This is a genomic window from Streptomyces sp. CY-1 (genome assembly GCF_047218265.1).
GTDB lineage: Bacteria > Actinomycetota > Actinomycetes > Streptomycetales > Streptomycetaceae > Streptomyces > Streptomyces niphimycinicus.
Genome location: NZ_CP178393.1, coordinates 1,892,058 through 2,118,010, shown reverse-complemented (window position 1 = coordinate 2,118,010; position 225,953 = coordinate 1,892,058). Strand labels below are relative to the sequence as shown.

The following is a 225,953-nucleotide window of genomic DNA, read 5'->3' as shown; positions in this document are numbered from 1 at the left end:
GGCGTTGCGGCCGACCAGTGGATGCTCGCCGCCGAGGTCGTAGCGGATCGACGATCCCGACACCTTCTGGAACACATAGGTCGTTCCGTCACGGGTCCCGAGCAGGTCGCGGACCACCGCTTGGATCGCCTGGCCATGCGGGTCCGGCCGCATGGCCGCCACCTGGGCGCGCGACCAGTCGAGCACCGCCGCGCCGATGCGATGACGCTCGCGGGTGTAGGTGTCGAGCAGCCCGTCCGGCGCGTGCCCGCGCACGGTCGCCGCGAGCTTCCATCCCAGGTTCATCGCGTCGCCGAGGCCGGTGTTGAGCCCCTGCCCGCCGAGGGGGGAGTGGATATGGGCGGCGTCGCCCGCGAGCAGGACGCGTCCCGCCCGGTAGGTCGTCGTCTGCATCGCCCGGTCGGTGAAGGTCGAGGCGAGATGGATGGCGCTCAGTGTCACATCGGTGCCGGACACTCGGCGCAGGACCGTCTGGAGATGGTCGCGCGTCGGCGGCTGCGAGCGGTCGAACGCGCCGCCGTCGAAGTCCATCATGCCGATATGCCCCTCCGTGGGCATCTGGATGTACATGCCGGTCGGTGTCAGGTTGAACCCGGGGCGCAGCTTCTCGGGGTCGGCGATGGTGGCGTGCAGGGTGTAGCCGGTGAGCTGCGGTTCGGTGCCGACGAACGCGAAGCCCGCGAGCCCGCGCACCGCACTGCGTCCGCCATCGCAGCCGACCAGCCAGCGCGCCGGGTACTCGTGCTCGCCCGCTCGCGCGACCACGCTCTCCTCGTCCTGGGCGATGGCCGAGACCGTGACGCCGCGCCTGATGTCCACACCGAGCTTGGCCGCCCGCTCGGACAGCACCGCCTCGACCGCTTCGAGGTGTGTCATCACGCCCTCCAGCGCCGGGCTGGGAAGCCGGAACGGCAGGGCGGCGACGTCGACCTTGGCCGGATCGAGCATCATCCCGGCGAAGTGGCCCGCGCTGCGCGGGGGTGACGGCTCGTCCGCGTCGGCGTTCGCGCCGGGATCGTCATGGACGCCCGAGGCCGTCAGCAGCGGGTACAGCATCCCGCGGCGGTAGAACGCCTCGACCGACGCGGCGGACAGGCCCCGCATCCCGAGCGGGTCCGCCCGCCACGGGGAGCGGGGCTCCGCCTCCCGTTCGAGCACCAGCACCGAGCAGCCCGCGAGGCCAAGCTCGCAGGCGAGGAACAGACCGACCGGACCGGCGCCCACGATCACTACGTCATGCACGACAGAACTCCCCTTCCGAAGCCTGTGGTCTTCAGGCACGGAAAGACTGACGCGGGCCGCTCACACGGGCCACACACGGCGCTGACACGGGGAGTTGTGATCGAGGTCACTCGGCGGCTATGTGCGGGGTAGGCGCTGCGCGGAGGCCGAGAGGACCCTTGCCCGGGAACCTTGAAGGACCCCTGCCCGGGAACCTTGGGCGCGAAGGCAAAAGCAAAGGCGAGGACAACTGTCTCTCCTCGCCACTTTCAACCTATAGCGCGCCGGGGGGCTTGCCGCAAGCCCCCGGTCACGGCGCAGAATCGTCGGCCGATGCCACAACCTGCGGAAATGGGGGCACGACGTACGTGTGTTGTTGTCGACGTATGGGGGACGCGATGACGTCGAACCAGGGGTGGGACCGGGCCGCGGTGCGATGGAGCACGGCCGCCTCGGCCGCCTCGGAGGTCTCGGAGGTCTCGCGATGAGTGAGCGGTATGTGCTGGATCTTCAAGAGGTTGCCGAGACGCAGGTCGCGGTCGTCGGCGGCAAGGGCGCGCACCTGGGCGGGCTGTCGCGGATCGAGGGCATCCGGGTGCCGGATGGCTTTTGCGTGACGACGGACGCCTTCCGGCGGATCATGGCGGAGGCGCCGTCGATCGACGATCACCTCGATCAGTTGTCGCGCGTGAACCCGGACGACCGGGAGGCGATCCGCACGCTCAGCGCGCGGATGCGCCGGACCATCGAAGCGATCGCCATCCCGGGCGATCTCGCGGCGGCGATCAGCGGCGCGCTCGCCCGGCTCGGCGGGCAGGCCGCCTGCGCCGTACGATCCAGCGCGACGGCGGAGGACCTGCCGACGGCCTCCTTCGCCGGCCAGCAGGACACGTACCTGAACGTCGTAGGGCCGACGGCGATCCTCCAGCACATCAGCCGGTGCTGGGCCTCGCTGTTCACCGAGCGGGCCGTGACCTACCGCCGACGGAACGGCATCGACCACCGTACGGTCCACATGGCCGTGGTCGTACAGCAGATGGTCTTCCCGCATGCGTCCGGCATCCTGTTCACGGCCGACCCCGTCACGGGCAACCGGAAGGTCGCCACCGTGGACGCCGGCTTCGGGCTCGGCGAGGCCCTGGTCTCCGGCCTGGTGAACCCGGACGTCTTCACGGTGCGCGACGGCGAGGTCGTCGCCAGGACGATCGCCGCCAAACAGCGTGCCGTGCACGCCCTGCCCGCAGGCGGTACGCGGGAAATGGCGATCGACGCGGAGCGGCAGGAGCAGCCGGCGCTGACGGACGCGCAGGCCGTACGGCTCGTGGAGCTGGGGCGGCGGATCGAGGCGCACTTCGGCTGCCCGCAGGACATCGAATGGTGTCTGGTCGACGATGGCTTCCAGATCGTGCAGAGCCGGCCGATCACGACCCTGTTCCCCATCCCCGAGGCCGGCGACCAGGAGAATCATGTCTACCTCTCGGTGGGCCATCAGCAGATGATGACCGACCCCATGAGGCCCCTGGGGATCTCCGTATGGCAGCTCACGGCGATGGCGCCGATGCACGAGGCCGGTGGGCGGCTGTTCGTCGACGCCACCCGGCGGCTGGCCTCGCCCGCGAGCCGCGCCGCCCTCCTGGACGTCGTAGGCAGAGGCGATCCGCTGATCAGGGACGCGCTGGAGACCGTCCTCGACCGCGACGATTTCGTCCCGTCGCTGCCGGACGCGGCTCCCGGCGGGCCCCCGCCCCGCGGCGCGTCCGCACCGATCGAGACCGATCCGGCCATCGTCACCGAGCTGATCGAGCGCAGCCGGACGTCCATCGCCGCCCTGGAGCGCGACATCCGGACGAGGTCCGGACCCGCGCTGTTCGACTTCCTGCTGGAGACCTTCGAGGAGCACAAGCGCGTCCTCACCGACCCGCTGAGCATGCAGGCGATCATGGCGGGGATGGAGGCCACCTGGTGGCTCAACGACAAGCTGCGGGAGTGGCTGGGCGAGAAGAACGCGGCTGACACGCTCACGCTGTCCGCCCCCGACAACGTCACGTCGGAGATGGGACTGGCACTGCTCGACGTGGCGGATGTGATCCGCCCGCATCCGGAGGTGGTGGCGTTCCTGCGGGGCGTCGAGGACATCGAGTTCGCCGAGGACGCAGCCTTCCTGGACGAGTTGGCGAAGCTCGCGGGCGGGGCCGAAGCGCGCGACGCCATCGAGTCCTACCTCGACCGGTACGGGATGCGGTGCGTCGGCGAGATCGACATCACGCGGCCACGGTGGCGCGAGCGCCCCACCACACTGGTGCCCGTGATCCTCGACAACGTGAGGAACTTCGAGCCGGGCGCCGCCGAGCGGCGCTTCGAGCAAGGGCGGCAGAAGGCGGAGAAGAAGCGACAGGACGTGCTGGCCCGCTTGCGGGCCCTGCCGGACGGGGACCGGAAGGCCGACGAGACCAAGCGGATGATCGACCGGGTCAGAACCTTCATCGGGTACCGGGAGTACCCGAAGTACGGCATCATCAGCCGCTACTTCGTCTACAAGCGGGCCCTGCTGGCCGAGGCCGAGCGCCTTGTGCGGGCAGGCGTGCTCCCTGACCAGGAGGACATCTTCTACCTCACCTTCCACGAACTCCACGATGTCGTGCGCTCGCACCAGGTGGACGGCCGGCTCATCCAGCAACGCAAGGAGGCGTTCCGGTCGTACCACGCGCTCACCCCGCCCCGGGTGCTCACCTCGGACGGTGAGGCCGTCACCGGGGCGTACCGGCGCGACGACGCGCCGGCCGGTGCCCTGATCGGGCTGCCGGTTTCCGCCGGGACCATCGAGGGACGGGCCCGCGTCATCCTCGACATGGCGGAGGCCGATCTCGCAGCGGGCGACATCCTGGTCACGGCCTTCACGGACCCCAGTTGGTCACCGCTGTTCGTCGCAATCGCGGGCCTGGTCACGGAGGTGGGCGGCCTGATGACCCATGGCGCGGTGATCGCCCGGGAGTACGGCTTGCCGGCCGTCGTGGGCGTCGAGCGGGCCACCCGGCTGATCCGGGACGGGCAGCGGATCCGTGTGCACGGAACCGACGGGTACGTCGAGATCCTGCCCTGACCGGCCACACCGAGCGGGTTGGCACGGGTGCCGGACTGCGATGGTCTCGGTTGACAACCTCGCGGCGCTGATGCTGGTCGACCGGGGACAGCTCGATCCGTACGCCCCGGTCGCGAAGTATTGGCCGGACTTCGCCGCCAACGGCAAGGAGCACATCGAGGTTCGCCACCTCCTCAGTCACACCTCCGGCGTCTCCGGCTGGGAGACTCCGTTCAGTACCGAGGACACCTACGACTGGGACTTCGCCACCCGGCGGCTCGCCGCCCAGGCGCCCTGGTGGGAACCGGGAACCGCGTCGGGATACCACGCGCAGAACCAGGGCCATCTCGTCGGCGAACTGGTGCGCCGGGTGACCGGCAAGTCCATGAAGGCATTCGTCGCCGACGAGATCGCCGGACCACTCGGCGCCGACTTCCAGATCGGGGCGAGCGAGGCGGACTGGAGCCGGATCGCGCCGATCACCCCACCGCCCCCACTCTCGTTCGACATGGCGGCTCTGGACCGCGAGGGCCCCAGGTTCAAGACCCTCGTCGGGCCGCCGGCCGATCCCGCATCCGCGAACACACCGGCCTGGCGCCGCGCCGACCTCCCCGCGCTCAACGGCCACGGGAACGCACGGTCCGTGGCGCGCATCCTCAAGGCCCTCGCGCTGGGCGGCACCGTCGACGGCGTTCGGCTGCTGTCGCCCGACACCATCGGGGTGATCTTCGACGAACAGAGCCATGGAACCGATCTCGTCCTCGGCATCCCCCTGCGATGGGGTATCGGGTTCGCGCTTCCCGAGAGCGAGTCCGTGCCCTACGTGCCGCAAGGGCGGGCCTGTTACTGGGGAGGATGGGGCGGCTCGCTGATCGTCATGGACCTCGACACCCGCACCACCATCAGCTACATGATGAACAAGATGGCACCGGGCATCATCGGTTCCGACCGGTCCGAGAACTACGTCCGCGCGATACAGAGTTGCCTGACCTGACATCCTCGCCCCGACCCGGGGCGGGGGTTTCAGAGCCGCTTTCGCAGCCAGCGCAGGGAGGCGAGGCCCAACGCGGTCATCATGGCCACGATATGGGGATCGGCGTCAGGGCCGGCCGCGGCAGCGGTCCGCAGGAGGAATCCGGCGTGCAGGGCGAGCACTTCGTTGATCCGGGCGGGGTCGAGGTCGCGGGTCAGTGGGTGGTTCTCGGCGATCGGCCGCGGGTCCACGCCGCTGAGGGACGCGCTCGACATCAGTGTGACCGCGTCACAGTGGCGGGGGCCGATCCAGGCATGCGGCCAGTCGACGACGAAGACACGGTCCGCGGTCAGCATGATGTTGAACGGGTACAGGTCTCCGTGCAGGAGAGTGGCGCCATCAAGCGAAGCGTTCTCTTCCAGGGCGGCGAGTTGGTCGACATGGTGGGCTGCCCACGGCGATAGCTCTTCGACCTTCCCTCTGATCGCGGCATCGCCCGCCATCGCCGACCACCCTCCAAGGCGCGGCTTGGCCAAGATTGCCTGATCCACGGGCGATGGCGTCAGGACCTCCGCCATCTCGGTGACTGCCGCGAGCGCTCTGTGGAGTTCCTCCCGTTGCCAGGGTTGAGCGGGCAGATGTCCCGGGATCTCTTGGAAGGCCAGCACAACCCAGGTGCCGTCGTCGTAGGCGTCGAGCAACCGTGGCGCCGGTACCTCCCTGGGAAGCCGCTCGGACACCGCGATCTCACGGCGGTGAAAGTCCGCCTCCGCCGGTGCCGTCAGTGAGTTTGCTGCCTTGATGAACGCACGCTCGCCGTTCCCCAGGCGCACGCGTGCGGCGAGGCCCTGGGAAAACCCACCCGGCTGACTGCTCGCCTGGGCCACCGGGCTGCCGAGCCGCTGCTCGATCCGGGCCGTCACCTCGCGCGGCAGCGCCGCCCAGTCCATCCTTCGGCTCCCTGTGGCCTCGGGCATGCTCAGGTCTGCGGCGGTGAGTCTTTCGTCGGAATCGCGTGCCATGGTGGCCTTCTCCGTCGTGAGCGAATGGCGTTATGTCTCGAGAGAGCGCTGGTGCCCCCCGCCATGCGCGCAGGGGGTCTATCTGGTCTCAGGCCGACTGGGCGTGGTCATATCCCTGCGCCTAGCAGGAAGGTGCTGCCGACCGAGTTCGGCAGGAAGGCGTCGGGCAGCCGGGTCGCCAGGGCCTGCTGGGCCGCCCAGCTTGTGCAGTGTGCGGGGACCACCACTTGGGGCGCCTCGGCGGCCGATTCGTCGATCGTCCGGTCGACGATCGGCCCGGACCGCAGGTGCAGGCCGCCCAGTACCCCGTACAGCCGCTGGATCCCTGTCACCTTCTGGGCGTGCCGGACGAGGTTGACGATACCCGCGTGTCCGCATCCGGTCAGGATCACCAGCCCCTTGCCCCGTAGGTGGAGTACGAGGGCCTGGTCGTCCTGGATGAGCTCGTCCGGCGACCATTCGCCGTCGAGGCAAGCCTGGTGGCGGCCGGTTGCGGCGCCGACTACTTCTCTGGGGAGCCCTCTGCGGGAAGCACCGGGCCGGGCATGCCCGTCTCGAAGTCGGTGCGACGTGCCGTTGCGTAGGCTTCCGGTGTTTGACCTCGTCGGTTCGGGCGAGGACCTGCGGCGGCATCTGGGGCCAGCCGTCGCGGAGCGTGTGAGGTCCCGGTGGGGCGGTGACGATGGCAGACAGAATGAGGCAGGACGAGCGGGTCGCCGCGACGCGGGAGGCGTTGCTGGGCGCGGCGGAGCGGCTGTTCGCCGAGCGTGGGGTGTACGCGGTGGCCAACCGCCAGATCAGTGAGGCCGCCGGGCAGGGCAACAACGCCGCGGTCAGTTACCACTTCGGCACCAAGGTCGACCTGGTGCGCGCGCTGGTGCGCAGGCATGCCGAGCGGATCGAGGGGATCCGGGCGCGGCTGGTGGCCGAAATCGGCGATTCCGCCGATCTGCGGGACTGGGTGGCCTGTGCGGTCCGTCCGACCACCGAGCATCTGGAGGCTCTGGGTCACCCGAGTTGGTATGCGCGGTTCATCGCCCAGGTCACGGCCGACCCCGCGCTCTACGCGATCGTGACCGAGGAATTCTCCGTCACCGCTCCATCGATGCGGGTGTTGCAGGAGGGTCTGAATCGCTGCTTGCCGGATCTGCCCGCCGAGGTGTACGCCGAACGCTCGGCCATGACGCGTCACTTGATCACGCAGATGTCCGTGGAGAGGGAGCGCGCGCTCGCCGACAACGCTCCTACCTCCCGTGCGACCTGGCATGAGGCCGCCACCGGCCTCATCGACGCGATCGTCGCGCTGTGGCGTGCGCCGGTCACGCCGGTGCCGTGACCGGCGGCCGGGGTCCGCAGGATTAAATCACTCGCTTGACTTCTTTAAATCGTCGGGTTTACTTACTTCGAAGGGTGATGCGGCGCGCACTCACGGCCGCGTCTTCATCCGATGAATCGACGAAGGAGCATCAGCGATGAAGGTCACCGTGGACGAAGACACGCGCTGTGCCGCGGGCACCTGCGGTGCTGATCGCCCCGGAGGTGTTCGACCAGCGCGAGGACGACGGCGTCGTGATCCTGCTCGACGCGGCCCCCGCCGGGAACCTCCACGCCGCGGTGCGTGAATGCGCCGCCGTATGCCCCGCCGGTGCGATCCAGGTGGGCGAGGGCGCATGAGCGCTCCCGCCGATGTTCTGGTGGTCGGAGCCTCCGCGGCCGGGCTCTCCACCGCGGAGGCCCTGCGGCGCAAGGGATTCCAGGGCGGCCTGACCGTCCTGGGCGCCGAACCGCATCCGCCCTACGACCGGCCACCGCTGTCCAAGCAGATCCTCTCCGGCACCTGGGAACCGGACCTGGCCTTCCTGCACCGAACCGCCGAACTCTTCCGCGCTGGACGCCGAGTTCGTGCCCGACGATCCGGCCGTCAGCCTCGACGCGGACGCACGCACCGTCCACATCGCTTCGGGCCGAGTGCTGCGGGCGGACGCGATCGTCGTGGCGACGGGTCTGCGGCCCCGCGTCTTCGCCGGGCAGTCGACGCGTTCACGTCATGACGGGCGGGGTCAGATCTCGTGGACGAGCCGTCCGGATGCGAAGAGGGCGGCCGCGGGCGGCTATCCGCCGCTCGAGGTCGCGCTCGCAGCGCGCGGGTCCGCCCGGAGACGGGCGCGCGGGTCCGCCCGGAGGCGGGCCCTCATGCCTCCGGGCCGTAGAGCGCGGCGATGTCCTGGGACCCGGCCCAGCGGCTGTAGGTGGGCGCCTGTGGCCAGCCGTCGGGGGAGTCCTGCCACTCCTCCTGCCGCCCGTACGGCAGCAGATCGATCAGCGCGAAGGAGTGGCTGAGCTGCTCGGTGCCACGGCCGTTGGTGTGCCAGGTGCGGTAGACGGTGTCGCCGTCGCGCAGGAACACATTGACCGCGAATCCTCCGCCGGGCGGTGCGCCGACGTCGGCACCGAACGGGCTGTTCGCCGTGGAGTACCAGGTCATCCTGTTCCCGACCCGCCGCTTGTAGGCGAGTGCCTCGTCGATCGGGCCCTGGGTGACGATGACGAACCGGGCATCGTAGTTGTCCAGGAAATCCAGCCGGGTGTACTGCGAGGTGAACCCCGTGCAGCCCGGGCACTGCCACTCCTCGCCGGCGAACCACATGTGGTTGTAGACGATGAGCTGCCTCTTGCCGTCGAAAAGGTCCGCCAGCCGAACGGGGCCGTCCTCGCCCTCGAGGGTGTAATCGGGCATCTCGACCATCGGCAGACGGCGGCGCTCGGCGGCGATCGCGTCGAGCTCCCGGGTCGCGGCCTTCTCCCGTACCCGCAGCGCTTCGAGCTGACGCCGCCAGGTGTCGGCGTCGACGACGGACGGTAGTGCGTCGGGGCTCATGGTCCGCTCCCTGATCATGTCTGTGGCCTGCTCTGTCCATGTGTAGACCTCGCTCGCTCGGTGAACTCATCGGTGGTGGCCAGATGACCGCTCGGTTCCCCGCCCCGACCGGTGAGACGGAGGCCCGCTCTAGGATCTTCGGCATGGCGAAGCGCGCGGTGCACCGGCGGGCCCGGAAGATCCTGGGCGAGGATCCCAAGGCCCTGGTCTGGTGCGAGATCCACAAGCCCATTCCCACACCGCCCAAAGAGGTGCACCGCGCCGCGGGCAAGGGACGGCTGAAGCCGGGCCACCACTGGCTGCTGTACGTCGGGGCCGTCGTGTTCTTCTTCGTCGTCATCCCGATGATGCTGATCGACAAGCTGGGTGGCCGACTCGACCGGCTGTCCCGGCCGCGACGCGACCGCCGACCGCGGGCCGGGGAGCCGCGGACTCCGCCGGACACCCGCCGCTCCGCCTCCGGCGGCGACCCTGCCCGCGATCCCCGGCAGGACCCCACCAACGGCATCTTCGACGGCGACTGGAACCTGACCGCGGGCCAACTGCTGCTGCGCTGGTACGGGCATTCACCCAACCCCAAGCGCCTGGTCATGCTGGCCCGCGATCGCGTCTGCGTCGCCACGTCCCCTCGCCGTCGGCTGTCGCCCACCAAGGCCGACGACTTCCGGACCTTCGCCGAGTTTCCCCTCGATCAGGTCCGCGTCGAGGGCGAGGCGGGCCGGCCACGCGGCTTCGCCACGTTCCGGCTCCGCTTTACCGACGGCTCCTGGCTGGAGGTGGGGCGGCTGGGCGAACCCGAGGACGCGGACCACTTCTTTCGCACCGTCAACAGTTGACGGTGGTGTTACCAGCTAATGGCGTCGTCCATCGACTGCTGCCAGTACGTGACCTTGAGGGAGTCGTCGATGTAGGCGCCCTTGGCGGGCAGCGGCGGGTGGGCGGCCGAGGGGACGTCCTCGTCGGCGGTGCGGCCCTGGAAGTAGACGGCCAGGGACTTCTCGGTGTGGCCGTTCTTACCGCTGCCGTCGGCGGCCGACAGGTTCACGGAGGAGTAGCCGGACTCGCCCGGGGCGAGCGTGACGACGGCCTGCGGCTTCGAGTCCTCGATCACCGGCGGCACCGACTGGGCCTCGCCGAAGCTGACGGCCGGGTAGCCGTAGAGGTAGCAGGTGCTGCTGCCGGTGTTGGTGACCGTGAGCAGCATGTGGTTCACGGGGCGGTTCAGGGGAGCCGCGACCGTCTTGGTGTTGGAGCCCTGGCAGGTGACGTCCTTCTTGCCACTCGTACCGGACTTGCCGGTGCCGGTCTTGCCGTTCCCCGACGCCGCGGGCACGTCCGTGGCCGACTTCGAACCGTCGGCGCCCGGCTTCGCGTCCTCCTGGGAGGACGAGCCGGAGGCGGACGCGGTCGAGGAGGCGCCCGCCGAAGAGCCCTCACTGCGGACGCCCTCTCCGTCGTTGCACGCCGTCAGGGAGAAGGCGGCGACCGCGACGGTCGCGGCGGCGGTCAGGAGGCGGATGCGGGAGGCACGGATGCTGGACATGTGGGTGAGCCCCTTCGGTGCTGCGGTGGGTGTGGTGCTTGGATGACCGGAGCTTGTGGGACGGCCCGTCCCAGCGGCCACGAATGCCGGGCAGTCGGAGACGCTGGAACGCGGAAACGGGCTTTGACCAGGGGGAACGTAAGGGACCTGGGACGCGGGAATGGGACGCGCCGGGTCACAGGGGAAGGGGAGCAACGGTGTCAGGGACGACAGGGGCCGCGGGAGCGACGGGGGCCGCCGGGGACGCGGAGGCGTTCGCGGAGCGGTTGCGGGGGCTCAAGGAACGCTCGGGGCTGAGCTACGGGACGCTCGCCAAGCGGCTGCACATGAGCACGTCCACGCTGCACCGCTACTGCAACGGCACGGTGGTGCCGGCCGATTACGCGTCGGTCGAGCGGGTCGCGCGGGTGTGCCGGGCGACCCCCGAGGAACTGGTCGAGCTGCACCGGCGGTGGATTCTGGCGCATGCGGCACGGGGGCGTAAGGAACAGGCGCCGGACGGGGCGGCGCGCGGCGCGGGCGTCGGGGCCGGGGAGCACGAGGGCGCGCCCACGCCTGATGACTCGGCGCGCGGCGCCGGGGGCGGCGGACTGCCCAAGGCGGCGACGCACCCTGCCGATTCAGGTGCTGGGCTGCCCGACGCGACGGGAGGAACGGAGTCGCCGTCCGAGGGAGCTCAGCTCCGCGAACCCGGTGGAACGGACGAACCGGGTCTCGGCGGCACCGTCCCACCCGCTCCCGTACGGCCCCGGCGGCGGCGCCGCACCGCGCTCATCGCGTCCGTCGTCGTGGCCGCGGTGCTGGGAGCCGTGGCGTTCGCCGTGAATCTGCCGTCCTCCGGAGACGACGGCGGTGACGAGAAGGCCGCGGGGGCGGGGGCCACCACACCGACCACCGCCCCCGGCCACGGGACCGGAGGCCGGGCCAACGACAAGCGGCCGTCCGCATCGACCTCTCCCTCCCCGTCTTCCCCCTCCCGGGGCGCGAAGACCGGCAAACCCTCCGCCCCGGCGTCGGAGCCCACCGCCCACAACGGCGGAGGCGCCGCCGAACGCCCCGGCGGCGCACCGGTCAACATCGCCACCCGCCCCTATGTCTACGACAGCCCGTGCAGCCAGCACTTCCTCGTCGACAGCGAGCCCGAACAGGTCGGCCCGCCCGCCACCGAGCCGGACGCACCCCGCTGGGCCGCCGCGTACGGCGCGGTCTCCTCGGGGGAGCAGCGCGTCGCCCTCACCGTGCAGGGCGCCGGGAAGGACACCGTCGTCCTGGAGGCGCTGCACGTACGCGTCGTCGCGAAGGGCGCCCCGCTCGCCTGGAACGACTACTCGATGGGCGTCGGCTGCGGCGGCGGCGTCGAAACCAAGTCGTTCGACGTCGACCTCGACAACGGCAGCCCCACCGCCACCGTCAAGAACGGCCAGCGCGACTTCCCGTACAAGGTCAGCGAATCCGACCCGGAGGTCTTCTACGTCACCGCCCACACCAAGGCACATGACGTCCGCTGGGACCTCGCCCTGGACTGGTCCAGCGGCGACCGCCACGGCACCGTGCACCTCGACAACAGCGGAAGCCCGTTCCGCACCAGCGCCGCCACCGGCCGCCCCGGCTACGACTACCCACTGGGCAGCAGCGAGTGGGCCAAGCGCGAGGAGTAGCCACAAGGGCCGCGGTCGCGGGACTGTTCGGCGGTCTGCGGGGGATCGGGGCTCGCGCGGGTAGTGACCAAGGCCACGGGGTTCCGGCGGTGTTGGTGCGGGCATGGCCGTTACAGTCGGCGCCGTGGACTTCCTCACCGACATCCTGGGCGAGCCCTACCAGGCGATCGACCTGCCGCTCGCGGCCGACCACGAGGGCGATGTCGTCGCCACGCTCGTTCGCCGCCGGTGCGCGGATCCTGGCGCCGCGGCTGGAGGCTCCCGCCGGGCGGTGCTCTATGTGCATGGCTTCGTCGACTACTTCTTCCAGACCCATCTGGCCGACTTCTACGCCGAGCGCGGCTACGACTTCTACGCACTGGACCTGCGCAAGTACGGCCGCTCACTGCGCCCGCACCACTCGCCGAACTACATTCACGACCTCGACGCCTACGACGAGGAACTCGACGAGGCCGTCCGCATCATCCGCGAGGTCGACGGACACGACACCCTGCTGCTCAACGGCCACTCAACGGGCGGCCTGATCAGCGCCCTGTACGCCGACCGGCGGGCCGGGCAGGGGACGATCGACGCGCTCTTCCTCAACAGCCCGTTCCTGTCCCTGCCCGCTCCTTCGCTGATCCGTACGCTCGGCGCCCCCGTCGTCGACCTCCTCGGACGGCTGGCGGCCACCCGCAAGCTCCCGACTCCGCTCAACCCGCACTACGTCCACAGTCTCCACCGTGACTTCCGGGGCAGTTGGGAGTTCGACCTGAGCCTGAAACCGGCCGAGGGCTTTCCCCTCTACGCCGGGTGGCTGGCGGCGATCCAACGGGGTCACCGGCGGGTGCGCCGCGGACTGGGTATCGACTGTCCGGTCCTGGTGATGGCCTCGACCGCCAGCACCGCCACCACCGAGTGGGACGACGCTCTGCTCCGTACCGACGGCGTACTGCGCGCCGACGACATCGCCCGCCTCGCACCCCGGCTGGGCCCGCGGGTCACCACCGTGCGCATCCGGGACGGGGTGCACGATCTGGTGCTGTCGATACCCGAGGTGCGAGAGCGCATCTTCGCCGAGCTCGATCTCTGGCTCCGCGCCTATCTGCCGGACCGGGCCGGGTAGTTCGCCGCGAGCCTCGGCGCGGTGTGGTCGGTGTGCGCCAGGACTACGCGCCGCGGAGTGCCCCGGCGGGAGGCACGAAAAAGGACGGTGCCGGGTGTCCCCTCCCAGCACCGTCCAGGGCCGTGTGCCGCTCAACGCACGGCCCGTCCGGGGTCAGCCGACCTCCGCGGGCTCCTTCAGGTCCTCTTCCGTCCGCTCCTGGCCGGGCTGGGGCGCGGCGGCCTTGCGGCCGGGCAGGACGGCCAGGACGATCAGGGCACCGGCGGCCATGATGAGGCCGCCGATGAGGCTGGTGTGCGCGACACCGTGGGCGAAGGACTCGTGCACCGCGTCCACCAGCGCCTGGGCCTTCTGGGGGCCGCCGCTCGGGCTCTTCGCGATCTGCTCGGCGACCGCGAGGCCACCGCCCACCGACTCCTTGGCGGCGTCCATGGCGTTGTGCGGAAGCTGGTTGCCCACCAGGTCGCTCAGCTTGCCCTGGTAGGACGTGCTGAGCAGCGAGCCCAGGAGGGCGATGCCGAGGGAGCCGCCGAGCTCCAGCGAGGTGTCGTTGGCGCCGCCGCCGACGCCCAGTTCGGCCTCGGGGAAGGAGCCCATGATCGTGTCGGTCGCCGGGGACACGCTCAGGCCGATCGCGAAGCCGAGCAGCAGCAGCGTCGGCAGGAAGTCGGTGTAGTCCGAGCCCTTGCCGATCTGCGTGAGCAGGAACACGCCCACGGCGCCGATGACCATGCCGGGCACGACCATGGCCTTCACCCCGAGCTTCGGGGCCAGCTTCCCGGTGACCGCGGCGCCGACGAACACGCCACCGGCCAGCGGCAGCAGACGAACGCCGGTCTCCAGGGCGTCGTAGCCGAGCACGAACTGGAGGAACTGCGTGGCGTAGTAGATCGAGCCGAAGGTGCCGAAGAAGAAGAACAGCACCGCGAGCATGGAGCCGCCGAAGGCACGCAGCTTGAACTTGCGGACGTCCAGCATGGGCTGGGGGTGCCCCAGCTCCCACAGGGCGAAGGCCAGGAAGCCCACGCCCGCGACCACGGCCGCGGTGACCGGGCCGGCGCCCCAGCCGAAGTGCGGGCCCTCGATGATCGCGTAGACGAGCGAGCCGACGGAGACGATCGAGAGCAGACCGCCGATGTAGTCGATCCGGCCCATGTCCTTCGCCTTGGACGGCGGCACCAGGAGGAATGCGGCGATGACGCCGACGATCGCGATGGGCACGTTGATCAGGAAGGTGGAACCCCAGGCGTGGTCCCGCAGCAGCCAGCCGGCGACCACGGGGCCGACGGCGATGGCGAGGCCGGAGGTCGCGGTCCAGGCCGTGATGGCCCGTGCCCGCTCACCCCTCGGGAAGATCGCCACCAGCAGGGACAGGGTGGCCGGCATGACCACGGCGGCGCCCACGCCCATGATCGCCCGGGCGGTGATGACCAGGTTGGTCTCGTCCACCTGGCTGCCCATCACCGAACCGCCCGCGAAGATCAGCAGGCCCGTGATGAGGGCGCCGCGGCGGCTGTACTTGTCGCCTATCGCGCCGAGCACCAGCATCAGCGCGGCGTAGGGGACGGTGTAGCCGTCGACGACCCATTGCAGGTCACTGCTGCTGAGGTGCAGGTCGGTGGTCATGTCGGGGGCGGCGACGATCAGGGATGTGTTGGCCATGACCACGATCAGCAGGCTCAGGCACAGCACGATCAGTGCCCACCAGCGCCGTGGATACGGCCCGGTCATCTTCTCGACCGGGGTGTTCGCGACGAGCGGCATCGGAAGCTCCTAGGGGGCGAAGCGGTCGGCTTCGGAGGTCGGCAGGAGCGGTGCGGGCTGCGGCCTTGGCACCGAGGACAGTTACTTGCCCATGGATGTGCAGACTAGTTTATTGCCCACCTGTGTGCAAATATTGCGTGCTCATTGATGGGCAAGCAGACCAGCCCCCGAGCAGCGGCCCTGGTGAAGGAGGTTCCGTCGTGCCCAACCCGCGAGTCCCGGCGGCCCCCGGGCACCGCCGGACGCGCACCACACGGGCCCGCATCCTCGAAGCGGCCCGCCGGGAACTGGACCGTGACCCCGACCGCAGCCTGGGCGACATCGCCGAGGCCGCCGGGGTGTCGCGCCGTACCGTCTACGGCCACTTCGCCGGGCGGTCCGCGCTGGTCGAAGGGCTCGTGGACGACGCCGTGGAGGCCCTTCGGGCGGCGCTCACCGCGGTCGCGCTCCCGGCCTCCGACGCCCCCACCGCCCTGGCGCGCTTCGTCCTCACCCTGTGGCCGGTCGGCGACCGCTACCGCATGCTGCTCCGGCTCGCCCCCCAGGACCTGGGCGCCGAACGGGCCGACCTCCTCGCCCCCGCCCGCGACATGGCCACGGCGATCATCACCGAAGGCCGACGGCAGGGCGTCTTCCACACCAGCCTTCCGCCGCCCGTGCTCAGCCGCGCCGTCGAGGCATACGTTCTGACGCTCCTGGAATGCGGGAACACCGGCACCTGGACCGACGACGGCACACGCACGGCCGCCGCCGCCCTCATCGCCGTGGGGTTCGACGGCGACCCCGCCCGGTGCGGTGGTGGTCCGCATGCCGGAAGCGATCCCGGAACGCGAGGAATGCCGCGTGTCAGAATGGACCTGCCGCTCCTGTCCGCCGTACCGCCCCCGAGGTTGTCCGTGACCAAGCCCGCTGCCCGCGTCCCGCAGCGACGCAACGCGCGCTCCAACCGGGCGCGCATCCTGGCCACGGCCCGCAAGGAACTCGGCCGGAACCCGGACATCACCTTGGAGGAGCTGGCGCGCGCCGCCGGTGTCGTACGGCGCACCCTCTTCGGCCACTTCCCCGGACGGGTCGCGCTGCTCGAGGCGCTGGCCGAGGAAGCCTCCGAGTCATTCCGGGACGCGGCGGTGGCCGGTGTGACGGGCGAGGGGCCCGCCGAGCGGGCGCTCGCGCAGTTCGCGTTGTCGATGTGGCCCGTAGGCGACCGCTACCGGATGCTCCTGGCACTGGCCCGGCACGACCTGGGCGCGGAACGCGTCACCGAGATCATCAAGCCCGCGCGGGACGAGGTCACATCCATCCTGGAGCGCGGACAGCGGGACGGCGTCTTCCACACCCATCTGCCTCCGGCGGTGCTCAGCGCGGGCCTGGAGGCGCTGACGGTCGCTCTGCTGGAGCAGGTCAACGTGGAGGCACTGGAGGACGACGGCACCCGAAGTGCCATTGCCATGCTCATCGCGGCCGGTGTGCCCGAGAAGCAGGCGTGTGCCGTGGTCGGGGACGTCGCCGCCACGGTCACTGGGGAAGCCACGGAGGCCACGGAGACGGCGGAGGCCGTTGAGGCCGCGGAAGCCACCGAGGCCATCGCCGACTGAGCCGTCGTACGGCGATGCGGACGGCGGGCCCGATGCGCGGCCCGCGCCGACCGGGCGGCCGGTGCATCGCGAGCATGAGCGGACCGGCGCCCTCGAAACGCTTCGACGCGGTCGACCGGGCGCGCGGGGGGCGAGTCGGCGCAGTCGGTTCCGCACAGCCGATACGTACGAACCGCGCGTCGCTTCAGGAACCTGTTGCGGAGTGAGGCCGCCGCCACAGCCCCCACCATGGGGGCGAGCAGATAGACCCAGAGGAAGTCGAGTCGGCCGGAGGCGATCGCCGGTCCGAACTGGCGGGCCGGGTTGACCGAACCCCCGGTCGTCGTCCCCAGCAACGGGACCGCCATGCCGATCAGCAGCCCGACGAGCCATGGCACCAGCGGCGCCAGCCGGGGCACCGACAGGAAGACCCCGACGAGAAGGACGATGACGGCCATGGAGGCGGTCTCCGCGACGAAGAGCACACCGGCCGACCATCCGATGCCGGGTTGCAGTGCCGCGTCGCTCACCGGCGGTCTGCCCGCCGCCCCGCCCCATACGGCCCGGCCCGCGAGCACACCGAGCAGGGACCCGGCGAGCTGGGCGACGACATAGGGAACGACGGCCACCCCGGAGAAGACCCCGAACCGCCACATGGCGAGCGAGATGGCCGGATTGATATGTCCACCCGAGGCCTTCCCGGCCGGACTGAGGATCAGCCCGGCGAGGAGCGGTCCCACGCACGCGCCGATGACCAGCAGTTTCACATGTGGGTACGGGATGGCCGCGGACACGGGCGAGGGCCCCGCGATCCAGCGCACGATGGTGGTGACCCCGAGGAGCAGCGCGAACGCCAAGAGGCACTCCAAGGCGCTGTTCCTGGCCACCGAGGTCCAGGTGACCGGGCCGGCCGGAGCGGGCGGGGCCGGTCGGCCGTCTGCTGCGCGGGCCCGGTCCATGCTGGTGGAAGCCTGGATTCAGGGGCAGATGACGACGCGGCCCCGTACCCGGCGGTTCTCCACCGCCAGGTAGGCGTCCTGACCGTCCTCCAGGCTGTAGCGGTCGGCGATCGGGAGGGGATGGAACTCTCCGGATTCGAAGAACGGCGCGAGCCGGTTGAGCCGGGCGCCCGACTCGACGACATCGCAGTTGAGGCTGTTGCATCCCAGGACATGGGTTTCGTTGCGGTACAGGTCGACGAGGTCGATCTCCACGGTCCGGGTGCCTATGGCACTGATCACCACGAGCCGGCCGCGCGGGGCGAGTGAGGCCAGGGCCGCCTGCGTCGTCACGCCACCGACCGCGTCGTACACCACCTCGACCCCATGGCCCGCGGTCAGCCGCTTGATCGTGGCGCCGATGTCCTGTGCGCTGCCGTCGAGCGCGACAAACTCCTCGATGATCGACGCGGCGGGGGTGTCGTCCGCGGGCCGGACCCGGTCCACGCCGATCACCCGGGCGCCGACCGCGTGGGCGATCTGCGCGACGGCGCCGCCCACACCCCCCGAAACGCCGAACACGGCGATGTTCTCGCCCTTGGCCAGTTGCGCGGCCTCGATGGCGCCGAGCCAGCCGGTGATGAAGCTGATTCCTACGGCCGATGCCTCCTCGAAACTCAGCCGTTCGGGCTTGCGGGCCAGTGCCGCCGCCGGAATGGAGAGCAATTCCGCGTGCGAGCCATCGCGTGCGAAGCCGACATCTCCTCCGGTACCCCACACCTCCGCACCGACCCAGTTCTCCGGTCCGTCGAGGACGACGCCGGAGAAGTTGCGTCCCGGGGTGTGGGGGAGCGGGGTTCCTCCCATCTGCCCGGCGACATTCTTCAGGTCCGAGGGATCCACCGAGGCGGCCTTGACGGCGATGACGGCCTCCCCACCCTCCGCCACCGGGTCGGGCATATCGGCGAGGTGCAGGATATGGGGGTCACCGAAGCGGTCGAAACGCAGAGCGCGCATGACGAACCCTTTCTGAGGATGGGACATATCCGCCGGGCGGGCGGTGGTGTGCGCCTCATGCCAGATCCGTCGGCCGGCCCGGGCCCACCCCGGTCGTGTCGCCGAGCAGCCGCTGCATGGAGGCGAGATCTTCGTCCGCCAGGTCCCGATGTACCCGTGGACCGCAGGCCCGCAGCAGACGGGAGAAGTCGGCCGCGGCGTCGGTGATGCGTTCCGCCAGGGCGGCGCCCGACTGGGAGCCGAAATCGCTGGTGGCGGCGTAGACGGCACGGGGCGAGACGATCGCGTGCAGATAGGTGAGCATCGGGCGCAGCGCGTGTTCGAGGACCAGCGAGTGCCGCTCGGTTCCGCCGGTCGCGCCGATGAGGACGGGCAGGTCCGAGAGCGTCTGTTCCGGCAGTACGTCGAAGAAGGACTTGAACAGGCCGCTGAAGGAGGCGTTGAAGGCGGGTGTGACGGCGATGATGCCATCGGCGTCGGCGACCGTTCGGAAGGCGGATTCCAGTTCGTCCTTGGTGAATCCCGTCAGCATCGCGTCCATGATGAGGTGGCCCAGGGGACGGAGTTCCACGAATGACGCCTCGACCTGTTCGCCGTGTTCTGCGAGTTCCCTGGTCACAGCCGTCACCAGCCGGTCCGCGAGGAGTCGCGTCGAGGACGGCTCGCGCAGACCGCCGGTGATGATCGCCAATTTCATCGCGCTTCCGGCTCCTCTGCGTCGTGTTCATCGTCGGACTGCGGCTTTTCCTCGGACTTACGGGCACGGAGCAGGGACGCGTGTGTCGGGGCGGGCGGGACGTCGGCCGGTCTGCCGACGGCGAACTCCTTGCGGAGCACCGGCACCACTTCCTCACCGAGCAGATCGAGCTGTTCGAGCACCGTTTTGAGCGGAAGACCCGCGTGGTCGATGAGGAAGAGCTGGCGCTGGTAGTCGCCGGTGTAGTCGCGGAAACCCAGCGTTCGCTCGATGACCTGGGCCGGTGAGCCGACCGTCAACGGCGTGAGGGTCGTGAAGTCCTCCAGCGAGGGGCCGTGTCCGTAGACCGGGGCGTTGTCGAAGTACGGCCGGAACTCCTCGACCGCCTCCTGGCTGTTGCGACGCATGAAGACCTGCCCGCCCAGGCCGACGATGGCCTGTTCCGGGGTGCCGTGACCGTAGTGCGCGAAGCGTCGGCGGTACATCTGAACCATCGACTGCGTATGGGAGGTGGGCCAGAAGATGTGGTTGGCGAAGAATCCATCCCCGAAGTAGGCCGCCAGCTCCGCCACTTCGGGGGTGCGGATGGAGCCGTGCCAGACGAAGGGCGGGACGTCGTCCAGTGGCCGTGGCACCAGAGTGAAGCCTTGCAGGGACGAACGCAGCTTGCCTTCCCAGTCCACCACTTCCTCGCGCCAGAGGCGGCGCAGCAGGCCGTAGTGCTCGACGGTCAGGGGGACGGCCTGGCGGATGTCCTGCCCGAACCACGGGTAGACGGGCCCGGTGTTTCCCCGTCCCAGCATGACGTCCGTACGACCGCCGGACAGGTGCTGGAGCACGCTGAAGTCCTCGGCAATCTTGACCGGGTCGTTGGTCGTGATCAGCGTGGTCGAGGTCGAGAGGATGATGCGCTCGGTCTGCCCGGCGATATAGCCGAGCAGCGTCGTCGGCGAGGACGGTACGAAGGGTGGGTTGTGGTGCTCGCCGGTGGCGAAGACGTCGAGTCCGACCTCCTCGGCCTTGCGCGCGATGGCGACGGTGGCCCGGATGCGCTCCGCCTCGGTGGGGGCTGTCCCTGTCGTGGGGTCGGTCGTGACGTCACCGACCGTGAAGATGCCGAATTGCATCCCCGGCGCTTCGGACGAGTCCATACGGAACTCCCTCCGGATCTACTGTCCGGGTTGTTCACAATTCTCCCAGCGTTGGGACCGCCATGCAAAAAACGCGTGCCGGCTGGGGAGGGGCGGTCGTCCCGGCGCTCCGCGCCTCGTCACCGGGCTGCCGCGCTACGGCCGGGTGGCTAGCATTGACCATATGGTGTGCCCGGTATGGGGGGTGATCGTCCGGTGCTGCGATGAGAGGGAGGAAGCGACGATGGCCAGCGATCCGAAACCCGTGCCCGACCGTGTCTCCTGCGCGTCGCTGGTCGACGCCATGGGCCGGGTCCACGGTCACCGGGCGCATATCGTCGGCCTCGTCAGCCCCGCGCCACGAAAGCTGTTCGGCCCGGCCGCCACGATCGCCTATGTGCCCTACCGCGACGATGTCCCGCACGCCGAGTTCGGCGATCTCTTCGGCCAGGCGGTGGGCGACCGTCCGGCGGGCACCGTGCTGGTGCTCTCCAGCGGAGGATATTCCGAGGTATCCCACGGCGGTGGAACGAAACTCTCCAGGCTCGAACACACCCATGCCGCCGGAGTCCTGGCGGACGGGCGACTGCGCGACTTCGACCAACTGGCCACCTACGGCTTCGCGACCTGGTGCCGGGGAGAGGCGAGCCGCTGGGGCGGCGACATCGCCATGCCCTATGCCGTCAACGTCGCCGTGGAAGTGGGCGGCGTATGCGTGGTCCCCGGGGACTATGTCTACGCCGACGCCAGCGGCGCGGTCGTGATCCCGAGCGGAAGCCTGCGGCGGGTGATCGACGAAGCGGTGAAGGTCGAGGCCGAGGATGCCCGCACCGCGGAGGAGATCCTCGGCGAGTACCGGGCGCCCTCGTGAGCCACCGATTCTCGTAGGGAGGCCGGGCCGGTCGGCGGCCCTCTCGCAGAGATCCTCGGCAACCTCGGCGGGGCCTCAGCGGTAGTCGGGGTTGGGGTAGTCGAAGCGGCAGCCCGCCTCCCACTCGGAGCGCTGGTTGCCGTGGGCGGGGATGCCGTCGGCACGCTTGAGCATGGCCCCCAGATGCATCAGGTTCCAGGTCATGAAGGCGGTGTTGCGGTTGGTGAAGTCGTTCTCCGGGCCGCCCGAGTCCGGGTCCAGGTACGACGGCCCCGGTCCCGCCGCGCCGATCCAGCCCGCGTCGGCCTGCGGCGGGATGGTGTAGCCGAGGTGCTGGAGGCTGTAGAGGACGTTCATCGCGCAGTGCTTCACACCGTCCTCGTTGCCGGTGATCAGACAGCCGCCGACGCGTCCGTAAAAGGCGTACTGGCCCTTGTCGTTGAGCAGACTCGAGCAGGCGTAGAGACGTTCGATCACCCGCTTGGTCACCGAGCTGTTGTCGCCGAGCCAGATCGGCCCCGCCAGCACCAGGATGTCCGCCGCCATCACCCGCCCGTACAGCGTGGGCCAGGCGTCGGTGGCGAGGCCGTGTTCGGTCATGTCCGGGTAGATGCCCGTCGCGATGTCGTGGTCGACGGCCCGGAACTCGTCCGTGGTGACCCCGTGCGCATCCATGATCGCGCGACTCCGGTCGATCAGCCCCTGGGTGTTGCTCCGCTGCCCGGACGGCTTGAGTGTGCAGTTGATGTACAGGGCGGTCAGATCGTCGAAGCGGTACGCGTCATCGGTCGGGGTGGCGGTGGATGGCGACGCTGCCATGGGGGCTCCTCATACGGGACTGCTGGCCCGGCGGGCCGGGCCAGGCTCAGCAGCATCTCGCGAAGATCGCCGTTTGTCTCCTTACGACTCATTTCACGCGTGTTCATACACTTCGGCAGACCAAGCCGCGGATCGACGCGAGGGATGGCCAGGGCGTTGTCCGTCCACCTTCCTCGCCAACAACTCACGTACGGTATTCGGAAGTTGACAGGTGTGGGCAGGGCGACCGCACCGGCCGGTGCGGCCGACGCGCCGGACGTACCCCGTACCCCCTACCCCGCACCCCGGAACGGCTACATGCTCACGCGAGCGGTGAGGAGCACGCCATGGCGACGACAGCGACCGTGGACTTCTGGTTCGACCCCGCCTGCCCCTACACCTGGCTGACCTCGCGGTGGGTGGTGGAGGCGGCCACGGTCCGGCCCCTGGACGTGCGCTGGCGCGTCATGAGCCTGGCGGTGCTCAACGAGGGCCGTGACGACGATCCCGAAGGGGACCCCGAGGGCTACCTGTGGGTGCCCGTACGCATCTGCGCCGCCGTCCTGCGGCAGTACGGTCAGGAAGGGCTGGGTGCGTTCTACGCCGCCCTCTGGGCCGATCGCGGTGACGGCGGCGCCAAGCAGTGGATGAACGACCCCGGGGCGGCGCTGGCCGACGCCGGGCTGCCTCCGGAGCTTGCCGAGGCCGGGTCCCGCGGCGACTACGACGGCGCGGTGCGTGCTTCCCACGCCGAGGCCATCGCTCTCCTCGGCCCTCATGTCGGCACTCCGATCGTCGCCGCCCCGGACCCGGGCGGTGACGCCGACGCGCGGATCGCCTTCTTCGGGCCGGTGCTGTCCCGGGTCCCCCGGGGCGAGGAGGCCGGCCGGCTCTGGGACGCCACCTTGCTGGTCGCGGGCGCCCCCGGCTTCCATGAACTCAAGGGCGCACCGGCCGATCCGTCCCCCGACGCGAACGGCGTCGCCGGACCGATGAGTTCTGTCGCCCCGGCCGGTCTGCACTCTCGACACGTTGAACACGTTGACCACGCGACGTCGACCGACAAGGAGCAGTGACCGTGCGGAAGATCATCGAGCAGGCGGTAATCACCCTGGACGGCCAGATCAGCACCCCCCAGAACTGGCTCCCCACGCGGTGGGCCGGCGAGTTCGGGCAACTGTCCAGAGACCTGCTCTTCTCCGTCGACGCGCTGCTCTACGGGCGGGTCAGCTACGAGAACCACGCCGAGGTGTGGCCGACCATGGAGGAGGCGTTCGGCGACTACGCGATCCGGATGAACACCATCCCCAAGCACGTGGCGTCGCGCACCCTCACCGAGATGAAGTGGAACGCCACCCCGCTCGGGGACGACGTCGTCGACGCCGTACGCAAGCTGAAGGAACAGCCGGGCGGCGACATCCTCAAGGTCGGCACCGGCGGCTCGTTCAGCCGGACACTGCTCGAACACGGGCTGGTCGACGAGTATCTGTTCTGGCTCTTCCCCGTCATCGCCGGCAGCGGCGAACGGCTCTACGACGGGATCGACACCACGGAGTTCGACCTGATCGACGTCAAGCGGCTCACCAACGGCGTCCTCGGCCTCACCTACGTTCCGACCGCCCGCTGACACCACAGTCATCGGACCGAAGACGTAGGCGACGAGTTCGACGTCCGATGGCCCTCACACCACCTGGTATTGCACGCCGGCGCTCGGATTGTGACGGGGGCGTGCCCACGATGAAGCCGTCCGATCGGGGCGGTTGTGAGTCTGCCGGCCGCCGCTCATCGAGGAGGGCCGTGGCCTGTCCTCGATGAGCGGCATGTCGGCCGACAGCGGCTACCGTCTGCTGCCGGTCCGACGGCCCGGTCTCACTTCAGATGTCGGGTGAAGAACTGGGCCGCGGCGTCTGCCGCGAATTGCGGGACGCCGGTGTGTCCGCCCATGTTGGCGTGCAGGGACTTCTCCTTGGAGCCGAAGGCGTCGAACAGGTCCAGGGCCGCCTGCCGGTCGTTGCCTTCGTCGTCCCATTGCAGCAGGACGTGCAGTGGAATGGTGATCTGCCGGGCCTCCTCGAACATGGCGCGTGGCACGAGACTCCCGGCGAAGAGACCGGCGGCCACGATGCGCGGTTCGACCACCGCCAGCCGGATGCCGATGGAGATCACTCCCCCCGAGTACCCGACCGGGCCGCCGATTTCGGGCAGCGAAAGGAGGGCGTCCAGGGTGGCCTGCCATTCCGGGACCGCCTTTTCGACCAGTGGGAGGACGAGGGCTTCGACGATCTCGTCGCTGACCGGCCCGCCGGCGTCCATCGCCCGGCGCAGGTCGGCGCGGGCCTGCTCGGCGGCGGGCCAACGGGGCCGGTCGCCGCTTCCGGGGAGCTCGATGGTGGCCGTGGCGAAGCCCTCCGCCGCGGAGTGCCGGGCCCGGGCCACCAGTCGGGGGTACATCTTGCGCAGCCCGAGGGGAGGGTGGCCGAGCAGGATCAGCGGCACCGGTGCGGATGCGGATGCGGATGTGGGTGCGGATGTGGGTGTGGGGGCGGGGGTCCACAGGATGCCGGGGATCTCGCCGAGGGTGAATTCGCGCTCGAGGACACCGTCGTCGAGGCGCTGTTCGGAAGTGAATCGCATGGTCGTGCCTTTCGGGAGGGCTCTGAAACGGCGCTCCCGGACGACCTATCGCCCGACCGTGACCCCGGAGGGGAGCACCCATGTCGATACTGTGTTCACGGGTACCACCTCCTCGATCTCTCGCACGGCCTCCGGAAAAGTAGCAGCGGTCGCCGTGGTCCGCCAATGGGTTTTTGCCGGGCCCGCCCGGCCCGGCCGCTCTCGGGGTGCGGCGGGCCGGTGCGGGTGCCCCCGGCGTAGCAGGGTTCAGGCGGATGTGGTGGTCGAGGCCGTGTCGGTGCGGGGCTGCCGGCCGGTCGTCGTGTCCGGGGCCGGGGGCTTGTCACCCTGCTCCTCGGGGAGCTTCAGCAGGAGTGTCAGCACGAAGGCGACCAGGTAGAGGGCGAGGAAGATCAGGGTGACTCCGCCGGCGCCGAAGAGGGGGAAGAAGAGGCTGGCGATCGCCGGACCGACGAAGGCCGCGCCGCCCGCGCCCAGGTTGAGCAGGGCCATCGAACCTCCCTTGTTCTCCGGGGCCATTGACGGGATGAGCGCCGAGATGGGGACGAATCCCGCGAGGGTGGCGCCGTAGAACATGCCCGCGAGCACCGCGACCCAGTAGTAGTCCGCGCCGAGCCACGTCGGTACGAAGTACAGCGTCGTGACGCTGATCGCGCAGCCCAGCGCGCCGAAGCCCGCGATGGTGGTGCGCCAGCCGATGCGGTCGGAGAGGACGCCGAAGATGAGGTTGAAGAAGATGTTGGTGCCGTAGATGATCGCCAGCAACTGGAGCCACTTGTCCTCGCCGAAGCCGACGTCGTCGGAGAAGATCCGCGGCAGGTACACCAGCATGCCGAACTCCGGGGCCGTGTTGATGACCCGGACCAGGCAGCCCACCAGCACGCGCGGATGGGTCCAGATGATGGAGACGGAGTTGAGCAGGCTCTGGCCGGTGGTGACCTCCGGCGGTGCCATCCGGTCGCCGCCGGGCCTCCTGCGGGCGCCGACCAGGGCGATGGCGCCGCCGAGGAGGATCAGGGCGAGCGCCGACCACAGCGTGCCCAGGCGGCCGAACGCGGGGATCGTCAGGCTCGACCACAGCGAGCCGAGGGTGGGCAGGCCGCCGGTGAAGGCGAAGTAGAACCAGCCCACCGCGGTGCCCAGCCGGGCCTTCGGCGCCGTGTTGGTGATCCATACGAGGAAACCGAACGCGAAGAGCGGGTAGCCGAAGCCCCGGATGCCGTAGAAGAGCAACATCAGCGGGTAGTTCTCGGTGCCCAGCGCGAAGAGCAGGTACGCGGCGTCGAAGACGGCCCAGATCGCCAGGCCCGTCCACATCACCCGGCGTGGCCCCCACACCTGACAGAGCGCGCCGGAGAACCACGACGCAAGCATGACGGCGATGCCGTACACGGTGATGACGTACCCGGCGCGTACGTCCGTCGACGCGCCGTGGTCGGCCATGTAGGGGGCGATGAACCCGGCTTCGACACCATCGCCGATCATGAACAGGAGTACGCCCAGATAGCCCAGGATCAAGGGTTTCGGCATCGCTCGACCTCCACTCTGCGGTGATGTAAGGAGTACGACCGCAGATACTCAAGCGCGCCGAGAGAAATATCAAGGGCCTTGGTAAAGATAACGGGATCGAGTGGTAACTACTCCGTCTCGACGACCCGCACATCCGTCAGCTCGCGCATCTCCCGCACCAGCTCCCCGTCCACCGGGCCGGTCAGCAGAACGTGGTCGAAGGAGTCCACGCCCTCCAACTGGTGCAGCGCCCGGCGGCCCACCTTGCTGTGGTCCATGAGCAGCAGGCTCGTCGCGCCCGCCTGCCGGGTCGCCCGCTTGATGCTGACGATCTCCTGCTCCTGGTGGAACGTCATGCCCGCGGTCATCGCGGAGGTGGAGAGCACGCTCAGATCGACGGAGATGCCGCCGATCATGTCCATCGCCGGCAGGCCGATCCATGAGTCATGGGTGCGCGAGTACTCGCCGCCCACGCAGATCAGCCGGATGCCCTCGGCGCCCCTCAGCTCCTCGGTGATCAGGCGGTAGTTGGTCACCACGGTCAGCGGCCCCACCTCGGGCAACAGCCGCGCCAGGGCCAGCGCCGAGGTCGAGTCGTCCAGCATCACCGACATCCCCGGGGCCACGAACGGCAGGGCTGCGTGGGCCAGTGCCCGCTTCTCGTCGGCGTGTGCGTGCAGCCGGAAGTCCGAGCTGGACTCGAAGACCATCGAGGGCTGTGCGGAGACGCCGCCGTGGTACTTGCGCAGGATGCCGCGGTCCGCCAGTTCGGCGATGTCCCGGTGGACCGTCATCAGGCTGACGCCGGTCAGCTCGACCAGTTCGGCGACGGTGGCGTCCCCCCGGGCCAGAACGTGGTCGACGATCACTTGGTGCCGCTGCTGCCGCGCGCCGCGCGACGACGGGGGAGTAGTCATGCCCCCATCCTGCCGTGTTCGTTTCTCACATAGAACCAGTGACAACTCACGCCACCAATGTTAATTTCGCTGTGCCGGACACCGCCGGGGGCTACGGACAGCGCCCCGGTGCGACGGGCACTGCCCAGTGCGACGGGCACCGCCCCTCGTGACGGGCACCGCCCGGTGCTCCGGCACAGCCAGAGATCATCAGCCAGGAGATCAGGGGTACGCATGGCCGACGCAGTGGTCTTCGACATGGACGGCGTACTGGTGGAGAGCGAGCATCTGTGGGAAGAGCTGTGGGCCGGATACGCCGCCGCACGCGGCCGCACATGGGGCCCGGACCAGACGCGCGACGTCCAGGGGATGAGCGCCCCCGAGTGGGCCGCCTACCTCACCCGGTTCTGCGGGGCGGGTGACTCCGCGGAGAGCACCGAGGAGGTCGTCGTCGACGGCATGGTCCAGGCGCTGGCAGACGGCCGCATCGGCCTGCTGCCCGGAGCGCGGGAGATGATCACCGCCACCGCCGAGCTCGCCCCCATCGCGCTCGCCTCCTCCGCGCCGCGCCGGGTCATCGACGCCGTCCTCGTCCACCACGGTGTCGACCACCACTTCAAGGCGACCGTCTCCAGCGCCGAGGTGGAGCGCGGCAAGCCGAGCCCGGACGTCTATCTGGCCGCCGCCCGTACCCTCGGCGTGGCCCCGGAGCGCTGTCTGGCGGTGGAGGACTCCAGCAACGGACTGCGCGCCGCCGCGGCCGCCGGGATGACCGTGGTGGCCATCCCCAATCCGCAGTACCCACCCGCCGACGACGCCCTGGCGGCCGCCGCCTACCGTTCTGCGGACCACCATGCCGTACGTGACTTCCTGCTCAGCAGGCTCGACACCCGAGGGGAGTGACCGACATGACCGCGGTCCTGGCATCCGGCGACGACTTCATCGCCCCCGAACTCTTCGCCGCCGCTCTGAGCGAGAGCCTGCCCTCCGCCGGGCTGAGCTTCCGCACCCTGCGCACCCGCTGGCCGAACGAACCCTTCGGCCCGGTGGGCGCCGACGGGCAGGGGAACGGGGGTGTGAAGGAGGCCAGCGGCACCGAGGAGCAGGTGCTCGAGGCGCTCGGCGACGCGAGTGTCGCCCTGACCCAGATGGCTCCGTTCACCGCCCGTGTCATCCGCGAGTCGCCCCATCTGAAGTTCATCGGCGTGGCCCGTGGCGGCCCGGTCAACGTGGACCTGGCCGCCGCCACCGCCGCCGGGATACCCGTCACCTTCACACCGGGCCGCAACGCCGCCGCTGCCGCCGAATTCACCATCGGCCTGATCCTCGCCGCCATGCGCCACCTCACCTTCGCCGACGCGGCCCTCAAGGAGGGCACCTGGCGCGGTGACTACTACGCCTACGAGAACGCGGGGCTGGAACTCGACGGCGCCACCACCGGCCTCATCGGGTACGGAGCCATCGGCTCCATCGTGGCCCGTGTGCTGCGCGCCTTCGGCGCACACGTCCTGGTCGCCGATCCGTACACGGATCCGGCCCGGGCGCGGGCCGACGGTGTCGAGCTCACCACCCTGGACGACCTGCTGCGGCGCAGCTCCGTGGTGAGTCTGCACGCCCGGGTCACCCCCGAGACCCGGCATCTGCTGAACGCCGGCAACCTCGCGCTCCTGCCCGAGGGCGCCATCCTCGTCAACTCGGCCCGCGGCGAGCTGCTCGACTACGCCCCGCTGCCCGGCCTGCTGGAGTCCGGCCGGCTCGGCGCGCTCGCCCTGGACGTCTACGACATCGAGCCGCCCCCGGCCGACTGGCCGCTGCACAAGGCCCCCCGTGTCATCACCACGCCGCATCTGGCGGGCGCCACCCGGCAGACCGCCGACCGGGCCGCCCTGATCACCGCTGCCGAGGCCGCCCGCTTCCTGCGCGGCGAACCGCTGCGACACGTGGCCAATCCGGAGGTGCTGACCGGGGGCCGGCCATGATCGTCGGAGTCGACATCGGCACCTCGGTCACCAAGGCCCAGCTCATCGCCCGCGACGGCCGGACCACCCCCGCCCACGAGGCCCGCAGCACCGTCTACACGCTGCCCGGACACCGCGTCGAGCAGGACCTGGACGATGTCGTGGGCACCGTGGAGACCGTCGTACGGGCGGCACTCGCCGACGCCGCGCAACTGGGCGACGAACCGGCCGAGGCCCTGGCCCTCACCGGGCAGGGCGACGGCCTGTGGCTGCGCGACGCCACGGGCGCCCCCGTCGGCCGCGCGCTGTCCTGGATGGACGGCCGGGCCGCGGACCGGCTCGACCGGTGGACCGCCGACGGCACCCTGCACGCCCTGCACCGGCGCACCGGCGTCGGCCTCTTCCCCGGCTCCGCGGCACCCCTGCTGGCGCATCTGGCCGAGCACGAGCCGGAGCGGCTGGCGGCGGCCCACGTCGCCGGATACTGCGTGGACGCCGTCGTACAGCGGCTGACCGGCGCCGTGACCGTCGATGTCTCCGACGCCTCGCAGCCGTTCCTCGACGTCGCCACCCGTACCTACGACGAGACCGCGCTCGAGCTGTGCGGACTGTCCGCACACCGCCGGCTGCTGCCGGATCCGGCCCCGCCCGGCACTCTGCACCGGCTGCTGCCCGACGCCGCCCGGCGGCTGGGCCTGCCCGCCGGGCTGCCGGTCTCCGCCGGTCCATTCGACATCCCGGCCTGCGCCTTCGGCTCGGGCGTGGCCGAACCGGGCGAGGGCAATCTCATCATCGGCACCACCCTCGCCGCCCAGGTCCTCGACACCGAGCCGCGCCCGGCCATGGCCGAGGACCCGGCCGGGATGCTGCTGGCGACCCCGTACGAGAACCGCTATCTGCGGGTCATGCCCGCCATGATCGGCACCGCGGGCCTGGACTGGCTGCTGAAACTGCTCGACGTCAAGATCGAGGCGCTGGACGCGCTGCTCGTCCAGTCCCCGCCCGGCGCCGCGGGCGTCACCGCGCTGCCGTTCCTGTCCGCCAGCGGCGAGCGCGCACCCTTCGTCGACCCGCGGGCCCGTGGCCGCCTCGACGGCCTGTCCCCGCTGGCCGGCCGCGCCGACCTGGTACGGGCGCTGTGCGAGGCCGTCGCCTACTCGGCCCGGCACTGCATGGAAACCCTCGGCGTCACCCGCACCGTCACCGCCTGCGGCGGCGGCGCGCGCTCCGGCGAGTGGGCACGCATCTTCGCCGGTGTCCTCGGGGGCGACCTGGAGGTCTGCGACGACGCCGTGGGCATCCGCGGTGCGGCCCAGGTCGCCTGGCGCTCCCTGGGCACACCGGCCGACCCCGGTGCCTGGCGCGCCCGCCTCCGTACCGTGACCGCCGAGCGCGGGCTGATCGACCACTACGCCGAGGGCTACGCCGCCTACCGCCACGCCCTCGACATCGCACGCGAAGGCTGGAGCACCCGATGACCAGGCTCTTCAACGACCCCGCCAGGTTCACCGACGACATGATCACCGGGTTCGCCGCCGCCCACCAGGAACACGTACGGGCCGTGCCCGGCGGTGTGGTGCGCGCCCGCCCCACCCGTACCGGAAAGGTGGCCGTCCTCACCGGTGGCGGCTCCGGCCACTACCCCGCCTTCTGCGGTGTGGTCGGCCCCGGATTCGCCGACGGTTCGGTCATCGGCGATGTGTTCACCTCCCCGTCGGCCGCCCGTGCCCGCTCGGTCGCCGAGGCGGCGGAGGCGGGCGGAGGTGTCCTCTTCCTCTTCGGCAACTACGCCGGGGACGTGATGAACTTCGGCCTCGCGGCACGGCAGTTGACGGACGACGGCATTCCCGCCCGCTGCTTCGCCGTCACCGATGACATCGCCTCCGCCCCCGCCGACCAGACGGCGCGGCGGCGGGGCATCGCGGGCGGCCTCGTCGTCTTCAAGACCGCGTCGGCGGCGGCCGAGGAAGGCGCCGGTCTGGACGAGGTCGTGCGCGTGGCCGAGCACACCAACGCCCGTACCCGCACGCTCGGAGTGGCCTTCGACGGCTGCACCCTGCCGGGCTCCGACGCGCCCCTGTTCACCGTTCCCGAGGGCCGCCTGGGCCTCGGTCTCGGCATCCACGGCGAACCGGGGGTCAGCGAGGACACCCTGGGCACCGCCGAGGACCTGGCCCGCGTCCTGGTGGCGGGGCTGCTGGCGGACCGGCCCGCGGACACCGGCGGCGAGGGGCGGGTCGCGGTCGTCCTCAACGGCCTCGGCGCCACCAAGTACGAGGAGCTGTACGTGCTGTGGGGCGCCGTGGCCCGGCTGCTGGACGAGGCGGGGCTCACACCCGTACGCCCCGAGGTCGGCGAACTCGTCACCAGCCTCGACATGGCCGGTTGCTCCCTCACCCTGAGCTGGCTGGACGACGAGCTGGAACGCCTGTGGCTCGCACCCGCCGACACCCCGGCCTTCCGCCGGGGGACACCGCGGGAATCCCCGGTGGACGACGCCGCCGTACGGCCCGCCGCCGCCCCGCGCCGCCCGGAGCGGTCCGCCGCCACGGCGTCCGGCGCGGCCGTCGAGGCCGCGGAGCTGGCCGTCCACGCACTGCGCGCCGCCCGCGACGTACTGCACCGGGACGCCGAGGACCTGGGCAGGCTGGACGCGGTGGCGGGCGACGGCGATCACGGCCGTGGCATGTGCAAGGGCGTCGACGCGGCACTGGTGGCCGCCGAGAAGGCACACACCGATCGGCTCGCCCCGGCGGCGGTGCTGGCCGCCGCCGGTGATGCCTGGGCGGCGGAGGCCGGGGGCACCTCGGGTGCGCTGTGGGGCGTGGCGCTGCGCGCCATCGGCGCCGCACTGCCGGCCGACCGGGCGCCTGGACGCGAGGAACTGGCGTCCGCCGCCACGGCCGCGCTCACCGCCGTCACCTCGCTCGGCGGGGCCGAGGTGGGCGACAAAACCCTGGTCGACGCCCTCGCGCCATTCGCCACCGCGTTCGCGGCACGGCTGCGGACCGGAGTTCCGGTGGCCGAGGCGTACGCGTCCGCCGTGGCCGAAGCCCGTACGGCCGCCGAGGACACCGCCGCCCTGCGCCCCCGCCTGGGCCGCGCCCGCCCCCTCGCCGAGCGCAGCGTGGGCACCCCCGACCCCGGAGCCACCTCACTCGCCGCGGTGCTGACCGCGGTGGCCACCCTCCACACGACGACAGGAAGCGATCCCGTATGACCACCGCGAACGCGTTCCGGATCGTCGTCGGCTGTGACGACGCCGGATACGACTACAAGGAAGCCCTCAAGCGGGATCTGCTGGCCGACCCCCGGGTCGCCGAGGTCATCGACGTCGGCGTGGGCAGCGATGAGCACACCGCCTACCCGCATGTCGCGGTGGAAGCGGCCCGCCGCGTCGCCGAGGGCACCGCCGACCGCGCCCTCCTGGTGTGCGGCACCGGCCTCGGCGTGGCCATCAGCGCCAACAAGGTCCCCGGCATCCGCGCGGTCACCGCCCACGACAGCTACTCCGTGCGCCGCTCGGTCCTCAGCAACAACGCCCAGGTGCTCTGCTTCGGCCAGCGCGTCATCGGGCTGGAACTCGCCCGTTCGCTCACCGACGACTGGCTCGCGCAGAGCTTCGACGAGACCTCCCCGTCGGCGGAGAAGGTCGCCGCGATCCGGAGCTACGAGGGCTAGGACGGACCGGCGAGGTCGGGCTCCACGACCACAACCGGATCGTGGAGACCGACCTCGCCGGGAAACCGTGTTGTCGCTACTGGCTCACCTTGACGGAGAACCAGTCCACGCTCATCCCCTCACCGGAGGTGGTGTCCGCCGCCGGTGAGGTGCAGCCGCAGACCTTGTTCGGGTAGGAGCCGCCGACCGCCACGTTGAAGATGGCGAAGAATCCGTGGTCGACCGCCTTCTTCCAGGTCTCGGCGGACACCTGGTTCTGCTTCACCGTGAAGGTTTCCTTGCCGTCGAGGTAGAAGCGCAGTTGCTCGGCGGAGGTGTCGGTGCGATCCACGATCACGGAGTACGTGTGGTAGTCGGTCTGACAGCCGTCGCACGGCAGCAGGTCGCTGGTGATCCCGTCCGGATCGTGGCACTCACCGGCCCACTCCCCGCAGTGGAAGGTGTTCGAGTGCTTGCTCAGCCCGTTGACGTTCTCCATGATGTCCAGCTCGCCGATGCTCGGCCAGTTGGTGGCGCCGGTCGGACGGGCGTCGGCGCCCATGGCCCAGAAGGCGGGCCAGATTCCCAGGGCCTTCTCCGGGTTGGGCTGCTTGAGCGAGGCACTGATCTCCAACTGCCCACCGGCCGGGGCCTCGAAGTCGGTGCGCTGGGTCTCCACCCGGCCGGACGTCCACTTCCCGGAACCGTCGCGGATCGGCTTGATCACCATGTGACCCTCGCCGTCGTGGTAGACGTTCTCGGTCGAGTCCGTGACCGACTCGACCTCCCCGGTACCCCAGTTCGGGGCGCCACCCGGGTAGCCGGTGCCGATGTCGTACAGCCAGTCGTCCTTGTTCAGACCGGTGCCCGCCGCGCCGTCGAAGTCGTCCTGGAAGACGGTGGTCCACTCGGCCGCGGCGGTGGGTTCACCCGCGGCGGCGGTGTTGGAGGACACGGTGAGAGCCAGCAGTCCGGTCAGCGGAAGCGACAGGGCGGCCACGAAGGCCAGTACGCGTCGTCGGCGGCGGGGCTTGGCCTCCGCCGTCGTATGTGAGGTGATCCTGAACATGTGGGGGGCTGCTTTCCTTCGAAGGACCGTCGGTGACGGGGTGTGCGAGCCCCCATAGCCCGCTCCTGGCGTGGGGTGTGATGGAGGCGGGGCTACGGGGACTCGGGCACAGGGACAGAGCGCGAGCGCCATCGGGTCGAGAGAGCGCTCACACAGAACGACTGTCTTGGACCCTGCCCTTGCCGGTCAAGAGCCGCGCCGAGTTCACCAGTTGAACGTAAGCCCGTCGGATGGCCGCGACCTCACGGAAGTATCGCTTCCCCCACTTCAGAATTGGAGACATACGCGGGCTGTCCGCACCCGCGCATGCCAACTCTTGACGGCACGCCAGGGCGGACCGCATCAGGGACCGGGACTACTCCGTCCCGGGTTCGAAGTCCTCCACGAAGTAGCTGTCGTGCCGGATGCGGAACCGCTTGAGTTCCTCGCCGCCGCGCCGGGTCATCTCCGCGACCCGCTCGAAGTACTCCTCGCGGGGAGCGCCCGGGGCGAAGAGCAGGAGCATGGACACGGGCTCGTCCGCCACGTTCTTGAACGCGTGCAGGCCACCGACCGGTACGTACAGGAAGTCGCCCTCGCGGCCGGTGATCCACTTCTCGCCGTTGTAGAGCTCCAGCTTGCCCGAGAGGATGTAGAACGACTCGGAGATGGCCTTGTGGAAATGGGTCTTGGGCCCGCCGGACCGTGGCCCCATCTCCACCTTGTAGAGGCCGAATTCGCCGCCGGTCGACTCGCTGGTGGCGAGATAGTGGGTCGAGCCGCCGGGTGAGGAGAGGTCCGGCGGGGTGCCGGCCGGGCGGAAGGTCGCGTTCACTTCGCCCCTGTCGCCGTGGTAGCGAGGCTCCGGGTATTCGAGGTCTTCCGGGTAGGACATGGTGTGCTCCTTTCGGCAGGTCTCCACTGGCATGATGGCTCCGCCCCGAGAAGGCGGCATCGGGCTTCCGAACGACCTTGGTGGTCGTTGAAACGGGGCCGGAGACCTAAGCCCGTCTCGTCAGTCGGAATCCCGGCCGGGGAGCGCCCCGCGCAGGCGGGCCACCGCGCCGGTGGCGAGTTCGCGGATCACGTCCGCGGCGGGTTCGATCCTCGTGACGGCGCCGACCGACTCGCCCGCGTAGAGCGGCATCGCGTCCACCTGCCCGGTCACGGTCCGGGTCGGGCAGAACGGACTGGATGCCGGGACCGGCACGGTGGCACCGGCCAGCACGATCTCGCCCGCCACATCCGTGTCGAGGCCGCGGGCGCGGTCGACGCAGGCCGAGAGGACCCGGTGCGGTGCGTCGGGCCACATGACCGAGAACTGCGTGGTGAGCACGGTGTCTGCGGCACCGGCCCGGATCAGGGCCTGCTGATACTCCGGGTGCGCGTCGGCTTCGGTCGTGGCGATGAACCGGGTCCCGATACGAGCGGCATCGGCGCCGGCGGCGAGGACCGCCGCCACGGATCTCGCGGTGGCGATGCCGCCTGCCGCGACCACGGGGATGTCGACATGCTCCACCACCTCGCAGAGCAGCGGCAGCAGGGCCCGGGATCCGCGGACGTGGCCGCCCGCCTCCGCTCCCTGGACGACGACGAAGTCGCACCCCGTGTCGGCCGCCTCCCGTGCCTCCGCCACCGAGCCGACCTGCCACGCGGCGAGCGCCCCGCCCGCCTTGCCCCGAGCGACCAGCCGAGGGGAGGGGGCCGCCCAGAAGAACTCGACGACGGACATCCGCTCCGCGGCGATGTCGACGCACACCGGGTCCTGGAGGACGGGAAGGGCGAAATTGACCCCCACCGGACGGGTGGTTCGCCGCCGTACGTCCTCCAGCAGCCCGGTGAGGGCCTCCGGTGTCGCCATCGGGAAGGCGACCATGCCGAGGCCACCGGCCTCGGAGACCGCGGCCGCGAGGTCCACGCCACTCACCCAGCCCATACCGGCCTGCTGGACGGGCACCGTGCAGCCGACGAGTTCCGTGAAGCGGGTCCGCAGGGCCGGTGGTGTGGTCGCCATGGTCCGATGGAACAGGCCCGCCGCCGTGCGGGGCGGCTCCGACGCGGCCGCTCCGGAGTGTGTCACGCGCAAGGCGTAGCACGGGCTCGGGACCCGGCCTCCCAGCGGGATACGACGTGTGCCGGGCCCGCTCGCTCCCGCTTCCGCTCCTGTTCGCGATATGCGCCGGGGCCGGGTGCATGACCCGCGGGGCGGGGGTTACCCGGTTGGTGGCCCACCCGTGGACGAGGAAGGGAAGCACGCCGTGCGCATCGGAATCATCGGAGCGGGCCGCATCGGCTCGACGCTGGCCCGCCACTTCACCGCGATCGGCTACGACGTGGCGCTCGCCAACTCCCGTGGCCCGGACACCCTGGCCGACCTGGTGGCCGACATCGGTGGCCCGATCCGCGCGGTGACCGCCGAGGAGGCGGCGCGGTTCGGCGAGGCGGTGGTCGTGTCCATCCCCTACGGCCGCTACCAGGAGCTGCCGACCGAGCCGCTGCGCGGCAAGGTCGTGATGGACACCTGCAACTACTACCCCGAGCGGGACGGACACGACCCGGAGCTCGACGGCGACGCCACCACCTCCAGCGAGAAGATCCAGGCCCACACCGGCGCCAACCTGGTCAAGGCGTTCAACGCGATCTACTGGGAGAACCTGCGCGACCACGCCCGCCCCCAGGGCGCCACCGACCGGGTGGCCATCCCGCTGTCCGGCAACGACGAGGAGGCCAAGGCCGCGGTGGCCGGGCTGATCCGCGATATCGGCTTCGACGCCGTGGACGCCGGGCACCTGGGCGAGGGCGGCCGCAAGCACCAGCCGGGCAGTCGCGTCTACGCCACCGAGATGTCGTCCGCCGAGACCAGCGCCCTGCTGCACGTGGCCTGAGACGAGGGGCCGCTGACCCTCGCCGGACCCGGACCCGGACCCGGACCCGGACCCGGACCCGGACCCGGACCCGGACCCGGACCCGGACCCGGGCCCGGACCCGGGCCCGTTCTCAGGCGGGGGTGGCCGGTGGTTCCGCGACGCCGATGAACTTCCCGGCCACCAGCCGGATATGGGCCGACCAGCCCAGCGCCGTGAGGTCGGCGGTGAGCGAGGAGGGGTCGTGGAACACCTTCACGATGCGGTACTGGCTACCGTCATCGAGTCGGCGCACGGCCATCGGAGTGGGCTGGCCGGAGCGGACGTCCTCCTCGGCGGACGCGGCGGGACCGTCATCGATGAAGACCGCCTTGCCACCCGGGGCGAGTGCGGAGGCGGCGGTGTTCCAGAAGCCGGGCAACCGCGCCGGTGGCACGTGGGAGAGCCAGAAGGCGAAGAACACCGTGTCGTAGCGGCGCGGCGGCCGCCACTCGAAGAGGTCGGCCTGAACGAACTGGACGGTGGCGGACGCGGTACGCGCACGAGCGAGGGCCAGCACCTCAGCCGCCGCGTCCACGGCCGTCACCGAACGCGCCCGCGTGGCGAGCAACGAGGTCCACTGCCCCGTCCCGCACGCCAGCTCCAGCACATCCCCGGCGATCGGGAGGTCATCGACGGCGGCCAGCAACTCCCGCAGGTCCTCGCGCTCCGCGTACGGCCGGTCGTATTCCGCCGCGCCCGCCCTGTAGTAGGCGAGCTGCTCGGTCAGAAGAGCGTCGTCATCCACTGCGGGTTCCTCCCGGTACGGCCGGAGCCGAGCACCCTGCCCGGTCGCCACCGCCACCCTCGGCCTTGACCCTCGGGCAAGGTCAAGAGCCAGGTCGGCCGCGGCCCGCGGGGTCAGCCAAGGAGATCCTTGGCCATCAGCTCGAGCCGCCCGGCGAATTCGCTGAGCCCGGCCCGGTCCACGTTGCCGAAGCTGACCCGGAAGACCTGGCGGTCGTGGGGCAGGAAGGCGGTGCCCGGGATGACGAGCGTGTCGTAGCGGGTGATGAGGTCGCGCACGACGTCGTCGGTGCCGCGGTCGGCGAAGGGGTGGCGGACCCAGCCGAAGAACCCTCCGCAGCTCAGCAGCTCGAAACCGCCCGGCCGCTCGGCCAGCACGGTCTCCAGCCAACGCCGCTTCTCCGTGGCCTCGTTGGCGCGCGCACGCCGCCATTCCTGGGCCGAGGTCAGCCCGGCCCAGGCGGCCTCCTGCCCGACGCGTGGCGGGCAGATCGCCACGCAGTCGAGCAACTTCATCACCTCGCGGTTCAGCTCGGGCGAGGCGACGACGGCGCCCACCCGGTAGCCGGGAATCGCGAGGTCCTTGGAGAAGCTGTGCAGGCTGACCAGGGTCCGGGCCCAGTCCGGCTCGGCGAACAGGTCGTGCGCCGGGCGCACGGTGTCGCGGAACGAGCGGTAGGTCTCGTCCACGATCAGCGCGATATCGTGCCGCTTCGCCACCGCGTAGAAGTCCGCGAGCACATCCGGCGGAATGGTGACACCGCTCGGGTTGCCCGGGGTGACCAGCACGATCGCCCTGGTACGCGGGGTGATGAGCGCTTCGGCCGCCTCCGGGTCGGGCACGAGATCGGGCCCGGGCTCCAGGTAGCGCGGCACCACGCCGTTCATGCGCAGCCACATGTCGTAGTTGAAGTAGTACGGCAGGACTTCGATGACCTCGTCGCCCGGCTCGGTGAGGGCCTGCGCGACCAGGCAGAACGCCTGGTTGCAGCCAGCGGTGACGACCATCTGGTCAGCCCCCACCGGGCTCTGGTAGCCCCGGCTGAGGTCGGCGGCGAAGGCATCCCGCAGCCGGGGCAGTCCGGGGCTCGGCACATACGCGGCGCCGTTCGGCTCGTGCGCGACCTTGGCGACGTGCTCGACCATCTCGGGCGCGGGCGGATAGCTCGGCGCGGCCTGAGCCAGATCGAGCAGCGCCCGCTCGCCGCTGCGGCCCGCCAGCAGGGCATACGTCGCGCCCATCGGCGAATCGATCTCCTGCACGGTGCGCGGGCTGAGTCGCACGTCGGCGCTCCTTCACGGGTGGCGGGCCGCTGTAGGTTCACCGCGATGCTACCGACCTCAGCAGTTGTCGCCCACCGCGTCGATCTTCGAGCCGAACCGGCCGCTGTAGTGCCCGGCGTGGTCGCCCTTGCGGACCGAGTGGCCCGTCCCGTCCTGGAACCGCCACCGGCAGATCGCGTTGCTCGCGCAGGCGGGCCGCGCCCTGGACCCGCTGTGCGTCAGGCGGGGGTTTCGGCGGTGGCGGTCAGGACCGCGCGGCCGAGGATGTGTCCGGCCATGGTGAAGCCGAGGACGGCCGGGGTGGCGTCGGCCGGGACGCCGATGGACTCGACGTCGAGGGCGTGCACCACGACGAAGTAGCGGTGCGGACCGTGTCCGGCCGGCGGGGCGGCGCCTATGAAGCGGGCTGCGCGGGCGTCGTTGGGCAGTTGGAAGGCACCCTCGGGCAGGCCCGAGCCGGTGTCGTCGCCGGCGTCCTCGGGCAGCTCGGTGACGGTGGCGGGGATGTCGGCGACCGCCCAGTGCCAGAACCCGGACCCGGTGGGGGCGTCGGGGTCGTAGACGGTGACGGCGTAGCTCTTGGTGCCTTCCGGGGCGCCGCTCCAGGAGAGCTGCGGGGAGGCGTCCTTCCCGCCGGGGACGCCGGAGATGCCGGAGAACTGCTCGATCGACCAGGCGGCCCCGTCGGTGACGGTGGTGCTGGTGACGGTGAAGGAGGCCGCCTCGGGGAGGCGGGCGAAGGGGTCGTTGGCGCTCATCGCGTCGTTCCTTTCGGACCGTGTTGTGAGGGTGGTGGTGATGTGCGGCCATGGCGGGCCGCGGCGCCGCGTGGGGTACCGCCGTCGCCGCTCACCGTTCGACCGCTCGATCGATCATAACAGCAATAATCGATTATATGCGGGATCATCTATGATGGCGGCATGACCCAGACGACCCACACGTCGACCTCGCCGGGGAAGCAGATGCTCTCCGAGCAGGTCTACGCACACCTGCGGGACGCGATCATGCGCGGGGACCACGCCCCCGGTGACGCCCTCAAACCGCAGGACCTCGCCAAGGAACAGGGCGTGAGCCTGGCCGTCGTGCGCGAGGCGCTCGTACGGCTGGTCGGCGAGGGCCTGGCCGACCGGCTGCCCAACCGCGGCTTCGCCGTCCCGGCCCACTCCGACCGCCGCTGGCAGGAGATCGCCGAGGCCCGCCGGACCATCGAACCGGTCGTGCTGCGCATGTCCATCGAGCGCGGCGACGTCGACTGGGAGTCCCGGGTACGCGCCGCCCACCACCGGCTGACCCGGACCCAGGCGTATGTACCGGGGGAGGGCGAGTACTACAGCGCCGCATGGGCCGAGGCCCACCGGGTCTTCCACCGCACCCTGCTGGAGGGCTGCGGCAACCCCGTCCTGCTGGAGACCTTCGACCGGACGTGGACCGCGAGCGAACTGGCCCGCCGCTGGTCGGCGCAGCGCAACCCGGACCGGGACGGCGCCCGCGAGCACCGCCTGCTGGAGGAGGCGGCGCTGGCCCGCGACGCCGACACCGCCGCCGAGGTCCTGGTGCAGCACCTCACCATGACCGCGGCCGTACTGACCGACCGCACCCACCACGACCCCGCGAAGGAAGCCTGATGCGCCTCGCCGACCCGACCACATTCGAGCCGAGCGCGGGCCGCCGCTGCCACGGCGTCGTCAATCCCCTGCACTCATGCGTGTACTTCGCGCCCGAGCGGCAGGACGAACTCGCGGCGCTCGGGCTGGAGCGCGGGTCCATGGCCTACTTCGCGGACCGTGCGGCCCCGCTCGGGGCGGTCGACGCGGGCACCGTCTCGGCCACGTTCTACAACTTCAACCACGAGCATGTGCGGCGGTTCATCCCCGCCGCGTGGGCCATCGCCACCCCGGAGGCGGTGCTCGCGGCCCGGCTGCGCGGCGCGGACAAGGTGCTGCGGCGGCTGCTCGGGGAGGATGCCCTGACGTCGAAGGAGATGGCCGAGGCCGCCGAGCTGGCGCTGCGCGCCACCGAGGCGTGCCACCGGGAGGCGCGGCCGCTGTACGCCGCGAACGCGGGCCTCCCGGTGCCCGAGGAACCACATCTGGCCCTGTGGCACGCCGCGACGCTGCTGCGCGAGCACCGGGGCGACGGTCATCTCTTCGCCCTGGCGATCGCGGGCCTGTCCGGGATCGAGGCGCTGGTCCTGCACAACGCCACCGGCACCGCGCCGACGTCGGCGACATTCATGCGGACCCGCGGGTGGTCCGCCGAGCAGTGGGCCGCCGCCCGGGACCGGTTGCGCGAGCGCGGCCTGCTGGACCGGGCGGGGGATCTCACGGAGTCGGGCGCGGCCCTGCGTGGTGAGGCCGAGGCGCTCACCGACCGCCTCGACGCCGCCCCGTACGACCACCTCGGCCCGGCCGCCACCGCGCGCCTCACCGAGCTGGCCGGTGGCTTCACCGAAACCCTCAGGGCGGCGGGCGCCTTCCCGGCGGTGCACTTCGGCAAGGGCTAGCCGCCACCAAGCCGCCGCCTAGTCGCGCATGACGTCGGGTTCGTGCCGGCGCAGCAGACGGGCCACGACGAAGCCGCAGACCAGCCCGATCGCCACGAGCACACCGAGGTCGATGCCCCACTGGGACACGGTGTGCGCCCACAGTGGGTCGACTTCATTCGGCTTGTCGAGGTTCCAGGGCGGCATGGTGTGCGCGAGGTCGAGTGTGGTTCCGGCGCCCGCGACCGCCCAGCGGGCGGGCATCAGCCAGCCGACCTGCTCGATGCCCGGGGAGCTGAACAGCTTGAAGAGGACGCCGGTGAAGACCACCTGGACGATGGCGAACATCACCAGCAGCGGCATGGTCTTCTCGGCCGTCCGCACCAGCGCGGAGATGACCAGGCCGAACATCATGGAGGTGAAGCCCAGCGCACTGATCACCACGCAGACCTCGACGGCCGTGGGCATGAGCAGCCCCTGGGCGGGCAGTTGGCGGACCGAGAAGCCGATCGCGCAGAGGACGGCACCCTGCATCGCGGTGATCAGACCGAGGACGATCACCTTCGACATCAGATACGCGGACCGGGACAGACCGGTGGCTCTCTCCCGTTCGTAGATCACCCGTTCCTTGATCAATTCGCGTACGGAGTTGGCCGCCCCGGAGAAACTCATGCCGATGACGAGCACCAGCAGAATGGTTCCGGACTCCTGGTTGTAGCGGAAACCGCTGTCGGGCGGTGGCGGGACGAGTCCGTACTTCGCCGGAACCAGACAGCTCACCCCGCCCAGTACGGCCGGGAGGAGCAGCATCAGCGCCATGAAGCCCTTGTCGGAGGCGATGACCGACAGATAGCGGCGGATCAGGGTCCACAACTGGGCGACCCAGTGCCGCCGTTTGGGCTGTAGGGCTCGCGCGGGCGGCTGTTCCGGAAGGGTGCCCGGCTGCCGCGGCGGTACGGCCGAGCCGACCTCCGCGGCACACCGGGCGTACTGCGCGGAAGTCCGCCAGCGCCCGCCCCAGTCGTCGTCGCGATGGTTCTCGAAGGCGGAGAAGACATCGGCCCAGCTTTCGTGGCCGAAGAACTCCAGGGCCTCGTCCGGGACGCCGAAGTAGGCCACGGAGCCGCCGGGAGCCATCACCAACACCCGGTCGCACAGGGCGAGTTCGGCGACGGAGTGGGTCACCACCAGCACGGTGCGGCCGTCGTCGGCGAGCCCCCGCAGCAACTTCATGACATCGCGGTCCAGGCCCGGGTCCAGCCCCGAGGTCGGCTCGTCGAGGAAGAGTAGGGAGGGCTTGGTCAGCAGCTCCAGGGCGACGGACACCCGCTTGCGCTGACCGCCGGAGAGCGAGGCGACCTTCTTGTCCCGGTGGACGTCGAGCTTCAGCTCCTGGAGCACCTCGTCGATACGGGCCTTGCGCTCGGCGGCCTTGGTGTCACCGGGGAAGCGCAGCCTGGCGGCGTACTTCAGCGCGGTGTCGACGGTCAGCTCCTTGTGCAGGATGTCGTCCTGCGGAACGAGACCGATACGGTGGCGCAGCTCGGCGAACTCGGTGTAGAGATCGCGGTGGTCGTACAGGACCTGGCCGCGGTCGGCGGGCCGGTAGCCGGTGAGCGCGCGCAGGAGGGTGGACTTCCCGGAGCCCGACGGCCCGACCACCGCCACCAGGGACTTCTCCGGGACGCCGAAGGAGACGTCGTCCAGGATGGTCTTGTCGCGCCCGACGGTCACCGTCAGGTTCCGGGCGGTGAAGAAGACTTCACCGGTGTCGGCGAACTCCTCCAGCCGGTCCCCGGCGAGGCGGAAGGTGGAGTGGCCGACACCGACGATGTCATGCGGTCCGATGAGCCGGCGGCGGTCCACGGGCTGCCCGTTGACAAAGGTGCCGTTGTGGCTGCCGAGGTCGACGATCTCGAAGCGGCCACCGGGCAGGGGCCGGAACTCCGCGTGGTGGCGGGAGACATGCGGGCCCTCGACCACGAGTTCGTTGTCCTGCGCCCGGCCGATACGCATCGGCCGCCCCTGGACGAGCCGGTGGACACCCGACGGGCTCCGGTCGGTGAAGTGGGTCGCGGCGGGTTCATGGGGCCCGTCCGCGGCTTGCGCCGCGGGCCGGTGCGGCTCCCCGGCCGCGGGCCGGTGCGGCTCCCGGGCGACGCTCGGGCCTGCTGTACGGGTCGGGGCCGCCGCCGCTTGCCCCGCCGAGGCTGCCGCGCCCGCTGAGGCTGCCGTGCCCGTCGGGGCTCCCGGAACCTCCGCCGCCCGGGGATGGGGTGTCACCGGGGGCGCACCGGAGGCTGCCGCCGTGCCCCAACCCGTATTAACTGGCGCCCCGTGAGGGGGCTGGGGATGGGCCTCGGGACGGGGCTGGGGACTGGGCTCAGGCCGGGGCTCGGGACGGGCCTGGGGCCGTGGCTCAGGACGGGCCTCGGGATGAGTCTGCGGACGGGCCTCGGGACGGGCCTCGCCCTGAGGTGCCGCCGTGCGGCCCTGCGCCGCAGCAGGCGCCTGGTCGCCATTCACCGGCGCCGCCCCCGGCGCCGGTGCGGCCTCGGTGAAGTCCAGCCGCATGCCGCTGGAGAAGTTCCCCAGCCGGACGATCGAACCGTGGCCGATCTCCATCCGCTGGACCCGGCGTCCGTCCGCGAACGTGCCATTCGCGCTGCCGAGGTCCTCGATGACCCATGTCCCGCCGACGCAGCGGATCGTGATGTGCCGCCGGGAGACCCGGCGGTCGATGGTCGGGATGTCGGCCTGCTGATCGCGCCCCACGGTGTAGCTCCGGGACGCGTCCAGGGTCCAGGTGCGTCCATTGGCATGCAGTACAAGTTCCGGCACGTCTGTCCCAAGTCGATCGTGTGCACCGAGGCCGTCTGCGTGAGGATAGTCGACGGCTCGGACGGGTCCTGCGGATCCTGCGGGTCCGCCGGGTTCCCGGACGGCCCGGGAACCGGCGGGCGTCATACGGTCTGCGGCGCGAGGCGGCCGAAGTGTTCGTCGGGTGTCACGGCGGTGTTGTGTCCTCGTGGGGTCGGTCAGTCGGTATGCGGCCCGGACCGGGCACGCCGACGCGTACGGCCATAGCCGGTTTGGAAGAGGGCGCGGGGCATGCGGAGGTTGCGTGTCATGGCGCGGGGTCCAAACTTACTGTCCCGGCAGCGGTCGTGCGCCCGCGCCCCCGCGCCGCCCCCCCGGCGCACAGTGCGTGGTCGATGAGGGCGCCGGCCGCGTTCTCCTGCTCCAGGATGTGCTCCGGGGTTTCACCGCGTGCCTCGGACATGGAGACCGCGGCGCTTCGCCTGCCATCGCCGGTGACGCCGTTGAGGGTGATGTAGCCGCCGTCTCCGCCCTCGTGGCTCCAGTACGTTCCTCCGCAGCTCAGCGGGCGTTCGACCAGGCCGAGCCCGTATCGGCCGCCGGGCCAGAGCTGTTGCACCTCCTCGCTCACGGGGACGGTCCGCTTCATCTCGGCCAATTGCCGCGCCGGTAGCAGGCGGCCCGAGAGCAGCGCGCGGAAGAGGTCGTTCTCGTCGCGTGTGGTCGTGACCCACGAAAGGCTCTCCTGGTCCACCGGTATCTGGTCGGTGACGTCCACCCGGGAGCCGGGGCCGAAGAGCTGGTAGGCCCTGGCGTGCGGCCGGGGAAGGGTGGGCGAGGTGCCCAGCCACCGGGTCCGGTCGAGGCCGAGCGGGCGCAGGACGCGGTTTTCGATCTCCTGGTGGGCGGGGTGACCGGTGGCCTTCTCGATGACCATGTCGAGCAGGATGTAGCCGGTGTTGGAGTACGCCCAGCCCTCGCCGGGCGCGAAGTCCGGTGCGTGGGCCATGGCTCGGGCGACCAACTGCTCGGGCTCGTGGACGTCGTGGCGCTGCTGGTAGTACTCCTCCGGCGTGGTGTATCCGGGCAGGTCGTCGTGGATGCCGCTGGTGTGCTGGAGCAGTTGGCGGACGGTGATCCGGCGGCCGTCGTTGCCGTTGCCCCGCACCACTCCCGGCAGCCAGTGGTCGACCGTGTCGTCCAGGGAGAGCCTGCCCTCGGCCTCCAGTTGGAGGACCACGGTGGCGACCAGTGTCTTGGAGGTGCTGGCCATGCGGAAGTAGCCGTCCGAAGAGACGGGGCGGCCGGTGTTCAGGTCGGCGGTGCCGCTGGTGGCGACCGACTGCCGACCGTCCGGCGCGACCACACGGGCCTGTACACCGCTGACACCGAGGGCGTGGATCGCCTCGGTGTCCTGACGCAGCCGCTCCACGGGGGAGGGCCCGGCGGGCCGGGCGACGGCGGTGGCCACCTCGGTGGCGAACAGCGTAGCGACACCGAGTGCCAGGGCGAGATGCTTTCGCAGAGTCGGAGACATGGCTGAACGCTGGATTCGCTCCCAACTCCGCGCGATCCGGCGCACCCCAGGGCCGGAATGGGGGATATCCCCCGACGGGCCGTCACCGGTCGTGCGGTTGCCCACGACGATTCTGTCCACACATATGGTCCATACCAAACCCTTGACAGGATTTTCCTTCACTTCTTAAATCACGTAGTGAACTAAGTACCTCCCGGATCGCCCATCGCACCCGGTCGGCGCCGTAACCACGTGCTTCCACCTGTTGGTTCCACATGCGCCCATGTCTCTCCGTACCTGTCATGCACATGTTTCTGGAAGGGAGAGTCATGGACTCCCCGCGCTTACCCCGGCGACTGCTGCTCTCCGTCGTCTCGTTCCTCGCCCTCGCCTCCCTGTCCACCGGACTGGCGCAGGGCGCGCCCGCCTCCGCCGCGGATTCCGCCGCGCCACCGGCCGTGGCCGCCAAGGCCGCCGCCGTCACGTTCTCCGACGAGTTCGACGGGCCCGCGGGCTCCGCCGTCGACGGCGGCAAGTGGCAGATCGAGACGGGCGACAACGTCAACAACCACGAGCGGCAGTACTACACGGCGGGCAACCGCAACGCCGCCCTCGACGGACAGGGCCATCTGGCCATCACCGCCCGCCGCGAGAACCCGGGCAACTACCAGTGCTGGTACGGAAGGTGTGAGTACACCTCCGCCCGGCTGAACACGTCCGGCAAGTTCACCACCACCTACGGGCGGGTCGAAGCCCGGATGAAGATTCCGCGCGGGCAGGGCATGTGGCCGGCGTTCTGGATGCTGGGCAATGACATCGGACAGGTCGGCTGGCCCAACTCGGGTGAGATCGACATCATGGAGAACGTGGGCTTCGAGCCGTCCACGGTCCACGGCACCCTCCACGGCCCCGGATACTCGGGGTCCGGCGGTATCGGCGCCGGGTACTCCCTGCCCGGTGGCCAGGCGTTCGCCGACGCCTTCCACACCTTCGCCGTCGACTGGAGCCCCAACGCGATCACCTGGTCCGTCGACGGCACCGTCTATCAGCGGCGCACCCCCGCCGATCTCGGTGGCCGGCAGTGGGTGTTCAACAAGCCCTTCTTCGTGATCCTCAACCTGGCGGTCGGCGGCTACTGGCCCGGAGACCCCAACGGCAGCACGGCCTTCCCGCAGCAACTCCTCGTCGACTACGTCCGGGTCAGCACGGACAGCGGACAGCCGGGCGGCGGTGCCATCACCGGTGTCGGCGGCAAGTGTGTGGACGTGGCGGGCGCCAACAGCGCGAACGGCACGCCGATCCAGCTCTACGACTGCAATGGGTCGGCCGCGCAGCAGTGGACCGTTGGTGGCGATGGGACGATCCGTGCGCTGGGGAAGTGTCTGGACGTGGCGTCGGGTGGCACGGCCGACGGCAGTCTGGTCCAGCTCTACGACTGCAACGGCAGCGCGGCGCAGCAATGGGCCGTTCCCGCGGCCCGCGACATCGTCAATCCACAGGCCAACAAGTGTCTGGACGCCGCCGGTGGCAGTTCGGCCAACGGCACCCGGCTCCAGATATGGACCTGCACCGGCGCCGCCAACCAGAAGTGGACGGTGACCGGATGAACATGAGACTTCTGCACAGACCCGCGGTGCGCGGCATCCTGGGCGCCGCTGCCGTCGCCGCCCTCCTCACCGGCCTGACCAGCGCTCCCGCGCATGGTGCCGTGGCGGCCACCGGACAGATCACCGGTGTCGGCGGCAAGTGTGTGGACGTGGCGGGCGCCAACAGCGCGAACGGCACGCCGATCCAGCTCTACGACTGCAATGGCTCGGCCGCGCAGCAGTGGACCGTTGGTGGCGATGGCACGGTCCGTGCGCTGGGGAAGTGTCTGGACGTGGCGTCGGGTGGCACGGCCAATGGCAGTCTGGTCCAGCTCTACGACTGCAACGGCAGCGCGGCCCAGCAGTGGTCGCTCCCGGCGGCGCGCGACATCGTCAATCCGCAGGCCGATAAGTGCCTGGATGCCACCGGTGGGAGTTCGGCCAACGGCACCCGGCTCCAGATATGGACCTGCACCGGCGCCACCAACCAGAAGTGGACGGCGCCGGACGGTGGCAGCACTCCGCCGACCGGGCCGGGAGCCATGGCCGTGGCCCCGTACCTCTACAACGGCTGGGGCAGCCCGCCGAGCCCGACCACCGTGATGAACGCGACCGGCGTCAAGTGGTTCACGCTCGCCTTCGTGCTCAGCAACGGCTACTGCAACCCGCAGTGGGACGGTGGCCGTCCGCTCACCGGAGGCGTCGACCAGCAGACCATCAACACCGTGCGGTCCGCCGGAGGCGATGTCATCCCGTCCTTCGGCGGCTGGAGCGGCAACAAGCTGGAGAGCTCCTGCGGCAGCGCGGGCGAGCTGGCCGCCGCGTATCAGAAGGTCATCAACGCCTACGGTCTCAAGGCGATCGACATCGACATCGAGGCCGCCGCGTACGACAGCCCGACCGTCCAGCAGCGCACGGTCGACGCGCTGAAGACGGTCAAGGCCAACAACCCCGGTATCAAGGTGTACATCACCTTCGGCACCGGCCAGAACGGCCCCGACAACAGCCTGATCAGCAAGGCCGCCGCCGCCGGTCTGACCGTGGACAGTTGGACCATCATGCCGTTCAACTTCGGGGGAGCCGGGCAGAACATGGGCCAGCTCACCCTCCGCGCCGCCGAGGGGCTCAAGAACACGGTCAAGAGCGCCTACGGGTACACGGACGACCAGGCGTACCGGCACACCGGTATCTCCTCGATGAACGGCATCACCGACAACGGCGAGACCGTGACCGTGAGCGACTTCCGCACCATCCTGGGCTACGCCCAGCAGCGCCATCTCGCCCGGCTGACCTTCTGGTCGGTCAACCGTGACCGGCCCTGCACCGGTGGCGGAGCGGACACCTGCTCGGGCGTCTCCCAACAGCCGTGGGACTTCACCCGCGTCTTCGCCCAGTACGCCGGCTGATTCAATTCAGGACACGCGTTTCCTATAGGAATCCACGAGACGAGATCCGGCACCCGATCCACAGGGGTGCCGGATCTCGTGTTTGTCAGGGGCCTTGACGGGGAGGCTCGGCTGGCACACCATCGCGGCATCAATTTCCTATTTGATTCGTGGGGGTGCGGAGGTGGGTCTCCGGACTGGATCTGTACTGCCGGGAGTGGTGGCCGTCATGGTGCTGGCCGCGGCTTCGGCGGGTTGCACGCTCAAGAACTCGGGTGAGCCGACGGGCGGGCAGGGCCTCGCGTCCGCGCGGGCGGGCGGCGGCTCGGCCGTGCTCGCGGACGGGTCGGCCACCAAGGTGGCGCTCGTGCCCGGCGGCGCCCACCCCTACTTCCAGCCCTGGAAGTCGGCGGGCGCCGACGCGAAGAAGACATACCGGCTCGGCGACGTGACGTTCGACGAGACGGCGGAGTGGGATCAGCAGAAGCAGAACAATCTGCTGTCCACGCTCGCCGCGCGCGGCTACAACGCGTTCGGTGTCTTCGGGGTCTCGCCGACCGACATCAACACCACATTCGCCGACCTGAAGTCGCAGGGCCTCGCCGTGGCCTCGCTCGGCTCCTGCCCGGCGGGCAGGAACGAGGCCGACTTCTGTCTCTCCACCGATGTCGAACTCGCCGCGTACAAAGCGGCCAAGGCCGCCATCGGCGCGATGGGCGGAAAGGGCACGATCGTCCATCTGACGGGCAACAACGTGGACGCCAACACCCAACTGCGGATCAAGGGCGTGGCCAGGGCGGTGAAGGAGACGGGCGGCAAGGCGAAGCTGCTACAGACCGTCACCGACATCGACAAGGACCTCCAGACCGCGCAGAAGGCGGTGTCCGACCTGCTGACGGCCAAGGGCAAGCAGATCCAGGGCATCGTCTCCACCGCCTACAACCCGGCCGTCGCCGCCGCCGACGCGGTCAAGAGCTCCGGATCGCGGGCGAAGGTCGTCGCCATCGACGACGACGCCAAGATCCTCAGCTCGATCGAGCAGGGCACGGTCACCGCCACCGTCGTACAGAACCCGGTGGGACAGGCGAAGGTCGGGGCGTGGGCGCTCGCGCTGCTTCAGACGAAGCAGTGCACCATGCGCACGCCCGGCCGGTCCGTCGACTCCGGCTCGTTCGTCGTCACCAAGAAGAACGTCACGACCTACGACCGCGCGCGGAAGGCGAAGACCGATCGGCTGAAGAAGCAGTTCGCCGACGACGTCCTCGCGTGCGGCTGATCCCCGCCGTCCCGGGACTCAGAACGCTCTACAGAAAACGGGCATCACGAGATGAGCATCATCACGACCGCCACGGCCAAGCTGGCCGATATCGCCGTGGAGACGGACCGCACCGACGCGGTGCAGTCCTTCGTCAAGCAGGAGACGGTCCTGGTCGACCTCACCACGGTGGACGGCGGTACGGGGACCGGATACGCCTACACCATCGGCACCGGCGGAACCTCCGTACTGGCCCTGCTGCGGGACCATCTGCTGCCCGCCCTCATCGGGCAGGACGCGCGCAACATCGAGGCGCTGTGGCAGCGGCTGTTCGCCCTGACCCGCGCCACCACCACCGGAGCCATCACCTCGCTCGCGCTGGCCGCCGTCGACACCGCGCTGTGGGATGTGCGCTGCAAGCGCGCGGGCGAGCCGCTGTGGCGGCTGGCCGGCGGCCACCGCCAGGACGTTCCGGTCTACGACACCGAGGGCGGCTGGCTCCACCTGACCGCCGACGACCTGGTGAAGGGCGCGCTCCAGGCCCAGAAGGCCGGGTGGGCCGGTGTCAAGATCAAGGTGGGCAAGCCGCATGCCGCCGAGGACGCGGAGCGTCTGCGCGCCGTACGAGAGGCCGTCGGCCCCTCGCTGCACATCATGACGGACGCCAACCAGTCGCAGACGATGTCCTCGGCCCTCCAACTGGCGGCCGCGCTGGAGCCCTACGACCCGTACTGGATCGAGGAGCCCCTGCCGGCCGACGACATCAGCGGCCATGCCCGGCTGGCGCGTGCCACCCGGATTCCCGTCGCCGTCGGCGAGTCCCTGTACTCGCCCCCGCAGTTCCGCACCTACCTCGAGACGGGCGCCGCGTCCATCGTGCAGGTCGACGCCGCCCGCATCGGCGGGATCACCCCCTGGCTCAAGGTCGCCCACACGGCGGAGAGCCACAACGTCATGGTGTGCCCGCACTTCCTGATGGAACTGCATGTCAGCCTCGTGGCCGCGGTGCCCAACGGCAGGTTCGTCGAGTACATCCCGCAGTTGCGGGCCGTCACCCGCGGCGAGTTGACGATCCGCGACGGGCGGGCCGTGGCGCCCGACGTTCCGGGGATCGGCATCGACTGGGACATGGACGCCATCGACGACCGGAGGGTGGCATGACAACGCCCGTCCTCCCGCCGGGCACCGACACCGGCCCCGCCGGGGCCACGCCACCGCGACCGGCGCACCGGCTGCCGTTCTGGGTCAACCAGCGGCTCGGGCTGCTGGTGCTCGTCATCGGCCTCGGCGCCCTGTTCGGCGTCTTGCAGCCGGCGTTCCTCGATGCACGGCTGGTGCTGTTCCCGCTGGTGCGGGACGTCTCGACGCTGACGGTGGTGGCGCTCGCCCAGATGGTCGTGCTCTCGGTGGGGCATATGAACCTGGCCGTCGGGCGGATGGCCGCCTTCGGAGCCCTGTTCGCGGGGTTCGGATACGACCGGCTGGACCTGCCACTGCCACTCGGCCTGCTGCTGTGCCTGCTGGCCGGGGCCGCCATCGGCGCGCTGACCGGCTGGATCATCACCCGTACCGGGGTCAGTTCCTTCGTGGTGACCCTGGCGATGGACTTCGCGCTGCTGGGACTCGTCTCCCTGCTCTACTCGGCCCTGACCGAGAACGCCGCCTTCACCAGCAGGCCGTCCGGGCTCGCGGAACTGCGCTCGTACTCGCTGGCCGACATCTGCGTCGGGCCCGTGTGCGGATCCCCGGTCATCCCGCAGATGGCGCAGTTCACCGTCCTGGCACTGGTCGGCCTCGGTTTCCTGTACGCCCGCACCCGCATCGGCCGGGAGCTGCTGCTCACCGGGGCGAACCCCGCGGCGGCCGAGCTGTCCGGCATTCCCACCGGCCGCCGCCTCATCCTGGCGCACACGCTCTCGGGGCTGCTCGCCGCGCTCGCCGGATTCATGGCCGCCGTCGGCACCGGAACCTTCCGCGCCTCCATCGGGGACGACTTCATGCTGCCCTCCTTCCTCGGCTCGGTGCTCGGCGGCACCCTGCTCACCGGTGGCGTCGTCTCCGTACTGGGCGCTCTGCTGGGCACCTCCCTGGTCGGCGTGATCCGCAAGGGGCTCGATCTGCTCGGTGTCGGTCTGGAAAGCCTGAACATCTACCTCGGCTGTGTACTCCTGCTGGCCCTCTCGGCCGACCGGGTGCGCACCGTGGTGGCCCATCGCAAGGTGGTGCGCTCCACATGAACACGATCCGCGATCGGCGAGAGCGGGGCGCCGCGGTCCTGCGCCGCTTCTCCCGCTCCACGACGATGACCCTGCTGTGCGTGGTGCTCGCCGGCTACCTCGCCCTGGGCCTGGCCTCCTCCGGCGCGTTCCTCGAGGGCCCATCGATACGGACCTTCCTGCGGTATCTGGCCACCCCTGTGCTCATCGGGCTGGCCCAGATGGTCGCGCTGTGCGTCGGACAGTTGAACCTCGCGGTCGGCGCGCTCGGCGGCTTCACCGCCTGCCTGATGGGTGTGCTGATGGCGGACCAGGGTGTGCCCGCCGGGGTCGCGGTGGCGGCCGGTGTGCTGGCGGCCACCGCCATCGGGCTGGTGACCGGCCTGTGCATCGTGGCGACGAAGATCAACGGCTTTATCGTCACACTCGGCACGATGACGATCCTCCAGGGGGCGCAGTACTGGCTGGTGGGCACGCGTACCGTCGACGGATACTCCGCGGGCCTGAAGGACCTCGGCAGGGCGGCCCCGCTGAACGTCCCGCTGGTGTTCGTCACCGCTCTGGCCGCCGCGGCCCTGCTCGCCGCCTTCCTGTACCGCGGCACCGCCGGCCGGCGGCTCCTGGCGGCGGGCGGCAACCCGCTGGCGGCCAGGCTCTCGGGCATCTCCACCGACCGGCAGATCGTGCTCGCCCACACCCTGTCCGGGCTCTTGATCGGCGTGGCCGCCCTGACCGCGACGGCGTCGCTGCCCGGAGTCAACCGCAGTGTCGGCGGCGACTGGCTGCTGCCCAGCTTCGCGGCCCCCATCATCGGCGGCGTGGCGCTCACCGGAGGGTCGGTCGCCGTGCTCGGCACGGTGCTCGCGGCCTTCGTGATGCGGCTCATCGACGCCGCCCGCGCACAGTTCTCACTCGACCCGAGCTGGGTGAACTTCCTCATCGGCGTGGTCGTGCTCGGCACGGTGGTCGGCGGCCGTATCCACCAGACCCATCTGGAGAAGCGGGGCGGTTCGCGCGGCCGCGTACCACCCGCACCACCGCCGAACGACCCGCGACCGACCGCCGTCCTGCCGCACCCGGGAGGTTCCGGATGAGCAACGTCCTTCTCGAATGCCACGCCATCGTCAAGGTCTTTCCCGGTGTGCGGGCCCTGGACGGCGTCGGACTACGGCTGACCGAGGGGTCCGTCCACGCACTGCTCGGCGAGAACGGCGCGGGAAAGTCCACCCTCATCAAGGTCCTCACCGGGGTGCACACGCCGGGCGGCGGCCGCCTGACCTGGTGCGGCGGCGAGGTCCATCTGCGCTCACCGCAGGAGGCCACCCGCACCGGCATCGGCGTGGTGCACCAGGAGCGCAATCTGATTCCGGGCTTCTCGGTGGCCGAGAACATCACCTTGCAGAGCCCTCCCTCGCACCGTGGTCTGATCGACCGCGCGGCGATGACCGCCCCCGCTCTGAGGTGCCTCGGTGAGCTGGGCCTGGACCTCGACCCGGACCAGCCGGTCCGTGAACTCTCCGTGGCCCAACAGCAGTTGGTGGAGATCGCGAAGGCCCTGTACACCGAGAGCCGGGTGCTGCTCCTGGACGAGCCGACCGCGTCCCTCTCGCCACAGGAGGCGGAGCGCCTCTTCGAGGTCGTCCGGCGGCTGAAGGCCCGGGGGACATGCGTCGTCTTCGTCAGCCACAAACTGGAGGAGGTGTTCGCCCTCTGCGACACCGTCACCGTGCTGCGCGACGGCAGGTCCGTGCTCGAGTCCTCACCGCTGGCCGACCACACCCACGACGACGTGGTCGGTCTGATGGTCGGCCGCGCCCACTCGGCCACCGCGATGCGTCCCCGCGAGGTGGACACGTCCGCGGCGCCGGTGCTCTCGCTCGACGACGTCTCCACCGCCGCCGGACACCGGGACATCAGCCTGGACGTGCGGCCCGGCGAGATCGTCGGTCTGTACGGACTGGTCGGCGCGGGGCGCAGCGAACTGGTCAGGGCCATGCTCGGCCTCGACCGCGTCACCGGCGGCGAGATCCGGGTGCACGGCGAGCCGGTGCGCATCACCTCTCCCCGGCAGGCCCTGCACCGCTACGGCATCGGCTACCTCACCGAGAACCGTAAGGAGGAAGGGGTCTTCCTGGAGCAGCCCATCGCCCGGAACATCACGGTGACGGTGTGGAAGAGGCTGGCGAAGGCGCTCGGGTTCATCTCCGCGCGCGAGGAGCAGGCGGTGGCCCACGACCTCGTCGAACGTCTCGGGATCCGCGTCTCGGGGCTCGGGCAGAACGCGGGTGAGCTGTCCGGTGGCAACCAGCAGAAGGTGAGCCTGGCGAAGTGGCTGGCGGCCGACACCCGGCTGCTCATCGTCGACGAGCCGACGGTCGGTGTCGATGTGCGCACCAAGCACGCCTTCCACGAACTCATCTGGGAGCTGGCCCGCGATGGCCTGCCCATCCTGCTGATCAGCAGCGACCTCGCGGAGATGATCACGCTCGCGGACCGGGTGGCCGTGATGGCCGACCATCGGATCCGCGGTCAGGTGGACAACGACCGCGACTACGAGCGGATGAGCGGCCGGATCATCCGCATCATCCACGACCGCGCGACCTCGGCCGTGCGCCCGCGGGCGGTGGAGGCATGACCGGACCCTGAGGCCCCCGGGCCGGGCGGCTGATGGAGGACGCCGTGCGGTCAGGACGTCGCCCGGTCAGGACTTGTCGTCCTGGCTGAGCTGGCGCCGGAGGCTGCGGGCGAGGTGCTCCGCCATCGCCTCGGCCGCGCGGTCGGGGTTGCGGCGCAATATCGCGTGCAGCACCCGCTGGTGCTCGGCGAGGGTCGGGTCCTCGGCGTCGAGAACGCTGCTGAGCCTGAAGATATGCAGATGGGAATGGAGCCGCTCCACCGCGTCCGCGAGCAGCGGCCGCCCGGACGCCTGCGCGATCGCGTCGTGGAAGCGCTGGTCGAGGGCGGCGAAGTCGCGGTAGGCCGCATAGCGCCCGGCGGTCCCCGACTGGGACTGCATCTCCTCCGCGATCCGCTCGATGCCGTCGAGCTGGGCCTCACTGGCGTTGCCCGCGGCGAGCGCGGCCGCCCTCGGCTCCAGCAACTGCCGCATCTCGAAGAGCTCCTCGAGCCCCTGGCGGGTCAGCAGCTCGGTGGTGCGGTACCCCGAGAGCGGTCTCTTCACCACCAGCCCGTCGGACTCCAGCCTGGCCAGCGCCTCCCGGATGGGGGTCGGCGAGACGCTCAGGGCGCGGGCCAGGGCCTCGATGCTGACGCGCGCGCCGGGGGTGATCTCATGGTCCATGACCATGGCCTTGATGTTCTCGTAGACGCTGTCCGACAGGGCCTGACGGGCGGGCGACAGGTCCCGGCCCTGCCCTTCGCGCGGTGCCCCGAGCGCGGAGGTGTCGTGCGGTGGCATCCGGCCTCCTGGTGCTGTTCGGGGCTTGTCGGGACAGCAACAGTTTACCCAGGTGAGGGACGCGGTTCAGGGGTGAGCCGAGTACGCCCCACCGCGTGCCGAGCTGCGGCGAAGTGGGACCCGATATAGTCGCTATGGGCCATATTCACCTGTTTGGGGGGCGGAAAAGGAGCCTCGTATGCCGCCCCGTTTCCATGTGCCCGCCAAGCGGTTCGCTCTCTCGGACACGGCTCGCGCCGAAGCGTTCAGCGACGCCGTCTTCGCGATCGCGATGACCCTCCTGGTGCTCGGCCTGACCACCCCCGCACATCCACCCGGCGGCCTGGGAGACGCACTCGCCCGCCAGTGGCCCGCCTACCTGGGATACGCCGCGTCCTTCAGTTACATCGCGGTGATCTGGCTCAACCATCACCGGGCCTTTCTGCGGATCCGCAGCATGGACCGGGGCCTGCACGCGGCGAACCTCTTGTTGCTCTTCACCACGGCGGCGCTGGCCTTTCCCACCGACGTGGTCGCCACCGAGCTCCAGGCCGACGCCTGGGGCACGGACGCGAAGGTGGCCGTCGTGCTCTACGCGGCCCTCGCCGCCGCGATGTGTCTGAGCTGGGCGGCCCTCTACCACCATCTGCACCGGCGCCCCGAACTGCTGGAAGGCACCAGCGAGCCCACCTACGTACGCCACGGCTCCCTTCGCTCATGGATCGGGGCCCTGGCCTACGCCCTCGCCGGGGTCCTGGGCGTCCTCGTCACACCACTGGCCGCCCTGGGCGCGTTCGTCCTGCTCCCCGTCTTCTACTTCACCACCAGCGAAGGGTTGCCAGGGAGCCAGGACGCGCCCGATGAGGCCGCCGCTTGACCCCGGACGCCGGATGCCCCGGCGGACGGCCCCGCCGGCGCCGGGTCAGGGCACCCGGAGGCAACCGTGCGCCCCGGCCCCCAGGTGCCGCCGACGGGGAACGCTCACTCGGGGCGCAGCACCGGCCGCAGTGCGTCCAGCACCGACGGGTCCTCGATGGTCGAGGGCACCGGTTCGTCGCGCCCGTCGGCGATTCCGCGCATCGTCTTGCGCAGGATCTTTCCCGACCGGGTCTTGGGCAGCGCCTCCACGACCGAGACGGCCCGGAACGCGGCGACCGGGCCGATATCCCGGCGCACCGCCGCGATCAGCTCCTCGCGCAGGTCTTCGTCGCTGATCTCGGCCCTCGCCTTGAGTACCACGAAGCCCCGGGGCAACTGCCCCTTGAGCTCGTCGTGCACCCCGATCACCGCGCACTCGGCGACGGCCGGATGCGCCGCGAGCACCGCCTCCATCGCACCGGTGGACAACCGGTGCCCCGCGACGTTGATGACGTCGTCGGTGCGGCCCATGACGAACAGATAGCCGTCCGCGTCGCGGTAACCGGAGTCACCGGTCAGGTAGTAGCCCTCGTACCGGGACAGATACGCCTCGATGAACCGCTGGTCGTCACCCCACAGCGTGGGAAGCGCGCCGGGCGGCAGCGGAAGCCGGATCGCGATCACGCCCTCCTGGCCCGCGGGCAGTTCGGTACCGTCCTGGTCCAGCACGCGCACATCCCAGCCGGGAACCGGAACCGTGGCCGACCCGGGCTTGACCGGCATCGGCTCCAGACCGTGGAGGTTCGCCGCGATCGCCCAGCCGGTCTCGGTCTGCCACCAATGGTCGATGACCGGTGTGCCGAGGTGCCGGTGCGCCCAGTGGTAGGTCTCGGGGTCGAGCCGCTCCCCGGCCAGGAAGAGGGTGCGGAACGACGACAGGTCGTACTTCTTCGGCTCGACGGCCTCCGAGTCCAGCCTTTTGATCGCCCGCAACGCCGTGGGAGCCGTGAACAGCGCCTTCACCCCGTGTTCGCTGATCACCCGCCAGAACGCACCGGCATCCGGGGTGCCCACCGGCTTGCCCTCGTACAGCACGGTGGTCGCACCGATCAGCAGCGGCGCGTAGACGATGTAGGAGTGGCCGACCACCCAGCCGACGTCGGACGCGGTCCACCACACGTCGCCCGGCCCGATGTCATAGATCGCGGCCATCGACCACGCCAGCGCCACCGCATGGCCGCCGTTGTCGCGCACGACCCCCTTCGGCCTGCCGGTGGTACCGGAGGTGTACAGCACATACAGCGGGTCGGCCGCCGCCACCGGGACCGGACCGGCCGGCTCGGCGCGGGCGACGAGATCCGCCCAGTCCACATAGCGCCCGCCGAGCCGCGCTCGCGCCCTGTCGCGCTGAAGGATGACGACCTGGTCCGGCTGATGGGTGGTCAGACCGAGCGCCGCCTCGACGATGGGCTGGTACTCCACGACCCGCGTCGGCTCGATCCCGCAGGACGCCGCGACGATCACCGCCGGTTCGGCGTCCTCGATACGAGCGGCCAGCTCCTTGGGCGCGAAGCCGCCGAAGACCACCGAATGCACCGCGCCGATCCTGGCACAGGCCAGCATGGCGATGACCGCCTCGGGCACCATCGGCATATAAACGATCACCCGGTCACCCTTGGCCACGCCCAGCGAGCGCAGCGCCCCGGCGAAGAGCGCGACCTCGTCACGCAGCTCGGCATAGCTGAACCGCCGGACCGCACCGGTCACCGGGGAATCGTAGATCAGCGCGGTCCGGTCGCCGTGGCCGTTCTCGACATGCCGGTCCAACGCGTTGTACGAGGTGTTGAGTTCACCGTCGGGAAACCACCGCACAAGCGGCGCACGGGAGTCGTCCAGCGCCCGGGTCGGCGTCCGGGTCCAGTCGATCGCCGCCGCCGCGTCCAGCCAGAACCCTTCGACCTCCTCCAGGCTGCGGTGGTAAGTCTCGTCGTACGCGCCCATCAGCGCCCCTTGCGTCACTCGGCCTTGCAAAACTGTGAGCAGTGTGACCCATCGACCGGACGGCGGCCAGCCCCGTAGGAGTGATGCCCGGCCGATCACCTCGGCGATGTCGCGAATTCGATGAGGCGGTCGGCGACCGGGGCCGGGGCCGGGTCAGACCGTGGACAGGTCGATGGCCCGGTCGATGTCATCGGGGCGGAGCACCCGCAGGATGCCTTCGAGCAGGTAGTAGTCGGCGTACGGGAGCGAGATCTCGATGCCGTCCTCGCTCGGCCGATTGCGGGTGCAGCGCGCCACGACCGCGTCCGCGCGGGTCGACTTCCTGGTCAGACAGGTCTCCGACAGCGCGGTGAGCAGCTTCAGCGCCTCCTCGCGGTAGCGCGGTTCGCCGGTCGCCCGCGACAGGTCGAGCAGGCCGCAGGCCATCACCGCCCCCGCGGAGGCGTCCTTGATGTCGTGGGGCGCTTGCGGCGCGAGATAGTCCCACACCGGCACATGGTCCGGGCTCAGCGCGCCCAGGGCGAAGTCGGCGAGTTTCCGTGCGGTGGTGAGGAACTCCCGGTGGCCGGTCCGGCGGTAGATCGTGGTGAATCCGTAGATCCCCCATGCCTGCCCGCGTGACCAGCAGGAGGCCGGGCTGTAGCCCTGTACGGTACCCGGGCCGAGGGGAGCGCCGGAGGCCGGGTCGAAGTCGTAGACATGCGGGGTCGACCCGTCCGGGCGGGGGAAGTTCCGCTGGGTGGTTCTCGCGTGTTCCACCGCGATGTCGAGGTACTTCCCGTCCCCGGTCCGGCTGCTCGCGAACGCCAGCAGATCGAGGTTCATCATCGTGTCCATGATGACCCGGCCCGCGTTCCCCGGATCGTTCAGCGCTCCCCAGGCCCGGATGAAACGGCCCTGCGGGTTGTACCGCTTGATCAGCGAGGAGGCCGCCCGGATCGCGCCCGTCCGCCATGTGTCATCGCCGGTGAGCCGCCACGCGGTGACCCATGAGGGATAGAAGAGGAATCCGAGGTCATGGGTGCCGGTGTCGTTCTGGCGCGGGGCGAGCTTTTCCGCGGAGGCGAGGGCCAGGGTGCGGAACCGCTCCTCGCCGCTGTGGAGCCAGGCCATCCACAGGGTGCCGGGCCAGAACCCGCCGACCCAGTCGCCGCTTTGGGAGTACGTCCACTTCTCGAACTTCGTACCGACCGGAAAGCCACTCACCCCCGGTGCCACCGCGCGCAGCTTCGCCACCGCGTAGTCCGCCGTCGCACCCAGCGTGGCCGCGGGGCTTGGAGCCTTCTGCGCGGCCTGCGCCGGGGGAGCGATCGAGGTGGCCGCCACCGCCGTACCGGCCGCGGTGGTCAGCAGGGCTCGCCGGGAAACGCTCATCAGTGCCCGTCCTTCACGAAGGGGAATCCGACAACGACATGCGGTCCGTGCGTGTGCTCAGCCGCCTGTGGGGCGCGGGCGAGGTACCCGCGCCCCACAGGCGAACCGGTGGAACGGGTGGAACGGGTGGAGCCGGCCGAGCTGGTGGTGTGCTTCGGGGCAGCCGGGGGATCAGGGGTACTCGGTCACGTTCGCGACATTGCTGCCCGCGTCCGAGGGGCCTCCCGTGCCATTGATGACATGGTTGATCGTGCCGGTGCCGCCGAGCGAGACGGTGACCATGTCGTGGAATTTCACCTCCGGGGTCCGGGGGACCTCGAAGGCGTGCTCGGCGGTGACGGACTTGTTGGTGTTGAAGAAGCAGTAACTGCCCAGGCCCCACGCCTCATGGCGGTTGACCGAGTCGGCCACCTTGTAGGCGGCGTATCCCTTGGTGGAGCCGTTCATCCAGGCGTCCTGGTTGGGCGGGTCGTAGGGCATCTCGTTCTGGTAGAAGTACGTGCGGCCGCCCTCGCCGTTCCAGGTGGTCTGGTGCTTCTGGTAGTGCTCCACGAACAGGCCGTACATGGTCACGTCGTCGCCGTTGACGACGAGCCCCTGGTCGGCCGTGTTGGAGTCCCAGCCGACGCCGTCGCCGTGGTCGGCGCGCCAGATCCAGGTGTGGTCGCCGATCACATTCGAGCTGTTGACCACCAGGCTGGTGGACGCCTTGCCCACGCCCGCGCCGCCGACCCGGAAGAACACATCGTGCAGTGAGGTGGGGTTGTCGGCGTGGTTCGCGGAGGAGTCCTCGGGGCCGACCTCCATCAGGGTGTCGGAGTTCTCGGTGCCCGCGTCGATGAGCAGGCCCGCGAGCTTGACGCCGTCGACGTCGGCCACCGTCATCGCCGAGACCCCGTTTTCGGGAATCAGCGTGGCCAGGCCCAGGCCCAGTACGACGGTGTCGGGACGGGTCACCTTCAGCGGCGCGTCCAGGTGGTAGACCCCCGGGGTGACGAGCAGGTGCTTGCCCGCGTCGAGCGCCGCGTTCATCTCCTCGGCCGTGTCACCCGGCTTGACGATGAAGAAGTCGTCCAGCGGGATCGAGGTGCCCTTCGGCGCACCGGAGGACCAGGACGTGCCCGTCGAGTCCTTGCGCACATCCGGCGCGAACACCTTGTACGCGCCGTCGTCGTCGACGTACAGGAACGGCTTCTCACGGGAGACGGGTGTCTTGTCGACCCGGGTGTACGGCGGGTTGGGGAAGTCCCCGGCCGGGGCGTTCTGCGCGCCGACGAACACCATGTTCCAGTTGGAGCCGGTCCAACCGCCCCATTCGGTGTTCCGGGAGAGCCACTGCTGCTGCGAGCCGGACCGCACCTGCCCGTCGACCTTGGTGTCGGCCAGCAGACCGCCGCTGGACCAGCCGCCGTCGTCGAGCTGTAGATCGCCCTTCAGATGCATCCGGCGGTACGGGGCGGCCTGCGATACGGCCCAACGGTCCGCGCCGCCATCGGGGTTGACGGCGAGGTTCTCGGCGTCGCGCCAGAAGTTCTGCGTGGCGTTGCCGTCGAACCAGTCGGCCTCGGCATGCACCTGGCCGTTGATGGTGGTGTCGTCGGGCGACAGACCCAGGCCCGCCACCTGGGTGTAGAAGCCGACGTTGGCCTTGACGTCGTAGGAGCCGGGCTTGAACAGCAGGGCGTGCCGGGCCTGGCCGAACTGGTTCTTCTCCTGCTCGCCGAAGACCGAGTCGAGCTTGCCCTGGATGTCCTGGGCGGACATCGACGGGTCGAAGATCTGCACATTGGGACCCAGGTCCGGTTCGGCGTCCGCGCCGTGTGCCGCCGGTACGGTCAGCGCCGCCGCGGCGGCGCCGGCCAGCGCGGCGAACGCGGCGGTCCAGCCGGCGACGCGGCGGCGTCCGCGACGCCCGCGGCCGGTGGTGTCGTTCGTCATGGTGGTGTGTCTCCCTCAGCCCTGGTACCGGGCGAATATTCCGGTGAACTGCCAGGGCTCCTGGGCCACTCCGGAGCAGGTGTCGTCGTTCGGGTAGGCGCCGGGGCAGGGGCGGTCCCGGTTGACGGACCAGAAGGAGAGCCGCGACAGATGGTGCTGGGAGGCGTAGTCCAGGATCGCCTCGAAGTCGTCGGTGGATACGGTCTCGTTGACGTCGGTGATGCCGTTCATCGAGGACAGGCCGCTGTGCCGGTAGGCGTCGTCGTCGCTGTAGCCGTAGGCGCCCTTGACGGCGTTCTTCAGACCGTCGGTGGCCTGCTTGGTCAGCTCGCCCATGTTCTGGCCCTCGCCGCCGAAGTCGAACGGCATGATGGTCCAGCTATCGGCCTCGAAGCCGGATTCGGCGGCCCGGCGGATCATGCTGTCGTCGGGGCCGTTCTGATCGCTGGGGAAGGTGACGTAGGCGAGCAGCCCCGGGTTGTCGGCCTTCACCTGCTTCAGGGCGTCGATCGTCTTCTGCTGGACGGCCGGGTCGTTGTAGGCGTCGCCTTCGATGTCGATGTCGATGGCCTTGAGACCGTAGGCGTCGATGACCTTCTGGTAGGCCCCCGCGAGGGCCTTGGCGTCGGCGCAGGACTGCTCCAGCTTGGCGCCGCTCGCGCCGCCGAAGGACGGCACGACATCGCCGCCCTTGGCCCGTATGGCCTTCACGGTCTGCTCGTCGGCCCCGCCGGTCAGCGGGCGGCTGCCGTCCCACTGCGGGGAGCAGTTGCCCGAGTCGAGGACGAAGGCGAGGGTGAACCAGCTCACGCCGGTGGCGTCCATCACCTCGCCCGGGTCCGGCGGGTTGCCCCATCCGTTGTACAGATAGGGGGCCACGGCGGCGGGCGCGGCGGACGCCGCGGTGGGGGCCTGACCGGGGCTTGCGGCCCAGGCCGCCGCTGTCGTGCTCGCGACGGCGGCCACGGCGGCCACGGCCAGGGCGGTCCGCCGGCGGCGGCGGTGCGCGCGGTCCTGGGCGGTGAATTCTGCGCGGTGGTTCATGTGGGGGGATGCCTTCCTCAGACGCGGACGGGCCCCGGCAGTGGCATGTCCGTCGGACAGGTGCCGCCGCAGCCCGCGACATGCGGTTTTCGGCCGGAAGGTCACGGCCGGACTCTCGGCCCATATATTTCGGGAGTTGAACGCGTCCCGTCAATAGGTCCGCACCAATGAAGTGACGTGCCTTCAAGGAGCGAACTCGCATGCCACACCGCGCCGATGAACACCTCGACTGTCGGCCGAACGTGGCGTGTCCGCCGCCTCCACCCACGGGAGGCGGGCACAGCCATTCATGCACGGCGCCGCGCCGCGCACCAGCCGGTGGGAACTCCCGCCCTTGGTAGGGAGGTTGGCGACTCAGATGGCCGCGCGGATGGCCCGTTCGAAGCCCTCGACATGGTTGCCGGCGAGCTGTGCCGCCTTGTCGGGGTCACCGGCGACGATCGCGTCGATCAGCGGTCCGTGCTCTTCGACATGGCCGGCCATGTCGGACAGGCGGTCGATGAACAGGCACCAGATGCGCGTGGCCAGATTGTCGTGGCGGACGAGGGTGTCCTCCAGATACGGGTTGTGCGTGGCGGCGTAGATGGCGCGGTGGACCTGAAGGTCCAGATGCATGAGGTCGGCGGCGGCATGCCGGTGCGGATCCACGCTCTCAAGCTCCCGCCGTAGGGCCGTCAGCGTCGTACGGTCGGTGGCGGTGGCGCGCCGCGCGGCTCGGGCGGCGGCCAGCGGCTCCAGCTCCTGACGCACCTCCGAGATATGGGCCAGGTCGGTGATGTTGACCTCGGTGGCGAAGGTGCCGCGCCGGGGGTAGGTGGTGATGAGGCGCTCGTACTGGAGCCGCTTGAGCGCCTCGCGCACCGGCGTCCGTCCGACGCCGAGGGACTGTGCCAACTGGTCCTCGTTGATCGGAGCGCCCGGGCGGATCTCGAGCATGACCAGACGGTCCCGGATGGCGCGGTAGGCGCGCTCGGCGAGGGACAGCTCCTCGCCGTCCCCGGGCTCGGTCGCCACGTTCCGCATGAGGCCCCCTTGACCTGTCCGGCGAGCTCCCATACCTTACCGCACAGGCTGATATATCAGTTGCCGATCAGTGGTCCAGTAGTTCGCCTCCCAGGATGGTGCGCACATGGCAGCGAACCCGCCCACCGAGGTCACCACCCCTCTCTCCGCCCCGCTCAGCGAGCTCGACCCGGAGGTCGCCGCCGCGGTCGACGCCGAGCTGCACCGGCAGCGGTCGACCCTCGAAATGATCGCCTCGGAGAACTTCGCCCCGGCCGCCGTCATGGAGGCCCAGGGCTCGGTCCTGACCAACAAGTACGCCGAGGGCTACCCGGGCCGCCGCTACTACGGCGGCTGTGAACACGTCGACGTCATCGAGCGGTTGGCCATCGCCCGGGTGACGGAACTCTTCGGCGCCGAGGCCGCGAACGTGCAGCCGCACTCGGGCGCCCAGGCCAACGCGGCCGCGATGTTCGCGCTGCTGGAGCCCGGTGACACGATCCTCGGCCTCGACCTCGCGCACGGCGGGCATCTGACCCACGGCATGCGCATCAACTACTCCGGCAAGTTGTACAAAGTCGTGCCGTACCACGTGCGCGAATCCGATCTGCGCATCGACATGGACGAGGTCGAGCGGCTCGCCCTCGCCCACCGGCCCAAGATGATCGTCGCCGGCTGGTCGGCCTACCCCCGCCAACTGGACTTCGCCGCGTTCCGGCGGATCGCCGACGAGGTGGGCGCGTATCTGATGGTGGACATGGCGCACTTCGCCGGGCTGGTGGCCGCGGGCCTCCACCCGAGCCCGGTGCCGTACGCCGATGTCGTGACGACCACCACCCACAAGACCCTCGGCGGGCCGCGCGGCGGGGTGATCCTCAGCCGGGCCGGCCTGGCCAAGAAGATCAACTCCGCGGTCTTCCCGGGGCAGCAGGGCGGCCCGCTGGAACATGTCATCGCGGCGAAGGCGGTGGCCTTCAAGGTGGCGGCGGGCGAGGAGTTCGCGGAACGCCAGCGGCGCACCCTGGACGGCGCCCGCATCCTCGCCGGACGGCTGCTGGCCGACGATGTGGCCGAGGCCGGGATCACAGTGCTGACCGGTGGCACCGAGGTCCACCTGGTCCTGGTCGATCTGCGCGCCTCCGCGCTCGACGGGCAGCAGGCCGAGGACCGGCTGCACCGCGTCGGCATCACCGTCAACCGCAACGCGGTGCCGTTCGACCCCCGTCCGCCGATGGTCTCCTCCGGGCTGCGGATCGGCACCCCGGCCCTGGCCACCCGCGGCTTCGGCACGGCGGAGTTCCGGGAGGTCGCCGACATCATCGCGCAGGCCCTGATGGACGAGCGGCTCGGCGACGAGCGCACCGGCCTGCTGCGTGACCGGGTGGAGAAGCTCGCCACCGCGTTCCCCCTCTATCCCCGGCTGCCTCACTCGGCTCACCCGGCTCACCCGCCCCGTCCGAACGGAGACGCGGCATGACCGCCACGCCGCTGCCGGAGCACCCGGACTTCCTCTGGCGCACCCCCGAGCCGCGCTCCTCCTACGACGTGGTCATCGTCGGCGCGGGTGGCCACGGCCTGGCCACCGCCTACTACCTCGCCCGGAACCACGGCATCACCAATGTCGCCGTCCTGGAGAAGGGCTGGCTGGCCGGTGGCAACATGGCACGCAACACCACGATCATCCGCTCGAACTACCTGTGGGACGAGAGCGCGGCGATCTACGAGCACGCGCTGGGGCTGTGGGAGCGGCTCCCGGAGGAGCTGGACTACGACTTCCTGTTCAGCCAGCGCGGCGTCCTCAACCTCGCGCACACCCTCCAGGACGTCCGCGAGGGTGTGCGCCGGGTCAACGCCAACCGCCTCAACGGAGTCGACGCCCAGTGGCTGGAGCCGGACGAGGTCGCCAAGGTCTGCCCCATCCTCAATGTCTCGCCCCGCACCCGCTATCCGGTCCTCGGCGCCACCTTCCAGCCGCGGGCCGGTATCGCCAAGCACGACCACGTCGCCTGGGCGCTGGCCCGGCGGGCCGATGAGATGGGCGTGGATCTGATCCAGGGGTGCGAGGTCACCGGCTTCCTCAAGGACGGCGACCGGGTGGTGGGCGTCGAGACCAGCCGTGGCCGCATCCTCGCCGGGCGGGTCGGCCTCGCGGCCGCCGGGCACAGCAGCGTGCTGGCCGAGCGGGCCGGTGTCCGGCTGCCGGTGCAGTCCCATCCGCTCCAGGCGCTCGTCTCCGAACTGCATGAACCGGTGCACCCCACCGTGGTGATGTCCAACCATGTGCATGTCTACGTCTCCCAGGCGCACAAGGGCGAGCTGGTGATGGGCGCGGGCGTCGACGCCTACAACGGCTACGGGCAGCGCGGCTCGTTCCATGTGATCGAGCGGCAGATGGCCGCCGCCGTCGAGCTGTTCCCCGTCTTCGCCCGTGCGCATGTGCTGCGGACCTGGGGCGGCATCGTCGATGTCACACCGGACGCCTCCCCGATCATCGGCACCACCCCCGTCGAGAACCTCTACGTCAACTGCGGCTGGGGCACCGGCGGGTTCAAGGCGACCCCGGCCGCCGGCTGGACCTTCGCCCACACCATCGCCACCGGCGAGCCGCATCCGCTGAACGCCCCCTTCGCCCTCGAACGCTTTACGACGGGCGCGTTGATCGACGAACACGGCGCCGCGGCCGTGGCCCACTGAGGAGGACATCGTGCTGCTGATCAGTTGCCCATGGTGCGGTCCTCGCGACGAGACCGAGTACCACTACGGGGGACAGGCCCACGTCCCCTATCCGGGAAACCCCGCGGAGCTCACCGACGAGGAGTGGGCCGCGTATGTCTTCTACCGCGACAACCCCAAGGGGCCGTTCAACGAGCGGTGGATGCACGGCACCGGATGCCGCCGCTGGTTCAACGTCCTGCGGGACACCGTGAGTTACGAAGTGCTGGCCGCCTACCGGCTCGACGAGCCCCGTCCCGAATTCCCCCAGGCCGGAGGGAACCGATGACCGACCAGCGATTCCGGCTCCCGCACGGGGGCCGCGTCGACCGCGGCACCGTGCTGCGGTTCACCGTCGACGGCCGGGAGATGACCGGACACCCCGGAGACACCGTCGCCTCGGCGATGCTCGCGAACGGGCGCGTCGAGGCCGCCCCGTCGCTCTACCGCGGCCGACCGCGCGGCATCGTCGCCGCGGGTCCTGAGGAGCCCAACGCCCTGTTGCGGATCGACGGCCCGTGCTCCGAGGGCATGCTGCCCGCCACCACGGCGGAGCTGTACGACGGGCTGTCCGCCACGACGCTGTCCGGGATGGGACGGCTCGACCCGAGCCCCGACCCGGCCGGTTACGACAAGAAGTACGTCCACACCGATGTCCTGGTGGTCGGCGCCGGACCGGCCGGGCTCGCGGCCGCCGCCGCTGCGGCGGGCTCCGGGGCCCGGGTGATCCTCCTCGACGACCAGCGCGAACCGGGCGGCTCGCTGCTCTCCGGGCGCACCGAGAGGGTCGGCGGGCAGACCGCCCTGGAGTGGGTCGCCGAAGTGCGCGCGGCCCTCGACGCCGGCCCCGAGACCGTCGTCCTGCGGCGCACCACGGCGTTCGGCAGTTACGACGACAACTACGTACTGGCCCTGGAGCGGCGCACCGACCACCTCGGCACCGACGCCCCCGAGCCGTCCGAAGGGGTCTCGCGGCAGCGGCTGTGGCACATCCGGGCCCGCCAGGTGGTCCTGGCCACCGGCGCTCACGAGCGTCCGCTGGTCTTCGCGGGCAACGACCGGCCCGGGGTGATGCTCGCCGGGGCGGTGCGCTCGTACCTCAACCGGTATGCGGTGGCGCCGGGTTCGCGGGCGGTGGTGGGCACGACGAATGACAGCGCCTATGACACGGTGGCCGATCTCCACGCCGCCGGAATCGACATCGCCGCCGTCGTGGACGCGCGGCCCGAGCTGTCCCGCCGGGCCGCCGAGGTCGCCGTGGCGAGTGGGGTGCGAGTGCTGACGGGCAGTGCGGTGGTGGACACCGCGGGCGGGGACCGGCTCACCGGTGTCACCGTCCAGGCCCTCGACGCCGAGGGTCAACTCACCGGTGAGAGCGCGTCGTTCGACTGCGATCTGCTGGCCGTCTCGGGCGGCTGGAGCCCGGTGGTGCACCTGCACAGCCAGCGCCAGGGCACGCTGCGCTGGGACGAGGACCTGGTCGCCTTCGTCCCCGACGGCGCCGTACGGGACCAGCACATCGTCGGCGCGGCCCGGGGGACGTTCGACCTCGACGGCTGTCTCACCGAAGGTGCGCGGGCCGGTGCGCGGGCCGCGACGGACGCCGGGTTCCCGGTCGCCGCGCCCGAACCGCCGTCCGGCGACGCTCGGCCCCGGGCCACGGCGGGCCCGGTGCGCGCACTGTGGCTGGTGCCCGCACCCGGCTCCGGCGCCGACCCCGATGGCGAACCCGCCACCTGGGACACCCACTTCGTCGACCTACAGCGCGATGTCACCGTCGCCGACGTCTGGCGGTCCACCGGCGCCGGTATGCGCAGCGTCGAGCACATCAAGCGCTACACCTCGCTCGGCACGGCGAACGACCAGGGCAAGACCTCCAACGTCAACGCGATCGGCGTGATCGCCGAAGCCCTCGGCGCGGGCGCCTCACCCGGGCGGATCGGCACCACGGGCTACCGGGCGCCGTACACGCCGGTGGCCTTCGCCGCCCTGGCCGGGCGTGAGCGCGGCGAGCTGTTCGATCCTGAGCGCACGACCTCCATCCACCGATGGCATGTCGCCCACGGGGCGGTGTTCGAGGACGTCGGGCAGTGGAAGCGGCCCCGGTACTACCCCCGGCCCGGTGAGGACATGGACACGGCCGTGGCCCGCGAGTGCCGCGCGGCCCGTGAGGGCGTGGCGTTCATGGACGCCTCCACCCTCGGCAAGATCGAGATCTGGGGCGCGGACGCGGGTGAGTTCCTCAACCGCGTCTACACCAACGCCTTCAAGAAGCTGAAGCCCGGCATGGCCCGCTACGGCGTGATGTGCAAGCCCGACGGGATGATCTTCGACGACGGTGTGACGCTGCGCCTCGAGGAGAACCGCTACTTCACGACCACCACGACCGGTGGCGCCGCCGCCGTCCTGGACTGGCTGGAGGAGTGGCTACAGACCGAGTGGCCCGACCTCGACGTCCACTGCACCTCGGTGACCGAGCAATGGGCGACGATCGCGGTCGTCGGCCCCCAGTCGCGCGAGGTCGTGGCCCATCTCGCCCCCGAGCTCGACCTGTCGAACGAGACCTTCCCGTTCATGGCCTTCCGCGAGACCACCCTGGCCTCCGGCATCCCCGCCCGTATCTGCCGGATCTCCTTCTCCGGCGAACTCGCCTACGAGATCAACGTATCCGGGTGGTACGGCCCGGCGGTCTGGGAGGAGGTGTACGCGATCGGCAGGCCGTACGACATCACCCCGTACGGCACCGAGACCATGCACGTCCTACGGGCCGAGAAGGGCTACATCATCGTCGGCCAGGACACCGACGGCACGGTCACCCCGCAGGACGCGGGCATGTCCTGGGTGGTATCCCAGCGCAAGGACTTCATCGGCAATCGCTCGTACTCCCGTGCCGACACCTCCCGCACCGACCGCAAGCAGTTGGTCGGCCTGCTGCCGAGCGATCGGCGGACCCGGCTGCCCGAGGGCACCCAGCTCATCGCGCCGAACGTGCCCCTCACCCCTGAGGCCGGACCGGTGCCGATGCTCGGCCATGTCACCTCCAGCTACCACAGCCCGGCCCTCGGCCGCCCCTTCGCCCTCGCCCTTGTCGCGGACGGGCGGGCACGGATCGGCGAGACCCTCCTCGCCCCCGTGGGCGAGGACCTGGTGCCCGTGCTGGTGGCCGACACCGTCCTCTACGACCCCGAAGGGACCAGGCGAGATGGCTGAGCCGATGAACGCCGAAGGCGCGGGCGCGGGTTCGGGGGCAGGCGCGGGTTCGAGGGCAGGCGCGGGCCCGGGGGCGCTGCGCACCAGTCCCCTGGCGCATCTGGCGGAGCGGATGCACACCGCCGCCGTCACCGGCCCGCGCGGAGTCACGCTGACCGAGTGGCCGTTCAGCACCATGGTGAACCTGCGCGTCGACCCCGCCTCCGAAGCGGCCGACCGCATCGAGAAGTCCCTGGGGGCGCCACTTCCGCGGCAGTGCGGCCACACCACCGCATCGGGCGCCCATACGGTTCTCTGGCTCGGACCCGACGAATGGCTCGTGCTCTCCCAGGCCGAGGGGACCGACGGGACCGCCGTGGCCGCCGGGTTGCGGGCGGCACTCGGCGCGGATCCGGGCTCGGTCGTGGACGTTTCCGCGAACCGCACCACGCTGGAGCTGAGCGGCCCGGCCGCTCGGCAGGTGCTGGAGAAGGGCTGTCCGCTTGACCTGCACCCCCGGGCCTTCGGCCCCGGCCACGCGGTGTCGACCACGGTGGGACCCGTCGCGGCGCTGCTCTGGCAGGTCGACGGCGTACCGACGTACCGGCTGCTCCCTCGGTCCTCGTTCGCCGACTATCTGGCGCGCTGGCTCATCGACGCGATGAGCGAGTACCGCGGCCCAGAGCTGCCCTGATGGGTCGGCCCGTGGTCACCGCGCACCCGGGTGTACGGGCGAGAGCCGGTAGGTGTTCTCGTGGGTGATCACACGTCCGGCGGTGGGCGGCGGGAAGTGGGTGCCGAGCAGGAGCGTGTCCGTATCGGCGAGGGAGCCGAGGAGTTCGCGGCGGGTGGCCTCGGACTGCTCGGGGGTGATGTCCACGCATGAGCCGATGGCGGGGTGGGCGAGCTGGACGGGGTGGTGGATGCAGTCGCCGGTGATCAGCGCCGCCTTGTCGCCGCTGGTGAGCTGGAGGGCGATATGGCCGGGGGTGTGGCCGGGCGTGGGCATCAGCCGCAGCCCCGGGGCGACCTCGGTGCCCTCGGCCGGGACGTCGACCAGGTCGAGCAGTCCCGCTTCCTCGACCGGGGTCACGGAGTCACGGAACATCTGCGCGCGCGGTTCGTCCATGTCGTAGCCCGCCCAGAACTCCCGTTCCGCGCGGGAGGTGAGGTAGCGCGCATGGGGGAAGGTGGGCACCCACGCACCGTCCACCTCGCGGGTGTTCCAGCCGACGTGGTCGGTGTGCAGATGGGTGAGGATCACCAAGTCGATGGATTCCGGGGGGAACCCGGCGGCGGCCAGACGCTCCGGGTAGTCGGTGTGCAGATCGTGCCAGGCGGGGTTGGCCCGTGTCTTGCCGTTGCCGATGCCGGTGTCGACGAGCACCTTCAGCCCGCCCGCCTCGAAGGCGAAGCTGTGGCTGTCGATGCGCAGGATGCCCTCCTGGTCGGCGAAGTCCGGGCGCAGCCAGTCCTCTCGCGCGACCACGTCCGTGGTGGCGTCGGGCAGCAGCCACGGCCCGGTCTGCGGCGGCAGAGGCACCTCGTCGATGCGGTGGACGGTGATGTCGCCCACGGTCCAGAAGGGGATGTCGATGCTGTGTGCTGTGTGCATGGTCCGTCGTTTCCTTGATCTCTAGCGGGCGGGCTTGATCCGGCGCCGTGACGCGGTGAGTGCCGCCACCGCCGCGGCGGCGAGAACTGCGGCGCCGATGGCGTAGGCGTAGGCGGCGGTACGGAGCCCGTAGTGCTGGGTGGCGGCGCCCGCGGCGATGGCGGGCAGGCTCATCGCCAGATAGCTCAGGACGTAGTAGGCGGCCACGGTGGTGGCCCGGTCCCGCTCGTCGAGCGAGCCGAGCATCATCCGCAGCGCCCCTTGGGAGACGGCGCCGAAGGCGATGCCCGCCAGGGCCGCGCCGCCGAACAGGGCGAGCGGTCCGGCGCCGTACAGGGCTCCCAGGCTCAGGGCCGCGGAGGGGATGACGGCCAGGGATCCACCGGTGGCGGCGGCGGTCGGCGCCGTGCGCCGCAGGGCCCATACGGTGAGCGCGGCGGCGGCGCCGACGGTGAAGAACACCATCCCGCCCGCCGTACGGGGAGTGCCGGGGGCCACGAGGCGTACGAGCGCGGGCCCCAGGGAGGAGTAGAGACCGCCCAGCGCCCAGACCGCGACAACACCCGTGCCCACGGTCAGCAGCGCGCGGCGGGCCGAGGGCGGGACGCCGAGCCGCGGAAGCAGCGAGCGCAGCGCGCCGGGGCGCCGCCGCCCGGTCTCCGCGGTGCGGATGACCGCGGCCGCCTGGGCCACGAAGAGCGCGGCCAGCAGCAGGTAGACGATGACGGTGGGCGCGGGGGAGAGGGAGATGAGGAGGGTCGAGACGAGCACGCCGCCGGCCATACCGGCCACCGGGGTGATGCTGTTGGTCAGGGCCGATCGGCCGGGGCGCAGCGGGTCATCGAGGTCGAGGAGCGCCGCGCCCGAGGCACTGGTGGCCGCGCCGGTGGCCGCTCCTTGCAGGACCCGGGCGGCGATCAGCGGTCCGGCGCCGTCCGCCGTGGCCAGCAGCACCATGGACACGGCCTCCAGGGCCAGCGCGCCCACCAGGACCGGGCGCCGTCCCAGGTGGTCGGAGAGGGCTCCGACGGTGAGCAGGGCCAGCAGCAGGGTCAGGGCGTAGGCGCTGAAGATCACCGTGATGGTGAGCGCGGACAGGCCCCACTGGTCCTGGTAGAGCGGGTACAGCGGAGTGGGGGCGCTGGAGGCGGCCAGGAGGGTCGTGAGGACGGACGCGTAGAGGACGAGAGGTGCGGTGCGGTTCGCCGTGGTCTCGCGGAGGGATGCGGTGCGGTTCGCTGTGGTCTCGCGGAGCGGCGCGGTGCGGTTGGCCGTGGCCTTGCGGACGGGGGCGGCTGCGTAGGGGCGCTGCGCGGGGGCGCCGGAGGTGGCGCTGGGCATGGGGCTCCTTCCCGCTAAAAGCGATGTGTTTGCTTTAAGGGACTGTAGGCCCTACAGTCGACTAACGCAAACCGTTAGCTTTTGTTTCGGGGTTGCCGGGGATCGCCGGGGTCATGCCTCCCGGGGTCGCTCCGCCTCTCCGGCCCATGAGGGAGACACCATGTCCGCTGCTGAACTCACCCCTCCGGAAGCGGCCCGCTGGGCCGCCCGGGCCGGGCTCCCGCTGCCGCCCGAGCGCCACGCCGTGGTGGCGGCCACCGCCAATCACATCCACTCGGTCGTCGCCGTCCTGCGCGAACTCGACTTCGGCGACACCCCGCCCGCCCCCGCCTACCGGGCGCGAGAGGAGCAGCCCGATGCGGCCGTATGAACTGTCCCTCACCGCGGCCGCCGCCGCGATCCGGGCCGGAGATCTGTCCCCGGTCGAGCTGGTGGACTCCGTCCTGGAACGCGTCGAGCGGCTGGAACCCCATCTGAACGCCTACGCCACGGTGACCGCCGAGCAGGCGCGCCACGCGGCACGCAAGGCCGCGGACGACATCGCGGCGGGCCGCGCGCGCGGTCCGCTGCACGGCATCCCCATGGGGCTGAAGGATCTGATCGACGTCGCCGGTGTGGCCACCACCGCCAGCTCCCGGGTCCGCGCCGACCACCGCGCGCAGGCGGACAGCACGGTCGCCGCGCGCCTAGGCGCGGCCGGAGCGGTCCTGGTCGGCAAGACCCACACCCATGAGTTCGCCTATGGGCTGACCACCCCGCAGACCCGCAACGCCTGGGACCCCGGCCGGGTCGCAGGGGGCTCCAGCGGCGGATCCGCCGTGGCCGTCGCCGCGGGCGCCGCCACCTTCGCGCTGGGCACCGACACCGGCGGATCCATCCGCGTCCCCGCCGCGCTCAACGGGGTCGTCGGCCTCAAGCCGACCTACGGCCTCGTCCCCCGCCACGGTGTCACCTCCCTGTCCTGGTCGCTGGACCATGTCGGGCCCCTGACCCGCACCGTCGAGGACCAGGCCCTGGTCCTGGCCGCCCTGGCCGGACACGACCCCCGCGACCCCGCCTCCCTGGACACGCCCGCGCGGGACTACCGGCCCGGCGCGGACGAGGACCTGACCGGGCTGCGCGTCGGCGTGCCGCGCAACTACTACTTCGAGCACGTCGATCCGGAGGTGGAAGCCGCGGTCCGGCGGGCCGTCGACCGGCTTCAAGCCCTCGGCGCGCGCCTGGTCGAGGTCGAGATCCCCATGACCCGCTACATCCAGGCCACGCAGTGGGGTCTGATGGTGCCGGAGGCCACCGGCTACCACGAGCGCACCCTGCGCGCGGTGCCCGAGCTGTACCAGGTGGACGTGCGCACCCTGCTCGAAGCCGGGGAGCTGATGCCCGCCGGGGACTATCTGCGCGCCCAGCGCTCCCGGACGCTGATGCGCCAGGAGTGGGCGCGTGTGCTGGCCGACGTCGATGTGATCGCCGCCCCGACGGTCCCGGCGACCGCGGCCAAGGCCGACCAGGAGACGATCACCTGGCCGGACGGCACCGTCGAAGCCGTCTCCGACGCCTACGTACGCTTCTCGGCCCCCGCCAACCTCACCGGAGTGCCGTCACTGTCCGTTCCGGTCGGCCACGACACGGCGGGCCTGCCGATCGGCATGCAACTGCTGGGGCGGCCCCTCGGGGAGAACGTGCTGCTGCGGGTCGGCCACGCCTACGAGCGGTCCCAGCCGAGCCGGGCGCTCGCACCGGCGGTCTGACGGCGGCCTTGGGGTCTGGGGGGGCACGGCCTGGGGCGTAGGGCCTGGGGCGCACCACTGCCTAGAAGCAAGAAATTTGCTTTAAGGTGGAGAGATGAGCAGGCAGATGGTGCGCCCCGGCGGGCGCAGTGCCCGGGTCCAGGCATCGGTGCACACCGCCGTACGCGAACTCGAAGCGGAGGTGGGCCGCGACGCCCTGACCGTGCCACTGGTCGCCCAGCGCGCCGGGGTCACCCCCTCCACGATCTACCGGCGCTGGGGAGACCTCACGGAGCTGCTGTCGGATGTGGCGGTCGAGCGGCTGCGGCCCGACACCGCACCCGCGGACCACGGCGCCCTGGCGTCCGACCTGGCGGCCTGGGCCGAGCAGTTCCTCGACGAGATGGCGTCCCCCGGCGGCCGTGCCTACATCCGCGACGCCCTGCTCGGCGACCCCGACGGCACCAACGCGGGTCAGTGCTCGGCCTACGCCGCCGACCAGGTCGACCTCATCCTGGCCCGCGCGGCCGAACGCGGGGACGATATTCCCGAGGCCGATATTCCCGAGGTCGAGACGGTCATCGACCGCGTCGTCGCCCCGCTGATGTACCGCATCCTCTTCCGCCCCGCGGGGCTCGACGCCGCGTACGCCCGCGGACTCGTGGCGGGGCTCCTCGGCCAGGGCGTGACCGGGTGACCGGGTGACCGGGCCGGGTGACCGCGCGGGCGGGCGCCCGTCGTGCTGGTCGCAGCCCGCGACGAGAGGCGTGACCGGCACGCTCCCAACAGGCCCTACTCGGCCGTGCCTTCGGGCGGGAGCTGTGCGGGGTAGGGCTCGCCGAAGTCGGCCGAGCGGCTGACCTGCTCCCAGGCGGTCGCCTCGGCGAGCTGGTGCTGGGAGTAGTCCCGCGCCATGGTCGTCGCGTTCACGCCCAGCGGGAGATGGGCCGGGACCTGGTCGCGGTGGACGGTGCGCACGATGATCTCGGCGGCGCGCCGAGGGTCCCCGGCCGCTCCCGTTGTGCTCTGCCGCACCAGCCGGTTCATCGCCCCGACGGTCTCGTCGTAGGCGTCGGGGATGGGGCGGACCGTCATGGAGGAACCGGCCCAGTCGGTGGCGAAGCCGCTCGGTTCGACCACCATGACGCGCACGCCGAACGGTGCGGTCTCCACGGCGAGGACGCGGCTGAAGCCGTCGACCGCGAACTTGGCCGCCTGGTAGGAGGCGATGCCCGGCGATCCGCCGACCCGCCCGCCGATCGAGGAGATCTGCACGACGGTGCCGGCTCCCTGTCGGCGCAGGGTGGGGAGCGCGGCCTTGGTGACGTTGTAGACGCCCCAGAAGTTCGTCTCGAACTGGGCGCGGAAGTCGTCGTCGTCCGAAGTCTCGATGGGCGACACATTGGCGTATCCCGCGTTGTTCACGAGCACGTCGATGCGCCCGAAGCGGGCGAGCGCCGCCTCGACGGCCTCGTGCGCCGCCGCTGGACGTGTGACGTCCAGCGCGACGGGATGGACGCGGTCGCCGTACTCGCTGAATGCCTCCGCGAGGGCCTTGGGGTCGCGGGCGGTGGCCACGACGTGATCGCCGGCCTCGAGGGCGGCGGTGACCAGGGCGCGGCCGAGGCCGCGGGATGAACCGGTGATGAACCAGACCTGTTGCTTCATGCCGTTAGTGCAACACCGTTCTCTTAATAATGCAACATCGTTGCCTTACGGGTTCCTATGATGTGGTGCATGACGACGCCTGCCTTCCAACGTGCCCGCAGTACCCAGGCCAAGCAGGCGCGCGAAGAGGCGATCCTGGACGCGGCGCGTACGCTCGGCCACCAGCGCGGGGTCCGGGACGTCACCCTCACCGACATCGCCGCGGCCGTGGGGATGCACAAGTCGGCCCTGCTTCGCTACTTCGAGACGAGGGAGCAGATCTTCCTGCTGCTCACCGCGGAAGGCTGGCGGCAGTGGTCCGCCGATCTGCGCGGCGATCTCGAACGGAGGGCACACGCCACGCCCACGGAGGTCGCCGAGGTCGTCGCCGCCACGCTGGCGGCCCGGCCGATGTTCTGCGACCTGCTGGCACAGGCGCCCCTGAACCTCGAGCGCAATGTCTCGATCGACTCGGTGCGCGCCTTCAAACTGGGGACGTTCAAGGAGATCGAGCTGATCGACGGCGAACTGCGACGGCTGCTCGGACTGACCGAGTCGCAGTCCGTCGACCTGATCGCCGCGGCCACCAGCATGGCCGGGGCCCTGTGGCAGATGGCCACCCCCGGCCCCCGCCTGCGGGAGCTCTACGAGACCGACCCCCGGCTGGGCCACGCCGTCGTCGAGGTCGAACCCCGCCTGCGCCGCGTCCTCGCCGCCTACCTCACCGGACTCGACGCGGGCCCCTCCGCGGCGGCCTCGGCCGACACTCCGTAACCGCCCGGCCGAACCGCGCACGCGGGTCGGTACAGGCCGGTCGGTGCGATGCGGCCCCGCCGCGATGCCGTGTGCCCCGGCCGACGGCCGGGGCACACGGGGCTGGGTCTCGGACGGAGGGAAGAAGGAAGTCGTCCTCGGCTCGGGCCCGGCTCCGGCCCGGCTCAGGCCCGGGAGCCGAAGGGCGTGCGGCCCCGGCCCAGTGCCACCGTCGTGGTGACCCGGGTGAGGCTCGGTCTCCGGGGCACCGAACCGAACCCGAAGCGCACCGGGGGCTCGACGGGTGCCAGCACACCGAGGTCGTCACCCTCGAAGACCGCCGACACCGCGACGATCGGCCTCAGATCCCGCGCGCCGTACCACTCACGGCGACCGCCCCCGGCGCTGCCACGCGTCCGCACACCGGCCAGGAGCAGGCGGGCGGGGACGTCCAGCAGCGCGCTCCATGCCGGACGGCGGGCGAGTGCGCCGGGCACGGCACACAGCAGAAGTCCCAGGGGCCCTCGCCGGCCCGTGGTGAAGCGCATGTTCAGCGCCCCGGCGCTGACGGCCCAGGTGCCCGCCTCGACGCTCACGCGGACCGGCACGATGCGCACGGCGTCGAAGGCGTAGGTGAGGGTGATGAACTCCGCCGTCTCCGGCGTGGGCGCGAGCAGCAGCCGTTCACCGTCGGCGCGATCGAGCATCACATCGCTGAACGGCCCGAACGGCGACCGCGCCCAGTGGCCCAGCACGATGCGCGTCCCGGAGGAAGTGCCTGTGCCCGCGATCCATCCGTCGAAGCGCAGCCGCGCGGGGCCGGTGGCCTTGCCGCGTTCTCGGCTCACGCAGGGTGGGTCCCCGCCCATCGCGCCCGGAAACGTGCATACGGCACGGGGTGCCCGGCCCCAATCCGATCAGCCGGGTACGGCGTTGCCCGCAGGGAGAACCGGCACGGCTCTTTCGCTGGCTCTGCGCCACCTGCTCCGCGGACATGCGACGATCGGGCCGTGACGGATTCTGTGACCCCACAGCACATCGCCCGCCGCACCTCCACCGCGGTCGACGCGACTGTCGGAGCAGCGCGTGATCTCGGACTCACCGTGACCGATGCCAAGGTGCTCCATGACCTGTTCTCCGTGGTTGTCCACCTCGCGCCCGCACCGGTCGTGGCGCGGGTTCCCACCGTCCTGCCGCGCTACGTGGACCCCGATTCCCAGGCACGCCGCCAGCGGGCGGAACTGGATGTGACACGGTGGCTCGCGGACCGGGGAACCCCCGTGATCCCGCCCAGTCCTCTCGTGCCACTGGAGCCCGTTCAGCGCGACGGATTCTCGATGACCTTCTGGCAGTTCGTCGAGGAGCGCCGGGACACCGAGCCCGACTATGCGGCGAACTCCGAAATCACCGCCGACCTGCACGCCGCGATGCGCGCATACCCGGGCCCACTGTCGTTTCTGTCCGCGGCCGAACCGCGGTTCATCGTGGACAGCCTTGACCTGCTCCAAACGCGCCCCGACCTCATCGGCCCGGCCGATCTGGACCGCGCACGCCGCGAGTGGCAGGTCCTGGAACCTCTCGTGCGCTCACGCGCGGCGTTCGAAACGGCGTTCCCGGGGATCGACCTCCAGCCCATCCACGGCGACTCCCCGCCCGCGAACATCTTCTCCGGGGCGGACGGGGACCTCTACGCCGACTTCGAGCTGGTCACGCTGGGCCCCGTCGAATGGGACCTGGCCGCTCTCGGGCCGACCCTCGAATCCGCCTACAACCGCGGCGCGCGGCGCGCCGGCATGAGGCCGTTGAACGAGGACGTCCTGGGCTTCGTGAACGCTGTGGGGATGCTGCGGGCCATCGCCTCCCTCTCGCTCGTACCGCAACTGCCGCCACTGATCGAGTACTTGAAGCCGGCCGTCGACCAGTGGCGGACGATGCCGTTCGCCGGCGGCGTGGTTGGCTGACATCGACACGGGACGCCTCACCGGGACCGCCCGGTGAGGCCGGTGACGCGTGTCCGACGCGGCTTCAGCCGCCGTAGTAGGCGTCGAAGTTCTTCGCGAACTCGCCGCCGTTGAACTTGTCCCAGTTGATCGACCAGGCCATCAGTCCGCGCAGGGCGGGCCAGCTTCCGTGGGGCTGGTAGCCGCCGCAGTCGGTCTTCTTCGTCAGGCAGTTCAGGGTCTTGGTCACTTCACTGGGCTGGGTGTGGCCGTTGCCCGCGTTGGGGCTCGCGGGCAGGCCGATCGCCACTTGGGACGGGTCCAGCGGCGGGAACACGTTGTTGGTGTCGCCCGCGACGGGGAAGCCGGTGAGCAGCATGTCGGTCATCGCGATGTGGAAGTCGGCGCTGCCCATGGTGTGGAACTGGTTGTCGAGCCCCATGATCGGCCCGGAGTTGTAGTCCTGGACGTGCAGCAGGGTGAGGTCGTCCCGCAGTGCGTGAATGACCGGGAGATACGCCCCGGCGCGCGGGTCCTGGCCGCCGAAGGGGCCCGAGCCGTAGTACTGGTAGCCCAACTGCACGAAGAACGTTTCCGGGGCCATGGTGAGGGTGAAGTCGGATCCGTACTTCGCCTTGAGCGACTTCACGGCCGAGATGAGATTGACGATCGCGGGGGTCTTCGGGTTCTTGAAGTCGGTGTCGCCGTCGTCCAGCGACAGCGAGTGGCCCTCGAAGTCGATGTCCAGGCCGTCCAGTCCGTACTTGTCGATGATCGCGCCGACCGACTCCACGAACTTGTCACGGGCGGCGGTGGTGGTGAGCTGCACCTGGCCGTTCTGCCCGCCGATGGATATCAGCACCTTCTTGCCCGCGGCCTGCTTGGCCTTGATGGCGGCCTTGAACTCGTCCTCCGACTCGACGTTCGAGCATTCGGTCTGCGGGCAGAGGCTGAAGCGGATGTCGCCGGAGGTGGTGGAGGTGGGTTCGCCGAAGGCCAGGTCGATGATGTCCCAGCTATCGGGGACATCGGCCATTCGGGTGTATCCGGAGCCGTTGGCGAAGCTCGAGTGCAGATAGCCCACGAGCGCGTGCTCGGGGAGTGCGGCCTTCGAGCCGGCGGAGGTGGTGCCCGCTTCGGCGGTCGTCGCCGAGACCGTGGCGAGTAGTCCGGCCGTGGCGACGGAGACACATATGCCGGTCAGAACCCTCTTGCTCAGGGGGAAACGGAGGCTCATGGGGACCGCTCCTTGATGTGGGGGGAAGGCGGAGCCGAACGAGGTGGGACGGGATGATCGGACGGCGTGGGGGGAGGCTGCGCGCCCACGAGAAAACAGGACTAGACCAGTGAGTGTCAATGGTACGGTCCAATTTCGAGGTTCCGCACTAGGTCGCCGTGGTCGGCTCCGGCCCGTGTGCGGCGCCCACGCCGTTGAGGACGAGGAGGCCGTGCACACGGCGGTGCGGCGGTGGCAGGAGAACCGAGCCGTGGGCGGTCGGGGTTGATGCCGCTCAGAGTCCCCGAGCGTAAGCGACGCCCCGCTCGGCGCCGGGCGCGGAACCGCGCACACGCTCGCGCTTGACCTTGACACTGGTGTGAGGGACTGAGACTCGCAGGGCGCGGCTGGAGTGCAGCCGCTGTTCACATGTTCTGAGGAGGACCAGTCATGGTCTCGATCGATGTCCCCGCCTTCTACGAGGAGTGGGCGATCCGCAGCGGCGGTGTCCTCGACGCGGCCGCCGGGAAGGGGCCCGACACCCTGGAGGACATCCGGCTCGCCTACCGGACGTTCTTCCAGGACAGCTTTCCGGCGCCGGACGGGGTGACCTTCGGCCAGGTGAACGCGGGCGGGGTGGCCGCCGAGTACGCGACCGCCGCCGATCCCGTCCCCGGTCGGCACCTGGTCTATCTGCACGGTGGCGCGTACATCGTGGGGGATCCGCAGGGCTACCGCGGCCTGGTCGGCCATCTCGTCCAGCGCTTGCGGGCACGCGCTCTGGTGCCGGACTACCGACTGGCGCCGGAGGCGGTCTTCCCGGCCGCCGTCGATGACGCAGTCGCGGCCTACCGCTGGCTGCTGGAGCAGGAAGTGGTGCCGGAGAATGTGGTGTTCGCCGGGGACTCGGCCGGTGGCGCGATGGCGGTCAGTGCCCTGGTCACGGCCCGTGACCAGGGCCTTCCGATGCCGGCCGCCTCGATTGCCATCTCACCCTGGGCCAACCTGGAACACACCGGGGCCACGATGTTCACCCTGGACGCCATCGACCCGTCCGTCAGCCGCGAAGGGCTGCGCCGTGCCGCGGAGGTGGTCCTGGGCAGTGCCCCGCGGAACAGCTCGCTGGCCTCCCCGGTCTTCGCCGACAGCCGCGGACTGCCACCCGTACTGATCCAGATCGGTGGTCATGAGGTCATGCTCAGCGATGCCATCAGGCTGGCCGCCAAACTGGCCGAGGACGCCGTGCCCACGCGGCTGGACGTCGCGCCGGGGATGGGACACGTATGGCATCTGCTCGCCGGTCACCTCCCGGCCGCGGACAAGGCCGTCGCCGATGCCGTTGCCTTCGCGGAGGAGCACCTCCCCGCGGCATGAGCGTCACCTCGCGGTGGGCGGTCGATTCGGTGGCAGGTTCGTCGACCTCCTCATGGACGCCCTGAATGGACGCCCTGACCAAGGGATATCGGGGGCGGGCGTGGCCTGGCCCGTGATAGGGCCGCGCCTATCGTAGGCCCAGGCGGCGAGGGTGGTCGGGGTGGTGGTCCGGAGGCTGCGGCGCTGTTCGGGTACGAAGTCTACGCGCAGGCCGGTCGACATTCCGATCACGGCCTCGACCAGGCTCTCGACCATCCCCGCCTGCTGGAGCTGGGTGCGCATGGCGTCGTCCGTGATCTGTTCGACGCCGATCCGCCGGCCGGTGGCAGCGGTGAGGATGTCGCTGACCTCTCGCCAGGTGAGGTCGGCGGGCCCATGAACCGCCTGTACGCAGCGTCCCGACCAAGTGGGTGAGAGGAGACGGGTGGCGGCGACCTCGGCGATATCGCGCGGCGCCACCCAGGCCATCGGTTGGTCGAGCGGAAGGATCACCTGGAGGGTGCCGGTTCGTAGGGCCCCGAGTTGAAGCTCGAGATTGGTGAAGAAGTAGGCGCAGCGGAGGTGGGTGACATCGACGCCCGTGCCATCCAAAGCGGTCTCGGTCTGTGCCAGGCCGTCGATCTCACCGGCACCATGACGTTTCTCGGCGCCTACGCTGCTTTGGAAGACGACGCGGCCGATCCGGTTCTCGGTGACGGCGCGGACCACGCTCCTGGTGGCGCGGTCGTATTCGGCGAGTGGGTCCCCGCTGCCGCTGGTCGGGTTCACCCAGAACAGCGCGTCGATATCGGCGGTCGCGGCCACCACCGCATCGGCGTCGTATTGGTCGACCGGCACGGCATCCACCGCGTCTCGCACCTCGGGCGCCAGCCGGGCGGGGTCGCGCAGCAAGACGCGCGGCCGGACCCCGGCGCGGACCAGCGTGGTGACGACGTGGCGGCCGACGTTTCCGGTCGGCGTGGTGACAGCGATGCGCATCGTTTCTCCCTCTCAGCTCTCGGCTCTCGGCTCTCAGTGGTGGCTCGATTGCAGATTAGGAGCCAATGCGGTCGGAATCTGTCCTCCTCCCAGGTGCCCGGGTGGACCGCCACCGCCCAGGCGCACTGACACCGACTCACCGCAGACAGTGGTCCCAAGGTCTGACTCCCGCCTTCGCCCGTGGCCCCCGAGACGTACGCCGTCGCGTTCTCCGGACGGATGTGACCGTGGGACGGTGCGTGGCAATCTCCGAGCTGTCGGACCAAGCGCGCACACGGGAGCCGCCGTCATGTCCATCAGCGTGTCGCCACCTGCCCCCTCGCCCCTCATGACCGCCACGCCCGTCCCCTCATGGGCCAGGCGTGTGGCGGCCGCGACCTTATGGGCCTCCGCGCCGTCCGCGCTCTGGCGGCTCGCCGTGGTGCTCGGCGTTCCGCTGGGGCTCGCCGAATCCGAGTACGACGCGATGCTCATCCCCGGCTGGGGATATCTCGTCGTGCCGTTGCTGTCCGCGTTCCAAGAGGCCCTGGTCTTCCTGACGTTGGGGCTGGTGCGGCCATGGGGCGAGGTGTGGCCGCGCTGGATCCCGAGTCTGCGGGGCCGCCACATCCCCGTATACGCCGCGGTCGTACCCGCGGCGCTGGGCGCGCTCGCCTGCACGATCTACGGTGTGCTGTTCACGTGGACCACGCTGCACGCCGATATGGAGATCACGCGGTGGGGGAGTGGCTGATGAACCTCTGCTATGTGCCGTTGGTGGCGTGGGGGCCGCTGCTGGCCGTCGTCACCGTGCACTACCACCGGCGGCGCACACAGGGCTGAGCCGCGGGTGCTCGGCCACTTCAGCCCAGCGGCGATTGAGGACTCCGCGGATGGCGTTCGCGGCTATCTACGGGCCGCAGTGGCCGAGGGCAGTTCGCCGAAGCGGTCGCGGTATTCCCCGGCGAAGCGGCCCAGATGGGTGATGCCCCATCGGTAGGCGATCACCCCGACGGGGTCGGTGGAGGTGAGGATGTCCTCACGGATCCGGGCCAGCCGCAGGTTGCGTACATACGCCAGGGGAGGCAGCCCGAGCCGGGCACGGAACGTGGAGCTGATGGTCCGCGGGCTGCACTGCGCGGCGTCGGCGATGCCACCGAGACTGATGCGCTCGGTGAGGTTCGTTTCGATGAAGGCGAGGGCGGCGCGCAGGGAACGCGGGTGGCCGGGGCGAGGGCTGTCGCACAGTTCGCCGGTGTGGGTGTGCGGCTGGGCCAGGAGCAGGGCGGTGACGATGCACCGCAGTTGGCTGCGCTGGAGCTCGGCACGGTGGAACAGGGGATCCCCCGAGTCGAGCTGTTCGATGAGGGAGCGGACCAGCAGCCGTACCGCCCGGCCCTTGGGCCTGGCCAGATCCAGGGCGAAATCGAAGCGCACGGTGGAGACCGGCGGGTGGCCGGTCAGCGTGGCGAACTCCTGGTCGACCTGCGCGGCGTCGATCCGCAGCCCCAGGAACCGCGTCCGGCTGCTGCCCAGCGGCCGCAGCTCCTGGGTGTCTCCGGGGTTCACGACTCCCGCGGTCGCCTTGTCGAGGGTGGCCCTCAGGGCGCCGCGGGATGCCGCGATCTCACCGGAAACACCGAGGTTGACGAAGTACGAGCGTCGGCCCGGAGTCGCGGCGACACGTACATCCAGGGGCGAGGCGAAGTAGCCGACCGCGAAGTCGTGGGCGGCGACGCCGCGCAGTTCGTGGTCCCCGCCGCCCAGGCCGGCCAGCGGTGACGTGGTGATCGAACCGCCGAACAGCCGGGTGGCGGCATTGAGCAGGTCGACGGGGTTCTCGGATCGGGTCATGAGGAAATCCCGCAGCAAAGAGGCCACGGCCTCGTCTCCCTTCGGCCCCGCGTACGCGCGAGCCCTCCGCTCCGCGCCCGCCCTCTGATGACGATACAGCGGAGAGCACTCGGCCGGACGCTCACATGGGCGGGGCGACGAACAGCCCGGGGTCGACGTCGTTGTGGGACTTGGCGGCGATGAACTCGTCCATCTCATTCGCGGTGCCCCACTGGTCGGCGTTGGCGGGGTCGCGCAGGTCGTAGAGGTGCGGATGCCAGGTGTCCTCGTCCAGGACCTCCAGCTCGGTGGTGTACTCCACGGTGTTGCCGGCCCGGTCGAGGAAGTAGCTGAAGGAGTTGTCCCCGGCGCGATGCCGGCCCGGGCCCCACAGGCGCTCAATGCCCATACGTCGCATCCGGCCGGTGCCCCGCATGAACTCGTCGACCCCGCGCAGCTCGAAGGAGGCATGGTGGAACGCCGCGTGCGGCCCCCGCACGATGCCGAAGCTGTGATGGATGGCGTTGCACCGCAGGAACCACATGATCTCACCGCGGCCACCGACACACATGGTGTCCGACAGCCGGAACCCGAGGTGCTTGATGTACCAGGCAACCGTGGCTTCGGGCGTGGGCGAGTTCATCAGCACATGCGACAGGCGGACGGGGACGGACTCGCGGGCCTCGATCGTGCGGTGCCGACGTGGCGCGACGTCGGCCGAAACCTCCACGACCCGGCCCTCGTTGTCGAAGAAGCGGACGGCATAGCCGCCCCCGGGGGTGTCGATGGTCCGGGGTTCGTGCACCAGCCGTACCCCCTGTGCCATCAGCCGCGCGGCCAGGGTGTCGACGTCCGCCACGTCGGCAGCGCCGAAGGCGATGAGGTCGGTGCGCTTGTGGGTGTCCTCGCGCAGCCGCACCACGTACTGCTCCGGGGAGCCTTCGGCGGCGAGGAACGAGACGCCGGTGTCGCGGTGGGATTCGGTCAGTCCCCACAGTTCGGTGTAGAACCGGCGTTGCTCGGCGAAGTTCGGCATGGCGACATCGATGTGCCGCAGGTGGGTGATCAAGCTGGTGTGGCTCATCTCGGGCACTCCTTGTGTGTGACGTGTGACGGTCAACTGAGCTGTTCGGTCAGCCAGTTGACGACGGAGGGCAACACGGGTCCCACCCCCATATGGCCGCCCGGGAACATCCGAGCGGTCTTGGGGCTCCCGTGTTCAAGGGCCAGGTACATGTCCGCCGACGCGTTCTGCTGGTCGTCCTTGCCGTTGACCAGAAGCAACGGGCACGACGGCATGTCCAGAACGCCTTGGTCCAGCAGGGACAGCTCCGGGCAGCGGGCCACATAGTCCTCGAAGGTCTCACCGCCGAAGATGCGTGCCCGGGCCGGCATCAGGTCCATCAGATAGGACGAGGCGTTGCGGCTCCGTTCCTGCCACTCCGGCTGGAAGGTCAGATGGACGCCGCCTCCCCAGTTCACGGCGGCGGCCAGGTGTTCGCGGTGGGTATGGGCGAGCTTCAGCGCCCAGTAGCCCCCGAACGACAGCCCCAGGGCCGCCACCCGGTCGGTGTCCAGGTCGTCCTGCTCGCGCAGCCAGGCGAAGACCGGATCCCACTGCCGTTCGGCATCACGGCCGGCGTGCAGCGGTGACTGCCCCACCCCGGGCTTGTCGATGTGGAGGGTCGCGAAGCCTCGTTCCCGCAGCATCCGCCCGCGGGCGTAGCTCTCCTCCTTCCACACATCGATGCCGCCCCACATCATGACCACCGGAGGGCGCGCCGCTCCTCCTGGCGGACGTGCCACGAAGAACCGCACCATGTCTCCCTCGCCGTCGCGTCCCTCGAAGGGCAGCGCCACGTGCTGGATGGGGGTGGGCTCCAGTGCGGACACCCGGCGGAAACACTCCACGGCGCGGTGATAGGCGGCGAGCTTGGCCGGGTGCAGCGGGGAGGGGAAACGGCCCAGGAAGGCGAACTGGTATGCCTGCCACCAGTTCTCCAGGGCCCCCTCGCGGTCACCGCCGCTCTCGGCCTCGCACGCCCGGACGGCGAAGTCCTCCGCACCCGCCAGCCAGTGTCCGGCCCAGGTCTCGGGATCGGTGCCCGGCAGCGTGTCGATGTGCCGTGCGGCGGCGGCGTGGTCGATGGCGTTGAAGGGATGCTCGCGTCGCTCGAGATGGTCGCGCAGCCACTGCTGCGCCTCGGGCAGAGTGCGGGACGGTGCGGCGGGCAACTGCTCTCCTCGTCGATGCTCAGTACTCGTTGCGTCGGTTCGCCGATTCATCGATCGCACGGGACGGCGCGTCCGTGCGTTGCGCGGCCGGATGGCTATGCGGGCTCGGCCATCTGCCGGTGGCAGGCGTCGGTCAGCGGATATGCCTCGTGGTGGCGCCGTGCCTGCTCCAGGCCGACGATCGTGACCGAGGTCTCGACGAGCGTGCGGCACCGCTTCGCGCGCCGCGCGGTGAACGCCTCCAGGCCCGCGCGGACCTGCTCGTGCCGCTCCAGCTCCTCGGCCAGCACGAGCCCGTCCTCGATGGCCAGGGCCGCGCCGCTGGCCATCTGCGGTGCCGGGGCGTGCGCGGCGTCGCCGATGACGACGCGGTTTCCGCGGCTCCAGGCTCCCGCCAGGAGAGCCGTCCGGACGGGGCGGCGCACCACCGACTCCGACCCCGACACCAAAGGGCGGATCTCCGCCACCCGTCCTGGGAAGACCTCCAGCAACTGCCGCAAGCGCGGGGCGAGTTCGGCGTCGGGCAGGGCGTCCGGCTCCACTCCGTTCTCCGTCAGGAACACATACGCCCGACGGTCCGAAATCGGGACGATCCCGGCCGTGTTGACCTCGCCCGCGAACTGATGGATTCCGGTGACCCAGGCCGGGCGCGGCACCAGCGCCCGCCACGCCATCTGCCCGTGGTAGTCGAGTGCGGTCTGGAGGCCGACCAGGCTCCGGACCGAGGAGCGGATCCCGTCCGCGCCCACGACGAGGGTGGCCGTCCGGACGGTCCCGTCCGACAGCCGCACACGTGCCAGGTCCCCCTCCTCGTCCACCGCCGCGACGGTCAGGCCGTTGCGCACCACCGCGCCACTCCGTCCGGCCTCCTCGGACAGGATGCGATGCAGCCCAGGGCGTGCGATGCCGACCATCGCCGGCCGATGCGCCCCGAGCAGACGGGGCAGCCGCACCTCGTCCGCGATCCGGCCGTTGACGTCGACATGCGTGATGACGTTCATGCCGTAGCCCCCGGCCAGGCACGCCTCTGCCAGCCCCAACGCGTCCAGCGCCCGCAGCGACGGCCCGGTCAGGCACAGGCCCCAACCGGCCGTAGCACCCTGAGGGTTGATCTCGGCGACGTCGACCCGCCACCCCTTGCGTGCCAGGGCGATGGCCACGGTCAGACCGGCCACCCCCGCGCCCACGATCATGGCCGTCCGCGCACCGCGACAGCTATCCATATACGCCTCCCGCGCGCTCATTTCACCGGAACGGTAGAAGCGGCCGGGCGCTTGCTCCATCCGGATCAGGCGGTGGCCATCCGCTCCCGGCAATCGGTCAGCGCCAGGTGACCCCATTCCGTGCGTCGAGGGTCGGACATCGGGGACGATTGCACCGTGCACCCGAGGTGAGGAGAACACCCGATGTTGCGTGTCAAAGCCCTTCTGCACTACGGACTCCAGGTGCCTTCCCTGGACACGGGGCAGAGTTTCTACGACGCGTTCGGCCTGCGTACGGCCGAGCGGGGCAACGCCGTGGCCATCCGCTGTGACGGCCGCGAGCAGGACCAGACCGTGCTGGTGGAGGGGCCGGTCAAGCGGCTGCACCATGTGGCGTTCGCCGTGGCGCCGGGGTCCCTGCCCGAATGGCAGCGCCACCTGGAGGGCCTCGGTGTGCGCCTGCTCGACGCCCCCGCCGAACTGCCGGGCGGCCTGTGGTTCCGCGACCACGAGGGAAATCTGCTGAATCTACGGGACGAGGAGATCAGCTCCTGGCGGGACTTCGGCACCACGGACGCCCACGAGCCCAACTTCGGCGATCGCGTCCGCCGCGTCGACCAGGCCCGCTGGCTCACCGCCGACGAGAAGCCCCGCCCCCGACGCCTCGGCCATATGCTGATCTTCAGTACGGATCTGGACGCGTCCGAGGCGTTCTACGCCCGCACCCTGGGCCTGCGGCTCTCGGACCGCGTCCGGTCCATGGCCACCTTCATGAACTCCGGCCCCGGCGATCACCACGTCTTCGGCTTCGTGTCCGGCACCCACCCCGGCCTGCACCACTCCAGTTGGGAGGTCGCCGACATCGACCAGATCGCCCTGGGCGCGCGGACCATGGCCGCCGCGGGCCACAGCCATGGCTGGGGCCTCGGCCGGCACACACTGGGCTCCAACTTCTTCCACTACATCCAGGACCCGTGGGGCAGTTGGATCGAGTACTCCAGCGACATGGACTGCATCACCGAGAACTGGAAGGCGGGCGACTGGGACTGCCCGCCCGCTGTCTGGAGCCCCGAGATGCCTGCCGACTTCATCGTCAACCAGGAGCAGAAGCCCTCCTGACCTCGGTGGAGCGGGAGTTTTCGCGGGATACCGGCGGGGCGCTCAGGTGGGCGGGGGAAGCAGAATGCGGAAAGTGGCGCCCTCGTCCGGGCCACATCGCACCCGCCAGGAGCGAGCTGGCGTCAATCCACGCCGACTGATCGGTACCGAAGTGGTCGAGCATTTGTGTGGTGCGCTGCCGAGCAGTTCGGTGCCGGCACTGCCCATGCCGCTGTTCCGCATGAAGCACTCTTCGCCCTTTCTGGGCTCGCACTTTCCGGACTCGCTTGGGGGCGAGCGTGCGGGCCGTGGTGGCGCGCACCACCTCACAGTGATCCGCTCCTCTGGGCCCGATCTGCGCGAGTGTGAGTGCGCCATGCGGACCGGAAGTCCCGTACGACGGAAACCGGCAGGCCACGGCAGCCGACCGGCCGGGAACTCTCAGAGAACTCGCATAAAGCGGCACTGGTCTGCACGCCTCGTACCCGGTCTCGGTGCTGATCCCGGGAGGCGTCTTCGGGTTCGGGACGGCCGCGGGTTTCACCCCGATCACGGTGGCGGCCACCGGCGGCCTGCCGCCCGACCGCAGTGGCCCGGCCGGGCGGGCTGACGCGGGCGCGGTCCGCCGAGGGCTCAGCCGTCCGTGGCGGGGCGGCTCCTGTCGCTCCCATGGCCGTGCCCGTGTGCATGCGAGTGCCCGTGGGAGTGGCCGTGGTGGCCGTGCCCGGCTCCCTCGGAGGGAGCGGGCACCGCGTCGCCCGCACGCAGCGGGGCCGCCTCGTATCTGCCTTCGTGAGCGACGATCGGCCGCCGGTCCCCGGCGAGTTCGGGGTACTTCTCCTCCAGCTTCTGCCGGGATTCGGCCGTGCGCCGCAGGTCGGTGACGTAGTCACGGTCGCCGCGGTACGTCCCCTTCCAGGTCTGCGGCATCCGTTCCGGCGGCGGTGGCACGGTGGCGGTGCCGCCCAGGGCGAAGCCGCTGGGTATCTTGCGGGTGGCGCCGCCGCACTCCGGGCAGTTCGGCAGCGGTGCGGTGTACGACTGGATCACCTCGAAGCGGTGTCCGGTCTCGCAGGCGAGTTCATAGATGGCCATGGGGTCCCTCACATCACCAGAGCGTCAGAGAGCGGTCGAGGATGCCGGCCACGTCGTCCTCGGTGACCGTGCGCGGGGCGGTGGACAGCAGCCGCTGCTGTTTCATGGCGCCTTCCACCAGCGCCGGGATGTCTCCCTCGCCGTAGCCGACCGCGCCGATGCCGTTGGGCATGCCGATGTCGCGCATCAACCGCTCGATCGCGGTGGGCAGATACTCGGCGGGGTCGGCGGGGCGTTCCATCCCCGGGGCGAGGAGTTCCGCGGCCCGCAGATGCCGCTCGGGCTGGGCGGAGAAGGTGAAGCGGAACGCCTCGGGCGCGGTGAGCGAGACGGCCATGCCGTGGGGCACCATCGGCTCGTGTGCGGGGTAGCCGGCGGGGTGGAAGTCCTTCACCCGTCCGGCGATCGGGTAGGCGTTGGCGTGGGGGATGTGGACGCCCGCGTTGCCGAATCCGAGACCGGCGAAGGTGGCCGCCAGGGCCATGTCGGACCGCGCCTGGGGGTCGTCGCCGTCGCGGACCGCGGTGCGGAAGGACTGCGCGAGCAGGTGCAGCGCCCGTTCCGACCACGCGTCGGAGATGGGATTGGCGCCGCAGTACGGCACGCGCTGCTCCGGGCGCTTGTGCGGATAGGTGTCGTACGGGCGGGCCGTATAGCTCTCCAGCGCGTGGCACAGGATGTCCATACCGCTGGCGGCGGTCACCCCGGCGGGCTGGGTGAAGGTCAGGTCCGGGTCGATGACCGCGAGCGTGGGCCGCAGCCGGGGGTGGCTGATGCCGGTCTTGACCTTCAGCTCCAGGACGTCGAGCACACAGATGGTGGTGCTCTCCGCGCCGGTTCCGGTGGTGGTGGGGACCGCGACCAGCGGCCCCAGTGGGTTCACGGGCGCCAGCGCCCTGCCCAGCGGCGCGTTGATGTAGTCCATCAGCTCGCCCGGATTGGTGCTGAGCAGGTTGACCGCCTTGGCGGTGTCGATGCTGGAGCCGCCGCCCACCGCGACGAAGGCGTCCCACGGGCCCGACGCCAGCGCATGGTCCACCGCCTGCCGCAGGCTGACGTCGGTGGGCTCCACGTGGACGCCGTCGAAGACGTGGGCTTCGATGCCGAACGCGGTCATCCGCTCGGCGATGCGGTGCGGCGCGCCGGTGGCGGCCACCCCGGCGTCGGTGATCACGAGAACCCGGTGGGCCCCGTGCTGGGCGAGGTCGTAGCCGATTTCGTCGGATGCTCCCGGCCCGAACTTCAGCGCCGGTGCGCCGTAGGTGAAAACGGACTCGGGTCCGGCCGGAGCGGTGATGCTCATACGCGTCCCTCCTGTGGATCGGTTGGGTCCCAGCGGCGCGGCGAACGGTACCGGAGCGCCGCCGGGACCCGGGCGATCAGGCGTAGAAGCCGCTGGGGGCGAGCCGCATCGAGCGCAACTGCTCGGCGTCGTGGCCGAAGACGACGGTGGCGTCCGACTGCTCGGCGATACCGCGGATCTTCTCCACCGAGCCGTACCAGGCGGACAGATCGTTGACGATGGCGGCGGGGGTGGCCGGCGGGCCGTAGGAGTCACCCATATAGACGGCGTCCGAGGTGAAGAGCATGGTCCCGGTCTCCGGCAGTTCGACCTTCATCGCCATGGTGCCGGGGGTGTGCCCGGGAGCCTCGATGAGGGTGACACCGGGCAGGATCTCGGTGTCGCCGCTGACGGTGTCGAAATCACACGCCGCGTAGTCCGCCTTGAGATGGGCACCGTTGAAGGCGCCGTCGAAGCCGAAGGCGAACTCCTTCTCCTTCTCGTGGCACACCAGCTTCGCACCGGTGCCGGTGAACAGGCCGATGTTCCCGGCGTGATCGAAGTGCAGATGGGACAGGACCAGGTAGTCGATGTCCTGCGGTTGGACGCCCATTTGGCCGAGCCGCGCGTCGAGATACTCCTCGTCGCTCACCTGGTCGTAGGGGAAGAACTCCTGGAGACCGGTCGGGGCCCAGCGGGTCTCCCAGTCGCGGGGACAGCTTGTGTCCCACAGCAGGGTGCCCCCAGGGGTTTCCACGAGGACGCAGTGGGTGGTGCAGGAGTACCACTCGGGCGGCCGCTGGTGCTCGGTGCGCGTGCGCATCGTACGGCCGGCCTTGAGCAGCAGCCACGTCAGATCGCAGCTCATCGCTCCGCAGCTCAGTACGTGGACTTTGTTGGCAGTGGTCATGGAGCTTCACCTCCGGTCGGGAAACCTGCGGGTCAGTCGGTGTGCGGTGTGCGGTGTGCGGAGTGCGGTGGGCAGGGCAGTGGGCGGGCGGGGGGCGGGAATTCCCCGGCTCAGGTGTCGTGCTGGGAGTGCGGATCGCGGCCCCGGGATTCCCGCACGATCAGCGCGCAGACCAGCCCGATCAGCGCCGCTCCCGCCCAGATGGAGGCGATCGGCCACGAGGCGCCGTCGGCCGCGCCCACGAGTGCGCCCGCCACGAGCGGCACGAACCCGGCCACGACACCGCCGAGTTGATAGCCGATCGACGTACCGGTGTACCGGACGTGCGCGGGGAACAGCTCCGCGTACAGCGCCGCGGTGGGCGCGTACATCCCCGCGTGCGCCACGGCGAGCGCGAGCAGCATGGCCAGCCAGGCGAGCCCCGTCTGCCCGGTCGCCAGCAGCCAGAAGAACGGGAAGGCGAGAACGGCCGTGAACGCGGCGGCGCTCAGGAACACGGGCCGTCGGCCCCAGCTGTCCGACAGCGCGCCGAAGCAGGGCACCGTCAGCGCCTCGGCCACCGCCGCGATGAGCATCCCGGTCAGCAGCACACTCCGCGACAGACCGAGGTGGGACGAGCCGTAGGACAGCACGAAAACCGAGACGATGTAGAAGGGGACACCGGCCGAGACATACATGCCGACGGTGAGGGCGATCGCCTTCCCGTGGTGGCGGAACGCCTCCATGGCCGGCCTCTTGCGTGCCCGCCCCGCCGCCTTCACCTGGACGAACGTCTGTGTCTCGGTGATGCGCGAGCGGAGGAACAGCCCGACCGCGATCAGCACGATGCTGAGCAGGAAGGGGATCCGCCAGCCCCAGGCGAGGAGGTCGTCGTCGGGCAGTGTGGAGACCGCCGCGAACACGGTCGACGACAGCACCAGCCCCAGCGGCACACCCATCTGCGGCAGGCTCCCGTAGAAGCCGCGCCGGTCCCGCGGCGAGGACTCCACGACCATGGTCACCGCGCCGCCCCACTCGCCGCCGACGGCGAAGCCCTGGAGGAAGCGCAGCGTGACCAGCAGGATGGGCGCCCAGATGCCGATGGTCCGGTAGTCCGGCAGCAGGCCGACGACGACGGTCGCCGCGCCCATCAGGAACAGCGTGAGCATGAGCGCTTTCTTGCGCCCCACGCGGTCCCCGAAGTGACCGAAGATCACTCCGCCGAGCGGGCGGGCGATGAAGCCGACCGCGAAGGTGGCGAACGCGGCGAGCGTGCCGGCCGCGGGTGAGAAGTCGGGAAAGAACTCCGTGCCGAAGACCAGTGCCGCGGCGAGGCCGTAGATATAGAAGTCGTACCACTCGATCGTGGTGCCGATCATGCCGGCCAGGGCCGTTCGGCGGATGGCGGAGGCGGCCCGGGGAGCCTGGTGGGACTGGCCGGTTCTGGCGTCGGTTGCTGTGTCGGTGACGGGAATATGGCTCATGCGGCTGCGCTGCTCTCGTCTGGGGAGTCGGGTGAACGTGTCGGCCGCGTCAGAGAGTTGGCACCATGCCGCCGTCACACCGCAGGGCACTGCCCGTGACGTACGCGGCCTGGGTGCCGCACAGAAACGCGGCGACGGCGCCGAACTCATCGGGGTCGCCGTAGCGCCCGGCCGGGATCGCGGCCTTGGACGCGGCCTCGACCTCGTCGGGCGACTGACCGGTGCGCCGGGCGGTGGCCTCGTCGATCTGCCGGGCGCGCGGGGTGGCGATGCGGCCGGGAAGCAGGGAGTTGACCGTCACGCCGTGGGCGGCGACTTCGGCGGCGAGGGTCTTCAGATATCCGGCGAGCGCGGCCCGCCCGAGGTTGGACAGGGAAAGGTTCGGCAGGGGCGCCTGCACGCTCGTCGAGCTGATGCTCAGAATGCGGCCCCACCCCTTCTCGACCATGGCCGGGAGGGTGCCCCGCACCAGAATCTGCTGGGGTGTGACCAGCGTGGCGATGGCCTGCTCGATCCCGGCGGTGTCGATGGCGCGGGCGGGTCCGGGCGTGGGCCCCGGCCCATTCAGTACGAGGATGTCGAGGTCGCCGACGGCCTCGCGGGCCGCCGTGAGGAGCCGCTCCGCGCCACCGTCCGCGACCAGGTCACAGCCCACGCCGACCGCGCCCGGCAGCTCGCCCGCCACCTCCTTGGCTCGTTCGCCCGAGCGGCCGGTGACCACGACGGTGACGCCTTCCTCCGCCAGGGCCCGGGCGGTCGCCCGGCCGAGACCGGAGGTGGACGCGCAGATGAGTGCTGTTTTGCCTGCCAGACCGAGTTGCATGGCACCTTCCTGTGTCTGAAATATAAGACGCCGTCTTATATGCAAACCAGATGGTGCCCACGTGTGCGGCACACGTCAAGGCTTGACGCCCGCCGAAACGACGAGCGAGACTCCGATTTCTCAGACAGCGTCTGATATCTCGTCGTTCGTGGAACGGCCTTCGACACCCGCACATCGAGAGGCATGACAGTGACCGGCACCCAGCCCCAAGCGGCATCCGCAGCCCCCGAGCGGCCTCGTGTGGCGCGGCAGCGACCCCGGTGGAGCGAGCTCCGGGAGGTTCTGCGACTGCGCCGGCCGACCCTCAACCCGGTCGAGCGGCGGCTCGGAGCCGCACTCACCATCGGCGACCTCCGCGCGGTGGCGGTGCGCACGACTCCGCGAGCGGTGTTCGACTACGTGGACGGCGCGGCCGACGCGGAGCTGACCCTGCGGCGCAACAGGGCGGCGTTCGCGGCGGTCGAATTCGTGCCGGAGTATCTGTCGCCGGTCGACCATCCGGACTTGTCCACGCGGCTGTTCGGCCGGGAGATCGCGATGCCGCTGATCTTCGCGCCGACCGGTTACACCCGGATGATGCACCACGAGGGCGAGGCGGCGGTCGCCCGCGTGGCCGCCCGCCACGGCCTGCCCTACACCCTGTCCACCGTGGGCACCTCGACCGTCGAGGACGTCGCCGCGGCGGCTCCCGGCGGCGAACACTGGTTCCAGCTCTACCTGACCCGGAACGAGCGCCTCAACACGGAGCTTCTCGACCGTGCGCTCGCGGCCGGGTTCACCACCGTGGTCCTCACCGTCGACACACCGGTGGCGGGCCGACACCCCAAGGACATGCGCAACGGCCTCACGATCCCGCCCTCGCTCACCATGCGGACGCTGTTCGGGATGGCCCGTTATCCGTCCTGGGCGCTGAACAAGCTGACCACGGCCCCGATCGCATTCGCGTCGCTGAGCGGCATGAGCGGTGGGGGTGTGAGCGGTGTGGGTGGCATGAGCGGTGACACGATCGACGCCGTGCGGGTCGCCGACGTCGTCTTCGAACCGACACTGAGCTACGAGCACCTGGCATGGCTGCGCGCCCACTGGCCGCACCGGTTGCTGGTCAAGGGGATCCTCGGCCCGCGCGACGCGGGCCGGGTCGTCGAGGCGGGCGCGGACGGTGTGATCGTGTCCAACCACGGCGGGCGGCAGCTCGACCGCACACCGGCCACCCTCACGGTGCTGCCCGAGATACGCGAGGAACTCGGCCCTGACGCCACGGTGATCCTCGACAGCGGTGTCACCCACGGTCAGGACATCCTGGCCGCGCGGGCGCTCGGGGCGGACGCGGTCATGATCGGCCGTGCCTATCTGTACGGCCTGATGGCCGGTGGCGAACGGGGCGTGGAGCGTGCCGTCACGATCCTGCGCGAGGAGTACGCGCGCAGCCTGCAACTGCTCGGCCTGAAGGCGAGCGCCGCCATCGCACGGCATCACCTGCGCATGCCGTGAGCGGTCGTACACGTTGAGCGGTCCGGGTACGGGAAAGGGCCCGTCGGGGGAAGCGGGCCCTTTCCCATACGCAAGGCCCCTCAGCCGCGTGCGCCGCGGCCCGGCCTCAGGAGGCCCGCTGGGGAATCCCCAGCGGGTTCGCGTCGCGCAGGGCCGATGGCAGCAGGTGCTGTGGCACACCCTGATAGGCGACCGGCCGCAGGAACCGGGAGATGGCCTCGGTCCCCACCGAGGTCGTACCCGGCGCGGTGGTGGCCGGGTAGGGGCCGCCGTGCTGCTGGGCGTAGGTGACCGACACGCCCGTGGGCCACTGGTTCCAGAGCACACGTCCGGCCTTGGCGGCCAGCAGCCTGATCAACTCCGCTGCGATGGCATCGTCGTCCTCGCCCTGGATGGACGCGGTCAACTGTCCGTCGATGACCTTCGCCACGTCGAGCAGTTCGCTCTCCTCCGCGTACTCGACCACCAGCGCCGCCGGTCCGAACACCTCGCGGATGAGCGTATCCGGGGCGCTGAGCAGTTCGGCCGAGGTCGTGCACAGCACCGTCGGCGACGGATCCGTGGCTGCCTGGTCGCCACTCACCACGACACGCACCCCGGCCGCATCGCGCAACTCCCGTACCGCACTCGCATAGGAGGTCCGGATGCGATCGTTGAGCAACGTCGACGCGTTGCCCGGAACCGCGCCGGGAAGCCGCTCCACCAGCTCGGCCGAGGCCGGAACCAGCAGGATGCCGGGCTTGGTGCAGAACTGTCCGGCGCCGAGCGTGAACGAGCCGACGAACTCCGAGACGATCGCGGGCCCGCGCCGCTCGGCGGCGGCCTCCGTCACGAACACCGGGTTGACGCTGCCGAGTTCACCGAAGAACGGGATGGGCTCCGGACGGCCCGTGGCGAGGTCGAACAGCGCCCGGCCCGCCTCGATCGATCCGGTGAACGCACCCGCCTTCACCCGCGGGTCCACGATGGCGGCCCGTCCAGCCTCCGTACCGAAGACCACGTCGAAGAGCCCCTCGGGCGCGCCCGAGGACCGCAGTGCGTGCCGCACCACCTCCGCCGTGGCGGCCGAGAGCCTGGGGTGGCCGGGGTGGGCCTTGACCACGACCGGGCAGCCGGCCGCGAGCGCCGAGGCGGTGTCCCCGCCCGCCACGCCGAAGGCGAACGGGAAGTTGCTCGCGGCGAAGACGACCACGGGACCGAGTGGTTCGAGCACCCGGCGCAGATCGGGCCGTGGGCCCATCGGCCACGCGGGGTCGGCGCGGTCGATCGTGGCCCCGAGATATTCCCCCCGCGTCACCACTTCGGCGAAGAGCCGTAGCTGGAAAACCGTACGGACCATCTCGTTGCGCAGCCGGGTCTGCCCGAGGGAGGTCTCCTCGTCCGCGATCGCCACGAGCTTCGGCGCGGCCTCTTCGAGCGCGGAGGCGATGGCTTCGAGAAACGGGGCCCGGTCGGCCGGCTGGAGACGGCTCCACTGCTCGAACGCGCCTGCGGCGGCGTCGAGTTTATGCGCCAGGACCTGCGCGTTCGTCGCATCGGTCATCAAGCTTGCTCCCTCAGTGCGTCTTAAATATGAGACATAATCTCAATCTCAAGACACAGTTGCATGCGTCGGGGTGCTCGTCAACGTGCTTGACGGCGACTGGGACCGGCTCACATACTCAACCCGCAAGACAACCCGTAAGACGTCGTCTGAAATTTCGTACACGGTGATCCGTGCGCGGTGATCCGTACACAGTGAGGCGTGGCTCAATGAAGGCAGCAGTACTGCACCGGCCCGGTGCGCCGTTGACCGTCGAGGACGTCGATCTCGACGACCCCGGACCGGGCGAGGTCACCCTCCGCGTGCTCGCCGCCGGTGTGTGCCACAGCGATCTGCACTACATGAACGGCGACCTCAACGTCCGCCTGCCCGCGGTGCTCGGGCACGAGGGGACCGGCATCGTCGAGCGGGTGGGGGAGGGGGTGACCCGGGTCCGCCCCGGCGACACCGTCATCACCTTGTGGCGTCCGCGGTGCGGCGACTGCGAGTTCTGTACGACAGGCCGCCCCGCCCTGTGCCCGCTCGGCCGGGTGCAGTCGGCCTCCGGCGGCCTGCTCGACGGGACCCAGCGGCTGAACCTGAACGGCGAGAAGGTCCACCACCTCATGGGCGTCTCCTGCTTCGCCGAGCAATGCGTCGTCTCGGAACGGTCGGTCCTCACGATCGACCCGGACATCCCGCCGGAGATCGCGGCGATCGCCGGATGCGCCGTGGTGACCGGGGCCGGTGCGGCGCTCAACGTCATGAAGGACGCCACCGGAGAGGGCGTCGTGGTCATCGGCGCCGGAGGCGTCGGGCTCAGTGCGGTCATGGGGCTGCGCCTCGTCGGCGCCGATCCGATCGTCGCGGTCGACACGGTGGACGCCAAGCTGGAGAAGGCACTTGAGCTGGGCGCCACCCATGCGGTCAACGCCCGCACGCATCGCCTCCCCGAGGAACTCACCAGGATCTCGCCGAGACCGATGGCCTGGTCGCTGGACGCGGTCGGCACGCCTCACACGCTCGCCCAGGCGGTCGAGGTCGTGGGCACCGGCGGGACCGCCGTCGCCGTCGGCCTCGGCAAGGTGGGCGCCACCGCGGCTGTGCCCATCAATGCCTTGGTGCAGCAGGAGAAGCGGCTGATCGGCAGCCTCTACGGCTCGGCCAACACACCGGTCGACATCCCCAAGCTCGTCGAACTGTTCAAGACCGGCCGCCTGCCCCTCGACAAGCTGCTCGGTGAACAATACGAACTGTCGGCGATCAACGAGGCGTACGCCGCGCTGTCGCGGGGCGCCACCGGCCGTGCTGTGATCATCCCTGGTCACCAGCGCTCGTAGGGAGAGACGGATGAGGAAGAATCTGACCGCGGACCTGGGCCGGCGGCTGTGGCAAGCGGGTAACGAGGCCACCGCGGACGAGTCCACCGCGGTCGACGCCGCCGCGGCCGATCAGCTCGATGACCTCGAAATGGCCTACGCCGTCGAGAGCGCGACCCGCGACTTGGCGGTGGCGGCCGGTGGCCGGGTGATCGGCTACAAGGTCGGCCTCACGGCACAGCCCGTGCGGGACACCTTCGGCGCCGACGAGCCCGCGGCGGGCCACCTGCTCGCCGACCGGCTGCTGGAGGACGGCGAACCCCTCGCCACGGTTGGGCTGTTCGCCCCCATGGCGGAGGTGGAGATCGCGTTCATCCTGGGCGAGGCGCTGCCCGGCCCGCGGGTGACCGCGCAGGATGTCCGTAACGCCACCGCCGCGGTCGCACCGGCCTTCGAGATCGTCGACAGCAGGTGGCGCGGCGGCCCGCGGACGCTCCCCATGCTCGTCGCCGACAACACCAACGCCGCTCGCGCGCTGCTGGGGCCCCCGGTCGCCCCACCCGCGTCAGCGGACCTGGCGAAGATCACCGCCACGCTGACGAGCGGCGCCCGTACGGTGCCGGGAAGCGCGTCCGCCGTCATGGGCGACCCCGCCGAGGCGGTCGCATGGCTGGCCCGGCACCTGCTGCGCGGCGGACGGCGGCTGGAAGCCGGTGACATCGTCCTGAGCGGCACTCTGTGCACCCCGACGGCGATCGGCACTGGTGACCGCCTGGTCGCCGACCTCGGCGAACTGGGCCGGATCGCCCTTGACGTCAACTGACGAACGCCGCCCGGGCGGATGGCCGTGCCGCCTGCGGCGAGCTGCTCCCCTCCCCGCCCCTTCCCGTAACCGGGGCTCCGCCCCAGACCCCGGGGTCCAGGGGCGCGGACCCCGGCAGCGGGCACGGGGTGCAGGTTGCTCGCCTCCCTCCGTCCCCTGGCATCGATGTGCGGCTCCGCCGCGTGGCGGGGTTCCGCCACGGACCCGGGGTCCAGGGGCGGAGCCCCTGGTATCGGGAAGGGGCGGGGTGGGGAAAGATCCGCCGGACACCCCGTGGCACCTCGGCGCCGACCGGTCCGCAGGCGACCGACGACAGCCACCCCGGCCAGTGGCGCCGCCTGCTCGGTATCTCCCTCGACGGCCTCCGCGCCCGCCCGCAACACCGAGCCTCTGCCCGAGCCCGAGCGCGATCCGGCACTCCACGCGGGCGCGTCCGCGAGCGAACTCGTCGTCTGATATTTTGGACGTCGTCTGCTTATAGGTGTGCTGGGAGGACATCGTGGCGCGACTCACCGCTCCGGCCCTGCGCCGGGGTCTGGACATCCTGGAGCTGCTCGTCGACCAGGACGAGGGGCTGCGGGTTCCGGAGATCACCCAGCACCTCGGGCTGCCCCGTGCCACCACGCACGAACTCGTCAACACACTGGCCGACCGGGGCTATGTGACCGTCTCCAAGGAGACCGGACGCGTTGCCATAGGGCTCAACGCCCTGCGGCTCGGCGCCGGATACGAGCGCGGGCTCGACCTCGCCACCGTGGGCCGGGAGTGTGCCGGTGAGGTGGCGCGGGCATGCGGCGAAACGGTCCAGGTGGTCGTACGGGACGGCAGATTCGCGGTGTTCATCGTGCGCATCGACAGCAAGTACTCGGTCCGGTTGGTGTCGCAGGTGGGCAGCCGGCTGCTCGCGTCCTGCACCGCGGGCGGAAAAGCGCTGCTGAGCGCCCTGCCGGCCCGGGAGCTCGATGAGCTGTTCCCGAACGACAAGGCGCTTCAGCAGATGACGTCGAACAGCATCTCCACGCGGAAGCGGCTGCTGGCCGAGGTCGAAGAGGCCCGCGAGCGCGGCTGGACCGAGGAGTACTGCGAGTCCAATGACCACGCGGCCTGTGTCGCCGCGCCGGTGTACGACCGGCTCGGCCACTGCGTGGCGGCCATGAGCATCTCGGTGCCCACCCCGCGGTGGGGCGACACCGAGAAGGAGCGCTACGTCGAGTTGGTCCTCGACGGGGCACGGGCGATGGCCCAGCGCCTCGGAGCGAGCGTGCCTTCCTGAGCACCCCTGGGTGGCCCGGTACGACCCGTCACGCAGGCGCGGTCGCCCGGGTGGGGGCTCAGCGTTCCAGCATCCGCATACCGGCCTCGGTGTGAGTGTCTCCGACGGCCGGGGGCAGGCTGGAGAGCCTGGCCAGGACATCCGCGCTGAGCTGGAGGCGGTCCGCGGCGGTGTTCTCCTCCACGCGGGCCACCCGCTTGGTGCCGGGGATGGGCGCGAGGTCGTCACCCTGGGCGAGCAGCCAGGCGAGGGCGACCTGGGCCGGTGTGCCGCCCGCCTCGGCGGCGATGGCCTGGACCTCGTCCGCGAGACGCAGATTGCGCTGGAAGTTCTCGCCGGTGAAGCGCGGGTTGCCGCGCCGGAAGTCGCCTTCCTCGAAGTCGGCCTCGTCCCGGACGGTCCCGGTGAGGAAGCCGTGTCCCAGTGGCGAGAACGGGACCAGACCGATGCCCAGCTCACGCAGTACCGGCAGGACGCGCTCCTCCAGTCCGCGGGTCCACAGCGAGTACTCGGACTGCACCGCGGTGATGGGGTGGACGGCGTGGGCGCGGCGGATCGTGTCCGGCCCGGCCTCGGACAGGCCGATATGCCGCACCTTGCCCTCGGCGACCAGTTCCGCCACGGCCCCGACGGTCTCCTCGATGGGGGTGCCGGGGTCGACGCGGTGCTGGTAGTACAGGTCGATGTGGTCGGTGCCCAGCCGTTTCAGCGACCCTTCCACGGCGGTGCGGATATTGGCCGGGCTGGAGTCGAGGTGCCACGGGCCCGCCCCGGAGTGGGCGATCATGCCGAACTTGGTGGCCAGCACCACCTGATCGCGTCGGCCCTTCAGGGCCTGGCCGAGGAGTTCCTCGTTGATGTAGGGGCCGTAGATCTCCGCGGTGTCGATGAGGGTGACGCCCAGCTCCAGCGCCCGGTGGACGGTACGGATGGACTCCGCGTCATCCGTTCCGGCGCCGGTGAGGCCATGGGACATGCCCATCGCACCCAGACCGATACGGGAAACCTCCAGGTCACCCAGGTTGATGTACTTCATCGGTGATCACTTCTCCTGATGGGTGTGGTCGGTCCGGTGCCTGTTCACGGGCGGATGAGGACCTTCAGGGCCTCGCGGTCGTTCATCGCCCGGTAGCCGTCGGCCACGTCCTCCAAGGCCAGCGTGCGGTCGAAGACCCGGCCGGGCCGGATCGAGCCGTCGAGGATGTGCGGCATCAGCTCCTCGATGTACGCGCGGGCCGGGGCGACGCCACCGGTGAGCGTGATGTTGCGCATGAAGTCGCCGAACCCGAACGTCACATCGCTGTACTGCGGGGCGCCGACACGGCTGATCCTGCCGCCGTCGCGGACCACGCCGAAGCTCTGCGCCAGCGCGTCGCTCAGGCCCACGCATTCCAGGACCTTACGGGTGCCCTCGCCGCCGGTCAGGTCACGCACCCGGGCGATGCCCTCCTCGCCGCGCTCGGCCACCACATCGGTGGCGCCGAAGTCACGGCCCAGATCGGTGCGCCGGGGGTGCCGGCCCATCAGGATGATCCGCTCGGCGCCCCGGAGCTTGGCGGCGATCACGGCCGCCAGGCCCACGGCGCCGTCCCCGACGACGGTGACGCTGTCGCCGCGCTCGACACCTGCGGTACGGGCCGCGTGGTAGCCGGTGCACAGGATGTCGGACAGGGTCAGCAGATCCGGCAGCAGCTCGGCGTCCTCACCGACCGGCAGCTTCACCAGGGTGCCGTCGGCGTACGGGACCCGCGCGATCTCCCCCTGGCCGCCGTCGACACCGTTCACGCCCCACTGCCCGCCGTGCACACAGGAGGTCTGCAAACCGTCGTGGCAGTACGCACAGGTGTTGTCGGCCCACATGAACGGGGCCACCACCAGGTCACCGGGGACGAGGCCGCGCACCTCGGCGCCGGTCTCCTCGACGACGCCCAGGAACTCATGGCCCATGTGCCGGGGCGTGTCGGTGTGCGGCAGGGACTTGAAGGGCCACAGATCGCTGCCGCAGATGCAGGACAGCACGATCCGCACCACCGCGTCGGTGGGGTTCTGGATCTTCGGGTCGGCGACGTCCTCGACGCGTACGTCGTCGGCCGCGTACAGCAGGGTGGCGCGCATGGGCGCAGCTCCTCGATATATGGGCGGGGTGGTGGAAGGGAACCGAAAGTGGCGGCTCCGGGCCGCTCGACCGTCTCGGGCCCAGGAGGCCGGTCGGCGCGACACCATCGAGCCTGCCGCTTCGTGCCCGCGTCAGGCAGGCCGAGGTATGCGGGGGAGCGGCCAGCGGGGGTGTGACAGGGCCCCCCTCACCGGGCGTGTCCCGGCGGCGGCGGGGAGACACTGGCCCTATGGCACCCGAGCAGCACGGCGGCGGCGAGGAACTGGGGCGCTTCCTGCGCGCCCGCCGCACCCAGACCAGCCCCCAGGCCGCCGGCCTCACCCCGGGGCCCGGCATCCGCCGTACCCCCGGCCTGCGCCGCGAGGAGCTGGCCACCCTGGCCGGGGTCAGCATCGACTACTACACCCGTCTGGAACGCGGCAAGGAAACCCGCCCCAGCCCCGCCGTGGTCGATGCCCTCGGGCGCGCCCTCCAGCTCGACGACGCCGAGCACCAGCACCTGCGCGACCTGGCCGTCCGTGCCGCCCGCTACGCACCCAAGCCCGCCCCGGCCCCCAGCCGCACCGTGCGCCCCCATCTGAAGCTGCTGCTGGAGACGGTGCGCCCGAACCCCGCGTACATCGTCAGCCGCAGCATGGACATCCTCGCCCACAACCCCGGCGGCCTCGCCCTCTACGCCGGCATCGCCGACTGGCCCGTCAAGCAGCGCAACATCGCCCGCTACCTCTTCCTCCACCCCGCGGCCCATGAGGTCTTCCCCGACTGGGAGAACCAGATCCGCGGGTGCGTCGCCCGCCTGCGCGCCCTGGCCGGCACCGACCCCGACGCCCCCGACCTCACCACTCTCGTCGGTGAACTGCTCCTCAAGAGCCCCGACTTCGCGGGTCTGTGGGAGCGCTACGAGGTCACCGGCCGCAAGCACACCGCCAAGACCTTCCAGCACCCCCACGTCGGCAAGATCACCCTCGTCTTCCAGGGCATGGCCCTCGAAGGCACTCCCGGCCACCGCATGGGCGTCTACACGGCCGAACCCGGCACCCCGGACCACGACGCCATGCTCCTGCTCGACATGACCGCCACGCCCACCGAGCCACGGCCCTCCGCCTCCGAACACAAGCGCTGACCGGCCGAGCCCGGCGGCGAGGGCTCACCGGGCAGTTGTGGTGGCCGCGTGCGCGACCGCCTTGGGGAGACGGGCGCGCCAGGTGAGCGACGTCTTCTCCACCCTCGCGGCCAGCCTCTTCGCTGCCGGATCGGCGCCCGCCGAGCGCTGTGAGTGGGCGATCTTCGCCGCCTGGTCGAGGTGTTCGCGTATCGCCGCGAGGAAGAGCGTGTCGAAGGCGGCGCCCTTGGTGCCCTTGATGGTGCGCAGTTCGTCGTCGGTCACCATGCCGGGCATGTCGTGCCCCCGGTGCGGGTTGGTGTCGGGGACGCCCGCCCGGGCGAGCAGTTTCCGCGACTGGACGAGTTCGTCGCGGTAGGCGGTGGCCACCGGTTTCGCCCACTTCTTCACCCCGGCGTCAAAAGCGTGGTCCGGGACCAGGTCCAGCAGGAGGGTCGCCTGGTCGTCCATCGCGATCATTAGCTGGAGCCAGCCGATATCGGTGGAGTTGAAGGTCCCCGACGTCGCCTGCCCGCTCGGGGACCGCGTGGCGGGGTGCCGCGCGGCCGACGTCGACCGCGCCTCGCGCGGCGGTTTCCCGCTGCCGTCGTCGCAGCCGGCAGTGAGCAGCGTGGCGGCGGCGAGCAGCGCCGCTACGGACACCGCCCGCCGTGTGACGGTTGCCGCTGTCATGTCGACTCCCCTCGTCCGGCGTGGCCGGAGCCCCGGTGAGGGGACTCCGCCCACAGGCAAGGCCGTGTCGCCCTGCCGGGCCATGTGGCCTGCGCTCTCCTCCTCCGTCAGGGACGGCCGTCGGCACCGCACTTGACGATGACGTTGATGCAGTCACGCACCCGCCGGGCCATCTCGTCCTCGGGCCAGGCGTTGAAGAAGTCACCGTGCATGGTGTACCCGGCGCCCGACGCCAGCTTGAACCGCGAGGGGTCGCCGCTGACCGGGTAGCGGAGCACCTGGCGCAGCTTCGGCACGGCGACCGGGTGGGTGACCGGGCACTGGCCGCCGACCGGGTACGCCATGTGGCTCTTGTGGTCGGGCGAGTCCAGGTCCTTGCCGTTCCAGCACTGCGGGAAGTCGAGGTAGGACTCCAGCATCGAGCCGGCGGGGCAATTCACGAAGTCCTTGGCGGGGTTGACCTCTCCGTGGTGCAGACAGGACCAGCGTGCGATGGACGTGGGGTCACCGACCCCGGTGGCCTTGGCGTTGCCCGCCACGATCCGCAGCCCCAGGGGGAGCGGCTTGATGGTGGCGATCACATCGTCGCGCACGCCTTCACCGAGGTAGTAGAAGGTGGTGCCGGTGGGTTCGACCTCCTTGCCGTTGTCGTAGAGGGTGGGGGTCCAGTACGACGACAGGTCGGCGGTCGGGCTGCAACTGGTCCTGCCCCGTTGCAGGGCGGCCAGATCGGTGTGCGCGGTGGTCGAGTCGTTCCCGAAGAAGCTGTGCATATGGGACGCGCCGGGGAGCCCCGGGAACACGATCGGGTCGTCCGGCAGCCGGTGGGTGAACGGGCACTGGGCGACGAACTCCGCGACGCGCACCGGTGCGTTGGCGCTCCGCGGGCCCGACGCCGCGCCCGCCTTGCCGGTGGCGCGCAGCTCGGCACGCGCACTGGCCGGGCCGATGGAGAGCAGGGACAGGACGAGGCCGAGGGCGGCAAGGACGACGCCCGGACCCCGCCAGTGGCCGAGGACACGCCGTAAGGGCGGGAAGCGTGGGGGTGTGGCGGACATGACTCTCCTTTCCGTGCACGCACGGAAGAGCGAAAAGAGCGGGAGAGAGCCCAGCGGTGTGGTCACACGGGGCTGCCGAGAGAGCGCTCTCTCGGAGCGATGCTGCGGACGCTAGAGGTGGCCCACACCACTGTCAAGAGCCTGCGGCAGCGGGGATGCTGTCGCAGGCTTCGGCGTCCGCTCGGTCAGTCCTCGGAACCCGGATCGGTTCGCTCGGCCGGGGCCGAGGGCAGCAGATGAATGAGCAGCAGAACGATCCCGGAAATCGTGAACACGCGCGTGGCGGCCTCCAGGCCGTTCCACTTCTCCGACTGCCACATGGCGAACCACTCGCCGCCGATGCCGATGAACCCGGCGCCGAAGAGCAGCATCAGCATCAACAGCCCCACGGTGCCGGTCCGACGGGCGCGGCGGACGCGGTCTGCGGGCGGCCCCGCGAACCACATGGCCGTCGCGGCGAGGAGGACAAGAGCGGAGAGGGTCTCCCAGGCGATGATGGCGACGTAGGCGGTGTCCTGGAGCGCGGTGGAGTCGATGGCCCGCCACATCAGGTCGTCGTCCTTGAACGTGGTGTCCATCGCCAGGACATGCCGCACGAACTGCTGGTTGCTGTCGAAGTCGGTGATGTTCCCGAAGGCGACGAGCGTGATGTACAGCGCGATCGTCCCGGTGAGCACCCCCGAGGTCATCGCGTAGATACGGGGTGAACGTATTCTGCCGGTTCGCTCTGTCACGATGACCTCTGTCTCCCGTTGGATCCCGCTGACCATGAAGCGTGCGGGAGCCGTAGCGTACAACTGACCGGATCAGAGCGGTGATGGACGCCGTACAGGCGCTGTACAGACGCCGTACGGCTGCCGAGCCGGGCCGACGGCGGGGGAGACGCGGGTCACATGCGTCCATGTCACAGCGGGTCGGGCTACCCCGTCTCAGGGGTGTAGCCACTGAACGACCACAGAGGAGCACACCATGGACGCGCGACTGAACTACTCCGCCAGCCAGACCGCCGGCAAGGTCCTGAGGCCCGTCATGGCGGCGGGCAGGGCGGTCAAGGAGTCGCCGCTGCCGGTGGCGACGCAGGAGCTGGTGGCGATACGGGTGAGCCAGATCAACGGCTGCGCCGTCTGCATCGACATGCACACCAAGGAAGCCGCCGCGGCCGGTGAGACCCCGGTGCGGCTGAACCTGGTCGCGGTATGGCGGGAGGCCACCGTCTTCACCGATGCCGAACGGGCCGCGCTGGCGCTGGCGGAGGAGGGGACCCGGGTCGCGGACGCGGCCCGTGGGGTCGGCGACGAGGTGTGGGCGAATGCCACCGAGCACTATGACGAGGAGCAGCTCACCGCGCTGGTGATCCTGGTCTCCTTCATGAATATGGTGAACCGGCTGAACGTCATCACCCAGCAGCCCGCGGCCGGTGACTACGAGGCCGGGCAGTTCCACTGACCGGCAGCGGCAACAGCAATGCCAGCGGGAACAGCAACGGCGTCGGCAACGGGCCCAGAGGAAAGGGGGATTCGGCGTGAACAAGGTCGAGGAGTTCGAGGAGCTGCGGCCGCTGCTGTTCTCGATCGCCTATCGGATCCTGGGCAGTGTGAGCGAGGCCGAGGACGCGGTGCAGGAGACCTGGCTGCGCTTCGACGGCTCGGCGACCCGGCCCACGTCGACCAAGGCGTTTCTCTCGGCCACGGTGACGCGGATCTCGATCGATGTGCTGCGCTCGGCGCGCGTGCGACGGGAGGAGTACGTGGGCCCGTGGTTCCCCGAGCCGCTGCTCAGCGATCCGTATCAGGATCCGGCCCGGGCGGTGGAGCTGGCCGACTCGGTGTCGATGGCGGCGCTGTTGCTGCTGGAGCGGCTCAGCCCGCTGGAGCGGGCGGTGTTCGTGCTGCGGGAGGTGTTCGCCTTCGGGTTCGACGAGGTCGCCACGGCGGTGGGACGTTCGGAGGCGGCGTGCAGGCAGTTGCTGGTGCGGGCGCGGCGGCATATGGAGGCGGGGCGGCCGCGGTTCGAGGCGGACCGGCGGGAGCGGCAGGAGCTGGCCACGCGGTTCTTCGACGCGCTGAAGGACGGCGATGTGGGCGCGCTGCGGAATCTGCTGGCCGCCGATGTGCAGTTGGTCGGGGACGGCGGCGGCAAGGCCCCGCGGCTGGCCAAGGCCGTCATGGGCGCGGAGAACGTGGCCCGGCTGCTGGGCACGGTCTTCCCCTGGCTGCTGCGGATCGATGTGTCGTTCGAGCTTCATGAGGTCAACGGCCAGCCCGGCGCGGTCTTCCGGGAGCGGGACGGCAAGGTGCTCCAGACCTTGGTCCTCGATGTGCTCGACGGGCAGATTCAGGCCATCCGCGCGGTGATCAATCCCGACAAGCTCGGCCACCTCGGACCGGTCGGCGACGCCTGGGCCGTCGACCGCGAGGTGCGGCGGGCCCGTCGGCGGTCGACCTGACCCCGGGACGTGGTCTCCCACCCGTGACCAGTCCGACACCCTGATCGTTCGACGATCTTGATAGTCTCGGGGAGCCAGTCGTGCCACATCCGAGGCCAGGGAATCCGGTGTGAATCCGGAGCTGACGCGCAGCGGTGAGGGGGACGGGCGGGGCATGTGACACCCACTGGGAGGAGTCCGTGACGGCCGCGAAGCCGCCGCGGACGAGCCCGGGAAGGGGCCCCGTCCGGACGAACCCGAGTCCGAAGACCTGCTGGCACCTCCGCGCCCCGTGCGGGGAGGACGTCCGTAGGCCAGGCTCCGCGTACGAGCCCCGACAACCGAGGCATGCCCGTGCTCCGCTCTGCCCGCCGTACCGCGGCCCTCCTGCTCGCCCCCGCCCTCCTGCTCACCGCGTGCGGTGGCTCCGGCGGCGACGGCGCGGCCGGCACGAAGCCCGCCGGTGCGGGCTTTCCGCGCACCATCGACAACTGCGGCCACAAGGTCACGGTGAAGTCCGTCCCCAAGCGTGCCCTCTCGCTCAACCAGGGCACCACGGAGATCCTGCTCTCCCTCGGCCTCGCCGACCGCATGGCGGGCACCGCCACCTGGACCGACCCGGTGATGAAGGGCCTGGAGAAGGCGAACGCGACGGTGCCGCGCCTGGCGGACAACGCGCCGTCCTTCGAGAAGGCCCTGGACGCCGAACCCGACTTCGTCACCGCCTCGTTCGTCTCCACCCTCGGCAAGGGCGGCGTGGCCACCCGCGAGCAGTTCGAGAAACTGGGCGTGCCCACGTATGTCTCGCCGTCCGACTGCTCGGCGGGCCGGGACCCCGACAGCGGTGGCGACGGCTCCCGCAGCAAGCCGCTCACCCTGGACGCCGTCTACGGCGAGATACGCGACCTGGCCCGCGCGTTCGGCGTCGACGAGCGTGGCGAGAAGCTCGTCGCGCGGTTGCGGCAGCGGGTGCGTACGGCCGCCGAGGGAGTGGACGCCTCCGGCGTCTCGCTCATGTACTGGTTCGCCAACTCCCAGTCGCCCTACCTCGCCGGCTGCTGCGGCGCGCCGGGCGCCATCACCCGGGCCGTCGGGGCGAAGAACGCCTTCTCCGACACCCACGACGAGTGGCCGCAGATCAACTGGGAGACCGTGGCCGACCGCGACCCGGACGTCATCGTCCTCGGCGATCTCACCCGCAAGCAGCAGACCGCGGAGACCGCCAAGGCCAAGATGCGTTTCCTGGAGACCAACGCCGCCACCCGCAATCTCACCGCCGTGAAGAAGAAGCGGTACGTCCTGCTCAGCGGGCAGGCGATGAACCCGTCCATCCGCACCGTCGAAGGGGTCGAGCAGGTCGCCGCCGGGCTGCGCGACTTCGGACTCGCCAAGTGACCCCCCGCCTCCGGCTGCTGATCGCGGGAGGGCCGGCCGCGCTGCTCGCGTCGATCGCCGTCGCCGTGACCATCGGCCCCGCCGACATCTCCACGTCCGACGTCTGGGCGGCGGTCTCCGCCCATCTCGGCCTGGGCGAGAGCACGTTGCCACCGCTGCGCGACGGCATCGTATGGAACCTGCGCATGCCCCGCACCCTGCTCGCCGCGGTGTGCGGGGCGGGGCTGGCCCTGTGCGGGGCCGTGATGCAGTCCCTGCTGCGCAATCCGCTGGCCGACCCCTTCGTCCTCGGGGTGTCCTCCGGCGCCTCCACCGGTGCCGTCGCCGTGGTCGTCCTCGGCGTGGGCGGCGGGGCCGTGTCGCTGTCGGCGGGCGCGTTCATCGGCGCGCTGCTCTCCTTCGGCCTGGTCCTGATGCTCAGCCACAGCCTCGGCGGCAGCACCGACCGTGTGGTGCTGTCCGGGGTGGCCGCCATGCAACTGTTCTCCGCGCTGACCTCGTTCACCGTCCTCACCTCCGCGGACGCCGACACCACCCGCGCCGTGCTGTTCTGGCTCCTCGGCTCGCTCACCGGCGCCGGCTGGAGCGATGTGCTGCTGTGTGCCGTCGTCCTGGCCGGCGTCCTCCTGGTCTGTCTCGGACACGCCCGCACCCTGGACGCGTTCGCCTTCGGCGAGGAGGCCGCCGCAGCGCTCGGCGTCCGGGTGGCCCGCACCCGCCTCGTCCTGCTGTGCGCGACGGCGCTGCTCACCGCGACCCTGGTCAGCTCCGCCGGGGCCATCGGCTTCGTCGGCCTGGTCCTCCCGCATGCCACCCGCGCCCTCACCGGGTCCGGCCACGCCCGCCTCCTGCCGGTCACCGCACTGGCCGGAGCCATCTTCCTGGTGTGGGTGGACACCGCCGCCCGCACCGTGATCGACCCCCAGGAGGTCCCGGTGGGCGTGGTGACGTCCCTCATCGGCGTACCGGCCTTCGTCGCCGTGCTCTACCGCGGCCGGAGGAAGACATGACCGACTCCCTTCCCGCGGACACCGCGGACACCGCGGACACCGCGGACACCGCCGACGCGGCACCCGGACTCCGCGCGGACCGGGTCAGCCGCCGCGCCGACGGCCGGCTCATCGTCGACGGCGTCACCCTCACCCTGCGCCCCGGCGAGACGCTGGGCCTGCTCGGCCCCAACGGCTCCGGCAAATCCACCCTGCTGCGGCTGCTCGCCGGGATCCTCGCCCCCTCCGCCGGAGTCGTCACCCTGGACGGCCGCCCACTGCCGAGAGTCGGCCGCCGCGCCACGGCCCGCCGTATCGCCACCGTCGAACAGCACGCCCACACCCAGACCGAACTGACCGTCCGCGAGGTCGTGGCCCTTGGCCGGATCCCGCACCGGCGCGCCTGGTCGTCGTCCACCGCCACGGACACCCGGGCCGTGGACGCGGCCCTGGAGCGCACCGGGCTGACCGACCGGGCCGGTCAGTCATGGCACACCCTCTCCGGCGGCGAACGCCAGCGCGCCCAGATCGCCCGGGCCCTCGCCCAGGAGCCGTACGAGCTGCTGCTCGACGAGCCGACCAACCACCTCGACATCCAGCACCAGCTCGACCTGCTCGACCTCGTCGTCGGTCTGCCGATCGCCACCGTCATCGCCCTCCACGACCTCAACCTCGCCGCGATGTACTGCGACCGCCTGCTCGTCCTCCGCGAGGGACACGTGGTGGCCGAGGGCACCCCCCGCCAGGTGCTGACCCCGTCCCTGATCAAGCAGGTCTACGGCGTCCGGGCCGATGTCACCCACGATCCGGGCCACCCGGTCATCCGCTTTCTGCGCCGCACACCGAAGCCGTGAGGCGGCGGCAGGTATCCTGCCGAGCGGTTGCATGAACGACGGCGGCTGGACGGTTCTGGCGCGCTTTACCACTAGGCGGCTCTGGAAGGATCCACCACGTGAGCGATGCCGCGGACACCCCGCCCCCCGAGGACTCCCCGATCCGGGTGCTCATCGCGGATGACCAGGCGATGGTGCGCACCGGGTTCCGGCTGATTCTCGACTCCCAGCCCGGAATCGAGGTGGTGGGCGAGGCCGCCGACGGCTCCGAATGCGTGGAGCTGGCCCGGCGGCACCGCCCCGATGTGTCCCTGGTCGACATCCGTATGCCGAAGCTGGACGGCCTGGAGGCGACCCGGCTGCTGGCCGGCCCTGGAGTGGCGCAGCCGCTGCGGGTCGTCGTGGTCACCACCTTCGACCAGGACGACTATGTGCACACCGCGATCCGCAACGGCGCCTGTGGCTTCCTGCTCAAGGACGCCGGTCCCGAACTCCTGGTGGAGGCCGTGCGGTCGGCGGCGCGCGGTGGTGCGCTGGTGTCTCCCGCGATCACCGTGCGTCTGCTGCGGCAGTGGGCGAGCCGGCCCGGCGCCGCCACCGGGGCGAACCCGCTGACCGGCCGGGAGCTGGATGTCGCCCGGCTGGTGGCGGTGGGCCGGACCAATCAGGAGATCTGCGGCGAACTGCATCTGTCGCTGTCCACGGTGAAAACCCATCTGAGCAACATCCAGACCAAGCTCGCCGTCCGCAACCGCGTGGAGATCGCGGCCTGGGCCTGGGACACCGGAGCGGTGCGCAACCGCTAGGGCCCCTCTGGCGGATCTCCGCGGCGTCGCGACGCCGCGGCCGGACCCCTCCGCAGAGGCCCGGCGCGGCGCGCTCCCCGCACAAGGCACTGCCGTTGGCCCGGCCCCGTGTGCTCCGCATCACGGAAACACCCCGTGTGCTCCGTATCACGGAAACACCCCGTGTGCTGCAGACAGTTCACGGTATGACGCACACTCCCACGGCCTTCCGCCCCCGGCGGGACACGGCGCCGGGCCAACGGGCCACGGGGCTGTCGCGGCGCCTGCGCGGCCACCGGGCATCCCGCTCCGGCGGTCGTATGCCGAAGGCCGCGTTCCGGCGCGACATCCAGGGGCTGCGCGGGCTGGCCGTCACGCTGGTCGTGCTCGCGCACGCGGGAGTCCCGTACGTCATCGGCGGACACACCGGGGTCGATGTCTTCTTCGTGATCTCCGGATTCCTCATCACAGCGGGCCTGCTCAAGGAGGCCGAACACACCGGATCGGTGTCCCTGCGGCGCTTCTGCGCACGGCGCGCGGTGCGCATCCTCCCGCTCGCGACCCTGGTCGCGCTGGTCACCATGGTGGGCTGCCGGCTCTCCGCCTCGAAGATCCGCTACCCCGAGTTCGGGCATGACGCGCTGGCCGGTGCCCTGTACGTCATGAACATCGACCTGGCGGTCTCGGGCACCGACTACCTCGACGAGGGCAGCGCGCCGTCGCCCTTCCGGCACTTCTGGTCGCTGTCCATGGAGGAGCAGTTCTACCTCCTGTGGCCCGTCCTCCTGCTCGCAAGCCGGAAACTCATCCGGCTGAGTGCGCGGCGAGCCGACCCCTGCGGCTGCGGGGCTGCGAGCCGGACCAGCGCGACGCCGTCAAGGACCCCACCCGCCGGGAAGCCAACCGGCAGGGCGCCCGCCGCGCCGGTGCCGCCGTGGTCGATCCGAAGCCATGGCTGTGCCCCGGTCGGGTGGGTGCCCGGTGGCCGTGGGCGACACCTTCGTCTACCGCGACGAGAGCCACCTGGCCGAGTCCTACGTCGAGGCGCTGGCTCCGGTGCTGCGGCAGGAGCTGCGGAAACAGGGGGTGACCGGGGACTAAGTACCCAGCTTTTCGGCGGAGGGGCGTGGCGCGGCTTGTAGGGTACGTGCCATGCCCGATGCCCCGCCCCGCCCCGAGCCGTTCACCCCGCAGACCGCACCCGCCGCGCTCGAGGACCTCCGCACGCGGCTGCGCGCGACCCGCTGGCCGGACGCGCCCGAGGACGCCGGGTGGTCGCTCGGGACCGACCTCGACTACCTCCGCGAGCTCGTCGCCTACTGGGCGGAGGAGTTCGACTGGCCGGCCCAGGAGGCGGCGCTCGCCCGGCTGCCCCGCTTCCGCGTCCGGCTCGGCGGCCTCGGGATCCACTTCGCCCACGTGCGGGCCGCCGCCCCGGCCGGACCCGCCCTGCCGCTGGTCCTCAGCCACGGCTGGCCGGACTCGTTCTGGCGCTATGCGAAGGTCATCCCGCTCCTCACCGACCCCGGCGCACACGGCGCCGACCCCGCCGACGCGTTCGACGTGGTCGTGCCCGACGTGCCGGGCTTCGGCTACTCCGACCGCCCCACCGGCCCGCCGCTGAACTCCATCGCCGTCGCCGGGCTGTGGGCCGAGCTGATGGATGTCCTCGGCTATGCGCGGTTCGGCGCGGCGGGCGGGGACATCGGCAGCCATGTGAGCCGCTACCTCGCACTGGACCACCCCGACCGGGTGGTGGCCGTGCACCGCATGGACGGCGGCCTGCCCGTCTTCACCGGCGACCCGGCGGACCTCACGCCCGCGGAGCGTGCCTGGTTCGAGGGCGTCACCGCCTGGGGCGCGGCCGAGGGCGCCTACGCAGCCATGCACCGCACCAAGCCGCAGACCGCCGCCTTCGGGCTCACCGACTCACCGGTCGGGCTCGCCGCGTGGATCGTCGAGAAGCTCCGTTCATGGAGCGACTGCGACGGTGACATCGAGCGGTGCTTCACCAAGGACGAGATCCTCACCAACGTCACGCTGTACTGGCTCACGGGCACGATCGGCTCGTCGATGCGCATGTACCACGCCAACGCCGCGATCCCGCCCGAACAGCACGCCCGCCGGGTCGAGGTGCCGTCCGGCTTCTCGCTCTTCCGCGGCGACATCGTGCGCCCGCCGCGGGAGTGGCTGGAGCGCACGACGAACGTCGTCCGCGTCACCGAGCCCGCGCGCGGCGGACACTTCGCGCCGTTCGAGGAGCCCGAGCTGTACGCGGAGGAGCTGCGCGCCTTCTTCCGCCCCTACCGGGCGGCGGCGACGGACTGAGCCCGGATTCCGCCGCCGCGCCCGACCACGCCACGTGTCAGAAGACGGGTGCCGGGGCCGGGGCCGGGGTCCAGCGCAGGTGGACGGACTGGCCGGCGGGGTCGGACCGGAGCAGGGACAGCCGGGGCCGTACGGCGTCGGTGCGCGCGGCCGGGGGCTTGCGGCGGCCCGCGCCGAACGGCATCGGCCACTCGGCGCCCGGCCCCCGGTACTCCTGCTCGGCCGCCGCGTGCAGCGTCCAGTGCGGGTCGTACAGATGGGTGCGCCCCACGGCACACAGATCGGCGCGGCCCGCCAGCAGCAGGGAGTTGACGTCGTCGTACGAGGCGATCGCGCCCACCGCGATGACGGCGGTGCCGGTGGCGGCAGCGACCTCATGGCGGATGCGGTCGGCGAACGGGGTCTGGTAGGAGCGGCCGAAGGCGGGGCGCTCGTCCTTGGTGACCTGCCCGGAGGACACGTCGATGGCGTCCGCGCCGTGGGCGACGAACGCGCGGGCGATCTCGACGGCGTCATGCTCGGTGTTGCCGTCCGGCACCCAGTCGGTGGCGGAGATGCGCACGATCATCGGCCGTTCCGCGGGCCACGCCTCCCGCACGGCGTCGAAGACCTCCAGGGGAAAACGCAGCCGGTTCTCCAGCGGGCCGCCGTATGCGTCGGTGCGGTGGTTGGCGACCGGGGAGAGGAAGGAGGACAGCAAGTAGCCGTGGGCGCAGTGCAGTTCGAGCAGATCGAACCCGGCCTCGGCGCCCCGGCGGGCGGCGGCGACGAAGTCCTCGGCGATCCGGTCCATCTCGGCCCGGGTGACCTCGCGCGGAACCGCGCAGCCGGGGCCGTACGGCAGCGCGGACGGGCCGACGGTCTCCCAGTTGCCCTCCGGCAGCGGTTCGTCCATGCCCTCCCACATCAGCCGGGTCGAGCCCTTGCGGCCCGAGTGGCCGAGCTGGAGGCCGATGCGGGCGGTGCTGCGCTCATGGACGTAGGAGACGATCCGCCGCCAGGAATCGCGCTGCTCGCCGTTCCACAGACCCGTGCAGCCGGGCGTGATGCGGCCCTCGGGTGAGACGCACACCATCTCGGTCATCACCAGTCCGGCGCCGCCCATGGCCTTGGAGCCGAGGTGGACGAGGTGGAAGTCGCCGGGTACGCCGTCGACCGCGGAGTACATGTCCATCGGCGAGACGACCACCCGGTTCTTGAGCTCCAGCCGCCCCAGCCGGTACGGCTGGAACATGGCCGGTGCCACCGTGCCGAGGCCCTGCGCGGTGGCGAAGGCGGCGTCCACCTGGTCGGCGAAGTCGGGGTCGCGGGTGCGCAGATTGTCGTAGGTGATGCGGCGGGAGCGGGTCAGCAGGTTGAAGCAGAACTGGGTCGGCTCCTGGTGGGCGTACATCCCGATGTTCTCGAACCACTCCAGCGAGCCCTGCGCCGCCCGCTGGGTGGACTCCACGACCGGGCGCCGCTCGGACTCGTAGGCGGTCAACGCCCGCTCGGCGTCCGGGTGTTCGTGCAGACAGGCCGCGAGGGCCAGCGCGTCCTCCATCGCCAGCTTGGTGCCCGAGCCGATGGAGAAGTGCGCGGTGTGGGCGGCGTCCCCGATGAGCACGAGATTGCCGTGGTGCCAGCGCTCGTTGCGTACGGTCGTGAAGTTCAGCCACTTGGAGTTGTTGGCGAACAGCCGGTGGCCGTCCAGCGCGTCGGCGAAAAGCTCGCGGACCCGCGCGACGGCCCGCTCGTCGGAGGCGCCCGGTGCGCCGCCGGCCCGGTCGATGGCGTCGAAACCGGCCCGCCGCCAGACGTCCTCGGGCATCTCGACGATGAACGTGGAGCCGGTGTCGGAGTAGGGGTAGCCGTGCACCTGCATGACCCCCCATTCGGTCTGCTCGACGAAGAACTGGAACGCCTCGAAGACCCGGTCCGTGCCGAGCCACATGTACTTGCTGTGCCGACGGTCCAGGGAGGGGCGGAAGACATCCGCGTGGGCCGCTCGTACCGAGGAGTTGACCCCGTCGGCCCCCACCACCAGGTCGTAGGACGCCCGCAGCCGCTCGGTGTCCGGCGCGACGGTCGAGAAGTGCAGGGTGACGCCGAGGTCGCGGCAGCGCTCCTGGAGCAGGCGGAGCAGCTCCTTGCGGCTCATGGCGGCGAAGCCCTGGCCGCCGACGGTGTGGCTCTCGCCCCGGTAGTGGATGTCGATGTCGGTCCAGCGGGCGAAGCGCCGGGCCATGGCCTCGGCGATCGTGGTGTCGGCGTTCTCGATGCCGCCGAGCGTCTCGTCGGAGAACACGACGCCGAAGCCGAACGTGTCGTCGGGGGCGTTGCGTTCCCAGACGGTGATCTCGTGGGCGGGGTCGAGCTGCTTCATCAGGGCCGCGAAGTACAGCCCGCCGGGACCGCCGCCGATGATCGCGATGTTCACGGGGTTCCTCTCAACTCTCGGCGACGGCCTCGGTGGCCCGCTCGTCGTCATGGGCCGGGCGCACCTGGCGCAGCAGCTTGAAACGCTGAAGTTTGCCGCTGGTGTTGCGCGGCAGGGCGTCCTGGAACCGCACATCGCGCGGGTACTTGTAGGGCGCCAGGAGCTGCTTGACGTGGTCCTGTATCTCCTTCACCTTGGCCGCGTCGCCGGGCACACCGTCCCGCAGCACCACGAAGGCGCATACGACCGAGCCGCGCTCCGGGTCGGGGCGGGCCACCACGGCGGATTCCACGACGTCCGGGTGGGTGTCGATGGCGGATTCGACCTCGGGGCCGCCGATGTTGTACCCGGAGGAGACGATCATGCTGTCGCTGCGGGCGTGGTAGTGGAAGTAGCCGTCCTCGTCCCGGTGGAAGATGTCACCGGTGATGTTCCAGCCCTCCAGGACGTAGTCCCGCTGTCGTTCGCCACCGAGATAACGGCAGCCGACCGGGCCGATGACACCGAGTCTGCCCGGCTCTCCGGGGCCGAGTTCGGTGCCGTCGGGGCCGAGGATCGCCGCACGGAAGCCGGGGACCGCCACTCCCGTGGCGCCGGGCCGGATGGCGTCCCCGGCGGCAGAGATGAAGATGTGCAGCAGCTCGGTGGCGCCGATGCCGTCGACCACCTTCAGACCGATGCGATCCCGCAGCTCCTCCCAGGTGGTGCGGGGTATGTGCTCGCCCGCCGAGACCCCGATCCGCACCCCGGCAAGCTGCTGTTCCCGTCCCTCGCGCAGGATCGCCCGGTAGGCGGTGGGCGCGGTCGCCAGCACGGTGACACCGTGCCGCCGCACGATATCCGCGAGCTGCGGGGGCGTGGCGGACTCCGTCAGCAGGGCGCAGGCACCGGCCCGCAGCGGGAAGACGACCAGCATGCCGAGGCCGAAGGTGAAGGCCAGGGGAGCGGTGCAGGCCACCAGATCGTCCGGTACCAGGTCCAGGGTGTGGCGGCCGAAGGTGTTGTCGATGGACAGGATGTCCCGGTGGAAGTGCATGGTGATCTTGGGGGTGCCGGTGGATCCGGAGGTGGGGCCGAGGAGCGCCACATCGTCGGCGGCGGTGTCCACGTTGCTGAAGTCGCCGGACTTGGCCGCGGCCCTGGCCACCAGATCCTCCGGGCCGCCACCGCCGTACCCGACCACCGTCAGCCCGGGCAGAGCGGTGTCCCGGACCGTGCGGACCTCGTCGGTGAACCGGTGGTCCACCAGGGCGATCGAAGGCCGGGTGCGTTCGGTGATCGGGGTGAGCTCCCGGGCGCGCAGGGCGGCCATCGTGGTCACCACGACACCACCGGCCTTGAGGACGCCGAGCCAGGCCGCCACGGTCCAGGGGTTGTTGGGCGAACGCAGCAGCACGCGCTGCCCCGGCACCAGGCCCAGATCCTCGGTGAGCACCTGGGCGACCTGATTGGCGCGGGTGCGCAGTTCGCCGTACGTGCACAGTCCGCCGGCCGGGGTGCGCAGCGCGGGACGGCCGGGGCCGAACAGAGCGGTGGGGATGTCGATGAGCTCGGTCGCCGCGTTGAGCCGGTCCGGGTAGCGCAGTTCCGGCGTCGTGAACTCGAGCGTCGGCCACAGATGCGCGGGCGGCAACCGGTCGCGCGTGAAGGTGTCGATGTGCGCGGAGGGTGAGAGGGGGAGCGGAAGAGTCACGGAAGAGTCCTTCCGGGAGCCCGCCGGGAACCAGCGGCGGGTCAGGTGGGGCGGATCAGGCCCTCCTGGACGACGGTTGCCAGGTGGCGGTGATCGCGGGTGAAGAAGCGGCCCGTGCCCAGGCCGCGGCCCGCGTCGGCGGCGGCGGCTTCCTGGACGTAGAGCAGCCAGTCGCCCAGCGGCCCCGGACGGTGGAACCACATCGCGTGGTCGAGGCTGGCGGTGACCAGCCCGGGCCTGGCCCAGGGCAGGTCGAGCACGCGCAGGACGGGTTCGAGGATGGTGTAGTCGCAGACGTACGCCAGGGCGGCCAGGTCCCGCTCCGCGTCGGTCAGCCCGTCGACGGGGCGGAGCGGGTCGAAGGGCCTCAGCCAGACCGCCTGGTGCGGAAGGCGCTCTCCCTCGACGGTGAGGTAGACCGGGCCGGGGACATGCCGCATATCGAAGCCGCGGCCGCCGGCCCAGTACGCCTTGGACTCCTTGGTCATCGACCCGCCGTCGCGTTCCGCGAGGTACTCGGCCGAGCTGGGCAGGGTCTCCGGGGCGGGCACAGCGTCGGCGAACGTGGTGTGGAAGGCCGCACCGGCCTCGCCCGCCGCGAAACCGGCCAGGCACACATACAGCGTTTTGCCGTTCTGGTAGCCGCGCACCTGCCGGGTGCTGTAGCCGCGCCCGTCGCGCACCACCTCCACCTCGTAGCGCACCTCGGCCCCGATATCGGCGGGCCGCAGGAAGTAACTGTGCATCGAGTGCAGCGACTTGCCGTCGGTCACCGACCGCATGGCCGCCGCCGCGGCCTGGGCGACCAGATCGCCGCCGTATGCCTTGGGCCAGGGGCAGGGCTGGGTGGTGGCGGTGAAGGCGAGGTCGAAGTGTTCGGGCTGGGCGGGCTTCAGGGTGACGGCGGCGGTGAAGACGGCCGAGGTGGGGGGCGTCCGGGTCATTGGCGGTCCAGCCAGTCGCGCAGCTCGGCGTCGGCGACATCGGGCAGGTTGACCACGATGTTCTCCGGTGTCCGGGTGGTCATCCAGGTCAGCGGCTTGGTGCGGGAGAGGTTGCACTCCACATGCGGCATGAAGGGCGGTACGAAGACCCAGTCGCCCTCCTCCATGTCGACATAGTCCTCGAACCGCTCGCCGAAGTAGATACGGGCCCGGCCGGAGAGGACATAGCCGCCGGTCTCGGCCTCGCCGTGGTGGTGGGTCACCGAGCGGTAGCCGGGTTCATTGCTCACCTTGCCGAACCAGAGGCGAGTGGCCGGGGTGTGCTGGATGCTCACGCCCGAGACGCGGACGGCACCGCCCGAGTCGGCGGTGTTGCCGCTCTCCAGGCCGCCGCGCGTCACCACGGGGGCGACGATGCCACTGGGCAGCCGGTACATCGAATTGTCGCCTTCGAGGCGGTACTTGCTCAGGTCGGGCTCCATGGGGTCGGCTCCGTTCAGTCGGGGACCAGGATCCGATGTCTCGTGTTTCTCACGGTCGTCATTTAAAGTCAATACACCTGGATGGACCTGCCCGACCGTGGGTCAGGACGGAACGCAACCGAGCCGGAGGCCCCATGACCCCCGTCCCCGTGAACCCGACCACCCTGCCGACACCCAGCGGCTACTCACACGGAACACTCGCCGGAAACACGCTTCACCTGGGGGGACAGACCGCCCTCGACGCCGAGATGAAGATCGTTCCGGGCGGTATCGTCGAGCAGTTCCGGCAGGCGTTCGGCAACCTGCTCACCACGCTGCGCGAGGTCGGCGGGCGCCCCGAAGACCTGGTGAGCGTGACCATCTACCTCACCGACATCCCCGACTACCAGGCGCACGGCAAGGAGATCGGCAAGGTCTGGCGCGAACTGGCCGGGCCGGTCTACCCGGCCATGGCGGGCATCGGCTGCACGGCGCTGTGGCAGCCCGAAGCCATGATCGAGATCCTTGGCGTGGCCGTGATCCCGCAGGAACGACTCGTGGCGCCGCACACCGGGGGATGAGGCCGAGCCGGCGGAGCAAGTGATCGCTCCGCCGCGCCAGGCGTTAGGGTGCCGGTACATGACCGCGCAGACGACAACGGCCACCACCGCGGCGGGCGAGCGGGAGTCCCGCCACGCCCCGCTCATCCTCACGGTCTTCGGCCTCTACGCCCGGGGCGAGCACAACTGGCTCTCGGTCGCCTCGGTGATCAGCCTCATGGCGGACCTCGGTGTGGAGAGCCGGGCCGTGCGGTCCTCGGTCTCCCGGATGAAACGCCGCGATGTGCTGCGCGGCGAACGCCATGACGGTCTCGCCGGCTACTCGCTCGCCGACTCCACCCTCCAGACCCTCGCCGAGGGCGACGTACGCATCTTCCAGCAGGCCAGAGCGTCCCGCGAGGACGGCTGGGTCCTCGTCGTGTTCTCCGTGCCCGAGTCCGAGCGCGAGAAGCGGCACGCACTGCGGACGACCCTGACCCGGCTGGGCTTCGGCACCGCCGCGGCGGGCGTCTGGATCGCCCCCGGGCATCTGGCGGCCGAGACCCGGCGCACCCTGGAGCGCCGGGAGCTGTCCGCGTACGTCGACCTCTTCACCGGTGACCACTTCGCCTTCGGGGACCTGCGCGAGAAGGTCCGCTCCTGGTGGGACCTGGACGAACTCACCGCCCTGTACGCGGACTTCCTGGACCGGTACCGCCCCGTCCTGGACGCGGTGACCCGGCACGAGCCACCGCCGCTTGAGGCGTTCCGTACCTATGCGCCGATGCTGACCCAGTGGCGCCGCATGCCCTACCGCGACCCGGGACTTCCCCTGGAACTGCTTCCACCGGAGTGGAACGGCGTGGCAGCGGGCGAACTGTTCCACCGGCTCCACACCCTGCTGAGCGCCCCCGCGGCGGCGCATGCCGCGGAGGTCTTCCACGCGAGGCCCTGAGGCGGCGCGGCTCCGCGGAAGCCGGCACCCTCACGACGCGGGCGTTCGGGCCCTGTGCGCCTGCCCGAGGGGCCGCGGGGTCATCGCTGACCCGCCCGTCCCCCTGCGTCCGGCGGCCGACCGCACCGCCCGGTGGGCGGGTGCGCGTCAGCGCGGAACGCCGAGGCCGTCGAGGACGATTCCCACGGCCCGGTCGACGCCGCCACCCTCGCCGGGGGTAGCCACATGGGCCAGGGCGCGCAGCAGTACGGATACGTCGTCGGCGGTGGCGTCCGGTCGGGCGGCCCCGGCGGCCTGGGCGCGTTCGAGCGCGGACCTGAGGGCTTCGCGAAAGGCGTCGACTGCCGTGGTGACCGGCTGGGACAGACCCTCGCCGTCGTCGCTGTGCGGAGGCAGCAGATCCAGCAGGGTCATCTTGACGGACCCGGTCGACACGAGGGTCCGCAGCAAGGACGCGAACGCCCTGCCGGAGTCCGGGTCGGCGGCGTGCCGACGGGCCTCGTCGGTCAGCTTCTCGAGGTAGCGCACGGCGGTGGCCTCGATCAGGTCCTGCTTGGTGGGGAAGTGCCGGAACACGGTGGCGATGCTGACCTGGGCCTGCCGGGCGATCTCCTCTGTGGAACCGGCGGCCCCGCTCGCGGCGAACACCTGCTCGGCGGCGAGTAGAACGCGCTCCCTGTTGGCGGCCCCGTCTCGGCGCATGCCGATTCCTCCTTGCGATCCGTAGTGGCGACTACGTATGATCCGTAGTGACAACTTCCCTTAAGGATATGCCCTCGCGGTGCACCGCGCGCTCACCCGAAGAAGAAGGGGTGCAACCCATGTCCGTAGTGGACGAGAACACCACGGTGGCGATCGTGGGATCGGGAGTCGCCGGGCTCGCCCTCGGCAACTTCCTGCTGCGCAGCGGGATCGACTGCGTCATCCTGGAAAAGCGCGGCCGTCAGTACGTCGAGCAGCGGCAGCGGGCCGGTGTCATCGACAACCGAGCGGCACGCATGTTCAGGCAGTGGGGACTCGAGGACAAGGTGCTCGACGGCGTCCCCTTCGAGCCGGTGTTGAACTTCCGGATCGACGGCGAGACGCGCCCCTACGCGTACTCGACCGACGACGGCGACGGACGCTTCTGCCCCCAGCAGGTGCTCGTCCGCAACCTCATCGATGTGTTCATCGGCGACGGCGGAGACCTTCGCTTCGACGCCGAAGACGTCTCACTGGAGAGCGTTTCCGGCGACGAACGGCCCCTTGTGCGCTACCGGGACAGCGTCGGTACGACACGGACGATCCACTGCGACTTCATCGCCGGCTGCGACGGCGACCGCGGTGTCAGCAGGGCGACCATCCCCAGCGGCCATCTCACCCGCTACGCGCACGACTACGGGTATGCGTGGCTGACCGTCCTGGCCGAGGTGCCGGCCAACCACCAGTCCATGATGGCGATCCATTCCCGTGGCTTCGCCGGCCAGTTCGCCCGCGGTCCCGAGGCGAGCCGCTTCTACCTCCAGTGTCCGCTCGACAGTTCCCTCTCGGAGTGGACGGACGAGCACATCTGGGACGAGATCGAGATCCGCTTCGGCGAGCCCGTGCGGATGCGGGGGGAAATCTCCAGCAAGCGGTTGGTGCCGCTGCGCAGTGTGGTCTACGACCCGATGAGCCATGGCCGGCTGTATCTGCTCGGAGACGCCGCCCACATCGTGCCTCCCATGAGCGCCAAGGGCATGAACCTGGCCCTCCATGACGCCGATGTGTTCGCGAAGGCCGTCATCCGCCAGGTCGAGGAGCACGATGCGAGCCTGCTCGACACCTACTCCGCGACATGTCTGCGGCACGTATGGAACTACCAGGCGTTCGCGGCATGGTTCACCGATCTGATGCACGACTCCGGAGACGTCTCCTACCAGGGCGAGTTCCGGCGCCAGATCGCCCGGGGCGGAGCTCGACCGCCTCTACGCGTCCGAATCGGCGAACCGCCTGTTCAGCGAATTCCTCACCGGGCTGAACTAGGACCGGCCCCCTTCCGGGCCGTCACCCCGCAGGCGGTGCGGATGCCCGCACCGCCTGCGTGACGTGCCGCTGCCGCTACCCGACCGCGGCGATGTCCCTCAGGCGCGTTTGTCGATGGTGATGAACGGGTCCCACTGGAAGTACCCCACCAATTTCTGCTCGCTGTCCAGAAGCTGGAAGAAGAAGCGGTAGGTGACCTGGCCGGTCTTCTTGACGTCCGCCTCCCAGTAGTGGTCCTCATAGTCCTGGGTCTCGAAATCCGGCTGGTCGGTGGCCCCGTCCTTCGGGATCGGGTAGGTGCCGTCGCCGATCACGATCCGCGGCTTGCTGATGAGCTGGTCGTTGCTCAGATACCGGTACAGCAAGGCGCAGTATTCGCTGTTGAGCGACAGCGTCGTCTCGCGCCACCGGATGATGTCCCGGGGGTTGGCCCGGAAGTTCAGCTCGGCCCCGGAGGTGCCGATGACGCGGTCCTGGCGCGTCGTCATATAGATCAGGGCGTGGTCGACCTGCGTCGGAGCGTCGGGGTTCCTCGATGCGTCGGGGTAGCGCTTGGCGATCGAGACCGCGTCGAACGCGATCATTACGTTGATGAATTCCGACATGTCCCTACTCCTCTTCCAGCTTGTATGCCATCGCCCGCGGGTAGTCGTGCCGCCGCAGGTGGACGCGGACCAGCAGCGGTCCGGCGTTGACCGGGTCGGTGGGGTCGGTGAGGCGGGCCAGCAGTTCGTCCAGGTCACAGACGTGGGCGAGGCTGACCCCGTTCGCCGGGGTCGTCTTGCCCGAGAAGACCTCCGCGAGGCGGTCGTAGTGCCACGGGTGGAGGACGTTGTAGAAGTCCGCGCCGTTGGTGCCGTCCGGGTCGCGGGAATCCCGGTCCGCGAAGTAGGACGGGCGCACCAGCATCTGCTCGATGCCGTAGAAGTGTCCGTTGTCCATGACGAACACCACCGACCGCAGCCCGAGCCTGGTGTGGGTGGAGATCTCCTGGCAGGTCTCCTGGAAGGCGCCGTCGCCGACGAACACCATCGGGCGGGCGTGGCCGCGCTCCGGGGCGAGCGCGGCACCGGTGGCCGCGCCGACGGACCAGCCGATGGACAGCCAACTGATCTGCGACAGGAACCCGCCCGCGGGCAGGCTCAGGTTCATCGAGCCGATGAGGGAGAACGCGGCGTCGGAGACGACCGTCCACTCCTCCCGGGTCTCCCGGCCCAGGAAGTGGTTGATCCGGTCGAACACACCGTCGTAGGTGAGCCGTTCGCCGGACCGGGACGACGAGCCACCGGCGCGCAGCGTGGCGCGGTGGTCCTGGAGACTGGCGGGCCGCTCGTCGGGCGCGCCCTGGTGGGCGTGGGCCTCGGCGTAGTAGTCGGCGGTCAGGCCCCCGGAGCCGAACCGCGCCACCAGCGCGTCCTGGAGGGCGGGGATCAGCCGGGCGAGCTGGACGTCGGGGAAGTACCGGGTGCCGACGCCGACTCCGCCCTGGGCGGCCATCACCCAGTCCGTGCCGACACACTGCTCACCATCGAGGTTCTTCGAGGTGGACCAGGCGCCGAGGCCGATCCGGCAGGTGGCCCAGTCCTTGAAGATCCAGTGCACATCCGGGTGGCTGGCCTTGCCGTTGTACACGCCGTGGAACTGCGGCCCCCGCTCGTCGACGACGGCCTTGGCGCCGACGGTGGTGCAGAACGGCACCCCGGTGGCCTGCGTCAGGTCGGTGAGCTGCCCATCGAGGCGGAACCGCTCGACCTCCTCGCCCGCCCATACGATCGGGCGGGGCCTGCCGTCCGGGCCGGGGTGCTCCTCGATCAGGTTCATGATCGCGTCGACCGCGCCCGCCAGCATGGTCTGGTTGCGCGCGCTGAACGGCCGCTCGCGGCGCAGCAGCGGCTCCTCGGCCACCGCACAGGGCTCGTCCCACAGGTCCTCCATGACCTCCAGATAGACGGGCCTGCGCTCGGACAGACAGGCGGTGAGCGCGGCGTCGATCTGGCCGGGGGCGAGACCCGGGTTGGAGATGACCTGCGCCTCCACGGTGACCTGCCGGTAGACATCCAGATTGCTCTCCCGGCGGGGGCTCATATGCGAGGTGAGCAGGCCCAGCGCACGGTAGTTCTGCCACTGCTCATAGGGCGGGCAGGCGTTGATGGCGACGAGCGGGACGTGTTCCACATAGGCGCCGCCACAGGCGTTCAGCAGATTGAACGCGCCGACGCTGTAGGTGACCGCGGCCGCGCCGATGCCGTGGAGGCGGGCGTAGGAGTCGGCGGCCTGGCCCGCGCCGCCCTCGGTGGGGGTGCCGACCCACTCGATGTCGCCCTCGGCCCGCAGCACGGTGAGGAACGGGCCGAGATGGTTGCCGGGCACACCGAACAGATGGGTGATGCCCAACTCGGCCAGCCGGCGGGCCAGGTAGCGGGCGACCGTGCACTCGGGGGTGATCTCGGTCATGAGCGGCCGCCCTGGTCCGGGCCCGGGGTGGTGACGGGCGGGGCCTGGTGGACGGCGATGGCGGCGCGGACGGCGCTCTCCAGGGCGCCCTCGATCCAGGCGTGCTTGAGGGAGGTGTGCTCCCCGGCGAAGTGCACGGGGCCCTCGGGGCGGGAGGCGTCCAGATGGAAGCTGGTCATCTGGTGGGCGGTGTACGTGGCGGCCTCGCCGAAGGCGTACGGATCGCGGGCCCAGCTCTTGGTGGTGCCCCGGCCGGTGAAGAACACCTCGATGCGGCGGCCGTGCAGGGCCTGGAGGTTCCGCAGGGCGTAGACATAGCGCTCCGCCTCCCGCATGGAGTCCCAGCGCGAGGCGTCGTCGGACCAGGAGTACGAGGCGAGCACCACGCCACCGGTGCTGCCCTCGACCGCGTGCGAGGGGTAGTACATGAACCGGTTGGGGTTGTCGGTGGCCGAGCCCCCGCCGAAGCAGTGGGTGGCGGGCCGGACGGCGGGGCCGCGCAGCGGCATGGTGCTGTTGAACTGCCGCACCTCGTCGGTGACACCGCTGTCCTTGACCGCGGCGCCGAGCAGATCGGCGATGCCCGCACCGGCGAGCGCGGGGGCGGGAGCGGCGCCACTCTCGCCGCCCTGCTGGTAGTACTCGTAGAGGCCCGGTGCGATGCTCGCCAGCTCGTTGCGCCAGTCGTCCTCGGTGAACTCCCACCACCGGTGGCTGAACTCCAGCAGCACCTTGGTGGCCTGGTCGTAGTGGGTCTCGATGATGGCGCGGCGCTTCTTGTACGACATCGAGGGGACGATCTCCACGAAGCGCAGCGTGGAGAACGGGATGGTGACGATCGCCAGGTCCGCGGTCCACAACTGGGTCGGGCCCGCCGGATTGTCCTCGGCGACGGTCTGCACGGCCACGCCCCACCCGCCCGGTCCGACGGCGCCGGTGCCCCCGGGGACGGAGTCGCGGCTGGGGTCGTCGTACTCGAGGCGGATCATGCGGTGGCCGAATCGCACCTCGTCGCGCAGACCCCGGTGGAGGGCGTCGGGCAGCCGCCAACTGCCGCCGGGTATCTCCCAGTAGCGCACGCCGGGGCTGATGTCGGTGTGGCTCAGGAAGCTGTGGAAGAAGGAGAGATGCAGCCGCGAGGACATGTTCTCCAGCGTTCCGACGGCCTCGATCGCCTCGTCGCTGAGCCCGGCGTAGTCACGCAGGAAGCCGCCCATCGAATAGCCGTCGAAGTCGCGGATCACCCGGGCCCAGCCCTCGACCCACTGGTCGAACGGCTTGTTGACGCGCTGCCCGTCCACGATGTCGGAGTAGTGGTCCCGCACGCTCTCCAGCGCGTCGTCGACCATCTGCACGGCGGGTGCGCGGACCTCGTCGTCGGTGAGGTGGAAGCCCTCGTTGATCCGTTCCGGGGTGGCGGCGTAGTCGGCGCGCCGCACCTGGACGCGGTTGGTGCGGATCCAGGTGTTGCCGCGCTTCTCGGGCTCGCGGAAGTCGGGGCTCTCATCGCCGTAGCTCCAGGTGCGGCCGGTGAAGGAGGTGTATGTCACCGGGAGGGCGGGGACATCGGGGCCGCTGCCGGTGGTGGGGTCGATATCCACGTTGTAGAACTGCCGGCGGCCGAGCCCGAGTTTGTCGACGAGGGCGAGGACGAGCGGATGGAAGTCGGGCAACCGCATGGCCCCGGCCTCGGCGTACTGGGCGGGGTCGTCGAACGGCTGATGGTGCTTGGTGGTGCGGAAGGTCTTGATGCGCCCGCCGACGCGGCCGGCGTTGGCCTCGAGGATGGTGACGTCATGGCCCGCGTCCTTGAGCAGACGGCCGGCCACGAGGCCGGTGATACCGGCGCCGATGATGAGGATTTTCTTGCGGGGGTGGCGGGTGGGACCGAGGCGGCCGGTGTCGATCAGGGTATGGAGATATTCGAGTTTGAGGTCGGAGTTGTCCGGCCCGATGAGGAGGAGTTCGCGGGCCAGCCTGAGACACGTCTGCCAGCGGGCACGGGTGGCGGAGTTGTCGCGGGGAGCGTCGGTCATAGCTTGCGATCGTAGATATGCAGAAACGATTTAGCGATTCTTCGACTTAGTAATGCATTGGTAAAGTCCAAAAACTTGGGACCTCGCGGCCGACGGAATTTCGACTTGCCGGATTTCCCTTTGCGGAAAGCCCAAGATCCGGATGGGGTGCAAGCTCTACCAGGGACGTAGGGGGTGGCGGGGGCGATGGAATGCCGGAGTGCTCATGTCGCGGTGAACTGAGTGGTCATCGCACCGACATGCGCAACGGGTCCGGATCGGCCACGCCGAAGCCGTGGAAGGATGTCGAACTCCTGCCCGATAAAGGCAGGGGAGAAGTCGCAGCAACACCTGTGGCCGCTCGGGTGCCCTTCAGAAACCCATTTCGGCGAGGTGGGCGGGACGTCCGTACGAGTTTCAGGCCGCCGAGGACATGGCGTGGGAGAAACGAAGTGGGCGGGCTTCCGGCCCACCGGCCCGCCGGAAACTCGCCCATCTGTTCGCATGGAATTTCAGTTCGAAATCGTCATCGGCCCGTCAGGCGGTCAGCCCTCCAGGGTCTTTCGCAGGGCGGCGAGACCGTCCGCGTAGATGCCGTGGAAGAGCGCGACCGCTTCGTCCTCGCTGACATCGGTGGGGGTGAACGTCCCGGACCACTCGACATGCGAGGCGCCGGACCGGCCGGGGACCTCGCGCACGGTCAGGGTGGACAGGTAGTCGGTCACCGGGAACGGCGCGTCGAGGATGGCGTAGCTGTACGAGCGCGCCGCGTCGTCGAAGGCCACGAGCCGCTCGACGATCACACCGCCCTCCTCGTTGCGCAGATGGCGGACCCGGCCGCCCTCGGCGGGGACGCTCTCCGAGATGTACGGCAGCCAGTCGGGCAGCGAGTCGAAGCCGCCGATGAGCTGCCACACTCGCTCGGGCGGTACGGGCAGGTCGAGCGACACGGTGGTGGAGGCCATGGAAATGCTCCTGTCGGGATGGGAGACGGGAGGGTGGATCAGTCGGTGGGCAGGGGGGCCGGCGGGGAGACCAGCCCGGCGTCGCGCAGCTCGGTCCAGAACGCCGCGGGGACGGTCTCGTCGAGGGCCGCGACGTCCTCGGCGATGCGGCTGGGCCGGGTCGCCCCCGGGATCACGGCGGCGGTCGCCGGATGGGCGAGGGCGAACTGAAGGGCGGCCGCCTTGACGCTGACGCCGTGCCGCTCGGCGAGCTCCTTGATGCGCGTGACCTTCTCGACGATGTGCGCGGGCGCGTCCTGGTATTCGAAGTGGGTGCCGCCCGCGAGGATGCCGGAGCTGTACGGGCCGCCGACGACGAGGTCGACGCCCTGGCCGACCGCCGTGGGAAGCAGCCGCTCCAGGGCGCGGTCGTGGTCCAGCAGGGTGTAGCGCCCGGCGAGCAGGAAGGCGTCCGGCTTCGGCTCGTCCAGGTCGAGGGTGAGCTCAATGGGCTCGACACGGTTGACACCGAGTCCCCAAGCCTTGATCACGCCCTCGTCGCGCAGCCGCTGGAGGACGCGGAAGGCGCCGGTGCGGGCGGTCTCGTAGACGGCGAGCCAATCGTCGCCGTGGAAGTCCTGGGCGACGTCGTGGACCCAGACGATGTCGAGCCGGTCGGTGCGCAGGCGCCGCAGGCTGTCCTCGATCGACCGCAGGGTGGCGTCGGCCGTCCACTCGTGCACCATCTTGTTGGGACGGCCGTGCTCGAACAGTCCGCCCTTCTCGCCGAGGTCACGGGCGGCGGGGTCCTCCACCTCGTCCAGGATGACGCGACCCACCTTCGTGCTGAGCACGTACTGGTCGCGGGGGCGTCCGGCGAGCGCGTCGCCGAGGCGTATCTCCGCCAGGCCGGCGCCGTAGAAGGGGGCGGTGTCGTAGTAGCGGATGCCGTGGTCCCAGGCGGCGTCGACGGTGGCGGCGGCCTCCTCGGTGGAGACGTCGCGGAACATGCTGCCCAGCGGTGCCGTGCCCAGGCCGAGACGGCCGGGGAGCAGGGACTTGATGGTCATGAAAGGTCCTTGCGAAGAGTGCGGAAGTGGGCGGGCTCACGGCCTTCGGCCGGTCCGCCGTTCTTTCGTCTTCGACAGTAGGATTGCCACTTCAGACTGTCCAAGACTCTCTTGGATAGAGTTGAGTCCTCGGAGGTCTTACGTGCTTGACCTGCGCCAACTGCGCTACTTCGTCGCGGTGGCCGAGACCGAACACGTCGGCCGCGCCGCCGAGCAACTCCATATTTCGCAGTCTCCTCTCAGCCGGCAGATCGCCCAACTGGAGAAGAACCTCGGCCTCACCCTGTTCGAGCGCAGCCAGCAGCGCATCCGGCTCACCCGCGACGGCGCGATCTTCCTCAGTGAGGCCAGGGCCCTGCTGCGCCACGCCGACCGGCTGGAGAACCTGGGCCGCCGGCTGGGCAGAGGCGAAGAGGGCGGCCTGTGCATCGGCTATGTCGCCGACGCCATGCACACCGGTGTGCTTCCGGGGGCGCTGCGCCGGCTGAAGGAGGAGAGCCCCGGCATCCATGTGGCGCTGTACAGCATGCCCGCGGCCGAGCAGTTCGAGGGACTGCGCCAGCGCAGCCTCGACATCGCCCTGGTGCGGGAGCCACCGGACCGCGACGACCCCGTGCTGCGGGCCGCGCCACTGCTGGAGGACCCGTTGCTGCTCGTCCTCCCGGCGGGCCACCCGCTGGCCGCGCGCGAGACCATCCCGGCGCGGGAGCTGGACGGCCAGCCGTGGATCGCGGTCGAGGAGCCGGGCGACCCGGTGTGGCGGGACACCTTCGTCGCCGCGTGTGTCGCCTCGGGCTTCACGCCCGACATCCGGCTCGATGCCGCGGACCCGCTGACCGCACTCGGACTGGTGGCCTCCGGTCTCGGGCTGGCGCTGGTGCAGAAGAGCATGGTGCGCGGGGCGACCGACGCCGTGGCGGTGCGCACACTTCCCTGGCATGAGGCGTCCGTTCACCTGTGGGCGGTCTGGCACCACATCGATCTGCGGCCGGTCGTCGCCTCGTTCCGCGAGACGGTGCTCTCGGACGAGCGGGAGATGGGCGCGGGGCCACTGCCCGGTGGGCTCGCCCCCGGGGTGTGAGGTCAGCCGGGGAGCCCGCACCCCGGAATCCGGAGTGACGAAGCGTCAAGGGGCGATGCCTCCAATGACGCCACGGCCGCGACCAGGGTGGTGAGCCTCGGGTCCCGGCCGGCCAGGTCGAGCGCTTCGCGCAGGGCGCCTTCGTATGTCGGCCGGGCCTGGCGGAGCAGTACCAGACCGGCCTCGGTGACGTTGGTGTAGATCCCGCGCCGGTCGGTGGGACACAGGTAGCGGGAGAGGAGTTCGCGGTCCTCGAGCCGGGTGACCAGGCGGGTGGTGGCGCTCTGGCTGAGGGCGACGGCGTCGGCGACCTGCTTCATCTGCAGATGGCCGTTCTCCCCGTCGTGCTGTCGGCTCAGGACGTCCAGAACCGCGTACTCGCGGGCGCTGAGCCCGTGGCGGGTGTGAAGGGCCCCCTCGAGATGCGTCTCGATCCTGCTGTGCAGCAGTGACAGGGCGCACCAGCTCTGGGCAAGGGGAGTGGCGGCGAGGTCCGAGGTGGTCATGGGTGCCTCCTGAGTGGGGCGGGGCGAGTCGGGACGGGGCGGGGGCCCCGCGGCGGTGACGGTGACGTGATACACAGCCCGAGCAATATAGCGCGCTTGCAATTAGTGTGTATGCAAGTATCGTGGACGCTCGTAAAGGGCGGTAGCAATCACTTGGAGTGAACTTTCATGCCCATCGCACTGCTGGCCCTCGCCATCGGGGCCTTCGGGATCGGAACCACCGAGTTCGTGATCATGGGGCTGCTGCCCGAGGTCGCCGGGGACTTCGATGTGTCCATCCCCACCGCCGGGTTCCTGGTGACCGGCTACGCGCTCGGCGTCATGGTCGGCGCACCGCTGATGACCGCGCTCGGTACGAAGATCTCCCGCAAGCACATGCTGATGCTGCTGATGGGGCTGTTCGTGGTGGGCAATCTGCTCTCCGCGCTCGCCCCCGCCTTCGGCGTGATGGCCGTGGGACGGATCGTCGCCTCCTTCGCGCACGGCGCGTTCTTCGGCATCGGATCGGTCGTCGCGGCCGACCTGGTCGCGCCCGAGAAGAAGGCCGGAGCCATCTCGATGATGTTCACCGGCCTGACCGTCGCCAACGTCGTCGGCGTGCCGCTGGGCACCTCGATCGGCCAGTCGCTGGGGTGGCGGACCACCTTCTTCCTCGTCGCGGGGCTCGGCGTGGTGGGCCTCGTGGGCATCGCCCGGCTCGTTCCCGACATCCCCAAGCCGGAGGGTGTGCACCTGGTCCATGAGCTGGCCGCCTTCCGCAACGCGCAGGTGCTGCTGGCCATGGCGATGACCGTGCTCGGCTTCGGCGGTGTCTTCGCCGCGATCACCTACATCGCGCCGATGATGACCGAGGTCGCCGGCTTCGCGGACTCCTCCGTCACCTGGCTGCTGGTCCTCTTCGGGCTCGGCATGGTCGGCGGCAACCTCCTCGGGGGCCGGTTCGCCGACCGGGCGCTGATGCCGATGCTGTACGTGTCGCTGGGCGCGCTCGCGCTGGTCCTGGCCGCGTTCACCTTCACCGCCCACAACAAGATCGCGGCCGCCATCACCATCGCTCTCGTCGGCGCCCTGGGCTTCGCGACCGTGCCCCCGCTACAGAAGCGGGTGCTGGACCACGCGGCGGGCGCCCCCACCCTCGCCTCCGCCGTCAACATCGGCGCCTTCAACCTGGGCAACGCGCTCTCGGCCTGGCTCGGCGGCCTGGTGATCTCGGCCGGACTCGGCTACACCGCCCCCAACTGGGTCGGTGCCATCCTCGCCGCATCCGCCCTGGCCCTCGCCGTCCTCTCCGCCGCCCTGGAGCGCCGCGACGCCCGCCACATCCACGACGGCGCCACCACCGAGCCGGCCCGTGTTTCGGCCGCCCGGCACTGAGCTACCCGTCACCGAACACCACCACCACCTTCAAGGAGACCAACCCGCCATGAGCACCACCGTGACCGCCGTCGCCCCGCTGACCACTCAGGACGCCGAGGCTCTCCTCGAGGCCGCCCGCGCCGCCGCCGAGGCGGCCGGGGTGACGGCAGCGATCAGCGTCCTCGACGCCGGTGGCCACCTCCTGGCCTTCCGGCGCGACGACCGGGCCGTACTGATCGCGGGGGAGACCAGCACCCGCAAGGCGTTCACCGCGCTCCAGCTCAACGCCCCCACCGCGGACCTGGTCGACGCGGTCCAGCCCGGAGGCGCCTTCCACACCCTGCCCACCGCCCTGGACCGCCCGCTGCTGTTCCTCGCCGGTGGCGTCCCGGTCCACCGCGACGGCCGGCTGATCGGCGCGATCGGGGTGGGCGGCGGCGCGCCCGAGCAGGACCACGGGATCGCCACCACCGCGCTCGCGACTCTCGGCTGACCCCGAACCACCACACATACCCGCAAGCACAAGCGAACCGAGAAGGCACCATGACCTCCGTACCCAACCTCACCCTCCACACCGGCCTCGAGATCCCGCAACTGGGCTTCGGCGTCTTCCAGGTGGCGGACGAGCAGACCACCGACGCGGTGCGCTCCGCCATCGAGGCCGGCTACCGCAGCATCGACACCGCGGCCATCTACGGCAACGAGGCCGGGGTCGGCCGTGCCCTGGCCACCTCCGGCGTCCCCCGCGAGGAGCTGTTCCTCACCACCAAGCTGTGGAACGCCGACCAGGGTTACGACTCCACCCTCGCGGCCTTCGACGCCAGCGTGGCCAAGCTGGGCACCGACTATGTGGACCTCTACCTGATCCACTGGCCCACCCCCGCCCGCGACCTGTACCTGGACACGTGGCGCGCCCTGGAGAAGCTGCTGGCCGACGGCCGTACCCGCGCCATCGGCGTGTCCAACTTCCAGCCCGCCCATCTGCGGCGGCTGCTCGACCACAGCGGTGTGGTCCCGGTCGTCAACCAGGTCGAGCTGCACCCCTACCTCCAGCAGGGAGAGCTGCGCGACTTCCACGCCCAGCACAAGATCGCCACCGAGGCGTGGAGCCCGCTGGCCCAGGGCGCCCTTCTCCAGGACCCCGCCCTCGCCGCGATAGCGCAGCGGCACGGCAGGACGCCCGCCCAGGTGGTTCTGCGCTGGCATCTACAGCTCGGGAACGTCGTGATCCCCAAGTCCGTGACCCCCGCCCGCATCCGGGAGAACATCGACGTCTTCGACTTCACCCTCACCCCTGAGGACATCGAGGCGATCAACGCCCTCGACCGTGGCGAGCGCACCGGGCCCGACCCCGACACCCTCAACTGACCCGACGCCACTCCTCTCGACCGCGCCGCTGTGGCCGTGCTCATCAGCCGGCCGCGGCGGCGCGGCCCGTTCCCGCCCCTGATTCCCTTCCGCCTCACCTCCGTCTCACCCCCGATTCCCCCTCTCCTGGAAGCCGTCTTCGCGTCATGTCCACTGCCCTGAGCCGCCTGACACACCCCCACGGCGGACGCCTCACCCTCGGCCTGGAACTCCCCCTGGACAACGACTGGGGACAGTCCCGGTTGGCCACCGACCGGAAGGCGGGCCGCCCCTTCGGTGTGCCGTCCCTCGACGCACACGCCCAACTCGCCCGCCTCGCCGACCAGTCCGGATTCGCCGCCCTGTGGGTCCGCGACGTCCCGCTGTACGACCCGGTGCACTTCGGCGACGCCGGGTCGGTCTTCGAAACCTTCACCCACCTGGGCCACCTCGCGGCGATCACCGAACGCACCGTCCTCGGCACCGCGGCCGTCGTCCTGCCACTGCGCCGGCCACTCCTGGTCGCCAAGGCGGCCGCGACCGTCGACGTACTGTCCGGCGGGCGCTTCATCCTCGGCCTGGCCAGCGGCGACCGTCCCGTCGAATACCCGCTCTTCGACGTCGAGTTCGCCAGCCGCGCCGAAACCTTCCGCAACGGCGTCGAGGTGCTGCGCACCGCCTGGTCCACCCCGCCACCCGGCCAGGGGCTGGAACTGCCACGGCTCGGCCTCACCGCCGACCGGCAACTCGATGTGCTGCCCAAACCCACCGCCGGGACCATCCCGATCGCGGTCGCCGGCAATGCCCAGCAGAGCCCGGAGTGGACCGCCGAACACGTCGACGCGAGCCTCAACTACCCCCGCGACCTCGGAGCGCTCCGCCTGAAGACGGAGAAGTGGCGGCGGCTGACCGCCGACCACCCCAAGCCCTATCTGACCCCGATGATGCTCGACCTCCTGCCCGACCCCGCGGCCCCCGCCACCGCCATCCGGCTCGGACTCCGCACCGGCCGGGACGGCCTCGTGGAACACCTGGAGAAGATGTCCGCCCTCGGTGTCGCGCACGTCTCGTTCAACCTGCGACCGGGCGACCGCCCTGTCGAAGACGTACTGGCCGAGCTCACCGACCACGTACTGCCGCGTTTCCCCGCACCGGTCGTCGCCGAGGGGTCCGCGGCGGGGTAGGTCGCCGCATTCGTTTGTCCCACGTGGTAGACATGGCGTTCATCTCGTGAGAAAAAAGGTTCCAGCCCGGCGCCCCTACCGAGCCCCGGGCAGCAGTGGTCGACCTTCTGAACGAGCAGTGACGTGCCTAGCGCAAGGGAGCAGGCGAATTGAGCAGGATGGGCGCGGTCGCGTCCTCGGCATCCGCATCATCACCACCGAGGACGACCACTTTCACTCTCGACGGGGTAGGCAAGGTCTACCCGGGCGTCGTCGCCGTCTCCGACGTCACCCTCAGTGGCTATGCGGGCGAGGTGCTCGCCATCTGCGGTGCGAACGGCGCCGGCAAGTCGACGCTCACCAAGCTGCTGGCCGGTCAGGAGCGCCCCACCAGCGGGCGCGTGATCGTGGACGGATACGACGGTGAGATCACCACACCCTCCGCGGCCCTGGACGCCGGAGTGCTCCTCATGCATCAGGAGCCGGTCATCGTGGACACGTTCACCGTCCAGGAGAACGTCTGGCTGACCGGCCTCAGCTCGGCCGGCCGCCGGAGGCCGTGGCAGCGCGTCGGGGGCCGCGACCGCGCGGACCGCACTCGCGCGGCCCTCGGCGTGGTCGGGATGCGCGACGTGGACCTCGGTATGCCGGCCGGACGGCTCGGCCCCGGTCCCCGTCAGATGGTGGCGCTCAGCCGGTCCCAGGTGAACGAGCACCGTGTGCTGCTGCTGGACGAGACCACCGCCTCCACCACGGAGGAGCACTTCAAGGACGTCGAGGCACTCGTGCGCAAGGAGCGCGAAGCCGGGGCCACGGTTGTCTTCGTCTCGCACCGCATGCCGGAGGTGTTCGCGCTCGCCGACCGCATCGCGGTCATGCGCAACGGCTCCCTCGTCGACGTCGTCGACCGGGCGGACACGACCCCCGACGAGATCATGACGCTCATGATCGGCGAGGCCGTGATGGCCCTCGAGCCACCGGAGCCGGTGTCCGCGTCCGCCGCCCCCGCCCTGCTGGAGGTGCGGGACGTGTCCTCGGGATCCGCGTCCGGCATCTCCTTCTCCGTGCGGGACGGCGAGATCGTCGGTATCTACGGTCTGGTCGGCAGCGGGCGCAGCTCCCTCGCCCGGTCGATCTCGGGTCATCAGCACCGCGACACCGGCACGGTGCGGGTGCGTGGCCATGAGGTGAACCCGCGCTCACCGCGGGCAGCCCTGCGCCAGGGGATCGCCTACCTCAGCGAGGACCGCAGGCGTGAGGGCTTCGTCAAGGACTTCGACAACGCCGCCAACCTCACGCTGAGCACGCTCGGCGCGTTCTCGACCGGCGGAGTGATGAACACCCGCCGTGAGCGCCGCCGGGTGGCGCGGCTGGTCTCCGACTTCCGCATCAAGGGCGGCGCCGAGCAGATGACCAGCTCGCTCTCCGGTGGCAACCAGCAGAAGGTCTGCATCGCCAAGGCGCTCGAGAGCGAGCCCGAGGTCCTCGTGCTGGACGAACCGACCAAGGGCATCGACGTCGGCGCCCGATTGAACATCTACCAGATCGTGCGGGGCCTCATCGAGCGGCGCAAGGCGGTCGTCGTCGTCACCAGCGAGGCCGAAGAGGCCCTGGCCCTGTGCAACCGGGTGATCGTGCTGCGCGACGGCGTCATAGCCGGCGAGTTCGTCTCGAAGACCAGCACCACCGACGACTTGACCCGCACCGCCCTCGGAGGAGAAGTCCAGTGAGCCACGACACCGCGCCCAGGACGGTCGCCGCACCACCCGCGGCCCATGGAGAAACGCCCCCCGGCGGCCTGACGCTCCGCCGCGCCGGGCAATGGGCGAAGGAGCAGTATCCGCTCTATATCCTTCTCGCCCTGCTGGTCTTCGCCGGCTTCACCTCCGACGCCTTCTTCTCCTCGTACAACATGTCCAACCTGCTGTTGCAGGTCTCGGTGATCGGCATCGTCACCCTCGCGCAGTTCCTCATCGTGCTCACCGGTGGCATCGACATCTCCGTCGGCGCGGTCGCCGGGCTCGCCGGTGTGCTCTCCGCCGGTCTGTTCGGCGGCGGGAACACCTTGCTCGCGGTGGCGGTGGCGATCGTGCTGGGCGGCGCCATCGGCGTCTTCAACGGCTACCTCATCGCCTACCGCGGGCTCGAAGCCTTCATCGTGACCCTCGGCATGCTCGCGCTGGGCCGCGGGCTCGTCTACGCCTACACCGAGGGCCAGCCGATCGCCCCCCACGCCGCCGACTTCCGCACCATCGCCACGACGGCGATCGCCGGCGTCCCCGTGCTCGGCATCGTCTGGATCGCTCTCGCGATGGCCATGGCCTTCCTCACCCGCCGCACCGTGTTCGGGCGGCGGGTGTACGCGCTCGGCAGCAGCAGGGAGGCCGCCCACGCCGCCGGTGTACCGGTGAAGGCCACCCTGATCTCGGTGTATGTGATCGCCGGTGTACTGGTCGGCTTCGCGGGCTTCCTGCTCGCCGCCCGCATCGGCGCGGCCACTCCGACCGGAGGGGACAACTACGAGATCGACTCGATCGCGGCGGTGGTCATCGGCGGTGCCAGCCTCGTGGGCGGCCGCGGGCGGGTGCTGGGAGCCTTCCTGGGCACCCTCATCTTCGGCGTGATCTCCAACCTGCTGGTGCTGCTCAATGTCTCCACATTCCTACAGGACGCCTTCCGCGGGGCCCTGATCATCTTCGCGATGGTCCTCACCACCGTCCAGTTCACCCGGCGCCGTCGGCAGAAGACCGCACGTTCCTGATACCGGCGCATGACCCGACATGACACGGAGACCTGCATGACAACCATGCGACGGAGCTCGCTCGCCGCACTGTCGGCGGCGGTGATCGGCCTGGCCGGCTGTTCGACCATCGGTGGCAAGGCGTCCTCCAGCGGACCCAAGGAGGCCAAGGACACCACCGACGTCACCATCGGATTCTCCCAACGGCAACTGGACGCGCCCTACTTCGCGGCCATGGTCGACGCGGCCAGGAAGCAGGCCGGACAGCGGGGTTTCCACCTGGAGGTGCAGAACGCCGACGGTGACGCCGTCACCCAGCTCAACCAGGCCCAGACCCTGGTGGCTCAGGGCATTGATGTGCTCGTGGTCGACGCGATGAGCCCGAAGACGCAGAAGGTACAGCTCAAGGACGTGGCGGGGGAGGTGCCCCTCGTCTTCGTCGACACGGGCATCGACGGGGTCGGCGTCACCTCCGTCTCCTCCGACAACTACACGATCGGCAAGCTCTCCGGCCGGCTCGCGGCCAAGCGGTTCCACCACGGTTCGACGATCAGCCTGGCCATCCTCAACGGTGGCCCGGACGACGAGATCGTCGGCCCCGACCGCCAGCGGGGATTTCTCGATGGCCTGCGCGCCGGTGGCGTCAACTACCGCGTCGTGGCAAGGACGTCCGCGAACTACTCGCAGGACGCCGCGGTACCGGCCACCGAGTCGATCCTCGCGGCGCATCGGAACGTCGACCTGATCGTCGGCCTCAACGACTCGATGGCACTCGGGGCCCTCAGCACACTGCGCGACAAGGGCAATAAGAGGACGCTGGTGGCCGCGGCGGCGGACGGCCAGAAGCAGGCGCTCCAGGAGATCAAGTCGGGTGGGTGCGAGGGCCGGTACATCTCCACCGGTCTGAACTCGCCGAAGCTCGCCGCCGACCTCGCCTTCGACATCGCGCTGCGGATCGGCACCGGTGACGTGGCGCCGAAGGACATCAAGAAGCAGCGGTGCACGAAGGCCGCGGGCATCAACTGTGAGAACGTGGACGACTACCTCGACCCGCACTCCGTGTTCTGATCCCGGGCGGGCCGCTGCCAGGCCCCGCACATGCGGCAGGGGCCGGAATCTTCCGATTCCGGCCCCTGCCGCATGTGAGCGGTCAATCGCGTTGGTAGGCCGTGTCCGGCATGTCGCCGTTGATGGTGTAGCCACCGTCGACCGAGAGCGTCGCTCCGGTGGAGTACGCGGCGTCCTCGGAGGCCAGGTAGGCGATCGCCGCGGCCACCTGCTCCGCGCGGGCGACCGCGCCGAGCGGGATGCGGCGGTTCAGCGAGGCCACGACGTCGTCCGTGTAGAGCGGCGTGGTCAGCGCGGACCAGGTCGCTCCGGGGCGCACCGCGTTGACCGTGATGCCGTACTCGGCCCACTCGCCCGCGAGGGTGAAGGTGAGCGCGTCGATCCCGCCCTTGGAGGCGGCGTAGGCGGCCGCCTCGCGCAGTGAGATCACCGAGTGGATCGACGAGACGTTGACGATACGGCCCGGCCGCTTCGCCGCCACCATATGCCGCGCGACCGCGGTGGCCATGAGGAACGTGCCCCGCAGGTTGACGCCGAGCACCGTGTCGAAGTCCGCCACGCTCATCTCGAGGGCGGGGGAGATGCGCAGGATGCCGGCGCTGTTCACGAGCGAGAACGGGACGCCGAGCGTGGCCACCACGTCGTCCACGGCGGTCCGCACCTGGTCACCGTCGGAGACGTCCACCGCGAAGGGCGTGGCGGAGCCACCGGCGTCGGCGATCGCGCGCGCGGACTCCTCGGCACGCTCGGCCGAGATGTCGAAGACGGCGACGGAGCCGCCCTCGCTCGCGATGCGCTCGGCCGCGGCCCGGCCGATGCCCGCCCCCGCCCCGGTGACGATCGCGACGCGATCGGTGAATCGGCTCATGCCACACCCTCTCCCTCGTCCGGCACGGTGATCAGCACCGGCACGCCCCGTTCGTCGACGTCGACCGGCACCTCGTCCTCGGCGATCTCGTGCACGCCGAGCGTGAACTGGGCGCTCAGCGTCGATCCGCCCGGGATCACGGGCACCCCCGGGCGCTCCAGCCGCTCGCCGAGCGGCATGAACGGAGAGGTGGAATGCGGCTCGACCGCCACGATGTGTTCGGTGCCCCACCAGGGGTAGTCGCCGGGTGCGCGGCACTCCTGCCACACCCATATCTCGGGGAACAGCTCGGACTGCCAGCTCATCGTCGCCACCAGGCCGCAGCCGGGTGAGCGCAGCCCGAACCACCCACCGGTCACGGTGGCGTAGCCGAGGTCGGCCGTCGGGCCATCGCCCGGCGCGAGCTCGAGGGCTCCCACACCCGGGGCCACGGCGGGCACCCGCCGAGTCTCGCCGGGTGCCATCCACTGCCGGGCGCCGAAATCCTCGGGATGTGCGGTGAGTTCCTCGAAGGGGCCGTACACGGTGGCCGCGCGGGCCACGGTCGCGGTGTTGAAGGCGGGATGCAGGCCCCAGTTCGAGGGGAGATCCCGCGCCGACAGGTTCTCCACCTCACTTCGGAAACGCAGCACGGAGCCGTCGAGCGAGAAGGTCTTCGTCATACGGAACGGGTAACGGGCGAGCCGGGTGACGCACCGTAGCGCGGTGCCGTCCTCCGTCTCCACGGTCCCGGCCGCCCACGAGCGACGAGCCGCCTCACCGTGGAACGGCAGCGGAGCCCCGTGCACGGTGGTCGGTGGCCCCGCGTTCGGGAACAACTCCTGCATGCCGCCCGCGTAGTTGTCGAAGAACGACACATCGCTCGCATCCGCCGCGTCGGACGCCGGCACCCGGTCCACCCAGCGCGGGTTGCGCCACAGGACCTCCTCGCCGGTGGCCTTCCAGACCAGCGAGAGGATGTCGGTGCCCCGGGCCGGGTTCACCAGCACGGTGACCGCGTCGTTCTCCAGTGTCCAGGCGCCGCCGTCGACGGGCCGGACCGCTGTTTCGCCCGCCATGCTCACTCCCATCCGATGACCGACTTGCCGACGCTGCCCGCGGCGAAGTCCGCGAAGGCGGCGGGGCCCTCCTCGATCGAGGAGACGCTGGTGATGATCGGAGCGAGGTCGACACCGAGCCGGCCGGCCTCCGCCACGGCCTCCATCATCAGGGGCACGCTGAAGACGAACATCCCGCGCAGGGTCACCTGACGCATGATCAGATCCGGTACCGGGTCGATGGTGAAGTCTGGGCCGAGCCCCACGAACACCACCGTGCCCCAGGTCTTCACGGCCTCGAGGGCGGCACGGCGGCCGTGGACGTTCCCGGAGGTGTCGATGACGGCGCTCGCGCCCCCGGGTACCACGGCCTCGATGTCGAAGCCCGCGGAATCGTGGATCTTGGAGTAGCCGAGACTTTCGGCGAAGGCGCGGCGCTCGGGGCTCGGGTCGGTGCCGACGGCGCGCAGCCCGAATGCCTTCGCCCAGGCGAGCACGGCGAGTCCGACCGGGCCGACGCCGATGACGACCACGGTTTCGCCCGGCCTCACCTCCGAGCGGAGCAGCGCCTGGTAGGCGGTCGTGGCACCGCAGGCGAGAAACGCGCCGACGGGGAAGCTCACCTCGTCGGGCAGCACCACGCAGTCCTTGGCCGTGACGACCAGCTCGTCCTGGCAGCCGCCGGGCCGGTTGAGCGAGTACACCCGTGCGCCGCGCTCGCAGTGCACGTCCCAGCCGCGCCGACAGCTCTCGCACTGGCCGCAGCCGGAGTAGTGCTGTACCGCGACACGGTCTCCCACTGCGGGGTGGTTCACGCCGGGGCCGACCGCCTTGACCACTCCGGCGATCTCATGGCCGGGCGTCATCTCGGGCGAGCGCGGCTGAGTCGCCTGCCGCATCTCCTCGTGCGTCATATGGAAGTAGTGCAGGTCGCTTCCGCACAGGCCCGCGGCCTTCATATCGAGGACCAGCTCGCCCGGTCCGGGCTCGGGGAGCGGGGCGTCGACGACGGCGACCCTCTCCTTCGCGGCGAACCGCAGCGCACGAACGGTGGCGGTCGGCGCGGTGGTGGTCGTCATGGTGTCTCCTTTCCTGGGGCGCGGGAGGCGCGCGGTGCGGGTCGGCGCAGTGCCGCGATGTCCGCGGCGTACAGCACCGAGTCGGTGGTGACGGCGGGGTCGACGGTGCCGAGTGGCGGCGAGCAGCAGAGGTAGAGAACGGACTGGTCGGCGCCGCCGAGGGCGACCGCGTAGGCGCTGAGGCCGCCGGTGTCGACGAAGGCGAGGGGGGTGCCGTCCGGCGCGAGAAGCCGTGCGCCGTGCCCGATCGAGGAGGCGACCCAGATCCGGTCGTGTGCGTCGATGGCCAGACCGTCGGGCAGTACGGGCAGCTCGCGGGTGGCGCGTTCGATGTCGAGGTGGCCGGGCGGGCTGCCGAACTGCTTCCACACCCGCGGCTCCCCGAGCGTGGGTTGCCCGCCTCCGCTCCAGGTCACCGGCCACGAGGAGATGCGTCCGGCGAAGGTCTCCGCCACGAGCAGCCGTCGCCGGTCGGCGGTGAGCACCATGCCGTTGGGGAAGTTGAGGCCGTGGCCCTGTAGATCGGCTCGGCCGTCGGGGGAGATCCGCACCAGGGCCGTCTCGCGCAGGGACCCGGGCTCGGCGTCGGTATTGCCGAAGTTGCCGACGAGGGCCCAGCCGGACTCGGTGACGATCATGTCGTTGGCGACGCCCTCGATGAGGTCGCCGAAGCGCGACACGGTGGTGAGGGCCCGGCCGTCCCACCGCAGCAGGGCGCGCTCCAGCATCGAAACGACGAGCAGCGAGCCGTCGGGCGCGAATCCGAGCCCGGACGGTCGGCCCGGCACCTCGCACACCGTGCGCACCTCATGACCGGTGGTCGGCGAGCGTCCCGCGCGGAAGGCGAGTACGCGCTCGCTGTAGAAGTCGGAGGCGAACAGCTCGCCGTCGCGCCATCGGGGCCCCTCGAGGAAGGTGAACCCGCCGGCGACGGGAGTGGCGTGGACGGTCGTCACCGATGGGCGCATAGGGCTCCTGTTCGTCGTGGCACCGCGGCGAGCGATCACCAAGGCGGCCACGGTACATTCTCATGACACGGACTAGCTGTCTAGTGGGTGAGAATTTATGGGGGTCGGTGCGACCCGGTGTCCGGTGCGGTTACGCACGCTCCCGCGCGAACCAGGGCTCCAGGCCGCGATAGGCGTCCAGGAACTCCCGATGGCGCGCGGTGTAGTGGCGGTGCCGGTCCGCGGAAGGGGTGAACTCCGCCTCCACCGTTGAGAGTTCGCGGGCCACCTCGAAACCGTCGACCAGGCCGCTGCCCACGGCGGCGGTGACGGCGGCACCGAGGCTGTTGGCCTCCTCGACGATGCTCCGGCGGCGTACGCGGGTCCCCCAGACGTCGGCGAGGATGCGCAGCCAGGTATCGCTCGCCGCGCCACCGCCGATGGCGTCGACGCGGTCGACCGGATGCCCGGCCTCGCGGAAGGCGGTGACGCAGGTCGCCAGGTTGAAGGCGACTCCCTCCAGGACGGCCTTCGCCAGATGCGCGGGGCCATGGTGCCGGGAGAGTCCGACGAAGGCGCCGCGGGCGTCGGCGTTCCAGTACGGCGAGCGCTCACCGAGCAGATGGGGCAGGAAGTAGAGCCCTGTGGTGTCGGCGTCCTCGATCCGCGTGAGGGTGCGGGCGATGCGCTCCGGGCCGTCGTCGGGGCGCAGCACATGCGCGATCCACTCGAGTGAGGCGCCGCCCGCCTGCATGGTGGCCGTCGGCACATAGTGTCCGGGCAGGACGTGGTTGAACGTCATGGTGCGCATGGCCGGGTCGTACAGCGGCCGCCGGGCCGACATCGAGATCCACGAGGAGGAGCCGAGGTAGGTATAGGCGCTGTCGCCGGATGTCAGCACCCCGGCGCCGAGCGCGGCCAGGGGGCCGTCTCCGCCGCCGATGACGACGGGGACTCCGGCGGGCATCCCGGTCTCCTCCGCGACGTGCGCACGGACCCGGCCGACGACCGAGGTGGACTCCACGACGTCGGGCAGCAGGCCCGGGTCGATGGCCGCCGCGTCGAGCACGGCTCGCGACCAGACGCCCGCCCGCTGGTCGAAGGCGTTGGTGCTGGAGGCATCGGAGGGATCGGTGGCGAGCGTGCCGGTCAGACGCTGGACGATGTAGTCCTTGGCCAGGCAGACATGGGCCACCCGGCGGAAGGTCCGTGGTTCGTTGTCGCGCACCCACATGACCTTGGCCAGTGAGTAGGTGGGGTGGATCCGGTGCCCCAGCAGCCGGTAGGCACGCTCCTCGCCGAGCCCGGCGGCCAGTGTCCTCGCCTGCTCGGCGCTGCGGTGGTCGGCCCAGATCATCGCGGGCCGCACGGGCCGGTGCGCGCGGTCGAGCAGTACGGCCCCCATCATCTGGCCGCCGAACCCGATGACGCTGATCCGCTCCCGGGGTGTCCCGCTGCGGGCGAGCAGTTCGCGGCCGGCCCGGCAGACGGCCTGCCACCAGGAGTCGGGGTCCTGTTCCGCGATGCCGCCGGTGCGGAAGTCGGTGTCGTAGCGCACGGTCACCGCCGCCACCAGCCGGCCGTCGTCGGTGTGCAGGGACGCCTTGTTCCCGGTGGTGCCGAGGTCATGGGCGATGATCACGGATGTCTCTCCAGCTTCCTGGTGTCCGGGCGTGGCCTGGAACGGTGCGCAGGTCACTGTCATCCTGTACGTACAGGATGTCAAGGATGATAGGTGTGGGGTGGGACGGGGCCGTGGGGTCGCGAAAGGGGCGGTGGCCCCGATGTCACATCGGGGCCGCCGCCCAGGTGGGAGCGTATTTCAGTCGGTGCTGTCGCTCACCAGCATCGACGGTGGCGCTCCGGCCCGGCGCCGCCTGCGGACATGTACCTGGAAGCGGCTGCGGTCCGCGCGGTGGTAGGCCGTGAAGTACTCCACCGGCCTGCCCTCCTGGTCCCAGGCGGTGCTGCGCAGGAGCAGCACCGGATCGTGGGCGTCCACGCCGAGCGCCTCGGCCACCGACGGGGCGGCGGGCACCGCCTCCACCAGGCGCCTGCCATGGTCCAGGCTGACGCCGTACTTGTCCTCCAGAAGGGCGTAGAGCGATTGGCGCGTCAGGTCCTCGTCGAGCAGTCCGGGCGCCACCTGGTGCGGCAGCCAGGTGCTGGTCAGCGCCCACGGCTCGTCGTTGACGTAGCGCAGTCGCTCCAGATGGAGCAGCGGCGAGCCCTCCTCGACCTCGAGCTCGCGGGCGGCGTCCGCCGTCGCGGGGGCGAACTCCAGCCGGCGCACCGCGCTGACCAGCACCGAACCGCGGGCGGCCACATCCTCATGCAGGCCCGTCATCGACTGGAAGAGCGACTCGTCGACCTTGCGGGCGGCCACGAAGGTGCCCTGCCCCTTGCGCCGCACGATGCGGCCCTCGCCCTCCAGTTCGTCGAGGGCCTGACGTACGACGGTCCGGGAGACGCCGTACTGCTCGCACAGGCTCACCTCACCGGGCAGGCGCTCGCCCACCTTCCAGACGCTGCCGAGCTGTGGCAGCAGCAACTCCTTGAGCTGCGCGTAGAAGGGCAGTGCGGCGCTGCGGTCAATCCGTCCGGGTTCCACGAAGCAAGCGTAGCGCCAGGAAGGAAGACAACAGCCCGTCCTCTTGACATCCTGTACGTACAGGACGTCTTATCGCTGCCGGAGTCAACGCAAGGAGACATCATGTCCTGGTATCAGGGTGCCCGGATAGCGGTCACCGGAGCCGCCGGAGGCATCGGACGGGCCACCTGCGCGCACCTGGCCGGTCTGGGCGCCGAGGTGTACGCCCTCGATCTCATCGAATCGCCCGTCGGGCGATCCATCCTCTGCGATGTCACCGACGAGGACAGTGTGGCGGCCGCGATCGCCACGGTCGTCACCGAGGGGGGCCGGATCGACGGTCTCGTCGCGGCCGCCGGGGTGGTCGAGGACGACGTACCCGCGGAGCGGATGAGCGCCGCCGAGTTCGACCGGGTGCTCGGCGTCAATCTGAGGGGGACGTTCCTCATCTGCGCCGCGGCCGCCCGGCGGATGCTCGACGGGGCGGGGGGCCGGATCGTCACGGTCTCCTCGATGTCCGGCACTCATATCGTCAACCACCCGCAGAAGCAGTCCGCGTACAACGCCTCCAAAGCCGCCGTGAGCGCGCTGACCCGTTCGCTGGCCGTCGAGTGGGGCCCGCGTGGCGTACGGGTCAACAGCGTCGCGCCCGGCTATGTCGCCACCGCGCTCAACGACCTCAAGCAGCACCTGCACGCACGGTGGAAGGAGGGCACCGTCGCCGGACGGTTCGCGGAGCCCGAGGAGATCGCCGCCGCCATCGCCTGGCTGCTCGGTGACGAGGCCGCCTACTGCGTGGGCACGGAACTGCTGATGGACGGGGGCTTCACACTCCGATGAGCGCATCGAGGACACCGGGCGGCGCAGGGGAACGGGGAACGATGGACCGGCGGGTGACCGTGACCGCGGACGGTGAGGTCATCGTGGAGGAAGTGGCACGTGCGCGGCCCGCGGCCGGCGAGGCGCGGGTACGCACCCTGCTGGCCGGCATCTGCGGCTCGGACGTACACGCCCGCCGCGGCGAACACCCCTTCATCTCCCGGCCGTACCACCCGGGGCACGAGGCCGTCGGCGTGGTCGATGGCATCGGCCCCGGCGTCACATCCGTGGCCGAGGGGGACCGGGTGCTGCTCGAGCCCAATCTGGTGTGCGGGACCTGCCGCCACTGTCGCTCCGGCCGCTACAACATCTGCGGGGGACTGCGCGTCGTCGGCTGCCAGACGGCCGGGGCGATGGCGGACGGCTTCACCGTCTCCGCCGATCGGCTGCACCGGGTGCCCGATGGGCTCACCGATGTCCAGGCCGTGCTCGTCGAACCGCTGGCCACTCCCGTCCACGCGGTGCGCCGGGCCGGGGACCTCGCCGGCGGCGGCGTGCTGGTCCTCGGCGCCGGGCCGATCGGGCTGCTCACCGCCCTGGCCGCGCGCGCGGCGGGCGCACGGACCGTGATCGTCACCGATCCGGTGGCGGCGAAGCGGGACCGGGCGGTGCGGCTGGGGGCGGACGCGGCGCTCGCGTCCGGCACCCCCGGTCTGCCGGACCTGGTCAGGGAGCGGCTCGGCGGCGGCGCGGACGTGGTGTTCGACTGCGTATCCATGTCCGCCTCGATCACCCAGGCCGTCCAGTCCGTCGAGAAGGGCGGCACCGTCATGGTCGTCGGCGTGCCCCAGGGCCCGTCGAGTGTCCCGCTGGACCTCGTCCAGGACCGCGAGATCACCGTGCGGGGCTCCCTCATGTACGTCGGGGAGGACGTGCGCGCCGCGATGTCGCTTCTGGAGACCGGCGTCGTACCGGCCGACGAGTTCGTCACCGCCACCTTCCCCCTGGAGCGGGCGGACGAGGCGTTCCGGGCCGCCGGTGGCCCGGACCAGATGAAGGTGCTGGTGAAGGTCGGCTGACCGGCCCGCCGACGCGCCGAAACGGGCAGAACCGACACACCGAAACCGCCAGAACCGAGGAGACGGCGTGAAAGCCATCGTCTACGACCGACCGTACGCGTTCCGCTACACCGATCTGCCGGATCCCGAGCCGGGCCCGGGCGAGGTACGTCTGCGCGTCCTGTCCGCGGGGGTCTGCGGCACGGATGCCCATCTCCACCGAGGTGAGTTCTCTCCCCGTTATCCGCTCACCCCCGGACACGAGGTGGTGGGCGAGGTGGAGTCGATGGGGGAGGGGGTGACGACTCTCGCCGTCGGACAGCGCGTCGCCCTCAACAACCGTGTCTCATGCGGTACATGCGCCAACTGCCGCCGGGCCAGACCGGCCTTCTGCACCCGGCTGCGCGACCACGGTGTCACACGGCCGGGCGGCTTCGCCGAGATGATCGTGGTGCCCGCGTCCCACTGCCACCCCGCGGATGACATCCCCCTGGACGTCGTGGCCTTCGCCGAGCCCGTCGCGTGTGCCGTGCATGGCATGGACGTGCTCGCCCCGCGGCCCGGCAGCGATGTCCTCGTCTTCGGCGCCGGCACCACCGGGCTGCTGCTCGCGCAGTTGCTGGCCGCCAGCGGCGCGGGGCGGGTGACCGTCGCGGCGCCGACCGAGGCCAAGCTGAAACTGGCACGGGACTTCGGCGCCGACGAGACGGTGGTCATGGACCGCCACGACGCCTCGGCCTCCCGCGCCGCACTGCGCACGCTGGCACCCGACGGCTTCGACACCGTGGTGGACGCGACCGGCGCCCTCGGCGTGATCGAGCAGTGCCTGCCGCTCACCCGCGATGGCGGCACCGTCTTCCTCTACGGCATGGCCGGGGAGCGAGAACGCGTCGAACTCTCCCCGCACGAGATCTTCAGCCGGGAGCTGACCATCCGCGGATCCTTCACCCAGGCGTTCAGCTTCGACCGCGCGCTGCGGGTCCTGCGCACGGGCCGGGTGCGTACCGACGGCATGATCACCCATCGGTTCGGGCTGGACGCCTACGGCGCCGCCCTCGACGCCGTCCGGAACGACCGCGGCTGCATCAAGGCGGTCATCCACCCCTGATCCCGGACGTGCGCGTTTCGGCCCTCCAGTACACGGGACGCGGCCGACCTCGGCGGGCGAGGTCGGCCGCGTCCCGCGGGGGCGCCCTGGACAGATGTTTCAGGCCGTGCCGGATGATGTGCCGGGCCGCACCGCCGACCGGTGTTCCCCCGGCGTCGCTGGTGGCGGCGTCGGAGTGGCCGTCTGGGTGTTGCCCATGGACTGCAATGCGGTGGCCACGATGGTCATTTCGGCGACACAGGCCCGCTGGGGGAGGGTGATGGCCGCCAGGCACGCCTCGGCGATGTCCGGTGGCTGGACGAACAGGTCGCGCAGTTCCCGCGGCGGGGGTTCGGGCCGGTCGTCGAGGATCGGGGTGTTCACGATGCCCGGCAGGATGGTGCACACCCGTATGCCGTTGCCGTACTCGTCCCGGCCGGCTCCCCGGGCGAGGCCCAGCAGCCCGGCCTTGGCCGCCTGATAGGCCGGGCCGGTGTGATCGGGCCATGCCCCGGCCACGCTCGACAGGATGACCACGTCGCCGTGGGCCTCGCGGAGCCGCGGGAGCAGGGCGTGCAGCAGGTAGAACGTCCCGCTCAGATTGGTGGCGAGCATGGAGTCCCAGGCCCGGGGGGTTAGCTGGGCCAGGCGCCGCTCGGGGATGTTGGTTCCGGCGGCGCACACCAGGGTGTCCACCGGACCGGACATCCGCTGCGCCCAGTCCCGTACCGCCTCGTGGTCACCGACGTCCACACCGTGGTGGTGCAGACGGTCCGCCTCGGGCGCGGCGTCCCGAGCCTGTTCCTCGATCAGATGGCCACGCCGGGCCAGTCCGTGAACGGTCGCGCCCGCCTCGAGGAAGCGCCGTACGATCGCGAGCCCGATTCCGCTGCTCGCTCCGCTGACCACGGCGGTGCGCCCGCTCATGTCTCCGGGCCGGCCGGAAGGGTGGCTGTTCATGGGGTGTCCTCGGCCGCCGGCGATCAGAAGGTGCCGTCGATCGTGATGCCCCCGTCGACGCGGAGGGTGGCACCGTGCACGAAGGAGGCGTCGGGGGAGAGGAGGAAGGCGATGGAGGTGGCGATCTCGGCGGGCTCGGCCAGCCGTCGCATCGGGGTGCGCCGCACCAGTGTCTCCCGGTCGAGCGCTCCCGACTCCAGGCCACTGCGCACCATCTCGGTGGCCACGTATCCGGGCGCCACGGTGTTGACCCGGATGCCGGCCGGGCCCCACTCGGCCGCCAGGGTCCGGGTGAGCCCCAGCACTCCGCTCTTGGCGGTGGCGTAGCCGAGTCGGCCGGGGAGCCCGAAGGTCGACCCGACGGAACCGATGTTGACCACACTGGCCCGGCGGCTGCGGGCCAGCAGCGGGTAGGCCCCGCGTGCGCAGTGCATCGCGCCGGTGAGATGGACCGCGAGCTGATGGGACCACTGTCGGCTGTCGAAGTCCTGGGCCGCCTGCCGGAAGATCACCCCCGCGCCGTTGACCAGCGCGTCGAGCCCATCTGCCCGCGTCGCGATGTCATCGAACATCGCGCTGACACTGGCTTCGTCGGTGACATCGACGGCGACGGCCAGGTGCCCCCCTGCCACCGGCGACGCCGTGTCGAGGGCCGTGACCTGGTCCTGGGCGGCGTCGCTCTTGAGGTCGGCGACGACGACACGCCAGCCGCGTTCGGCGAGGACCCGGGCCGTGGCGGCCCCGATCCCCTGTGCGGCGCCGGTGATGAGAACGGTGGGGTCAGCCATGGGACATCTCCGTGGTGGATTCGGTGGGCCGGGCGTCGTGGACGCCCGGTGTGGAGGATCGCTTCAGGGACTGGCGGTAGGGGTCGGGGCTGATCAGCGCCGTGCACACGGTGATCAACGCCATCGCCGTCATATAGACGGCGATGAGGTGGTAGCCGTCGCCCGCCTCCAGCAGGGCGGTGGCGATCAGCGGGGACAGGCCGCCGGCGAGAACACTGGCCGCCTGTGAGCCGATCGAGGCGCCGCTGTAGCGGACCTCGGGCTCGAACAGCTCGGCGAAGTAGGCGGATTGTGGTGCGTACACCGCGTGATTGCCGACGTTGACGCACAGGATCGTGACGAGATAGATGATCGGCAGCGACCCGCTGTCGAGCGCCCAGAAGAAGGGCCAGGACAGGGCGGCGAGCAGGGCCGAACCGAAGAGCACCACGGGCCGGCGTCCGACCCGGTCGGACAGCCGTCCCCACAGGGGCAGGCTGATCAGCCCCAGGGCGGCCGTGATGACCACCCCGATGAGCAGATCGTCGCGTTCCAGCGTGAGCACCGTCGTGCCGTAGGTGAGCACGAAGGTGGTGTGGATGTAGAAGGTGCTGTTCTCGGCGAACCTGATGCCCGCTGCCCGCAGGACGTTCCCCGGCTGGGTACGGAGCACGGCGATCACCGGCCGTCGCTCGATCCGGCCCGCCTTCTCCATCGCGCGGAACACCGGGGACTCGCTCACCCGGAGCCGGATGACGAGCCCGAGCACGATGAGCACCGCGGAGCCGAGGAAGGGAACGCGCCAGCCCCAGTCCTGGAAGCCGTGGTCGCTCATGTTGCCCGACAGGGCGAAGAAGGCCAGGTTGGCGATGAGCATTCCGGCGGGAACCCCCATCTGCGGCCAGCTACCGTAGAAACCACGACGGTTGGGCGGCGCGTGCTCGACCGCCATCAGGGCGGCCGCGCCCCATTCGCCGCCCACCCCGAATCCCTGGACGACCCGAAGGGCCACCAGGAGCAGGGGCGCGGCCGCACCCCAGGTGGAGTAGCCGGGAAGCAGCCCGATACAGAAGGTGCTGCCGCCCATGAGCAGCAGTGAGAGCACCAGCATGGACTTGCGGCCGACCTTGTCCCCGAAGTGTGCGAAGACGACGCCGCCGATGGGCCGGGCGGCGAACCCCACGGCGTAGGTGCTGAACGCGAGGAGCGTCCCCACCAGCGGCGAGGTGTCGGCGGGGAAGAAGAGCGTGTTGAAGACCAGGGCCGCGGCGATGCCGTAGGTGAAGAAGTCGTACCACTCGATGGCCGTTCCGATCATGGTCGCCCAGGCCACGGTGCGGATGTTCGGTGTGCCGGCGGGGGGACGGGAGGGCCGTGTGACGGCGGAGGGAGGATTCATGGCCGGATCCTTCGGGGCGGGGAGAGGTGGGGAGGAGCGGGTGTCCCGCGGCCCGGTGTCTCTCAGTCCGGGAGCAGGGTTTCCTTCAGGACCGGGCTCGGCCGCCGGGCGAGCTCGTCGAGGAGCTCCCCGGCCCGGCCGAGCGGCCGGGAGCGCTTGAGACCGTCGATGGCCGGGACGAGCCCTTCGGCCAGCAGGTCCATCGCGTGGGTGAAGTCCTCGCGCTGGTACATCTGGACGCCGATGAGCTCGCGTTCGCCGCGCTGGAGCGCCACTCCACCGACGGTCAGTTCGGCGGGGCTGATGCCCACCAGGACGGTTCGGCCGCCGCGGCAGGTCGCCGTCAGCGCCTGTGTGGTGGTGGCCTGCGCACCGACGCAGTCGAACACCACGTCCGCCCCCTCGGCACGGATGTGGTCCCCGGCCGCGAGAAGTGGCTGGGCGGCCGTCGTCCGCACGCGGTGCGGCACTCCGAGCCGGTGGGCGAGGTCCAGCCGCAGCGGGTCCCGGTCGGTCACCACCACACGGCCGACGCCCTGGGCGGCGAGCACGAGCGAGCAGAAGACGCCGATGGGCCCCGCACCGATCACCAGGACCTGATCATCGGCGGCGACGCGGGCCCGGCCGACCGCGTGCACGGCCACCGTCAGCGGTTCGATCAGGACCCGCAGTTCCTCGGGCACCCGGGGGTCGATCCGCAGGAGATGGCGGGGCGGGACGGTCAGGAACCGGGCCATGGCGCCGTCGATCCGGCCGCCGACGAACCGCATCCGCGCACACAACTGCTCACGCCCTCGCGCGCAGTTGTGGCAGGTGCCGCAGCCGGCCGGGGGAACGACGACCACGGGGGTGCCCGGGGCGAGCGGTGTGGCGCCGGTGGCATCGGCGGCCACGGCGTGTTCTTCGACGGTCCCCCACGCCTCGTGCCCGAGCACCAACGGGGGTTTGAGCACGGCGTGCTCGCCCGACCACATCTTCAGGTCGCTGCCGCACACGCCGACTTCGCGGACCCGGACCCGGACCTCGCCGGGTGGCGGGGGACCGGTGAGGTCCCGCTCGACGAGCGCGACCCGCCGGGGCGCGGTGACACGGATCTGACGCTGGTGGACGGCCGGGGCCCGCGATTTCTTCTCGGTCACGGGCGCGGAGTGGTCGGGAAGGGTCATCGCATCTCCTTGGCTCGGGCGAAAGCCCACCTCGGTGGTGGTGTGACGGCGACCACCGAGACATTCTCATGGCATGGACGTCATGTCCAGTGAGTGGTAACTTCCGATGTCGATGGTGACGCGGACCGGACCCGGCCGTGCCACCGATCGGGCTCACCGACTGGGCTCACCGACTGGGAGAGACACCGAATGACTGCACAGACGCCGGCCGAGCCGGCGGACAGCGAACTGATCAAGCACATCGAAGAACGGGCCCTGTTCGCACGCCTGGAAACCGTGCGGCTGATCTCGATCGCCAAGACCGGCCACTACGCGTCCGGATTCTCCTGTGCCGAGATCCTGGCCACCCTCTACTACGGGGTGATGCGGCTGCGGCGTGGTGAACCGGACTGGCCCGACCGCGACCGTTTCCTCTTCGGCAAGGGCCATGCGGCGGCCACGCTGTATCCGCTGCTGGCCGACTGGGACTTCTTCGACGCGGCCGAACTCGACGAGTACACCCGCCTGGGGAACGCCTTCGGCGACCACCCGGACATGACCCGCATCCCCGGGATCGACTTCAGCTCCGGGTCGCTGGGCCACGCCCTGTCCGCCGGGACCGGCATGGCGCTGGGCGGCCGCCTCCAGCGGCGCCCGTACACCACGTTCGTCCTGCTCGGCGACGGAGAGCTGCACGAGGGACAGGTCTGGGAGGCGGCCCTGGGCGCCGCACACCACCGGCTGGGACGGCTGGTCGCCATCGTCGACCGCAACGACCACTCACTCGACGGCCGCATCGACGGCGTGACCGGGATCGAACCACTGCTGGACAAGTGGCGGGCGTTCGGATGGCAGGCGCACGAGGTCGACGGACACGACGTCCCGGCCCTGCTGTCCCTGCTGCGCTCGCTCGCCGAGGACACCGGCCGCGACCGTCCGGCCGTGGTCGTCGCCAACACCGTCAAGGGAAAGGGGATCTCCTACATGGAGTCCGAGTTCGGATGGCATCTCGGCTGGCTGGCCGAGCGGGACGAGGCCAACGCCCTGGCCGAGCTGCGGGGGACACGGTGAGCGTCGCACCCGGTCTCCAGCCGGAATCCTGGCATCTGCTCAGCCTGCTGGAACAGGCTCCGGGCCTTCAGGCTCTCGGCGACACCCTCGCCGACCTCGCCGACGAGGGCCATCCCGTCGTCGTCGGCACCGCCGACCTGAAGTACTCCAACGGACTGGTGCGCTTCCAGGACCGCCACCCGGACAAGTACCTCCAGTTCGGGATCTCCGAACAGCACATGGTGTCCACCGCGGCGGGCCTGGCCACCACCGGCCTGCGGCCCTACGTCGCCACCTTCGCGTCCTTCATGGCGCTGCTGGCCTGCGAACAGATCCGCACCGACGTCGCCTACACCCGCCAGCCCGTCCGGCTGATCGGCCACCACGCGGGCATCACCCTGGGCTTCTACGGGACCTCCCACCACGCGACCGAGGACCTCGCCATCACCCGGAGCATCGCGGGGCTCACCGTGATCGCACCGGCCGACACCGCGGCCCTGGCCGCGGCGCTGCGCGCCTCGGTGGACCACCCCGGCCCGGTCTACTTCCGCATCGGCCGTGGCCGGGACCCGGACGTCTACCCGGCCGGCACCACCCTGGAGATCGGAAAGGCCATCGAGCACCGGACCGGAAGCGATCTCACCCTCATCGCCACCGGCTCCATGGTCCACCCCGCCCTGGAGGCCGCGGCGGCGCTCACCGCGGACGGGTACAGCGTCGGGGTGCTCGACATGCACACCGTCAAGCCGCTGGACGAGGCGGCGGTGCTGAAGGCCGCGCGAGGTTCCCGGCTGCTGATGACGGTGGAGGAACACAATGTGCTCGGCGGCCTCGGCGGCGCCGTGGCCGAGCTGATCACCGAGCACGGCGTACCGGTCCGGCTGCACCGCCACGGGATCCGGGACCAGTACAGCCTGATCGGCCCGCCCACGCATCTGTACGGGCACTACCGGCTGGACGCCGCCGGAGTCGAGGCCGAGGCCCGCGATCTGCTGCTCGCCGGGGCCCGTTGACCCCACAACGGCCGATCGCTCCGCGTGATCTGCCCGCCCCGGCGGAAAGGCCGGGGCGGGCACACGGCTTTGCCGGGTCAGCCGAAGTCGGCGACGGCGCCGGCGACGGCCTTCCAGCCCAGCGCCCGCGAAACCTCCTGGCCGGCCTCGGCCAACCGCTCACGCAGACCGGCGGCCGTGTCCGCGCCGAGGATCGCCTCCCGGACCCCGCTGATGGACAGCGCGGCACGCACCTGCCCCCGGTAGTCCAGGATCGGCACGCCGAGCGCGGCTACGCCGATGGTGACGTCCTGGTCGCTGACCGAGATTCCGGTGTCGAGGGTTTCCTCCAGCACCGGCACCAGCGCGTCCGCCGTGACCGGGGTGGACGGGGTGAACCGCTCCAAGGGCCCCTGCTCGAGGTAGTCCGACCAGGCCGAGCGGTCCTGGAAGGCCAGCAGGACACGCGAGGCCGCCCCGGCGTGCAGCGGCAGCGCACCGCCGAGCTTCAGGGCGAGGGACTGGACCCGCCGGCCGTCCAGCCGCTCGATGCACACCGCCTCACGGCCGCGCCGGACGCACAGATACACCGTCTCGCCGGTCTCGTCGTGGAGCCGCTCCATCACCGGCTGGGCGAAGCGCCGCTCGTCGAACCGCTCCACCACGGCGGTGCCGAGGCTGAGCAGATGGAAGCCCAGACGGAAGGTGCCGCGTCGGCTGCCGCCCTCCACCATGTCGAGGTGCTGGAGGCTGGACAGCAGCCGGTAGACCGAGCTACGGGGTTCGCCCAGCTCCTCGGCGAGCTGGGCGGCCGTCGCCTCTCCTCGCGCCGCGAGCAGATCGAGGACCTCAACGGACTTACGGACGAGAGCCAGACCACCATCATGCGCCACGCGGGCAAAGATATCACTCAGCGGACAAGCGGTCTACTGGTCAGTAATCAACGGGAGAGGTGGTGCGGGGTGCCGGGATCCGGTCGTCCCGCACGCGGCGCCGGAACCAGATGACCTTTCCGGTCGTGGTGACGCGGGCGCCGAAGGCATCGGCGAGCGCGGAGACGAGGAACAGACCGCGGCCGCTCTCGGCGTCCAGGTCGCTGTGGCGCAGCCGGGGTGTCTCGTGGCAGCCGTCCCCGACCTTGCAGATCACGCAGCATCCGCGACGCAGCCGAAGCCGCAGCCACACGGGCCCGGTGGCGTGCTCGATCGCATTGGTCACCAGCTCGTCCACCATGAGGACGATGTCTTCGGCGGTGGTGTCGGGCACCCCCCAGCCGTGCAGCGCGCCGGTGGTGGCGCGGCGGGCCAGGCCCACGGCGGCCGGGTCGGTGGCCAGCCGCAGGGCCAGCTCCTGTGGGGTGGGGTGGATATCGGGTGAGCCCGTCCGTCGGTGTGACTGTGGGTCGTTGGGGAGTGAGGGGGACATGGTGGCGACCGCCCCGGCTGGGTTCGCTGTCATTTCCGTACTCCTTTCCGGGCTCCTTGTGGTCCGGAAGGGTTCGTGGCCCATCCCGTCATGGAGGGCTTCACCTCCCAGAGTCGCAGTGATTTCTGCCACAGTCAAGATCGTTCGAAGAAATTTCGACCTCCCGGCTACTTCCCCGAAATCAAGGGGTGCGAGCCATGTCGATCATGTGTCGTAGAAATTTCTTCGAGATGCATTGACAGTCCTCGAAACCTCTGCGACGTTGTGAATCGAGCCGCTGAGCACATCGAACCGGCCCTCCCCAGCCCGATCAGGGCGCAGCCGACAGGTGAACGCGTCGGCACCGACAGTCCCCCGCTGGAGCGCGAACCGGCGCCCGGCGGGCGGCGAACTCCCCCCAGCCACCCCCCGCACGTCGAGAAAAGGCAATCTCATGGCACATCGGGTCAAGCTGCGCCACAGGGCGCTCGCGGCCTCGTCCGCGGGAATCGGTCTCACCCTGCTGCTCACCTCATGCGGGAACGGCATCAGCGGCCAGGGCGACGACAAGCCGATCGTCGGGCTCGTCACCAAGACCAACGACAATCCGTTCTATGTGAAGATGCGGGAAGGTGCTCAGAAGAAGGCCCGCGAACTCGGCGTGGACTTGAGGACCTTCGCCGGCAAGGGCCAGGCCGACAACGACTCTCAGGTCAAGGCCATCGAGAACCTGGTGGCGGCGGGCGCGAAGGGCATTCTGATCACCCCGGCCGACTCCGGCGCGATCATCCCCGCCATCGACCGGGCCCGGAAGGCCGGCGTCATGGTCATCGCCCTGGACTCGCCGACGGAGCCGGCGTCCGCCGTGGACGCCACCTTCGCCACCGACAACCGGCTCGCCGGCCGGATGATCGGCAAGTGGGCCAAGGGGCGGATGGCGGGCAAGCGGCCGCGGATCGCCCTGCTGGACCTCAGTTCGGAGCAGGTCAAGGTGGACATCCTGCGCAACCAGGGCTTCCTGGAGGGCTTCGGAATCGATGTCCGCGATCCGCGGCGGATCGGCGACGAGCGCGACTCCCGGATCGTCGGTCGCGAGGTGACCGGGGCGAACGAGGAAGGCGGGCGCGACGCCATGGAGAAGCTGCTACAGAAGAACGGGTCCATCAACCTCGTCTACACCATCAACGAACCCGCCGCCGCCGGTGCTTACCAGGCGATCAAAGCGGCCGGCAAGCAGAAGGACATCACCGTCGTGTCCATCGACGGCGGCTGTCCCGGCGTCAAGAACGTGGCCTCCGGCGCCATCGGCGCGACGTCGATGCAGTTCCCCGTGAAGATGGCCGCCGAGGGCGTCGCCGCCGCGGCCGCGCACGCCAAGGACGGCGACAAGCCCTCCGCCTCCTCCGGACAGGGCTTCACCAACACCGGAGTCGCCCTCATCACGGACACCCCCGTATCCGGTCTGGAATCGAAGAAGTCGGACTGGGGCCTGCGCCACTGCTGGGGCTAGCCCCGGCAGCCATCCGACACACCCACCCTTCCGCACCGATTCCAGGAGTTGACCGTGGCCCACGGCACCGTCCCCCATCACGCCGCAGACCCACCCACCACGCCGCCGGAGCAACGCGGACCGCTCGCCCGCGGACAGGCGGCCCTGCACACCAAGCCCCTGCTCGGCCCGCTCATCGTCCTCCTCCTCGCTTCGCTGTTCTTCAGCGTGTGGGTGGGGTCCCGGTTCAGCGATCCGCTCAACATCTCGCTGATCGTCCAGCAGGTGCAGATCATCGGCATGGTCGGCATCGCACAAACTTTGATCGTGCTGACCGCTGGCATCGATCTGTCGGTCGGCGCCATCACCGTGCTCGCCTCCGTGGTGATGGGCAAGGCGGCGGTGGACCACGGTCTGCCCGTACCACTGGCCCTGTTGCTCGGCGTCGTCATCGGCGGTGTCTGCGGCGGACTCAACGGTGTGCTGGTCACCCGGTTCCGCATTCCGCCGTTCATCGCCACGCTCGGCACCCTCAGCGTCTTCTCCGCCCTCACCCTCTTCTACTCGCGGAGCGAGACGATCCGGGCTCAGGACGTGCCGCCCCTGCTGAGCTGGCCGGGCCGCTCCATCGACGTCCTGGGCACCGATGTGACGTACAGCTCGCTGCTGATGATCGGCGCTTTCGCCGCCGTGGCCTATCTGCTGCGGGGCACCGCGTGGGGCGCCCATCTGCACGCGGTGGGAGACCACCGCGAAGGGGCCCGCCTCAGCGGGATCCGCACCGGCCGGGTGCTGCTGAGCGTGTATGTCGTGGCCGGGCTGATCTGCGGTCTCGCCGCGTGGTTCCTCATCGGACGGATCGGCTCGGTCAGCCCGCAGGCCGGCGAGAACCTCAACCTCCAGTCCATCACCGCCGTCGTCATCGGCGGCACCAGCCTCTTCGGCGGCCGCGGCCATGTCCTCGGCACCCTCCTCGGCTCCCTCATCGTGGGCGTGTTCAGCAGCGGGCTCGCCCTGTCCGGAGTGGACGCCCTGTGGCAGTTCTTCACCGTCGGCGTCCTGGTGATCGTGGCCGTCGCCGCCGACCAGTGGATCCGGAAGGTGGCGGCATGAAGCCCGGAAACACCAGCACCGATGTGCTCGCCCTGGAGGCGCGCGGCCTGGTCAAGCGCTACGGACACGTCACCGCCCTCGGCGGGGCCGATGTCGAGCTGCGCGCCGGCGAGGTGCTCGCCGTCATCGGCGACAACGGCGCCGGCAAGTCGACGCTCATCAAGTGCCTCTCCGGGGCGGAGGTCCCCGACGCCGGGGAGATCCGCCTCTTCGGGGAGCCGGTGCGGTTCCGCAACCCGCTGGACGCGCGGGACCACGGACTGGAGACCGTCTACCAGAATCTGGCCGTCGCCCCCTCCCGGGACATCCCCGCCAACCTCTTCCTGGGCCGTGAGCGCCGCAGGTCCGGCCCGCTCGGCAGTGTCTTCCGCCTGCTGGACAAGAAGGGGATGCGGGAGGAGACCCGGGAACTGCTCACCTCCCTCGGGCTGCTGACCATCCAGAACTTCTCCCAGCCGGTGGAAACGCTCTCCGGCGGGCAGCGCCAGGGCGTCGCGGTCGCACGTGCCGCCTGCTTCGGCAGCCGGGTGATCATCATGGACGAGCCGACGGCGGCGCTCGGAGTGCGGGAGTCGCAGCGGGTGCTCGACCTCATCCGCGAAATCCGCGACCGGGGCGTGCCGGTCATCCTGATCAGCCACGACATGCCCCATGTCTTCGACGTCGCCGACCGCATCCATGTCCAGCGGCTGGGCCGGCGGGTCGCCCTGGTGCGCACCTCCGACATCTCGATGCCTGACGCCGTCGCGCTGATGACCGGAGCGCTGGACCCGGCGGAGCTCGACGGCAGATCCCCGGCGGGCACCCCATGACCGAGCACAGCGACCACGCCCTTACGTATCGGGAGCACGCATGAACGTCATCCGGCCCGCCGTGCGCCGGGTGTCCGGCGGACCCCTCACCGGCACCTTCACCGCCCCCGAGGAGGCCGGGCCCGACGAGGTGACGCTGTGGTGGCTCGGCCAGGCCGGATTCGCCCTGCGCCACCGCGGCCGGCTGATCCTGATCGACCCGTATCTCTCGGACACCCTCGCCGAGAAGTACCGCGGCACGCTCTTCCCGCACCGCCGGATGCACCCCGCTCCGGTGGCGCCGGAGGCCGTCCGCGGGGTCGACGCGGTGCTGTGCACCCACGGACACACCGACCACATGGACCCGGGCACCATCCGCGCCCTGTTCCCGCACAACGACCCGCGCTTCGTCGTCCCGCGCGCCGAACGGGAACGGGCCCTGGAGCGTGGCGTTCCCGCGAGCCGCCTCACCGGCACCACCGCGGGTGAGCGGGTGGAACTGGCGGACGGCATCACCGTCGAACCGGTCCCCGCCGCCCATGAACGGCTCGAACAGGACGAGAACGGGGACCACCGCTTCCTCGGGTACGTGCTCACGGTCGGCGGTGTCCGCGTCTACCACTCCGGCGACTGCGTCCCCTACGACGGACAGCCCGAACTGCTCCGCACACTCCGTGTCGATGTGGCATTGCTGCCCGTCAACGGGCGTGACCGCCACCGCACCGAGAACGGCGTCCCCGGCAACTTCACCGTGCGGGAAGCGGCCGAGCTGTGCGAGGCGGCCGGGATCCCGCAACTGCTCTGCCACCACTTCGGCCTGTTCGACTTCAACACCGTCGACCCCGAGGACGCCCGCGACGAACTGCGGCGCCGAGCCACGTCACTGTCCTGGACCGTGCCGCGGGTGGGCGACGCCTACGTCCTGACCCCGGGCGACACCACCGCGAAAGAGGACTGATGAACGCCGGCGAACTCCTCAGGCAACTGCGTCGCGTCCGGGTCGTCCCGGTCGTCACCCTGCCCCACGTACGCCACGCCGACCCGCTCGGCGAGACACTGCTGGGGGTGGGACTGCCGGTCGCCGAGATCACCTTCCGCAGCCCGGCCGCCCGGGACGGGATCGCCACGCTGCGGGCCCGCCACCCCGAGCTGCTGGTCGGCGCCGGTACGGTCCTGGACCGCGCGACCGTGGACCACGCCATCGACGCGGGAGCCCAGTTCGTGGTCGCGCCCGGCTTCAGCCCGGACGTCGTGGACCACTGCCTGGAGCGGGAGATCCCCGTCGTCCCCGGCATCAACAACCCCACCGGCATCGAGGCGGCCCTGGCCAGGGGACTGCCCCTGGTGAAGTACTTCCCGGCCGAGGCGTCGGGCGGACTGCGGCTGCTGGACGCCATGGCGGCTCCGTACGACGGGATGGCGTTCATGCCCACGGGCGGCCTGACACCGGACAACCTCCCCGACTATCTGAGCCGGCCGCACGTGGCCGCCTGCGGCGGCACCTGGATCGCCGGCACGGCGCTGCTGGCCGAGGGCGCGTACGAGGCCATCGGGCGCAACGCCCGCCGCGCGGTCGAGATCGCCGCCGCGGCCACCTCCTGAGAACCACCCCCGAACACCCACCCACCCCACCCCAAAGGGACGGCATGACCACCACCTATGAACCCGTCTACGAACCCGCTCCCGGCACGGCGCTGGAGGGCAAGGCCGCCATCGTCACCGGTGGTGCCTCCGGCATCGGCGAGGCCGTCGGCCGGATCTTCGCGGCCAACCGGGCCAAGGTCCTCCTGGTCGACACCGACGGCAAACGACTCCAGCAGGTCGTCACCTCCATCCAGTCCCAGGGCGGCGACTGCGTGGGCGTCGAAGCCGACGTCACCGAGGAGGACCAGGTCCAGAGCTTCTTCCGGACCGCCGTGGACGAGTGGGGGCGGGTCGATCTGCTCGTCAACAGCGCGGGCCGCGACTCCCTTTCACCCCCGGTGACCGAGGTGACGCTGGAGGAGTGGAACAAGACCATCGGTCCCAATCTGACCGCGGTCTTCCTGTGCTGCCGCGAGGCGTTCCGCATCATGGAGCGGCAGCCCACCGGCGGGCGCATCATCAATATGGGGTCGTCCTCGGCCCGGTTGGCCTCCGGCCCCGGCCACAGCCCCTACCGCGCCTCCAAGCACGGGATGATGGGATTCAGCAAGAACATTCTCCTTGAGGGCAAGGAGAAGAACATCGGTGTGACGGTGATCAATCCGTCCCACGTCAAGACCCCGATGACCGAGATCATCGACAAGGGCCTGTACGACGGCGACATCCCCGCCTACCTCGACGGCTGGCTGGACGACAAGGAACTCGCCGAGGGCATCCACGCTAGCTGCATCGACGTCGACAACGTCGCCGAGGTCTCCCTCTACGTGGCCACCCGCACGCCCGACGTCACCATCCCCCAGATCGCGCTCTACCCGACGCACAAGGCACACCGTTATGGCATGGAAGTCTGAGGCGGACGAGCGATGAAGGCAGCAGTACTGCAATCGAAGGGCGTCCTCACCCTCACCGACGTCCCCGCCCCCGCTCCCGTGGGCGACCGCTCCGTCCTCGTCCGCGTCGGCGGTGTCGGCGTATGCGGCTCGGACGTGCTGAGATACGGCCGTGGGAAGGCGTATCACTATCCGCTCGTCCTGGGCCACGAGTTCTCCGCCGTGGTCGAGGAGGCGCCGGAGGGCAGCCGCTTCCGCCCCGGGGACCGTGCCGCGGTCTTCCCCCTTCTGCCCGACCTGGCGGACCCGATGACCCAGATCGGCGAGTACGCCGTCGGCTCCGGCTACGACTACTACGGGTCACGGCGCGACGGTGCGATGGCGGAGTTCCTCCACGTGCCGGAGGCCAATCTGGTGCCGGTGGCGCGGGATGTGCCGCTGGTCCACGCCGCCATGGTGGAGCCCGCCGCGGTCGCCCTGCACGCCATGCTGAAATTCCGGATGCCCGCCCATGCCACCGCGCTGGTGATCGGGGCCGGACCCATCGGAGCGCTGGCCGCCCAGTGGCTTCGCATCCTGGGCGCCAGCGAGGTGTACGTGGCCGATGTCGACGAGCGCAAGCGCGCCGCCATGGCCGGTCTCGGCTTCCCGGTCATCGACGCGGCTGCGGGTGACACGGTGGAGGCGGTCCGTGAACTGACCGGCGGCCGGGGCGTGGACTGCGCGGTGGAGGCGAGCGGTCTGCCCGCCACCCTCATCCAGGCCATCACCGCGGCGGCCCCGCTCGGCCAGGTCATGCTGCTGGGCGACCTGTCCGGTGACCTGACCCTGCCCCGTGCCCTGGTCTCCTCCGTCCTCCGCCGTGAGCTGCGCCTCTACGGCACCTGGAACTCCAGGATCACCCCGGCCGGACGCAGCGAATGGGACATGGTGGTCCACCACCTGGGCCGCGATCTGAAGGTGGCGCCACTCATCAGCCACACCCCGAGCCTGGCGGAGGCACCGGCGATGTTCGCGGACATGCTGGAGCGCCGCACCTGGTACAACAAGGTCGTCTTCGCGGTCGCCGACCAGGCCCGGGCCGAGCTCATCCGGCCCGGTGTCGTCGGAGGTGCGTCATGAGGGCCGCCGTACTGCGCCGGCCCGGGGAGCTGGCGGTCGAGGACCTGGCCGAGCCCACCGTCGTCGGCGACGACCTGCTGGTGCGGGTCCGGGCGGCCTCCATCTGCGGCACCGACCTGCGCATCTTCAAGCACGGCCACTTCAAGATCCCGGACGGGCAGCGCCGGGTGCTGGGCCACGAGGTGGCGGGCGACGTGGTGGCGGCCGGGCCGCGGGTGTCCGCGTTCCACCCCGGCATGCGGGTCACCGTCACCCCGAACGTGGGCTGTGGCCGCTGCGACATGTGCCGCCACGGCTACAACAACATGTGCCCGGACTACGAGGCGTTCGGCATCAGCATCGACGGCGGCTTCCAGGAGCTGCTGCGGGTGCCCGGCTTCGCCGTCCAGCGCGGCAACGTCTTCGAGATCCCCGAGGGCCTCTCGTACGCCGAGGCGGCCCTGGTGGAGCCGTTCTCCTGCTGCTACAGCGGGCAGCGCGGGCTCCGGGTGGGCCCCGAGGACGTCGTGGTCATCACCGGGGCGGGGCCCATCGGCGCCTTCCATGTGCTGCTCGGCAAGCTCGCCGGGGCGCGCAAGGTGATCATCTCCAACCGTGGCCGCCCCCGGCTGGACCTCGCCGCCCGGCTCGGCGCCGATGTGTGCGTCGGGGTCCGGGAACAGGACCTGGCCGAGGTCGTCCGCGAGCACACCGACGGCCGGGGCGCGGACGTGGTCATCACGGCGGTGTCCGACCCCCAGGTACAGGCCCAGGCGGCGGAACTGCTCGCCCCGCACGGCCGGCTCAACTACTTCGCGGGGCTCGGCGCCGCGCGGACCATCCCGGTCGACACCAACGCCGTGCACTACAAGGGCCTCACCCTGACCGGGACGACCGGCTCGACCAACGGCGACTACGGCCGTTGTCTGCGGCTGGTCGGCGAGCGCCGCGTCGATCTGTCACCGCTGATCAGTGAGGTGTTCCCCCTGGAGAAGATCCACGACGCCTTCGCCTACGCGGCCTCCGGGGCCGGAATGAAGGCCATGGTCGCGTTCGACGGCGACCCTCACGCCACCACGACACGCCCCGCGGCCCCGGGGGAAGACAGGTGACCCCATGACCCACCGCTACGTCATGGCCCTCGACGCCGGTACCACCAGCATCCGGGCCATCCTCTTCGACAAGGCGGGCGACATCGCCGCGGTCGCCAGCCAGGAGTTCCCCCAGATCTATCCGCAGCCCGGCTGGGTCGAGCACAACCCGCTCGACATCTGGAACACCCAGGTCACCGTCGCCAAGCAGGTGCTGGCCCAGGCCGAATGCGGCGCCGAGGACATCGCCGCCATCGGCGTCACCAACCAGCGCGAGACGGTGGTCATCTGGGACCGCGCCACCGGTGAGCCCATCCACCACGCGATCGTCTGGCAGGACCGCCGCACCGCCGCGCTGTGCGAGCAACTCAAGGCCCGCGGCCTGGAGGAGCACGTCAAGCGCACCACCGGGCTGATCATCGACGCCTACTTCTCCGGCACCAAGGTGAAGTGGATCCTCGACAACGTCCCCGGCGCGCGGCAGCGCGCCGACCGCGGCGAGCTCGCCTTCGGCACCGTGGATAGCTGGCTGATCTGGAACCTCACCGGCGGCGCCGCACACGTCACCGACTACACCAACGCCTCGCGCACCATGCTGTTCGACATCACCCGGCTCGACTGGGACCAGCGGCTGCTCGACGAGCTCGACATCCCCCGCGCGATCCTGCCCGAGGTGCGCCCCACCAGCGAGGTCTACGGCCACACCGAGGAGTCGGTGCTGCTCGGCGCCCGGATCCCGGTCGCCTCGGCCGTCGGCGACCAGCAGGGCGCCCTGTTCGGCCAGGCGTGCTTCGAGGTGGGCACCGTGAAGGCCACCTACGGCACCGGGGCCTCACTGGTCCTCAACACCGGCGAGGGCCCCGTCTTCAGCGACAGCGGCATGCTCACCACGATTGCCTGGGGCCTCGACGGCGGCGTGGAGTACGCCCTGGAAGGTCTGATCTTCGTGGCCGCCGCCTCCATCCAGTGGCTGCGCGACGAGCTCCAGATCGTGTACGACGCCGAGGACACCGAGTACGCCGCCCGGGACGTCCCCGACACCAACGGCGTCTATGTCGTACCGGCCTTCGTCGGGCTCGCCGCCCCCTACTGGGACCAGTACGCCCGCGGCGCCATCCTCGGCCTGACCCGCGGCGCCAGCCGCAAGCACGTCATCCGCGCCACGCTGGAGTCCATCGCCTACCAGATCCGCGACGTCATCACCTGCATGGAGGCCGACTCGGGCATCTCCACCCGGGAGATCAAGGTCGATGGCGGAGCCACCGCCAACAACTTCCTCATGCAGTTCCAGGCCGACATCCTCGACGTCCCCGTGCTGCGCCCCACCGTCATCGAGTCCTCGGCCCGCGGCGCGGCCTTTCTCGCCGGTCTGGCCACCGGGTTCTGGACCGACCGGGCCGAGCTGACCGGCACCTTCCGGCTCGAGCGCCGCTTCGACTGCGCGATGGACCGCACCCGGGCCGACCGGCTCTACGCGGGCTGGCAGAAGGCGGTGGGCTGCGCCCGGGACTGGGAGGAGCACTGACCCGGCCGCCCATCCGGCCCGTACCACCGCACGGCTCCGCAGAAGGAGAAACCCATATGCCGCGGACGTATCCCGCCGCCGCCCGCCCGACGATGTACTTCATCGGCGTCACCACCACCAAGTCGTCCATCATGAAGGTCTTTCCGGCCTGGGCGCGCGAGCTGAACCTCGACGCCGTCATCGAGGGCATCGACCTTCCGCTGGACGACACCCCCGGCCACTACCGGGAGGCCGTCGACTTCATCAAGCACGACCCGCACTCGCTGGGTGCGCTGGTCACCACCCACAAGCTCAATCTCTACAAGGCCGCCCACGACCTGTTCGACGGTGTCGGCCATGAAACCGAGCTGCTGGACGAGGTCAGCAGCATCTCCAAGCGCGGCGACCAGTTGTGGGGCCACGCCATGGACCCCCTCACCAGCGGCCTGGCGCTGGAGGCCATCGTGCCCGACGGCCACTGGTCCCGTACCGGGGGCGAACTGCTGCTGCTCGGGGCGGGCGGCTCCGCCCTCGCCCTCACCCTGTACCTGCACAACCGCGCGGCGGCCGGTGGCGACGTCCCCTCCCGCATCGTGGTCACAGGCCGCCGTGAGGCCCGGCTGCGCGAGATGCGCACCGTCCACGAACGCCTCGGCTTCACCATCCCCATCGACTACCAGCAAGCCCCCGAGCCGCGCCACAACGACGCACAACTGCGGAAACTCGCTCCCCGCTCCGTCGTGGTCAACGCGACCGGACTCGGCAAGGACCGGCCCGGATCCCCGCTCACCGACGCCGCCCACTTCCCCCAGGACGGCATCGCCTGGGACTTCAACTACCGCGGCGACCTCGTCTTCCTGGACCAGGCACGGGCCCAGCGGGACGCCCGCGAGCTGAACGTGGTCGACGGCTGGCTGTACTTCATCCACGGCTGGACCCGCGTCATGGCCGAGGTGTTCCACATCGACATCCCCACCCACGGCCCCACCTTCGAGCGGCTGTCCCGCATCGCCCGCGACGTCACCAAGGAGACCGCATGAGCGCCACCGCCCCCCGCCCCGCCGTCGTCACCGACTTCAGCCTCGTCACCGGGCTTTCCCGGAGCAAGAAGCCGCTCCAGCGCCGCATCTCCGCCATGGCCGGGATGTACGCCGACCAGGAGGCCGCCCGGCGCCTGGCCGAAGAGGACGTCCTGGTCTACGAGTTCTTCGACATGGGCGTCCCCCGGAGCGCGGGCGAGGTGGCCTACGGCACCAGCATCACCTACCCGGGCAAGGTCGGTGACGAGTACTTCATGACCAAGGGCCACTTCCACTCCGTGCTCGACACCGCCGAGATCTACTACTGCCTGCGCGGCCGGGGCCTGATGATGATGGAGAACCCCGAGGGCGATGTGCAGTGGGAGGAGTTCACCCCCGGCAAGGGTGTCTACGTCCCCGGCCGGTACGCCCACCGCTCCATCAACACCTCGCCCGACGAGCCGCTGATCACCTTCTTCGCCTTCCCCGGCCACGCCGGACACGACTACGGCACCATCGAGTCCAAGGGCTTCCGCAAGATCGTGGTGGAGCGCGACGGCGCCCCGGCGGTCGTGGACAACCCGAAGTGGGCCCGGTGACGGCCCGGATCGCCGTGACGCCCCGCTCGCTGTCCCAGGGCGGCCACCCGGCGCTGGCCGCCCTGGAGGCGGCGGGCTACGACGTGGTCTTCCCCACCCCCGGGCGCCAGCCCACCCGGGAGGAACAGCTTCGGTTCCTGCCCGCGTGCGTCGGCTATCTCGCCGGGGTCGAGCCCATCACCCGCGAGGTGCTGGCCGCGGCCCCGGGCCTGAAGGTCATCAGCCGCAACGGGGTCGGAGTCGACTCCGTCGACCTGACCGCCGCGGCCGAGCACGGGGTGGCCGTCGAGACCGCCGCCGGAGCCAACGCCCAGGGCGTCGCCGAACTCGCCATCGCCCTCCTGCTCGCCGGGCTGCGCCGCATCCCACCGCAGGACGCGGCCCTCAAGGCCGGGAGATGGCAGCGGATCGAGGGCCGGGAGGTGGTGGGACGCACCCTCGGGGTCGTGGGGTGCGGGCAGATCGGCCGCCGGGTCGTCCGGCTCGGCCTCGGGCTCGGCATGTCCGTACGCGCCTTCGACGCGTTCCCCGATCCGGAGTTCACCCCGGCCGGGGACTTCTCGTACACCACGATGGAGGACCTGCTCGCCCGCTCGGACGCGGTGACCCTGCACTGTCCGCCCGCGCAGCGGCCACTGATCGACAAGGGCGCCATCGCGGCCATGCGGCCCGGTGCCTACCTCGTCAACACCGCCCGCTCGAGCCTGGTCGACGACAGCGCGGTCCTCGAGGCCCTCGCCGGGGGCAGGCTCATCGGGTACGCCACCGATGTGTACGACCAGGAGCCGCCCGCACCCCAGGAGCTGCTCCACCACCCGCAGGTGATCACCACACCCCATATCGGGGGGTACACCAGGGAGAGTGTGGAGCGCGCCACCCGCGCGGCCGTGGAGAATCTGCTACGGGTACTTACCGTCCCTTCCTGAGACCACGGAGCGAGTCATGGCTGTCCCGGCGGATGAGGCCGGCAATGTGCTGCACCTCATCACCAGCAAGCTGCCCTACCTACCGGGCGCGCTGCGCCAGATCGGCGAGTATCTGCTGGCCCACCCCCAGCAGGCGCAGTCGATGACCATTTCGCAGCTCGCCTCGGCCTGTGGAGTGGCCGAGTCGACGGTCTCCCGGTTCGTCCGCGAGCTGCGCATGGACAGCTATCACTCGCTCCGTCTCAGCCTCGCCGAGGCCACCTTCGCCACCCGGCAGGCCGGCGCGGGCCGGGACGAGGAGTTCGTCTACGAGGGCATCCTCCGTGGCGACGAGCCCCCCGCCATCGTGGGCAAGATCGAGCGCAGCAGCCGCCAGACGCTGGCACAGACCGCCAAGCAGGTCAGCGGCGACGCGATCAGCCGCGCCGTCGACCTGCTGCACGACGCGGACGCCGTGGTGTTCTGCTGCATGGGCTCCTCCAGCATCGCCGCGGAGGAGGGGGTCATGCGGTTCACCCGGGCGGGCAAGAAGTGTCTGCTCTACCGCGACCAGAGCGTGCAGGTCATGCTGGCCACCATCCTGACGCCGCGGGATGTGCTGATCGGCATCAGCGACTCCGGCAAGTCCACCGCGATCGTGGACGCCATGCGGCTCGCCCGGCAGACCGGAGCCACCTCGATCGGCATCACCTCGGCCCAGGACAGCCCGCTGGCGGAGCTCAGCGACGTACCGCTGTTCACCTCGAACGTCACAGGGGAGGGGCTGTACGGGGAGTCCGTCACCTCCAAATGGGGCCAGCTCCTGCTGATCGACATCCTCTACGCCAGCTACGCGGCGCGCCACTTCGACGACACGCTCCAGCACCTCAAGGAGACCTACGAGGCGGGCATCCGCCACTCCCGTTCCCCCGGCAGCCCGCCCGTGGAGAGCTGACCCCCGGGGCCGGTCACCTGGACACGATGTGCAGGATCGCCGTGCCGTCGGCCCCGGCCGTCATCTGGATCACCACGGCGTCGGGCTGAGCGGCCGGCCGGGCCGGGCCCAGCCTTCCGCAGACGTTGCTGCTGCCGTGGTCGCGCAGCACGGTGACGCACCCCTGGCCCGGACCGCTGGCCCCGCCCTGGGACCGGCCATTGCCCGACTTCACCGTGTACTCGACCTTGTTCGGCCCGACCTCGGTCACCGACAGCGTCGCCGGACCGGTCGGGCTCTTGAACCGGACCGTCACCGGAGCGGACACCGCGACCTCGCAGTCGCCGTCCGCGCACGCGGCGACATCACTCCCGTCCGCCGCCGACACGGAGGGTTTCGCCGAGGGGCCGCCACTGCCGGAGGAGCTTGTCGAAGACGGCGCGGAACGGGACGCCGACGGCCGGCCATCGCGCGGGGGCGCCCCGTCGGTCTCGTCCGAGCCACCGCAGCCGGTCACGGCCACAGCGGTCAGCACCGCCAGCCCAAGACCTGCTCGTACCGATGTCATCGCGGCCATGATGTCCCCCGTGTTCCGGTCGGTGCGTGCCAAGGTACCCGCCGCTCGCGCGATCGCCCTCGCAGAACGCCGATCCGGGTCGCGCGCCGCCTCATATGCCGTAGTCCGCGCACCTGCCGCCGGTCGCTCAGGTGGCCCGCAGCGTCGCGGTGGCGATGTCCAGGAAGTCGCGCAGCACCTTCTCCCGCCGGTCCGCGAGGACGGCCAGGCAGGTCTCGACCGACGGGGCGTCCGTGACGGGGAGGTGGACGAGGTCGGGGCGGGAGTAGGACCGCGCGACGCTCAGCGGGACGAGCGCGATGCCCTGCCCGGAGGCGATGAGCTCGAACTTCTCCTCGAGCGACGAGGTCCGCCGCGTCGGCGCGTCGAGCATCCGCTCACCGTCGAGGTCCGCGGAGGTGATCTCCTGACGGAAGGCCAGCGGATGCGTCGCGGGCATACAGGCGACCCTGGTCTCGTGGCCGATCGGGATGATGCGCAAGTCCGAGTGATCGAACGGCCGCCGCAGATAGGCGACCTGGGCCCGGCCGTCCCGGAGTGGCGCGTCCTGCTCCCACCAGCGCACCGGGACGACATCGGTCTCGACGTCCGGGTGGCGCGATGAGAACGCCCGGATCGCCTCCGACACATGCAGCCCGGAGCAGAAGGCCACCACGAGCCGCTGGACGCCCCGATCCACGTCGTGCACGCTCCGCACCGCCGAGGCGACGGTGGCGAGGATCCGCTGCGCCTCCTCGTAGAGCCGCTTCCCGGCATCGGTCAGCTCCACGCTGCGGGTGGACCGGACGAGCAGAGTGCACTCCAGCTCCTGCTCGAAGGCCCTGATCTGGCGGCTGAGGACCGGCTGGGCGATGTAGAGCTGTTCCGCCGCCCGGCCGAAGTGCCGTTGCTCGGCCACCGCGACGAAGTAGCGAAGCTTGCGCAGATCGAGGTCCATGCCCTGAAGGTATCAATTACCGGGAAGGGTATTGGACGCCCGCAGGTGGCCGCCCCGAGACTCAAAGCATGATCGTCATCACTGCTCCCACCGGCCAGATCGGCGGCCGGCTGCTGGACATCCTGCTGGGCGAGGCCCCCGATCGCGGCGAAGAGCTGCGGGTCATCGTGCGCGACCCCACCAGACTCCCCGAAGCGGCCCGTGCCCGGGTCGACGTCGTCACCGGCTCGCACGGCGACGCCGAGGTCGTCGACCGGGCCTTCGCCGGCGCCGACGCCGTCTTCTGGCTGGTCCCGCCGGACCCGCGGGCACCGAGCCTGGACACCGCGTACTCCGGATTCACCCACGCCGCCGCGAAGGCGTTCACGGCCCATGGAGTCGGACACGTCGTCGGCGTCTCGGCGCTCGGCCGCGGCACCCCCGTCGCCGGCCGCGCCGGGCATGTGACGGCGTCGCTGGCCATGGACGACCTCATCGCGGGTACCGGCGTGGCCTACCGGGCGCTCGCCTGCCCGTCCTTCATGGACAACCTGCTGCGGCAACGGGCCTCGATCCGCGACGACGGCGTGTACACCGACACCGCCGCCCCCGACCGCACAGCACCGACGGCCGCCACCCGGGACATCGCCGCGGTCGCCGCCGGTCTGCTGCTCGACCGCTCCTGGACGGGGACGGGCGAGGTCCCGGTGCTGGGCCCCGAGGACCTCTCGGCGAACGACATGGCGCGCATCATGTCCGATGTGCTCGGCCGCCCGGTCCGCTACGAGCCCCGGTCGCTGGAGGACTTCCGCGCCGGATTCGCCGGACGCGGCCTCGGGGACGCCCTGGTGGAGGGCTACGTCAACATGGCGTACGCCAAGAACAACGGCCTCGACGACGGCGTGCGGCGCACCCCTCGGATCACCGGCCCCACGACCTTCCGCGAATGGTGCGAGCAGGTCCTCAAGCCGGAGGTTCGGGCATGAGCGCCAAGACCGCCCTCATCGTCGGGGCGTCCCGCACCCTGGGACTCGCCCTCGCCACCGAGTACGCACACCGCGGCTGGAACGTCATCGGGACCGTCCGGGGCGATCGGCGCACCGGCCTGCACGACCTGGCCGAGGCGTCCGGCGGCCGGGTCACCGTCGAATCGCTGGACATGACGGAGCCGGAGCAGATCGCCGCGCTGCGCGAGCGCCTGGCCGGGCGCACGCTCGACCTGCTGTTCATCAGCGCCGGCATCACCCGGGGCAACATTCCGATCGGCGAGGTGCCGACCGAGATGTTCGTCGAGGTCATGGTCACCAACGCGCTCAGCCCGATGCGCGTGGTCGAGTCCCTCCGCTCGCTGGTCGCGCCGGCCGGGACCATCGGCGTCATGTCCTCGCGCCAGGGCAGCGTCGGCTTCAACACCAGGGGCGGTCAGGACGTCTACCGCGCCAGCAAGTCCGCCCTGAACCAGCTCATGCGGAGCTATGCCGCCCGCTATGCCGACGCCGCGCACACACTGCTGCTCATGTGCCCCGGCCATGTCCGTACCGAACTCGGCGGACCGGACGCACCGCTGACCATCGACCAGTCCATCCCGGGCGTGGTGGACACGATCGACCGTCACAGCGGCGAACCGGGCCTGCGGTACCTCAACTACCAGGGCCAGACCGTGCCCTGGTAGTTGAGGTCGGGGCGGGGACGGGGGCAGGTCAGTGGGCGAGCTGGCGGCTGATGATCAGCCGCTGGATCTGGTTGGTGCCCTCGAATATCTGCATGATCTTCGCCTCGCGCATATAGCGCTCCACGGGGAAGTCGCGGGTGTATCCGTAGCCGCCGAAGACCTGGACCGCGTCCGTGGTGACCTTCATCGCGGCGTCGGTCGCCGTCAGCTTGGCGACGCTCGCCTGGCGGGTGTACGGGCGTCCGTGGTCACGGCGGCGGGCGGCGTCCACGTAGGTGGCGCGCGCGGAGTCGACGGCGGCGGCCATATCGGCCAGCAGAAAGCCGAGCCCCTGGTGGTCGATGATGCGGCGGCCGAAGGTGGTGCGTTCGTGGGCGTAGGCGGTCGCGGCGTCCAGGGCGGCCTGGGCCAGCCCGGTGGCGCAGGCGGCGACGCCCAGCCGGCCGGAATCCAGCGCGCTGAAGGCGATCTGGAGGCCCTGGCCCTCGGCGCCGATGAGCCGGTCGGTGGCGAGGAGGGCGTCGTCCCAGAAGGCCGAGGTGGTGGGGATGGCGTGCAGGCCCATCTTGTCCTCGGGCCGGCCGAAGGTGAGGCCGTCGGTGTGTCCGGGCGCGAAGAAGCAGGAGATGCCGTCGCTGCCCGGACCGGTGCGGGCGAACAGCGCGTAGAAGTCCGCCTTGCCGCCATGGGTGATCCACGCCTTGGCACCGGTGATCCGATAGCCGTCGGGGGCCTTGTCGGCGCGGCAGGTCAGGGCCGCCGCGTCGGACCCGGCCTGCGGCTCGGACAGGCTGTAGCCACCGATGAGACGGCCGCTGAGGATGTCCTCCGCCCAGCGCCCGCGCTGGTCGGGGGTGCCGAACGTCAGGAGGGGGAAGGCGGCGAGGGTGTGGACGCTGGTCGCGATGGCGACGGCGGCCCAGCGGGCGGCCAGCTCTTCGAGGACCTGGAGGTAGACCTCGTAGGGCTGGCCGCCTCCGCCGGACTCCTCCGGATAGGGCAGACCCAGCAGCCCGGTCTCGCCGAGCAGCCGGAACAGCCCCTCGGGATAGCTCTCGGTGCGCTCGTGCTCCTCGACGCGGGGGGCCAGCTCCTTGTCGGCGATCTCGCGGACGAGGTCGAGCAGATCCTCCGCCTCGCGGGTGGGAAGCAGACGGTCGACAGGCATGAAGGGCGCTCCTGGGGTACGAACGGGGCGAGGTCTTCGGCGTTCATGGGTCCGGGCCTAGGACAGCAACACCCTCCGGGCGAGCACAAGTAAGTTGCGGTTGATGGTGAAGAAGACGCAAACTGTAGCGGCGATCAGCGGGTTGGGCGAAAAGAATTTGCGCGGGATGGGCGGTGCACGCGGGATGCGGAACGGAGTGGCGATGCCCGAGTTCGACGACGTGGACCGCCAGTTGCTGCGCATGCTGCGCGAGGACGGCCGGCGCACCTTCTCCGAGATGGCACCCGAGGTCGGGCTGTCGGTGGCCGCGGTCAAGCGCCGCGTGGACCGGCTCAAGGACAGTGGCGTCATCAAGGGCTTCACCGTGCAGATCGACCACACCAAGCTCGGCTGGGGCATCGAGGCGTTCGTGGAGCTGTCCTACACCGGTACGACACCGGTCGGGGAGATCGTCCGTACCGCCTATACGGTCCCCGAGGTGCAGGCCGTCTTCACCATCGCCGGGGACCCCGACGCCCTGGTGAACGTCCGGGTGCGGGATATCGAGCATCTCCAGCAGGTCATCGACGCCCTGCGCCGGGTCGGACAGGTCACCGGGACCAGGACGCTGATGGTGCTGGGCTCCTGGACCCGCAATGACTGACCGCTGATCACGCGCTGAGCGCTCCGCTGGAAGTGTCGCGATGCGTCGTCGGCCGACTGCGGCGCCGTCGTGGCTGGTCCCACGCGGCGGAGCCGCACATCGACACAGCCGCGGCGGAGCCGCACATCGGCACAGCCCCGCGCCCCTTCGGCTCTGCCCGAACCGTAGCGGACTTCCTCCGACCTGCTCAGTCGGGCGGGCCCTCCTCGGCGGGGGCGAGGTTCTTCTCGACCTTGGCGAGGATCCGGGCGAAGGCTTCGCGCTCCGCGTCATCCAGCCCGTCCAGGATGTGCTCCTCCAGTTGCCCCCAGACCTCCGCGACCTTGGGTCGCAGGGCGTAGCTCTCCTCCGAGGCCCGGACGAGCATGACGCGCCGGTCATGCGGATCGCGTGCGCGGATGACATACCCGCCCTGTTCCAGCCGCCGCAGGGTCAGGGTCACGGTCGACGGATCCAGGTCGAGCGTCCTCGCCAGCTCCGACTGACGGACCGGTCCGGCATCCCACAGGGCCATCATCAGGAATTCCTGACCGGAGCAGAGGCCGGTCGGGCGCAGCAGCCTGCCACCGGCGAGGCGGTGCAGGCGGGCAACGCGCGCCAGGGTCTGGCTGACGGCGCCGCCGTATCCGCCCTCCGTCGCTTCGGTGTGCGGGAGCTCTGTGGTCATGGGGGCAAGACTATCGTGGCCGACCAATCATTGGTCGGCCAATGAATGCGTTATGGTGGCTCTCCGACGGGATCGTTGGCTGACCAACGATCTCGTTGTCCGCCGTCGTGTCCATCAATCCGCGGGAGCCGTTGTGACCACACCCTTCGATCCGATCGACCTTGCCGGGCCGCGCCTCCGCAACCGCCTGGTCATGCCCGCCATGGGGCGCGCCCGTGCCTTCGGGCCCGGTGGTACGGCCACCGACTCGATGGCGACGTACTACGCGCAGCGGGCCACCGCCGGTCTGATCGTCACGGAGGGGTCATGGCCGTCGGTGGTCGGTCAGGGCTTCCCCCACACCCCGGGGCTGCACACTGCCGAGCAGATCGCCGCCTGGCGCCGCGTCACCGATGCCGTGCACGCCGCGGGCGGCACGGTCTTCGCCCAGCTCGCACACGTCGGCAGGATCGGCGACCCCGAGCTTCTGCCCGAGGGGCTGGTGCACGTCGCCCCGTCGGCCATCGCCGCACCCGGCCAGTTGTTCACCGTCCACGGCATGAAGGACTTCAGCGCCCCCCGCGCGCTGACCTCCCAGGAGGTGCGGGAGACGATCGCCGATTTCGCCCGGGCCGCGCGCAACGCCGTGGAGGCAGGGTTCGACGGGGTCGAACTGCACGCCGCGTACGGCTACTTGATCCACCAGTTCCTGGCGCCCAGCTCCAATCTGCGCACCGACGAGTGGGGCGGCTCGGTCGAAGGCCGGGTCCGGTTCGCGGCGGAGGTGGTCGCGGCCGTGTCAGCGGCCATCGGGGCACAGCGCACGGGGATACGCGTCTCGCCCGGCATTCGCTACAACGGAATCGAGGAGCCCGACCTCGAGCCCACGTACGCCCATCTCGTCCGCCGGCTGAACGAGACCGGCCCCGCCTACCTGCATGTCGTCGAAAGCTCCCGCGATCTGACCAACCTGCTCCGCAAGGAGTTCTCCGGCACCTTCATCCTCAACCCCGCGACAGACGGATTCACCAGCGCGGCGGACCTGACCCTCATCGAGGACGGCACGGCCGACATGCTGTCCTTCGGCGCGCTCTTCCTCGCCAACCCCGACCTGCCCGCCCGGCTGCGAGCGGGCGGCCCGTACAACACGCCCGATACGGCGACCTACTACGGCGGCACCGACGAGGGATTCATCGACTACCCCACCCTGGACGGCTGAGGGACGGCTGAGGGACGGAACGCGTGAATGCCCTGTCCGCACCGGCCATCGGTATGCTCGATACGGTGTGCGACGCTCCAGACTTCGACCTCGAGCCGTATACCGGATTCGACGCCAACCCCTATGTCGAGCGGACGTTCAGCAGTTGGGACAGCCTGGGCTGGCGGTCGCTGCTGCTCCAGCGGTTCCATCACACCGCGCGCGTGGAACGGATGGCACTGCCCGCCACCGAGGATCTGCACCTGGTGCTGACGGTCGCGGGCGACGCGTCGATGGAGACCCACACCGGTGGGCACTGGCGGCGGCGGCACTGGATGCCCGGGCAGGTCGATATGGCCCTTCCGGGCGTGGCGTCGGTGCGCCGCTACCGGTCCGTGGTCCCCTTGCGGACCCTTCAGGTGCACATTCCGCGCGTCACCGTCGCCCGTACGGTAGAGCAGTTGGGCGGGGCGGACGTCGACTATGAGCGGATGGCCGCCGCGGTGGCCTCGGGGGATCCGCTCATCGAACACACCATGCGGTCGCTGGGCGCGGCCGGTGCTGCCGAGGACCTGTACGCGGAGTCCGCTGCGACATTTCTCGCCGTGCATCTGCTCAGCGGCGGTGTCCGGCCACCGAAGGTGAGCCGGGCGAGCGCCGAAGGGCCCTGGGTGTACAAGGCCGTGGCGATGATGCGGGACCGGCTCGGCGGCCCGTTGACGGTGGCGGACCTGGCCTCCGAGGCCGGCTTCAGCGTGTACCACTTCATCCGGGTCTTCAAGGAGGCCACGGGCCAGACACCGCACCGCTATCTCACCCGGCTGCGGGTCGAGGAGGCGCAGCGGCTGCTCGGCGCCGGTGGGCTGACCGTCGCCCAGGTCGCCACGCGATGCGGATTCGGCAGCCCCGGCTCACTGTCCACCGCGTTCCTGCGGCATACGGGGGTCCGGCCGTCGGACTACCGCAATCGGTGATCCCTGTACGGCAATCGCGCGCATTCCAATGGCCTGGGGCCGGTCCTAGCGTTCGAGGTGTGCCGACTTACCCCGCGGGCGCGGTGACGCCCGACATCGAACCGTTCGCCATCTCCGTTCCCGACGCCGATCTCGACGACCTGCGCTCCCGGCTGGACCGGGTCCGCCTGCCCGAACCGGAGACCGTGGCGGACACGTCCCAAGGTGTGCCGCTGGACCGGATGCGGGCGCTCCTCGCGGCGTTGCGCGAGGTGGACTGGCGGGCACGCGAGAAGACCTGGAACGCCATCGGCCACTTCCGCACCGTCATCGACGGCCTGGAACTGGCCTTCTGGCATGTGCGCTCGCCTGAGCCCGCGGCGACACCGCTGCTGCTGACACATGGCTGGCCGGGGTCGATCCTGGAGTTCGAGCAAATCATCGGCCCGCTCACCGATCCGGCCGGCCACGGCGGCGACCGGGCCGACGCCTTCGACGTCGTCGTGCCGTCGCTGCCCGGATTCGGCTTCAGCGGCCGTCCCGCGGAGACGGGATGGAATCCCGCCCGGACGGCCGACGCCTGGGCCACGCTGATGAGCCGCCTGGGATACGACCGCTTCGGCGCGCACGGCGGCGACTGGGGCGCGTTCATCAGCACCGAGCTGGCCCGCCGGTTTCCCGCGCGGGTGATCGGCCTGCACTTGACGATGCCGGTGGCCTCACCGCTCCCGCAGGACCGGGAAACCGCCACCCCGGCCGAGGCGCGCATGATCGAACGGCGTGATCTGCACCTGGCCGACGGCTACGGCTTCGGGATCCAGATGGGCACCCGGCCCCAGACCCTCGGCTACGCCCTGGTCGACTCGCCCGCCGGGCTGGCCGCCTGGCTGGGCGAGAAGTTCGCCGCCTACGCCGACACCCGGGCCGAAGCCGGGGGAGGGGTGAGCCTCGACCGGCAGGCCGAAGGCATCGCGCTGTACTGGCTCACCGGGACCGGAGCATCCACCTCCCGCTGGTACTGGGAGGCGCTGCGCTGGACGCCGCGCAGCGCCGAAGAGGAGAACGCCCGGCCCGTGACCGTCCCGACCGCGTGCTCGCTGTTCCCGGCCGAGCCATGGCCCACGGCCAGGCGCTGGGCCGAGCGCCGCTATACGGACCTGCGCTCCTGGCGCGCATTGGACCGAGGCGGTCATTTTCCGGGGCTGGAGCAGCCCGACGTGCTGGTGGAGGAGGTGCGGGCCGCCTTCCGCGGTCTACGGTGACGGACCGCACTCCGGTCCCGAGGCGTCAAGGGCGCGACGATGTCCGCTCGAGCTCGAGCCACCCCGTTGCTGTTTCTGCACGGCAATTGGCATGGGGCCTGGTGCTGGACCGAGGTGATCGCCGCTCTGGCGGGCTCCGGCCGCTCGGCGGTCGCGGTGGACATGGCGGGGCACGGGCTGCGCGCACGCCGGCCCGCCTGCCTCACCAGCCGCCCCTTCGACGCCGAGGCACTGGCCACCGAGGTCTCGCCGGTGGCGGACGTGGATCTCGACCAGGCGGGTGACCTCCTGGTTTCGCAGATCAGGCGGGTCGGCCGGGGCGGCCCGGTCACGGTGGTCGCCCACAGCATGGGTGGCACCGTGCTGACGCGGGCCGCGGAGCAGGCGCCCGAGTCGGTGGCCCACGCGGTGTATCTGAGCGGGCTCATGCCCGCCTCGGATGTTCCGGCCCTCGCCTGCCTCCGGATGCCCGAGAACGCGGGCGCCCTCGTCCAGTCCTGCGTCCGGGCCGATCCCGCCGCGATCGGGGCGCTGCGGCTGGACCTGGTCTCGGGCGACGCGGCGTATCGCCGGCAGTTGCTGGACGCGCTCTACGGCGATGTCGACCGGGCCGTCGCCGAGGCCGCCTTCGGACTGCTGACGCCCGACGCCCCGATCGGCATCGTGTGCGGTACCACCACCCTCACCCGCGACGGCTGGGGCTCGGTCCCCCGTACGTACATCACCTGCGCACGGGACATGGCGGTGCGCCCGGCCCTCCAGAGGAAGTTCATCAGCGACGCCACGGTGGCCTTCCCGGACAACCCGACCGCGGTCGCGGCGCTCGACTCCTCCCACTCGCCGTTCCTGTCCATGCCGGGGCAAGTGGCGGATCTCGTAGCGGAGTTGGGTTGATCCGGTCGGGGCTCGGTCTCTGCGGACCGGACGTCCAGAGGCCGAGCGGCGTGCGGCACGGTGAACCGTTCGACGGCGTCCCAGAGTTCGCGCTCGCGCAGTTGGCCGGGCTCTCCGTCGACTACATCCTGCGGCTGGAGCAGGGGCGCGCGAACCAACGGCTCGCCGCGCGCCTGGGCGACGTCCCGGCCTCAAGGACGCCGCCTCCCGCTACCCCGCCGACGGCCGGCTCCAGCGCCTGGTGGCGGAACTGCGGGCGTAGTCCGATGTGTTCGCGTACTGCTGGGCCCCCTGGACGACGGCCGCCCAGCACACGAGCGACCGGAAGACGATCCGTGGCCGTACGTGCTCAGTGGCTGATGACGACCTTGCCGAAGCGTGGGCCCGTCTCGAAGTGTGCGAACGCCTCCGGCGCCTGCTCGAAGGGGACGACACGGTCGATGACGGGCCGCAGCCCGTGCCGGCCGATGACCTTGTTCATCCGCTCGAAGTCGCTCCGGCTGCCGACGCTGATCGACCTGAGCGTGGCGGCGCGGCGGAAGAATCGCGTCACATCCATCCCGCTGCCCGACGCGAGATTGCCGACCAGGGCGATCTGCCCGCCATGGGCGACCGCGTCGATGGACTGGGCGAGCGTTCCGGCGCCGCCGATCTCGACGACACGGTCGGCACCGCCACCGGTGAGGGCCTGTACCCGTGCGCCCCACTCCGGTGTGCTGACGTAGTTGACGACATCGGACGCGCCGAGCGTGCCGAGCCGCCGGGCCTTCTCATCGCTGGATGTCGTGGCGAGCACACGCGCGCCGGCCAGACGGGCGAACTGCAACGCGAAGACCGACACCCCGCCCGAGCCCTGGACCAGGAGCGCATCGCCCGGGCCGACTCCACTCACCGCCGACCACGCGGTGAGCGCGGCACACGGAAGCGTGGCCGCTTCCTCGAAGGACAGATGCTCCGGCACGGCGACCAGGCTCTGCTCGTCGACGGCGAGGTATTCGGTGAGCCACCCATCGCGCTGTGTCCCGTGCAACTCCCCCCACCCGGGGAACCGACCGTACAGCCAGGTCGGATGGAAGGTGCTCACCACGCGATCCCCCACCCGGAACCGCGAAACCCCGTCCCCGACGGCCTCCACGACCCCCGCGCCGTCGGAGAGCGGGATCCGCCCCGGCGGCACCTCGATGGAATACCTGCCGGAGACGATGAGCAGATCGCGCGCGTTGATGGAGCTGGCTTTCACGCGGACGAGCACTTCGCCCGCCGACGGAGTCGGCACCTGACGCGTGGCCGGGGCCACCGGGCCGCCGCCCGCCACCACCTGGAATGTTCGCATTTCCCCTCCTTTGTTCTTGGACCACTCCACGATAGGGCGGCCCGGCTGGACGATATGTATCCTGGCGTCCACGGCTTGGCGCAGATCGTCCAGGAGGGTGGAGATGGATCCCATCGACGACCTTCTCGCCACCATGAAGATCGAGGACGCGCGATATGTGCGGGTGGACGCCCATGCGCCGTGGGGCATCTCGTTCCCTCCCCGGGACCTCGCCCGGCTGGTCCTGATCTCCAGTGGTTCCTGCCGGCTCGTCGCGGACACGCTCGCCGGGCCGCAACGGCTGGAGGCGAACGACTGCTTCCTGGTCCGCGCGGGCGTGAGCTTCACGCTTCAGGACACCGAGGGCAGCGAGGTCGTCGACTGCGACGGACTCATCTCCCAGGCTCCCGGCGGCGCGGCGCGGGTCGGGGGCGACGGTGAGCTGACGCGGATCGTGTCCAGCCGGTTCGCCTTCGACGCCGTGGCGGCCGAACCGCTCTTCGCGCTGCTGCCGCCGTTGTTCCGGCTGAACCTGGACCACACCGCCGGCCACCTCCTGCGCACCACGTTCGATCTCATCGCGAGGGAGAGCGCCGCAGGCGGGCTCGGCGGTGGCTTCATCATGAGCCGGCTGTCCGATGTGCTCTTCGTCCAGGCACTACGGACCTGTTGCGCCGATGTCGGGGGCGGCGCCGTCGGCTGGATCGCCGCACTGCGAGATCCCCGACTCGCCGTCGCCATGCGGGAGTTGCACACGGACCTGGCCCATCCGTGGACGGTCGACGAACTCGCCCGCAAGGCGGGGATGTCACGCTCGGCGTTCGCCGCCTCGTTCAAGGAGAAAACGGGGGATACCCCGCTCGGCTACCTCACCTCATGGCGCATGTACCGGGTGAAGGTGCTGCTCCGGGAGACGCCGTTGAGTGTCCAGGAGATCGCGGTCAGGGTCGGCTATGACACGGGGAGCGCGTTGAGCCGTGCCTTTTCGGCCAGGGAAGGCGTCACGCCCGGGGCCTGGCGGAAGTCGATGGACACGGCGCACCGTGCGCGTCCCCTGTCCGGCGCGACAGCCGCCTGACCACGGGAGAGCCTTCGGCATCCGGCAGCGGGGCCGGAGCGCGACGTGGCGCGCTCCGGCCCCGGCCGGTCGTCCGGATCAGGACGCGGACTGTCCGGGTCAGGACGTGGACTGTCCAGGTCAGGACGCGGGCAGCTCGCCGCGGACCGTACGGGCCGCGGCGACCAGGTTCTCCAGCGAGGCCCGGGTCTCGGGCCAGCCGCGGGTCTTCAGGCCGCAGTCGGGGTTGACCCACAGCCGCTCGGCGGGGATGGCCTTCAGGCCGGTGCGGAGCAGTTCGGCCGCCTCCAGCGCGCTGGGCACGCGCGGGGAGTGGATGTCGTACACACCGGGCCCGGCCTCGCGCGGGTAGCCATGGGCGGCGAGCTCGCGGGCCACCTGCATATGGGAGCGGGCGGCCTCCAGACTGATGACATCGGCGTCGAGGTCGTCGATCGCCTGGACGATGTCGCCGAACTCGGCGTAGCACATATGGGTGTGGATCTGGGTGCCGGGCCGTACGCCACCCGTGGTGAGGCGGAAGGCTTCGGTCGCCCAGGACAGATAGGCGGGCCGGTCCTCGGCGCGCAGCGGAAGGGTCTCGCGCAGGGCGGGTTCGTCCACCTGGATGACCGAGGTCCCGGCCGCCTCCAGGTCGCCCACCTCGTCGCGCAGGGCGAGGGCGACCTGGCGGGCGGTGTCGCCGAGGGGCTGGTCGTCGCGGACGAAGGACCAGGCGAGCATGGTGACCGGGCCGGTGAGCATGCCCTTGACCGGGCGGTCGGTGAGGGACTGGGCGTAGGCCGTCCAGCGCACCGTCATCGGCTCGGGGCGCGAGATGTCACCGGCCAGGATCGGCGGGCGGACGTAGCGGGTGCCGTACGACTGGACCCAGCCGTGCTGTGTGGCGAGATAGCCGGTGAGCTGCTCGGCGAAGTACTGGACCATGTCGTTGCGCTCGGCCTCGCCGTGCACCAGCACATCCAGGCCGGTCTTCTCCTGGAAGGAGATCACCTCCTGGATCTCGGCCTTGATGCGCTCCTCGTACCCGGCCGTGTCGATCCGACCCTCGCGCAGATCGGCACGGGCGCTGCGCAGCTCGCCGGTCTGCGGGAAGGAGCCGATGGTGGTGGTCGGCAGCAGCGGCAGGCGCAGGTGGGTGCGCTGGGCCGTGGCGCGCTCGGCGTACGGCTGGGAGCGGCGCGCGTCGGCCTCGGTGACCGCGCCGGCGCGGTCGCGGACGGCCGGGTCGCGGGTGATGGGGGAGTTGGCGCGGGAGGCGAGCGCGGCCCGGTTCGCGGCCAGTTCGGCGGTGATCGCGTCGGTGCCGCGGGCCAGGCCCTTGGCGAGGGTGACGATCTCCGCGGTCTTCTGCCGGGCGAAGGACAGCCAGCGCAGGATCTGCGGCTCGATGTCCCGCTCGGCCGCCGCGTCGAGCGGCACGTGCAGCAGCGAGCAGGAGGCGGCCACATCGACCCGGCCGGCAAGACCCAGCAGGGTGCCGAGCCTGGCCAGGGACTTCTCCAGGTCGTTGACCCAGATGTTGCGGCCGCCCACGACACCGGCGACCAGTCGCTTGTGGGGCAGCCCGCCGACGGCGGCCAGCGCGTCCAGGTTGGCGGCGGCGGCTTCCGTGAAGTCCAGCGCCAGCCCCTCGACCGGGGCCTTGGCCAGCACGGGCAGGGCCTCGCCGAGCCGGTCGAAGTACGAGGCGACCAGCAGCTTCGAACGGTCGGTGAGGGCGCCGAGATCGCGGTAGGCGCGGGTGGCGGCGTTCAGTTCGGCCGGTGTGCGGTCCTGGACCAGGGCGGGCTCATCGAGCTGCACCCACTCGGCACCGGCCGCCCGCAGATCGGCCAGCACCTCGGCGTACACCGGAAGCAGGCGGTCCAGGAGGGTGAGCGGCTCGAAGTCCGCGGGCGCGCCGGGGGCGGGCTTGGCGAGGAGGAGGTAGGTGACGGGCCCGACCAGGACCGGCCGCGCGGCCAGACCGAGGCCGAGGGCTTCCCTCAGCTCCGCGACCTGCTTGGCGGAGTCGGCCCTGAACACCGTGTCCGGGCCCAGCTCCGGAACCAGGTAGTGGTAGTTGGTGTCGAACCACTTGGTCATCTCCAGCGGCGCGACATCCTGCGTGCCGCGCGCCATCGCGAAGTAGCCGTCGAGCGGATCGGCGGCGACGGCCTCCCGGTGGCGGTCGGGGATCGCGCCGACCATGACGGTGGTGTCCAGCATGTGGTCGTAGTACGAGAAGTCACCCGTGGGAACTTCGTCGATACCCGCCCCGGCAAGCTGCTGCCAGGTGGCGCTGCGCAGTTCGGCGGCGGTGGACTTGAGCGCGTCGGCGGTGACGCGGCCCTTCCAGTAGCCCTCGATCGCCTTCTTCAGTTCCCGGTTCGGGCCCTGGCGGGGGTAGCCGTACACGGTGGCCCGTGCTGCCGCGGCTGCGGACTTCGGTGTCACGGAGATCTCCTTCGCGAGATGAATCCCTGAGATCCCGGCGACGGGAGGAGAGCGCGAAGGGTGACGTACCGGGCTTTCGGCCTCGCGCGGCAAAAGCCTGGCCACTGCCCGGTATGTACGCCGACCCGCCCTCGAGGTCACCGAGATGTCCGCGCACGAGTGGTTCGTACGCGGGCAGATGGCAGGTCTTCGGACTCACGGGCGCGTCCTCTTGGGGGAGGACACCTAATGGCCGTCGCTTCCCAGGTCCGTCTCACCGGACCCAGTGCGTATGACGGCGGTCGTTCCCGCTCACCGCTGCGGGGCAGTCCCGGATTCCCACCGGGTTCCCTCTTACGACGCATCCCGCCTGGCCGACGGGGCGAACCAACTACGCCCGCCAGCCTACGGGGCCGTCCGGCGCTGTGCAGGGGGCGGTCCGGAATTCGGGACGGTGAATTGGAACACGCGATGGCCGAGGATACGGCCGGTGCCGCCCGGGCCGACACCGGCCGCACCCCGCCCATCAGCGAACTCAGGGGATCAGCACGCGCCGGAGTCCGACCCGCCCGCCAGATTGACCGGGACGGTGACGAAGGAGAACTGGTTGCTGGCACAGACCCCGGGGAAGGCCGTGCTGCTGGAGTTGTTGACGGTGACATCGGGCGCGTCGTCCGCGATGGCACCGCCCGCGCCGACGGCGAGGGACGCGGCGGTGAGGGCGAGCGTGGACAGGGCGGTCCGGATACGCATGGGAACTCCTTGCTGAGGATCTGCCGCCGGATATGACCGGCTTCGCATGCATGGTGCCCCTTTGGCGGGGCAATCGCGGCCCACCATCCCCCCAATGGCGGAAGCCGCCCCCCGCAGCCGTCCGGCCGGCTTAAGGCGGACTTCCGGTCATCCGCCGCCGCGCCGTCCGTCGTCCGCCGGTGCGGACGGCGGGATCGTCGGTGGGCGGCTGGGGTCGGGGATGCGGTCGGTGAAGCCGCCGGGGACCGAGCGGCACTGCTGCTCGCGGAAGTGGACCGGTGCGGTGCCCACTCGGCGGGCGAACAGTCTGCTGAAGTAGGCGGGATCGTCGTAGCCGACGCGGCGGGCGATGGCGGCCACCGGGAGTTCGGTGCCGACCAGGAGTTCCTTGGCGCGGCCCAGCCGGATGCCGAGGAGGTAGTCCTTGGGGCTGCACCCCGCGCCGCGGCGTACCGCGGTGCGCAGTTCGGCCGGTGTCATGCCGTGGCGGGCGGCGTGTTCGGTCACCGAGAGCGGCTGGAAGGCGTCCCGGGCCAGGGCCTGGAGCACCGGATGTCCGTCGGCGCCGGTGTCGGCGCGCAGGCGGCGGAGGGCGACGAGGAGTTCATGGACGGCGGCTGCGGTCTCGACCTCCAGGAACGGGTTGCCCTGGCGTGCGGCGCGGGCGATCCGGCCGATGGCCGTACGGGCGGTGGCGGTGTCGGTGAGCGCGACCACGGGGCCGTCCGCGTCGAGATAGCCCAGGTCGGCGTAGGCGGCGGTGGCCGGTCCCGTGAAGTCGACGAACGCCTCGTCCCATCCGGTGTGCGGGTCCGGGGCGTAGTGGTGGGTGACCCCGGGGGTGAGCCAGAGCAGCGCGGGTGCGGTGACGGTGCGGCGGCGGCCGTCCGCGCCGCGGAACCAGCCGCGGCCCGCGCTGATGACCACGGCCACATGGTGGTCCAGGACACGCGGGCCGACGACGGGCAGGACGCCGTGCTGGAGGCCGACCCCCAGACACACCAGGCCGAGCCGGTGATGGGCCGGGCTCGGCGTGAAGTACCGCATCCAGGTGTGATACATCCGCGGCGCCCTCCGGTCGGCTGCTCCCATCTCGCCGATCTTCGTCCACGGACTGCCCGGCCGCCAGGGGGAGGGGATGACCAGGGGTGGGGGTGGCGGAGGGAGCCGGCCCGCGGATGTCCTCGCGCTGCCCCGCTCCCTCCGCCGTGTCAGTCCAGCTCCGCCACCGTGAAGGAGTCGAGCGTGAACTCCGCGGTACCGCTGTCGCCGGTCTTCCGCAGCCCCACCCACATCTCGCCGTCCGCGGGCGCGGTGACGGTGTAGCTGTGGGTGGCCCGCCCGGTGGCGGCGGGCAGGGGGGTGCGCTCCAGTTCGCGCGGTTCGGGGTCGTCCACGGCCGTGATCCAGGCGTACTGACCGGCCGCCTCGTTGGCGTACGTCAGGCTCACCCGGTAGCGCCGCCCCGGGCGGAAGCGGGCGGTGTGGGGCACCGTGCGGTAGACGAGGCCCGCGTTCTCGCCGCGTGACTTGAGGGACTGGCCGCCTTCGAGCACATCGTCGATCACCTTGCCGTTCCATCCGGCCTGGGTGAACGGGGCGTGCCGCTGGGCGATATGGGTGCGGGGGTCGGTCACCCCGCCCGCGTCGCCCTTGACGAACGGGCCCCAGCCCTGGGGCACCCGCTCGAAGTCCTCGTACACCAGGGTGCCGGGCTTCGCCGTGCGCTGGGCCCGCACCACCCGCAGCCGGTCGAAGCGGACCCGGGCGCCGCCCTCGGCCACCGCCAGGGTGAGGATGACCGGTCCGCCGCCGTCGGGCACGGTGAAGGAGGTGAACATCCGCTGGAAACGGGTGCCGTGTTTGCGGTCGGCGGCCATGTGGTTGGCGGCGGTCGAGGTCTCGGTCCAGTTCTCCGCGGTGACGCCGTCGGCGGTGTGCACCCGCAGCGCGGCCCGCCGCCGCTCACCGGCCTTCGCGCCCACTTCCACCTGTACGGAGGCCATATAGCCGCCGGGGGCCAGCCGGTCGAGTCGCTGGCCGACGGTGGCGGCCGCGCCCTCGCCGATGACCAGCTCGTAGTCGCCCAGCGCGCTGCGTTCGACGGTGGCCGGGCCGGTGGTCTGCCAGCCGCGCAGCGAACCGGAGTGGAAACCGGGGTCGTACAGCGGAGTGCCCTCGCCCCAGCCGGGGGCCGCCTGGGCGCGGGCCCGGGAGCGCAGCACCACGTACGGGACGTCGGGGTCGGCGGTGATGCTGATGTGGCCGTCGCGCACCGCCAGGGTGACCGGCTCGGCGCGCCCCTGGTCGGTGAGGCGGTACAGCACCACGGACCGCTGCCCCGACCAGCCGCGCGGCAGCGGCCAACGGCTGGTGCCACCGGCCGGGTTGTAGTGGTAGAGCTTGGCCGGGTCGGTGGCCTCGCGCGGCTCCCAGGGCAGCAGATAGCCGCCGCCGTCGTACACCAGCCGCCCGTCGGTGGTGATGCGGCGGACGCCACCGGTGTCGGTGACCGAGGTGCCGCCGGGCCCCTCGAAGGTGATCTCGTGGTCGTCCCAGGTGCGGATGGGGTACGCCTGGAGGTACTTGGCGGGCAGGCTGTGGGTCCAGATGAGCCGGTAGAAGCCGGTCCAGTCGGTCTTGCCGGTCCAGCCCTCGAAGTTGCCCATCCGGGGGATGCCCAGCAGGGTCGGCCACTTGTCGGCGAAGACGTCCTTCTGGTGGTTGCGGATGAAGCGGATGAGCCGGGAGTTGATACCGCGCGAGGTGTCCGGGCCGTAGTCGGTCTCGGTGGCCCAGTGCGACCACAGCGAGGAGCGCTCCAGTCCGTGACCCCATTCGGTGGACAGCCGCCAGCCCTGGTCGCGCAGGGCCCGCTGGAGCCGGTCGGAGTTCCAGCCGGACTCACGGAAGACGTCGATGTAGAGCGCGGCGAGGGCCGGGTCGGTGTCGTTCCGCAGATCCTGGAAGCGCTCGATGATGTCGCCGGAGACCAGGTCGCGGCGGGGGTCGATGCGGTAGGACTGGTCCAGCCAGTCCCACTGCTTGTCGTTTTTGTCGACCAGCGTCTCGGAGAAGGCGTTGGCCACCGGATAGGACTCGGTGGCGTTGACGTGCACCGCGAAATCGCTGTTCCAGTGGCGCCCGGAGCGCAGCAGGGTGTTGAGGTCGGCCAGGCCACCGGCGCGGGTGTTGTAGTTGCCCGCGTAGTCGGGGTGGGCGGAGTCATGGCCTTCCGACTGATAGCCCTTGAGCAGGGTGTACTGCCGTAGTCCGTCGGTGGCCAGCGCGATCCGTTTGACGTTGTCGAGGGTGTCGAGGAAGGGATTGGTGGCCTGGCTGGCGAAGTTGAACGGGATGTGCGGGACGACCCGCAGATGCTGTTCGTCGGCGCCGAGCGGGTTGACCATGATGTCGCGGAAGGCGATGGCGGCGTCCTGCCAGTCGACCACGCCGTCGCCGTTGCGGTCCCGGGTGAGGACCACGGTGGCCCAGGGCAGCGGTTCGGTGGCGCCGACGGCCGCGGTGGCGGCCCGGTGGGTCCACTCACCGCAGGTGAGCCGGGCGGTGATCTGGCCGTCCTCGCGTACCGTCTGCCGCCACAGCCGTCCGTTCTCCCAGGTGGTGCCCGCGGCGGCGGAGGGCTTGTCCCAGACCGTGTTGGTCTCGACGGCGGCCGCGAGCCGGTCGGTGCTGACGACGGCGTAGGCGCAGCCGACGGGCGCGTCGTCGGTGGGGGTGTCGGCCGTGGGCCGGACGGCGGTGTCACCGCTCTTGGCCTGGTCGAGGTCGATCCGGGCGGCCAGCAGGGTGGCGCCCGGCTGGTCGGCGCGGACGCTGAGGAAGGCCAGCCCCGGGATGCGCAGGGTGCTCACGCGCAGCGCGTCGGTGTCGGCGATCCGGGTGACCCGCCAGTCGACCTGCCATTCGCTGACCCGGATCCGGATGTCGATCTCGGCGTCCGGACCGGAGCCGGACGAGCCGGCGGTGTCCGTGCCGGAGGTGTCCGCACCCGACGTGGCCGTGGTCGCGCCGAAGGCGAGGGTGTAGCTGATGTGGTCCGGGCCGCTGGTGACGGCGGTGATGTGCGGGGTGCGTTCGACGCCGTCGATGAGCACCGAACGGACCGGCTCCCACTGGCCGTGCAGCAGTGCGCCGGTCTCACGGTCGATGTACGCGACGATGCGCGGGAACTCCGGGTCCACCCGGACCTCCAGCCGCTTCGACCGCAGCGTGCGCTCGATGGCGCGGGCGTGTGCGGCACCACGGCCGGGTGCGGTGTCACGGGCGTGGGCGGTGCCACCGCCGGTGCCGATGGCCGTTCCGATTCCGGCCAGTGTGGTGGTGACCACGACCGCTCTGCGGCCGGGCCATCCCTCCTTCGGCCGCCCCTCCTCTGCGTACGTCAACGCGCCGGCTCCTCCCTCGCTGGTGAGAATGGTGCTCCACCTTGGGACGGCGGCGGGGCGGCCGCCCATGGACAAGTGCGCGCGGGTGTTGGACTAACGGGCCGTACCGTCGGCGCCCAACGGGTCGTGGCGGCGGCGACCAGGCGGGCGCCGTGCCCCCGGCCGATCCGCACCCGCCCATCGTGGCCGACGCCGTTAAGAGTGTTCTAAGAGCGTGTTCTGCCAGGGTGGGCACTGACCTGTGCCCATCCGAAAGGCCCCGTGATGTCCGCTGCCGCGTCCTCCCCGTCCGGCCGGGGAAAGCCCACCGACCCCCGGACGGCGGCCGTGCTGGTGGTGGACGATGATCCGGAGGTCCGCGCCGCACTGGTGGACGGGCTGGCCGTGGAGGGATACGAGGTGCGGGTGGCCGGGGACGGATTGGCGGCTCTCAGCGCGATCGCCGCCGCACCGCCGGATGCCATCGTGCTGGACCTGGCCATGCCGGTGATGGACGGGCTGGCGGTGTGCCACCGGCTGCGCGGACTCGGCGACCGTACGCCCGTCCTGGTGCTCACCGCCCGGGACCAGATCAGCGAGCGGGTGGCGGGGCTGGACGCGGGGGCCGACGACTACCTGGTCAAGCCGTTCGCACTGGACGAGCTGCTGGCCCGGCTGCGGGCGCTGCTGCGGCGTGCCGCGCCCGTCGAGGCCCTCGACGAGAACGTGTCCGGTGTGCTCTCCTTCGCCGATCTGACCGTCGATCCGGAGAGCCGCACCGGAGTGCGTGGCGGACGGCGGATGGAGTTCACCCGCACCGAGTTCGCGCTGCTGGAGGTGTTTCTGCGCCATCCCGGTCAGGTGCTGCCGAGGGAGCTGATCCAGGAGCTGGTGTGGGGCACCGAGTTCGCCTCGGACTCCAACTCGCTGGCGGTGTACATCGGCTATCTGCGCCGCAAACTGGAGGCGGAGGGCGCCGCGCGGCTGGTCCACACGGTGCACGGCATCGGTTACGAACTGGGCGAGCGATGAGCGCCGCCCGCCGGTTGGGGGAACGGCGGTTGGGGGAACGGTGGTCTGGAGAACGGCGGTCCGGCGAACGCCGAGCCGGGAGCCGCCTGACGGGCCGTCTGCCGCTGCGCACCCGGATGGCGCTGATCACCTCGGCCGCGGTGGCGCTGGTGACGGTCGGGGTGTGCGTCGCCGCGTACGTGGTCATCCGCTACGAACTGGTGCGTCAGCTCGACCTCCAGCTCACCCAGCAGGCCACCCTGCTCGCCCAGGAGCGGCGTGACGAGGGCACCGGGACGCTGTACGGCGAATGCCGCTGGCTGGCCGCCCCGGCCTGCGCACAGGTCGTCACCCCGCGGACGGGCACACCGGGACACCCGGCGGGCAAGGACCTGTTGATCCCGGTCACCGACGCCACCCGCCAGGTGGCCGCGGGCACCCGCGGCGCGTACTACGGCGAGGTCACCGTGCGCGGACACCGGATGCGCACCCTGACCACCCCGCTGCGCGGCCCTCGCGCGCTCCAGCTCGCCGTGCGTTCCGACACCGTCGAGCAGGGCGAACGCCAGGCCGCGCGGCTGCTCGCCGCCATCGGCGCCGCGGGGGCGCTGCTCGCCGCCGGGCTCGGCTATCTCGCCTCCCGCCGGGCGCTGGCGCCCGTCACCCGGCTCACCGCCACCGCCGAACGGATCGCCGCCACCCGCGATCCGGCCCATCGCATCGAGCTGCCGCCGGAGGAGGGGCGGCGCGGGGACGAGATCTCCCGGCTGGCCGGGAGCTTCAACACCATGCTCGGCGAGCTGGAGGAGTCGGTGGCCGCCCAGCGCCGTCTGGTGGCCGACGCCTCCCATGAGCTGCGCACCCCGCTGACCGCGCTGCGCACCAACGCCGAGTTGCTGGCCCGTGCCGACCGGCTGTCCCCCGCCCAGCGGGACCGGGCCGCGTCGGCGCTCGGCGGCCAGTTGCGCGAGGTGACCGGTCTGGTCAACGACCTGATCGAGCTGGCGCGGGACGAGGAGCCGCTGCCGCTGGTGGAACCGGTGCGACTGGATCTGCTGGCCGCGCGCTGTGTCGAGGAGGCCCGCTCGCACTGGGCGCACACCGCCTTCACCACGGAGCTGGCCGAGGTCACGGTGGACGGGGTGCCCGCGCGGCTGGCCCGGCTGCTGACCAATCTGCTGGACAACGCCGCGAAGTTCAGCCCGCCCGGCGCCGAGGTGGAGGTCCGGCTGACCTCTGGCGAACCCGCCATCGACCTCACCGTCCGTGACCACGGGCCCGGTATCGCCGCCGAGGACCTGCCGTACGTCTTCGACCGCTTCTACCGCTCCCGGCAGGCACGTGCGCTGCCCGGCTCCGGGCTGGGGCTGGCCATGGCCCGCCAGATCGCGCGGGCGCACGGCTCGGCGCTCGGCGCGGAGGCGGCCGAGGGTGGCGGTGCGCTCTTCCGGCTGCGCATCCCGCGCCACGGGTCCGGCGGTCCGGCTCCGGAGGCGTAGGCCCTCCGAGGCCCTGGCCCTCCGAGACCGCTTCTTAGAAGCCCTCTTATATCGGCTCGCTATCAATGTCCCATGAAACGAACCCACTTCACCGGGCCGCGGGTGACCGCCGCGGCGGCGCTCGCGGGCGCGGTGTCCTGCCTCGCCCTCGCCTCGACCACCCTCGCCTCCACCACCCACTCCGGCACCACCCGCTCCGGGAAGGACGCACCCCGGCCGGTTGTGGTCGGTGGCCATCGGGTGGAGGTCCCGGTGTCGGGCGGCACCGCCACCGTCGACACCACCTCGCTGCGGGTCACGGCCCGTACGGGGCAGGGGACCGTGGAGCTGTCCGCGCCCGCCGCCACCGCTCCCGGGAAGCCCGGCTCGGTGACCACCGCCCCGGGCACCGCCCGCTGGAGCTATCCGGACACCGGACTGGACGTCACGGCCCGCGCCGGTGACAACGGCCGCCTGGAGCTGTCGGTGACGGCCACCGGAAAGGCCACCGGCACGGCCACCGGAAAGGCCGCAGGCACAGTCACCGGAAAGGCCACCGGCACGGCCACCGGAAAGGCCGCAGGCACAGTCACCGGAAAGGCCACCGGCACGGCCACCGGAAAGGCCGCAGGCACAGCCACCGAAAAGGCCACCGGAAAGGCCACCGGAAAGGCCGCGGGCGAGACCGCCCGCACCCTCTCCTGGCCGGTCACCGGCACCGACCGGCGCGCCACCGCCGTACAGTTGCCGCGCGGTGAGGGGCTGTCGCTGCCGGTGGCCGACCGCTTCTGGAACTCCTCCCGGGCCGATCTGGTCGACACCGACATGGCCATGGAGTCGGATCTGTCGATGCCGCTGTGGGGTTACACGCTCGGCGACCGCCAGGGCGTGAGCTATCTCGTGCCGAGTGACATCGGCACATCGCTGCGCGTCACCTCCGACGCGGGCAAGCTGCGCACCGCCGCCACCCACCGGTTCTCGCGCGCCGACGGCACCACGCGGTACACCGTGGCCTTCTCCCTCACCGACGGCTCCCCGGTGGCCGCCGCCCGCGACTACCGCGCCTGGCTCGGCGAGCACGGACAACTGAAGAGCCTGCGGGAGAAGATCCGGGAGACACCGGCCACCGGGAAGCTGCTCGGCGCCTTCCACGCCTATCTGTGGGGCGATGCCCGCAAGGCCGACTTCATGGGCAGGCTGCGCGGTCTCGGCGTGGACCGCATGTGGCTCGGCTACGACGCCGACGACCGGCCGATGGACGCCGCGGCCACCGCGGCCGCGAAGCGGGCGGGCTATCTCGTCGGCCCGTACGACTCGTTCGCCAACGGCCAGGACCCGGCCACCTCCGACGCGCCGACGTCCACCTGGCCCGGCACGGTGTACCCGGACTTCTGTGTCCGGGACGCCGATGGCAAGCCCGTCCCCGGTTTCCACGACCGCGGCTGCTATCTCTCCTCCGAGGCGTTCGAGAAGGCCGAGCCGCGCCATCACTATCTCGCCGACCGCACCCGCGAGATGACCAAGGCGGGCGCCGACAGCTACTTCCTCGATGTGGACGCGGCCGGTGAGCTGTTCCGCGACCACAGCGCCGCTCACCCCATGACCAAGGGGCGGGACCGCGCCAACCGGCTGGCCCGGATGAAGCGGCTGTCCGACCGCGGGCTGGTCCTGGGTTCGGAGTCCGCCGGGGCCTGGGCCAACCGGGACCTCGCCTTCGACCACGGTTCGGGCACCCCGGTGGCGGGCGGTCTGTGGACGGCGCAGCGCGACAAGGAGACCTGGGGCGGCTACGCCCCCGCCGACGCGCCGGGCGTCTTCTTCAAGCCCGTGGAGCTGCCCGCCGATGTGGCGAAGGCGATGTACGACCCGGTGTACCGGGTGCCGCTGTACGAGACCGCGCTCCATGACTCCGTGGTGAACACCGAGCGCTGGGAGCTGTCGTACGACAAGCTGCCGCGGCAGAAGACCGACCGCGCGCTGCTCGGCATGCTGTACAACACCCCGCTCAACTTCGTGCTCACCGGTGACTCGCTGAAGCAGCACGGCCACGAACTCGCCACCCTCCAGAGGTACTTCGCGCCCCTGCACAAGGCGGCCGGTGCCGAGCCGCTGACCGATTTCCGCGCGCTGACCGCCGATCGCACTGTGCAGCGCACCGTCTTCGGCGACGGCACCCTCACCGTCACCGCCAACTTCGGCAGCACATCCCACAAGGGCCTGCCCGGTGGCTGTGTGGACGCGAGGCTCCGCGACGACACCGCGCCGCGGCGGCTGTGCCCGGCCACGGTGAACGGAACCGCCGGGTAATCGCGCGGCGCCATCGGTGTGGAAGCCGCCCGGCCGGGACGGGCACGCGTACATGGTCCATCAACCATAGAAGATCACGTGCGGGGGGTCATGTGTGCTATAACGTAAGCGTCTAAATCCAAAAGGCGCTTACGTCACTGTCCAGCACACCCTGCCCGCGGGCCGGGCCCCTTTCCATAGAACGGGATGCCCCATGACCACCACCTACCCCGCCTTGACCGAGACCGACGCCGCCGCCCTCGTGGCGCGGCTGCGCGAGACCCATCGCAGTGGCCGCACCAAGTCTCTCGCCTGGCGCCGCGAGCAGCTCACCCGGCTGCGCGCGCTGCTGACCGACAACCGTGCGGCCATCGCCGACGCCCTCTGGGCCGATCTGCGCAAGAACCCCGCCGAGGTCGACCGCGCGGAGATCGACATCACGGTCCGCGAGATCGACGACTGCCTCGAGCACCTGGAGGAGTGGCTCGCCCCGCAGCCCGCGGAGGTCACCGTCTCCCATCTGCCGAAGGGGACCACGGCCCGCACCGAACTCGACCCCCTCGGTGTCGCCCTGGTCCTCTCGGCCTGGAACTATCCGATCTATCTGCTGCTGACCCCCGTCGCCGCGGCGCTGGCGGCCGGTAACGCGGTGGTCATCAAGCCCTCCGAACTCGCCGAGCAGACCTCCGCCCTGCTGGCCCGGCTCCTTCCGGACTACCTCGACACCGAGGCCACCGCCGTGGTCGAGGGCGGCGTCGCGCAGACGACATCGCTGCTGGCCCAGCGCTTCGACCACGTCTTCTACACCGGCAACGGCACCGTGGGCCGGATCGTGATGCGCGCGGCGGCCGAGCATCTGACCCCCGTCACCCTTGAACTCGGCGGCAAGTCGCCGGTCTTCGTCGACCGCGACGCCGACCTCACCGCGGTCGCCGCCCGCATCGCGTCCACCAAGTTCTCCAACGCCGGACAGACCTGCGTCGCCCCCGACTACGTCCTCACCGACCCGGACACCGCCGAGGCGCTGGCGGTCGCCCTGACCCAGGCGATCGAGAAGCTCTACGGCAACGACCCGCAGGCCGCCGACCACTACGGTCGCATCGTCAACGAGCGCCACTTCGACCGCCTGACCGCACTGCTCGGCTCCGGCCGTACCGTGACCGGCGGACAGAGCGACCGCGCCGAGAAGTACATCGCGCCGACCGTGCTGATGGATGTGAAGCCCGACGAGCCGGTGATGCGCGAGGAGATCTTCGGTCCCATCCTGCCGATCCTGACCGTCGCCGACCTCACCGAGGCCATCGCCTTCATCAACGACCGCGACAAGCCGCTCGCGCTCTACGCCTTCACCGAGAACGACACCACCCGGGCCCGGCTGATCGCCGAAACCTCCTCGGGTGCCGTCAACTTCGGCTTTCCGATCTTCCATCTGACCGTGCCGACCCTGCCGTTCGGCGGTGTCGGGGAGAGCGGCATGGGCAACTACCACGGCCGCTACTCACTGGAGACGTTCAGCCACCGCAAGGCGGTCCTCGACGTCCCGCTGAGCTGACCCTCATCCGCGTCTTCGCGAGGGAGTTGGCGAGACCCGGTCCGGTGTCAGCTTCCGGGCCGGGTCTTCTTCCGGGCTCGGTACGCGGCCACATTGCTCTTGTTGCCGCAGACCTCGTATGAGTGCCAGCGCTGGGTGCGACTGCGCGTGGTGTCGTAGAACACATGGCCGCACAGCTCGTTGGCGCAGATGCGGATACGGGGCCAGGTGCCGTCGGAGACGAGTTCCGCCACCGCCAGGGTGATGCCACCCACCACGGGGTCGCCGCTCACCTGCCGCAGCCGCACCGCCCCGGGCTCCGAGAAATCCTGCCGCAGCGTGACAGCGGACGCCCGCTCGGCCAACTGGGCCCAGCCGGATGCCGCCCCGGCGCTGTCCGGCGCGGACGCGATGTCCATGAGGATGGTGCGCAGCCCGCGGATCTTGGCGATGCGCTGCGGTGCCGGCGCCTCCGCCGCGGGCTGGCCGAACGGGCGCAGAACGGCGCCCGCCGTCTCCGGGGTCTGGAGCGTGTCCGGAAAGCCGGGGCCGTGCGGCCGGGAGTTGAGCAGGTCCACCATCGCCGCCGCGGTCGCGGGAATCCGCCGCGCTGAGTCCGATTCTTCTCTGGCCACCCAGCCACCATAGCACATGGTCTATTGGCAAATGAGACTTACATCCTGCTGGCGATCTCGCTGGGCTCCGCGGGGCTGGGCAGGGCCTGGCAGGCGACCTCACCGTCCTGGTCATCCCGAGACGCTCGTCCACGCTGGCCGGCGCTGGCGCCTGCGGACCGGGAGCCCGGACCTCGGATGAGTCGGGTGCTACGCCGCAGATGCGAGGGGAAGGCAGCCTTGCACCTCGTATCAGCCGGACCTTTGATCCTTCAGCATGGCATGTGCGTTTGCGCGGGACGGGGGGTCGGGTAACGGTCCTCCAGGAGGTGGTAGCCCGTGAGTGACTCCCTCGTAGCCGCCGGTACGGCCGCCGGTCCGGTGGCGGAGCTCGCCCTCACCGGCGATGTGACCCGTCCGGCCCGGCTGACGGTGTCCGAACTGCTCTCCTGGCCCCAGCACCGGGCACAGGTCAGCTTCGACTGCTCCACCAATGGCATCCAGCGGCACCGCTTCACCGGACCGTATCTGCATGACGTCCTGGTCTCCGCCGGTCCCGCCTTCGACCCCGCCCGGCGCAAGGACCGCCTGCGCTTCCTGATCGCCGTGCGCGGCGCGGACGGCCACCGCGCGCTGCTGTCCTGGGCCGAGATCGACCCGGACTTCGGCCGAGCCCCCGTCCTCCTCGCGGTCACCATCGACGGCACCCCGCTCGACCGCGCGGGACCGCAGCTCGTCCTGCCCCAGGACCGCTGCGGCGCCCGGTACATCAGCGGCATCGAGGCGATCCGCGTGGACGGCGGATACACCGTCTGGAGCTGACCGGTGCCGGGCGCAGCCCGGTGGGCCCGGGGCGTCAGACCAGCGGACGGTAGGCGGTGAGCGTGACGGACAGCGTCACCTCGCAGGGCTCGGGCAGCAGCGCGACGCGCTCCCTCAGCCGCTCGCCCTGCTGGTGCCAGGCGTTGGGCCCCATCCCCACCAGTTGCGGCACGGCCTGGTGGTCCAGCGTCATGGTGCTCCGCGAGCGCTCCCGGGCCACCTCGGTGAAATGCGCCGAGAACCGGTCCGCCAGCCGCTCGTCCTTCTGCTCGTCCACCCGCAGCAGCCCCAGGGCCTCCACCAGCTCCCGTAGATGATCCGGCCGGGGCGTCACCACCAGCAGCACACCCTCGGGGCGCAGCATCCGCCGCAGCTCGGCCGGATTGCGCGGTGCGAAGACATTGAGGACCACCGACGCGGCCCCGTCGGCGAACGGCAGTTCGTCCCAGGCGTCGGCCACCACCGCGCTGATACGGGGATGCGCCCGCGCGGCCCGGCGGGCGGCGAACTTGGAGATGTCCAGCAGGACGCCCTCTGAGCCCGGGAACTCCGACAGCACCCGGGCGAGGTGGTAGCCCGTGCCGCCGCCGATGTCCACGACGCAGCCGGGGTCCCCGCTTGTCGGCGCCGGTGCCGTCTCGCGCGCCAGCGCGGCCAGAGCCCCGGCGATCGGTGCGTAGTGACCGGCGGCCAGGAAATCCGCGCGGGCCGCCACCATCTCCGCGGTGTCCGCGCTGAACTTGGCGGCCCCGCGCAGCAGATTCACATAGCCCTGCTTCGCCACGTCGAAGCTGTGCCCCTGGGAACACCGCAGCGCGCCGTCGGCCATCGTCAAACCGCCGGAACAGTAGGGGCAGCGAAGGTGCCGAACCGCCTCTTTCCGCATCGTGTCCCCCGTGCCGCTGTTGTCCTGACAGGAGCTCAGCCTATGCACATCCCGCCGGAGCGGTGCGGCCGGGTCTCAGTCGGCCGGTGACGCCGACAGATGCTGGTCGGCGGCGCAGGAGGCGAGGATGCGCAGTCCGTCGTGGGATGATGTCCATGCGCCGCCCCATGACGACGGCCGGGGTGGCGGTGAGGTCGTCCAGCAGCCGCCGCAATTGCGGCTGGACTTTCTGCCGCGCCCGGCGCCGGGGGCGGGCGATTTCCTTCCGGCGCAGACCTGCCACCCGACGCGGGCCCGCGCTGTCGGGCAGTCCGACGGTACGGGGGCTGAGCTCGGCCCGGCGGACCTTGAGGAATTCGCCCAGTTGGTTGAGGTACGCGTCGGGACTCAGTCTGCGCGAGTCCGCGTGCGGGTGCGAGCCTGGAAGCCACGCCCCGGAAAAGGCACCGAAGCGACATCGAAGCGACACGCATCATCTGCGCCGGCCAGGAGCCCTCCCGGATACGTGCCAACATGGTGCGCTTCTCCCCGGGCGCCCACACCGCCCGGTCCTCGACATCCAGCGCGGTTCGCCGGGGCCCCTGGCACCGGGGCCCCTGGCACCGGGGCCCCGGCACACCACACCTCAGCGGCGGCGAGCCGTCTCGAACCGGGCCACCCAGTACGCGGTGCGGTCGAGATACGCCGTCTCGGCCGCGGCGCCCGTCCTCCCGTACGCCCCGCTGTAGGTCCGGTAGCTCTGCGCGGTGGGCGGGGCGGAGGCCGCGGGCTCGATCTGGCTGCCCTCGTGCCACTCGTTGAACGAGGTGATCGAAACCCAGGTGGGCGGGCCGCCGTTGGCGGGGGAGAGGGCGTTGTTCCACTCCAGGTCGTAGGTGGCGCCGTCGTTGCGCTCCAGGGTGGGCGTGGTGTTCCCGGGCACGGCGCGGTCGTCGAGGTAGCCGGGGCCGATGGACGGTGCCCAGACCATGCCGTGGTCACGGCAGTACGCGGCCGGACCGGCCCACTGCGGGTTGTTGCCCGCGGCGATGGCGTCATAGGTGTACATGCCGCCGAAGTGCGCGACCTTCGACACATCCGTGGTCTGGGCCAGCACGATGGCGCGGTCGGCCACCTGGTCCAGCGGGGCCCAGTCGGCGATCCGCAGGGACTCGAAGACGTAGTACGCGCCGCGGTCGCCGTGCGCCGCGTCCCGGTGGAACGCCGGGTGGCCGCCGTACCGCTGGATGAGATAGCCGATGTCGTCCACCACGGACTGCGCGGTGCGCCCGGCGTACGGCTCGATATGCCAGGCCACCTTCAGCCCGCGCGCGGCCGCCGCGTCCAGGAGCGGTGGCACCCGCTGGTCCTCGTAACCGCCCTGCCCCCACCAACTGGTGACGAGCACACCGGTGCCGGCCTGGGCCAGCCACCCCATATGGCGGTCGACCACGGCGCGGTCGCCGGAGTCGTATGCTCCGGCCGCCGGGTAGAAGTCGGAGCCGATCCGGTCGGGCGGGGTGAGGCCGCCCTGGGGCCAGTGGCGCCAGGAGCCGTTGACCGCCGGGCTGCCGTACCAGGGGTAGTAGAAGATGTGCACGTTCGGCGAGGGGGCGAGACGGGGCGCGGCGGCGGCTGACCCGGGGACGGCGGGCGTGGCGGCGGCCGCCCGGCCTCCCGCCACGGCGAGCGCGGCGCCGCCCAGGGCGCCGGCGGCCGTGGCCGTCAGAAAGGTCCGGCGACTGGTGCCGGGACTCTGTGCCATCTCATGTTCCTTCCGTGGGGGGAGGAGCGCATATGAGCCCCTGCCTCATGCCGAAGCGTTCAGAAGACCGAATGACGTTGGAGTAACGGAACATAGGCTTGCCGTGATATAGCGTCAAGACAAGCTGCGTAAGGTGTCGGCAACCGGGGCCAGCGGGGCGTCGGGCCGAGGAGCGGAGGCTGGCGTGGAATCGGTGTCGGGAGCAGCGCGGGTCCGGCGTCACGAGGACGTCAAGTCCGCGGCGCGCGTCCTGGAAGTGCTCGAACTCCTCGGTGCCGAGGGCGCCCGGCTCTCCCTCGCCGACATGGCGAGCACCCTGGCCGTGCCCAAGAGCAGCCTGCACGCCGTACTGCGCACCATGGAGTCCCGCCGCTGGGTCGAGACGGACCCGTCGGGAACGCTGTACAGCCTCGGCCTCAAGGCGCTGCTGACCGGCACCGCCTATCTGGAGAGCGACGACCTCGCCGGGATCGCCGGGCCCGTGCTCGACCTGCTGGCCGAGGAGACCGGCGAGGCCGTCCACCTCGGGCGGCTGGACGATACGGACGTCGTCTATCTGGCCAAACGCGAATCCCGCCATGCCCTGCGGATGTACTCCGCGGTCGGCCGCCGGCTGCCCGCGCATGCCACCGCGCTCGGCAAGGCGATCCTGTCCCAGTACGACGCGGCGGAGATCCAGCGCCGGCTCAACTGGCCGTTGCCGGCGCTGACTCCGAGCACCGTCACCGACCCGGACGAGCTGCTCGCCCAGCTCGCCGACGCCCGTAAGCGCGGCTGGGCACAGGACGAGGGCGAGAGTTCGGTGGACATCCGCTGTGTGGCGGTCCCGCTCGGTACCGGCCACGGCGGCGGCGACGCGATCAGTTGCTCGGCGCCGCGCAGCCGGATGGACGACGCCCGGCTGAGCGAGATCGCCGTCCATGTCACCGAGGCGGCCCACTCGTTGCGGACCCTGCTGAGGCGCCTCGGCGAGCACTGAGCCCCGCACGCCACCGCACACCGCCGCGCACCCCGGGCCGGACCGGATCCGGGTACGGTCATTGACACCGCTCCTGAACCCTCATTACGTTCGAATGGACGATTGCCATTCGGCTACCGGAATGGGTACGGGCACAAGGGTCCCCTCCACCCTGCCGAAGGCCCGTACCGCGGCGCGACGGCGCGCGCCTGTGCTCAGCACTTCCGCGAGTATCCCCACTGCATACGGAGGACCTTCGTGCACAGGAAACGCCTCGGACTGCGCAGATCCCTCGCGCTGTTCGCCGGAACACTGCTCACCGGAGCCACTCTGACGCTCACCGCCCCGGCGGCGGACGCCGAGCCCGACCCCGACCGGACGGCCGCCGCCCCCGCGGCCCCGGTGTTCCAGCAGGTCACCCTCGCCAAGGGGGTGGCCGAGACGGGTGAGCCGATGTCGCTGGCCGTGTTGCCCGACCGCTCGGTGCTGCACACCTCGCGCGACGGCACCCTGCGGCTCACCGACGCGGCAGGCACCATCAAGGTCGCCGGCACCCTGCCGGTGTACAGCCACGACGAGGAGGGGCTCCAGGGCGTCGGGGTCGACCCGGGCTTCAGCGCCAACCGCTTCATCTACCTCTACTACGCGCCGCCGCTGAACACACCGGGCGGTGACGCCCCGGAGAACGGCACGGCCGCGGACTTCACCAAGTTCGACGGCGTCAACCGGCTCTCCCGGTTCGTGCTCAAGACCGACGGCACCCTGGACCGGGCCAGCGAGAAGACCGTGCTGGAGGTCAAGACCTCCCGCGGCATGTGCTGCCACGTCGGCGGCGACATCGACTTCGACGCACAGGGCAATCTGTATCTGTCGACCGGCGACGACTCCAACCCCTTCGCCTCCGACGGCTACACCCCCATCGACGAGCGGGCGAGCCGCAATCCGGCCTTCGACGCCCAGCGCAGCGCGGGCAACACCAACGACCTGCGCGGCAAGATCCTGCGCATCAAGGTCAAGGCGGACGGCTCGTACGACATCCCGGCGGGCAACCTCTTCGCCCCCGGCACCGCCAGGACCCGCCCCGAGATCTACGCGATGGGATTCCGCAACCCGTTCCGGATGAGTGTCGACAAGCCCACCGGCGTGGTCCACGTGGGCGACTACGGGCCCGACGCGGGCAACGCCAGCTCCACCCGAGGCCCGCAGGGCATGGTGGAGTTCGCCCGGGTCACCAAGGCGGGCAACTTCGGCTGGCCCTACTGCGTCGGCAAGAACCAGCCGTACATCGACTACGACTTCGCCACCGGCACCTCCGGCTCCGCCTTCAACTGCGCCGCGCCGAAAAACACCTCGCCGAACAACACCGGCCTCACCGATCTGCCCCCGGCCCAGGCCGCCTGGATTCCCTACGACGGCGGGTCGGTGCCCGAGTTCGGCTCCGGCTCGGAATCCCCGATGGCCGGACCGGTCTACCGCTACGACGCCAACCTCAACTCACCGGTGAAGTTTCCGCAGGAGTACGACGGTGACTTCTTCGCGGGAGAGTTCGGCCGCAAGTGGATCAAGCGGATCGACCAGGGCGCGGACGGCACGGTCGGCTCCATCAACGCCTTCCCCTGGACCGGCACCCAGGTGATGGACATGGCCTTCGGCCCGGACGGCGCGCTGTACGTCCTGGACTACGGCACCGGATGGGGCGCGGGTGACGCCAACTCGGCGCTGTACCGCATCGAGAACGTCGTCGGCGGCCGGGCGCCGGTCGCCCAGGCGTCCAGCGACAAGACCTCGGGCAAGGCCCCGCTCCAGGTGAAGTTCTCCTCATCCGGCACCAGCGACCCCGACGGCGACGCCATCAGCTACAACTGGGACTTCGGCGACGGCGGCAAGTCCACGGAGGCCAACCCGGCGCACACCTACTCCGCCAACGGCACCTACACCGCCACCCTGACCGCCCGGGACCCCGGTGGCCTGACCGGTACGGCGAGCGTCCACATCACCGTCGGCAACACCGCGCCGACGGTCACCCTGGAACTGCCCGGCGACGGCCAGTTGTTCACCTTCGGTGACAAGGTGCCCTTCCGGATCAAGGTCAGCGACCCGGAGGACGGCACCATCGACTGCGCCAAGGTGAAGATCACCCACCTGCTCGGCCACGACAGCCACGCCCACCCCATCACCTCGGCCACCGGCTGTGAGGGCACCCTCCAGACGCTGGCGGACGGGGAACACGACGAGAACGCCAATATCTTCGGGGTCTTCGACGCCGAATACACCGACAAGGGAGCGGGCGGCCAGCCCGCGCTGACCACCCACACCCAGCATGTCGCTCAGCCCAAGCACCGCCAGGCCGAGCACTACACCGCGTTCCAGGGCATCGAGCAGGCGAGCCACTCCACCGCGCACGGTGGCAAGACGGTCGGCTTCACCGACAACGGCGACTGGATCTCCTTCAAGCCGTACCTCCTCAACAACGCCACCAAGCTGACGGCCCGCATCTCCTCCGGCGGACCCGGCGGCACCATCGAGGTCCGCGCGGGCAGCCCCACCGGGACGCTGCTGGGAACCGCGACCGTGCCCGCCACCGGCGGCTGGGAGAACTTCCAGGACGTGAGCGCCACGCTCGGCGGCGCCCCCTCGGGGACGACGACGCTCTACTTCGTCTTCAAGGGCGTCACCGGCCAGGGCAACCTCTTCGACCTGGACGACTTCACCTTCACCACCGGCTGAGCCGGGACCGAGCAGGGCCGCGCCGGACCACCCGAGGGGAATCGCCGGACGGCCCTCGCGGCGGGGAGGAGAACGCCGACTCCTCCCCGCCGCATTTCCGTGCCCGCTGTCAATTCTCTTATCTGACACAGCCGATGGAAGGCCGCTCATTTTCCTCCTGACAGGGCGTCGGACCGCTTCCTTTGCCGAATAAATCCGCAGGTCACAGCCCCAGTTCAGGACAACGGGACGGTAATTGGGCCGAAGCGTTGACGTGATAACACACATGGTTTTACATGAGCGTCACGCGCACTTTCCCGGGGGCAGGCAGGAGGAAGGGCCGACCATGCACGACGACCGGCACGCCGTGGAAGAGCGCATCGCGAAGTTCATCGCCGAGCGCCTGCGCCCGGCGCTGTACGGCGACCGCGTCCCGCTGGAGGTCGCCGCCTGGCACCTCCCGGGGGAGCCGGTGCCGGTGGCCGACGCGCTGCGCGCCGAGTACCGGCCGTTCGTCACCGGTGGAAGCTGGGGCGGCCCCTGGTCGACCACCTGGTTCCGCGCCACCGCCACGGTCCCCGAACGGTGGGCGGGCCGCCGGGTGGAGGCCCTGTTCGACCTCGGCTTCGATCTCTCGCGCGGCCCCGGAGGCCAGGCCGAGGGCCTGGTCCACGACGCCGACGGCACCCCGCTGGAGGGCCTGCACCCCCACAACCGCTCGGTGCCGCTGACCCTCCGCGCCGTCGGTGGCGAGAGCGTGTGCCTGCTCGTCGAGGCCGCCGCCAATCCGCCCATCGTCGGCGGCGCGGGCATCGGCACCCACTACGGCCACCGGCTCACCGCGGGCGAGGAGGAGCTGTACCGCCTGCGCCGCGCCGATCTCGTGGTCCGCGAGGAGGACGTCTGGCAGCTCATCCACGACATGGAGGTGCTGGACGAGCTGATGCGCGAACTGCCCCTCGGACTGCCGCGCCGCCACGAGATCCTGCGCGCCCTCCAGCGGGCCGTGGACAGCGTGCCCCCGCGCCGCGTCGCCGCGGGCGCCCCGGCGGCCCGCGCGATCCTGCGCCCGGTCCTGGACCGGCGCGCCCACGACACCGCGCACACCATCGCGGCCGTGGGACACGCCCATATCGACTCCGCCTGGCTGTGGCCGCTGCGCGAGACCGTGCGCAAATGCGCCCGGACGTTCTCCACCGTGGCCGCGCTGGCCGAGGAGTACCCGGAGCTGGTCTTCGCCTGCTCGTCCGCCCAGAGTTACGCCTGGATGCGCGACCACCAGCCGTATGTCTTCGAGCGGATCAAGAAGGCGGTGGCCGACGGCAACTGGGTGCCGGTCGGCGGCATGTGGGTCGAGGCCGACGGCAATCTGCCCGGCGGCGAGGCCCTGGCACGTCAGCTCGTCCACGGCCGCCGCTTCTTCGCCCAGGAGCTGGGTGTGGAGACCGACGGCGTCTGGCTGCCCGACTCCTTCGGCTACACCGCCGCCTATCCGCAGCTCGCCGCGCTCGCGGGCGCCCGCTGGTTCCTCACCCAGAAGCTGTCCTGGAACGAGACCAACAAGCCGCCCCACCACACCTTCTGGTGGGAGGGGATCGACGGCACCCGGATCTTCACCCACTTCCCGCCCGTGGACACCTGCGACGCCACCCTGTCCGGCGCCGAGCTGGCCCACGCCGTCGCCACGTACGCCGAGAAGGGCGCGGGCACCCGCTCCCTGGCCCCCTTCGGCTTCGGCGACGGCGGGGGCGGGCCCACCCGCGAGATGCTGGAGAAGGCCCGGCGGCTGGCCGACCTCGAAGGCTCGCCACGGGTCAGTGTCCAGTCGCCGTCGGACTTCTTCCGCGAGGCCCGCGAGGAGTACCCCGACGCGCCCGTGTGGCGCGGCGAGCTGTATCTGGAGACCCACCGCGGCACCTACACCAGCCAGGCCCGCACCAAGCGCGGCAACCGGCGCGGCGAGGCCCTGCTGCGCGAGGCCGAGCTGTGGGCGGCGACCGCCGCCGTGCGCACCGGCGAGCCCTATCCGTACGAGACGCTCGACGCGCTGTGGAAGCAGGTGCTGCTCCACCAGTTCCACGACATCCTCCCCGGCACCGCCATCTCCTGGGTCCACCAGCAGGCCGAGCAGACCTACCGCGCCATCCACCGCGGCCTGGAACGCGTCATCGCCCGCGCCGCGGGCACCCCGGACGCCACGGAACCACTCGCCGTCCTCAACGCCGCTCCCCACGGGCGGCGCGAGGTGGTCCGCCTGGATGCGCCGCCCGCACGCGGCCCGGTGCAGAAGCTGTCCGACGGCCGGTACGCCGTGCTCGCCCAGGCCCCCGCGCTCGGCGCCGCCGTCCTCGGCACCGGCACCACCGACCATGCGCCGGTCACCGCCCGTCCCGCCGCCGGCGGATATGTGCTGGCCAACGGCGCGCTGACGGTCCATATCGACAGTGACGGGCTGGTCCGCTCCGCATACGACCACGACCGCCGCAGGGAGGCCATCGCGCCCGGTGGCGCCGGGAACCTGCTCCAGCTCCACCCCGACGATCCGGTGCGCTGGAGCGCCTGGAACCTGGACGCCCAGTACCGCAACACCCACCGCGACCTGGACACCGCGACCGCCGTCCGGCTCGACGACGAGGGCCCGCTGCTGGCCTGTGTCCGGGTGGAGCGCACCACCGGCCGGTCCGTCGTCGTACAGCGCCTCGGCCTGGCCGCGGGCAGCCGGATCCTGGAGGTCGACACGGACATCGACTGGCGGGAGGAGGACACCGTCCTCAAGGCCGCCTGGCCGCTTGACGTGCACGCCGAACGCGTCGCGTCCGAGATCCAGTTCGGCCATGTCGAGCGGCCCACCCACGAGAACACGAGCTGGGACGCCGCCCGCTTCGAGGCGTGGGCGCACCGCTGGATCCACGTCGGCGAACACGGCTGGGGCGCGGCCCTGCTCACCGACTCCACCTACGGGCACGACGTCGCCCGCCGCACCCGCGGGGACGGCGGAACGACCACGACCCTCCGGCTCACCCTGCTGCGCGGCCCCCACAGCCCCGACCCCCATGCCGACCGGGGCCGGCACCGCTTCCGCTATGCGCTGTACCCCGGCGCCGACATCGGCGACGCCGTCGCCGCGGGATACGCGTTCAGCCTCCCGCTGCGCCCCGCCGCGCCCCGGCTCACCGGGCCGCCGCTGGTCGCGGTGGGCGATCCGGGCGTCGTGGTGGAGGCGGTCAAGCTCGCCGACGACCGCTCCGGCGACGTGGTGGTCCGGCTCTACGAATCGCGAGGCGGCCGGGTCCGCACCACCCTGACCGCCGGATTCGCCATCGAGCGCGCCCAGGTCACCGACCTGATGGAGAACCCCACGGCCGAACTGGCGCATACCCGGGGCGAGTTGGACCTGAGCCTGCGCCCGTTCCAGATTCTGACCCTCCGGCTGGCGCGCGGGGCGTCGTGAACCCGCCGTACCAGGACGCCCCGGGGCTGCCCGAGGAGGACCGCGGACTGCTGGAGCGCTGGGTGGCGGAGGGCGGTTCGCGTGCCGTCCGTGCCGCCGTCATCCTGCTCGCCGCCCAGGGGCTGCGCAACGCCGAGATCGCCCGGCGGCTCGAGGTCTCCCGGCAGACGGTGGGCAACTGGCGGCAGCGCTTCGACGCCTCCGGCCTGGCGGGCCTGCGGGAGCGGCCACGGCCCGGGCGGCCCAGCATCATCGACGAGGCCGAGGTCATCACCCGTACGGTGCTGGCGCCCGACGGCGGCGGCGCCTCTCGCGCGGTCGCCCGCGAACTCGGCTACAGCCACGCGGCCGTCGCCGCGATCCGCCAGCGCTGGCGGGTCACCCCCGGCCACGCCACCGTGCCCGCCGTGCCCACCCGCCCCCCGCTCCCGCAGGCCGAGGTGTGGGTGCTCGGGCTGTATCTGGACACCCACCGGGCGCTGCTGCTCGTCGGGACCCGCCCGGCCGCCCCCGAGCGCCACCAGGGCGCCCCGCCGGGCGCCTCTCCGGGCGGCTCTCCGGGGGCCGATGTCATCGCCGCCGTCGATGCGGCGGTGGAGGCCGCGCTGAAGGTCCCGCCGCCCCCGGAGCCGGGGGAGCGGCGTGGCCAGGACCGACCGGCGGGATATCTGGCCGAGGCCCGGCGCCGCCACCCCGGCGCCTCCCTGCACGCCATCACCCTGTGGGACACCGGGGAGGGCGGGCCGCCGTCCCAGCGGTGGGCCCGGGGCGGGGTGGTCCACCACGCCCTTCCGGTGCGCACCACCTGGCGCAGCTTCCTGCGGGCCATGGTCGGCCTGGACTGCACCCGGCACCCGGAGTCCTCGCACCGCGTCTACCTCGACCTGGCCGCCGCCCTCACGCGCTACGCGGGCCGGCCCGGCACCGCCCGCGAGCGGCAGCCCGTGCGCTGGCTCCGGGAACCCATCGCCACCCACTTCGCCGACGCCTCCCGGGCCGGTGGTGAGCAGCGCCGGGAGTCCTGGGGCGGCGCGAACCAGATCGACCTCGGCTCCTTCAACGAGTGCGTGGTCATCGAGGCGGTACGGCTGGCCGGGACCATCACCCGCGGCGAGATCTCGCACCGCACCGGCCTCACCCAGCAGTCGGTCTCCCGGATCTCCCGCTCGCTGCTGCACCGCGGCATCCTGGTCGAGGACGACCGGCGGCAGGCCACCTCCGGCAAGCCGCGCACCCCGGTGCGGCTGCGCGGTGACGCCGGACACGCGCTGGGCATCCATGTCGACCCCGAGGTGCTTACGGCGGTCGTGGTCGACCTCGACGGCGCCCTCGTGCGCAGCCGTACGGAACCCGTCGCGCAGACCGCGAGCCCGGACCAGCTCGTCGACCACATCGCCCGGCTGGGCCGCGGGGTCCTGTCCGCCGCCGGTGGCGCGGTGCGGCCCGGCGGATTCCTCGGCATCGGCGTGGCCACCCCCGGACCCGTGGACGTGGCCTCCGGCACCGTCCTGGACCCGCCGCTGCTGTCGGTGTGGCGGGATGTGCCGCTGTTGTACATGCTCAAGGACCGCTTCCCCTGCCCCATCGTCATGGAGAAGGACTCCTCGGCCGCGGCCATCGGGGAGCGCTGGATCGGGCGCGACCGGCGCGCCCGCGACTTCGTGTATCTGTACCTCGGCACCGGGGTCGGCGCCGGGCTGTTCCTGGGCGGCGACATCCACCGGGGAGTCAGCGCCAACGCGGGGGAGTTCGGCCAGTTGTGCGCCGTCGCCCTGGAACGGGTCGACGCGGACGGCAGACCGGAGATCCTGCCCGAATGCAATCCGCCGGTGTCCATCCCGGAGACCGCCGCCCGGCTCGGCATGGTCCTCGGCCCGCGCGCCGCGCACGACCCGCGCGAGGCCCACCGGCTGGTCAGCGCGGCCGCCGGGGCCGGTGACCCGGCCGCCGAGCAGGCCGTGCGCCAGGTCGCCGGGGCGATCGGCAGGGGCGCCCTGTCCCTGGTGGACCTGCTGGACATCGACCTGGTCGTGCTCGGCGGGCCGTTCTTCACCGACGGGGTCGCCGACCTCTACACGGCCGAGATCTCCCGTATCGTCAACGACTTCCCGACCGCCAGACGACTGCGCCGGGTCGATGTCGAACGGTCCGTGCTCAGCCGCGAGGCCGCCGCCGTCGGCGCCGCGTCGACCATCTTCCACGCCACGTTCACACCACGGCTGGCGGGCCGTCCCGCGCCCACGAGGCGGTGACCGGATGGCCGGCCAGGGCTTTTTGTCAACGGGCTTTGCAAAGTGGGGCCGACTCGGTACGGTCCCCTTACGCCCACGGAGGCAGCCCCTCCCCTCACCGAGGCTCGCAGCCGTGCGGCGCCCTAGGCGCGACGGCGCGCGCCTGTGCCCAACCCCCTTTGAGAATCACACTTCTCCCCGGAGGTTCCCCGTGCACAGGAAACGTCCCGAGCTGCCCGCCCCCACCCAGCGCCGCACCGTGGTCAAGGCCGCGGCCGGTGCCGTGCTGCTCACCGGCGCGGCGGCCGCGCCCGCCTGGGCCACCTCCGCCCGCAGGCGGCCGAGGGCGGGCCGGGTGCTGGTCTTCTCCAAGACGGCGGGTTTCCGTCACGACTCCATCCCCGACGGCATCGCCGCCATCACGAACCTGGGCGTGCAGGGCGGCTTCGCGGTCGACGCCACCGAGGACGCCGCCGCCTTCACCCCCGGCAACCTCGCCCGCTACGCCGCGGTGGTCTTCCTGTCCACCACCGGCGACGTCCTCGACTCAGGCCGGCAGACGGCCTTCGAGGGCTATATCGCGGCGGGCGGCGGCTACGCGGGGGTGCACGCCGCCGCCGACACCGAATACGACTGGCCGTTCTACGGCGGGCTGTGCGGTGCGTGGTTCCAGTCCCACCCGGCGATCCAGCGGGCCACGGTGAAGGTCGAGGACCACGCCCACCCGGCGACCGGCCACCTCGGGGACACCTGGGTGCGCACCGACGAGTGGTACAACTACCGCACCAATCCCCGCGCTACGGCCACCGTGCACGTGCTCGCCGCGCTGGACGAGTCCTCGTACTCCGGCGGCACCATGAACGGGGACCACCCCATTAGCTGGTACCAGAAGTACAAGGGCGGGCGGGCCTTCTACACCGGTCTCGGCCACACCAAGGAGTCCTACGCCGAGCCCGCCTTCCGGCAGCACCTCCTCGGTGGCATCACCTACGCCATGGGCGTGGCCAAGTGACCCCTGATGTGCCGCGCCGACACTTCATGGCCCTCGCCGCCACGACCACCACGGGCCTCGCCGCCACCGGCCTGCCCACCGGGACGGCCCACGCCGCGGAGCCCGCCGGGCGCGAGAAGGCGGACCGGCCGCTGGCGCTGTGGTACCGCGCGCCCGCCGCCGACTGGCTGAGCGCCCTGCCGCTGGGCAACGGGCGGCTCGGCGCGATGGTGTTCGGGGCCACGGAGACCGAGCGGCTCCAGCTCAACGCGGACACCCTCTGGGCGGGCGGGCCGCACAGCTACGACAACCACAAGGGCCTGGCCGCCCTGCCCCGCATCCGGCAGCTCGTCTTCGACGGAAAGTGGCCCGAGGCCGAGACGCTCATCAACTCCGACTTCCTCGGGGTGCCCGGCGGCCAGGCGCAGTACCAGACCGTCGGCAGCCTCCTGCTGAGCCTGCCGACGGCCGGTACGGTGACCGGCTACCGGCGGGAGCTGGACCTGGACTCGGCGGTGGCCACCACCACGTACACCCGCGACGGGGTGACGTTCACCCGTGAGGCGTTCGCCAGCGCTCCCGACCGCGTCATCGTCGTCCGGCTGTCCGCGTCGGGACAAGGCGCCCTGTCCTTCGGCGCCACGTTCGAAAGCCCGCTGCACACCTCCCTGTCCTCACCCGACCCGCTCACCGCCGCGCTCGACGGAACGGGGGACGCCACCGGCGGGGTGGACGGCGCGGTGGGGTTCCGTGCGCTGGTACGGGTGCTCGCCGAGGGCGGCACCACCACCAGCGCGGGCGGGACCGTCAGCGTCCGGGGAGCCGACGCGGCAACCGTCCTGATCGCCATCGGCACCACCTATGTGAACTGGGAGAACGCCAATGGTGACGCGGCGGGCAAGGCGGCCGCGGACCTCAACCCGGCGGCGAACCGCCCGTACGGCCAACTGCGCGGCCGCCATGTCGACGATCACCGCGCGCTGTTCCGCCGTACCTCGCTGGACGTGGGCAGCAGCGACGCGGCGGCCCTGCCCACCGACGAGCGCGTCTCCCGCTTCGCCTCCGGCGGCGATCCGCAACTGGTCGAGCTGCACTTCCAGTACGGCCGCTATCTGCTCATCGCCGCATCCCGCCCCGGCACCCAGCCCGCCACCCTCCAGGGCATCTGGAACGACCTGACCAGCCCGCCCTGGGGCTCGAAGTACACCATCAACATCAACACGGAGATGAACTACTGGCCGGCCGCCCCCGCCAACCTCCTGGAGTGCTGGGAACCGGTCTTCGCCCTGCTCGACGAGCTCGCCGTGGCCGGGCGCTCGACGGCGCGCACCCAGTACGGCGCGGACGGCTGGGTCACCCACCACAACACCGACGCCTGGCGCGGCACGGCCCCCGTCGACGGCGCCTTCTGGGGCATGTGGCCCATGGGCGGCGCCTGGATGTCCATGGCCATCTGGGAGCACTACCGGTACACCCGCGACACCGGGAAACTGCGGGCGCGCTACCCCGTCCTCAAGGGCGCGGCCCAGTTCTTCCTCGACGCGCTGGTGACCGACCCGGCCACGGGCGCGCTGGTCACCTGCCCCTCCGTCTCCCCGGAGAACGCCCACCACAGCGGAGGCGGCGGCTCGCTGTGCGCCGGGCCGACGATGGACACGCAACTGCTGCGCGATCTGTTCGGCGCCGTGGCCTCGGCCGCCGACACCCTCGGCACCGACGCCGCCTTCCGGGACCAGGTGCTCGCCGCGCGCGGACGGCTCGCCCCCATGAAGGTCGGCGCGCAGGGCCAGCTCCAGGAGTGGCAGCAGGACTGGGACGCGGGCGCCCCCGAGCAGCAGCACCGCCATGTCTCCCATCTGTACGGGCTGCATCCGAGCAACCAGATCAGCCGGACCCGCACCCCGGACCTCTTCACCGCGGCCCGCACCACCCTGGTGCGGCGCGGTGACGCGGGGACCGGGTGGTCGCTCGCCTGGAAGGTCAACTTCTGGGCGCGGCTTTTGGAGGGAGACCGTTCGTACAAACTCCTCGCCGATCTGCTCACTCCCGAGCGCACCGCCCCCAACCTCTTCGACCTGCATCCGCCGTTCCAGATCGACGGCAACTTCGGCGCCTGCGCCGGAGTGACCGAATGGCTGCTCCAGAGCCAGCACGACGAGCTGCATCTGCTGCCCGCCCTCCCGTCGCAACTGCCGGACGGAAGCGTGCGGGGCCTGCTGGCGCGGGGCGGTTTCGAAGTGGACATCAACTGGCGGGGCGGCGCGCTGAACGAGGCGCGGCTGACGGCCCGGGCGGGCGGGCCGGCGCGGCTGCGCACCGCGAAGGACGTGAAGGTGACCTCCGGGGACGCGCCCGTCCCCACGACCCGGCCGGAGCCGGGCGTCACGGCCTTCACCGCGAACGCGGGCGCTGTGTACCTGGTACGGCCCGCCTGAGCCGGGGCTCAACTGCCGGTGGCCGACTTCCAGGCGTCGATGTAGGACGGGAGGTTCTTCTGGATGTCGTCCCAGTCGGGCTGGAAGATCTCCACGCCGTCCATCAGCTTGCTCAGCGCGGTGGCGTTGGCGTCGGTGGCCTTGATGTCCTTACGGGCCGCGAAGCCGCCACCGACCTCGCTGACCTGGTTCTGCGCCGTGCGGCTCAGCATGTAGTCCAGGAGCTTCTTGCCGTTCGCGGTGTGCGGGGCCTTGGTGACCAGACCGGCCGCGTACGGCAGGGCGAAGGTCGTGGGCTTGCCGCCGCCGCGGGCCGGGAACCAGATGCCGAGGTTCGGCATGGACTTCGACTGGGCGTAGTTCATCTGAACGTCGCCGTTGGCGATGAGCAGTTCGCCCTTGTCGACCTTGGGCGCCAGCTTGCCGGTGGAGGCGGCCGGGCCGACGTTGTTCTTCTGGAGCCTGGCCAGATAGTCCATGGCGGGCTTCTCGCCACCGAAGTCGTGCATCGCCTTGATGAGGACGGCGGTGTCGTCCCCGGCGACGCCCGGTGTGGAGTACTGGAGCTTGTTCTTGTAGTCCCCGTCGAGCAGGTCCTCCCAGGTGGCGGGGGCCCGCTTCACCTTCTTGGCGTGGTGCACGAAACCGAAGTAGTTGTTGACCACGGCCGTCCAGGTGCCGTTCGTGGCCTTGTCGGCGCCGCCGACCTGATCGGCGCCCTTCGGGGTGTACTTCTGGAGCAGGCCCTTGGTGTCGGCCTGCTGGATGAACGGCGGGAGGGTGGCCAGGACGTCGGCCTGCGGATTGACCTTCTCGCGGGTGGCGCGCTGCACCATCTCCCCGGAACCGCCCTCGATGTACTCGACCTTGATGCCGGTCTCCTTCTGGAAGTCCTTGAAGATCCGGTCGTACCAGCCGTCGCCCTTCTCGCCCTTGAGTCCGTCGGCGCTGTAGACGGTGACGACCTTCTCGTCGGAGGCGGCGGTGTTGCCGCCGCAGGCGGTCAGCGGGAGGGCGAGGACACAGAGGGCGGCGAGCGGCTTGCGGACGTTTGCGGGCATGGCGAGGTGAACTCCTTGCGGTGGAAGGGGAATCGCGGGGTCAGCGGTAGGAGGCGCGGGTGCGGATCCGGGCGACGGCGAGCAGCACCAGCAGGGTCGCCGCCATCAGGACCACGGCGATCGCGGAGCCGGTGAACAGGGCGCCGCGGTCGGTGGCGGCGTGGATCAGGACCGGCAGCGGGGTCCAGCCGGGCGGGCAGAGCATCATCGTGGCGCTCAACTCGCCCATGGACAGGGCGAAGCAGAGGCCGACGGCCGCGGTCAGGGACGGCAGCAGCAGTGGCAGCTTGACCTGCCGGAGCACGGCGGCGGGGCGGGCGCCGAGCGACGCCGCCGCCTGCTCGTACGCCGGGTCCAGGCGGGTGATCGCGGCGGCCACCGACTGGTAGGCGAAGGCGGTGACCAGGACGGTGTGGGCGGCGATCACGATCCAGCGGGTGCCGTTGAGGAGCACCGGCGGCTGGGAGAAGGCCACCAGGATCGCCAGGCCGACGACGACGGAGGGGACGGCGACCGGCAGTACGAACAGGGCGTCCAGGACCTTGCGCGACCGCTTCCGCAGGCCCGCCGCCGCGAGCGCGGCCCAGGTGCCCACGGCCAGCGCCAGCAGGCTCGCGGTGACCGCCGTGACCAGGCTGGTGGTGCGCGCCTGGAGGGCCTCGCCACGGGTGGCGGCCCGGTAGTTGGCGGTGGTCATCCCCGAGGGCAGGACACCGGACCAGTGGGTGGCGAAGGAGGCGCCGAGGACGACGAGCAGCGGGAGGGCGAAGAGGGGCAGGAAGAGGATCAGGAACACCCCCCACACGGCCCACCTCGCCTTGCGGCCCCGCCCCGATGCCGACCAGATGGGGGCGTACGCACAGGGTGGCCCTCGCGCCCGGTACGGCCCCCGCCGTGTCGACCGCGATCTCGGCGTCGGCGAAGGACACACCCGCGGAACCGACCGTCACCGGCAGCAGATTGGCGTTGCCGACGAAGGAGGCGGTGAACGCGTCGGCCGGGGCCCGGTACAGCTCCCGCGGGGTGCCGCACGCCTGGAGCCGGGCCTTGTCCATCACCGCGATCCGGTCGGCGAGGGTGAGCGCCTCGACCTGGTCATGGGTGACGTACAGGATCGACACCTCGGGCAACTCCCGGTGCAGACGGGCGAGTTCGGCCAGCATGCCGGAGCGCAACTGGGCGTCGAGGGCGGACAGCGGCTCGTCGAGGAGGAGGACATCCGGGCGGATGGCGAGCGCGCGGGCGATGGCCACGCGCTGCTGCTGGCCGCCGGAGAGCTCGCGCGGGTGGCGGCGGGCGTATGCGGCCATGCCGGTCATCTCCAGCGCCTCGGCGACCCGGGTCCGGATCTCGGCCTTGGGCACCTTGCGGGCCTTGAGGCCGAACGCGACGTTGTCCTCGACCCGCAGATGCGGGAAGAGCGCGTAACTCTGGACGACCATCCCGATGCCCCGCCGGTGCGGCGGCAGATCGGTGACGTCGCGGTCGCCGAGGAAGACCCGCCCGGAGGAGGGCCGCACGAACCCGGCCACCGCCCGCAGCGCGGTGGTCTTGCCGGATCCGGACGGCCCGAGCAGCGCCATGACCTCGCCGGGTGCCACCGTGAGGTCGAGGGCGTCCAGGACGACGTTCCCGTCGTAGGCGACGGTGACCGCGTCGAAGCGGATGCCCATCAGCCCACTCCCCGCAACAGGGCGGGCAGGTCGGCGACGGAGTCCAGCACATGGGTCGCCCCGGCCGCGCGGAACGCCTCGTCGCCGTGGGCCCCGGTGCGCACCCCGGCGACCACCCCCGCCCCGGCCCGGACACCGCTGAGCATGTCGTAGGAGGTGTCGCCGACGACGGCGACCTGGGCCACGTCCTCGGCGGTCCCGGTCCGCAGGAACGCCTCCAGCACCATGTCCGGGTACGGCCGCCCGCGCCCGCCCGCGTCGGCGGGGCACAGGGTGAGCGGCACCAGGCCGCGCCAGCCGAGCGCGTCCAGGATGGCGTCCTGGGTGACCCGGGCGAAGCCGGTGGTGAGGACGACGGTACGGCCGTCGGCGGCCAGCTCCTCGATGGCCTCGCGGGCACCGGGTACGGGGGCGATCAGACCGCCGTCGACGAGTTCGCCGTACGCCCGCTCGAAGGCGGCGTTGGCGCGCTGGGCCAACTCCTCGGCGCCGAACAGATGGCGGAAGACGGAGATCTTGGACTCGCCCATGGTGGCGCGGACATAGGCGAGCTTCTCGGCGTGGTCGGGGGTGCCGGGCTTGACGCCCAGCTCACCGGAGGCGGCGTCGAAGGCGCGCTCGACCAGGCCGCCGTCGGCGACGGTGGTCCCGGCCATGTCGAGGGCCACCAGACGGATCGTGCCGGTGGTATCGGTGGTGTCGGTCGGGGTAGGCATGTGCGTCACCAGCCCAGTTCGTTCGCGGTGGTTTCGGCTATCGCGGGCGAGCAGGTCATACCGCGCCCGCCGGGCCCGGTGACCAGCCAGACACCGTCGCGCACCCGCTGGCGGTGCACGACCCGGCTGGTGTCGGTGCACTGTGCGTACACCCCGGCCCAGCGGCGCCGGATCTTCGGCAGCGGGCGGCCGAGGAGGGACTCCACGACGCCGGTGAGGTGGTCGTAGGGGTCCTCGAGGGTGTCGAAGGCGAAGGGGCGCTCGTACTCGTGGGTGTCGCCGATGGTCAGTCCGCCGTCGGCGCGCTGCACCATCAGCAACTGCATGCGGTGCTCCCCGGCCGTGTCGGCCTGCGGCTGGCGCGCGTTCAGCTCCTGAAGGGCGGGGGAGGCGTACGCCGGGTAGTAGCGGAAGCTGTCGGCGTCGGCGACCGAGGTGGTCAGCGGCTCGCCCAGGGGGTCGGTCTGCATCATCTGGAGCCGGACCCGGCGCACCGGCAGATCCGGACCGGCCAGCTCGCGGACCAGGCCGCCGAGCCAGGCGCCGGTGCACAGGACGACGGCGTCACCGGTGTGCACCTCGCCGTGGTCGTCGCGGACGGCCCGCTCGCCGATCACCTCCCGGACCTCGCGGCCGGGCAGGAAGGTGTACCGCGGGGAGTTGCGCAACTCGGCGCGCAGGGCGAGCTGGGCGGTGCGCGGCTCGACGGCCGCGTCCCGCTCGCAGTACAGGGCGGCGTCGAACTCCCCGCGCAGGGCGGGGTTGAGGGCCCGTGCCTCGTCCGCGGTCAGCAGCTTGTAGCCGCGCGCGGCGGCGTCCGCGCGGGCCACGGCGGTCTCGGCGACGGCCAGCTCCAGCTCGCCGCGGACCGGGGTCAGGGAACCGTTCGCACGGAAGCCCAGCGCCGGAACGCGGCCGCCGATGTCCTCCCACAGCTCCCGGGCCCGCAGCGCGGTGTCCAGCTCCTCGCCGCCCGCTCGGCCGCTCACCCAGATCTGGCCGAAATTGCGCAGCGAGGCGCCGCGAGCCTCCGTCTCGCGCTCGATCTGTACGACCTCATGGCCGCGTTCCACTGCGTGCCAGGCGTGCATGGTGCCCACCACGCCGGCTCCGACGACTATCACTCTCACGGCGTTCACGCTCCAGGGGTTTGGGGAACCGGAGGAATCCGGCTCTCAACGAGAGCGTGAACCGGGCATCACATTTGGGCTAGACCCGTTATCTTTTTGTGATGTGGCAAGTAGGGGCAAAGGGGCATTTTTCAGCCGCTCAGATGTGTCGTGAAGGAGAACCGGTCGCCTCGGTACAGCGTGCGCACCCGCTCCAGCGGACGCCCGGCGGTGTCCCGCGAAACGCGGTGGATGAGCAGCATCGGCAGGGCCGGCGGGGTGCCGATGAGCAGGGCCTCGCGCGGTGTGGCCAGCACGGTCTCGATCCGCTCGTCGGCGTCGCCGAAGACGATGCCCCGCTCGGCGAGATAGGCGTAGAAGGAGGAGTCCGGATCGAAGGCGGTGTCCAGATCGGGCACCCGCGCCTCGGCCACGTAGGTGCTCTCCAGACCGACCCGCTCGTCATCCGCGAGCAGGACACGTTCCAGATGCCAGACGGGCTCGCCGCGGGTCAGGCCGGTCTCGGCGGCGAGTACGTCGGGGCAGGGGAAGCGGTCGAGGGTGACCAGCGCACGGCCCGGGGTGCGCCCCTGGCGCCGTACGCCCTCGGTATAGCTGGCCAGCGACAGCGGCTGCGCCAGCTTGGGCCCCGCGACCACCGTGCCACGGCCCTGCCGCCGCAGCTTGCCCTCCAGTACCAGCTCGCGCAGCGCCTGGCGCACCGTCTCCCGGGCGACCTCGAACCGCTCGGAGAGATCACGCTCGGTGGGGATGGGGGAGCCCTCGCCCAACTCGTCGATGAGCCGGTCGATCTGGGCCTTGACGGCGTAGTACTTGGGCACGCGGCCGTGCTCCGGGATGCCGGAGCGGACGGGGGCGCCGGGGGCCTGGTCGTTCGGGTAGTCCACGCGGAGATCGTCGCAGACGGGGTTTCTACCGGGCCCCCGAGGTGCCCGACTCCAGCAGCCGGCCGCCGTCCCAGACCACGCCCACCTGGCGGTAGTACGCGGCGATCGGCTCATGGATCTCCAGCCGGGCCAGCTCCTCGGTGGGCGCCTCGAACAGCTCCAGCTCGGCGTCGCCGACCCATGGCCGTCCGCCCTCGAAGGAGGCGGCGCCGGACTCGACGAGCTCGTCGAGGGCGAGCCCCTTGCCGTTCTCGATCGAGGGCAGCCAGCGGTGGTGGGCCATGGGGTGGCCGTTGACGAAGCCGCCGGTCTCCGACGGCTCGCGCAAGGTCACCACGGCCTGGGCGAGGCGCCGGTCGGCCGCGGCGAGGGTCGCGCCGAACCGGGCGCCCGCCTCGATGCGCGGGGCGGGCCCGTACGGATGGGGGCGGGTCTGATGGATGGAGCCGAGCTTCTTCGGATAGCCCTGGTGGAGTCCGCGGGCGATCGCGAAGTCCTTGTCGACCCAGATGTAGACACAGCGCGAGTACGTCCGGCCCCGGTAGGCGCAGCGGACGACCGCGAAGGTCTCCTTGTACTGGGAGAGCACCGGGTCCAGCAGCTCCCGTCCGCCGGTCGCACAGGACTGCCAGTCGGCCCAGATCAGCGCGACCGCTCCCGGATCCTCGGCGGCCGGCTCCAGTGGCTCGGGCAGCAGCTCGCGCACGCGCGCCGGGTCGGTGCGGTACTCGATGGTGAGCAGGTCGCCGGAGTAGTGCCACGGCGGGGAGGGGATGAGGGCCGAGGCGCCGGTGGCGGTCTTGGGCGGGAAGTAGCCGTGGACGCTGGTCATGCCGTCACGCTCCTGACACGGATGAGCTGGGGGGTGACCGTCATCCACGTGCGAGCCGCTCCAGCCGGGCGTGGAGCTGGTCGACATAGCTCTCGGACTCCGGCTTCATCAGCACACTGCGCAGGACGCGCGCACCGTCCGCGTCCCGGATGAGCTTCGGATGGCGGGCCGTCAGACGATCCGCGCCGAGGCGCATCGTGCTCACGAAGACCGGGTCGCCGTCCGTCATCCCCTCCCGCAGGATCCGGGCGCTGGACGCGTCGATCTGCGACAGCGTGGCGGCCTCGGTCACCGGGAAGTAGCTGACGATATCCAGCTCCGGGGGCTGGTACAGCTCCAAGTGCTCGGACTCCTCGATGAGTTCGGCCCAGCGCAGCGCCGCGCGCCGACCCGCCGCGAGCGACTGCCCCAGCCCCTCGCGCGTGGGCGGAATCACCTGGAACGTGAGCCATAGGGCGGCGGCCGCCGCGCCCGCGCGGGAACACTCCAGGCTGATCTCGCCGAGGTGCAGCTCCTCGGAGGTGAAGTAGGTGTACGGCGAGTCATGCAGATAGAACCGGCCGACCGAGGGATCGCGGAACAGTACGGCGCCGCAGCCGTACGGCTGGAGCCCGTGCTTATGCGGGTCCACCACGATGGAATCGGCCTCGGCGATGGCCCGCCACGGCTCCTCGGGCAGGCCCTCGGGGCCCTCCGCCCCGGCCAGCAGGGTGAAGAAACCGCCGTAGGCGGCGTCTACGTGGATCCGCACACCGTAGCGCTCGCGCAGCGCCAGCGCCTCGTGGATCGGCTCGACGGCGCCGAGCCCGGTGGTGCCGGCGGTGAGCACGACGGTGCCGACGGTGCCGGTCCGCAGAAGGTTCTCCAGCGCGTCGAGGTCGATGCGGCCGAGGTCGTCGACCGGGACCGGATGTCCCTCCACGCCCAGCACACCGCACATCCGGCCGTGGGTGTAATGAGCCTCGGTGCTGTAGGCGACGCCCTTGCCGGGGTGCAGTTCGCGCGCCACGAAGAGCGCCTCCAGGTTGGCGATGGTGCCGCTGGTGGTCAGATGCCCGAGGTGGGTGTCGTAGCCGAACATCGTGGCGAGCTGCTGGACGGCCTCCCGCTCCATCTCGGCGGTGGCCGGGCCGCCGTCCAGGGCGTGGTTGTTGGGGTTGATCAGCATCGCCGTGAGGTAGCCCACCACCGCCGCCGGATGCGGTGGCTTGAGCATCTGGCCCGCGTAACGGGGGTGGAAGAAGGGGTAGTTGTCCTTGAGCCGCTCGGTGAAGACCTCGAACGCGGCGGCGAACCGGTCGTCGTCCACCGCCAGCGCCGGATGGGCCTGGTAGGGGCCGAAGGACTTCGCCCAGTCGGCGTTCGACGCCAGGGCCGTGGCGAGCCAGCCGTTCAGATCCATATGGTCCACTCCTTGATCACGACGAGCTTTGGTTCAGGGCCGCTTGGGCGGGCGGATGCCGCGGAACTCCCAGTCGCCACCGAGGGCGGTGGACCGGACCTCCTCCGACTCGGTGGGCTGCGCGCCGACGTCGGTGCGGATGGGGGCCGGGCCGGTGACGATGTGGTTGGTGAGCCGGCCCAGGCCCTCCACCTCCACCTCCACGACGTCGCCGGGCCGTACGGGGCGGGAGTTGGCGGGCGTCCCGGAGAGCAGGACGTCGCCAGGGTAGAGGGTGATGGTGCGGGCGATGTCGGCGACGAGGTAGTGCATATCCCACTTCATCTCGTCGGTGGAGCCGTCCTGCGCCAGTCCGCCGTTGACGTAGGTACGCAGGTACTTGCCGTGGAAGTCCCAGTCGGTGACCAGTCCGGGACCCAGCGGGCACAGGGTGTCGGACCCCTTGACGCGGAGCATCGAACCGGCGTCGGTGTCCCGGAAGTCGTGCAGGCCGTAGTCATTGGCGATCGTGTAACCGGCGATGTGCTCCGCCGCCTGCTCGGGCGCGATGTTCCGGGTGGTCCTCCCGATGACGATGGCGACCTCGCCCTCGTAGTTGAGCCACTCGCAGCCCTCGGGGCGGACGACGGCGCCCTGGTGGGAGTTGAGCGCGGAGGTCGGCTTGTGGAAGTACGTGGGGGCCGCGGGGAGCCGGGCCTGGAACTCGGCGACGCGGCTGAGGTGGTTGAGATGGACGGCGATCACCTTGGAGGGGACCACGGGCGGCAGATGCCGGGCCTCCCTGGCCGCGACCCGGCGGCCGTCGCCGGTGACCAGTGCGTCGCCCTCGCGGACGGCCTCCACCACGGCGCCGTCGAGGAGGATGCGGCGGTATTCGGGCATGTCGGCTCTCCTCAGACGGGGCGGTGCGGGGCGGGCACGGTGGCGGCGGGCGCCCCGGCGCCGGTCCAGCCGTCGGCCGGGCGGTCGAACCAGAGGTGGGCCTGACCGGTGCCGACGGCGTTCTCGTACGTGCCGTACTGGCGGGCCCGGGCGACGCACGCCCGCTCGCCGAGCGCACCGGCCATCATCAGGTAGTGGAAGAACTTCGCCTCGGGCCGGTACGTCCAGTACGTGTCCATGGTGTCCAGGACCTTGTCGTGGCGGCCCTCCTTGAACCAGGCGATGCGCTCCTCGTCGGCCGCCCGCGCCTCGGGGGTGAAGATATGGCGCGGGTCGCTGGACTCGTGGTCCCGGATCTCGCGCAGCGGCCAGAAGGTGTGCGAGAGGGCGCCGGAGGCGATCAGGAGAACACGGCGGCCGGGTGTGGCGGCGATGCCGTCGGCCAGCGCCCGGCCCAGCCGGAGGTGGTCCTCCATGTCGCCGGTCTGGCACACCCCGATCGTCATCCACCGCTTGCCGGGCAGGCCCTCGCCCAGGAACTTCCACAGGTTGACGGTGGCGTACTGGATCGGCAGATAGGCGTCGTCGATCGCGGTGATGAAGGTGGCGTGTGCGTCGGCGAAGTGCGTGATGGCGTGGGCGAGTTCGGGGTCGCCGGGGAAGTCGTACGGCATCCGGCACATGCCCCGCGGCAGCTCCTCGGAGGTGTACAGCCCGGCACGCCGAGGGTGGGCCGTCACGACGAACTCGACCGTGGTGGCCCAGTGCGAGTCCAGGACGACGACGGTGTCGTAGTCGTCGCGGGCGAAGACGTTCTCGCGGAGTTGGCGGAGGCCGGTGACGAGGGTGATCTCCTTGCCGTCGTTCAGCTCGCGCCGGGTCTCCTCCGGGAGCACGATGGTGGGCACATGGGCGAGCAGACCCGCCCCGACGATCTCACCCATGGTCGTGGAATCCCTTCGGGGCCATCACACGGTTCTTCAGGTCGCAGTAGAAGTCGAAGCTCCAGGTGCCGCCCTCGCGGCCGACGCCGGAGAGGCGGGAGCCGCCGAAAGGCGCCCGCAGGTCGCGTACGAAGAAGCAGTTGACCCAGACCGTGCCCGCCACCAACTGGGCGGTGACCCGCTCGGCACGCCGGTGGTCACCGGTGGCGAGGGTGGCGGCCAGCCCGAAGCGGGTGTCATTGGCGAGGTGGACCGCCTCCGCCTCGTCCACGAAGGTCTGGAGGGTCAGGACCGGGCCGAAGACCTCCTCCTGGACCACCTCCGAGTCCTGGGCGACATCGGTGAGGAGCGTCGGCCGGTAGTAGAGCCCGCCGAGCCGGGCGTGGGAGCCGCCGCCGAAGACCACCCGGGCACCGGCCGCGACCGCCCGCCGTACGAAGCCGTCGATCCGCTCGATCTGCCGGGGGTGGATGGTGGGCCCGATGTCGGTGGCCTCCTCGCGCGGATCGCCCTGCCGCAACCGGGCGGCCTTCGCCACGAAGCGCTCGGTGAACTCGTCCGCGATCGACTCCTCGACAAGGAGGCGGGTGGCGGCCAGACACACCTGCCCGGCGTTGTCGAACTGCTCCACGGCCAGGGCGACGGCCAGCTCCGGATCCGCGTCCGCGAAGACCAACAGCGGTGACTTGCCGCCGAGTTCCAGGCTCAGCGGGGTCAGGTTGGGCGCGGCCGAGGCGGCGATGCGCCGGGCGGTGGCCACCGAGCCGGTGAAACCGATCCGGCGGACGTCCGGGTGGGAGGTGAGGTCGTCGCCGATCTCGGCCCCGTGGCCCTGGACGACATTGAGCACACCGGGCGGCAGTCCCGCCTCGGCGGCGATGTCCGCGAGCAGCGAGGCGGTCAGCGGGGACCACTCCGCGGGCTTGAGGACCACCGTGTTCCCGGCGGCCAGGGCCGGGGCGACCTTCCACGTGGCCAGCATCAGCGGGGCGTTCCACGGGGTGATCAGCACACAGGGGCCCGCCGGGTCCCAGCTCACATGGTTGGTGTGGCCGGGCGCGGCGGGGCCGCCGGTGTGCGTGGTGAAGTCCTCGTGGCCCAGTGTCAGCAGCCGGTCCGCGAAGAAGCGGAAGTTGCGGGCGACGCGTGGCATCACCCCCCGGCGGTGCGAGCGCAGAAGCGCGCCGTTGTCGGTGGTCTCCACGATCGCCAGCTCTTCGAGGCGCTTTTCCACCCCGTCGGCGATGGCGTGGAGGATGCGGGCGCGCTCGGCCCGGGGAGTGGCGGCCCAGCCGGGGAAGGCGGCCTTCGCGGCGGCCACGGCGGCTTCGGCCTCGGTGGGGCCGCCGCGGGCGATACGGGCGAGGGTGCTGCCGTCGATCGGCGAGAGGTCGGGGAAGGTGTCGGCGGACGCCACGCGCCGGCCGCCGATCCAGTGCCGGGTGTCGACGGCGACGCCGGCGATCCGTGCCTCGTGCACAGCGGTGTCCGGCTGTTGGGGCATGTCCCGATCCTCCCGCTTGTTTGGCCCCAAACAAGCTAACTCCGCCACGGTGCGGGGTCAAGGTTGCCGCCTTCGGCGATCGGGGGACCGCGCCGCCCCCGGGCGTGCTCACTGGCGGGAGCGGCGGCCCGAACGGCGCGGGGCCAGATCCCTTCCGTCGAGCAGTTGCCGTCGGCGCTCCTCGCCGTGCTCCTCCAACTGGGCCACGATGGCGCGCAGCCCGTTGGCGAGTCGCAGGCAGTCCTCGGCGCTGAGCGGGGTGGCGACGAACGCCTCCTCGGCGTTGAACGAGGGGAAGAGGCGCTCCATGAGTTCCTCGCCCTCGGGGGTCAGCGAGAGCAGCACACGCCGGCCGTCGTCGGGGTGCGGCGCGCGGGCCACCAGATGGCGTGATTCGAGAGTGCGCGCGATCCCGGTCAGCGTCCCCTTGGAGACGCCCGCCTCCTCCGCGACCGACCAGGTCTCGGCCTCGCCCCAGATCCACAGCACCCACAGCACCACGAAGCCGGTCCAGGTCAGATCGTGCGGGCGCAGCACGGAGTTCTCCAGATGCTGGCGGACGGCCGCGGCGGCGCGGTGGATATTGGCGATGGCGGCCATCTGCTCGCGCTGCAACTCGAAGCCACCGAGCCGCTCCTGGACGGCCTGTTCGGTCTCGGCGATGGATCGGCGGCGCCCGGCCACGATGGCATCCTCCTCGGCTGCGGGCGGCAAGGACCGCCGTGTCATTCGTTCGCGATCAAATGTAGCCCCGGGTGCGCCGGGCGCCGGGGTGTTCGCGTCCTGGTCGCATCGCGGCGATCCCTTGTGGAGGGCCCGGCCGCCTCGTATCGTGTGGGCCCTCCCGTTTGGCATCAAATAACTTTTGCGGAGCGACCATTGAGCGCCGAGACAGCCGACCGCGTCCGCCGCCGGACCGAGGCACTCGCCGCCGAGGGCATCGATGTCGTACGGGTCGCCTATCCCGACATGCTGGGCTCCGAACGCGGCCGGGACATCCTGCTGCACCACCTGCCCCATGCGGTCGGCCATGGACTCGCCTTCAGCCGGGCCGTCTATCACACGGGCGCGCTGGGCGATCACTCGCATATCCCGGGCGGTCTCGAAGCCGGTATGCCGGACATCCTCGTACGCCCCGACCTCACCACGCTCGTCGCGCTGCCGTGGGAACCGGGTGTGGCCGGGTGCATCGGCGACGTCCGTGACCCGGCCACCGGACTGCCGGTGCCCGAATCGCCACGGGATCTGCTGCGTCAGGTCATCGGCCTGCTGATCGACGGGGATCTGACCGCGGTCGTGGGCCCGGAGCTGGAGTACGTCCTGCTCGACCCGGACCCGGCCGCGCCCGTCGGCTGGCGGCGCTACGCCCCCGCCCCGGGCCATGTCTATACGACCGGCCGCAGGGGCGACCCGGACGGGCACCTCCTGCGGACCGTCCGGGCGCTGCACGCCCTCGGGCTAGATGTCAGCGGCGGCAACCGGGAGTTCGACAGCGGTCAGTTCGAGATCAACCTCAGCCACTGCGAGGCGCTGGACGCCGCCGACCGGGCCTTTCGCTTCAAGGCCGCCATCAAGGAACTCGCCCATGCGGAGGGCAGGCTGGCCACGTTCATGGCCAAGCCCTTCAACGATGGCGGCGGCTCGGGTTTCCACCTCCACCTCTCCCTGGTCGACGCCGAGGGCCGGAACGTGTTCGACGCGCCCCGGGGCGCCCATGGCCTGTCCGCCACGGCTCGCCACGCCCTGGCCGGGGTGCTCGCCCACGCCCCCGCGCTCTCCGCGCTCCTCAACCCCACCGTCAACTCGTACAAGCGCTTCGGCCCGGACACGACGGCCCCCTGGCTGATCAACTGGGGTCTGGACAACCGCAACGCCCTGGTGCGCATCCCGCCCGAGCGCGGCGGCGCCACCCGCCTGGAAGTGCGCCTCGGCGACGCCACCGCCAACCCCTACCTCGCCATCGCCGGTGTGCTCGCCGCGGCCCACCTGGGCATCGCCGCCGCCGAGGAGCCCCCGGCGCCGATGACCGGCCAGGGCCACGACATGGGCACCGCCGCCGCGCTGCCGACCGGCCTCGGCCGGGCACTCGACGCCCTCGAAGCCGACGACCGGCTCACCGATGTGCTCGGCAAGCCCTTCGTGGACGCCTTCCTCACCTTCAAACGCGATGAGCTGGGCAGATTCCAGCGATACGTCACCGACTGGGAGTTCCGCGAATACGCCGGGATCACCTGAGCCCCCGGCACGGCCGCGCCGCGATCGGCAGGGCCGCGCCGCGATCGGCAGGGCCGCGCCGCGATCGGCACGGCCGCGCCGCGATCGGCACGGCCGCGCCGCGATCGGCGCGGCCGTGCCGGGCGGCGCTCTCAGCAGAGGTGCCGGGCGAAGAACCGCAGCGCGCTGTCCAACTCGAAGGCCGGGACGTCCCCGTGCCTGCCGGGGTTGGCGTGCAGTGTCTTCTCGGCCGAGGCCAGGGCGTCGAACAGTGCCAGGCTCTCGGCCCGCGGCACACGTTCATCGTCCCACTGCACCAGGAACTCCACCGGGACGGTGATCCGCGCGGCGTCCCCGGCC

194 protein-coding genes, 9 pseudogenes and 2 riboswitches (2 of these 205 cut by a window edge) are annotated in these 225,953 nt (G+C 70.9%); of the genes and pseudogenes, 105 read left to right on the top strand and 98 right to left on the bottom strand.

Translation table 11 applies throughout. The features are described 5' to 3' along the window. A protein-coding gene (locus ACK1X7_RS08820; RefSeq protein ID WP_413114906.1) for an FAD-dependent oxidoreductase crosses the window boundary here: on the bottom strand, positions 1 to 1,242 show its 5' portion. 279 nt of this gene lie to the left of the window's left edge; 1,242 of the gene's 1,521 nt are visible here — the first part of the coding sequence; it begins with the start codon at positions 1,240 to 1,242; its stop codon lies off the left edge, out of view. Positions 1,243 to 1,705: 463 nt separating this feature from the next. Here ACK1X7_RS08820 and rph point away from each other — a divergent pair, with 463 nt between their 5' ends. Together rph and ACK1X7_RS08810 are read left to right on the top strand one after the other, a co-directional pair. After that, a complete protein-coding gene (gene rph, locus ACK1X7_RS08815; RefSeq protein ID WP_413114905.1) occupies positions 1,706 to 4,321 on the top strand; it encodes a rifamycin-inactivating phosphotransferase in 2,616 nt (871 codons plus the stop codon). A 40-nt stretch (positions 4,322 to 4,361) separates the two neighbouring features. Beyond that, positions 4,362 to 5,294 carry a serine hydrolase domain-containing protein gene (locus tag ACK1X7_RS08810; protein WP_413114904.1) on the top strand — a complete coding sequence of 311 codons (933 nt, stop codon included), beginning with the start codon at positions 4,362 to 4,364 and terminating at the stop codon, positions 5,292 to 5,294. A 29-nt stretch (positions 5,295 to 5,323) separates the two neighbouring features. Here the strand turns inward: ACK1X7_RS08810 and ACK1X7_RS08805 are convergent, their stop codons facing one another. Together ACK1X7_RS08805 and ACK1X7_RS08800 are read right to left on the bottom strand one after the other, a co-directional pair. After that, the gene (locus tag ACK1X7_RS08805) at positions 5,324 to 6,295 is read right to left on the bottom strand and encodes an aminoglycoside phosphotransferase family protein (RefSeq protein WP_413114903.1); all 972 of its coding nucleotides are present in this window, start codon (positions 6,293 to 6,295) and stop codon (positions 5,324 to 5,326) included. 107 nt (positions 6,296 to 6,402) lie between these two features. Further along, positions 6,403 to 6,687 (bottom strand): hypothetical protein, encoded by a 285-nt coding sequence (locus ACK1X7_RS08800; protein ID WP_413114902.1) that lies wholly within the window; start codon positions 6,685 to 6,687, stop codon positions 6,403 to 6,405. 290 nt (positions 6,688 to 6,977) lie between these two features. On the opposite strand from ACK1X7_RS08800, the gene ACK1X7_RS08795 reads away from it, so the two are divergent. The 3 genes and pseudogenes from ACK1X7_RS08795 to ACK1X7_RS08785 all read left to right on the top strand — a co-directional run. Continuing rightward, positions 6,978 to 7,631, top strand: a complete 654-nt coding sequence (locus tag ACK1X7_RS08795) for a TetR/AcrR family transcriptional regulator (protein WP_413114901.1) — start codon at positions 6,978 to 6,980, stop codon at positions 7,629 to 7,631. A 136-nt stretch (positions 7,632 to 7,767) separates the two neighbouring features. After that, a pseudogene (locus tag ACK1X7_RS08790) lies at positions 7,768 to 7,969 on the top strand (ferredoxin). Beyond that, positions 7,966 to 8,326 (top strand): annotated as a pseudogene (locus ACK1X7_RS08785) (FAD-dependent oxidoreductase); the annotation flags it as partial. The pseudogenes ACK1X7_RS08790 and ACK1X7_RS08785, both read left to right, overlap by 4 nt. Positions 8,327 to 8,486: 160 nt before the next feature. Here ACK1X7_RS08785 and ACK1X7_RS08780 read toward each other — a convergent pair. Continuing rightward, positions 8,487 to 9,173, bottom strand: coding sequence for a DUF899 domain-containing protein (locus ACK1X7_RS08780; protein WP_385144300.1), 687 nt, complete (start codon positions 9,171 to 9,173; stop codon positions 8,487 to 8,489). Between the two features lie 143 nt (positions 9,174 to 9,316). On the opposite strand from ACK1X7_RS08780, the gene ACK1X7_RS08775 reads away from it, so the two are divergent. Further along, complete coding sequence (locus ACK1X7_RS08775; RefSeq protein ID WP_413114900.1) at positions 9,317 to 10,009, top strand: hypothetical protein; 693 nt, start codon at positions 9,317 to 9,319, stop codon at positions 10,007 to 10,009. A gap of 8 nt (positions 10,010 to 10,017) precedes the next feature. On the opposite strand, the gene ACK1X7_RS08770 is transcribed toward ACK1X7_RS08775, so the two are convergent. Beyond that, on the bottom strand, positions 10,018 to 10,716 hold the full coding sequence (locus ACK1X7_RS08770) for a DUF4232 domain-containing protein (RefSeq protein WP_398161099.1): 699 nt from the start codon (positions 10,714 to 10,716) through the stop codon (positions 10,018 to 10,020). Between the two features lie 197 nt (positions 10,717 to 10,913). Here ACK1X7_RS08770 and ACK1X7_RS08765 point away from each other — a divergent pair, with 197 nt between their 5' ends. Next, complete coding sequence (locus ACK1X7_RS08765; protein ID WP_413114899.1) at positions 10,914 to 12,374, top strand: helix-turn-helix domain-containing protein; 1,461 nt, start codon at positions 10,914 to 10,916, stop codon at positions 12,372 to 12,374. A gap of 103 nt (positions 12,375 to 12,477) precedes the next feature. Further along, positions 12,478 to 13,479 carry an alpha/beta hydrolase gene (locus tag ACK1X7_RS08760; protein ID WP_361502877.1) on the top strand — a complete coding sequence of 334 codons (1,002 nt, stop codon included), beginning with the start codon at positions 12,478 to 12,480 and terminating at the stop codon, positions 13,477 to 13,479. A 153-nt stretch (positions 13,480 to 13,632) separates the two neighbouring features. Here the strand turns inward: ACK1X7_RS08760 and ACK1X7_RS08755 are convergent, their stop codons facing one another. Next, on the bottom strand, positions 13,633 to 15,243 hold the full coding sequence (locus ACK1X7_RS08755; RefSeq protein ID WP_385144292.1) for an MFS transporter: 1,611 nt from the start codon (positions 15,241 to 15,243) through the stop codon (positions 13,633 to 13,635). Between the two features lie 95 nt (positions 15,244 to 15,338). Between ACK1X7_RS08755 and ACK1X7_RS08750 the strand changes: the two are divergent. Both ACK1X7_RS08750 and ACK1X7_RS08745 read left to right on the top strand, forming a co-directional pair. Next, positions 15,339 to 15,623: pseudogene (locus ACK1X7_RS08750) on the top strand (helix-turn-helix domain-containing protein); the annotation flags it as partial. Between the two features lie 516 nt (positions 15,624 to 16,139). Continuing rightward, positions 16,140 to 16,838: a TetR/AcrR family transcriptional regulator gene (locus tag ACK1X7_RS08745; protein WP_413116859.1), complete on the top strand. Its 699-nt coding sequence runs from the start codon at positions 16,140 to 16,142 to the stop codon at positions 16,836 to 16,838. A gap of 266 nt (positions 16,839 to 17,104) precedes the next feature. On the opposite strand, the pseudogene ACK1X7_RS08740 reads toward ACK1X7_RS08745, so the two are convergent. After that, positions 17,105 to 17,557, bottom strand: a pseudogene (locus tag ACK1X7_RS08740) (aquaporin); the annotation flags it as partial. 10 nt (positions 17,558 to 17,567) lie between these two features. On the opposite strand from ACK1X7_RS08740, the gene ACK1X7_RS08735 reads away from it, so the two are divergent. Beyond that, the gene (locus tag ACK1X7_RS08735; protein WP_390792710.1) at positions 17,568 to 17,849 is read left to right on the top strand and encodes a hypothetical protein; all 282 of its coding nucleotides are present in this window, start codon (positions 17,568 to 17,570) and stop codon (positions 17,847 to 17,849) included. Here ACK1X7_RS08735 and ACK1X7_RS08730 read toward each other — a convergent pair. Genes ACK1X7_RS08730 through ACK1X7_RS08720 form a run of 3 tightly spaced genes read right to left on the bottom strand, consistent with a single transcriptional unit; the run spans position 17,795 to position 20,596 of the window. Then, positions 17,795 to 18,772, bottom strand: a complete 978-nt coding sequence (locus ACK1X7_RS08730) for a quinone oxidoreductase family protein (RefSeq protein WP_398161103.1) — start codon at positions 18,770 to 18,772, stop codon at positions 17,795 to 17,797. The two genes, ACK1X7_RS08735 and ACK1X7_RS08730, sit on opposite strands and share 55 nt — an antisense overlap. 55 nt (positions 18,773 to 18,827) lie before the next feature. Next, positions 18,828 to 19,469 (bottom strand): CE1759 family FMN reductase, encoded by a 642-nt coding sequence (locus ACK1X7_RS08725; protein WP_385144288.1) that lies wholly within the window; start codon positions 19,467 to 19,469, stop codon positions 18,828 to 18,830. Beyond that, on the bottom strand, positions 19,466 to 20,596 hold the full coding sequence (locus tag ACK1X7_RS08720; protein ID WP_398161157.1) for an LLM class flavin-dependent oxidoreductase: 1,131 nt from the start codon (positions 20,594 to 20,596) through the stop codon (positions 19,466 to 19,468). The genes ACK1X7_RS08725 and ACK1X7_RS08720 overlap by 4 nt, the downstream gene beginning before the upstream one ends. A 247-nt stretch (positions 20,597 to 20,843) precedes the next feature. Between ACK1X7_RS08720 and ACK1X7_RS08715 the strand changes: the two genes are divergently transcribed. Next, on the top strand, positions 20,844 to 21,470 hold the full coding sequence (locus tag ACK1X7_RS08715) for an RraA family protein (RefSeq protein ID WP_385116075.1): 627 nt from the start codon (positions 20,844 to 20,846) through the stop codon (positions 21,468 to 21,470). Positions 21,471 to 21,545: 75 nt separating this feature from the next. Here ACK1X7_RS08715 and ACK1X7_RS08710 read toward each other — a convergent pair whose 3' ends face one another. Then, positions 21,546 to 22,289 (bottom strand): flavodoxin family protein, encoded by a 744-nt coding sequence (locus ACK1X7_RS08710; protein WP_390792585.1) that lies wholly within the window; start codon positions 22,287 to 22,289, stop codon positions 21,546 to 21,548. A gap of 326 nt (positions 22,290 to 22,615) precedes the next feature. On the opposite strand from ACK1X7_RS08710, the gene ACK1X7_RS08705 reads away from it, so the two are divergent. Together ACK1X7_RS08705 and ACK1X7_RS08700 are read left to right on the top strand one after the other, a co-directional pair. Further along, positions 22,616 to 23,344, top strand: a complete 729-nt coding sequence (locus tag ACK1X7_RS08705) for a disulfide bond formation protein DsbA (protein WP_413114898.1) — start codon at positions 22,616 to 22,618, stop codon at positions 23,342 to 23,344. Between the two features lie 2 nt (positions 23,345 to 23,346). Beyond that, entirely contained in the window at positions 23,347 to 23,895 is a 549-nt protein-coding gene (locus ACK1X7_RS08700; protein WP_385157412.1) for a dihydrofolate reductase family protein, read from the top strand. Positions 23,896 to 24,137: 242 nt separating this feature from the next. Here the strand turns inward: ACK1X7_RS08700 and ACK1X7_RS08695 are convergent, their stop codons facing one another. From ACK1X7_RS08695 to ACK1X7_RS08685, 3 genes are all read right to left on the bottom strand, one after another. Continuing rightward, on the bottom strand, positions 24,138 to 24,902 hold the full coding sequence (locus ACK1X7_RS08695) for an alpha/beta hydrolase (protein ID WP_413114897.1): 765 nt from the start codon (positions 24,900 to 24,902) through the stop codon (positions 24,138 to 24,140). A gap of 246 nt (positions 24,903 to 25,148) precedes the next feature. Then, entirely contained in the window at positions 25,149 to 26,432 is a 1,284-nt protein-coding gene (locus tag ACK1X7_RS08690) for an MFS transporter (RefSeq protein ID WP_390792588.1), read from the bottom strand. 107 nt (positions 26,433 to 26,539) lie between these two features. Beyond that, on the bottom strand, positions 26,540 to 27,328 hold the full coding sequence (locus tag ACK1X7_RS08685; RefSeq protein ID WP_382950261.1) for a DeoR/GlpR family DNA-binding transcription regulator: 789 nt from the start codon (positions 27,326 to 27,328) through the stop codon (positions 26,540 to 26,542). A gap of 213 nt (positions 27,329 to 27,541) precedes the next feature. Here ACK1X7_RS08685 and ACK1X7_RS08680 point away from each other — a divergent pair, with 213 nt between their 5' ends. The 5 genes from ACK1X7_RS08680 to ACK1X7_RS08660 are packed head-to-tail and all read left to right on the top strand — an operon-like array spanning position 27,542 to position 32,946. Beyond that, a complete protein-coding gene (locus ACK1X7_RS08680) occupies positions 27,542 to 28,210 on the top strand; it encodes an HAD family hydrolase (RefSeq protein WP_361508075.1) in 669 nt (222 codons plus the stop codon). Between the two features lie 5 nt (positions 28,211 to 28,215). Beyond that, positions 28,216 to 29,286: a 2-hydroxyacid dehydrogenase gene (locus ACK1X7_RS08675; protein ID WP_390792589.1), complete on the top strand. Its 1,071-nt coding sequence runs from the start codon at positions 28,216 to 28,218 to the stop codon at positions 29,284 to 29,286. Continuing rightward, positions 29,283 to 30,743, top strand: a complete 1,461-nt coding sequence (locus ACK1X7_RS08670) for an FGGY family carbohydrate kinase (protein WP_390792590.1) — start codon at positions 29,283 to 29,285, stop codon at positions 30,741 to 30,743. The genes ACK1X7_RS08675 and ACK1X7_RS08670 overlap by 4 nt, the downstream gene beginning before the upstream one ends. Beyond that, positions 30,740 to 32,485, top strand: coding sequence for a dihydroxyacetone kinase family protein (locus ACK1X7_RS08665; RefSeq protein ID WP_413114896.1), 1,746 nt, complete (start codon positions 30,740 to 30,742; stop codon positions 32,483 to 32,485). The genes ACK1X7_RS08670 and ACK1X7_RS08665 overlap by 4 nt, the downstream gene beginning before the upstream one ends. After that, the gene (locus ACK1X7_RS08660) at positions 32,482 to 32,946 is read left to right on the top strand and encodes a ribose-5-phosphate isomerase (RefSeq protein WP_059142953.1); all 465 of its coding nucleotides are present in this window, start codon (positions 32,482 to 32,484) and stop codon (positions 32,944 to 32,946) included. Before ACK1X7_RS08665 ends, ACK1X7_RS08660 begins: the two co-directional genes overlap by 4 nt. A gap of 76 nt (positions 32,947 to 33,022) precedes the next feature. Here ACK1X7_RS08660 and ACK1X7_RS08655 read toward each other — a convergent pair whose 3' ends face one another. From ACK1X7_RS08655 to ACK1X7_RS08645, 3 genes are all read right to left on the bottom strand, one after another. Continuing rightward, a complete protein-coding gene (locus ACK1X7_RS08655; RefSeq protein ID WP_385148529.1) occupies positions 33,023 to 33,994 on the bottom strand; it encodes a glycoside hydrolase family 16 protein in 972 nt (323 codons plus the stop codon). 355 nt (positions 33,995 to 34,349) lie between these two features. Beyond that, on the bottom strand, positions 34,350 to 34,868 hold the full coding sequence (locus ACK1X7_RS08650) for a cupin domain-containing protein (protein WP_390792592.1): 519 nt from the start codon (positions 34,866 to 34,868) through the stop codon (positions 34,350 to 34,352). A gap of 120 nt (positions 34,869 to 34,988) precedes the next feature. Further along, complete coding sequence (locus tag ACK1X7_RS08645) at positions 34,989 to 36,053, bottom strand: NAD(P)H-dependent flavin oxidoreductase (RefSeq protein ID WP_413114895.1); 1,065 nt, start codon at positions 36,051 to 36,053, stop codon at positions 34,989 to 34,991. Positions 36,054 to 36,231: 178 nt separating this feature from the next. Between ACK1X7_RS08645 and ACK1X7_RS08640 the strand changes: the two genes are divergently transcribed. Beyond that, complete coding sequence (locus tag ACK1X7_RS08640) at positions 36,232 to 36,858, top strand: NADPH-dependent F420 reductase (RefSeq protein ID WP_390792594.1); 627 nt, start codon at positions 36,232 to 36,234, stop codon at positions 36,856 to 36,858. A gap of 112 nt (positions 36,859 to 36,970) precedes the next feature. Here ACK1X7_RS08640 and ACK1X7_RS08635 read toward each other — a convergent pair whose 3' ends face one another. The 3 genes from ACK1X7_RS08635 to ACK1X7_RS08625 form a co-directional block, all read right to left on the bottom strand. Further along, positions 36,971 to 37,624, bottom strand: coding sequence for a class I SAM-dependent methyltransferase (locus ACK1X7_RS08635; protein ID WP_413114894.1), 654 nt, complete (start codon positions 37,622 to 37,624; stop codon positions 36,971 to 36,973). A gap of 113 nt (positions 37,625 to 37,737) precedes the next feature. Continuing rightward, positions 37,738 to 38,907, bottom strand: coding sequence for an aminotransferase (locus ACK1X7_RS08630; protein WP_390792596.1), 1,170 nt, complete (start codon positions 38,905 to 38,907; stop codon positions 37,738 to 37,740). Between the two features lie 218 nt (positions 38,908 to 39,125). Then, positions 39,126 to 39,665: a YbhB/YbcL family Raf kinase inhibitor-like protein gene (locus ACK1X7_RS08625; RefSeq protein WP_383148227.1), complete on the bottom strand. Its 540-nt coding sequence runs from the start codon at positions 39,663 to 39,665 to the stop codon at positions 39,126 to 39,128. Positions 39,666 to 39,827: 162 nt separating this feature from the next. On the opposite strand from ACK1X7_RS08625, the gene ACK1X7_RS08620 reads away from it, so the two are divergent. Together ACK1X7_RS08620 and ACK1X7_RS08615 are read left to right on the top strand one after the other, a co-directional pair. Then, entirely contained in the window at positions 39,828 to 40,532 is a 705-nt protein-coding gene (locus tag ACK1X7_RS08620; protein ID WP_385148544.1) for a GntR family transcriptional regulator, read from the top strand. Continuing rightward, a complete protein-coding gene (locus ACK1X7_RS08615; protein ID WP_390792597.1) occupies positions 40,532 to 41,410 on the top strand; it encodes an SCO6745 family protein in 879 nt (292 codons plus the stop codon). Before ACK1X7_RS08620 ends, ACK1X7_RS08615 begins: the two co-directional genes overlap by 1 nt. An 18-nt stretch (positions 41,411 to 41,428) precedes the next feature. Here the strand turns inward: ACK1X7_RS08615 and ACK1X7_RS08610 are convergent, their stop codons facing one another. Together ACK1X7_RS08610 and ACK1X7_RS08605 are read right to left on the bottom strand one after the other, a co-directional pair. Continuing rightward, positions 41,429 to 44,230, bottom strand: coding sequence for an FHA domain-containing protein (locus ACK1X7_RS08610; protein WP_413114893.1), 2,802 nt, complete (start codon positions 44,228 to 44,230; stop codon positions 41,429 to 41,431). A gap of 286 nt (positions 44,231 to 44,516) precedes the next feature. Further along, a complete protein-coding gene (locus ACK1X7_RS08605) occupies positions 44,517 to 45,746 on the bottom strand; it encodes a serine hydrolase domain-containing protein (protein ID WP_413114892.1) in 1,230 nt (409 codons plus the stop codon). A 308-nt stretch (positions 45,747 to 46,054) separates the two neighbouring features. Between ACK1X7_RS08605 and ACK1X7_RS08600 the strand changes: the two genes are divergently transcribed. The 7 genes from ACK1X7_RS08600 (at position 46,055) to ACK1X7_RS08570 (ending at position 54,802) form a co-directional block, all read left to right on the top strand. After that, positions 46,055 to 47,332, top strand: a complete 1,278-nt coding sequence (locus tag ACK1X7_RS08600; protein WP_385148553.1) for a ricin-type beta-trefoil lectin domain protein — start codon at positions 46,055 to 46,057, stop codon at positions 47,330 to 47,332. Continuing rightward, positions 47,329 to 48,717 (top strand): ricin-type beta-trefoil lectin domain protein, encoded by a 1,389-nt coding sequence (locus tag ACK1X7_RS08595; RefSeq protein ID WP_413114891.1) that lies wholly within the window; start codon positions 47,329 to 47,331, stop codon positions 48,715 to 48,717. Before ACK1X7_RS08600 ends, ACK1X7_RS08595 begins: the two co-directional genes overlap by 4 nt. Positions 48,718 to 48,925: 208 nt before the next feature. Then, positions 48,926 to 49,972, top strand: coding sequence for a substrate-binding domain-containing protein (locus tag ACK1X7_RS08590; protein ID WP_390792704.1), 1,047 nt, complete (start codon positions 48,926 to 48,928; stop codon positions 49,970 to 49,972). A gap of 51 nt (positions 49,973 to 50,023) precedes the next feature. Continuing rightward, positions 50,024 to 51,112, top strand: coding sequence for a mandelate racemase/muconate lactonizing enzyme family protein (locus ACK1X7_RS08585; protein WP_390792601.1), 1,089 nt, complete (start codon positions 50,024 to 50,026; stop codon positions 51,110 to 51,112). After that, positions 51,109 to 52,188 (top strand): ABC transporter permease, encoded by a 1,080-nt coding sequence (locus ACK1X7_RS08580; RefSeq protein WP_385148566.1) that lies wholly within the window; start codon positions 51,109 to 51,111, stop codon positions 52,186 to 52,188. The genes ACK1X7_RS08585 and ACK1X7_RS08580 overlap by 4 nt, the downstream gene beginning before the upstream one ends. Next, positions 52,185 to 53,261 (top strand): ABC transporter permease, encoded by a 1,077-nt coding sequence (locus ACK1X7_RS08575; protein WP_385148569.1) that lies wholly within the window; start codon positions 52,185 to 52,187, stop codon positions 53,259 to 53,261. The genes ACK1X7_RS08580 and ACK1X7_RS08575 overlap by 4 nt, the downstream gene beginning before the upstream one ends. After that, positions 53,258 to 54,802, top strand: a complete 1,545-nt coding sequence (locus ACK1X7_RS08570) for a sugar ABC transporter ATP-binding protein (RefSeq protein ID WP_390792602.1) — start codon at positions 53,258 to 53,260, stop codon at positions 54,800 to 54,802. Before ACK1X7_RS08575 ends, ACK1X7_RS08570 begins: the two co-directional genes overlap by 4 nt. A 66-nt stretch (positions 54,803 to 54,868) precedes the next feature. Here the strand turns inward: ACK1X7_RS08570 and ACK1X7_RS08565 are convergent, their stop codons facing one another. Continuing rightward, entirely contained in the window at positions 54,869 to 55,585 is a 717-nt protein-coding gene (locus ACK1X7_RS08565) for a GntR family transcriptional regulator (protein ID WP_413114890.1), read from the bottom strand. Positions 55,586 to 55,763: 178 nt separating this feature from the next. Here ACK1X7_RS08565 and ACK1X7_RS08560 point away from each other — a divergent pair, with 178 nt between their 5' ends. Next, positions 55,764 to 56,441 (top strand): TMEM175 family protein, encoded by a 678-nt coding sequence (locus ACK1X7_RS08560; RefSeq protein ID WP_385148578.1) that lies wholly within the window; start codon positions 55,764 to 55,766, stop codon positions 56,439 to 56,441. Between the two features lie 104 nt (positions 56,442 to 56,545). Here ACK1X7_RS08560 and ACK1X7_RS08555 read toward each other — a convergent pair whose 3' ends face one another. From ACK1X7_RS08555 to ACK1X7_RS08535, 5 genes and pseudogenes are all read right to left on the bottom strand, one after another. Further along, positions 56,546 to 58,423, bottom strand: a complete 1,878-nt coding sequence (locus ACK1X7_RS08555; RefSeq protein WP_390792604.1) for a propionyl-CoA synthetase — start codon at positions 58,421 to 58,423, stop codon at positions 56,546 to 56,548. 153 nt (positions 58,424 to 58,576) lie between these two features. Further along, positions 58,577 to 59,797 carry a glycoside hydrolase family 88 protein gene (locus ACK1X7_RS08550; protein WP_385156148.1) on the bottom strand — a complete coding sequence of 407 codons (1,221 nt, stop codon included), beginning with the start codon at positions 59,795 to 59,797 and terminating at the stop codon, positions 58,577 to 58,579. A gap of 171 nt (positions 59,798 to 59,968) precedes the next feature. Beyond that, on the bottom strand, positions 59,969 to 61,735 hold the full coding sequence (locus ACK1X7_RS08545) for a coagulation factor 5/8 type domain-containing protein (RefSeq protein WP_413114889.1): 1,767 nt from the start codon (positions 61,733 to 61,735) through the stop codon (positions 59,969 to 59,971). 15 nt (positions 61,736 to 61,750) lie between these two features. Further along, positions 61,751 to 62,626: pseudogene (locus ACK1X7_RS08540) on the bottom strand (chitinase); the annotation flags it as partial. Between the two features lie 507 nt (positions 62,627 to 63,133). Beyond that, positions 63,134 to 63,802, bottom strand: coding sequence for a GntR family transcriptional regulator (locus ACK1X7_RS08535; RefSeq protein WP_361501012.1), 669 nt, complete (start codon positions 63,800 to 63,802; stop codon positions 63,134 to 63,136). A gap of 106 nt (positions 63,803 to 63,908) precedes the next feature. Here ACK1X7_RS08535 and glyA point away from each other — a divergent pair, with 106 nt between their 5' ends. The 5 genes from glyA to ACK1X7_RS08510 all read left to right on the top strand — a co-directional run bounded on the left by glyA (position 63,909) and on the right by ACK1X7_RS08510 (position 70,376). After that, positions 63,909 to 65,258: a serine hydroxymethyltransferase gene (gene glyA, locus ACK1X7_RS08530; RefSeq protein ID WP_385156154.1), complete on the top strand. Its 1,350-nt coding sequence runs from the start codon at positions 63,909 to 63,911 to the stop codon at positions 65,256 to 65,258. Then, positions 65,255 to 66,475: a sarcosine oxidase subunit beta family protein gene (locus ACK1X7_RS08525; RefSeq protein ID WP_093468380.1), complete on the top strand. Its 1,221-nt coding sequence runs from the start codon at positions 65,255 to 65,257 to the stop codon at positions 66,473 to 66,475. Before glyA ends, ACK1X7_RS08525 begins: the two co-directional genes overlap by 4 nt. Before the next feature lie 10 nt (positions 66,476 to 66,485). Beyond that, positions 66,486 to 66,782, top strand: coding sequence for a sarcosine oxidase subunit delta (locus ACK1X7_RS08520; protein ID WP_385156157.1), 297 nt, complete (start codon positions 66,486 to 66,488; stop codon positions 66,780 to 66,782). Continuing rightward, positions 66,779 to 69,703 (top strand): sarcosine oxidase subunit alpha family protein, encoded by a 2,925-nt coding sequence (locus ACK1X7_RS08515; RefSeq protein WP_413114888.1) that lies wholly within the window; start codon positions 66,779 to 66,781, stop codon positions 69,701 to 69,703. Before ACK1X7_RS08520 ends, ACK1X7_RS08515 begins: the two co-directional genes overlap by 4 nt. A 112-nt stretch (positions 69,704 to 69,815) precedes the next feature. Then, positions 69,816 to 70,376 (top strand): sarcosine oxidase subunit gamma, encoded by a 561-nt coding sequence (locus ACK1X7_RS08510; protein ID WP_390792705.1) that lies wholly within the window; start codon positions 69,816 to 69,818, stop codon positions 70,374 to 70,376. Between the two features lie 15 nt (positions 70,377 to 70,391). Here ACK1X7_RS08510 and ACK1X7_RS08505 read toward each other — a convergent pair whose 3' ends face one another. Then, positions 70,392 to 71,297: an MBL fold metallo-hydrolase gene (locus tag ACK1X7_RS08505; protein WP_385139975.1), complete on the bottom strand. Its 906-nt coding sequence runs from the start codon at positions 71,295 to 71,297 to the stop codon at positions 70,392 to 70,394. Between the two features lie 21 nt (positions 71,298 to 71,318). Further along, positions 71,319 to 72,638 (bottom strand): MFS transporter, encoded by a 1,320-nt coding sequence (locus tag ACK1X7_RS08500; protein WP_385139973.1) that lies wholly within the window; start codon positions 72,636 to 72,638, stop codon positions 71,319 to 71,321. Between the two features lie 160 nt (positions 72,639 to 72,798). On the opposite strand from ACK1X7_RS08500, the gene ACK1X7_RS08495 reads away from it, so the two are divergent. From ACK1X7_RS08495 to ACK1X7_RS08485, 3 genes are all read left to right on the top strand, one after another. Continuing rightward, a complete protein-coding gene (locus ACK1X7_RS08495; protein ID WP_385139970.1) occupies positions 72,799 to 73,008 on the top strand; it encodes a hypothetical protein in 210 nt (69 codons plus the stop codon). Continuing rightward, on the top strand, positions 72,995 to 74,386 hold the full coding sequence (locus tag ACK1X7_RS08490; RefSeq protein ID WP_413114887.1) for an amidase: 1,392 nt from the start codon (positions 72,995 to 72,997) through the stop codon (positions 74,384 to 74,386). The genes ACK1X7_RS08495 and ACK1X7_RS08490 overlap by 14 nt, the downstream gene beginning before the upstream one ends. A 94-nt stretch (positions 74,387 to 74,480) precedes the next feature. Beyond that, positions 74,481 to 75,062 (top strand): TetR/AcrR family transcriptional regulator, encoded by a 582-nt coding sequence (locus ACK1X7_RS08485; RefSeq protein WP_390792608.1) that lies wholly within the window; start codon positions 74,481 to 74,483, stop codon positions 75,060 to 75,062. Between the two features lie 95 nt (positions 75,063 to 75,157). On the opposite strand, the gene ACK1X7_RS08480 is transcribed toward ACK1X7_RS08485, so the two are convergent. Beyond that, entirely contained in the window at positions 75,158 to 76,033 is an 876-nt protein-coding gene (locus tag ACK1X7_RS08480; RefSeq protein ID WP_398161126.1) for an SDR family NAD(P)-dependent oxidoreductase, read from the bottom strand. 69 nt (positions 76,034 to 76,102) lie between these two features. On the opposite strand from ACK1X7_RS08480, the gene ACK1X7_RS08475 reads away from it, so the two are divergent. Then, the gene (locus tag ACK1X7_RS08475) at positions 76,103 to 76,786 is read left to right on the top strand and encodes a TetR/AcrR family transcriptional regulator (RefSeq protein ID WP_385139958.1); all 684 of its coding nucleotides are present in this window, start codon (positions 76,103 to 76,105) and stop codon (positions 76,784 to 76,786) included. Positions 76,787 to 76,950: 164 nt separating this feature from the next. Here the strand turns inward: ACK1X7_RS08475 and ACK1X7_RS08470 are convergent, their stop codons facing one another. Beyond that, the gene (locus ACK1X7_RS08470) at positions 76,951 to 77,634 is read right to left on the bottom strand and encodes a hypothetical protein (protein ID WP_385139955.1); all 684 of its coding nucleotides are present in this window, start codon (positions 77,632 to 77,634) and stop codon (positions 76,951 to 76,953) included. Between the two features lie 141 nt (positions 77,635 to 77,775). Between ACK1X7_RS08470 and ACK1X7_RS08465 the strand changes: the two genes are divergently transcribed. Beyond that, entirely contained in the window at positions 77,776 to 78,726 is a 951-nt protein-coding gene (locus tag ACK1X7_RS08465) for a phosphotransferase family protein (RefSeq protein WP_390792610.1), read from the top strand. 64 nt (positions 78,727 to 78,790) lie between these two features. Here the strand turns inward: ACK1X7_RS08465 and ACK1X7_RS08460 are convergent. Continuing rightward, positions 78,791 to 79,867: pseudogene (locus ACK1X7_RS08460) on the bottom strand (chitinase); the annotation flags it as partial. A gap of 504 nt (positions 79,868 to 80,371) precedes the next feature. Here ACK1X7_RS08460 and ACK1X7_RS08455 point away from each other — a divergent pair. Next, positions 80,372 to 81,295: an alpha/beta hydrolase gene (locus tag ACK1X7_RS08455; protein ID WP_413114886.1), complete on the top strand. Its 924-nt coding sequence runs from the start codon at positions 80,372 to 80,374 to the stop codon at positions 81,293 to 81,295. 3 nt (positions 81,296 to 81,298) lie between these two features. On the opposite strand, the gene ACK1X7_RS08450 is transcribed toward ACK1X7_RS08455, so the two are convergent. Next, the gene (locus tag ACK1X7_RS08450; RefSeq protein WP_413114885.1) at positions 81,299 to 82,273 is read right to left on the bottom strand and encodes an NAD(P)H-binding protein; all 975 of its coding nucleotides are present in this window, start codon (positions 82,271 to 82,273) and stop codon (positions 81,299 to 81,301) included. 289 nt (positions 82,274 to 82,562) lie between these two features. Here ACK1X7_RS08450 and ACK1X7_RS08445 point away from each other — a divergent pair, with 289 nt between their 5' ends. Further along, complete coding sequence (locus tag ACK1X7_RS08445; RefSeq protein ID WP_413114884.1) at positions 82,563 to 83,006, top strand: hypothetical protein; 444 nt, start codon at positions 82,563 to 82,565, stop codon at positions 83,004 to 83,006. A 152-nt stretch (positions 83,007 to 83,158) separates the two neighbouring features. Here ACK1X7_RS08445 and ACK1X7_RS08440 read toward each other — a convergent pair whose 3' ends face one another. From ACK1X7_RS08440 to ACK1X7_RS08425, 4 genes are all read right to left on the bottom strand, one after another. Then, the gene (locus tag ACK1X7_RS08440; protein ID WP_385139941.1) at positions 83,159 to 84,106 is read right to left on the bottom strand and encodes a helix-turn-helix transcriptional regulator; all 948 of its coding nucleotides are present in this window, start codon (positions 84,104 to 84,106) and stop codon (positions 83,159 to 83,161) included. Between the two features lie 121 nt (positions 84,107 to 84,227). Then, positions 84,228 to 85,169: a VOC family protein gene (locus ACK1X7_RS08435; protein ID WP_382950131.1), complete on the bottom strand. Its 942-nt coding sequence runs from the start codon at positions 85,167 to 85,169 to the stop codon at positions 84,228 to 84,230. 32 nt (positions 85,170 to 85,201) lie between these two features. Beyond that, positions 85,202 to 86,320, bottom strand: coding sequence for an alpha/beta hydrolase family protein (locus ACK1X7_RS08430; RefSeq protein ID WP_390792613.1), 1,119 nt, complete (start codon positions 86,318 to 86,320; stop codon positions 85,202 to 85,204). A 95-nt stretch (positions 86,321 to 86,415) separates the two neighbouring features. After that, positions 86,416 to 87,564, bottom strand: coding sequence for an FAD-dependent monooxygenase (locus ACK1X7_RS08425; RefSeq protein WP_390792614.1), 1,149 nt, complete (start codon positions 87,562 to 87,564; stop codon positions 86,416 to 86,418). Positions 87,565 to 87,726: 162 nt separating this feature from the next. Between ACK1X7_RS08425 and ACK1X7_RS08420 the strand changes: the two genes are divergently transcribed. Next, positions 87,727 to 88,641 (top strand): VOC family protein, encoded by a 915-nt coding sequence (locus ACK1X7_RS08420; RefSeq protein ID WP_385139931.1) that lies wholly within the window; start codon positions 87,727 to 87,729, stop codon positions 88,639 to 88,641. A 612-nt stretch (positions 88,642 to 89,253) separates the two neighbouring features. Here ACK1X7_RS08420 and ACK1X7_RS08415 read toward each other — a convergent pair. From ACK1X7_RS08415 to ACK1X7_RS08395, 5 genes are all read right to left on the bottom strand, one after another. Then, positions 89,254 to 89,715, bottom strand: coding sequence for an FmdB family zinc ribbon protein (locus tag ACK1X7_RS08415; RefSeq protein WP_385139928.1), 462 nt, complete (start codon positions 89,713 to 89,715; stop codon positions 89,254 to 89,256). 13 nt (positions 89,716 to 89,728) lie between these two features. Then, entirely contained in the window at positions 89,729 to 91,018 is a 1,290-nt protein-coding gene (locus ACK1X7_RS08410; protein ID WP_385139925.1) for a hydroxyacid-oxoacid transhydrogenase, read from the bottom strand. 76 nt (positions 91,019 to 91,094) lie between these two features. Beyond that, the gene (locus ACK1X7_RS08405) at positions 91,095 to 91,907 is read right to left on the bottom strand and encodes an N-acyl homoserine lactonase family protein (protein WP_390792615.1); all 813 of its coding nucleotides are present in this window, start codon (positions 91,905 to 91,907) and stop codon (positions 91,095 to 91,097) included. 110 nt (positions 91,908 to 92,017) lie between these two features. Next, on the bottom strand, positions 92,018 to 93,370 hold the full coding sequence (locus tag ACK1X7_RS08400) for an MFS transporter (RefSeq protein WP_413114883.1): 1,353 nt from the start codon (positions 93,368 to 93,370) through the stop codon (positions 92,018 to 92,020). Between the two features lie 49 nt (positions 93,371 to 93,419). Beyond that, positions 93,420 to 94,193, bottom strand: coding sequence for an SDR family oxidoreductase (locus ACK1X7_RS08395; RefSeq protein ID WP_385139916.1), 774 nt, complete (start codon positions 94,191 to 94,193; stop codon positions 93,420 to 93,422). 183 nt (positions 94,194 to 94,376) lie between these two features. Between ACK1X7_RS08395 and ACK1X7_RS08390 the strand changes: the two genes are divergently transcribed. Next, complete coding sequence (locus ACK1X7_RS08390; protein ID WP_413114882.1) at positions 94,377 to 95,684, top strand: alpha-hydroxy acid oxidase; 1,308 nt, start codon at positions 94,377 to 94,379, stop codon at positions 95,682 to 95,684. 106 nt (positions 95,685 to 95,790) lie between these two features. Here the strand turns inward: ACK1X7_RS08390 and ACK1X7_RS08385 are convergent, their stop codons facing one another. Next, positions 95,791 to 97,227: an aldehyde dehydrogenase (NADP(+)) gene (locus ACK1X7_RS08385; RefSeq protein ID WP_385139911.1), complete on the bottom strand. Its 1,437-nt coding sequence runs from the start codon at positions 97,225 to 97,227 to the stop codon at positions 95,791 to 95,793. Between the two features lie 209 nt (positions 97,228 to 97,436). Here ACK1X7_RS08385 and ACK1X7_RS08380 point away from each other — a divergent pair, with 209 nt between their 5' ends. The 3 genes from ACK1X7_RS08380 (at position 97,437) to ACK1X7_RS08370 (ending at position 100,621) form a co-directional block, all read left to right on the top strand. Further along, positions 97,437 to 98,546, top strand: coding sequence for an alcohol dehydrogenase catalytic domain-containing protein (locus tag ACK1X7_RS08380; protein WP_385139908.1), 1,110 nt, complete (start codon positions 97,437 to 97,439; stop codon positions 98,544 to 98,546). A 10-nt stretch (positions 98,547 to 98,556) separates the two neighbouring features. After that, entirely contained in the window at positions 98,557 to 99,348 is a 792-nt protein-coding gene (locus tag ACK1X7_RS08375; protein WP_413114881.1) for a 2-keto-4-pentenoate hydratase, read from the top strand. A gap of 499 nt (positions 99,349 to 99,847) precedes the next feature. Then, positions 99,848 to 100,621: an IclR family transcriptional regulator gene (locus ACK1X7_RS08370; RefSeq protein WP_385139902.1), complete on the top strand. Its 774-nt coding sequence runs from the start codon at positions 99,848 to 99,850 to the stop codon at positions 100,619 to 100,621. Positions 100,622 to 100,679: 58 nt separating this feature from the next. Here the strand turns inward: ACK1X7_RS08370 and ACK1X7_RS08365 are convergent, their stop codons facing one another. Together ACK1X7_RS08365 and ACK1X7_RS08360 are read right to left on the bottom strand one after the other, a co-directional pair. Next, entirely contained in the window at positions 100,680 to 101,657 is a 978-nt protein-coding gene (locus tag ACK1X7_RS08365) for an aldo/keto reductase (RefSeq protein WP_385139899.1), read from the bottom strand. 44 nt (positions 101,658 to 101,701) lie between these two features. Beyond that, positions 101,702 to 102,736 carry a zinc-binding dehydrogenase gene (locus ACK1X7_RS08360; RefSeq protein WP_385139895.1) on the bottom strand — a complete coding sequence of 345 codons (1,035 nt, stop codon included), beginning with the start codon at positions 102,734 to 102,736 and terminating at the stop codon, positions 101,702 to 101,704. 230 nt (positions 102,737 to 102,966) lie between these two features. Between ACK1X7_RS08360 and ACK1X7_RS08355 the strand changes: the two genes are divergently transcribed. Further along, positions 102,967 to 103,860 (top strand): helix-turn-helix transcriptional regulator, encoded by an 894-nt coding sequence (locus tag ACK1X7_RS08355; RefSeq protein WP_385139892.1) that lies wholly within the window; start codon positions 102,967 to 102,969, stop codon positions 103,858 to 103,860. A 24-nt stretch (positions 103,861 to 103,884) separates the two neighbouring features. Here the strand turns inward: ACK1X7_RS08355 and ACK1X7_RS08350 are convergent, their stop codons facing one another. The 3 genes from ACK1X7_RS08350 to ACK1X7_RS08340 all read right to left on the bottom strand — a co-directional run bounded on the left by ACK1X7_RS08350 (position 103,885) and on the right by ACK1X7_RS08340 (position 106,279). Then, a complete protein-coding gene (locus ACK1X7_RS08350) occupies positions 103,885 to 104,532 on the bottom strand; it encodes a DUF305 domain-containing protein (RefSeq protein WP_413114880.1) in 648 nt (215 codons plus the stop codon). Positions 104,533 to 104,639: 107 nt separating this feature from the next. Beyond that, positions 104,640 to 105,590, bottom strand: a complete 951-nt coding sequence (locus ACK1X7_RS08345) for a DUF1996 domain-containing protein (protein WP_413114879.1) — start codon at positions 105,588 to 105,590, stop codon at positions 104,640 to 104,642. Between the two features lie 185 nt (positions 105,591 to 105,775). Then, positions 105,776 to 106,279 carry a DUF2165 domain-containing protein gene (locus ACK1X7_RS08340; protein WP_385139884.1) on the bottom strand — a complete coding sequence of 168 codons (504 nt, stop codon included), beginning with the start codon at positions 106,277 to 106,279 and terminating at the stop codon, positions 105,776 to 105,778. 280 nt (positions 106,280 to 106,559) lie between these two features. Here ACK1X7_RS08340 and ACK1X7_RS08335 point away from each other — a divergent pair, with 280 nt between their 5' ends. The 8 genes from ACK1X7_RS08335 to ACK1X7_RS08300 all read left to right on the top strand — a co-directional run bounded on the left by ACK1X7_RS08335 (position 106,560) and on the right by ACK1X7_RS08300 (position 114,345). After that, the gene (locus ACK1X7_RS08335; protein WP_385139881.1) at positions 106,560 to 107,036 is read left to right on the top strand and encodes a carboxymuconolactone decarboxylase family protein; all 477 of its coding nucleotides are present in this window, start codon (positions 106,560 to 106,562) and stop codon (positions 107,034 to 107,036) included. A 76-nt stretch (positions 107,037 to 107,112) separates the two neighbouring features. After that, positions 107,113 to 108,036 carry an RNA polymerase sigma-70 factor gene (locus tag ACK1X7_RS08330; RefSeq protein ID WP_390792619.1) on the top strand — a complete coding sequence of 308 codons (924 nt, stop codon included), beginning with the start codon at positions 107,113 to 107,115 and terminating at the stop codon, positions 108,034 to 108,036. Between the two features lie 44 nt (positions 108,037 to 108,080). Beyond that, positions 108,081 to 108,308, top strand: a riboswitch (cobalamin riboswitch). Positions 108,309 to 108,363: 55 nt separating this feature from the next. Beyond that, positions 108,364 to 109,410: an ABC transporter substrate-binding protein gene (locus ACK1X7_RS08325; RefSeq protein WP_390792620.1), complete on the top strand. Its 1,047-nt coding sequence runs from the start codon at positions 108,364 to 108,366 to the stop codon at positions 109,408 to 109,410. Then, positions 109,407 to 110,420: a FecCD family ABC transporter permease gene (locus tag ACK1X7_RS08320; protein WP_385139873.1), complete on the top strand. Its 1,014-nt coding sequence runs from the start codon at positions 109,407 to 109,409 to the stop codon at positions 110,418 to 110,420. Before ACK1X7_RS08325 ends, ACK1X7_RS08320 begins: the two co-directional genes overlap by 4 nt. After that, on the top strand, positions 110,417 to 111,253 hold the full coding sequence (locus tag ACK1X7_RS08315; RefSeq protein WP_390792622.1) for an ABC transporter ATP-binding protein: 837 nt from the start codon (positions 110,417 to 110,419) through the stop codon (positions 111,251 to 111,253). Before ACK1X7_RS08320 ends, ACK1X7_RS08315 begins: the two co-directional genes overlap by 4 nt. Positions 111,254 to 111,351: 98 nt before the next feature. Beyond that, entirely contained in the window at positions 111,352 to 112,038 is a 687-nt protein-coding gene (locus ACK1X7_RS08310) for a response regulator (RefSeq protein WP_385139867.1), read from the top strand. A gap of 185 nt (positions 112,039 to 112,223) precedes the next feature. Further along, entirely contained in the window at positions 112,224 to 113,159 is a 936-nt protein-coding gene (locus ACK1X7_RS08305; protein ID WP_390792623.1) for an acyltransferase family protein, read from the top strand. A gap of 10 nt (positions 113,160 to 113,169) precedes the next feature. Beyond that, on the top strand, positions 113,170 to 114,345 hold the full coding sequence (locus ACK1X7_RS08300; RefSeq protein WP_385139861.1) for an epoxide hydrolase family protein: 1,176 nt from the start codon (positions 113,170 to 113,172) through the stop codon (positions 114,343 to 114,345). A 37-nt stretch (positions 114,346 to 114,382) separates the two neighbouring features. On the opposite strand, the gene ACK1X7_RS08295 is transcribed toward ACK1X7_RS08300, so the two are convergent. The 4 genes from ACK1X7_RS08295 to ACK1X7_RS08280 are packed head-to-tail and all read right to left on the bottom strand — an operon-like array spanning position 114,383 to position 119,883. Then, the gene (locus tag ACK1X7_RS08295; protein ID WP_413114878.1) at positions 114,383 to 116,764 is read right to left on the bottom strand and encodes a bifunctional salicylyl-CoA 5-hydroxylase/oxidoreductase; all 2,382 of its coding nucleotides are present in this window, start codon (positions 116,762 to 116,764) and stop codon (positions 114,383 to 114,385) included. A gap of 10 nt (positions 116,765 to 116,774) precedes the next feature. Then, positions 116,775 to 118,457: an AMP-binding protein gene (locus ACK1X7_RS08290; protein WP_413114877.1), complete on the bottom strand. Its 1,683-nt coding sequence runs from the start codon at positions 118,455 to 118,457 to the stop codon at positions 116,775 to 116,777. Positions 118,458 to 118,498: 41 nt separating this feature from the next. Then, the gene (locus ACK1X7_RS08285) at positions 118,499 to 119,401 is read right to left on the bottom strand and encodes an acyl-CoA thioesterase (RefSeq protein WP_390792626.1); all 903 of its coding nucleotides are present in this window, start codon (positions 119,399 to 119,401) and stop codon (positions 118,499 to 118,501) included. Then, the gene (locus tag ACK1X7_RS08280) at positions 119,398 to 119,883 is read right to left on the bottom strand and encodes a cupin domain-containing protein (RefSeq protein ID WP_385139849.1); all 486 of its coding nucleotides are present in this window, start codon (positions 119,881 to 119,883) and stop codon (positions 119,398 to 119,400) included. Before ACK1X7_RS08280 ends, ACK1X7_RS08285 begins: the two co-directional genes overlap by 4 nt. Positions 119,884 to 120,017: 134 nt before the next feature. Here ACK1X7_RS08280 and ACK1X7_RS08275 point away from each other — a divergent pair, with 134 nt between their 5' ends. Further along, the gene (locus ACK1X7_RS08275) at positions 120,018 to 120,443 is read left to right on the top strand and encodes a RidA family protein (protein ID WP_385139846.1); all 426 of its coding nucleotides are present in this window, start codon (positions 120,018 to 120,020) and stop codon (positions 120,441 to 120,443) included. Between the two features lie 58 nt (positions 120,444 to 120,501). Further along, positions 120,502 to 121,356: a PaaX family transcriptional regulator C-terminal domain-containing protein gene (locus tag ACK1X7_RS08270; RefSeq protein WP_385139842.1), complete on the top strand. Its 855-nt coding sequence runs from the start codon at positions 120,502 to 120,504 to the stop codon at positions 121,354 to 121,356. A gap of 147 nt (positions 121,357 to 121,503) precedes the next feature. Here ACK1X7_RS08270 and ACK1X7_RS08265 read toward each other — a convergent pair whose 3' ends face one another. Next, positions 121,504 to 122,058: a TetR/AcrR family transcriptional regulator gene (locus tag ACK1X7_RS08265; protein WP_398161153.1), complete on the bottom strand. Its 555-nt coding sequence runs from the start codon at positions 122,056 to 122,058 to the stop codon at positions 121,504 to 121,506. A 119-nt stretch (positions 122,059 to 122,177) separates the two neighbouring features. On the opposite strand from ACK1X7_RS08265, the gene ACK1X7_RS08260 reads away from it, so the two are divergent. Next, on the top strand, positions 122,178 to 123,422 hold the full coding sequence (locus tag ACK1X7_RS08260) for a 4-hydroxybenzoate 3-monooxygenase (protein WP_413114876.1): 1,245 nt from the start codon (positions 122,178 to 122,180) through the stop codon (positions 123,420 to 123,422). Positions 123,423 to 123,458: 36 nt separating this feature from the next. Here ACK1X7_RS08260 and ACK1X7_RS08255 read toward each other — a convergent pair whose 3' ends face one another. The 5 genes from ACK1X7_RS08255 to ACK1X7_RS08235 all read right to left on the bottom strand — a co-directional run bounded on the left by ACK1X7_RS08255 (position 123,459) and on the right by ACK1X7_RS08235 (position 129,843). Then, positions 123,459 to 123,965 (bottom strand): inclusion body family protein, encoded by a 507-nt coding sequence (locus tag ACK1X7_RS08255; protein ID WP_385139835.1) that lies wholly within the window; start codon positions 123,963 to 123,965, stop codon positions 123,459 to 123,461. Positions 123,966 to 123,969: 4 nt separating this feature from the next. Next, positions 123,970 to 125,814: a thiamine pyrophosphate-binding protein gene (locus ACK1X7_RS08250; protein ID WP_390792630.1), complete on the bottom strand. Its 1,845-nt coding sequence runs from the start codon at positions 125,812 to 125,814 to the stop codon at positions 123,970 to 123,972. Next, entirely contained in the window at positions 125,811 to 127,850 is a 2,040-nt protein-coding gene (locus ACK1X7_RS08245; protein ID WP_385139829.1) for a flavin monoamine oxidase family protein, read from the bottom strand. Before ACK1X7_RS08245 ends, ACK1X7_RS08250 begins: the two co-directional genes overlap by 4 nt. A gap of 524 nt (positions 127,851 to 128,374) precedes the next feature. Further along, positions 128,375 to 128,794, bottom strand: a complete 420-nt coding sequence (locus tag ACK1X7_RS08240; protein WP_385139827.1) for an SRPBCC family protein — start codon at positions 128,792 to 128,794, stop codon at positions 128,375 to 128,377. Between the two features lie 38 nt (positions 128,795 to 128,832). After that, positions 128,833 to 129,843, bottom strand: a complete 1,011-nt coding sequence (locus ACK1X7_RS08235; protein ID WP_398160513.1) for an aldo/keto reductase — start codon at positions 129,841 to 129,843, stop codon at positions 128,833 to 128,835. 142 nt (positions 129,844 to 129,985) lie between these two features. On the opposite strand from ACK1X7_RS08235, the gene ACK1X7_RS08230 reads away from it, so the two are divergent. After that, positions 129,986 to 130,924 (top strand): LysR substrate-binding domain-containing protein, encoded by a 939-nt coding sequence (locus tag ACK1X7_RS08230; protein ID WP_385139821.1) that lies wholly within the window; start codon positions 129,986 to 129,988, stop codon positions 130,922 to 130,924. Positions 130,925 to 130,926: 2 nt separating this feature from the next. Here the strand turns inward: ACK1X7_RS08230 and ACK1X7_RS08225 are convergent, their stop codons facing one another. Continuing rightward, on the bottom strand, positions 130,927 to 131,430 hold the full coding sequence (locus tag ACK1X7_RS08225) for a MarR family winged helix-turn-helix transcriptional regulator (protein WP_014059003.1): 504 nt from the start codon (positions 131,428 to 131,430) through the stop codon (positions 130,927 to 130,929). Between the two features lie 168 nt (positions 131,431 to 131,598). Between ACK1X7_RS08225 and ACK1X7_RS08220 the strand changes: the two genes are divergently transcribed. The 7 genes from ACK1X7_RS08220 to ACK1X7_RS08190 all read left to right on the top strand — a co-directional run bounded on the left by ACK1X7_RS08220 (position 131,599) and on the right by ACK1X7_RS08190 (position 139,104). Next, positions 131,599 to 132,804: an MFS transporter gene (locus tag ACK1X7_RS08220; protein WP_385156355.1), complete on the top strand. Its 1,206-nt coding sequence runs from the start codon at positions 131,599 to 131,601 to the stop codon at positions 132,802 to 132,804. A gap of 49 nt (positions 132,805 to 132,853) precedes the next feature. Beyond that, positions 132,854 to 133,279 carry a GlcG/HbpS family heme-binding protein gene (locus tag ACK1X7_RS08215; protein ID WP_385156352.1) on the top strand — a complete coding sequence of 142 codons (426 nt, stop codon included), beginning with the start codon at positions 132,854 to 132,856 and terminating at the stop codon, positions 133,277 to 133,279. A gap of 50 nt (positions 133,280 to 133,329) precedes the next feature. Next, the gene (locus ACK1X7_RS08210) at positions 133,330 to 134,154 is read left to right on the top strand and encodes an aldo/keto reductase (protein WP_385156349.1); all 825 of its coding nucleotides are present in this window, start codon (positions 133,330 to 133,332) and stop codon (positions 134,152 to 134,154) included. A gap of 146 nt (positions 134,155 to 134,300) precedes the next feature. Beyond that, positions 134,301 to 135,317, top strand: coding sequence for a TIGR03571 family LLM class oxidoreductase (locus ACK1X7_RS08205; RefSeq protein ID WP_385156346.1), 1,017 nt, complete (start codon positions 134,301 to 134,303; stop codon positions 135,315 to 135,317). 158 nt (positions 135,318 to 135,475) lie between these two features. After that, positions 135,476 to 137,026 (top strand): sugar ABC transporter ATP-binding protein, encoded by a 1,551-nt coding sequence (locus ACK1X7_RS08200; protein ID WP_385156359.1) that lies wholly within the window; start codon positions 135,476 to 135,478, stop codon positions 137,024 to 137,026. Continuing rightward, the gene (locus tag ACK1X7_RS08195) at positions 137,023 to 138,057 is read left to right on the top strand and encodes an ABC transporter permease (protein ID WP_385156343.1); all 1,035 of its coding nucleotides are present in this window, start codon (positions 137,023 to 137,025) and stop codon (positions 138,055 to 138,057) included. Before ACK1X7_RS08200 ends, ACK1X7_RS08195 begins: the two co-directional genes overlap by 4 nt. A 36-nt stretch (positions 138,058 to 138,093) precedes the next feature. Then, positions 138,094 to 139,104, top strand: coding sequence for a sugar ABC transporter substrate-binding protein (locus ACK1X7_RS08190; RefSeq protein ID WP_413114875.1), 1,011 nt, complete (start codon positions 138,094 to 138,096; stop codon positions 139,102 to 139,104). Positions 139,105 to 139,186: 82 nt separating this feature from the next. Here the strand turns inward: ACK1X7_RS08190 and ACK1X7_RS08185 are convergent, their stop codons facing one another. The 6 genes from ACK1X7_RS08185 to ACK1X7_RS08160 all read right to left on the bottom strand — a co-directional run bounded on the left by ACK1X7_RS08185 (position 139,187) and on the right by ACK1X7_RS08160 (position 145,646). Then, positions 139,187 to 139,972, bottom strand: a complete 786-nt coding sequence (locus tag ACK1X7_RS08185; protein ID WP_398160509.1) for an SDR family NAD(P)-dependent oxidoreductase — start codon at positions 139,970 to 139,972, stop codon at positions 139,187 to 139,189. Continuing rightward, positions 139,969 to 141,030: a hypothetical protein gene (locus ACK1X7_RS08180; protein ID WP_413114874.1), complete on the bottom strand. Its 1,062-nt coding sequence runs from the start codon at positions 141,028 to 141,030 to the stop codon at positions 139,969 to 139,971. The genes ACK1X7_RS08185 and ACK1X7_RS08180 overlap by 4 nt, the downstream gene beginning before the upstream one ends. Positions 141,031 to 141,032: 2 nt before the next feature. Then, positions 141,033 to 142,088 (bottom strand): alcohol dehydrogenase catalytic domain-containing protein, encoded by a 1,056-nt coding sequence (locus ACK1X7_RS08175; RefSeq protein ID WP_413114873.1) that lies wholly within the window; start codon positions 142,086 to 142,088, stop codon positions 141,033 to 141,035. After that, on the bottom strand, positions 142,085 to 143,056 hold the full coding sequence (locus tag ACK1X7_RS08170) for an SMP-30/gluconolactonase/LRE family protein (protein ID WP_413114872.1): 972 nt from the start codon (positions 143,054 to 143,056) through the stop codon (positions 142,085 to 142,087). The genes ACK1X7_RS08175 and ACK1X7_RS08170 overlap by 4 nt, the downstream gene beginning before the upstream one ends. A 130-nt stretch (positions 143,057 to 143,186) precedes the next feature. Then, positions 143,187 to 144,677 (bottom strand): xylulokinase, encoded by a 1,491-nt coding sequence (gene xylB / locus ACK1X7_RS08165; RefSeq protein WP_390792636.1) that lies wholly within the window; start codon positions 144,675 to 144,677, stop codon positions 143,187 to 143,189. Between the two features lie 180 nt (positions 144,678 to 144,857). After that, entirely contained in the window at positions 144,858 to 145,646 is a 789-nt protein-coding gene (locus ACK1X7_RS08160) for a GntR family transcriptional regulator (RefSeq protein WP_385158536.1), read from the bottom strand. 102 nt (positions 145,647 to 145,748) lie between these two features. Between ACK1X7_RS08160 and ACK1X7_RS08155 the strand changes: the two genes are divergently transcribed. The 3 genes from ACK1X7_RS08155 (at position 145,749) to ACK1X7_RS08145 (ending at position 148,610) form a co-directional block, all read left to right on the top strand. After that, on the top strand, positions 145,749 to 146,465 hold the full coding sequence (locus ACK1X7_RS08155) for an SDR family NAD(P)-dependent oxidoreductase (RefSeq protein WP_385158538.1): 717 nt from the start codon (positions 145,749 to 145,751) through the stop codon (positions 146,463 to 146,465). A 53-nt stretch (positions 146,466 to 146,518) separates the two neighbouring features. Continuing rightward, entirely contained in the window at positions 146,519 to 147,523 is a 1,005-nt protein-coding gene (locus ACK1X7_RS08150) for a zinc-dependent alcohol dehydrogenase (protein ID WP_413114871.1), read from the top strand. A 67-nt stretch (positions 147,524 to 147,590) separates the two neighbouring features. Further along, positions 147,591 to 148,610: a zinc-dependent alcohol dehydrogenase family protein gene (locus ACK1X7_RS08145; protein WP_413114870.1), complete on the top strand. Its 1,020-nt coding sequence runs from the start codon at positions 147,591 to 147,593 to the stop codon at positions 148,608 to 148,610. A gap of 99 nt (positions 148,611 to 148,709) precedes the next feature. Here ACK1X7_RS08145 and ACK1X7_RS08140 read toward each other — a convergent pair whose 3' ends face one another. The 4 genes from ACK1X7_RS08140 to ACK1X7_RS08125 form a co-directional block, all read right to left on the bottom strand. Then, a complete protein-coding gene (locus tag ACK1X7_RS08140) occupies positions 148,710 to 149,549 on the bottom strand; it encodes an SDR family oxidoreductase (RefSeq protein ID WP_385157972.1) in 840 nt (279 codons plus the stop codon). Positions 149,550 to 149,572: 23 nt separating this feature from the next. Then, positions 149,573 to 150,337 (bottom strand): SDR family NAD(P)-dependent oxidoreductase, encoded by a 765-nt coding sequence (locus ACK1X7_RS08135; RefSeq protein ID WP_385157974.1) that lies wholly within the window; start codon positions 150,335 to 150,337, stop codon positions 149,573 to 149,575. Next, positions 150,330 to 151,715: an MFS transporter gene (locus ACK1X7_RS08130; protein ID WP_385157976.1), complete on the bottom strand. Its 1,386-nt coding sequence runs from the start codon at positions 151,713 to 151,715 to the stop codon at positions 150,330 to 150,332. Before ACK1X7_RS08130 ends, ACK1X7_RS08135 begins: the two co-directional genes overlap by 8 nt. A gap of 62 nt (positions 151,716 to 151,777) precedes the next feature. After that, positions 151,778 to 152,881, bottom strand: a complete 1,104-nt coding sequence (locus tag ACK1X7_RS08125) for a zinc-dependent alcohol dehydrogenase (protein ID WP_390792640.1) — start codon at positions 152,879 to 152,881, stop codon at positions 151,778 to 151,780. Between the two features lie 189 nt (positions 152,882 to 153,070). Here ACK1X7_RS08125 and ACK1X7_RS08120 point away from each other — a divergent pair, with 189 nt between their 5' ends. Then, entirely contained in the window at positions 153,071 to 153,931 is an 861-nt protein-coding gene (locus ACK1X7_RS08120; protein WP_385150535.1) for a transketolase, read from the top strand. Then, entirely contained in the window at positions 153,928 to 154,923 is a 996-nt protein-coding gene (locus tag ACK1X7_RS08115) for a transketolase family protein (RefSeq protein ID WP_413114869.1), read from the top strand. Before ACK1X7_RS08120 ends, ACK1X7_RS08115 begins: the two co-directional genes overlap by 4 nt. A gap of 77 nt (positions 154,924 to 155,000) precedes the next feature. Here the strand turns inward: ACK1X7_RS08115 and ACK1X7_RS08110 are convergent, their stop codons facing one another. Together ACK1X7_RS08110 and ACK1X7_RS08105 are read right to left on the bottom strand one after the other, a co-directional pair. Further along, the gene (locus ACK1X7_RS08110) at positions 155,001 to 155,795 is read right to left on the bottom strand and encodes an IclR family transcriptional regulator (protein WP_385150529.1); all 795 of its coding nucleotides are present in this window, start codon (positions 155,793 to 155,795) and stop codon (positions 155,001 to 155,003) included. Between the two features lie 40 nt (positions 155,796 to 155,835). Further along, complete coding sequence (locus tag ACK1X7_RS08105; protein ID WP_398160497.1) at positions 155,836 to 156,360, bottom strand: ATP-binding protein; 525 nt, start codon at positions 156,358 to 156,360, stop codon at positions 155,836 to 155,838. A 400-nt stretch (positions 156,361 to 156,760) separates the two neighbouring features. Here ACK1X7_RS08105 and ACK1X7_RS08100 point away from each other — a divergent pair, with 400 nt between their 5' ends. The 13 genes from ACK1X7_RS08100 to ACK1X7_RS08040 are packed head-to-tail and all read left to right on the top strand — an operon-like array spanning position 156,761 to position 169,347. Further along, entirely contained in the window at positions 156,761 to 157,816 is a 1,056-nt protein-coding gene (locus tag ACK1X7_RS08100) for a substrate-binding domain-containing protein (protein ID WP_385150523.1), read from the top strand. A 54-nt stretch (positions 157,817 to 157,870) separates the two neighbouring features. Next, a complete protein-coding gene (locus ACK1X7_RS08095; protein ID WP_413114868.1) occupies positions 157,871 to 158,908 on the top strand; it encodes an ABC transporter permease in 1,038 nt (345 codons plus the stop codon). After that, complete coding sequence (locus ACK1X7_RS08090) at positions 158,905 to 159,720, top strand: ATP-binding cassette domain-containing protein (RefSeq protein ID WP_385150518.1); 816 nt, start codon at positions 158,905 to 158,907, stop codon at positions 159,718 to 159,720. The genes ACK1X7_RS08095 and ACK1X7_RS08090 overlap by 4 nt, the downstream gene beginning before the upstream one ends. A 40-nt stretch (positions 159,721 to 159,760) precedes the next feature. Then, complete coding sequence (locus ACK1X7_RS08085) at positions 159,761 to 160,657, top strand: MBL fold metallo-hydrolase (protein WP_413114867.1); 897 nt, start codon at positions 159,761 to 159,763, stop codon at positions 160,655 to 160,657. Further along, a complete protein-coding gene (eda, locus tag ACK1X7_RS08080) occupies positions 160,657 to 161,301 on the top strand; it encodes a bifunctional 4-hydroxy-2-oxoglutarate aldolase/2-dehydro-3-deoxy-phosphogluconate aldolase (RefSeq protein WP_385150512.1) in 645 nt (214 codons plus the stop codon). The genes ACK1X7_RS08085 and eda overlap by 1 nt, the downstream gene beginning before the upstream one ends. A gap of 44 nt (positions 161,302 to 161,345) precedes the next feature. Then, positions 161,346 to 162,194, top strand: coding sequence for an SDR family oxidoreductase (locus ACK1X7_RS08075; protein ID WP_385150509.1), 849 nt, complete (start codon positions 161,346 to 161,348; stop codon positions 162,192 to 162,194). 12 nt (positions 162,195 to 162,206) lie between these two features. Then, positions 162,207 to 163,295: a galactitol-1-phosphate 5-dehydrogenase gene (locus ACK1X7_RS08070; protein ID WP_413114866.1), complete on the top strand. Its 1,089-nt coding sequence runs from the start codon at positions 162,207 to 162,209 to the stop codon at positions 163,293 to 163,295. Then, positions 163,292 to 164,386: a zinc-dependent dehydrogenase gene (locus ACK1X7_RS08065; RefSeq protein WP_413114865.1), complete on the top strand. Its 1,095-nt coding sequence runs from the start codon at positions 163,292 to 163,294 to the stop codon at positions 164,384 to 164,386. The genes ACK1X7_RS08070 and ACK1X7_RS08065 overlap by 4 nt, the downstream gene beginning before the upstream one ends. 4 nt (positions 164,387 to 164,390) lie before the next feature. Further along, positions 164,391 to 165,890, top strand: coding sequence for a glycerol kinase GlpK (gene glpK, locus ACK1X7_RS08060; RefSeq protein WP_385150501.1), 1,500 nt, complete (start codon positions 164,391 to 164,393; stop codon positions 165,888 to 165,890). Between the two features lie 56 nt (positions 165,891 to 165,946). After that, positions 165,947 to 166,909, top strand: a complete 963-nt coding sequence (locus ACK1X7_RS08055) for a shikimate dehydrogenase (RefSeq protein ID WP_385150498.1) — start codon at positions 165,947 to 165,949, stop codon at positions 166,907 to 166,909. Continuing rightward, entirely contained in the window at positions 166,906 to 167,487 is a 582-nt protein-coding gene (locus ACK1X7_RS08050) for a glucose-6-phosphate isomerase (protein WP_385150495.1), read from the top strand. The genes ACK1X7_RS08055 and ACK1X7_RS08050 overlap by 4 nt, the downstream gene beginning before the upstream one ends. Beyond that, positions 167,484 to 168,413 (top strand): phosphoglycerate dehydrogenase, encoded by a 930-nt coding sequence (locus tag ACK1X7_RS08045; protein ID WP_385150492.1) that lies wholly within the window; start codon positions 167,484 to 167,486, stop codon positions 168,411 to 168,413. Before ACK1X7_RS08050 ends, ACK1X7_RS08045 begins: the two co-directional genes overlap by 4 nt. Positions 168,414 to 168,429: 16 nt before the next feature. Next, positions 168,430 to 169,347 (top strand): MurR/RpiR family transcriptional regulator, encoded by a 918-nt coding sequence (locus tag ACK1X7_RS08040; protein WP_385150489.1) that lies wholly within the window; start codon positions 168,430 to 168,432, stop codon positions 169,345 to 169,347. Between the two features lie 13 nt (positions 169,348 to 169,360). Here ACK1X7_RS08040 and ACK1X7_RS08035 read toward each other — a convergent pair whose 3' ends face one another. Both ACK1X7_RS08035 and ACK1X7_RS08030 read right to left on the bottom strand, forming a co-directional pair. Next, on the bottom strand, positions 169,361 to 169,894 hold the full coding sequence (locus tag ACK1X7_RS08035) for a hypothetical protein (protein ID WP_385150486.1): 534 nt from the start codon (positions 169,892 to 169,894) through the stop codon (positions 169,361 to 169,363). A gap of 136 nt (positions 169,895 to 170,030) precedes the next feature. After that, entirely contained in the window at positions 170,031 to 170,840 is an 810-nt protein-coding gene (locus ACK1X7_RS08030; RefSeq protein ID WP_382957021.1) for a LysR family transcriptional regulator, read from the bottom strand. 68 nt (positions 170,841 to 170,908) lie between these two features. On the opposite strand from ACK1X7_RS08030, the gene ACK1X7_RS08025 reads away from it, so the two are divergent. Together ACK1X7_RS08025 and ACK1X7_RS08020 are read left to right on the top strand one after the other, a co-directional pair. After that, positions 170,909 to 171,805: an NAD(P)H-binding protein gene (locus ACK1X7_RS08025; RefSeq protein WP_385150482.1), complete on the top strand. Its 897-nt coding sequence runs from the start codon at positions 170,909 to 170,911 to the stop codon at positions 171,803 to 171,805. Beyond that, positions 171,802 to 172,491 (top strand): SDR family NAD(P)-dependent oxidoreductase, encoded by a 690-nt coding sequence (locus ACK1X7_RS08020; RefSeq protein WP_390792643.1) that lies wholly within the window; start codon positions 171,802 to 171,804, stop codon positions 172,489 to 172,491. Before ACK1X7_RS08025 ends, ACK1X7_RS08020 begins: the two co-directional genes overlap by 4 nt. A 28-nt stretch (positions 172,492 to 172,519) precedes the next feature. On the opposite strand, the gene ACK1X7_RS08015 is transcribed toward ACK1X7_RS08020, so the two are convergent. Beyond that, complete coding sequence (locus ACK1X7_RS08015; protein WP_385150478.1) at positions 172,520 to 173,659, bottom strand: acyl-CoA dehydrogenase family protein; 1,140 nt, start codon at positions 173,657 to 173,659, stop codon at positions 172,520 to 172,522. 202 nt (positions 173,660 to 173,861) lie between these two features. Between ACK1X7_RS08015 and ACK1X7_RS08010 the strand changes: the two genes are divergently transcribed. Next, entirely contained in the window at positions 173,862 to 174,302 is a 441-nt protein-coding gene (locus tag ACK1X7_RS08010; protein ID WP_078645399.1) for an Lrp/AsnC family transcriptional regulator, read from the top strand. Between the two features lie 187 nt (positions 174,303 to 174,489). On the opposite strand, the gene ACK1X7_RS08005 is transcribed toward ACK1X7_RS08010, so the two are convergent. Beyond that, positions 174,490 to 174,969 carry a MarR family winged helix-turn-helix transcriptional regulator gene (locus ACK1X7_RS08005; RefSeq protein ID WP_385138321.1) on the bottom strand — a complete coding sequence of 160 codons (480 nt, stop codon included), beginning with the start codon at positions 174,967 to 174,969 and terminating at the stop codon, positions 174,490 to 174,492. A gap of 133 nt (positions 174,970 to 175,102) precedes the next feature. Between ACK1X7_RS08005 and ACK1X7_RS08000 the strand changes: the two genes are divergently transcribed. From ACK1X7_RS08000 to ACK1X7_RS07985, 4 genes are all read left to right on the top strand, one after another. Next, positions 175,103 to 176,167 carry an alkene reductase gene (locus ACK1X7_RS08000; protein ID WP_390792644.1) on the top strand — a complete coding sequence of 355 codons (1,065 nt, stop codon included), beginning with the start codon at positions 175,103 to 175,105 and terminating at the stop codon, positions 176,165 to 176,167. Between the two features lie 65 nt (positions 176,168 to 176,232). Further along, on the top strand, positions 176,233 to 177,120 hold the full coding sequence (locus ACK1X7_RS07995; RefSeq protein WP_390792645.1) for an AraC family transcriptional regulator: 888 nt from the start codon (positions 176,233 to 176,235) through the stop codon (positions 177,118 to 177,120). 59 nt (positions 177,121 to 177,179) lie between these two features. Next, positions 177,180 to 178,361 (top strand): epoxide hydrolase family protein, encoded by a 1,182-nt coding sequence (locus ACK1X7_RS07990; RefSeq protein WP_385138315.1) that lies wholly within the window; start codon positions 177,180 to 177,182, stop codon positions 178,359 to 178,361. Positions 178,362 to 178,400: 39 nt separating this feature from the next. Continuing rightward, complete coding sequence (locus ACK1X7_RS07985; protein WP_390792646.1) at positions 178,401 to 179,255, top strand: alpha/beta fold hydrolase; 855 nt, start codon at positions 178,401 to 178,403, stop codon at positions 179,253 to 179,255. A 349-nt stretch (positions 179,256 to 179,604) separates the two neighbouring features. Here ACK1X7_RS07985 and ACK1X7_RS07980 read toward each other — a convergent pair whose 3' ends face one another. Continuing rightward, positions 179,605 to 180,588: a zinc-dependent alcohol dehydrogenase family protein gene (locus ACK1X7_RS07980; RefSeq protein WP_413114864.1), complete on the bottom strand. Its 984-nt coding sequence runs from the start codon at positions 180,586 to 180,588 to the stop codon at positions 179,605 to 179,607. A gap of 103 nt (positions 180,589 to 180,691) precedes the next feature. Here ACK1X7_RS07980 and ACK1X7_RS07975 point away from each other — a divergent pair, with 103 nt between their 5' ends. Further along, on the top strand, positions 180,692 to 181,645 hold the full coding sequence (locus ACK1X7_RS07975; RefSeq protein ID WP_385138307.1) for an AraC family transcriptional regulator: 954 nt from the start codon (positions 180,692 to 180,694) through the stop codon (positions 181,643 to 181,645). Between the two features lie 120 nt (positions 181,646 to 181,765). Here the strand turns inward: ACK1X7_RS07975 and metE are convergent, their stop codons facing one another. From metE to ACK1X7_RS07955, 4 genes are all read right to left on the bottom strand, one after another. Continuing rightward, positions 181,766 to 184,084, bottom strand: coding sequence for a 5-methyltetrahydropteroyltriglutamate--homocysteine S-methyltransferase (gene metE / locus ACK1X7_RS07970; RefSeq protein WP_413114863.1), 2,319 nt, complete (start codon positions 184,082 to 184,084; stop codon positions 181,766 to 181,768). 163 nt (positions 184,085 to 184,247) lie between these two features. Beyond that, positions 184,248 to 184,457, bottom strand: a riboswitch (cobalamin riboswitch). 149 nt (positions 184,458 to 184,606) lie between these two features. Further along, complete coding sequence (locus tag ACK1X7_RS07965) at positions 184,607 to 184,816, bottom strand: hypothetical protein (RefSeq protein WP_014058984.1); 210 nt, start codon at positions 184,814 to 184,816, stop codon at positions 184,607 to 184,609. A 147-nt stretch (positions 184,817 to 184,963) separates the two neighbouring features. After that, entirely contained in the window at positions 184,964 to 185,878 is a 915-nt protein-coding gene (locus ACK1X7_RS07960; RefSeq protein ID WP_385155896.1) for a helix-turn-helix domain-containing protein, read from the bottom strand. A gap of 149 nt (positions 185,879 to 186,027) precedes the next feature. Beyond that, entirely contained in the window at positions 186,028 to 189,225 is a 3,198-nt protein-coding gene (locus ACK1X7_RS07955) for an endo-alpha-N-acetylgalactosaminidase family protein (protein ID WP_413114862.1), read from the bottom strand. Between the two features lie 264 nt (positions 189,226 to 189,489). Between ACK1X7_RS07955 and ACK1X7_RS07950 the strand changes: the two genes are divergently transcribed. The 4 genes from ACK1X7_RS07950 to ACK1X7_RS07935 all read left to right on the top strand — a co-directional run bounded on the left by ACK1X7_RS07950 (position 189,490) and on the right by ACK1X7_RS07935 (position 195,531). Then, positions 189,490 to 190,236: a response regulator transcription factor gene (locus ACK1X7_RS07950; RefSeq protein WP_413114861.1), complete on the top strand. Its 747-nt coding sequence runs from the start codon at positions 189,490 to 189,492 to the stop codon at positions 190,234 to 190,236. Positions 190,237 to 190,352: 116 nt separating this feature from the next. Continuing rightward, complete coding sequence (locus tag ACK1X7_RS07945; protein WP_398160477.1) at positions 190,353 to 191,714, top strand: sensor histidine kinase; 1,362 nt, start codon at positions 190,353 to 190,355, stop codon at positions 191,712 to 191,714. A 72-nt stretch (positions 191,715 to 191,786) separates the two neighbouring features. Continuing rightward, on the top strand, positions 191,787 to 194,000 hold the full coding sequence (locus tag ACK1X7_RS07940) for a glycoside hydrolase (protein WP_413114860.1): 2,214 nt from the start codon (positions 191,787 to 191,789) through the stop codon (positions 193,998 to 194,000). 193 nt (positions 194,001 to 194,193) lie between these two features. Continuing rightward, on the top strand, positions 194,194 to 195,531 hold the full coding sequence (locus ACK1X7_RS07935) for an aldehyde dehydrogenase family protein (protein WP_413114859.1): 1,338 nt from the start codon (positions 194,194 to 194,196) through the stop codon (positions 195,529 to 195,531). Positions 195,532 to 195,578: 47 nt separating this feature from the next. Here the strand turns inward: ACK1X7_RS07935 and ACK1X7_RS07930 are convergent, their stop codons facing one another. Beyond that, the gene (locus ACK1X7_RS07930) at positions 195,579 to 196,145 is read right to left on the bottom strand and encodes a CGNR zinc finger domain-containing protein (RefSeq protein WP_398160473.1); all 567 of its coding nucleotides are present in this window, start codon (positions 196,143 to 196,145) and stop codon (positions 195,579 to 195,581) included. A 318-nt stretch (positions 196,146 to 196,463) separates the two neighbouring features. Between ACK1X7_RS07930 and ACK1X7_RS07925 the strand changes: the two genes are divergently transcribed. Continuing rightward, on the top strand, positions 196,464 to 196,946 hold the full coding sequence (locus ACK1X7_RS07925; protein ID WP_385147768.1) for a molybdopterin-dependent oxidoreductase: 483 nt from the start codon (positions 196,464 to 196,466) through the stop codon (positions 196,944 to 196,946). Positions 196,947 to 196,980: 34 nt separating this feature from the next. On the opposite strand, the gene ACK1X7_RS07920 is transcribed toward ACK1X7_RS07925, so the two are convergent. The 3 genes and pseudogenes from ACK1X7_RS07920 to ACK1X7_RS07910 all read right to left on the bottom strand — a co-directional run bounded on the left by ACK1X7_RS07920 (position 196,981) and on the right by ACK1X7_RS07910 (position 199,576). After that, positions 196,981 to 197,832 carry a putative RNA methyltransferase gene (locus ACK1X7_RS07920; RefSeq protein WP_413114858.1) on the bottom strand — a complete coding sequence of 284 codons (852 nt, stop codon included), beginning with the start codon at positions 197,830 to 197,832 and terminating at the stop codon, positions 196,981 to 196,983. 145 nt (positions 197,833 to 197,977) lie between these two features. Further along, positions 197,978 to 198,223: pseudogene (locus ACK1X7_RS07915) on the bottom strand (transcriptional regulator); the annotation flags it as partial. 234 nt (positions 198,224 to 198,457) lie between these two features. Then, complete coding sequence (locus ACK1X7_RS07910) at positions 198,458 to 199,576, bottom strand: glycoside hydrolase family 99 protein (RefSeq protein WP_385147762.1); 1,119 nt, start codon at positions 199,574 to 199,576, stop codon at positions 198,458 to 198,460. Positions 199,577 to 199,760: 184 nt separating this feature from the next. On the opposite strand from ACK1X7_RS07910, the gene ACK1X7_RS07905 reads away from it, so the two are divergent. From ACK1X7_RS07905 to ACK1X7_RS07880, 6 genes and pseudogenes are all read left to right on the top strand, one after another. Continuing rightward, entirely contained in the window at positions 199,761 to 200,555 is a 795-nt protein-coding gene (locus ACK1X7_RS07905) for an IclR family transcriptional regulator (RefSeq protein ID WP_216344249.1), read from the top strand. Positions 200,556 to 200,792: 237 nt separating this feature from the next. Then, the gene (locus ACK1X7_RS07900; RefSeq protein WP_413114857.1) at positions 200,793 to 203,261 is read left to right on the top strand and encodes a PQQ-dependent sugar dehydrogenase; all 2,469 of its coding nucleotides are present in this window, start codon (positions 200,793 to 200,795) and stop codon (positions 203,259 to 203,261) included. Positions 203,262 to 203,586: 325 nt separating this feature from the next. Beyond that, complete coding sequence (locus ACK1X7_RS07895) at positions 203,587 to 206,691, top strand: alpha-mannosidase (RefSeq protein WP_398160471.1); 3,105 nt, start codon at positions 203,587 to 203,589, stop codon at positions 206,689 to 206,691. Continuing rightward, positions 206,688 to 208,943: an ROK family protein gene (locus ACK1X7_RS07890; RefSeq protein ID WP_398160469.1), complete on the top strand. Its 2,256-nt coding sequence runs from the start codon at positions 206,688 to 206,690 to the stop codon at positions 208,941 to 208,943. The genes ACK1X7_RS07895 and ACK1X7_RS07890 overlap by 4 nt, the downstream gene beginning before the upstream one ends. 211 nt (positions 208,944 to 209,154) lie before the next feature. Next, positions 209,155 to 209,931, top strand: a pseudogene (locus ACK1X7_RS07885) (ThuA domain-containing protein); the annotation flags it as partial. 29 nt (positions 209,932 to 209,960) lie between these two features. Next, the gene (locus ACK1X7_RS07880) at positions 209,961 to 212,348 is read left to right on the top strand and encodes a glycoside hydrolase family 95 protein (protein WP_390792707.1); all 2,388 of its coding nucleotides are present in this window, start codon (positions 209,961 to 209,963) and stop codon (positions 212,346 to 212,348) included. An 8-nt stretch (positions 212,349 to 212,356) separates the two neighbouring features. On the opposite strand, the gene ACK1X7_RS07875 is transcribed toward ACK1X7_RS07880, so the two are convergent. The 12 genes and pseudogenes from ACK1X7_RS07875 to ACK1X7_RS07820 all read right to left on the bottom strand — a co-directional run bounded on the left by ACK1X7_RS07875 (position 212,357) and on the right by ACK1X7_RS07820 (position 224,108). Further along, the gene (locus tag ACK1X7_RS07875; RefSeq protein ID WP_390792659.1) at positions 212,357 to 213,409 is read right to left on the bottom strand and encodes a 2-aminoethylphosphonate ABC transporter substrate-binding protein; all 1,053 of its coding nucleotides are present in this window, start codon (positions 213,407 to 213,409) and stop codon (positions 212,357 to 212,359) included. 40 nt (positions 213,410 to 213,449) lie between these two features. Then, complete coding sequence (locus tag ACK1X7_RS07870; protein WP_413114856.1) at positions 213,450 to 214,214, bottom strand: ABC transporter permease; 765 nt, start codon at positions 214,212 to 214,214, stop codon at positions 213,450 to 213,452. Continuing rightward, positions 214,210 to 215,082 (bottom strand): annotated as a pseudogene (locus ACK1X7_RS07865) (ABC transporter ATP-binding protein); the annotation flags it as partial. The gene ACK1X7_RS07870 and the pseudogene ACK1X7_RS07865, both read right to left, overlap by 5 nt. Beyond that, positions 215,082 to 215,798 carry an HAD family hydrolase gene (locus ACK1X7_RS07860; RefSeq protein WP_413114855.1) on the bottom strand — a complete coding sequence of 239 codons (717 nt, stop codon included), beginning with the start codon at positions 215,796 to 215,798 and terminating at the stop codon, positions 215,082 to 215,084. The gene ACK1X7_RS07860 and the pseudogene ACK1X7_RS07865, both read right to left, overlap by 1 nt. Before the next feature lie 5 nt (positions 215,799 to 215,803). Beyond that, positions 215,804 to 216,928 carry a TIGR03364 family FAD-dependent oxidoreductase gene (locus tag ACK1X7_RS07855; RefSeq protein WP_413114854.1) on the bottom strand — a complete coding sequence of 375 codons (1,125 nt, stop codon included), beginning with the start codon at positions 216,926 to 216,928 and terminating at the stop codon, positions 215,804 to 215,806. A gap of 131 nt (positions 216,929 to 217,059) precedes the next feature. Further along, entirely contained in the window at positions 217,060 to 217,815 is a 756-nt protein-coding gene (locus ACK1X7_RS07850; protein WP_385147739.1) for a GntR family transcriptional regulator, read from the bottom strand. A gap of 25 nt (positions 217,816 to 217,840) precedes the next feature. Then, entirely contained in the window at positions 217,841 to 218,647 is an 807-nt protein-coding gene (locus tag ACK1X7_RS07845) for an acetoacetate decarboxylase family protein (protein WP_390792662.1), read from the bottom strand. A 40-nt stretch (positions 218,648 to 218,687) separates the two neighbouring features. Beyond that, on the bottom strand, positions 218,688 to 220,049 hold the full coding sequence (locus ACK1X7_RS07840) for a pyridoxal phosphate-dependent decarboxylase family protein (protein ID WP_385151946.1): 1,362 nt from the start codon (positions 220,047 to 220,049) through the stop codon (positions 218,688 to 218,690). Between the two features lie 33 nt (positions 220,050 to 220,082). Further along, entirely contained in the window at positions 220,083 to 220,931 is an 849-nt protein-coding gene (locus tag ACK1X7_RS07835; protein ID WP_385151949.1) for a fumarylacetoacetate hydrolase family protein, read from the bottom strand. Positions 220,932 to 220,942: 11 nt separating this feature from the next. Next, positions 220,943 to 221,875, bottom strand: coding sequence for a 3,4-dihydroxyphenylacetate 2,3-dioxygenase (locus ACK1X7_RS07830; RefSeq protein WP_413114853.1), 933 nt, complete (start codon positions 221,873 to 221,875; stop codon positions 220,943 to 220,945). Further along, positions 221,868 to 223,379, bottom strand: coding sequence for an aldehyde dehydrogenase (locus ACK1X7_RS07825; RefSeq protein WP_413114852.1), 1,512 nt, complete (start codon positions 223,377 to 223,379; stop codon positions 221,868 to 221,870). Before ACK1X7_RS07825 ends, ACK1X7_RS07830 begins: the two co-directional genes overlap by 8 nt. 108 nt (positions 223,380 to 223,487) lie before the next feature. Next, entirely contained in the window at positions 223,488 to 224,108 is a 621-nt protein-coding gene (locus tag ACK1X7_RS07820; RefSeq protein WP_398160465.1) for a MarR family winged helix-turn-helix transcriptional regulator, read from the bottom strand. A gap of 150 nt (positions 224,109 to 224,258) precedes the next feature. Here ACK1X7_RS07820 and ACK1X7_RS07815 point away from each other — a divergent pair, with 150 nt between their 5' ends. Then, complete coding sequence (locus tag ACK1X7_RS07815) at positions 224,259 to 225,614, top strand: glutamine synthetase family protein (RefSeq protein WP_385151962.1); 1,356 nt, start codon at positions 224,259 to 224,261, stop codon at positions 225,612 to 225,614. A 131-nt stretch (positions 225,615 to 225,745) separates the two neighbouring features. Here ACK1X7_RS07815 and ACK1X7_RS07810 read toward each other — a convergent pair whose 3' ends face one another. Further along, positions 225,746 to 225,953, bottom strand: partial view of a dienelactone hydrolase family protein gene (locus ACK1X7_RS07810; RefSeq protein ID WP_413114851.1) — the 3' portion only. The gene runs 524 nt beyond the window's last position; the window shows 208 of its 732 coding nt (coding positions 525-732); its start codon lies beyond the right edge, outside the window; its stop codon occupies positions 225,746 to 225,748.

What these genes read in the sequence shown, in the direction of transcription:
- ACK1X7_RS08365 (WP_385139899.1), bottom strand. Translation starts at nt 101,657, where the DNA reads ATGAAGTACATCAACCTGGGTGACCTGGAGGTTTCCCGTATCGGTCTG.
- ACK1X7_RS08795 (WP_413114901.1), top strand. Translation starts at nt 6,978, where the DNA reads ATGGCAGACAGAATGAGGCAGGACGAGCGGGTCGCCGCGACGCGGGAG.
- ACK1X7_RS07985 (WP_390792646.1), top strand. Translation starts at nt 178,401, where the DNA reads ATGTCCGCTCGAGCTCGAGCCACCCCGTTGCTGTTTCTGCACGGCAAT.
- ACK1X7_RS07910 (WP_385147762.1), bottom strand. Translation starts at nt 199,576, where the DNA reads ATGGCACAGAGTCCCGGCACCAGTCGCCGGACCTTTCTGACGGCCACG.
- rph (WP_413114905.1), top strand. Translation starts at nt 1,706, where the DNA reads ATGAGTGAGCGGTATGTGCTGGATCTTCAAGAGGTTGCCGAGACGCAG.
- ACK1X7_RS08415 (WP_385139928.1), bottom strand. Translation starts at nt 89,715, where the DNA reads ATGGCCATCTATGAACTCGCCTGCGAGACCGGACACCGCTTCGAGGTG.
- ACK1X7_RS08100 (WP_385150523.1), top strand. Translation starts at nt 156,761, where the DNA reads ATGGCACATCGGGTCAAGCTGCGCCACAGGGCGCTCGCGGCCTCGTCC.
- ACK1X7_RS08070 (WP_413114866.1), top strand. Translation starts at nt 162,207, where the DNA reads ATGAAGGCAGCAGTACTGCAATCGAAGGGCGTCCTCACCCTCACCGAC.
- ACK1X7_RS08380 (WP_385139908.1), top strand. Translation starts at nt 97,437, where the DNA reads ATGAAGGCAGCAGTACTGCACCGGCCCGGTGCGCCGTTGACCGTCGAG.
- ACK1X7_RS08550 (WP_385156148.1), bottom strand. Translation starts at nt 59,797, where the DNA reads ATGAGCGTTTCCCGGCGAGCCCTGCTGACCACCGCGGCCGGTACGGCG.
- ACK1X7_RS08155 (WP_385158538.1), top strand. Translation starts at nt 145,749, where the DNA reads ATGTCCTGGTATCAGGGTGCCCGGATAGCGGTCACCGGAGCCGCCGGA.
- ACK1X7_RS08770 (WP_398161099.1), bottom strand. Translation starts at nt 10,716, where the DNA reads ATGTCCAGCATCCGTGCCTCCCGCATCCGCCTCCTGACCGCCGCCGCG.
- ACK1X7_RS08300 (WP_385139861.1), top strand. Translation starts at nt 113,170, where the DNA reads ATGCCCGATGCCCCGCCCCGCCCCGAGCCGTTCACCCCGCAGACCGCA.
- ACK1X7_RS08335 (WP_385139881.1), top strand. Translation starts at nt 106,560, where the DNA reads ATGGACGCGCGACTGAACTACTCCGCCAGCCAGACCGCCGGCAAGGTC.
- ACK1X7_RS08710 (WP_390792585.1), bottom strand. Translation starts at nt 22,289, where the DNA reads ATGGCAGCGTCGCCATCCACCGCCACCCCGACCGATGACGCGTACCGC.
- ACK1X7_RS08020 (WP_390792643.1), top strand. Translation starts at nt 171,802, where the DNA reads ATGAGCGCCAAGACCGCCCTCATCGTCGGGGCGTCCCGCACCCTGGGA.
- ACK1X7_RS08350 (WP_413114880.1), bottom strand. Translation starts at nt 104,532, where the DNA reads ATGACAGCGGCAACCGTCACACGGCGGGCGGTGTCCGTAGCGGCGCTG.
- ACK1X7_RS08615 (WP_390792597.1), top strand. Translation starts at nt 40,532, where the DNA reads ATGCGCCTCGCCGACCCGACCACATTCGAGCCGAGCGCGGGCCGCCGC.
- ACK1X7_RS08085 (WP_413114867.1), top strand. Translation starts at nt 159,761, where the DNA reads ATGAACGTCATCCGGCCCGCCGTGCGCCGGGTGTCCGGCGGACCCCTC.
- ACK1X7_RS08255 (WP_385139835.1), bottom strand. Translation starts at nt 123,965, where the DNA reads ATGTCGGAATTCATCAACGTAATGATCGCGTTCGACGCGGTCTCGATC.
- ACK1X7_RS08485 (WP_390792608.1), top strand. Translation starts at nt 74,481, where the DNA reads ATGAGCAGGCAGATGGTGCGCCCCGGCGGGCGCAGTGCCCGGGTCCAG.
- ACK1X7_RS07875 (WP_390792659.1), bottom strand. Translation starts at nt 213,409, where the DNA reads ATGCCCGCAAACGTCCGCAAGCCGCTCGCCGCCCTCTGTGTCCTCGCC.
- ACK1X7_RS08075 (WP_385150509.1), top strand. Translation starts at nt 161,346, where the DNA reads ATGACCACCACCTATGAACCCGTCTACGAACCCGCTCCCGGCACGGCG.
- ACK1X7_RS08315 (WP_390792622.1), top strand. Translation starts at nt 110,417, where the DNA reads ATGACCGACTCCCTTCCCGCGGACACCGCGGACACCGCGGACACCGCG.
- ACK1X7_RS07980 (WP_413114864.1), bottom strand. Translation starts at nt 180,588, where the DNA reads ATGCGAACATTCCAGGTGGTGGCGGGCGGCGGCCCGGTGGCCCCGGCC.
- ACK1X7_RS08305 (WP_390792623.1), top strand. Translation starts at nt 112,224, where the DNA reads ATGACGCACACTCCCACGGCCTTCCGCCCCCGGCGGGACACGGCGCCG.
- ACK1X7_RS08385 (WP_385139911.1), bottom strand. Translation starts at nt 97,227, where the DNA reads ATGACCGATGCGACGAACGCGCAGGTCCTGGCGCATAAACTCGACGCC.
- ACK1X7_RS07835 (WP_385151949.1), bottom strand. Translation starts at nt 220,931, where the DNA reads ATGCCCGAATACCGCCGCATCCTCCTCGACGGCGCCGTGGTGGAGGCC.
- ACK1X7_RS08125 (WP_390792640.1), bottom strand. Translation starts at nt 152,881, where the DNA reads ATGACCCTTCCCGACCACTCCGCGCCCGTGACCGAGAAGAAATCGCGG.
- ACK1X7_RS08660 (WP_059142953.1), top strand. Translation starts at nt 32,482, where the DNA reads ATGACCACCGCGAACGCGTTCCGGATCGTCGTCGGCTGTGACGACGCC.
- ACK1X7_RS08590 (WP_390792704.1), top strand. Translation starts at nt 48,926, where the DNA reads ATGGTGCTGGCCGCGGCTTCGGCGGGTTGCACGCTCAAGAACTCGGGT.
- ACK1X7_RS08265 (WP_398161153.1), bottom strand. Translation starts at nt 122,058, where the DNA reads ATGCGCCGAGACGGGGCCGCCAACAGGGAGCGCGTTCTACTCGCCGCC.
- ACK1X7_RS08245 (WP_385139829.1), bottom strand. Translation starts at nt 127,850, where the DNA reads ATGACCGACGCTCCCCGCGACAACTCCGCCACCCGTGCCCGCTGGCAG.
- ACK1X7_RS08240 (WP_385139827.1), bottom strand. Translation starts at nt 128,794, where the DNA reads ATGGCCTCCACCACCGTGTCGCTCGACCTGCCCGTACCGCCCGAGCGA.
- ACK1X7_RS08605 (WP_413114892.1), bottom strand. Translation starts at nt 45,746, where the DNA reads ATGTCTCCGACTCTGCGAAAGCATCTCGCCCTGGCACTCGGTGTCGCT.
- ACK1X7_RS08040 (WP_385150489.1), top strand. Translation starts at nt 168,430, where the DNA reads ATGGCTGTCCCGGCGGATGAGGCCGGCAATGTGCTGCACCTCATCACC.
- ACK1X7_RS07860 (WP_413114855.1), bottom strand. Translation starts at nt 215,798, where the DNA reads ATGCCTACCCCGACCGACACCACCGATACCACCGGCACGATCCGTCTG.
- ACK1X7_RS08395 (WP_385139916.1), bottom strand. Translation starts at nt 94,193, where the DNA reads ATGCAACTCGGTCTGGCAGGCAAAACAGCACTCATCTGCGCGTCCACC.
- ACK1X7_RS08420 (WP_385139931.1), top strand. Translation starts at nt 87,727, where the DNA reads ATGTTGCGTGTCAAAGCCCTTCTGCACTACGGACTCCAGGTGCCTTCC.
- ACK1X7_RS08730 (WP_398161103.1), bottom strand. Translation starts at nt 18,772, where the DNA reads ATGCGCGCTCTGCGTTTCGACCGCTTCGGTGACCCCCATATCCTGCAC.
- ACK1X7_RS08005 (WP_385138321.1), bottom strand. Translation starts at nt 174,969, where the DNA reads ATGACCACAGAGCTCCCGCACACCGAAGCGACGGAGGGCGGATACGGC.
- ACK1X7_RS08375 (WP_413114881.1), top strand. Translation starts at nt 98,557, where the DNA reads ATGAGGAAGAATCTGACCGCGGACCTGGGCCGGCGGCTGTGGCAAGCG.
- ACK1X7_RS08435 (WP_382950131.1), bottom strand. Translation starts at nt 85,169, where the DNA reads ATGAGCCACACCAGCTTGATCACCCACCTGCGGCACATCGATGTCGCC.
- ACK1X7_RS08325 (WP_390792620.1), top strand. Translation starts at nt 108,364, where the DNA reads ATGCCCGTGCTCCGCTCTGCCCGCCGTACCGCGGCCCTCCTGCTCGCC.
- ACK1X7_RS08490 (WP_413114887.1), top strand. Translation starts at nt 72,995, where the DNA reads ATGCGGCCGTATGAACTGTCCCTCACCGCGGCCGCCGCCGCGATCCGG.
- ACK1X7_RS08735 (WP_390792710.1), top strand. Translation starts at nt 17,568, where the DNA reads ATGACCAGCAGTTTCACATGTGGGTACGGGATGGCCGCGGACACGGGC.
- glpK (WP_385150501.1), top strand. Translation starts at nt 164,391, where the DNA reads ATGACCCACCGCTACGTCATGGCCCTCGACGCCGGTACCACCAGCATC.
- ACK1X7_RS08780 (WP_385144300.1), bottom strand. Translation starts at nt 9,173, where the DNA reads ATGAGCCCCGACGCACTACCGTCCGTCGTCGACGCCGACACCTGGCGG.
- ACK1X7_RS08555 (WP_390792604.1), bottom strand. Translation starts at nt 58,423, where the DNA reads ATGGGCGCGTACGACGAGACTTACCACCGCAGCCTGGAGGAGGTCGAA.
- ACK1X7_RS08345 (WP_413114879.1), bottom strand. Translation starts at nt 105,590, where the DNA reads ATGTCCGCCACACCCCCACGCTTCCCGCCCTTACGGCGTGTCCTCGGC.
- ACK1X7_RS08570 (WP_390792602.1), top strand. Translation starts at nt 53,258, where the DNA reads ATGAGCAACGTCCTTCTCGAATGCCACGCCATCGTCAAGGTCTTTCCC.
- ACK1X7_RS08515 (WP_413114888.1), top strand. Translation starts at nt 66,779, where the DNA reads ATGACCGACCAGCGATTCCGGCTCCCGCACGGGGGCCGCGTCGACCGC.
- ACK1X7_RS07895 (WP_398160471.1), top strand. Translation starts at nt 203,587, where the DNA reads ATGCACGACGACCGGCACGCCGTGGAAGAGCGCATCGCGAAGTTCATC.
- ACK1X7_RS08280 (WP_385139849.1), bottom strand. Translation starts at nt 119,883, where the DNA reads ATGGAGCCCGACCTGAGCAAGTACCGCCTCGAAGGCGACAATTCGATG.
- ACK1X7_RS08250 (WP_390792630.1), bottom strand. Translation starts at nt 125,814, where the DNA reads ATGACCGAGATCACCCCCGAGTGCACGGTCGCCCGCTACCTGGCCCGC.
- ACK1X7_RS08695 (WP_413114897.1), bottom strand. Translation starts at nt 24,902, where the DNA reads ATGCGATTCACTTCCGAACAGCGCCTCGACGACGGTGTCCTCGAGCGC.
- ACK1X7_RS08705 (WP_413114898.1), top strand. Translation starts at nt 22,616, where the DNA reads ATGGCGACGACAGCGACCGTGGACTTCTGGTTCGACCCCGCCTGCCCC.
- ACK1X7_RS08410 (WP_385139925.1), bottom strand. Translation starts at nt 91,018, where the DNA reads ATGAGCATCACCGCTCCGGCCGGACCCGAGTCCGTTTTCACCTACGGC.
- ACK1X7_RS08475 (WP_385139958.1), top strand. Translation starts at nt 76,103, where the DNA reads ATGACGACGCCTGCCTTCCAACGTGCCCGCAGTACCCAGGCCAAGCAG.
- ACK1X7_RS08175 (WP_413114873.1), bottom strand. Translation starts at nt 142,088, where the DNA reads ATGACGACCACCACCGCGCCGACCGCCACCGTTCGTGCGCTGCGGTTC.
- ACK1X7_RS08360 (WP_385139895.1), bottom strand. Translation starts at nt 102,736, where the DNA reads ATGCGCGCCACCCTGCTGTACGCGGCCGACGACGTACGCGTCGAGGAC.
- ACK1X7_RS08220 (WP_385156355.1), top strand. Translation starts at nt 131,599, where the DNA reads ATGCCCATCGCACTGCTGGCCCTCGCCATCGGGGCCTTCGGGATCGGA.
- ACK1X7_RS08760 (WP_361502877.1), top strand. Translation starts at nt 12,478, where the DNA reads ATGGCCGTTACAGTCGGCGCCGTGGACTTCCTCACCGACATCCTGGGC.
- ACK1X7_RS08495 (WP_385139970.1), top strand. Translation starts at nt 72,799, where the DNA reads ATGTCCGCTGCTGAACTCACCCCTCCGGAAGCGGCCCGCTGGGCCGCC.
- ACK1X7_RS08500 (WP_385139973.1), bottom strand. Translation starts at nt 72,638, where the DNA reads ATGCCCAGCGCCACCTCCGGCGCCCCCGCGCAGCGCCCCTACGCAGCC.
- ACK1X7_RS08565 (WP_413114890.1), bottom strand. Translation starts at nt 55,585, where the DNA reads ATGCCACCGCACGACACCTCCGCGCTCGGGGCACCGCGCGAAGGGCAG.
- ACK1X7_RS08215 (WP_385156352.1), top strand. Translation starts at nt 132,854, where the DNA reads ATGAGCACCACCGTGACCGCCGTCGCCCCGCTGACCACTCAGGACGCC.
- ACK1X7_RS08120 (WP_385150535.1), top strand. Translation starts at nt 153,071, where the DNA reads ATGACTGCACAGACGCCGGCCGAGCCGGCGGACAGCGAACTGATCAAG.
- ACK1X7_RS08775 (WP_413114900.1), top strand. Translation starts at nt 9,317, where the DNA reads ATGGCGAAGCGCGCGGTGCACCGGCGGGCCCGGAAGATCCTGGGCGAG.
- ACK1X7_RS08015 (WP_385150478.1), bottom strand. Translation starts at nt 173,659, where the DNA reads ATGCCTGTCGACCGTCTGCTTCCCACCCGCGAGGCGGAGGATCTGCTC.
- ACK1X7_RS08580 (WP_385148566.1), top strand. Translation starts at nt 51,109, where the DNA reads ATGACAACGCCCGTCCTCCCGCCGGGCACCGACACCGGCCCCGCCGGG.
- ACK1X7_RS08355 (WP_385139892.1), top strand. Translation starts at nt 102,967, where the DNA reads ATGGCACCCGAGCAGCACGGCGGCGGCGAGGAACTGGGGCGCTTCCTG.
- ACK1X7_RS08055 (WP_385150498.1), top strand. Translation starts at nt 165,947, where the DNA reads ATGCCGCGGACGTATCCCGCCGCCGCCCGCCCGACGATGTACTTCATC.
- ACK1X7_RS07965 (WP_014058984.1), bottom strand. Translation starts at nt 184,816, where the DNA reads ATGCGTATCCGGACCGCCCTGTCCACGCTCGCCCTCACCGCCGCGTCC.
- ACK1X7_RS08180 (WP_413114874.1), bottom strand. Translation starts at nt 141,030, where the DNA reads ATGGCGGGCGAAACAGCGGTCCGGCCCGTCGACGGCGGCGCCTGGACA.
- ACK1X7_RS07845 (WP_390792662.1), bottom strand. Translation starts at nt 218,647, where the DNA reads ATGACCAGCGTCCACGGCTACTTCCCGCCCAAGACCGCCACCGGCGCC.
- ACK1X7_RS08140 (WP_385157972.1), bottom strand. Translation starts at nt 149,549, where the DNA reads ATGAACAGCCACCCTTCCGGCCGGCCCGGAGACATGAGCGGGCGCACC.
- ACK1X7_RS08035 (WP_385150486.1), bottom strand. Translation starts at nt 169,894, where the DNA reads ATGACATCGGTACGAGCAGGTCTTGGGCTGGCGGTGCTGACCGCTGTG.
- ACK1X7_RS08205 (WP_385156346.1), top strand. Translation starts at nt 134,301, where the DNA reads ATGTCCACTGCCCTGAGCCGCCTGACACACCCCCACGGCGGACGCCTC.
- ACK1X7_RS07840 (WP_385151946.1), bottom strand. Translation starts at nt 220,049, where the DNA reads ATGGATCTGAACGGCTGGCTCGCCACGGCCCTGGCGTCGAACGCCGAC.
- ACK1X7_RS07880 (WP_390792707.1), top strand. Translation starts at nt 209,961, where the DNA reads ATGGCCCTCGCCGCCACGACCACCACGGGCCTCGCCGCCACCGGCCTG.
- ACK1X7_RS08050 (WP_385150495.1), top strand. Translation starts at nt 166,906, where the DNA reads ATGAGCGCCACCGCCCCCCGCCCCGCCGTCGTCACCGACTTCAGCCTC.
- ACK1X7_RS08390 (WP_413114882.1), top strand. Translation starts at nt 94,377, where the DNA reads ATGACAGTGACCGGCACCCAGCCCCAAGCGGCATCCGCAGCCCCCGAG.
- ACK1X7_RS08455 (WP_413114886.1), top strand. Translation starts at nt 80,372, where the DNA reads ATGGTCTCGATCGATGTCCCCGCCTTCTACGAGGAGTGGGCGATCCGC.
- glyA (WP_385156154.1), top strand. Translation starts at nt 63,909, where the DNA reads ATGGCAGCGAACCCGCCCACCGAGGTCACCACCCCTCTCTCCGCCCCG.
- ACK1X7_RS08535 (WP_361501012.1), bottom strand. Translation starts at nt 63,802, where the DNA reads ATGCGGAACGTGGCGACCGAGCCCGGGGACGGCGAGGAGCTGTCCCTC.
- ACK1X7_RS08135 (WP_385157974.1), bottom strand. Translation starts at nt 150,337, where the DNA reads ATGGCTGACCCCACCGTTCTCATCACCGGCGCCGCACAGGGGATCGGG.
- ACK1X7_RS08720 (WP_398161157.1), bottom strand. Translation starts at nt 20,596, where the DNA reads ATGCAATTCGGCATCTTCACGGTCGGTGACGTCACGACCGACCCCACG.
- ACK1X7_RS08525 (WP_093468380.1), top strand. Translation starts at nt 65,255, where the DNA reads ATGACCGCCACGCCGCTGCCGGAGCACCCGGACTTCCTCTGGCGCACC.
- ACK1X7_RS07935 (WP_413114859.1), top strand. Translation starts at nt 194,194, where the DNA reads ATGACCACCACCTACCCCGCCTTGACCGAGACCGACGCCGCCGCCCTC.
- ACK1X7_RS08805 (WP_413114903.1), bottom strand. Translation starts at nt 6,295, where the DNA reads ATGGCACGCGATTCCGACGAAAGACTCACCGCCGCAGACCTGAGCATG.
- ACK1X7_RS08450 (WP_413114885.1), bottom strand. Translation starts at nt 82,273, where the DNA reads ATGCGCATCGCTGTCACCACGCCGACCGGAAACGTCGGCCGCCACGTC.
- ACK1X7_RS08170 (WP_413114872.1), bottom strand. Translation starts at nt 143,056, where the DNA reads ATGCGCCCATCGGTGACGACCGTCCACGCCACTCCCGTCGCCGGCGGG.
- ACK1X7_RS07960 (WP_385155896.1), bottom strand. Translation starts at nt 185,878, where the DNA reads ATGTATCACACCTGGATGCGGTACTTCACGCCGAGCCCGGCCCATCAC.
- ACK1X7_RS08755 (WP_385144292.1), bottom strand. Translation starts at nt 15,243, where the DNA reads ATGCCGCTCGTCGCGAACACCCCGGTCGAGAAGATGACCGGGCCGTAT.
- ACK1X7_RS08585 (WP_390792601.1), top strand. Translation starts at nt 50,024, where the DNA reads ATGAGCATCATCACGACCGCCACGGCCAAGCTGGCCGATATCGCCGTG.
- ACK1X7_RS08025 (WP_385150482.1), top strand. Translation starts at nt 170,909, where the DNA reads ATGATCGTCATCACTGCTCCCACCGGCCAGATCGGCGGCCGGCTGCTG.
- ACK1X7_RS08440 (WP_385139941.1), bottom strand. Translation starts at nt 84,106, where the DNA reads ATGACCCGATCCGAGAACCCCGTCGACCTGCTCAATGCCGCCACCCGG.
- ACK1X7_RS08715 (WP_385116075.1), top strand. Translation starts at nt 20,844, where the DNA reads ATGGCCAGCGATCCGAAACCCGTGCCCGACCGTGTCTCCTGCGCGTCG.
- ACK1X7_RS08725 (WP_385144288.1), bottom strand. Translation starts at nt 19,469, where the DNA reads ATGAAATTGGCGATCATCACCGGCGGTCTGCGCGAGCCGTCCTCGACG.
- ACK1X7_RS08445 (WP_413114884.1), top strand. Translation starts at nt 82,563, where the DNA reads ATGTCCATCAGCGTGTCGCCACCTGCCCCCTCGCCCCTCATGACCGCC.
- ACK1X7_RS08130 (WP_385157976.1), bottom strand. Translation starts at nt 151,715, where the DNA reads ATGAATCCTCCCTCCGCCGTCACACGGCCCTCCCGTCCCCCCGCCGGC.
- ACK1X7_RS08690 (WP_390792588.1), bottom strand. Translation starts at nt 26,432, where the DNA reads ATGCCGAAACCCTTGATCCTGGGCTATCTGGGCGTACTCCTGTTCATG.
- ACK1X7_RS08655 (WP_385148529.1), bottom strand. Translation starts at nt 33,994, where the DNA reads ATGTTCAGGATCACCTCACATACGACGGCGGAGGCCAAGCCCCGCCGC.
- ACK1X7_RS07825 (WP_413114852.1), bottom strand. Translation starts at nt 223,379, where the DNA reads ATGCCCCAACAGCCGGACACCGCTGTGCACGAGGCACGGATCGCCGGC.
- ACK1X7_RS07830 (WP_413114853.1), bottom strand. Translation starts at nt 221,875, where the DNA reads ATGGGTGAGATCGTCGGGGCGGGTCTGCTCGCCCATGTGCCCACCATC.
- ACK1X7_RS08670 (WP_390792590.1), top strand. Translation starts at nt 29,283, where the DNA reads ATGATCGTCGGAGTCGACATCGGCACCTCGGTCACCAAGGCCCAGCTC.
- ACK1X7_RS08225 (WP_014059003.1), bottom strand. Translation starts at nt 131,430, where the DNA reads ATGACCACCTCGGACCTCGCCGCCACTCCCCTTGCCCAGAGCTGGTGC.
- ACK1X7_RS08270 (WP_385139842.1), top strand. Translation starts at nt 120,502, where the DNA reads ATGACCGCGCAGACGACAACGGCCACCACCGCGGCGGGCGAGCGGGAG.
- ACK1X7_RS08030 (WP_382957021.1), bottom strand. Translation starts at nt 170,840, where the DNA reads ATGGACCTCGATCTGCGCAAGCTTCGCTACTTCGTCGCGGTGGCCGAG.
- ACK1X7_RS07975 (WP_385138307.1), top strand. Translation starts at nt 180,692, where the DNA reads ATGGATCCCATCGACGACCTTCTCGCCACCATGAAGATCGAGGACGCG.
- eda (WP_385150512.1), top strand. Translation starts at nt 160,657, where the DNA reads ATGAACGCCGGCGAACTCCTCAGGCAACTGCGTCGCGTCCGGGTCGTC.
- ACK1X7_RS08560 (WP_385148578.1), top strand. Translation starts at nt 55,764, where the DNA reads ATGCCGCCCCGTTTCCATGTGCCCGCCAAGCGGTTCGCTCTCTCGGAC.
- ACK1X7_RS08425 (WP_390792614.1), bottom strand. Translation starts at nt 87,564, where the DNA reads ATGAGCGCGCGGGAGGCGTATATGGATAGCTGTCGCGGTGCGCGGACG.
- ACK1X7_RS08545 (WP_413114889.1), bottom strand. Translation starts at nt 61,735, where the DNA reads ATGACGAACGACACCACCGGCCGCGGGCGTCGCGGACGCCGCCGCGTC.
- ACK1X7_RS08275 (WP_385139846.1), top strand. Translation starts at nt 120,018, where the DNA reads ATGACCCCCGTCCCCGTGAACCCGACCACCCTGCCGACACCCAGCGGC.
- ACK1X7_RS08600 (WP_385148553.1), top strand. Translation starts at nt 46,055, where the DNA reads ATGGACTCCCCGCGCTTACCCCGGCGACTGCTGCTCTCCGTCGTCTCG.
- ACK1X7_RS08680 (WP_361508075.1), top strand. Translation starts at nt 27,542, where the DNA reads ATGGCCGACGCAGTGGTCTTCGACATGGACGGCGTACTGGTGGAGAGC.
- ACK1X7_RS08010 (WP_078645399.1), top strand. Translation starts at nt 173,862, where the DNA reads ATGCCCGAGTTCGACGACGTGGACCGCCAGTTGCTGCGCATGCTGCGC.
- ACK1X7_RS07950 (WP_413114861.1), top strand. Translation starts at nt 189,490, where the DNA reads ATGTCCGCTGCCGCGTCCTCCCCGTCCGGCCGGGGAAAGCCCACCGAC.
- ACK1X7_RS08105 (WP_398160497.1), bottom strand. Translation starts at nt 156,360, where the DNA reads ATGACAGCGAACCCAGCCGGGGCGGTCGCCACCATGTCCCCCTCACTC.
- ACK1X7_RS08505 (WP_385139975.1), bottom strand. Translation starts at nt 71,297, where the DNA reads ATGCACACAGCACACAGCATCGACATCCCCTTCTGGACCGTGGGCGAC.
- ACK1X7_RS08090 (WP_385150518.1), top strand. Translation starts at nt 158,905, where the DNA reads ATGAAGCCCGGAAACACCAGCACCGATGTGCTCGCCCTGGAGGCGCGC.
- ACK1X7_RS08190 (WP_413114875.1), top strand. Translation starts at nt 138,094, where the DNA reads ATGACAACCATGCGACGGAGCTCGCTCGCCGCACTGTCGGCGGCGGTG.
- ACK1X7_RS08470 (WP_385139955.1), bottom strand. Translation starts at nt 77,634, where the DNA reads ATGGGCGGGGACCCACCCTGCGTGAGCCGAGAACGCGGCAAGGCCACC.
- ACK1X7_RS08620 (WP_385148544.1), top strand. Translation starts at nt 39,828, where the DNA reads ATGACCCAGACGACCCACACGTCGACCTCGCCGGGGAAGCAGATGCTC.
- ACK1X7_RS08625 (WP_383148227.1), bottom strand. Translation starts at nt 39,665, where the DNA reads ATGAGCGCCAACGACCCCTTCGCCCGCCTCCCCGAGGCGGCCTCCTTC.
- ACK1X7_RS08260 (WP_413114876.1), top strand. Translation starts at nt 122,178, where the DNA reads ATGTCCGTAGTGGACGAGAACACCACGGTGGCGATCGTGGGATCGGGA.
- ACK1X7_RS08235 (WP_398160513.1), bottom strand. Translation starts at nt 129,843, where the DNA reads ATGACCATCAAGTCCCTGCTCCCCGGCCGTCTCGGCCTGGGCACGGCA.
- ACK1X7_RS08340 (WP_385139884.1), bottom strand. Translation starts at nt 106,279, where the DNA reads ATGACCTCGGGGGTGCTCACCGGGACGATCGCGCTGTACATCACGCTC.
- ACK1X7_RS08595 (WP_413114891.1), top strand. Translation starts at nt 47,329, where the DNA reads ATGAACATGAGACTTCTGCACAGACCCGCGGTGCGCGGCATCCTGGGC.
- ACK1X7_RS08650 (WP_390792592.1), bottom strand. Translation starts at nt 34,868, where the DNA reads ATGTCCTACCCGGAAGACCTCGAATACCCGGAGCCTCGCTACCACGGC.
- ACK1X7_RS08200 (WP_385156359.1), top strand. Translation starts at nt 135,476, where the DNA reads ATGGGCGCGGTCGCGTCCTCGGCATCCGCATCATCACCACCGAGGACG.
- ACK1X7_RS08575 (WP_385148569.1), top strand. Translation starts at nt 52,185, where the DNA reads ATGAACACGATCCGCGATCGGCGAGAGCGGGGCGCCGCGGTCCTGCGC.
- ACK1X7_RS08675 (WP_390792589.1), top strand. Translation starts at nt 28,216, where the DNA reads ATGACCGCGGTCCTGGCATCCGGCGACGACTTCATCGCCCCCGAACTC.
- ACK1X7_RS08185 (WP_398160509.1), bottom strand. Translation starts at nt 139,972, where the DNA reads ATGAGCCGATTCACCGATCGCGTCGCGATCGTCACCGGGGCGGGGGCG.
- ACK1X7_RS08810 (WP_413114904.1), top strand. Translation starts at nt 4,362, where the DNA reads ATGGTCTCGGTTGACAACCTCGCGGCGCTGATGCTGGTCGACCGGGGA.
- ACK1X7_RS07920 (WP_413114858.1), bottom strand. Translation starts at nt 197,832, where the DNA reads ATGCGGAAAGAGGCGGTTCGGCACCTTCGCTGCCCCTACTGTTCCGGC.
- ACK1X7_RS08510 (WP_390792705.1), top strand. Translation starts at nt 69,816, where the DNA reads ATGCACACCGCCGCCGTCACCGGCCCGCGCGGAGTCACGCTGACCGAG.
- ACK1X7_RS07945 (WP_398160477.1), top strand. Translation starts at nt 190,353, where the DNA reads ATGGCGCTGATCACCTCGGCCGCGGTGGCGCTGGTGACGGTCGGGGTG.
- ACK1X7_RS08285 (WP_390792626.1), bottom strand. Translation starts at nt 119,401, where the DNA reads ATGACCCGGACGCCCCCCACCTCGGCCGTCTTCACCGCCGCCGTCACC.
- ACK1X7_RS08405 (WP_390792615.1), bottom strand. Translation starts at nt 91,907, where the DNA reads ATGACCACTGCCAACAAAGTCCACGTACTGAGCTGCGGAGCGATGAGC.
- ACK1X7_RS08065 (WP_413114865.1), top strand. Translation starts at nt 163,292, where the DNA reads ATGAGGGCCGCCGTACTGCGCCGGCCCGGGGAGCTGGCGGTCGAGGAC.
- ACK1X7_RS08210 (WP_385156349.1), top strand. Translation starts at nt 133,330, where the DNA reads ATGACCTCCGTACCCAACCTCACCCTCCACACCGGCCTCGAGATCCCG.
- ACK1X7_RS08480 (WP_398161126.1), bottom strand. Translation starts at nt 76,033, where the DNA reads ATGAAGCAACAGGTCTGGTTCATCACCGGTTCATCCCGCGGCCTCGGC.
- ACK1X7_RS07940 (WP_413114860.1), top strand. Translation starts at nt 191,787, where the DNA reads ATGAAACGAACCCACTTCACCGGGCCGCGGGTGACCGCCGCGGCGGCG.
- ACK1X7_RS08665 (WP_413114896.1), top strand. Translation starts at nt 30,740, where the DNA reads ATGACCAGGCTCTTCAACGACCCCGCCAGGTTCACCGACGACATGATC.
- ACK1X7_RS08400 (WP_413114883.1), bottom strand. Translation starts at nt 93,370, where the DNA reads ATGAGCCATATTCCCGTCACCGACACAGCAACCGACGCCAGAACCGGC.
- ACK1X7_RS08685 (WP_382950261.1), bottom strand. Translation starts at nt 27,328, where the DNA reads ATGACTACTCCCCCGTCGTCGCGCGGCGCGCGGCAGCAGCGGCACCAA.
- ACK1X7_RS07820 (WP_398160465.1), bottom strand. Translation starts at nt 224,108, where the DNA reads ATGACACGGCGGTCCTTGCCGCCCGCAGCCGAGGAGGATGCCATCGTG.